Origin of the sequence: Bartonella sp. HY761, assembly GCF_026743145.1 — a bacterium.
In the GTDB taxonomy this organism is placed as follows: domain Bacteria; phylum Pseudomonadota; class Alphaproteobacteria; order Rhizobiales; family Rhizobiaceae; genus HY038.
This window is the reverse complement of the sequence record NZ_CP104887.1, coordinates 1,384,115-1,614,800: the sequence shown is the minus strand read 5'-3', so window position 1 is coordinate 1,614,800 and position 230,686 is coordinate 1,384,115. Positions and strand designations below refer to the sequence as shown.

At 40.3% G+C, this 230,686-nt stretch carries 204 protein-coding genes, 6 tRNA genes and 4 pseudogenes (2 of these 214 cut by a window edge); 117 read left to right on the top strand and 97 right to left on the bottom strand.

Annotated elements, in window-relative coordinates:
- The 5 genes from bamA to N6A79_RS06910 all read left to right on the top strand — a co-directional run.
- A protein-coding gene (bamA, locus tag N6A79_RS06930) for an outer membrane protein assembly factor BamA (RefSeq protein WP_268547488.1) crosses the window boundary here: on the top strand, window positions 1-2,090 show its 3' portion. The gene continues 322 nt to the left of window position 1, outside the view; the window shows 2,090 of its 2,412 coding nt (coding positions 323-2,412); its start codon lies off the left edge, out of view; the stop codon is at window positions 2,088-2,090.
- Window positions 2,091-2,130: 40 nt separating this feature from the next.
- Window positions 2,131-3,177 (top strand): UDP-3-O-(3-hydroxymyristoyl)glucosamine N-acyltransferase, encoded by a 1,047-nt coding sequence (gene lpxD / locus N6A79_RS06925; RefSeq protein WP_268547487.1) that lies wholly within the window; start codon window positions 2,131-2,133, stop codon window positions 3,175-3,177.
- Window positions 3,177-3,647 carry a 3-hydroxyacyl-ACP dehydratase FabZ gene (gene fabZ / locus N6A79_RS06920; RefSeq protein WP_182419467.1) on the top strand — a complete coding sequence of 157 codons (471 nt, stop codon included), beginning with the start codon at window positions 3,177-3,179 and terminating at the stop codon, window positions 3,645-3,647. Before lpxD ends, fabZ begins: the two co-directional genes overlap by 1 nt.
- A gap of 303 nt (window positions 3,648-3,950) precedes the next feature.
- On the top strand, window positions 3,951-4,769 hold the full coding sequence (gene lpxA, locus N6A79_RS06915) for an acyl-ACP--UDP-N-acetylglucosamine O-acyltransferase (RefSeq protein ID WP_268547486.1): 819 nt from the start codon (window positions 3,951-3,953) through the stop codon (window positions 4,767-4,769).
- Window positions 4,770-4,976: 207 nt separating this feature from the next.
- Window positions 4,977-5,624: an IS1595-like element ISBta1 family transposase gene (locus tag N6A79_RS06910; RefSeq protein ID WP_268547485.1), complete on the top strand. Its 648-nt coding sequence runs from the start codon at window positions 4,977-4,979 to the stop codon at window positions 5,622-5,624.
- Between the two features lie 908 nt (window positions 5,625-6,532).
- Here N6A79_RS06910 and rsmA read toward each other — a convergent pair.
- The 6 genes from rsmA to lptF form a co-directional block, all read right to left on the bottom strand.
- Entirely contained in the window at window positions 6,533-7,360 is an 828-nt protein-coding gene (gene rsmA, locus N6A79_RS06905; protein ID WP_262080481.1) for a 16S rRNA (adenine(1518)-N(6)/adenine(1519)-N(6))-dimethyltransferase RsmA, read from the bottom strand.
- A gap of 168 nt (window positions 7,361-7,528) precedes the next feature.
- Complete coding sequence (pdxA, locus tag N6A79_RS06900; protein WP_268547484.1) at window positions 7,529-8,533, bottom strand: 4-hydroxythreonine-4-phosphate dehydrogenase PdxA; 1,005 nt, start codon at window positions 8,531-8,533, stop codon at window positions 7,529-7,531.
- Window positions 8,533-9,486: a peptidylprolyl isomerase gene (locus N6A79_RS06895; RefSeq protein ID WP_182419463.1), complete on the bottom strand. Its 954-nt coding sequence runs from the start codon at window positions 9,484-9,486 to the stop codon at window positions 8,533-8,535. The genes pdxA and N6A79_RS06895 overlap by 1 nt, the downstream gene beginning before the upstream one ends.
- A gap of 116 nt (window positions 9,487-9,602) precedes the next feature.
- Window positions 9,603-11,978 (bottom strand): LPS-assembly protein LptD, encoded by a 2,376-nt coding sequence (locus N6A79_RS06890; protein ID WP_268547483.1) that lies wholly within the window; start codon window positions 11,976-11,978, stop codon window positions 9,603-9,605.
- Window positions 11,978-13,072: an LPS export ABC transporter permease LptG gene (gene lptG / locus N6A79_RS06885; protein WP_268547482.1), complete on the bottom strand. Its 1,095-nt coding sequence runs from the start codon at window positions 13,070-13,072 to the stop codon at window positions 11,978-11,980. The genes N6A79_RS06890 and lptG overlap by 1 nt, the downstream gene beginning before the upstream one ends.
- Window positions 13,069-14,253 (bottom strand): LPS export ABC transporter permease LptF, encoded by a 1,185-nt coding sequence (gene lptF, locus N6A79_RS06880; protein ID WP_182419460.1) that lies wholly within the window; start codon window positions 14,251-14,253, stop codon window positions 13,069-13,071. The genes lptG and lptF overlap by 4 nt, the downstream gene beginning before the upstream one ends.
- A 207-nt stretch (window positions 14,254-14,460) precedes the next feature.
- Between lptF and N6A79_RS06875 the strand changes: the two genes are divergently transcribed.
- From N6A79_RS06875 to N6A79_RS06865, 3 genes are read left to right on the top strand one after another with little or no spacing between them, the layout of a single operon-like run.
- Window positions 14,461-15,942, top strand: coding sequence for a leucyl aminopeptidase (locus tag N6A79_RS06875; RefSeq protein WP_262080474.1), 1,482 nt, complete (start codon window positions 14,461-14,463; stop codon window positions 15,940-15,942).
- A gap of 3 nt (window positions 15,943-15,945) precedes the next feature.
- Window positions 15,946-16,395, top strand: a complete 450-nt coding sequence (locus tag N6A79_RS06870) for a DNA polymerase III subunit chi (protein ID WP_268547481.1) — start codon at window positions 15,946-15,948, stop codon at window positions 16,393-16,395.
- A 1-nt stretch (window position 16,396) separates the two neighbouring features.
- Window positions 16,397-16,564 (top strand): hypothetical protein, encoded by a 168-nt coding sequence (locus tag N6A79_RS06865; RefSeq protein WP_268547480.1) that lies wholly within the window; start codon window positions 16,397-16,399, stop codon window positions 16,562-16,564.
- Between the two features lie 99 nt (window positions 16,565-16,663).
- Here N6A79_RS06865 and N6A79_RS06860 read toward each other — a convergent pair whose 3' ends face one another.
- The 5 genes from N6A79_RS06860 to N6A79_RS06840 form a co-directional block, all read right to left on the bottom strand.
- The gene (locus N6A79_RS06860) at window positions 16,664-16,831 is read right to left on the bottom strand and encodes a hypothetical protein (RefSeq protein ID WP_268547479.1); all 168 of its coding nucleotides are present in this window, start codon (window positions 16,829-16,831) and stop codon (window positions 16,664-16,666) included.
- Between the two features lie 114 nt (window positions 16,832-16,945).
- On the bottom strand, window positions 16,946-18,250 hold the full coding sequence (locus tag N6A79_RS06855) for an MFS transporter (RefSeq protein WP_262080466.1): 1,305 nt from the start codon (window positions 18,248-18,250) through the stop codon (window positions 16,946-16,948).
- 263 nt (window positions 18,251-18,513) lie between these two features.
- Complete coding sequence (uriH, locus tag N6A79_RS06850) at window positions 18,514-19,470, bottom strand: uridine-preferring nucleoside hydrolase UriH (protein WP_268547478.1); 957 nt, start codon at window positions 19,468-19,470, stop codon at window positions 18,514-18,516.
- Window positions 19,471-19,982: 512 nt separating this feature from the next.
- A tRNA-Arg gene (locus N6A79_RS06845) sits at window positions 19,983-20,059 on the bottom strand.
- Between the two features lie 128 nt (window positions 20,060-20,187).
- Window positions 20,188-20,727, bottom strand: coding sequence for a flavin reductase (locus N6A79_RS06840; protein ID WP_268547477.1), 540 nt, complete (start codon window positions 20,725-20,727; stop codon window positions 20,188-20,190).
- A gap of 218 nt (window positions 20,728-20,945) precedes the next feature.
- Between N6A79_RS06840 and cobU the strand changes: the two genes are divergently transcribed.
- The 8 genes from cobU (at window position 20,946) to N6A79_RS06800 (ending at window position 30,149) form a co-directional block, all read left to right on the top strand.
- Complete coding sequence (gene cobU, locus N6A79_RS06835) at window positions 20,946-21,461, top strand: bifunctional adenosylcobinamide kinase/adenosylcobinamide-phosphate guanylyltransferase (RefSeq protein ID WP_268547476.1); 516 nt, start codon at window positions 20,946-20,948, stop codon at window positions 21,459-21,461.
- A gap of 2 nt (window positions 21,462-21,463) precedes the next feature.
- The gene (gene cobW, locus N6A79_RS06830) at window positions 21,464-22,528 is read left to right on the top strand and encodes a cobalamin biosynthesis protein CobW (RefSeq protein WP_442784260.1); all 1,065 of its coding nucleotides are present in this window, start codon (window positions 21,464-21,466) and stop codon (window positions 22,526-22,528) included.
- Between the two features lie 2 nt (window positions 22,529-22,530).
- Entirely contained in the window at window positions 22,531-26,274 is a 3,744-nt protein-coding gene (gene cobN, locus N6A79_RS06825) for a cobaltochelatase subunit CobN (RefSeq protein ID WP_268547475.1), read from the top strand.
- 1 nt (window position 26,275) lies between these two features.
- Window positions 26,276-26,899 (top strand): cob(I)yrinic acid a,c-diamide adenosyltransferase, encoded by a 624-nt coding sequence (gene cobO, locus N6A79_RS06820; protein WP_268547474.1) that lies wholly within the window; start codon window positions 26,276-26,278, stop codon window positions 26,897-26,899.
- 2 nt (window positions 26,900-26,901) lie between these two features.
- The gene (locus tag N6A79_RS06815; protein ID WP_182419450.1) at window positions 26,902-27,330 is read left to right on the top strand and encodes an EamA family transporter; all 429 of its coding nucleotides are present in this window, start codon (window positions 26,902-26,904) and stop codon (window positions 27,328-27,330) included.
- A 256-nt stretch (window positions 27,331-27,586) separates the two neighbouring features.
- Window positions 27,587-28,615 carry a cysteine synthase A gene (locus N6A79_RS06810; protein WP_268547473.1) on the top strand — a complete coding sequence of 343 codons (1,029 nt, stop codon included), beginning with the start codon at window positions 27,587-27,589 and terminating at the stop codon, window positions 28,613-28,615.
- A gap of 130 nt (window positions 28,616-28,745) precedes the next feature.
- The gene (gene sseA, locus N6A79_RS06805; RefSeq protein ID WP_268547472.1) at window positions 28,746-29,606 is read left to right on the top strand and encodes a 3-mercaptopyruvate sulfurtransferase; all 861 of its coding nucleotides are present in this window, start codon (window positions 28,746-28,748) and stop codon (window positions 29,604-29,606) included.
- Window positions 29,607-29,609: 3 nt separating this feature from the next.
- The gene (locus tag N6A79_RS06800; protein WP_268547471.1) at window positions 29,610-30,149 is read left to right on the top strand and encodes a GNAT family N-acetyltransferase; all 540 of its coding nucleotides are present in this window, start codon (window positions 29,610-29,612) and stop codon (window positions 30,147-30,149) included.
- Between the two features lie 156 nt (window positions 30,150-30,305).
- Here N6A79_RS06800 and N6A79_RS06795 read toward each other — a convergent pair whose 3' ends face one another.
- The 4 genes and pseudogenes from N6A79_RS06795 to clpS form a co-directional block, all read right to left on the bottom strand.
- Window positions 30,306-31,703, bottom strand: a complete 1,398-nt coding sequence (locus N6A79_RS06795; protein WP_268547470.1) for an FAD-binding oxidoreductase — start codon at window positions 31,701-31,703, stop codon at window positions 30,306-30,308.
- A gap of 378 nt (window positions 31,704-32,081) precedes the next feature.
- Window positions 32,082-34,305: pseudogene (clpA, locus tag N6A79_RS06790) on the bottom strand (ATP-dependent Clp protease ATP-binding subunit ClpA); the annotation flags it as partial.
- Between the two features lie 10 nt (window positions 34,306-34,315).
- The gene (locus tag N6A79_RS06785; RefSeq protein ID WP_262080451.1) at window positions 34,316-34,546 is read right to left on the bottom strand and encodes an ATP-dependent Clp protease adaptor ClpS; all 231 of its coding nucleotides are present in this window, start codon (window positions 34,544-34,546) and stop codon (window positions 34,316-34,318) included.
- A 273-nt stretch (window positions 34,547-34,819) separates the two neighbouring features.
- Window positions 34,820-35,167, bottom strand: coding sequence for an ATP-dependent Clp protease adapter ClpS (clpS, locus tag N6A79_RS06780; RefSeq protein WP_410007241.1), 348 nt, complete (start codon window positions 35,165-35,167; stop codon window positions 34,820-34,822).
- 368 nt (window positions 35,168-35,535) lie between these two features.
- On the opposite strand from clpS, the gene N6A79_RS06775 reads away from it, so the two are divergent.
- On the top strand, window positions 35,536-37,077 hold the full coding sequence (locus N6A79_RS06775) for a D-alanyl-D-alanine carboxypeptidase family protein (RefSeq protein WP_410007240.1): 1,542 nt from the start codon (window positions 35,536-35,538) through the stop codon (window positions 37,075-37,077).
- Window positions 37,078-37,440: 363 nt separating this feature from the next.
- Here the strand turns inward: N6A79_RS06775 and N6A79_RS06770 are convergent.
- Window positions 37,441-37,517: transfer RNA gene (locus N6A79_RS06770), tRNA-Pro, on the bottom strand.
- 148 nt (window positions 37,518-37,665) lie between these two features.
- Window positions 37,666-38,073: a c-type cytochrome gene (locus N6A79_RS06765; protein WP_268547469.1), complete on the bottom strand. Its 408-nt coding sequence runs from the start codon at window positions 38,071-38,073 to the stop codon at window positions 37,666-37,668.
- A 284-nt stretch (window positions 38,074-38,357) separates the two neighbouring features.
- Here N6A79_RS06765 and sufA point away from each other — a divergent pair, with 284 nt between their 5' ends.
- From sufA to N6A79_RS06740, 5 genes are all read left to right on the top strand, one after another.
- Window positions 38,358-38,741: a Fe-S cluster assembly scaffold SufA gene (sufA, locus tag N6A79_RS06760; RefSeq protein ID WP_268547468.1), complete on the top strand. Its 384-nt coding sequence runs from the start codon at window positions 38,358-38,360 to the stop codon at window positions 38,739-38,741.
- A gap of 94 nt (window positions 38,742-38,835) precedes the next feature.
- A complete protein-coding gene (locus N6A79_RS06755; RefSeq protein ID WP_268547467.1) occupies window positions 38,836-40,272 on the top strand; it encodes a YcjX family protein in 1,437 nt (478 codons plus the stop codon).
- The gene (locus N6A79_RS06750; RefSeq protein WP_268547466.1) at window positions 40,269-41,243 is read left to right on the top strand and encodes a YcjF family protein; all 975 of its coding nucleotides are present in this window, start codon (window positions 40,269-40,271) and stop codon (window positions 41,241-41,243) included. Before N6A79_RS06755 ends, N6A79_RS06750 begins: the two co-directional genes overlap by 4 nt.
- A 238-nt stretch (window positions 41,244-41,481) precedes the next feature.
- On the top strand, window positions 41,482-42,021 hold the full coding sequence (locus tag N6A79_RS06745; protein WP_268547465.1) for a hypothetical protein: 540 nt from the start codon (window positions 41,482-41,484) through the stop codon (window positions 42,019-42,021).
- 954 nt (window positions 42,022-42,975) lie between these two features.
- Complete coding sequence (locus N6A79_RS06740) at window positions 42,976-45,822, top strand: EAL domain-containing protein (protein ID WP_442784277.1); 2,847 nt, start codon at window positions 42,976-42,978, stop codon at window positions 45,820-45,822.
- Between the two features lie 389 nt (window positions 45,823-46,211).
- Here the strand turns inward: N6A79_RS06740 and N6A79_RS06735 are convergent, their stop codons facing one another.
- The 3 genes from N6A79_RS06735 to N6A79_RS06725 all read right to left on the bottom strand — a co-directional run bounded on the left by N6A79_RS06735 (window position 46,212) and on the right by N6A79_RS06725 (window position 49,550).
- Window positions 46,212-47,213, bottom strand: a complete 1,002-nt coding sequence (locus N6A79_RS06735; protein WP_268547463.1) for a 4-hydroxyproline epimerase — start codon at window positions 47,211-47,213, stop codon at window positions 46,212-46,214.
- A 3-nt stretch (window positions 47,214-47,216) separates the two neighbouring features.
- The gene (locus tag N6A79_RS06730) at window positions 47,217-48,479 is read right to left on the bottom strand and encodes an NAD(P)/FAD-dependent oxidoreductase (RefSeq protein ID WP_326848761.1); all 1,263 of its coding nucleotides are present in this window, start codon (window positions 48,477-48,479) and stop codon (window positions 47,217-47,219) included.
- Window positions 48,480-48,587: 108 nt separating this feature from the next.
- Window positions 48,588-49,550, bottom strand: coding sequence for a dihydrodipicolinate synthase family protein (locus N6A79_RS06725; protein ID WP_268547462.1), 963 nt, complete (start codon window positions 49,548-49,550; stop codon window positions 48,588-48,590).
- A gap of 156 nt (window positions 49,551-49,706) precedes the next feature.
- Here N6A79_RS06725 and N6A79_RS06720 point away from each other — a divergent pair, with 156 nt between their 5' ends.
- Window positions 49,707-50,354: a GntR family transcriptional regulator gene (locus N6A79_RS06720; protein WP_182419436.1), complete on the top strand. Its 648-nt coding sequence runs from the start codon at window positions 49,707-49,709 to the stop codon at window positions 50,352-50,354.
- Window positions 50,355-50,416: 62 nt separating this feature from the next.
- On the opposite strand, the gene N6A79_RS06715 is transcribed toward N6A79_RS06720, so the two are convergent.
- From N6A79_RS06715 to cobS, 8 genes are all read right to left on the bottom strand, one after another.
- A complete protein-coding gene (locus N6A79_RS06715) occupies window positions 50,417-51,436 on the bottom strand; it encodes an Ldh family oxidoreductase (protein WP_268547461.1) in 1,020 nt (339 codons plus the stop codon).
- Between the two features lie 142 nt (window positions 51,437-51,578).
- A complete protein-coding gene (locus N6A79_RS06710; protein ID WP_268547460.1) occupies window positions 51,579-52,604 on the bottom strand; it encodes a trans-3-hydroxy-L-proline dehydratase in 1,026 nt (341 codons plus the stop codon).
- Window positions 52,605-52,725: 121 nt separating this feature from the next.
- Window positions 52,726-53,448, bottom strand: a complete 723-nt coding sequence (locus N6A79_RS06705) for an amino acid ABC transporter ATP-binding protein (RefSeq protein ID WP_182419433.1) — start codon at window positions 53,446-53,448, stop codon at window positions 52,726-52,728.
- Window positions 53,445-54,092: an amino acid ABC transporter permease gene (locus N6A79_RS06700; RefSeq protein WP_268547459.1), complete on the bottom strand. Its 648-nt coding sequence runs from the start codon at window positions 54,090-54,092 to the stop codon at window positions 53,445-53,447. The genes N6A79_RS06705 and N6A79_RS06700 overlap by 4 nt, the downstream gene beginning before the upstream one ends.
- 12 nt (window positions 54,093-54,104) lie before the next feature.
- Entirely contained in the window at window positions 54,105-54,770 is a 666-nt protein-coding gene (locus N6A79_RS06695; protein WP_182419431.1) for an amino acid ABC transporter permease, read from the bottom strand.
- A gap of 14 nt (window positions 54,771-54,784) precedes the next feature.
- Window positions 54,785-56,542 (bottom strand): cis-3-hydroxy-L-proline dehydratase, encoded by a 1,758-nt coding sequence (gene lhpI / locus N6A79_RS06690; protein WP_268547458.1) that lies wholly within the window; start codon window positions 56,540-56,542, stop codon window positions 54,785-54,787.
- A gap of 289 nt (window positions 56,543-56,831) precedes the next feature.
- Window positions 56,832-57,644, bottom strand: coding sequence for an ABC transporter substrate-binding protein (locus N6A79_RS06685; RefSeq protein ID WP_182419430.1), 813 nt, complete (start codon window positions 57,642-57,644; stop codon window positions 56,832-56,834).
- 522 nt (window positions 57,645-58,166) lie between these two features.
- Window positions 58,167-58,940 (bottom strand): adenosylcobinamide-GDP ribazoletransferase, encoded by a 774-nt coding sequence (cobS, locus tag N6A79_RS06680; RefSeq protein ID WP_268547557.1) that lies wholly within the window; start codon window positions 58,938-58,940, stop codon window positions 58,167-58,169.
- 100 nt (window positions 58,941-59,040) lie between these two features.
- Here cobS and cobT point away from each other — a divergent pair, with 100 nt between their 5' ends.
- Window positions 59,041-60,078, top strand: coding sequence for a nicotinate-nucleotide--dimethylbenzimidazole phosphoribosyltransferase (cobT, locus tag N6A79_RS06675; RefSeq protein WP_442784259.1), 1,038 nt, complete (start codon window positions 59,041-59,043; stop codon window positions 60,076-60,078).
- 578 nt (window positions 60,079-60,656) lie between these two features.
- The gene (locus N6A79_RS06670; RefSeq protein ID WP_268547457.1) at window positions 60,657-60,932 is read left to right on the top strand and encodes a hypothetical protein; all 276 of its coding nucleotides are present in this window, start codon (window positions 60,657-60,659) and stop codon (window positions 60,930-60,932) included.
- A gap of 13 nt (window positions 60,933-60,945) precedes the next feature.
- Here the strand turns inward: N6A79_RS06670 and N6A79_RS06665 are convergent, their stop codons facing one another.
- The 6 genes from N6A79_RS06665 to N6A79_RS06640 all read right to left on the bottom strand — a co-directional run bounded on the left by N6A79_RS06665 (window position 60,946) and on the right by N6A79_RS06640 (window position 65,032).
- Window positions 60,946-61,617: a uracil-DNA glycosylase family protein gene (locus tag N6A79_RS06665; RefSeq protein ID WP_182419427.1), complete on the bottom strand. Its 672-nt coding sequence runs from the start codon at window positions 61,615-61,617 to the stop codon at window positions 60,946-60,948.
- A 15-nt stretch (window positions 61,618-61,632) separates the two neighbouring features.
- Window positions 61,633-62,199, bottom strand: coding sequence for a thermonuclease family protein (locus tag N6A79_RS06660; RefSeq protein ID WP_268547456.1), 567 nt, complete (start codon window positions 62,197-62,199; stop codon window positions 61,633-61,635).
- A 39-nt stretch (window positions 62,200-62,238) separates the two neighbouring features.
- On the bottom strand, window positions 62,239-62,862 hold the full coding sequence (locus N6A79_RS06655) for a glutathione S-transferase family protein (protein ID WP_268547455.1): 624 nt from the start codon (window positions 62,860-62,862) through the stop codon (window positions 62,239-62,241).
- Window position 62,863: 1 nt separating this feature from the next.
- Window positions 62,864-63,388 (bottom strand): molybdopterin-guanine dinucleotide biosynthesis protein B, encoded by a 525-nt coding sequence (gene mobB, locus N6A79_RS06650; RefSeq protein WP_268547454.1) that lies wholly within the window; start codon window positions 63,386-63,388, stop codon window positions 62,864-62,866.
- Between the two features lie 15 nt (window positions 63,389-63,403).
- Window positions 63,404-64,045 carry a molybdenum cofactor guanylyltransferase gene (gene mobA, locus N6A79_RS06645; RefSeq protein ID WP_268547453.1) on the bottom strand — a complete coding sequence of 214 codons (642 nt, stop codon included), beginning with the start codon at window positions 64,043-64,045 and terminating at the stop codon, window positions 63,404-63,406.
- Window positions 64,046-64,165: 120 nt separating this feature from the next.
- Complete coding sequence (locus N6A79_RS06640; RefSeq protein ID WP_268547452.1) at window positions 64,166-65,032, bottom strand: ATP-binding protein; 867 nt, start codon at window positions 65,030-65,032, stop codon at window positions 64,166-64,168.
- Window positions 65,033-65,205: 173 nt separating this feature from the next.
- Between N6A79_RS06640 and yajC the strand changes: the two genes are divergently transcribed.
- From yajC to N6A79_RS06615, 5 genes are all read left to right on the top strand, one after another.
- Complete coding sequence (yajC, locus tag N6A79_RS06635) at window positions 65,206-65,661, top strand: preprotein translocase subunit YajC (protein WP_268547451.1); 456 nt, start codon at window positions 65,206-65,208, stop codon at window positions 65,659-65,661.
- A 222-nt stretch (window positions 65,662-65,883) separates the two neighbouring features.
- Window positions 65,884-68,151 carry a protein translocase subunit SecD gene (gene secD, locus N6A79_RS06630; RefSeq protein WP_268547450.1) on the top strand — a complete coding sequence of 756 codons (2,268 nt, stop codon included), beginning with the start codon at window positions 65,884-65,886 and terminating at the stop codon, window positions 68,149-68,151.
- A 46-nt stretch (window positions 68,152-68,197) separates the two neighbouring features.
- Complete coding sequence (locus tag N6A79_RS06625; protein WP_268547449.1) at window positions 68,198-68,584, top strand: Mth938-like domain-containing protein; 387 nt, start codon at window positions 68,198-68,200, stop codon at window positions 68,582-68,584.
- On the top strand, window positions 68,584-69,432 hold the full coding sequence (locus tag N6A79_RS06620; protein ID WP_268547448.1) for a phytoene/squalene synthase family protein: 849 nt from the start codon (window positions 68,584-68,586) through the stop codon (window positions 69,430-69,432). The genes N6A79_RS06625 and N6A79_RS06620 overlap by 1 nt, the downstream gene beginning before the upstream one ends.
- A gap of 335 nt (window positions 69,433-69,767) precedes the next feature.
- Window positions 69,768-69,843, top strand: a tRNA-Lys gene (locus N6A79_RS06615).
- Between the two features lie 32 nt (window positions 69,844-69,875).
- Here N6A79_RS06615 and cobM read toward each other — a convergent pair.
- The 8 genes from cobM to N6A79_RS06575 all read right to left on the bottom strand — a co-directional run bounded on the left by cobM (window position 69,876) and on the right by N6A79_RS06575 (window position 79,578).
- Window positions 69,876-70,607 carry a precorrin-4 C(11)-methyltransferase gene (gene cobM, locus N6A79_RS06610; RefSeq protein ID WP_268547447.1) on the bottom strand — a complete coding sequence of 244 codons (732 nt, stop codon included), beginning with the start codon at window positions 70,605-70,607 and terminating at the stop codon, window positions 69,876-69,878.
- A gap of 190 nt (window positions 70,608-70,797) precedes the next feature.
- Complete coding sequence (locus tag N6A79_RS06605) at window positions 70,798-71,730, bottom strand: lipid A biosynthesis lauroyl acyltransferase (RefSeq protein WP_268547446.1); 933 nt, start codon at window positions 71,728-71,730, stop codon at window positions 70,798-70,800.
- A 6-nt stretch (window positions 71,731-71,736) separates the two neighbouring features.
- Complete coding sequence (locus N6A79_RS06600; RefSeq protein ID WP_268547445.1) at window positions 71,737-72,765, bottom strand: zinc-binding dehydrogenase; 1,029 nt, start codon at window positions 72,763-72,765, stop codon at window positions 71,737-71,739.
- Between the two features lie 202 nt (window positions 72,766-72,967).
- A complete protein-coding gene (locus N6A79_RS06595; RefSeq protein ID WP_268547444.1) occupies window positions 72,968-74,245 on the bottom strand; it encodes a beta-ketoacyl-ACP synthase in 1,278 nt (425 codons plus the stop codon).
- Window positions 74,246-74,259: 14 nt separating this feature from the next.
- Window positions 74,260-75,438: a beta-ketoacyl-ACP synthase gene (locus N6A79_RS06590; RefSeq protein WP_268547555.1), complete on the bottom strand. Its 1,179-nt coding sequence runs from the start codon at window positions 75,436-75,438 to the stop codon at window positions 74,260-74,262.
- A 176-nt stretch (window positions 75,439-75,614) separates the two neighbouring features.
- Window positions 75,615-75,899, bottom strand: a complete 285-nt coding sequence (locus N6A79_RS06585; protein WP_182419414.1) for an acyl carrier protein — start codon at window positions 75,897-75,899, stop codon at window positions 75,615-75,617.
- Window positions 75,900-76,296: 397 nt separating this feature from the next.
- Window positions 76,297-78,669, bottom strand: a complete 2,373-nt coding sequence (locus tag N6A79_RS06580; protein ID WP_268547443.1) for an NADP-dependent malic enzyme — start codon at window positions 78,667-78,669, stop codon at window positions 76,297-76,299.
- A gap of 129 nt (window positions 78,670-78,798) precedes the next feature.
- On the bottom strand, window positions 78,799-79,578 hold the full coding sequence (locus N6A79_RS06575) for an SDR family oxidoreductase (RefSeq protein WP_268547442.1): 780 nt from the start codon (window positions 79,576-79,578) through the stop codon (window positions 78,799-78,801).
- Window positions 79,579-80,375: 797 nt separating this feature from the next.
- On the opposite strand from N6A79_RS06575, the gene N6A79_RS06570 reads away from it, so the two are divergent.
- From N6A79_RS06570 to N6A79_RS06510, 13 genes are all read left to right on the top strand, one after another.
- Entirely contained in the window at window positions 80,376-81,545 is a 1,170-nt protein-coding gene (locus tag N6A79_RS06570; protein WP_262080413.1) for an MlaE family ABC transporter permease, read from the top strand.
- Window positions 81,546-81,572: 27 nt separating this feature from the next.
- Window positions 81,573-82,418 carry an ABC transporter ATP-binding protein gene (locus tag N6A79_RS06565; protein ID WP_268547554.1) on the top strand — a complete coding sequence of 282 codons (846 nt, stop codon included), beginning with the start codon at window positions 81,573-81,575 and terminating at the stop codon, window positions 82,416-82,418.
- Between the two features lies 1 nt (window position 82,419).
- Complete coding sequence (locus tag N6A79_RS06560; protein WP_182419409.1) at window positions 82,420-83,385, top strand: MlaD family protein; 966 nt, start codon at window positions 82,420-82,422, stop codon at window positions 83,383-83,385.
- Entirely contained in the window at window positions 83,382-83,690 is a 309-nt protein-coding gene (locus N6A79_RS06555) for a hypothetical protein (protein WP_268547441.1), read from the top strand. The genes N6A79_RS06560 and N6A79_RS06555 overlap by 4 nt, the downstream gene beginning before the upstream one ends.
- Before the next feature lie 378 nt (window positions 83,691-84,068).
- Window positions 84,069-84,668, top strand: a complete 600-nt coding sequence (locus tag N6A79_RS06550; RefSeq protein ID WP_268547440.1) for an ABC-type transport auxiliary lipoprotein family protein — start codon at window positions 84,069-84,071, stop codon at window positions 84,666-84,668.
- A gap of 121 nt (window positions 84,669-84,789) precedes the next feature.
- Window positions 84,790-85,857, top strand: coding sequence for a tryptophan--tRNA ligase (gene trpS / locus N6A79_RS06545; RefSeq protein WP_268547439.1), 1,068 nt, complete (start codon window positions 84,790-84,792; stop codon window positions 85,855-85,857).
- A 249-nt stretch (window positions 85,858-86,106) separates the two neighbouring features.
- A complete protein-coding gene (locus N6A79_RS06540) occupies window positions 86,107-86,646 on the top strand; it encodes a gluconokinase (RefSeq protein WP_268547438.1) in 540 nt (179 codons plus the stop codon).
- Entirely contained in the window at window positions 86,640-88,028 is a 1,389-nt protein-coding gene (locus N6A79_RS06535) for a GntP family permease (RefSeq protein WP_268547437.1), read from the top strand. The genes N6A79_RS06540 and N6A79_RS06535 overlap by 7 nt, the downstream gene beginning before the upstream one ends.
- Window positions 88,029-88,363: 335 nt before the next feature.
- Window positions 88,364-88,906: a gamma carbonic anhydrase family protein gene (locus N6A79_RS06530; protein WP_268547436.1), complete on the top strand. Its 543-nt coding sequence runs from the start codon at window positions 88,364-88,366 to the stop codon at window positions 88,904-88,906.
- 138 nt (window positions 88,907-89,044) lie between these two features.
- On the top strand, window positions 89,045-90,025 hold the full coding sequence (locus N6A79_RS06525; protein ID WP_182419403.1) for a bile acid:sodium symporter family protein: 981 nt from the start codon (window positions 89,045-89,047) through the stop codon (window positions 90,023-90,025).
- A complete protein-coding gene (locus N6A79_RS06520; RefSeq protein WP_262080401.1) occupies window positions 90,018-90,833 on the top strand; it encodes a methyltransferase in 816 nt (271 codons plus the stop codon). Before N6A79_RS06525 ends, N6A79_RS06520 begins: the two co-directional genes overlap by 8 nt.
- A gap of 177 nt (window positions 90,834-91,010) precedes the next feature.
- Complete coding sequence (locus tag N6A79_RS06515) at window positions 91,011-91,424, top strand: cytochrome c oxidase assembly factor Coa1 family protein (protein WP_268547435.1); 414 nt, start codon at window positions 91,011-91,013, stop codon at window positions 91,422-91,424.
- Between the two features lie 144 nt (window positions 91,425-91,568).
- Entirely contained in the window at window positions 91,569-92,432 is an 864-nt protein-coding gene (locus N6A79_RS06510) for a 23S rRNA (adenine(2030)-N(6))-methyltransferase RlmJ (RefSeq protein ID WP_268547434.1), read from the top strand.
- A 178-nt stretch (window positions 92,433-92,610) separates the two neighbouring features.
- On the opposite strand, the gene lpxB is transcribed toward N6A79_RS06510, so the two are convergent.
- From lpxB to N6A79_RS06475, 7 genes are all read right to left on the bottom strand, one after another.
- Window positions 92,611-93,765: a lipid-A-disaccharide synthase gene (lpxB, locus tag N6A79_RS06505; protein ID WP_262080397.1), complete on the bottom strand. Its 1,155-nt coding sequence runs from the start codon at window positions 93,763-93,765 to the stop codon at window positions 92,611-92,613.
- Window positions 93,766-93,897: 132 nt separating this feature from the next.
- Window positions 93,898-94,140 carry a hypothetical protein gene (locus N6A79_RS06500; RefSeq protein ID WP_268547433.1) on the bottom strand — a complete coding sequence of 81 codons (243 nt, stop codon included), beginning with the start codon at window positions 94,138-94,140 and terminating at the stop codon, window positions 93,898-93,900.
- Between the two features lie 72 nt (window positions 94,141-94,212).
- Window positions 94,213-95,046, bottom strand: a complete 834-nt coding sequence (locus N6A79_RS06495; RefSeq protein ID WP_268547432.1) for a phosphatidate cytidylyltransferase — start codon at window positions 95,044-95,046, stop codon at window positions 94,213-94,215.
- A 168-nt stretch (window positions 95,047-95,214) separates the two neighbouring features.
- Window positions 95,215-95,934, bottom strand: a complete 720-nt coding sequence (locus tag N6A79_RS06490; protein WP_268547431.1) for an isoprenyl transferase — start codon at window positions 95,932-95,934, stop codon at window positions 95,215-95,217.
- 325 nt (window positions 95,935-96,259) lie between these two features.
- A complete protein-coding gene (gene frr, locus N6A79_RS06485) occupies window positions 96,260-96,820 on the bottom strand; it encodes a ribosome recycling factor (protein ID WP_182419395.1) in 561 nt (186 codons plus the stop codon).
- A gap of 32 nt (window positions 96,821-96,852) precedes the next feature.
- Window positions 96,853-97,578: a UMP kinase gene (gene pyrH / locus N6A79_RS06480; protein ID WP_182419394.1), complete on the bottom strand. Its 726-nt coding sequence runs from the start codon at window positions 97,576-97,578 to the stop codon at window positions 96,853-96,855.
- Window positions 97,579-97,880: 302 nt separating this feature from the next.
- Window positions 97,881-98,264: a hypothetical protein gene (locus N6A79_RS06475; protein ID WP_182419393.1), complete on the bottom strand. Its 384-nt coding sequence runs from the start codon at window positions 98,262-98,264 to the stop codon at window positions 97,881-97,883.
- A gap of 750 nt (window positions 98,265-99,014) precedes the next feature.
- On the opposite strand from N6A79_RS06475, the gene N6A79_RS15845 reads away from it, so the two are divergent.
- From N6A79_RS15845 to hflX, 6 genes are all read left to right on the top strand, one after another.
- The gene (locus N6A79_RS15845; RefSeq protein ID WP_182419392.1) at window positions 99,015-100,622 is read left to right on the top strand and encodes a c-type cytochrome; all 1,608 of its coding nucleotides are present in this window, start codon (window positions 99,015-99,017) and stop codon (window positions 100,620-100,622) included.
- Window positions 100,622-101,287, top strand: a complete 666-nt coding sequence (locus N6A79_RS06465) for a TorD/DmsD family molecular chaperone (RefSeq protein WP_182419391.1) — start codon at window positions 100,622-100,624, stop codon at window positions 101,285-101,287. The genes N6A79_RS15845 and N6A79_RS06465 overlap by 1 nt, the downstream gene beginning before the upstream one ends.
- Before the next feature lie 9 nt (window positions 101,288-101,296).
- Window positions 101,297-103,801: a trimethylamine-N-oxide reductase TorA gene (gene torA, locus N6A79_RS06460; RefSeq protein WP_268547430.1), complete on the top strand. Its 2,505-nt coding sequence runs from the start codon at window positions 101,297-101,299 to the stop codon at window positions 103,799-103,801.
- A gap of 525 nt (window positions 103,802-104,326) precedes the next feature.
- On the top strand, window positions 104,327-105,088 hold the full coding sequence (tpiA, locus tag N6A79_RS06455) for a triose-phosphate isomerase (RefSeq protein ID WP_268547429.1): 762 nt from the start codon (window positions 104,327-104,329) through the stop codon (window positions 105,086-105,088).
- Window positions 105,089-105,292: 204 nt separating this feature from the next.
- On the top strand, window positions 105,293-105,673 hold the full coding sequence (secG, locus tag N6A79_RS06450; RefSeq protein ID WP_182419388.1) for a preprotein translocase subunit SecG: 381 nt from the start codon (window positions 105,293-105,295) through the stop codon (window positions 105,671-105,673).
- A gap of 307 nt (window positions 105,674-105,980) precedes the next feature.
- Window positions 105,981-107,276 carry a GTPase HflX gene (gene hflX, locus N6A79_RS06445; protein WP_268547553.1) on the top strand — a complete coding sequence of 432 codons (1,296 nt, stop codon included), beginning with the start codon at window positions 105,981-105,983 and terminating at the stop codon, window positions 107,274-107,276.
- Between the two features lie 81 nt (window positions 107,277-107,357).
- On the opposite strand, the gene N6A79_RS06440 is transcribed toward hflX, so the two are convergent.
- The 6 genes from N6A79_RS06440 to N6A79_RS06415 form a co-directional block, all read right to left on the bottom strand.
- Window positions 107,358-107,789 carry a DUF1489 family protein gene (locus tag N6A79_RS06440; RefSeq protein ID WP_268547428.1) on the bottom strand — a complete coding sequence of 144 codons (432 nt, stop codon included), beginning with the start codon at window positions 107,787-107,789 and terminating at the stop codon, window positions 107,358-107,360.
- Between the two features lie 102 nt (window positions 107,790-107,891).
- Window positions 107,892-108,488: a leucyl/phenylalanyl-tRNA--protein transferase gene (aat, locus tag N6A79_RS06435; RefSeq protein ID WP_268547427.1), complete on the bottom strand. Its 597-nt coding sequence runs from the start codon at window positions 108,486-108,488 to the stop codon at window positions 107,892-107,894.
- A gap of 138 nt (window positions 108,489-108,626) precedes the next feature.
- Window positions 108,627-109,979 carry an acetyl-CoA carboxylase biotin carboxylase subunit gene (accC, locus tag N6A79_RS06430; protein WP_268547426.1) on the bottom strand — a complete coding sequence of 451 codons (1,353 nt, stop codon included), beginning with the start codon at window positions 109,977-109,979 and terminating at the stop codon, window positions 108,627-108,629.
- 14 nt (window positions 109,980-109,993) lie between these two features.
- A complete protein-coding gene (gene accB / locus N6A79_RS06425) occupies window positions 109,994-110,461 on the bottom strand; it encodes an acetyl-CoA carboxylase biotin carboxyl carrier protein (protein ID WP_268547425.1) in 468 nt (155 codons plus the stop codon).
- 411 nt (window positions 110,462-110,872) lie between these two features.
- Window positions 110,873-111,754: a DsbA family protein gene (locus tag N6A79_RS06420; protein WP_268547424.1), complete on the bottom strand. Its 882-nt coding sequence runs from the start codon at window positions 111,752-111,754 to the stop codon at window positions 110,873-110,875.
- Window positions 111,755-111,917: 163 nt separating this feature from the next.
- Window positions 111,918-113,384: a M48 family metalloprotease gene (locus tag N6A79_RS06415; RefSeq protein WP_262080381.1), complete on the bottom strand. Its 1,467-nt coding sequence runs from the start codon at window positions 113,382-113,384 to the stop codon at window positions 111,918-111,920.
- A 275-nt stretch (window positions 113,385-113,659) separates the two neighbouring features.
- Between N6A79_RS06415 and N6A79_RS06410 the strand changes: the two genes are divergently transcribed.
- A complete protein-coding gene (locus tag N6A79_RS06410) occupies window positions 113,660-114,814 on the top strand; it encodes a pyridoxal phosphate-dependent aminotransferase (protein ID WP_268547423.1) in 1,155 nt (384 codons plus the stop codon).
- Between the two features lie 205 nt (window positions 114,815-115,019).
- Here the strand turns inward: N6A79_RS06410 and N6A79_RS06405 are convergent, their stop codons facing one another.
- A complete protein-coding gene (locus N6A79_RS06405) occupies window positions 115,020-117,254 on the bottom strand; it encodes a flagellar biosynthetic protein FliO (RefSeq protein WP_268547422.1) in 2,235 nt (744 codons plus the stop codon).
- Window positions 117,255-117,508: 254 nt separating this feature from the next.
- Between N6A79_RS06405 and N6A79_RS06400 the strand changes: the two genes are divergently transcribed.
- Together N6A79_RS06400 and N6A79_RS06395 are read left to right on the top strand one after the other, a co-directional pair.
- Window positions 117,509-120,076: a response regulator gene (locus N6A79_RS06400; RefSeq protein WP_268547421.1), complete on the top strand. Its 2,568-nt coding sequence runs from the start codon at window positions 117,509-117,511 to the stop codon at window positions 120,074-120,076.
- A gap of 563 nt (window positions 120,077-120,639) precedes the next feature.
- Window positions 120,640-121,746: an ABC transporter substrate-binding protein gene (locus N6A79_RS06395; protein ID WP_268547552.1), complete on the top strand. Its 1,107-nt coding sequence runs from the start codon at window positions 120,640-120,642 to the stop codon at window positions 121,744-121,746.
- Between the two features lie 90 nt (window positions 121,747-121,836).
- Here N6A79_RS06395 and N6A79_RS06390 read toward each other — a convergent pair whose 3' ends face one another.
- Window positions 121,837-122,094 carry a hypothetical protein gene (locus N6A79_RS06390; RefSeq protein WP_182419379.1) on the bottom strand — a complete coding sequence of 86 codons (258 nt, stop codon included), beginning with the start codon at window positions 122,092-122,094 and terminating at the stop codon, window positions 121,837-121,839.
- Window positions 122,095-122,444: 350 nt separating this feature from the next.
- Between N6A79_RS06390 and murJ the strand changes: the two genes are divergently transcribed.
- Both murJ and N6A79_RS06380 read left to right on the top strand, forming a co-directional pair.
- Window positions 122,445-124,013 carry a murein biosynthesis integral membrane protein MurJ gene (murJ, locus tag N6A79_RS06385; RefSeq protein ID WP_268547420.1) on the top strand — a complete coding sequence of 523 codons (1,569 nt, stop codon included), beginning with the start codon at window positions 122,445-122,447 and terminating at the stop codon, window positions 124,011-124,013.
- A gap of 264 nt (window positions 124,014-124,277) precedes the next feature.
- A tRNA-Ile gene (locus N6A79_RS06380) sits at window positions 124,278-124,354 on the top strand.
- 633 nt (window positions 124,355-124,987) lie between these two features.
- Here the strand turns inward: N6A79_RS06380 and N6A79_RS06375 are convergent.
- Entirely contained in the window at window positions 124,988-125,635 is a 648-nt protein-coding gene (locus N6A79_RS06375) for an IS1595 family transposase (protein WP_268547419.1), read from the bottom strand.
- Between the two features lie 252 nt (window positions 125,636-125,887).
- Window positions 125,888-126,382: a GlcG/HbpS family heme-binding protein gene (locus N6A79_RS06370; protein ID WP_182419377.1), complete on the bottom strand. Its 495-nt coding sequence runs from the start codon at window positions 126,380-126,382 to the stop codon at window positions 125,888-125,890.
- A 657-nt stretch (window positions 126,383-127,039) separates the two neighbouring features.
- On the opposite strand from N6A79_RS06370, the gene N6A79_RS06365 reads away from it, so the two are divergent.
- On the top strand, window positions 127,040-127,534 hold the full coding sequence (locus N6A79_RS06365) for an Lrp/AsnC family transcriptional regulator (protein ID WP_262080373.1): 495 nt from the start codon (window positions 127,040-127,042) through the stop codon (window positions 127,532-127,534).
- A 337-nt stretch (window positions 127,535-127,871) separates the two neighbouring features.
- Here N6A79_RS06365 and N6A79_RS06360 read toward each other — a convergent pair whose 3' ends face one another.
- Complete coding sequence (locus N6A79_RS06360) at window positions 127,872-128,045, bottom strand: hypothetical protein (protein ID WP_268547418.1); 174 nt, start codon at window positions 128,043-128,045, stop codon at window positions 127,872-127,874.
- A 48-nt stretch (window positions 128,046-128,093) separates the two neighbouring features.
- Complete coding sequence (locus N6A79_RS06355) at window positions 128,094-128,267, bottom strand: hypothetical protein (RefSeq protein WP_268547417.1); 174 nt, start codon at window positions 128,265-128,267, stop codon at window positions 128,094-128,096.
- 110 nt (window positions 128,268-128,377) lie between these two features.
- On the opposite strand from N6A79_RS06355, the gene N6A79_RS06350 reads away from it, so the two are divergent.
- Window positions 128,378-129,643 carry a hypothetical protein gene (locus N6A79_RS06350; protein ID WP_268547416.1) on the top strand — a complete coding sequence of 422 codons (1,266 nt, stop codon included), beginning with the start codon at window positions 128,378-128,380 and terminating at the stop codon, window positions 129,641-129,643.
- 90 nt (window positions 129,644-129,733) lie between these two features.
- Here N6A79_RS06350 and N6A79_RS15890 read toward each other — a convergent pair.
- Window positions 129,734-129,808, bottom strand: a pseudogene (locus N6A79_RS15890) (hypothetical protein); the annotation flags it as partial.
- Between the two features lie 289 nt (window positions 129,809-130,097).
- Between N6A79_RS15890 and N6A79_RS06345 the strand changes: the two are divergent.
- Window positions 130,098-130,328: a hypothetical protein gene (locus N6A79_RS06345; RefSeq protein ID WP_268547415.1), complete on the top strand. Its 231-nt coding sequence runs from the start codon at window positions 130,098-130,100 to the stop codon at window positions 130,326-130,328.
- Window positions 130,316-130,483 (top strand): hypothetical protein, encoded by a 168-nt coding sequence (locus N6A79_RS06340; protein ID WP_268547414.1) that lies wholly within the window; start codon window positions 130,316-130,318, stop codon window positions 130,481-130,483. The genes N6A79_RS06345 and N6A79_RS06340 overlap by 13 nt, the downstream gene beginning before the upstream one ends.
- Before the next feature lie 197 nt (window positions 130,484-130,680).
- Here the strand turns inward: N6A79_RS06340 and N6A79_RS06335 are convergent.
- Window positions 130,681-130,756, bottom strand: a tRNA-Thr gene (locus N6A79_RS06335).
- Window positions 130,757-131,131: 375 nt separating this feature from the next.
- Window positions 131,132-134,947 (bottom strand): vitamin B12-dependent ribonucleotide reductase, encoded by a 3,816-nt coding sequence (locus N6A79_RS06330; protein ID WP_268547413.1) that lies wholly within the window; start codon window positions 134,945-134,947, stop codon window positions 131,132-131,134.
- 729 nt (window positions 134,948-135,676) lie between these two features.
- On the opposite strand from N6A79_RS06330, the gene N6A79_RS06325 reads away from it, so the two are divergent.
- A complete protein-coding gene (locus N6A79_RS06325; protein ID WP_268547412.1) occupies window positions 135,677-136,996 on the top strand; it encodes a replication-associated recombination protein A in 1,320 nt (439 codons plus the stop codon).
- A gap of 187 nt (window positions 136,997-137,183) precedes the next feature.
- A complete protein-coding gene (locus N6A79_RS06320; protein ID WP_182419368.1) occupies window positions 137,184-137,855 on the top strand; it encodes an OmpA family protein in 672 nt (223 codons plus the stop codon).
- A 199-nt stretch (window positions 137,856-138,054) separates the two neighbouring features.
- Here N6A79_RS06320 and N6A79_RS06315 read toward each other — a convergent pair whose 3' ends face one another.
- From N6A79_RS06315 to bcp, 4 genes are all read right to left on the bottom strand, one after another.
- Window positions 138,055-138,729 carry a DsbA family oxidoreductase gene (locus tag N6A79_RS06315; protein ID WP_268547411.1) on the bottom strand — a complete coding sequence of 225 codons (675 nt, stop codon included), beginning with the start codon at window positions 138,727-138,729 and terminating at the stop codon, window positions 138,055-138,057.
- 67 nt (window positions 138,730-138,796) lie between these two features.
- A complete protein-coding gene (locus N6A79_RS06310) occupies window positions 138,797-140,545 on the bottom strand; it encodes an extracellular solute-binding protein (protein ID WP_268547551.1) in 1,749 nt (582 codons plus the stop codon).
- 183 nt (window positions 140,546-140,728) lie between these two features.
- Window positions 140,729-140,947: a hypothetical protein gene (locus N6A79_RS06305; protein WP_182419366.1), complete on the bottom strand. Its 219-nt coding sequence runs from the start codon at window positions 140,945-140,947 to the stop codon at window positions 140,729-140,731.
- Window positions 140,948-141,103: 156 nt separating this feature from the next.
- Window positions 141,104-141,577 (bottom strand): thioredoxin-dependent thiol peroxidase, encoded by a 474-nt coding sequence (bcp, locus tag N6A79_RS06300; protein WP_268547410.1) that lies wholly within the window; start codon window positions 141,575-141,577, stop codon window positions 141,104-141,106.
- 498 nt (window positions 141,578-142,075) lie between these two features.
- On the opposite strand from bcp, the gene trmFO reads away from it, so the two are divergent.
- Both trmFO and N6A79_RS06290 read left to right on the top strand, forming a co-directional pair.
- On the top strand, window positions 142,076-143,476 hold the full coding sequence (gene trmFO / locus N6A79_RS06295; RefSeq protein WP_268547409.1) for a methylenetetrahydrofolate--tRNA-(uracil(54)-C(5))-methyltransferase (FADH(2)-oxidizing) TrmFO: 1,401 nt from the start codon (window positions 142,076-142,078) through the stop codon (window positions 143,474-143,476).
- Window position 143,477: 1 nt separating this feature from the next.
- Window positions 143,478-144,155: an HAD family hydrolase gene (locus N6A79_RS06290; RefSeq protein ID WP_268547408.1), complete on the top strand. Its 678-nt coding sequence runs from the start codon at window positions 143,478-143,480 to the stop codon at window positions 144,153-144,155.
- A 26-nt stretch (window positions 144,156-144,181) separates the two neighbouring features.
- On the opposite strand, the gene dusA is transcribed toward N6A79_RS06290, so the two are convergent.
- Complete coding sequence (dusA, locus tag N6A79_RS06285; RefSeq protein WP_268547550.1) at window positions 144,182-145,231, bottom strand: tRNA dihydrouridine(20/20a) synthase DusA; 1,050 nt, start codon at window positions 145,229-145,231, stop codon at window positions 144,182-144,184.
- Window positions 145,232-145,521: 290 nt separating this feature from the next.
- On the opposite strand from dusA, the gene queC reads away from it, so the two are divergent.
- From queC to N6A79_RS06270, 3 genes are all read left to right on the top strand, one after another.
- Window positions 145,522-146,211: a 7-cyano-7-deazaguanine synthase QueC gene (gene queC / locus N6A79_RS06280; RefSeq protein WP_268547407.1), complete on the top strand. Its 690-nt coding sequence runs from the start codon at window positions 145,522-145,524 to the stop codon at window positions 146,209-146,211.
- Window positions 146,212-146,288: 77 nt separating this feature from the next.
- Entirely contained in the window at window positions 146,289-146,756 is a 468-nt protein-coding gene (queF, locus tag N6A79_RS06275; protein ID WP_268547406.1) for a preQ(1) synthase, read from the top strand.
- A 270-nt stretch (window positions 146,757-147,026) separates the two neighbouring features.
- Window positions 147,027-147,111, top strand: a tRNA-Leu gene (locus tag N6A79_RS06270).
- Window positions 147,112-147,598: 487 nt separating this feature from the next.
- Here N6A79_RS06270 and N6A79_RS06265 read toward each other — a convergent pair.
- From N6A79_RS06265 to N6A79_RS06235, 7 genes are all read right to left on the bottom strand, one after another.
- A complete protein-coding gene (locus tag N6A79_RS06265) occupies window positions 147,599-147,901 on the bottom strand; it encodes a hypothetical protein (RefSeq protein ID WP_268547405.1) in 303 nt (100 codons plus the stop codon).
- 251 nt (window positions 147,902-148,152) lie between these two features.
- On the bottom strand, window positions 148,153-148,995 hold the full coding sequence (locus N6A79_RS06260; protein WP_268547404.1) for an LpxI family protein: 843 nt from the start codon (window positions 148,993-148,995) through the stop codon (window positions 148,153-148,155).
- A gap of 29 nt (window positions 148,996-149,024) precedes the next feature.
- Window positions 149,025-150,458: an amino acid permease gene (locus N6A79_RS06255; RefSeq protein ID WP_442784258.1), complete on the bottom strand. Its 1,434-nt coding sequence runs from the start codon at window positions 150,456-150,458 to the stop codon at window positions 149,025-149,027.
- A 50-nt stretch (window positions 150,459-150,508) separates the two neighbouring features.
- Window positions 150,509-151,333: a tRNA 2-thiocytidine(32) synthetase TtcA gene (gene ttcA, locus N6A79_RS06250; protein WP_246708209.1), complete on the bottom strand. Its 825-nt coding sequence runs from the start codon at window positions 151,331-151,333 to the stop codon at window positions 150,509-150,511.
- 266 nt (window positions 151,334-151,599) lie between these two features.
- Window positions 151,600-152,217 carry a 30S ribosomal protein S4 gene (rpsD, locus tag N6A79_RS06245; protein WP_182419356.1) on the bottom strand — a complete coding sequence of 206 codons (618 nt, stop codon included), beginning with the start codon at window positions 152,215-152,217 and terminating at the stop codon, window positions 151,600-151,602.
- A gap of 259 nt (window positions 152,218-152,476) precedes the next feature.
- Window positions 152,477-152,908, bottom strand: a complete 432-nt coding sequence (locus N6A79_RS06240; protein ID WP_268547402.1) for a DUF6163 family protein — start codon at window positions 152,906-152,908, stop codon at window positions 152,477-152,479.
- The gene (locus tag N6A79_RS06235) at window positions 152,905-153,954 is read right to left on the bottom strand and encodes an enoyl-CoA hydratase/isomerase family protein (protein WP_268547401.1); all 1,050 of its coding nucleotides are present in this window, start codon (window positions 153,952-153,954) and stop codon (window positions 152,905-152,907) included. The genes N6A79_RS06240 and N6A79_RS06235 overlap by 4 nt, the downstream gene beginning before the upstream one ends.
- A gap of 218 nt (window positions 153,955-154,172) precedes the next feature.
- On the opposite strand from N6A79_RS06235, the gene hemB reads away from it, so the two are divergent.
- The 3 genes from hemB to trhO all read left to right on the top strand — a co-directional run bounded on the left by hemB (window position 154,173) and on the right by trhO (window position 157,717).
- Window positions 154,173-155,186, top strand: coding sequence for a porphobilinogen synthase (gene hemB, locus N6A79_RS06230; protein WP_262080344.1), 1,014 nt, complete (start codon window positions 154,173-154,175; stop codon window positions 155,184-155,186).
- 253 nt (window positions 155,187-155,439) lie between these two features.
- Window positions 155,440-156,582 carry a COX15/CtaA family protein gene (locus N6A79_RS06225; protein WP_268547400.1) on the top strand — a complete coding sequence of 381 codons (1,143 nt, stop codon included), beginning with the start codon at window positions 155,440-155,442 and terminating at the stop codon, window positions 156,580-156,582.
- A gap of 217 nt (window positions 156,583-156,799) precedes the next feature.
- The gene (gene trhO / locus N6A79_RS06220) at window positions 156,800-157,717 is read left to right on the top strand and encodes an oxygen-dependent tRNA uridine(34) hydroxylase TrhO (protein WP_182419351.1); all 918 of its coding nucleotides are present in this window, start codon (window positions 156,800-156,802) and stop codon (window positions 157,715-157,717) included.
- Between the two features lie 258 nt (window positions 157,718-157,975).
- On the opposite strand, the gene N6A79_RS06215 is transcribed toward trhO, so the two are convergent.
- The 6 genes from N6A79_RS06215 to N6A79_RS06190 form a co-directional block, all read right to left on the bottom strand.
- The gene (locus tag N6A79_RS06215) at window positions 157,976-159,415 is read right to left on the bottom strand and encodes an APC family permease (protein ID WP_182419350.1); all 1,440 of its coding nucleotides are present in this window, start codon (window positions 159,413-159,415) and stop codon (window positions 157,976-157,978) included.
- Between the two features lie 641 nt (window positions 159,416-160,056).
- Window positions 160,057-163,002, bottom strand: a complete 2,946-nt coding sequence (locus tag N6A79_RS06210; protein ID WP_268547399.1) for a bifunctional [glutamine synthetase] adenylyltransferase/[glutamine synthetase]-adenylyl-L-tyrosine phosphorylase — start codon at window positions 163,000-163,002, stop codon at window positions 160,057-160,059.
- 507 nt (window positions 163,003-163,509) lie between these two features.
- A complete protein-coding gene (locus N6A79_RS06205) occupies window positions 163,510-164,907 on the bottom strand; it encodes a sensor histidine kinase (RefSeq protein WP_268547549.1) in 1,398 nt (465 codons plus the stop codon).
- Window positions 164,908-164,915: 8 nt separating this feature from the next.
- On the bottom strand, window positions 164,916-165,590 hold the full coding sequence (locus N6A79_RS06200; protein ID WP_182419348.1) for a response regulator transcription factor: 675 nt from the start codon (window positions 165,588-165,590) through the stop codon (window positions 164,916-164,918).
- A 184-nt stretch (window positions 165,591-165,774) separates the two neighbouring features.
- On the bottom strand, window positions 165,775-167,340 hold the full coding sequence (locus tag N6A79_RS06195; RefSeq protein WP_268547398.1) for a Do family serine endopeptidase: 1,566 nt from the start codon (window positions 167,338-167,340) through the stop codon (window positions 165,775-165,777).
- Window positions 167,341-167,499: 159 nt separating this feature from the next.
- Window positions 167,500-167,946 (bottom strand): hypothetical protein, encoded by a 447-nt coding sequence (locus N6A79_RS06190; RefSeq protein WP_268547397.1) that lies wholly within the window; start codon window positions 167,944-167,946, stop codon window positions 167,500-167,502.
- Window positions 167,947-168,148: 202 nt separating this feature from the next.
- Between N6A79_RS06190 and N6A79_RS15885 the strand changes: the two are divergent.
- Window positions 168,149-168,274, top strand: a pseudogene (locus tag N6A79_RS15885) (IS6 family transposase); the annotation flags it as partial.
- A gap of 7 nt (window positions 168,275-168,281) precedes the next feature.
- On the opposite strand, the gene cbiB reads toward N6A79_RS15885, so the two are convergent.
- The 5 genes from cbiB to N6A79_RS06165 all read right to left on the bottom strand — a co-directional run bounded on the left by cbiB (window position 168,282) and on the right by N6A79_RS06165 (window position 180,490).
- The gene (gene cbiB, locus N6A79_RS06185) at window positions 168,282-169,271 is read right to left on the bottom strand and encodes an adenosylcobinamide-phosphate synthase CbiB (protein WP_268547396.1); all 990 of its coding nucleotides are present in this window, start codon (window positions 169,269-169,271) and stop codon (window positions 168,282-168,284) included.
- Between the two features lie 82 nt (window positions 169,272-169,353).
- Complete coding sequence (locus tag N6A79_RS06180) at window positions 169,354-170,583, bottom strand: MFS transporter (protein ID WP_268547395.1); 1,230 nt, start codon at window positions 170,581-170,583, stop codon at window positions 169,354-169,356.
- Between the two features lie 255 nt (window positions 170,584-170,838).
- Window positions 170,839-172,134, bottom strand: a complete 1,296-nt coding sequence (locus N6A79_RS06175; RefSeq protein ID WP_268547394.1) for a cobyrinate a,c-diamide synthase — start codon at window positions 172,132-172,134, stop codon at window positions 170,839-170,841.
- 124 nt (window positions 172,135-172,258) lie between these two features.
- Window positions 172,259-173,047, bottom strand: a complete 789-nt coding sequence (gene cobA / locus N6A79_RS06170) for a uroporphyrinogen-III C-methyltransferase (protein WP_268547393.1) — start codon at window positions 173,045-173,047, stop codon at window positions 172,259-172,261.
- Between the two features lie 339 nt (window positions 173,048-173,386).
- The gene (locus tag N6A79_RS06165) at window positions 173,387-180,490 is read right to left on the bottom strand and encodes a hypothetical protein (RefSeq protein WP_268547392.1); all 7,104 of its coding nucleotides are present in this window, start codon (window positions 180,488-180,490) and stop codon (window positions 173,387-173,389) included.
- Window positions 180,491-180,694: 204 nt separating this feature from the next.
- Here N6A79_RS06165 and N6A79_RS06160 point away from each other — a divergent pair, with 204 nt between their 5' ends.
- Window positions 180,695-181,006, top strand: a complete 312-nt coding sequence (locus N6A79_RS06160; RefSeq protein WP_268547391.1) for a 2Fe-2S iron-sulfur cluster-binding protein — start codon at window positions 180,695-180,697, stop codon at window positions 181,004-181,006.
- Window positions 181,007-181,114: 108 nt separating this feature from the next.
- Here N6A79_RS06160 and N6A79_RS06155 read toward each other — a convergent pair whose 3' ends face one another.
- The 5 genes from N6A79_RS06155 to N6A79_RS06135 form a co-directional block, all read right to left on the bottom strand.
- A complete protein-coding gene (locus N6A79_RS06155) occupies window positions 181,115-181,393 on the bottom strand; it encodes an HU family DNA-binding protein (RefSeq protein ID WP_182419340.1) in 279 nt (92 codons plus the stop codon).
- 216 nt (window positions 181,394-181,609) lie between these two features.
- On the bottom strand, window positions 181,610-184,033 hold the full coding sequence (gene lon, locus N6A79_RS06150) for an endopeptidase La (protein ID WP_262080328.1): 2,424 nt from the start codon (window positions 184,031-184,033) through the stop codon (window positions 181,610-181,612).
- A 350-nt stretch (window positions 184,034-184,383) separates the two neighbouring features.
- Window positions 184,384-184,533, bottom strand: coding sequence for a hypothetical protein (locus N6A79_RS06145; RefSeq protein WP_268547390.1), 150 nt, complete (start codon window positions 184,531-184,533; stop codon window positions 184,384-184,386).
- Between the two features lie 38 nt (window positions 184,534-184,571).
- Window positions 184,572-184,718, bottom strand: coding sequence for a hypothetical protein (locus tag N6A79_RS06140; protein WP_268547389.1), 147 nt, complete (start codon window positions 184,716-184,718; stop codon window positions 184,572-184,574).
- Between the two features lie 62 nt (window positions 184,719-184,780).
- Complete coding sequence (locus N6A79_RS06135; protein ID WP_268547388.1) at window positions 184,781-185,098, bottom strand: hypothetical protein; 318 nt, start codon at window positions 185,096-185,098, stop codon at window positions 184,781-184,783.
- 525 nt (window positions 185,099-185,623) lie between these two features.
- On the opposite strand from N6A79_RS06135, the gene N6A79_RS06130 reads away from it, so the two are divergent.
- The 9 genes and pseudogenes from N6A79_RS06130 to moaA all read left to right on the top strand — a co-directional run bounded on the left by N6A79_RS06130 (window position 185,624) and on the right by moaA (window position 198,400).
- Window positions 185,624-185,887, top strand: a complete 264-nt coding sequence (locus tag N6A79_RS06130; protein ID WP_268547387.1) for a hypothetical protein — start codon at window positions 185,624-185,626, stop codon at window positions 185,885-185,887.
- A gap of 29 nt (window positions 185,888-185,916) precedes the next feature.
- Window positions 185,917-186,105, top strand: a complete 189-nt coding sequence (locus N6A79_RS06125; RefSeq protein WP_268547386.1) for a hypothetical protein — start codon at window positions 185,917-185,919, stop codon at window positions 186,103-186,105.
- 368 nt (window positions 186,106-186,473) lie between these two features.
- Window positions 186,474-189,217 (top strand): annotated as a pseudogene (locus N6A79_RS15840) (nitrate/nitrite transporter).
- The gene (locus tag N6A79_RS06110) at window positions 189,214-192,963 is read left to right on the top strand and encodes a nitrate reductase subunit alpha (protein ID WP_268547384.1); all 3,750 of its coding nucleotides are present in this window, start codon (window positions 189,214-189,216) and stop codon (window positions 192,961-192,963) included. Before N6A79_RS15840 ends, N6A79_RS06110 begins: the two are co-directional and overlap by 4 nt.
- Entirely contained in the window at window positions 192,960-194,495 is a 1,536-nt protein-coding gene (gene narH / locus N6A79_RS06105; RefSeq protein ID WP_182419333.1) for a nitrate reductase subunit beta, read from the top strand. Before N6A79_RS06110 ends, narH begins: the two co-directional genes overlap by 4 nt.
- Complete coding sequence (gene narJ, locus N6A79_RS06100) at window positions 194,495-195,196, top strand: nitrate reductase molybdenum cofactor assembly chaperone (RefSeq protein ID WP_182419332.1); 702 nt, start codon at window positions 194,495-194,497, stop codon at window positions 195,194-195,196. The genes narH and narJ overlap by 1 nt, the downstream gene beginning before the upstream one ends.
- Window positions 195,197-195,207: 11 nt before the next feature.
- The gene (narI, locus tag N6A79_RS06095) at window positions 195,208-195,927 is read left to right on the top strand and encodes a respiratory nitrate reductase subunit gamma (protein ID WP_268547383.1); all 720 of its coding nucleotides are present in this window, start codon (window positions 195,208-195,210) and stop codon (window positions 195,925-195,927) included.
- Window positions 195,928-196,410: 483 nt separating this feature from the next.
- Window positions 196,411-197,304: a peptidylprolyl isomerase gene (locus tag N6A79_RS06090; protein WP_246708155.1), complete on the top strand. Its 894-nt coding sequence runs from the start codon at window positions 196,411-196,413 to the stop codon at window positions 197,302-197,304.
- Between the two features lie 64 nt (window positions 197,305-197,368).
- Window positions 197,369-198,400 (top strand): GTP 3',8-cyclase MoaA, encoded by a 1,032-nt coding sequence (gene moaA / locus N6A79_RS06085; protein WP_268547382.1) that lies wholly within the window; start codon window positions 197,369-197,371, stop codon window positions 198,398-198,400.
- A 73-nt stretch (window positions 198,401-198,473) separates the two neighbouring features.
- Here the strand turns inward: moaA and murI are convergent, their stop codons facing one another.
- Together murI and N6A79_RS06075 are read right to left on the bottom strand one after the other, a co-directional pair.
- Window positions 198,474-199,268: a glutamate racemase gene (murI, locus tag N6A79_RS06080; protein ID WP_182419329.1), complete on the bottom strand. Its 795-nt coding sequence runs from the start codon at window positions 199,266-199,268 to the stop codon at window positions 198,474-198,476.
- A 6-nt stretch (window positions 199,269-199,274) separates the two neighbouring features.
- The gene (locus tag N6A79_RS06075; protein ID WP_268547381.1) at window positions 199,275-200,120 is read right to left on the bottom strand and encodes an RNA methyltransferase; all 846 of its coding nucleotides are present in this window, start codon (window positions 200,118-200,120) and stop codon (window positions 199,275-199,277) included.
- 724 nt (window positions 200,121-200,844) lie between these two features.
- On the opposite strand from N6A79_RS06075, the gene sfsA reads away from it, so the two are divergent.
- From sfsA to radC, 3 genes are all read left to right on the top strand, one after another.
- A complete protein-coding gene (sfsA, locus tag N6A79_RS06070) occupies window positions 200,845-201,573 on the top strand; it encodes a DNA/RNA nuclease SfsA (RefSeq protein ID WP_268547380.1) in 729 nt (242 codons plus the stop codon).
- Window positions 201,573-202,400, top strand: a complete 828-nt coding sequence (map, locus tag N6A79_RS06065) for a type I methionyl aminopeptidase (protein ID WP_182419326.1) — start codon at window positions 201,573-201,575, stop codon at window positions 202,398-202,400. Before sfsA ends, map begins: the two co-directional genes overlap by 1 nt.
- Window positions 202,401-202,559: 159 nt before the next feature.
- Entirely contained in the window at window positions 202,560-203,378 is an 819-nt protein-coding gene (gene radC, locus N6A79_RS06060) for a RadC family protein (protein ID WP_268547379.1), read from the top strand.
- Window positions 203,379-203,439: 61 nt separating this feature from the next.
- On the opposite strand, the gene N6A79_RS06055 is transcribed toward radC, so the two are convergent.
- The 3 genes from N6A79_RS06055 to N6A79_RS06045 form a co-directional block, all read right to left on the bottom strand.
- Entirely contained in the window at window positions 203,440-203,646 is a 207-nt protein-coding gene (locus N6A79_RS06055; RefSeq protein WP_182419324.1) for a DUF3126 family protein, read from the bottom strand.
- Between the two features lie 1,725 nt (window positions 203,647-205,371).
- A complete protein-coding gene (locus N6A79_RS06050; protein ID WP_268547378.1) occupies window positions 205,372-205,764 on the bottom strand; it encodes a hypothetical protein in 393 nt (130 codons plus the stop codon).
- A 22-nt stretch (window positions 205,765-205,786) separates the two neighbouring features.
- Complete coding sequence (locus N6A79_RS06045; protein ID WP_268547377.1) at window positions 205,787-206,383, bottom strand: helix-turn-helix domain-containing protein; 597 nt, start codon at window positions 206,381-206,383, stop codon at window positions 205,787-205,789.
- 74 nt (window positions 206,384-206,457) lie between these two features.
- Here N6A79_RS06045 and N6A79_RS06040 point away from each other — a divergent pair, with 74 nt between their 5' ends.
- The 35 genes from N6A79_RS06040 to N6A79_RS05870 form a co-directional block, all read left to right on the top strand.
- Complete coding sequence (locus tag N6A79_RS06040) at window positions 206,458-206,757, top strand: helix-turn-helix domain-containing protein (RefSeq protein WP_268547376.1); 300 nt, start codon at window positions 206,458-206,460, stop codon at window positions 206,755-206,757.
- A 58-nt stretch (window positions 206,758-206,815) separates the two neighbouring features.
- Complete coding sequence (locus N6A79_RS06035) at window positions 206,816-207,274, top strand: hypothetical protein (protein WP_268547375.1); 459 nt, start codon at window positions 206,816-206,818, stop codon at window positions 207,272-207,274.
- Window positions 207,271-209,481 (top strand): DDE-type integrase/transposase/recombinase, encoded by a 2,211-nt coding sequence (locus N6A79_RS06030; protein WP_268547374.1) that lies wholly within the window; start codon window positions 207,271-207,273, stop codon window positions 209,479-209,481. The genes N6A79_RS06035 and N6A79_RS06030 overlap by 4 nt, the downstream gene beginning before the upstream one ends.
- A gap of 33 nt (window positions 209,482-209,514) precedes the next feature.
- Window positions 209,515-210,285, top strand: coding sequence for an AAA family ATPase (locus N6A79_RS06025; RefSeq protein ID WP_268547373.1), 771 nt, complete (start codon window positions 209,515-209,517; stop codon window positions 210,283-210,285).
- Window positions 210,285-210,851: a MarR family transcriptional regulator gene (locus N6A79_RS06020; RefSeq protein ID WP_268547372.1), complete on the top strand. Its 567-nt coding sequence runs from the start codon at window positions 210,285-210,287 to the stop codon at window positions 210,849-210,851. The genes N6A79_RS06025 and N6A79_RS06020 overlap by 1 nt, the downstream gene beginning before the upstream one ends.
- Window positions 210,848-211,225 (top strand): hypothetical protein, encoded by a 378-nt coding sequence (locus N6A79_RS06015; RefSeq protein WP_268547371.1) that lies wholly within the window; start codon window positions 210,848-210,850, stop codon window positions 211,223-211,225. The genes N6A79_RS06020 and N6A79_RS06015 overlap by 4 nt, the downstream gene beginning before the upstream one ends.
- Window positions 211,222-211,461, top strand: a complete 240-nt coding sequence (locus tag N6A79_RS06010; RefSeq protein WP_268547370.1) for a hypothetical protein — start codon at window positions 211,222-211,224, stop codon at window positions 211,459-211,461. Before N6A79_RS06015 ends, N6A79_RS06010 begins: the two co-directional genes overlap by 4 nt.
- Before the next feature lie 38 nt (window positions 211,462-211,499).
- Window positions 211,500-212,027, top strand: a complete 528-nt coding sequence (locus tag N6A79_RS06005) for a host-nuclease inhibitor Gam family protein (RefSeq protein WP_268547369.1) — start codon at window positions 211,500-211,502, stop codon at window positions 212,025-212,027.
- Complete coding sequence (locus N6A79_RS06000) at window positions 212,024-212,302, top strand: hypothetical protein (protein ID WP_268547368.1); 279 nt, start codon at window positions 212,024-212,026, stop codon at window positions 212,300-212,302. The genes N6A79_RS06005 and N6A79_RS06000 overlap by 4 nt, the downstream gene beginning before the upstream one ends.
- Window positions 212,299-212,916, top strand: a complete 618-nt coding sequence (locus N6A79_RS05995; RefSeq protein WP_268547367.1) for a regulatory protein GemA — start codon at window positions 212,299-212,301, stop codon at window positions 212,914-212,916. Before N6A79_RS06000 ends, N6A79_RS05995 begins: the two co-directional genes overlap by 4 nt.
- A complete protein-coding gene (locus N6A79_RS05990) occupies window positions 212,916-213,218 on the top strand; it encodes a hypothetical protein (RefSeq protein ID WP_268547366.1) in 303 nt (100 codons plus the stop codon). The genes N6A79_RS05995 and N6A79_RS05990 overlap by 1 nt, the downstream gene beginning before the upstream one ends.
- Window positions 213,215-213,664, top strand: a complete 450-nt coding sequence (locus N6A79_RS05985) for a hypothetical protein (RefSeq protein ID WP_268547365.1) — start codon at window positions 213,215-213,217, stop codon at window positions 213,662-213,664. Before N6A79_RS05990 ends, N6A79_RS05985 begins: the two co-directional genes overlap by 4 nt.
- A 102-nt stretch (window positions 213,665-213,766) precedes the next feature.
- Entirely contained in the window at window positions 213,767-214,504 is a 738-nt protein-coding gene (locus tag N6A79_RS05980; RefSeq protein WP_268547364.1) for a glycoside hydrolase family 19 protein, read from the top strand.
- The gene (locus tag N6A79_RS05975) at window positions 214,485-214,943 is read left to right on the top strand and encodes a hypothetical protein (RefSeq protein ID WP_268547363.1); all 459 of its coding nucleotides are present in this window, start codon (window positions 214,485-214,487) and stop codon (window positions 214,941-214,943) included. The genes N6A79_RS05980 and N6A79_RS05975 overlap by 20 nt, the downstream gene beginning before the upstream one ends.
- A gap of 7 nt (window positions 214,944-214,950) precedes the next feature.
- Window positions 214,951-215,436 (top strand): hypothetical protein, encoded by a 486-nt coding sequence (locus N6A79_RS05970; RefSeq protein WP_268547362.1) that lies wholly within the window; start codon window positions 214,951-214,953, stop codon window positions 215,434-215,436.
- A gap of 2 nt (window positions 215,437-215,438) precedes the next feature.
- Window positions 215,439-215,774 (top strand): DUF2730 family protein, encoded by a 336-nt coding sequence (locus N6A79_RS05965; protein WP_268547361.1) that lies wholly within the window; start codon window positions 215,439-215,441, stop codon window positions 215,772-215,774.
- Entirely contained in the window at window positions 215,771-216,082 is a 312-nt protein-coding gene (locus N6A79_RS05960; protein ID WP_268547360.1) for a VpaChn25_0724 family phage protein, read from the top strand. The genes N6A79_RS05965 and N6A79_RS05960 overlap by 4 nt, the downstream gene beginning before the upstream one ends.
- An 11-nt stretch (window positions 216,083-216,093) precedes the next feature.
- Complete coding sequence (locus N6A79_RS05955; protein WP_268547359.1) at window positions 216,094-216,603, top strand: DUF1804 family protein; 510 nt, start codon at window positions 216,094-216,096, stop codon at window positions 216,601-216,603.
- Window positions 216,603-218,267: a phage terminase large subunit gene (gene terL / locus N6A79_RS05950; protein WP_268547358.1), complete on the top strand. Its 1,665-nt coding sequence runs from the start codon at window positions 216,603-216,605 to the stop codon at window positions 218,265-218,267. The genes N6A79_RS05955 and terL overlap by 1 nt, the downstream gene beginning before the upstream one ends.
- The gene (locus N6A79_RS05945; protein ID WP_268547357.1) at window positions 218,264-219,904 is read left to right on the top strand and encodes a DUF935 domain-containing protein; all 1,641 of its coding nucleotides are present in this window, start codon (window positions 218,264-218,266) and stop codon (window positions 219,902-219,904) included. The genes terL and N6A79_RS05945 overlap by 4 nt, the downstream gene beginning before the upstream one ends.
- Window positions 219,901-221,058, top strand: coding sequence for a phage head morphogenesis protein (locus tag N6A79_RS05940; protein WP_268547356.1), 1,158 nt, complete (start codon window positions 219,901-219,903; stop codon window positions 221,056-221,058). Before N6A79_RS05945 ends, N6A79_RS05940 begins: the two co-directional genes overlap by 4 nt.
- Window positions 221,055-221,567 carry a phage virion morphogenesis protein gene (locus N6A79_RS05935; RefSeq protein ID WP_268547355.1) on the top strand — a complete coding sequence of 171 codons (513 nt, stop codon included), beginning with the start codon at window positions 221,055-221,057 and terminating at the stop codon, window positions 221,565-221,567. The genes N6A79_RS05940 and N6A79_RS05935 overlap by 4 nt, the downstream gene beginning before the upstream one ends.
- Window positions 221,564-222,430: a trypsin-like peptidase domain-containing protein gene (locus tag N6A79_RS05930; protein WP_268547354.1), complete on the top strand. Its 867-nt coding sequence runs from the start codon at window positions 221,564-221,566 to the stop codon at window positions 222,428-222,430. The genes N6A79_RS05935 and N6A79_RS05930 overlap by 4 nt, the downstream gene beginning before the upstream one ends.
- Window positions 222,431-222,674: 244 nt before the next feature.
- Window positions 222,675-223,826, top strand: a complete 1,152-nt coding sequence (locus N6A79_RS05925; RefSeq protein WP_268547353.1) for a hypothetical protein — start codon at window positions 222,675-222,677, stop codon at window positions 223,824-223,826.
- Window positions 223,827-223,889: 63 nt separating this feature from the next.
- Window positions 223,890-224,237, top strand: coding sequence for a DUF2190 family protein (locus N6A79_RS05920; protein WP_268547352.1), 348 nt, complete (start codon window positions 223,890-223,892; stop codon window positions 224,235-224,237).
- A gap of 56 nt (window positions 224,238-224,293) precedes the next feature.
- Complete coding sequence (locus N6A79_RS05915; RefSeq protein WP_268547351.1) at window positions 224,294-225,235, top strand: major capsid protein; 942 nt, start codon at window positions 224,294-224,296, stop codon at window positions 225,233-225,235.
- A 55-nt stretch (window positions 225,236-225,290) separates the two neighbouring features.
- A complete protein-coding gene (locus tag N6A79_RS05910; protein ID WP_268547350.1) occupies window positions 225,291-225,638 on the top strand; it encodes a hypothetical protein in 348 nt (115 codons plus the stop codon).
- A gap of 17 nt (window positions 225,639-225,655) precedes the next feature.
- A complete protein-coding gene (locus tag N6A79_RS05905) occupies window positions 225,656-226,111 on the top strand; it encodes a DUF1320 domain-containing protein (RefSeq protein ID WP_268547349.1) in 456 nt (151 codons plus the stop codon).
- Window positions 226,108-226,632 (top strand): Gp37 family protein, encoded by a 525-nt coding sequence (locus tag N6A79_RS05900; protein WP_268547348.1) that lies wholly within the window; start codon window positions 226,108-226,110, stop codon window positions 226,630-226,632. The genes N6A79_RS05905 and N6A79_RS05900 overlap by 4 nt, the downstream gene beginning before the upstream one ends.
- A 16-nt stretch (window positions 226,633-226,648) precedes the next feature.
- A complete protein-coding gene (locus tag N6A79_RS05895) occupies window positions 226,649-226,858 on the top strand; it encodes a hypothetical protein (protein ID WP_268547347.1) in 210 nt (69 codons plus the stop codon).
- Complete coding sequence (locus tag N6A79_RS05890) at window positions 226,858-228,135, top strand: phage tail sheath subtilisin-like domain-containing protein (RefSeq protein WP_268547346.1); 1,278 nt, start codon at window positions 226,858-226,860, stop codon at window positions 228,133-228,135. The genes N6A79_RS05895 and N6A79_RS05890 overlap by 1 nt, the downstream gene beginning before the upstream one ends.
- Window positions 228,136-228,149: 14 nt before the next feature.
- On the top strand, window positions 228,150-228,665 hold the full coding sequence (locus N6A79_RS05885) for a phage major tail tube protein (RefSeq protein WP_268547345.1): 516 nt from the start codon (window positions 228,150-228,152) through the stop codon (window positions 228,663-228,665).
- Between the two features lie 126 nt (window positions 228,666-228,791).
- Window positions 228,792-229,106: a hypothetical protein gene (locus tag N6A79_RS05880; RefSeq protein ID WP_268547344.1), complete on the top strand. Its 315-nt coding sequence runs from the start codon at window positions 228,792-228,794 to the stop codon at window positions 229,104-229,106.
- Window positions 229,107-229,132: 26 nt separating this feature from the next.
- The gene (locus tag N6A79_RS05875) at window positions 229,133-229,258 is read left to right on the top strand and encodes a hypothetical protein (protein ID WP_268547343.1); all 126 of its coding nucleotides are present in this window, start codon (window positions 229,133-229,135) and stop codon (window positions 229,256-229,258) included.
- A 135-nt stretch (window positions 229,259-229,393) separates the two neighbouring features.
- Window positions 229,394-230,686 carry the 5' portion of a hypothetical protein gene (locus tag N6A79_RS05870; protein WP_268547342.1) on the top strand. The gene runs 1,545 nt beyond the window's last position, so only the first 1,293 of its 2,838 coding nucleotides appear in the window; it begins with the start codon at window positions 229,394-229,396; the stop codon falls past the right edge of the window.

Sequence of the window (230,686 nt, the reverse complement as noted above, 5' to 3'; positions counted from 1 at the left end):
TGGTTAATCAAGTACTTTTCCACGGTAATAAGCGTATTAAAGATGCGGATCTTGAGCGTGTTTTATCGTTGAAGCCTCGTTCGCCATTTGATCGTGCGAAGCTTTTGTCTGATGAAGATACAATTAAGCAGGCTTATGCTTCAGTTGGTCGTGAAAATGTCACTGTTAGCACTAATGTTGTTAATTTGGGTCAAGGTCGCGTTAATGTCGTTTTTGACATTAATGAAGGTGAGCGCACCAAGATTAATGATATTGTTTTCGAAGGTAATCACGCTTTCGGTAATCGTCGCTTGCGCGATGTTATTACTACAAAACGTAGTAATATGTTGTCATGGTTGACGCGTGGTGATGTTTATACTCAAGATCGCTTAGAGGCGGATGAAGAGGCGCTTCGTCGTTTCTACTTCAATCGTGGTTATGCAGATTTCCGTATTATTTCATCGAATGCTACTCTTGATCCAGCAACCAATAAATATACAATTAACTTTGTAATTGATGAGGGGCAGCGGTACCGTTTAGGTGATGTTCAGGTTGAAAGTACCGTTCCTGGTGTTGATACCGAAAGTATGTCGCGTGCGCTTAAAACCCGTAATGGCGATGTTTATAGCGCTAAGCGGATTGAAGATACCGTTCTTGCTTTGAGTGATCGTATTGCTGATTCTGGTTATGCTTTTGCTAAAGTTGAGCCTTTAGGTAACCGTGATTTTAATAATCATACAATTTCACTGGTTTATAGCGTCGATCAGGGTCCTCGCGCTTATGTTCAGCGAATCGAGATTCGTGGTAATAATAAAACCCGTGATTATGTTATTCGTCGCGAGTTTGATTTAAGTGAAGGTGATGCTTTTAATCAAACTATGGTTCAGCGCGCAAAGCGTCGTTTGGAAGGTTTAGGTTTCTTCCAGACTGTGAATGTTTCAACCGCTCCTGGCTCTGAGCCAGATCAAGTTGTTTTGGTTGTAGATGTTGTTGAACGTTCAACCGGTGAGTTCTCGATCGGTGGTGGTTATACGACCGGTGGTGATAGTCCTGGTGCTTCTGTTGAAGCATCGATTACCGAGCGTAACTTCCTTGGTCGTGGTCAATATGTACGTTTAGGTGCCGGTGTTGGTCAAAACGATGCTCAAAACTATTCATTCTCAATCACCGAGCCGTATTTCCTAGGTTATCGTATGTCAGCCGGTGTCGATGTTTTCCGTCGTTCTTATCGTATGAATGATGATTACGATGTTCGCCAAACAGGTGGTACCGTTCGTTTTGGTATTCCAATTACGGATGAGGTGACTGCAAGTATCGGTTATAACTATGTCGAGGAAGAATATAATTTAGATCGTTCATGGTTTACAGAGCGTTATGGCGATCAAGCCAATCAAATGCTTTATAATGTTTATTCAGGAGCTATTATCGAAGCATCTGATCATAGTCCATGGCGCCGTTCGTCGATCAGTTATGGTTTGACCTATAATGCGATTGATGATCTTAAAAATCCCCATGATGGCTTGTTCTTGCAGGTTTCTCAAGAATATGCTGGTATCGGTGGCGATGCTGATTATTTGAAAACCTCAGGTAAGGCAATGCTTTACAAGACACTTTCAGAGCAATATGATGTTGTTGGTCTTGTAAGTGGTGGCGCCGGCTACATTCATGAAAATGGTGAAAATGGTACCCGTATTTTTGATATGTTCAAAAGTAACACGGATATGATTCGCGGTTTCAAGTTTAATGGTATTGGTCCAGTTCAATATTCTGCAAATGGTGATAAGTATTTCTTAGGTGGTACCACCTATATGAATGCTACCGCTGAATTGCAGTTCCCAATGCCAATTGTTCCAGATAGTTTGGGTATGCGTGGTGCTATCTTTGCTGATGCTGCTACTCTTTATGGTAATAATTATACTCCATCAGCTGCTACAGCGTCGTTTGAAGGTGATGTTCTTAATACAAGTAGCTCTTGGCGCTCATCTGCCGGTGTTAGCTTAATGTGGAATTCACCTTTCGGTCCACTACGTTTTGACTATGCTTGGCCAATTTCTAAAGAAAAAGCTGATCGTGTCCAGAACTTTAACTTTGGTGTTTCTACCAAGTTCTAATTCTCTTTCTCCTTGTTAAGCAAGGAGAGAAAGTGTTTTGATGTTGGATACGAAGTTTTTTGTCCCATCTCAAGAGATGTCTGCCCAAAAGGCGGCATCTCTTACTGGTGCTCGTTTATTGCAATCTGAATTGGCTGACGTCGTTATAAATAGGCTTGCGCCGCTAGATAATGCCACCGAAGGTTGTCTTACTTTTATCGATAATAAAAAATATAGCGATTCGTTGAAGACGCTTGTAGCTTCAGCAATCTTTTGTCCAGAACAATTAGTTTCTATTATTCCTGCAGGCATTGCTATTCTTGTTTCATCAAATCCTCACAGTGATTTTTCGCTTGTAGGCCGTATTCTGTTTCCTCCCTCTGTAGAGCCATATCCGGCAACAGGATGTTGGGGGATATCTCCCAATGCCTTTATTGATAGCACTGCGCAATTAGAAGATAATGTAACGGTTGAAGCTGGAGCAGTTATTGGAAAAAACGTTGTAATTGGCGCCAATAGCGTAATTTCTGCAACATCAGTAATCGGCGAAAATTGTAAAATTGGCCGTAATTGTTATATTGCGCCCAACGTATCAGTACAATATTCTTTGCTAGGCAATCACGTTTACCTTTATTCGGGATGTCGTATTGGTCAAGATGGATTTGGCTATGTCGGTGGTCCGCGTGGAATTGAAAAAGTTCCGCAACTTGGTAGGGTCATTTTACAAGATCATGTTGAAGTAGGAGCTAATTCAACGATTGATCGTGGCGCATTGCGTGATACAATCATTGGCGAGGGTACTAAAATTGATAATTTGGTTCAAATAGCACACAATGTTCATATTGGTCGCTACTGTCTTATTGCCGCCCATTGTGGTATTGCAGGCAGCGTAACAATCGGTGATTTTACGCAGTTAGGTGGACGTGTTGGACTTGCAGATCATACCATTATAGGATCCAATGTACAGATTGCTGCTGCAAGTGGTGTTATGAATGATATCCCCGATGGCGAAAAATGGGGCGGTATTCCGGCTCGGCCATTCAAGCAATGGTTTAGAGAAGTTGCTGCCTTGCGCAGTATCGGCCGTCAACCCAAGGAGAAAAAATAATGAATGCGATCGATGCCGGCACGGTTTTGACGTCAATGGATATTATGAAAATTCTAGCTACTTTGCCGCATAGATATCCGTTTCTACTTATTGATCGAATTATTAATATTCAATCGGATGTTTCTGCGACCGGTGTGAAAAATGTAACCATTAATGAACCGCATTTTATGGGGCATTTTCCAGAAAATCCTATTATGCCAGGTGTGTTAATTATTGAAGCTATGGCGCAAACTGCTGGTGCGATTTGTCTTCATGAGCGTGGTGTCGATCGACCTGGTGTAGTCTATTTTATGACTATTGATAATGCTAAATTTCGCAAACCTGTAGTCCCAGGTGATCAACTTCTTTTACATGTAAAGAAGGTAAAGGGGCGCGGTAATATTGTTAAATTCGCCTGCATTGCTGAGGTTGATGGTGATAAGGTTGCCGAGGCTGAAGTGACGGCAATGATAGATGCAAAAAGTAAGTAGTTAACTGATTTTTCGTCTTCGTTTTTTGCAGGTTCGCTGATCGTTTATTGTTTAAATAGTGGGTTCTGTCTAACATATGGCTGCAACCTTTATTTCAATTTTATGATGTTTTGCGAAAACCTAAAGCTTTAAAGAGCAGGTTTTCATTTAACAAGATTTTGCAAGTTTTTGTTCGTGTGACAAATAATTTTCTAATATGTATGATAAAACTTTCTATCCAAATTAGTAACTTTTTTAAAAGTTTGATGGAAATTGGACGTTTATAATATTTTTTAAAATGAAAACTAAGTGAAGGTGACTATTATGGCTGCTGCTCAAATTCATCCAACTGCATTAGTTGAAGCCGGTGCCAAGCTTGGCGATAATGTTATTATTGGTCCATTTTGCCATATTAGTGCCGACGCTGAAATTGGCGATAATTGTGAGCTGATGAGCCATGTCGTCATTATGGGAGCAACAAGCTTAGGCGAGGGTGCAAAAGTATATCCACATGCTATTTTGGGAGCGGATCCACAAAACAACAAGCATAAAGGTGGACGCACTACCCTTGTGATCGGTAAAAATTGTATTATCCGCGAAGGTGTTACCATGCATCGCGGTTCTGATAATGCGTTGGGGACGACTATTATTGGTGATGATTGTCAATTTCTTGCTTATGCGCATGTAGCACATGATTGTATATTAGGTAATCATGTAACATTTTCTAATAATGTCATGATTGGCGGCCATGTCGTTATAGGTGATCATGTTATTATTGGCGGCGGCGGAGCTGTCCACCAGTTTGCTCGGGTCGGTCATCATGCATTTGTTGGTGGTTTGGCTGCATTAGTGGGTGATCTTATTCCTTTTGGTAGTGCTATTGGAGTTCATGCCCATCTTGGTGGCTTGAATATTATAGGAATGAAACGATCTGGTCTTCAACGCGTTGAGATTCATGCAATGCGTCATGCGGTTAATATGCTGTTTGATCGTACTAAGCCAATTAAGGAACGTGCCCAGGATGTGCGTGCACAATATCCTGATTCATTAGCGGTTATTGATATGTTGAATTTTATTGAAGACCGTGGCAAACGTTCTTTTTGTACTCCACAATTAGGTCTTGAAATGAATGATGGAGATTGATTGCTTATTCTAGCAATTTCAAAGCCTGTGTTTGAGTTGTGTCTCTGATAATTATTGGATTTATATGATAAATCAATATTTGATTTAATTAATCAAATGATTGAGAAGCTGCAGTCTTTTCCCAATTCTTTATCAGCGTTATGCATCAATTAAGACGCTTTATTTTTGGGGCTGTCCTAGATAACGTAAATTATCTAAGGTTAGCCCATGAGAAAAAGTCGTTTAAGTTGGTATAAGCAATGCAAGCTTGTAGAATTATTTATAGCTGGCTCAACAGCGAGAACAGCAGCTGCCTTAGTTGGTGTTAACAAAACAACAGCTGCTTATTATTTTCATCGCCTTCGTTGTCTGATTTATCTTCATAGTGATCATTTGGAAATGTTTGAAGGTGAAGTTGAGGCTGACGAATCTTATTTTGGAGGAAGGCGCAAGGGGAAGCGTGGACGAGGAGCTTTGGGAAAAGTACCAGTATTTGGGCTTTTAAAGCGTGATGGTAAGGTTTATACGGTTCTAGTTCCCAATACTCGAGCCGTCACCTTAGTTCCTATTATTAAGGAACATGTCAAACCTGATAGCATAGTTTATACCGATACTTATCGCAGTTATGATGTTCTTGACGTTAGTGAGTTTATTCATTATCGTATTAATCATAGCAAATTATTTGCAGATAAGCACAATCATATCAATGGAATTGAGAATTTTTGGAACCAAGCCAAGCGCCATTTACGTAAATTTAATGGCATTCCTCGAGAGCATTTTTATCTATTTTTGAAAGAATGTGAATGGCGTTTTAACAACAGCGACCCAAAATTTCAATTTTTCCTTTTAAAACAATTAGTAAGAGATAGTTTATAACAATTATCTAGGACAGCCCCTTAATTTTTCAATAACTATCTTTTAAGTAATATCCCAATGCCGCTACTTTCGGCTATTTTTACAGATTGGTTACAATAATTGCTATGCTTGGCTGTTTAGCTTGCTCGTAGATTAAACTCAAAAAAACGACAAGCGCTTGATCAATAAGGTCAAGTAAGCCTACATCCCGCAATCAATAAAAATGATATTCAATCAATGTAAATGGCGCAAAGTCTTTGGATCAATGATCAATCCTACAAACTGTATTGGCTGTTTATTAAAGGGTTCCCGATATCACGATCTTCTTGCTTGTGGGGAACCAACATTGCAAGAACAAAGTCAAAACCCGCTTAATTATTTGCCCATTCACCATCAGTGCAATTGTTTAAATTAACGCAATTTCTTGTGTTATACTGTTTATCGGGAGTATCAGTCCAATTGATTATCCTTCCTTTCGTTTTTCCAAACAAAGTGAATTAATAAAGGATTGTGATACTCAATTAAATTTTCAGTGAGGTTCTAGGTTCTGACTCCAAGAAATATTTGTGACTGTTTCGTGTATTTTTTAAGCAATACTTTGACTTTATGCAAAAAGGCTTAGTATTATTTTTTTGTTAAACAATTAGGTGTCGCGCATCTGTATCTTATGTCTATCAATTTCAAACACCACATCTTGTATGTAATTAGAACCCCAAATAGTATTTTACCGATAAATGACCACTTATTATGATTGATTCAATTCATAATTTCGGGATGTTTATCTTAGCATAAACATATGTAAAGCAAGCAGATATTCGATCGCTTAATAAATGATTAGATTATTTTTTGTTATCATAAAATACAAAAATGAAATATTTTTAAATAGCTCAACCTACAACTATTTATTAATGTAGCTTGTGTTGAGAAGGCTATATTAAATTTGCTAGTTTGACAAAGTCCTCAATGTCTAAGGTTTCCGCCCGCCGAGTAGGGTCGATGTTAGCCTTATTAAGCAGTTGCTCACCACCGAGACTTTTAAGACTTTGGCGTAACATTTTGCGTCTTTGACCAAAGGCCGCAAGTGTCACCTGTTCTAGCTTTGCAACGTTGACGGTTAATGGCTCATCTCTAGGTATAAGGTGAACGATAGACGATGTTACCTTGGGAGGAGGAGTAAAAGCCTGAGGTGGTACGTCAAAAGCTATGCGAGCTTGTGTGCGCCAGCCAGCTAAAACGCCAAGTCGTCCATAGTGATCATCATTTGCTTTGGCTACAACACGTTGAGCTACTTCTTTTTGAAACATCAAGGTAAGAGAGTGATAGAAAGGTGGCCATGGTTCGGTTAATAACCAATTGATCAATAATTGGGTACCAACATTATAGGGTAGATTCGCAATGATGCGTGGTTTTTCCTCAATATTTGAATATAGTTCAGTATATTTTATTTCTAACGCATCACCATGAATAATATTTAAACGATTTGGGTATGCGCGTGAAATCTCGTCTAATGCCGCAAGACAGCGCTCGTCACGTTCAATTGCAGTTACAATTGCGCCTTGCGCTAATAACGCACGTGTTAATCCACCGGGACCGGGACCAATTTCTAAAACCGGCTTATCTTGCAAATCGCCAGCTTGCTTGGCAATTTTTGTGGTTAGGTTAAGATCAAATAAAAAGTTTTGGCCAAGTGATTTTTTGGCGGATAGACCGAATGTCTCGATAACGTCACGCAATGGGGGGAGATTATCAATGGCCATGTTATACCTTAAATTTCTAAATATCTTTCGCATCGGTAGCTGATTGTAATGGTAAATGCAAGATATCATACAATTGACCGATAATTATTTAAAAATCCTAAAAACTAGAGAAGTCAGCATTGCTAAAGGCTTTAGCATTTAAAATAATGGTAGCAAGCTTGGTTAAAGTTACTCAGTATGGCTTTGTGATAATTTATCTGCGAGCTTAATCGCTGCAATCAAACTATCAGGTAGCGCAATACCCTTATTAGCGATATCAAAGGCGGTACCATGGTCTGGAGATGTTCGAATGAAAGGCAATCCCAAAGTCACATTAACAGTATCATCAAAGCCAATTGTCTTTACTGGAATTAGCGCTTGATCATGGTACATACAAAGGGCAACATCATAATTTGCGCGTGCTCGTGCATGAAACATAGTGTCTGATGGCAGGGGATTGGTGATAATAAGACCTTGTTGGCGTAAAATATCAATAGCAGGTTGAATAATATCCCTATCTTCCACGCCCATGGCGCCTGACTCACCTGCATGAGGGTTTAGCCCAGCTATGGCGATACGTGGCGCACTAATGCCAAATTTATGGATAAGATCATCATTACAAGTTGTTGCTATTTCGATAATGAGCTCTTTAGTCAGTACTTGTGGTACTTGCTTCAAAGGAATATGTACCGTCACTGGAACCGTTCGCAGCTCGGGCCCTGCTAGCATCATAACAGGCTTAACTGGTTGTCCTATATAGCGTTGCGCTAGGTCTGCTAAAAATTCAGTATGACCAGGAAACCCAAACCCAGATTCATATAAGTTAATTTTTGCAATAGGGCAGGTGACAATAGCTCTTGCTTTTTTATCAAAAACTAACTCAACAGCTTGTTCAATTGCCTCAATAATGCCAGCGGCATTTTTCGTTAAGGGTACGCCAACCTGATCAATTTGATGATTTATCAAAGGTAGAACAGGTAAAGAATAATCAAAATTTTCTGCAGGATTATTTGGCGTGCTGATATGGATATCAACATCAAGATCAAATAACTTAGCGCGTTTCGCTATAATATTTGCGTCACCAATAATAAAAAAAGGCGGTAAGTTTGAAGGCTTGCGGTTAAGCCAAGCCTTCAAAGCAATTTCCAAGCCTATTCCAGAAGGATCCCCAGATGATAGAGCAATAGGCAGCATTAAGGTGTTTGAATCCGTGCTGATTTTCTAAGTTCAGCAATATATTTCTTTTCAAGCTGAGATGCTTTAGCTTCGCTATTATTACCTTCTTGAATAGAAAAAACAAGCTGAGCTACGCGGTCATCATTGACTTTGCGAATGGAACAAATAGTCAAAAATTCAACACCGCGAGCGGTTTCTTGCACGGCTGTGGCTTTGCCAACACTTGTTGCTTTAATTGTCTTTTCCCACTCAGGCGGTAATTGTTGCTCAAGCACACGCCCAAGGTTACGGATAGTAATATCAATTTTGCCTTTTACTAATTCACGGGTAGAATCACATCCATTAACGCGTGAACGTAAAGCATTGGCCTCTTGGCGGCGCTGACCTAATATTGCACCACGACGGTTTGCAGGTATAACAAATATCACTTGCTGTATAAGATATTCATTAGCGGTTGGTTTAACACCACCATTTTTTAACATACGTTGTACAGCTTCCCCTTCGGAAACCATACCTTCAGCACGGAAACGCGCGCTGACCAAGCGACCCCATCCCATTTGCACCATGATATAAGCTTTAAAATGGGCTGGTGTCAAACCTGCTTGCGTTAACATTTGTCCCATTTGCTGAGGGGACATATTATTGCGCGCGGCAAAATTGTCATATGCAGCATTAACTTCTTGTAGACTGACTTCAATGTTGCGGCGTTTCATTTCTACACGCTTTAACATTTCGTCAGTTAACTCTTCGCGAGCTAACTGGGTAAGATTACCGCCGCGGTTTTGAACCTTTAGAAACGCTTTACGCTGTTCAATGTCAAGATTTGTGATTGCATTGCCATTTACTACCAAGGCAACGGTTGTTGATGCTGCTTGAGCTGCATGCAAGCCTGCAAAATCACTACCAACAAAACTAACACTTAAGGCCGCAGACATTAAATATGCAAAAAGGCGGCTTTTTATTCTTACCATATTTCAAGCTCTCATCTTATTCGATGTCATAACGACATATGTTTTAACACAATTATAATAAAATAAAAGGCAAAACAATGACAGGTCCATAACGAACCATATTAACAAGTGTAAAATTAACGGGCGGTCCCTGATCCAAAATCACCAATTGTACGAAATGATAGCATAAAATTCCAATTATGCGAAGATGCGGTTTCTCCTGGATTGCGAGTTTGCGAATAACCAAAAAGAATACCAAAGCATTCATCTTGATAATTTATTGCGGTACCCGCGCGCACAACCGTCTCTGAAACAATATCATAGCTAGTATTGGCTGATATATTCCAATTGTTAATTATTTTAACGCTTCCATTAACTGAAACTTCTTGACGGTCATCAGAATAGCCATAATTAGCTTGGCGCTCAATATAGGCGTATTGCGTTCCTAGCGATAGACTGGACCATTGCTTGCGAAGATCTATTTCACCGCGCCGCACTTGCAAGGTTCTTTCATCAAAGCGCCCACGCGTTGCCAAGGATAGGCCTGCACCATCAGATAAGCCAAGCATTGCTACATAATCAGAGCGTGCGGTTTCAAGGCCAGAATTGGAGCCAACGCTAACCAAGTCACTGCTATCAAATGAATTTATGCCGCCGAGTTGGAATGACTGTCCTGCTAGGCCATAAAGCGACCAGTTATTATCAAAGTTGCCAGAATAACGTACACCCAAATTGGCTCTAGTGCCGCCTTCTACGCGATCATATCCCGAAAACTTGTCGCGCTCAAATAATGTAGTTGCATCAAATACGAAACTTTGTGCATCCTCATTGGTTAAGCGCCCAGCATATTGTTCATTATTGCGAGCATAAATTTGTGCGGTTGGCTCAATGATATGGGTTGAACTGCCCGCACTTATTAAAATTGGATAGCGCACTTCCAAGCCAGCTGTAGCCATGCCACGCAAGGCATTATCTTTAATATCAAATTTGCTATAGTCTAAGCTAGATGATAGCGCTTTGCTATAATTATCGTCCGGCGATATTACAAAACCATCGCCGCGCAAAGCAAATAACGGTGTTATCACCAAACCTTGCTCAGATATAAAATCACGCTTCCATTCAAGTTCGCCAGTTAAGCGTGTTGATGTTCCATTGATGCCGGCTAAGCGCGCTCTGTCAAGCGCGTTTCCATTCCAGTCAGCAAATGCATAATCGGCATTTTCTCTATATAGTGATTGGAAGTTTGACGTAACCTTTAACTCACCGCCGAAAACAGCTTCATCAGGAATGAACGAATAATCAATCCTTGGTAAAACCCAAGGTTGTTTGGTATTACGTTCACTGCTATTTGATTTTAATAGATCTTCTTGAACATCGAAGTGATAAAAGCGCATGTCAAAATAATTGCGCTTATTCAAACCAGTCAAGTATATTTGTGACCGGTTAACCTCCGAATTATAATCAGAAATACCGTAGGTTCTGCTAAAATTACGATCTGATTGTGCAAGAATGTCCCAACCAAAATTCCAGCGCGGATTAATATTAAAATCGCCCTTAGTAGTCAAAGAGTAGCGATTAGTTTGGCGCTTATCAATTGACCAGCTATCAAAGTCGTCACGATTTAATTGGTTGATGTAATTTAAGCGAATGTCATAGCTACCGTTTTCTAAACGATGCCGCCATTCACCCGAGACCAATGCGCCTTGCTTGGAATAGCCAGTTGTTGACAAAGTAAAATCATAGTTGGGTGCTAAATTCCAGAAATAGCCGCTTGAAACACCAAACCCTAAATTATCTTTATAAATAAAGCTAGGTGAAAGAAAACCGCTCTTTCTTTTGACTGAAGGATCGGCCATTTCAAAAACAGGAAACCAAGCAATCGGTACACCATATACTTCAAAGCGACTATCTTCAAAGCGCATGGTTTTAGTTGTGCCGTTCCAGATAATTTTGCGCGCTTTAACCTGCCAAAGCACTTCACTATCAGGCTTTTGGTAACAAGGCTCACAAGCTGTATAGGCGCCGTTATTAAAGACGGTCATTTGTCCGCCACTGCGCTCAGCGCTTTCAGCTGCAAAACGTGTATTATCGGCGGTTTCAGCACGAAGGCTATTCACAAATCCTTCACCAAGATCGTCGGTTAAATCAACTTCTTGGGCATAAACTTTTACACCTTTTGCATCGACAATCTCTACATTGCCACGCCCCATCACACGCTTAGTTTGTTGGTTGTAGGTAACCTCTCGTGCAACAATACGGTTACCATTATATTCAATTTGAACATTGCCTCGAGCAGTTACTGTATGCTGATCTCGATCCATTACCATTTCATCAGCTGATAATAACATTGGAGCGTTATTATTAGCAGAATTACTAGTGGTTAAAGAGCCAATATTTTGGGTATAGGCAGAGGAAGGTAGTCCTACAGTTCCTAAAACACAAGCAAGTGCTGTACCACAAGCCAAGGCCTGTAGGTAACCAATGTAATTACTGTGTTTATTTAATTTATTCACTAGCCATCCTCCTTATGGAGCAAGAAAGAAACTCCAAAGAACATTGCAATTAAAACTGGTACCCATGCAGCGACTATGGGGGGGACATAACCTGCATCACCAAAAGCTTTAACCATTACCGATACAACATAAAGCACGAAACCTGCAAGGATGCCAGCTAAAATCATAATACCAGACTGGCCAAATCGTACAAATTTCAATGAAACAGTTGCTGCGATTAATGTCATTGCCACAAGAAGGGCAGGTAATGCAATGAGAGATTGCAGTTGCATGTTAAAATTATTTGCAGAATACCCAAAAGAACGTGCGACCTCAATTTTATGAGGAAGTTCATAAAACGGAATGGTTGTTGGATCTGCTAGGCGCTCCTCTAAATATTCGGGGCGTAGCTGGGTCGGTATTTCCAATGTTTTAAAAGACTTGGGTGGCGCGCCTGCACTGGTTTGAGTTACATTGTCCAAAATCCATTTGCCAGTTTCTAAGGTTGCGGTGCTAGCATTTAGCCAGTCTTTTATTGTTTTGTCATCATTATAGCGAACAAATACAGCATTTTGTAAAACGCGACCTTTTTCGAGAATCAATGCAGCACCAATAGTTATCCTGCTATTCCCAGTGCTTTGTGTTAGCCAAGGAACACGATTGTCTTTTGCGCTAATTGCAATATTGGTTGGATTAGTCCATTGAGCAATAAGGCTTTCTGCTTTTGCTTGGCTCCAAGCTGCAAGTGGGTTAACGATGACCACTGCTGCAAGGCCAAATAGTAACGCCCCTACACAAGCAGGCAATAAAAATTGCCAAGCAGAAAGCCCTATAGAGCGTGCCACCACAAGCTCGAATCGGCGATTAAGAGACATTAATGTTGCCATTGCTGAAAATAAAGCAACAAAGGGAAAGAGTTGTTGCATGATAAAAGGAATGCGCAAGGCAGATAAAGCAAAAGCGCCTAAAGCTGAATAGCCGGGGAGAGACGCAAGTCGCCCCGCATTTTCAGAAAAATCTATTAACATGGCAAGGGTGAAAATACCGATGACAAAGTAAAAAGTAATACGGATATAACGAATGAAAAAATAGCGTCCAAGTGTCCAGCCAATCATTTTTGGACTCCTTCATTCGCTGCTTTCTTAGTTTTTTTAAATCGAACTTTCGAAAACACTTTTGCTAAACTATCTTGCCAAATTTGCGGTATAGATAATTGACGATTTGTCAGTAATAGAAATGACAGGAACATAATTGATAAAATGGGAACCGCATAGAGAAAAGGAATATAAGCAAGATCATTGTCGGCCTTGTCACCAAAAAAATAACCAAGCCAAAAAATAAAAAACGTACAACCCAAGGCAACTAAAATTGCAGATGTGCCACCTTGCCGGTGTGAGCGCGCGTCGCCAACGGTTGTCAACGCAATCAAGGCGAATACTATTGGATAAAGCCATGAAGAAAACCTGCGGTGCAATTCGGCTGTATATTGTTGTGGACGGCGTTGAAAATTGGGGTCATCGGGGTTGGGGTGGCGTAATTCCGATAAGAATTGGTCTTTAGGATAGGTAAAAGAGCCGCGTTCTTCTGGCGCAAATTCACTTAAATCAAATGTATAGGATTCAAATTTAATGATTTTTATATCACCAGTTTTGTATTCGCGGCGTTGGATTTCACCATTTTTTAATACTAAAAAATCTCCATTTTTATTATTGGCAACATAACCGCTAACCGCGTAATAATTAATTTCAATGTTTGGATCAGTGCGATTGACAATAAAAAGCTCACCAATTTTTCCATCCGCTGTACGTTCGCCAATTTCGAGATAGATATTTTGCTTTAACTGGCGAAAGGCTCCTGTTTGTAAGAACATATTAATTAGATCTGAATTGGCTGAAGCCAACATTTGTCGCATATTGAGGCGGGCATGTGGTGCAACATAATTTGTAATAGCGAAGGAGCTGATAGATGCTAAAATTGCCAATAATATTACTGGGCGCCAGATAACATAACGCGGACTACCCGCAGCAGATATAACGACAAGCTCGGAGTCTTGGTTCATCATATAAAAAATGATAACAATCGCGATAACAAGCGCAAAAGGAATAACGAGCGGAATAACTGAAGGTATAATAAGCGTGGACAAATTAAAAAATGTCCAAAAAGTTTGTCCGCTGGTGGTTAGAAAATTAATGCGATCAAGTAGCTGGACAATCCAAACGATCCCGATTGAACCAAGCAAAACGGCAAAAAATAAAGTTAGAATCCTGCGCAGGATATAGGTCTCGATTAAATGCATAAAAAGAGTTGAAACTCCTGCTCTCTTGGGCGAATAGGCCTTTTAAAAAATATCAATTTGTAAAATGAAACTTAATTTATCATATTACCGATAAGAATCGCATATAAAGCTTAATTATTTTACTTTTGCCATAGGTTTTTACATTTTTTCAAGAAGCTATCATAAATTGTGTAATTAAACAGTAAATCCAAAACAAAGGGATGCTCAATGTCAAAGATTATTTCGCCTAAGATTTCCAGCGTTGCCAAGCCTAAAAAAGGCACTTTTATAATATTTAATGGGGCTAATGTAAGGCCAAGTGATAAGGTTTTAAAAATTGCCAATGAAGATTTCGTCAACCAATTAATTAAAGTTCATGGTTTTAAAGGTGAAGTTTCCACCGCTGTCGAATCTATTCAAAATAATGAACAAGGTTATGATCGTCTTATTCTCATTGGTGCTGGTGAGGTTGATAAATATAATTTTGATGACTGGATGAAACTTGGCGGTTCAACTGCGGCACAATTTGGTGGTAGTCAAAATATTACCGTTGCCCTTTCTTTTGCGGATATTACACCGTCAAAGCGTGATATTGCTGATTTTATAAGCGGTATAATGCTGCGGCTCTATGATTTTGATAAATATAAAACTAAAGCAAAGAAAGATAATAAGGCACCAGTAAAGCTTACTATTCAAGCTGATGATGAAAAGCTTTTAAGTGCCGCCTTTGAAAAGTCTCAACAAATGGTTGAGGCAATTATTCTTGCTCGTGATCTTATTAATGAGCCTGCGAATATTTTGGGCCCCGTTGAATTTTCTGAAGAAATACAAAAACTTGAAAAACTTGGACTCAAAATTGAAATTCTAGGTGAAAAAGAGTTACGCAAGCTTGGTGCTAATGCCATTTTAGGTGTGGCGCGTGGCTCTGCGCGTCCACCGCGCCTTGCAATCATGCGTTGGAATGGCAGCGCATCTAAAGATAATCCTATTGCCTTTGTTGGTAAAGGTGTTGTTTTCGATACTGGTGGCATTTCGCTTAAAGGCGGGGCAGGTATGGAAGATATGAAAGGTGATATGGGGGGAGCCGCCGCAGTTGTTGGTGCAATGCGCCTTTTGGCAGCCCGTAAAGCCAAGGTAAATGCGGTTGGTGTTGTGGGCTTGGTTGAAAATATGCCGGATGGTGATGCACAACGCCCTGGTGATATTGTTACATCAATGTCAGGGCAGACGATTGAGATTATCAATACCGATGCTGAAGGTCGCTTAGTTCTTGCTGATGCCTTATGGTACACAAAAGAAAAGTTTAAACCAAAGTTGATGATTGATTTGGCAACACTGACTGGGGCTATTATGGTGGCTCTTGGGCATGAGCATGCTGGTCTTTTTGCTAATGATGATGCATTGGCCGATCATCTACTTGATGCCGGCCGTTTAACCGGTGAGAAATTGTGGCGCATGCCATTGGGCAAAGAATATGACAAGATTGTTGATTCGAAATTTGCTGATATGCGCAACAGTACTGGTCGGTTGGCTGGTTCGGTAACGGCGGCGCAATTTTTAAAACGCTTTGTTGGTGATACTCCTTGGGCCCACCTTGATATTGCTGGTGCAGCTATTGATTCAATTAAAAATGAGTACAACCAATCATGGGCATCGGGCTTTGGCGTACGCCTATTAGATCGGTTTGTTGCCGAATATTATGAGGACTAAGTTTTGAGTGAAGTTCTGTTCTATCACTTAACACAATCAACATTAGACAGGACCCTGCCGGGTCTTGTCGAGCGCTCATTAGAGCGAAAGTGGCGCGTTTCAATCCAATTTGATAGTGAAAAACGCCGTGATGAAATTGATAAGCATTTATGGGCATTTTCACCAATATCATTTATTCCACATGGACTTGATAGTGATATTTGGCCTCATGAGCAGCCAGTTATCTTAACTTGCACAGACGAAAATCCTAATCAATCAACAGTGCGTTTTTGCATTGAGGGAGCGCAGTGCAAAAATCTTGATAATTACGAGCGTATTGTCATCATATTCGATGGACATGATGGCGAACAACTTAATCGTGTACGTGCGCAATGGAAAGAGTTTAAAACATCGGGGCATACGGTCACCTATTGGCAACAAAACGAAAACCAAAAATGGGAGAAAAAAGCTTAAAATGCGAGTAACACCAATATTATTAATAGCCATTGGTCTTTGGGGTCTGGCAAAGCCAGAAACATTGCTTGATCCAAGTCATTTAGAATATGGACGTTGGATTTTTGTTGTTATTATTGCGCTTGGGGGCTATGCACTATGGCGGACTGTAAAGTCTATGAAGCGTTGATAGGTGTTAGTAGATGTTACTTGCACGACGTATTCTTATTTTGTCTTGGGCTTTAGCAGCTTCATTACTAACGCTTTTTCTCATTGGTTTTAGTCATATTTATTCATCACTTTTTGGTGAGGCCCATGTTTTAATGGCGTTTGATGTAAGTTTCATATTATTTACAGTTATATATACGCTTGTTTTTTGGCGTATTTTAAAGCGACCATTGCCAATTTGGGTTACATTTTTAGCCTTTTTACCGCCTTTTGCAATATTTTGGCTCATTTTGGCGCCTTAAACAACGCCTTAATAGATTTTTAAAATGCACTTAATAGAAAAGCCCCTTCATCTTGAATGAAAGGGCTTTTTATTTTTTGGGCATCTATTCGCAAATTGCGACTACTGACTGATTTCTTTATCTTTAAAGGCGATGAATGCAATTAAAGAAATTATAGCGCTTAGGCAAAGATAATAGCCAAGATAAGCGAGATTGTTAAACTTATCAACGAGTAACGTCGCGATAAATGGAGCAAAAGACCCACCTAAAATTCCAGCCAAATTGAAAGTCATCGACGCGCCACTATAGCGAATATTAGTTGGGAAAGGTGAAGCTAATACCGCACCAATTGGACCATAGGTTAGGCCCATAAGTGATAGGCCAATAATTGATACTGCAAATAGTCCCCAAATACCTTGGCTGAGGAAATAAGGAACAGTAAAGGAGAATAATGCGATGAAGATGGTTACATAAATCATTAAGCGGCGGCGACCAACTATATCAGAAATCCGACCAGCAAAAGGAATGAAAAGTGCAAAAAATACAGCACCAGCGATTTCAACCTCCAAAGCTTGGGTAAAGCTTAGCCCTGCATTTTTTTGTGAGTAAGTAAGGAGATAGGCGGTAAACAGGTAAAACAACACAAATGTAGTCATACCAGCAAAAGTTCCTAATAACAATGTACGCAAATGCTTGGTGAAAACATCTACCATTGGTACTTTTACGCGTTCTTCACGTTCAATTGCAGCTTTAAATTGCGGGGTTTCACTGATTGAAAGACGAACCCAAAGACCAACGACAATAAGGATAATACTGGCGATAAATGGAATGCGCCAACCCCAATTGTAAATTTGCTCCATATCCAAAACGGTTATCATCGCCCAGAATAAGCCTGCGGATAAAATAAGACCGATAGGCGCGCCTAGTTGTGGAAACATTGCATACCAACCGCGTTTTTCAGGTGGAGCATTTTCGGTTGCAAGCAGCACAGCGCCGCCCCATTCACCGCCAAGACCAATACCTTGACCAAAGCGACAAAGTGTTAGTAGCAAAGGCGCAAACCAACCGATGTCTTTATAGGTGGGCAAGCAGCCAATGATGACAGTTGAGATGCCCATGGTGAGCAAAGCAGCAACCAATGTGGCTTTTCTACCAATCTTATCGCCATAATGGCCAAATATAATGGCTCCAAGCGGTCTTGCAAAAAAGGCCGCAGAAAAAATGGCAAATGAGCTGAGTACGGCAAGCGTGTTGGCATCTGGATTTAGCGCATCGCCTTTTGCAAAGAAAATATCAGGAAAGAATAAGGCTGCAGCAATGGCAAAGACATAAAAATCAAAAAATTCTATAGTCGTGCCAATAAGGCTTGCAAGCAAAACCTTGCCGATGGAGTTTTTAGTAGTGCTATTGGAGGAAGCGGTTGACATTTTATTACGAGTCCGCATTGTTTAAAGTATGATAATTACAAAAATGAAGGTAAATTCATAATTTAATTTCCAATTTATGTCTATAGGCATAAATTGGAAATATGCGAAATCATGGCAAAATAATGTTGCTTGATAATAGTATGATATGGAATTTGGTTAAAATACAGCATCAGCATCACGATGCATGAAGAATGGCATAATTTATCAACAATACGTGATTTAATATAGGGAAAAAGGGCATCATAGATGCCCTTGAATGTAATTTAAATATTAACCTCACCAATGCGCTCTAGCGCATCAATGATGAGATCCCAAAAACCTTCGCGATCAAGCTCGGTTGCTACTTGCGTATGGCAGCTTTCATCAACTGGGAAACGGAAATCTGCAACCGTCATACCAAGAGTGAGAGTTCCTGTGAGTTCAATATCAACCGGAACACGCTTAGTTTTGATAAGGTTTGGATTGATGACATAGGCAACCGCACAAGGATCATGTACTGGTGGAGCCGTAAAACCCTGCGCTTCTTTATACATTTTGCCAAAGAATTCTAACAGCTCTACAACAAATTGAGCAGGTTTCGTGCCAATCGCAGCAATTTTTTCAACAATATCGGGCGTTGCAAGTGCTTGGTGGGTAAGGTCAAGCCCTACCATGGTGAGCGGCCATTTTTCGTTAAAGACGATGTGGGCAGCTTCTGGGTCAATTTTAATATTGAATTCGGCAACCGCACTCCAATTACCGACGTGATAGCCACCACCCATTAGCACCACTTCTTTTACCCGCTCGGCAATGCGTGGTTCTTTTCTAACCGCCATAGCAATATTGGTAAGGCCGGCAGTTGGTACGATTGTAATTGTTTTAGGCGGATGTGACATGATGGTGTCAATAATGAGATCAACACCGTGACGCGGATCAAGCTTTAGTGTTGGCTCTGGTAGCACGGGGCCATCAAGACCAGAATCACCATGAATATCAGGGGCAACTTCAATGGCGCGAATTAATGGGCGCACACAACCTGCTGCAAAAGGTACATTGGTAATATTAGCAATACGTGCGACTGCAAGCGCGTTGCGTGTCACTTTTTCGAGCGTCTGGTTACCAACAACAGTGGTTACAGCTACAAGTTCAATATTAGGATTACCATGGGCTAACAACATGGCAATGGCATCGTCGTGACCAGGGTCACAGTCTAAAATGATCTTTTGTTTCGTTTCGCTCATAGTTTTACCTTTATATCTTTTAGTCTTTTCATTTTATTTCGTAAAAATTCGATGTATAAATATGCTCTAGTTTTTCACTCATCAATGATGGTTTTTGGATGAAAATTTTCTACAACCAATTAATCAGAATAACTGCAAGATGTTAAATTTGCAAATTCTAATAAATAATTTGTGATAATATCATAAAAATAACAAAAATTTTTAGATTTAGTTTCATATAAAAAAGTGTTGTTATGCGACTAAAGAAAATAATGGCTTTTTGAAGCTGTAAGTCAAAGGCACTGATCGCTTAAATATATGCGCTTGACCAATATTAAGCCTGTCTAAATTTAATATATCATTGAGCAATTGGTTTTGGGGAAGGCTGTATTAACGCATCAACAAGCTGCAATTTAATCATTGCAACGTAAGTAGAACAAATTGCGCCAACTATTGCGGGTCTCAAATACACTGTTTGTTCTAAAGTTTCAGATTGTTCAAATTGTATATTTATATGATTTAATTGATTTTAATGGCGTCTCCGATAGGATTCGAACCTACGACCTGCGGTTTAGAAGACCGCTGCTCTATCCAGCTGAGCTACGGAGACATATGGGGCCATCAAAACATTAATAGTCAACAATTTAGCCTTATATGAAAGCTTATTCAGCAAATCAAGCTTTTAAATTAAATAAATCAACCCTATCCACTGTTCTGCCCCAAAATAAAAATTGGCTCTTATGGTAGTTTAGCTAATGGTAAATGGTGGTAGGCACGGTTTAGATAGATCAGAGCATCATCTGCGGATTCGCGTTTAATATCGACGACCGCGCCATAAAGCACATAATGAGTGTCATGCTCATGCCAGCCAACAAGACGGCAATCAAATGAAGCAAGGGCGCCAACAAGGGCGGGCGAATCTGTTTTCATACTGTGCCACTCAGCTTTGGCAAAACGCTCATCCTGGCTAAGGCCACCGCGCCCTGCAAATATGTCGGCAAGTTCATGTAAATTGCCTGCAAGAGTATTGACGCAAAACCGACCATTATCGATAAAAAGACGATTATTGGCATGGGTTTTCATGAGGCAAATGAGTAAGGTGGGTGGGGAATCTGATAGGGAGCAACAGGCGGAAATTGTTGTGCCGCGCTTACCAGCAAGTCCATCGGTTGTAACAATATGAACTGCACCAGCAAAATGGCTCATTGCATCGCGATAGGATTGTGATGCAATTGGCTCCATTTTTTCTAATTCAATTGTGTTAATAGGGTTAGCCATAAAATACGTCCATATTAATTTCACTTTTAATCAAGAGTTTTATATGAAAGCCTTGAAAAAATAATGATATAGTTTTACCGCAGTCATGCTTAATTGCCGATAAGGTCTAGTTTAATTTATAAAGCTTGTGAAGAGCCTGAATACAACCATAGTGAAAAAGATTGTTCTCTTTAGAATTTCTTTAAAATAAAGCAGCCCAGCATAATAGGGAAGGTAATATGGCACGCATTGATTTGGTTCTAGGAGGAACACGTTCTGGAAAATCGGTATTTGCAGAAAATTTAGTTCTACAAACAGACTTAACTGCAATTTATCTTGCTACAGCACAAGCCTTCGATGATGAGATGAAAACCCGTATTCAGTTGCACCAAGAACGAAGAAAAAATTATTGGCAAACATTAGAATGTCCGTTAGAGTTGGGTGCAGCGCTTAAAAGCTTGAATAGTCCGGACAATATTATTCTAGTTGATTGCTTGACTTTATGGCTCAGCAATTTAATGCTTAACGACTATGATATTGCAGCCTATCAAAATACTTTGCTCAATCAACTGCAAAACAATGAATCCCATCTTGTTTTTGTTGCGAATGAAGTAGGCTTGGGTATAGTGCCGGACAACAAACTAGGCCGGCAGTTTCGCGACTTTGCCGGTGAGCTCAATCAAAAAATTGCTAGCTATGCTGATAATGTTTATTTTATTGCAGCAGGACTTCCAATCCAATTAAAGGGTAATTAGTTATGACATTGCTTACAACCAAAATTCCGACCACCGTCATCACAGGTTTTTTGGGATCTGGTAAAACAACTATGATCCGTCATTTACTTGAAAATGCAAATGGTAAACGGATAGCTTTGATTATTAATGAATTTGGTGATTTTGGCGTTGATGGTAATTTGCTTAAAAGTTGTGGAATTGAAAATTGCAAGGAAGAAGATGTTATCGAGCTAAATAATGGTTGTATTTGTTGTACCGTTGCTGATGATTTTATACCTGCAATGACCAAGATTTTGGCACGTAGCGAGCGGCCTGATCAAATTATTATTGAAACATCAGGACTTGCCTTGCCGCAGCCCTTGGTTGCAGCTTTTAATTGGCCTGAAATTAAAACATCCGTAACCGTTGATGGCGTTATTACCGTTGTTGATAGTGCGGCGGTTGCTGAGGGACGCTTTGCCGATGATCATGACAAGATTGCCGCTCAACGTTTAAGTGATGAATCGCTAGACCATGAAAGTCCATTGGAAGAATTGTTTGAAGACCAAATCAAGGCTGCAGACCTTATTGTCTTAAATAAAACCGACTTAATTGATGAGCAACAATTAGCTGAAGTTAAACAAACGATTGCAGCAAATGGCGAGCGGGTTGCTAATATGGTTGCTGCTAATTTTGGTAAACTTGGTGCAGATATAGTGCTTGGTTTAAATGTCGGCACAGAAAGCGACATTGAAAACCGTAAATCCCATCATGAGATGCATCATGAAGACGGGGAAGCCCATAGTCATGATGAATTTGAGAGCTTTGTGGTTGAACTTGGTGAAATCACCGATCCAATCCTTTTTGTTGATACATTAAAGAATATTATTCGTGACAATGATATTTTACGCCTTAAAGGTTTTATGGCGGTTAAAGGCAAAGCCATGCGCCTTGTTGTTCAAGCTGTTGGCAGTCGTATTGAACATTACTATGATCGTCCGCTTGATGAAAGTGAAAAGGGTTTAAGTCGCTTAGTGGTGATTGGATTGCATGATATGGATGTTACAAAAATTACAAAGTCCATTCAGCAAGTAGCTGATAAGACCTAATAATGCATCTTTTACTGGCGCAAAAAGGTGCAATCAGCGACGCTGATGAGGCAATTGATCTTGGACAATCGGTAGGTGAAGTAATTTTTCTATCATCTGCCGATACGGAGCTATGTAGCATAGCCGCAGCAAAATCCGCGCTTTTAGATAAGGCTTATTCATTACGGTTAGCCAATTTATTGGCTCTTTCTCACCCGATGTCGGTGGATCATTATATTGAGCGAACTGCAAAATTCGCTCGCCTTATTGTTGTACGTGTTATTGGCGGCGTAAGTTATTGGCGCTATGGTTTGGAAACGCTTTACGCTGCCGCTTGCGAATATGATATTAAATTGGTGGTTTTACCAGGTGACGATAAACCAGATCCAACTTTGATGCGTTTTTGTAGCATTTCCCGCGAGGATTGCGATGCTTTGTGGCAGTATTTGATTGAAGGTGGCAGCTTTAATGCCCAGCATTTTCTCAATTATTGTGGTTTTATACTAGGGAAAAATGAACGTCCAATTGGTGCAAAACCTTTAATGAAAGCGGGACTTTGGTGGCCCAATCTTGCAAATCCTAGTTTGACAGAAATTCAAAATAAATGGCAAGAAAATGGGGTAGTCGCCAATAGCCCTATTGTACCAATTACTTTTTATCGTGCTCTTGTTCAAAGTGGGCAGACTGAGCCAATTGCAGCGATAGTGGAAGCTTTACAGCAGCGCGGTCTTGCACCGTTACCACTTTTTATAAGTAGCTTAAAAGACAGTTTAAGTGTTGCTATTCTTGATGAACTGCTAAGCCAGTGCCCACCAGCGCTTATTTTAAACACAACGGGTTTTGCTGTTTCGTCATTAAGCGGTGAGACAACCGGTACAGTGCTTGATAAATATCATAATATGGTGTTGCAGGTGGTTTTATCAAGTAGCGATAAAGCTACATGGCAATCATCAAGTCGTGGTTTGCCAGCACGAGACATTGCCATGAATGTGTCTTTGCCGGAAGTAGACGGCCGTGTTTTAACTCGTGCTATATCCTTTAAAGCGGCAGAATTTTTTGATGAAGAAGTGGAAGCCAATATTATTCGCCATCAAATACAGCAAGATCGTGTTGATTTTGTTGCTGATTTAGCAAGAAATTGGATTAAACTTGGCAAAAAAGCGCCAATTGAACGAAATGTCGCTTTAGTTATGGCTAATTATCCGGGTGGTGATGGCCGTTTGGGACATGGGGTTGGTCTTGATACACCTGCAGCCACCCATTTGGTATTGAATGCTTTACAAAATAATGGCTATAATGTTGAAAATATCCCTGAAACACCACTAGCTCTTATGGAAAAGCTGATCGAAGGGCCCACCAATGAGGGGGTAAAAGGTCGTATTATTAATGTGTCCCTTGCTCTTCACCGTTATCGGCAATTATTTGCACAATTACCGCAGATCACCCAAGATGAAATGAAAGTGCGCTGGGGTGACCCACAGGAGGATGCATTTATTGTTGATGATGCTTTTGCGCTTCCAATTCTGTTCTTTGGTAAAATAGTCGTTGCATTACAGCCTGAGCGTGCTTTTGGTATGGATGCCAAACAAGTTTACCATGCCCCTGACATTGTTCCATCTCACCACTATATGGCGTTTTATTTTTGGCTGCGTCATGTCTATGGGGCAGATGCCATTGTGCATATAGGTAAGCATGGCAATTTGGAATGGTTACCAGGTAAAGCATTGGCGCTGTCGCAAAATTGCTATCCGGAACTAGCGCTTGGTGCAATCCCGCATATTTATCCCTTTATCGTCAATGATCCAGGTGAGGGGACGCAAGCCAAACGGCGTTCAAGTGCAGTGATAATCGATCACATGACACCGCCATTAACCCGCGCTGAAAGTTATGGGCCGCTTAAAGATTTAGAAGTCTTGGTGGATGAATATTATGAGGCATCAGGGGTCGATCCGCGCCGATTGTTGAAGCTGAAAGATCAAATTTTACAACTGGTTGACATAACAGGTATTGGCAATGATGCAGGGATTAAAGGGCACGATGATGAGGATCTTGCCTTGCAAAAACTTGATGCCTTTTTATGTGATTTGAAAGAATTACAAATTAGAGATGGTTTGCATGTTTTTGGCAGGGCGCCAACCGGCAAGCAATTGACTGATCTGTTAGTGGCTTTGGTTCGTGTTCCACGGGGTCAAAATGAAGATGGTAGTTTACATCGTGCTATAGCCAATGATCTTGATTTGGGTTTTGATCCGTTAAATTGTGATTTGGCAGCGCCTTGGCAAGGTAAGCGGCCTCAAATCCTTGCTGATTTAATCAATGATCCTTGGCGTAGCTTCGGTGATAGCGTTGAGCGTATCGAATTATTAGCGGCAAGTCTTGTTGAAAAAACTATTATTTGTCCAGCCTTGCTGCCACAAACCCAAATAATTTTGCAAAAAATTGATAGGTTTTTACGCCCTTTAGTAAAAAGCTGCGGCAATGCCGAAATGAATGGCCTGCTCACTGCGCTTGATGGTAAATTTGTTGCTCCAGGACCATCTGGTGCGCCAACGCGCGGGCGACTTGATGTCTTACCAACAGGGCGCAATTTTTACTCGGTTGATAACCGCGCTGCGCCAACCCCTGCTGCATGGGATTTGGGTTTTCGCTCTGCCGAATTGTTGATAAAACGCTATGTTCAAGATCACGGTGATTGGCCAAAAGCGCTGGGGCTTACCGTTTGGGGCACGTCTAATATGCGCACGGGCGGCGATGATATTGCACAGGCTTTAGCTTTACTTGGCGTTAAGCCCTTATGGGATATGGCATCACGGCGGGTGACGGGATATGAAATTATACCTTTAGAAAAATTATGCCGTCCGCGTGTTGATGTCACGCTGCGTATATCAGGGTTTTTCCGTGATGCGTTTCCCGATCAATTGGTTTTGCTTGACCAAGCCATTAGAGCTGTTGGTGCGCTTGATGAAGAGGAGGGCTATAACCCGATTGCTGCCAATATGAAGGGGGATATGAAGCGTTTCATGGATGATTATGGATTGCCCCATCAACAAGCGAGCCAAAAGGCCGGTTATCGTATTTTTGGGGCAAAACCGGGGCATTATGGAACTGGCTTACAAGAGCTTCTTGATTCTGGTGAGTGGGATGCGCGGGATGATCTTGGAAAAGCATGGCTCGCCAATTCTGATCATGCCTATGGCATAGGCGAGGGGAAAACAGCAGGCGAAGAATTAAACTCCAGAATGCGCTCCTTGCAATTAATTGTACAAAATCAGGATAATAGAGAGCATGATTTGCTAGATTCTGGTGAATATTATGCTTTTGAAGGTGGTATGGCTGCGGCCGCAGCAACGCAATCAGGGCAATGGCCGCAAATCTATCATAATGATTTATCAAGACCGGAACGACCACTCATCAAAACCTTAGAAGAAGAAATTGCTCGCACATTGCGTGGCCGTGCCATCAATCCCAAATGGATTGCAAGTGCGATGCGGCACGGCTTTAAGGGCGGCGTAGAAATGGCAGCAAGCGTTGACTATCTTTTTGCGTTTGCAGCAACTACAAATGCCGTGCGTAGCGATCATTTTGAAGCAATTTATGATGCTTATATTAATGATGATATGGTTCGATCATTTTTGACTGAGCAAAATCCGGCAGCATTGCGTGAGATAGCACAAAAGCTAAATGAGGCTTTAGATCGTGGGCTTTGGGTTGGGCGCTCCAATTCAGCAGCATTTCAATTGGAAGAATTACAAAATAAGGGTGAATGAAATGGATAAAACCACTATGACGACCGAGGAAATCAATGCCCGTCACGCGGAAAAAATGAAGAAAAAAAAAGCTGCCCGCGATCGAATGAATGAGGGGAAAACCGGCGAAAAAGGACTTTTGATTGTTAATACCGGTAAAGGTAAAGGCAAATCAACCGCAGGTTTTGGTATGGTTTTTCGCGCCCTTGGCCATAATATGAAAATTGGTGTTGTGCAATTTGTTAAAGGTTCACGCGCCACCGGCGAGCGTTTGGCCTTGGATAAATTTGGTGATCAAGTAACTGTGTTTGCCGCAGGCGAGGGCTTTACTTGGGAAACACAAGACCGTGAAAAAGACATTGCCATGGCACGGGAAGCTTGGGAAGTTGCTAAATTAATGATTTTGGACGAAAGTTACGATATGGTGCTTTGTGACGAGTTGAATATCGTTCTGCGCTATGATTATTTGCCTTTAGAAGAAGTGCTTGAAACCGTGCGTGAACGCCCATTTATGAAGCATGTCATTATTACTGGCCGCAATGCCAAGCAAGAGCTTATCGATGAAGCTGACCTTGTTACTGAAATGGAGCTCATCAAGCATCCGTTTCGCTCAGGTATTAAAGGACAAAAGGGGGTTGAGTTTTAAAAATGGCAGCTTCTTGGCAGTTTTGGGCAGTTTTATCAGCAGTTTTTGCAGCTTTAACCGCAATTTTTGCAAAAGTAGGTATTCATGGCATTAATTCTGATTTTGCTACTTTTATACGCACGCTGGTTATTGTGGCGGCACTTTGCCTGTTTTTAACCCTTACCGATCAATGGCATAAGCCAAGTGAAGTATCAGCTAAATCATGGCTATTTCTTGTTCTATCAGGGCTGGCAACAGGTGCTTCATGGCTTGCTTATTTTAGGGCCTTGCAAATTGGCGATGCTTCAAGGGTTGCACCGGTTGATAAATTATCGGTTATTTTAGTCGCGATTTTTGGTGTGGCGTTTCTTGGTGAAAAACTATCTGGTATCAATTGGCTCGGTGTTGTTTTCATTGCTGGTGGCGTCATATTATTATCTTTAAAGTTATGAGTATTTTATATTCATAACTTGCGTTTTTCGTAATTTACAAAGGGTATTTATGTACCCTTTGTAAATAGAATTTTTTTTTGATTGAAAGCGATATTTGGTGAAATTTATCAATTAAATATTGTCTTTAAGGTATGTTTTTCTTTGATTACATGAGGTTTTCTTTTTATTGTTGGTGAGGTTTATCAAAAAGATATAAATTGTTGTTGCAAATTTATGTCGCCAAAATGCTCAAACCTCAACATTAAAAGGAAAAAACGTGGCTGATACATCTGTACTCGATCTTATTGGGAATACGCCGCTTATCCGTTTAAACCGTGCAAGTGAGTTAACAGGTTGTGAAATTTTGGGTAAAGCAGAATTTTTAAACCCCGGTCAATCGGTTAAAGATCGGGCAGCTTTATCGATTATTCGTGATGCAGAACGCAAGGGCGAGCTTAAAAAGGGCGGCATTATTGTTGAAGGAACAGCAGGCAATACCGGCATTGGTCTTGCGCTTGTTGGGGCAGTACTTGGTTATAAAACAATTATCGTTATTCCAAATACCCAATCACAAGAAAAAAAGGATGCACTGCGCTTGCAGGGCGCCGAGCTAATTGAAGTGCCAGCGGTGCCTTATCGTGATGACAATAACTATGTTAAATTATCGGGCCGCCTTGCCGAAAGTTTAAAAAAGACCACTGAAAATGGTGTTTTATGGGCTAACCAATTTGATAATATTGCTAATCGTGAAGCCCATATTAAAACAACGGCTCAAGAGATTTGGCGCGATACACAAGGCAATATTGATGGGTTTATTTGCTCTGTCGGCTCTGGCGGAACTTTGGCAGGTACGGCTATTGGCTTAAAAGAGCATAATAAAGCGATTAAAATTGGTCTTGCCGATCCTTATGGCGCAGCCCTTTATTCTTTTTACACCAATGGTCAATTGCAATCTCAAGGTAGCTCAATAACTGAAGGCATCGGGCAAGGGCGTATAACCGCCAATCTTGATGGTTTGTTGCCTGATTTTTCTTATCAGGTCAGTGACAGTGATGCGCTTATTGAGTTGTTTCATCTTGCTCAACATGAAGGCTTATGCCTTGGCGGGTCATCAGGTATTAATATCGCCGGTGTTATTACTTTAGCGCGCGAATTAGGTAAGGGCAAAACCATTGTTACCATGCTTTGTGATTATGGTAACCGCTACCTATCAAAACTCTATAACCCACAATTCTTGCGCGAAAAATCATTGCCAATCCCGCAATGGCCAGATAAAGCGCAAAAATATAATGTTCCTTTCGTATAATCTCAAAAATCATATTAAGGTTTTTTCTCAGTCCTTCTCATTGGGGGATGAATTGTCTATTCTCTCTTAAATTGTTCTCGATTTTTAACAAGAAAGGCGTAATATAGGAATAATTAGGGAAGGAAACGCAATGTCTCACAACAATCCTTTTATTGTGTCTGCAGACTGGTTGGAAAGCCAATTGGGTGCAAGTGATATTCATATTATTGACGCATCTTGGTATTTACCCAAAGCCAATAGAAATGGTCGCTTAGAATATAGTAAATCGCATATACCTGAAGCAGTGTTTTTTGATCATGATCTTTTAAGTGATCCCAATTCCTCCTTGCCTCATACATTGCCTGATGCTGAGTATTTTGCAAAAGCGCTTGGTGCACTTGGTATAAGTGAAAAAAATACTATAGTCGTTTACGATGGTGATGGTTTCTTTTCAGCGCCGCGTGCATGGTGGTTATTGCGCTTGATGGGCGCAGAGAAAGTCTATGTGCTTGATGGCGGTTTTAAAACTTGGCAACAGGAAGGGCGTCCTGTAACTAGTAATGACACAATTATCACCCCCAAAATATTTAATGCTAATGCTGATCTTACCAAAGTTGTTTTAATCGATGAAATGCGCGGTATTGTGAGTGATGGCAATGTTGCTATTGCTGATGCGCGCGGAAAGAAACGCTTTTCTGGCGAGGAAGAGGAACCAAGAGCAGGGGTACGTTCCGGGCATATGCCAAATGCTCAAAATGTTCCCTATTCCTTGCTTTCTGACGAGGGGAAATTCAAGTCGAACGAAGAAATCTTTGGAATTTTTAAAAGTGCAGGAATAGATCCATTAGGACCTGTGGTGACGACATGTGGTTCGGGTGTAACTGCTGCCGTTTTAACCTTGGCACTACAAGGGTTAGGAAATGAAAATGTACGACTTTACGATGGTTCGTGGAGCGAATGGGGTTCATTAGCTGATAGTTCTGTTGTTACAAATGAAGATTTGGAAATGTAAAAAATGGTTTTTAAAAAATCTCCCCAATATCTTGCTGCTCGTGTTACACATCTTGAAATGCAAACACGCGCTAATAATAGCGTTCCATTACCCATCGGTATGACGCTCGCGATCATGAAAGCGGAACAATGCCCAGCTCATTTTTATCGTTATTTATATCGCGAAATAGGTAAGGAGCATCACTGGTCCGTACGACGCAAGTTAAAAGATCAAGAATTAATTGATATTATCCAATCACCAGACACCGTAATTTATATTTTATATATTAATGGTTGTCCTGCAGGTTTTGCGGAGCTTAACCTGCGTAACATGCCTATTGCTGAAGTGTTATATTTTGGTTTGATTAAAGAGTTTCAAGGACGTGGGTTATCACGATTTTTCTTAAATGAAGTCCTATCTTCAGCTTGGGATTTAGACCCGCAAAAAGTAATTATCCAAACCAACACGCTTGATAGTCCGCGTGCTTTACAGCTATATCAAAAGCTAGGCTTTGAACCTGTTTCAACCAGCGATGTGATGATCGAAGCATGGAAAGATGATTGATTGTATTTTGTTTAATTAACAAGATATTAGAGTATCGATTTAAATAAAGATATTAAGTAAAAATGCCGGTAAGGTTTTGATGTCTCGGCATTTTTATTTGATTAGACTAAAAATTAAACATTAATGCAAGGCAATATGAAAATATGAAAAATGCCTTTAATAATTTTTAAAGCCATATTTTCCCGGATTTAAAATATTTTGCGGATCAAGTGCTTGCTTGATCAATTGCATATAATCGACGCCATAGCCAAATTCTTTACGCAAATAAGGTGCTTTGCGTTGGCCAATGCCGTGTTCCCCCGTACAGGTCCCATCAAAAGCAATAGCTCTTTCACTTAAGCGCGCAGAAAACTCCATAGCTTTAGAAACTTCGTCTGGCTTGTCTTTGTGATATCCAAGTAAAACATGAAAATTACCATCGCCTACATGCCCAACAATAGGTCCCATTAATCCTGATTCTTGCAAGTCTTTTTGAGTTTCTTCCACGCAATCAGCTAGTTTTGATATGGGTACACAGACATCGGTTGAAAAAATTTCACACCCTTTCATTAAAGATTCGCTTGCCCAAAACGCATTGTGGCGCGCTGTCCATAATTTTGTCCGCTCTTGAGGATCTCGCGAATGGATGAAATCTAAGCCGCTATGGGATTTGGCAATTTCGTCAAAAAGCGCGATTTGTGTGTCTACACCAGCGCTGTCACCATGAAATTCGAGGCAGAGAGTTGGACGCGGTTCAAGGTCTAAACCTGAATAAGCGTTACAAGCAGCAACTTGAATTTGATCCATTAATTCCACACGCGCTATCGGTACAGCGCATTGAATCATTTCAATTACCGCATCACACGCATGTTTAACGCTATCAAATGTGCAAATACCACTGGCAATAACTTCAGGAATAGGGTGTAGTTTTAAGGTGATGGCAGTAAATAACCCTAATGTACCCTCAGATCCAACAAGAAGATGAGTTAAATCATAGCCTGCTGCACTTTTTTTTGCTTTGCTAGCGGTGCGAATAAGCTTGCCATCAGCCATAACCACCTCTGCACTTAGAACTGCATCTTTCATGGTGCCATAGCGTACAGCATTGGTACCAGATGCGCGGGTCGATGCCATGCCGCCAATAGAGGCGTTTGCACCCGGATCAACAGGAAAAAATAAACCACTGTCGCGCAACCAGCTGTTTAATACTTCGCGCGTAATACCTGGTTCAACGCTTATAGTCATGTCTTCTGGGTTAAATTCGATTACCTTATCCATGCGTGAACAATCAACGCTAATGCCACCAAATGGTGCGTTTAATTGACCTTCGAGCGATGTACCGGCATTAAATGCGATGATAGGAAGATTATATTGATTGGCAATTACCACTACATCTTGCATATCTTGAGTATTTTCAACATAAACCACCGCATCGGGTAGCTGGTGAGGAAGTGTAGTAATTGTATGAGTGTGGGTTGAGCAGACAGATTCATTGCGACTAAAATTAGCATGAAATCTATGGGCGAGGGCATCAAGCCCCTTTTCCAATTGAGAGCCGGATATTTTCTCGCGCATTATATTTATCCTAATTTTTTTGATAGCTAATAGAATTAGATCAAATAGTTGAAAAGAAAATTGATGATGAAAATGAAAGTCAAAGCATTTTTAGCAAAGCAGATATAACTTTGCTAAAAACATTTTTGTGATATTTTTTTCTCAAAATCTCAAACCCAAAAGGCAATAACATATATTTGGCTTATTTATAGAAACTTAAAAAAATATATATTTCAATGGGTTAATTTAAAATTGATACGAATTATAGGCTGCTTTCACTTTCGTCGGATGCGTCGCCAAGGCAAGCATCTTCATTCTTTTTGTCATTTGTCTTAGGGGCACGAATTGGTGTATCAGCAGGCAGGATATCAAGGGCAATGCCGCTATTATTCTTGTTCAATGCAACTCGCACGGTTCCACCTTTACGCAATTTTCCAAAAAGAATTTCATCGGCAAGCGGTTTTTTAATGTGCTCTTGTATAATTCTTGCCAAAGGACGAGCGCCCATTCGTGCATCATAACCTTTTTCAGCCAACCATTTAATCGCGCCATCGGTGAGGTCAAAGGTAATGCCACGATCTGCAAGTTGAGCTTCAAGTTGTATAACAAATTTTTGTACAACCTGATGAATGACAGGCATTGCTAGTGGTCCAAATGGAATAATAGCATCAAGGCGATTTCTAAATTCAGGCGTAAATTGCCGGTTTATTGCTTCAATATCATCACCAGTGCGTCGCGTATCACCAAAACCAATTGCAGCCTTTTCTAAATCCGATGCGCCAGCATTGGTCGTCATGATCAAAATAATATTGCGAAAATCAATCTGCTTACCATTATGATCTGTAAGCTTGCCATTATCCATAACCTGCAATAGCACATTATAGACATCGGGATGGGCTTTTTCAATTTCATCAAGCAGTAAAACCGCATGGCGATGCTGATCAACTGCATCGGTTATCAAGCCGCCTTGATCATAGCCAACATAACCTGGAGGGGCACCGATCAAACGTGATACGGAGTGCTGTTCCATGTATTCTGACATGTCAAAACGTAACAATTCAACCCCTAATGATGAGGCAAGCTGCTTAGCCGCTTCGGTTTTACCAACACCAGTTGGCCCTGAAAAAAGATAGCTACCAATTGGCTTATTGGGTTCGCGAAGGCCAGCCCGAGCAAGCTTAATTGAGCTAGTAAGTGCTTCAATTGCTTTATCTTGTCCATAAATAACGCGCTTTAACTCATTGAGAAGGTTTGATAAAACCTGTCTATCATCACGTGATACCGTTTTGGGTGGTATATGTGCCATACTCGCAATTGTTGCTTCAATTTCCTTGATTGTAATAGTCTTTTTACGCTTCTTTTCAGGTAAAAGAACTTGCGCAGCACCTGTTTCATCGATGACGTCGATTGCTTTATCTGGCAATTGCCGATCAGAAATATAGCGAGCCGAAAGGTCAACCGCAGCTTTTAATGCCTCATCAGTGAACTTAACATTGTGATAATCTTCAAAATAGGGTTTTAAACCCTTCATAATATCTAATGCTTCACTGGCTGTTGGTTCTTTCACATCAATTTTCTGGAAGCGTCTAACGAGTGCTCGATCTTTTTCAAAAATCTGCCTATATTCTTTATAGGTGGTTGACCCCATACAGCGTATTGCACCGGACGCCAAAGCTGGTTTTAAAAGGTTCGCCGCATCCATTGTGCCACCAGATGTTGCGCCAGCGCCAATAATTGTATGAATTTCATCGATAAAGAGCACGGCACCAGGATGGTTGCCAAGTTCTACCACAACTTGCTTTAAACGATCTTCAAAGTCTCCGCGATAACGTGTGCCTGCTAATAATACACCTATATCTAAAGAAAAAATTGTAGCGTCTGCTAAAATTTCTGGTACTTGCTTGTCAACGATGCGTCTTGCTAATCCTTCAGCAATCGCAGTTTTGCCAACGCCAGGCTCTCCAACATAAAGTGGATTGTTTTTTGAACGCCTACATAAAATCTGGATAGTGCGGTTAACCTCACTATCACGACCGATAAGTGGGTCAATCTTACCTTCTTTTGCAAGTTCATTCAAATTGACACAATAAGATGACAGTGCATCAGGCGTCCTTTTTGTTTCAGTGTCGTCATCATCGCCAACTTCAAAATCTTCATAAAAGATCATGTTGTCAGGAATACTGCCAGCCTTCGCAATGCCATGGGAAAGATAATTCACGGCATCATATCGGGTCATTTCCTGTTCTTGTAGAAAAAATGCTGCATGGCTTTCACGCTCAGCAAAAATAGCAACTAAAACATTGCCACCCGTTACATCGTCTTTGCTTGCTGATTGGGCATGAATAACTGCGCGTTGAATTACCCGTTGGAAAGCTGTTGTTGGTTTAGTATCATGGTCATCGGCCATAACTTGTTTATCAAGCTCAGATTGAATGTAATCTTTTATTCTGGCAGCTAATATATCAAGGTCAACACCACATGCACGCATAACATTTGCCGCATCCTCTTCTTCTATTAATGCAAGGAGAAGGTGTTCCAATGTCGTATATTCATGGCGACTTTCATTCGCAAATGTTAAGGCGCGGTGTAAAGCCATTTCAAGGCCAGGGGTAAAAGATGGCATACAACCTCACTTATTTTCCATTATGCCGTAAAGAAAGGTATTGCGCCAAATATTCAAGCTGAAGCATTTGGACAAGCTGTTCTTTAGCAATTTCATATGTGTAAACACCACATTCTGCAGCACCAAGATGATGTACAGAATAGGTAATTGCTTGCGTCTCTTCAAGTGTTTTATCTAAAATCTTTATAATAATATTGGCTGTAAAATTTAACGATGTAGATTTATAGCGCTTATAGCGCATTTGTGTTGCTTCATTTTTTTGGTAGTTTTATATTTCAATTTTGGTTAACTCTATAAAGCCGAATTTTGCCGTAATTCCGGTTTTTCCTTATGCTAATTATGGGAATGGAAAATAACTCAAAATCTAGCAAGGTAGTTTTAGTCATTTAACCAATCATGTTAGCAGTAGGGCTATTGTCAGAAATAAAAACCTATATAAATCATCTGTTTTGTGTTTTTTTGTTGACCATATGATCTTGGCTGCGTCCAATATATGTAAGGTCATTTCAAAAACTTATTTTTTTTCCATGATGCATTGAAGTGGGTGCTGTTCAGATCGGGCACGGTCTATAACCTGACTTACTTTTTCTTCCGCGATTTCATAGGTGTATATGCCGCATTCACCGGCACCAAGATGATGGACGGAAAAGGTAATAGCTGTTGCCTCGTCTATCGTTTTATGAAAAATTTCAATCAAGATATCAATCACAAAATTCATGGGTGTATAGTCATCATTAAGAAGAATAACACGGTAAAGGTTTGGCTTTTTTATTTTTGGGCGCGTACGAACCTCAATAGCAATTTCAGAATCACTTTCATTGCCATTGTTTGCACTGTCCTTCTGCATATGAAGCTTCCCCATTTTTGCGTCCTTGGGTGAGAACATTCTTAAAACCTTTCATGTCTTATATTGCCGTGATTTTATTCCCTTATAGGATGATTGCAACTATGGAAATAATAACCCTATCATTGTCTCAATGTTTAAATTCTAATTTGCAATATGGTTAATTTTGTTTAATGTTATGTTTTTAAAAGATTATTTAAGTAGTGTTTATGGTTTGTTTTCTTTTTGCCTTTTTCTTTTCTCTTTTTGTTCTCGTTATAAAAATGATTTTTCTTTAAAAAAGCTTTTATATTTGAATGTGCGTAAACGGATTAGTAACGCTGTTTGCACTAATCTAACACCAAATCATCGTTAAGCGAATTTTTAGCGCTGAAGTGTAATGCTTAATGCAGGGTGTAGATGTGCGTAAAACTATTGAAAAATTAACATCATTTTTTTGCAAGTCAACAATGGCAGTTGTTGCATTGTCATTAAGTGCAAATATTGCCGCTGCTGCTCCTAAAGGGGTTTATGCTGATAAATATGCTGCAATTGTTATTGATGCAAATTCGGGTAAAACTCTTTTTCAGGAAAATGCTAATGCGAAGCGTTATCCTGCATCGCTAACGAAAATGATGACGCTTTATATGCTGTTTGAAGCCATGCAGTCAGGGCGCATTTCACCAAATACACCTATTCCTGTTTCTGCTTATGCCGCCGCACGTCCCCCAACAAAAATTGGCTTTAAGCCTGGTCAGACGATTCCTGCAGAAATTGCAGCTAGAACTTTGATTACGCGCTCGGCAAATGATGTTGCAACAGCAATTGCCGAATATCTTGGTGGTTCAGAAGCTCGTTTTGGGCAAATGATGACTGCAAAAGCACGTCGTCTTGGTATGATGAATAGTAATTTTGTTAATGCATCTGGCTTGCCTGATCCACGTAATTACACGACTGCACGTGACATGGCTTTGCTTTCACTCGCATTGCGTGAGCATTTTCCACGCCAGTATGGTTGGTTTTCTTCTACAAGTGTTAACTTTCGTGGTAAGACAATCAACGGGCATAACCGTCTTGTTGGTGCAATGAAGGGTGTTGATGGCATTAAAACAGGTTATACGCGTATGTCTGGTTTTAATCTTGCCACTTCAATGCGTATTGGAAATAAATCAATTGTTGGCGTAGTTATGGGTGGTCGTTCGGGTGCGTTGCGCGATCAGCATATGCGTGAACTATTGCTTACTTATATTGATGGTGGGACAGGAAAACGTAGTGTAGCTCCGCTTTTAGCTAGCCGCAGTTTTGAATTGCCACAAGGCCATGAAGCACCAATACCTGTTGCGCGCAATAATAATGTTAAGCCACAGGCTCAACCTGTTGAAAATGTAGAGGTTGCGAGCGTAACCGATCGTGAGCATGATGCTGCGTTGTTAACAGCCCTCGCTTCACGTAGTGCAAAACTACCACCGGCAATTGCTGCGGCTAATGATGTTGTAATTGAAAGCTCACCAATTAAAAATCCACCAAAGCCGGTTTTTAAAGCAAGTTTTGTTAAGTCAAATGTCAATGATAAACAGGTAGTTGTGGAAGATGTTGTTGCTAATACGATTAATAGTGAGATTATAGCTGTTCCGCAAGATGATGTTATTCCCGTGCCTAATGATTTGGACACCGTTGTTACTTCATCGATTAGTAACTCTAAAAAGGGTTGGGTTATTCAAGTTGGATCAAAATCCACCACTGCTGAGGCAAATGAGGCTTTGGCAAAGGCGGCAGCTGCAGGTCAACAGGCTTTAGCTGGCACAGATCCGTTCCTTGCTGTTTTTGATCAAGGTAATGAGCGTTATTATCGTGCACGCTTTGCGGGTTTTCAATCTAAAACTGCTGCGTGGCAAGCATGTAATAGCTTGAAAGATGCAGGGATTGCTTGTTATGCTTTGGAAGACTAAGTAAACTTAGATAATTAGATTTTTTCTCTTAATGTAAGACCCATCATTTATTATGATGGGTCTTTTTTAATTTATAGTGATTTTCAAAAAGAAAATGCGCATAAGCACATATAAATTATAGATAATTTTTTGGCTCTCTATGCTTTACTGAAATTTCTACATAAATTTCAAAGCGATCCTTAGCATATCAAATATTGCTAAGAATGTTTTTATAATTAGTTTGATTTTTGTTTATGGAAAACGCCTATATTAAAATGTAACAACTAAAAACTAACATAAACAGGCAAAACAATAAGAGTATAGCTTCTCATTATCGCAGTTCTATATTAATTCCATAGCTAGATTTAATTTTGGTTGGAAAATTGGTCGGAGCGGCGGGATTCGAACCCACGACCCCTTGACCCCCAGTCAAGTGCGCTACCGGGCTGCGCTACGCTCCGAGCCGACCGAAGCAATAGATTATGAAGCTGATAAAGGCAAGCGAAAAATTTCAAATTAATAACAAGAAAAATGAATAATCTTGTTTTTAAAGACGGTTCGCATATCATTATATGTAAATATTGAGCAGTCATAGGGGGGGAGACCAACTTATTGTGGTCTGTTAGATGACTCTTTTAAAATATAAGCGATAAGGTCATCAAGGTTTTCACCTGGCGCAAACCTTATATTAGCCATTCTGTTGCCTTTTATCATCGCTTGAGGCCCAAGCAAAAATTCGCGTAACGTGTCTTTATTCCAAGCAAGGCCATCTTCTCCAGCTTTTTTCATTGCTGGCGAATAACGAAAATTAGGAAGCGATCCCGCAGTGCGGTTTATAATATTTTGTAATGATGGACCCACACGATTTTTATCATTATCGATCAAATGGCAAACAGCACATCGTTTATATATTTTTGAGCCGCGCTCAATATCGCCTAATGGCTCTTGCGCAGTGGCAAGAAGAGGGAGTATAAATAATGCAACTGGCAAAAAATATTTTATTAAATGTGTTTTCATGGTTTTTGATTGAATGCTTTATGTTTAGGTCTATTTTAAATGTCTTCTAGATAAAACGTAACGCGGTAAGTGTCCATGGCGGCAAATCGCCACTGCCTGACAATGGGATGGCAATTTTGTTGGTAAAAAGGCATGCGATTGAAATTGTCAGAAGCTCCATATTGTTTTATATTGCCTGCCTCGTATTCTGATTAAAATCTTGTCGTTTAATTAAAATATTGATGGTGTTCTTGCGTTTGTCAATCAGCCACACTAAGTATAACACGAATTGAAAGGTTGAATAAATGAGCCGTTTTGCCGTTATATCTCTAACAGACAGTGCTGTTGAGCGTATCAAAGAAATTATGGGGAATAATCCTGATGCCCAAGGTATCCATGTTGGTGTAAAAAAGGGTGGCTGCGCAGGAATGGAATATACCATAAATTTGATGAAGGAGCATGAGGGAAATTTTGATATTGTTGAAAAAGACGGAGCCCGAGTTTTTGTTGGGCGTGATGCTGTTCTTTTCCTTCTTGGTACGCAAGTGGATTTTGAGCAAACCACCCTTAGGACAGGATTTGTTTTTAATAATCCTAATCAAACTTCGGCTTGTGGCTGTGGTGAATCTGTTGAATTAACTCCTGTTTCCATGGAAATATTAGAAAAACGTCGAGAACAAGCAATTTAGCGTCGTTTGTGTTTTTTTTAAATAACTATCGCTAATCTCACTATATCTAAGCAATCTCATTTAATTATATTACCATCATTGAAGGGCAATCGCTTTGGCATCATTCACATCTTTTGGCGATGAAGCTAGGATGACCCTTAACACTGTTTCTGACCGTTTTTCAGGAATTATCCATCCAACTATAAGACTGGGTGTCACTGGACTTTCTACCGCTGGAAAGACAGTTTTTATTACGTCATTAATTCAGAACTTACTAAGAAGTGGGCGCTTGCCACTTTTTAAAGCTATAGCACAAAAGCGTATCATATCCGTTGATATAGAGCATCAACCAGACGATACATTGCCTCGTTTTGAGTTTGAAAAGCATATAGATAGTTTAGCATTAAAGCGCCAGTGGCCCCATTCTACTCGCTCATTATCACAATTGCGATTAACAATAAAGTATCAATCAAATTCTACATTTAGTAAATATTTCTCACGTGGAAAGTTAACTATTGATATCATTGATTATCCTGGTGAATGGCTGCTTGATCTTCCTTTGCTGGCAAAGGATTATCGGACATTTTCAAAAGAGTCTTTTGAGCGCGCGAATAATAAATTACATAAGGAATTTGCAAGTGATTGGCTTGGTGCAGCCCACCACGTCAATAGCTTTGCAAAGGCTAGCGATGATATCATCGACCAATTAAGTTCGGTTTTTAAGACTTATTTAAGGTTGGCAAAGGAAGATAAAAGTGCAATTTCCATGTTGCCACCAGGTCGTTTTTTAATGCCTGGCGATCTTGATGGTTCGCCTGCGCTTACCTTTGCACCTTTGCCTAATTTAAGCGACAAACCATTTGAGCCTCACTCTTTGGCATCTGTGATGGAGCGGCGTTATGAATCTTATAAAAAGCACGTGATTAGGCCATTTTTTTTAAATCATATCGCCCGTTTAGATAGGCAAATCATTCTTGTGGATGCGATGCAAGCGATTAATTCTGGTGCCCATGCTGCGCAAGACCTGCAAAATTCTTTGACAGAAATTCTATCATGTTTTCGTTCAGGTGCTAATAATTGGGCAAGTCAACTTATTAGCCACAAAATAGATCGAATTGTGGTTGCAGCAACAAAGGCAGATCAACTTCATCATGAAAGCCATGAGAGGATGGAAAAAATTATTAAGCTCTTAACACTCAATGCGCTTGAAAATGCAAAATTGCGTGGTGTTAAAACTGATAGCATAGCCATGGCTTCAGTGCGCACTACCCGTGAAGCCTTGGCAAAAATTGGCGATGAAGAACTACCTATAATTATTGGGACACCATTAGAAGGTGAAATAATTGATGGCGTTTGCTTTGATGGTGAAACAGAGACTGCAATTTTTCCCGGTGATTTGCCAAAAGATCCTCAAGATATTGTCGATCATGATAAAAAGATGAATATTCGCTTTATCCGGTTTCGCCCACCAATTGTTAAAACAACAGATCCATTGCCGCATATTCGTTTGGATCGCAGTTTGGAATTTTTGCTTGGAGATTACCTTGCATGACACAGCGTAGGCCAAGGGCCATTTCTGATCTTGAAGCTATCAATATAACTGCAGATCCCTTTGATGAGGCTGAATTAGCCGATCTTGACGTGCTAGCGCAGGAAGAGCAGGGCAATAAGCAATATTTCACGTGGAGTAAGATTTTTTTATCCGCTCTTGGCATATTATTATCCTTAGCAATTGGCCTATGGATTGATGATCTTGTCCGTACATTATTTTCCCGCTATGTAGCTCTTGGATGGTTTGCGCTTGTAATTGCAGTTACTGGGCTCTTGGCTTTCATTATTTTTATTTTCAATGAATTGCGCGCAATTATACGTTTACGTTCGGTATCTGAAATAAGGCGACAGGCTCGCGATGCGGTTATGCGCGATGACATGAAAGAAGCGAAAAAGGCAATCCATGCACTTAATAATTTAGTTGAAGGGCAGGCGTTAACTCGGCATGGACGCAAAATAATTGCTGCTTTTGAAGATGATATCATTGATGGACGCGCGCTTATTCATTTGTCAGAGGCTGAAATATTGCGTCCTTTAGATAAAGAAGCACGTAGTTTAATTTTGGCATCTGCTAAGCGTGTATCAGTTGTAACAGCAGTAAGTCCGCGCGCCTTTGTTGATATTATGTATGTTTTTTATGAAGCCACCAAGCTTATTCGCGCTATAGCGTCGCTTTATGGTTGTAAGCCAAGTCGGTTTGGTTTTATTGCCATATTGCGTAAAGTCTTATCTCATTTAGCTGTAACTGGTACTATTGCATTAGGTGATAGTTTTATACAGCAATTCATTGGGCAGGGACTTGCAGCGAGGTTGTCGGCAAAACTAGGTGAAGGTGTCGTAAATGGGTTGATGACAACTCGTATAGGAATTGCAGCAATGGATGCACTTCGTCCTTTTCCTTTCGATGGTGAAAAACGTCCCAGTATTGGTGATTTTGCCGGTGATCTTATTCGTTTTTCAAACAAAGATTAATAATGTAATTTGATCTAAGGCTAAGTTCTTTTATGATTAAAGCGGAATATTTATTATTTAGCCTAGCAATTGAAATATCTTATTAACCATTTTTTGCGATTTTTAACCATAAGAATCTCAACTATTATTCTTTAGTTTAAATCTTGATGCTTGATATTTAATGCATTTAATTTTTACTTTAATTGAATGCTCCGTGGTTTTAAGCCAATGTGAAGCTGATAAAAGGAAAGCTGTTTAAATGAAAAAAATTTTATTGCCGCTTTTTGCAGCTGTCATATGTTCCTCTTCAGCTTACAGTGCTGCACAAGACGCCGAGGAAGTATTCTTTAAAAAAATTGAAGGGCAATGGACCGGGCCAGGTGAAGTTGTTGCTGGGAAATATAAAGGTACGCGCTTTACCTGTACATTTTCAGGTGTGCAGGAACAGACAAAGGTTGGCATGGTCTTGGATGGTTCTTGCCGCGTAGGCATTTTTAGCCAAAGCGTCAAAGCTCGTGTTGCACGCATTGAAAAAGGTTATCAAGGTGCATTTAATAATGGTGCCAAGGCTGACGGCATGGATATCATTTCGGGGCGTATTAGCAATAAACATATGGTTTTTGGTCTAGTGCGAGAAAATATTAATGGTACGATGACCGCGCATCTAGCTGATAATGATACAATGAATATTACCCTATCGGTTAAGGTTTCTGAAGATATGATACCAGTGGTTGGCGTAAAACTAAAACGCAATGGTAAAAACGCCGTTCAAAATACAGCCCAAAACGATTTTCAATAATTTATAAATCTTATATTTAAATTGAGATATAATTATCGAGCGGATCTTTAAATATACATTCAGAAATTATGCTGTTTAAAGAAGGGCTGCGCTATGTTGCAGTTAAGCATTTATTGCTTGTTAACTTGCATAATGCCATTACGATTTCGTAAGTTAAAATAGTTTTAAGTCACAATTGGACATAATAGTGTACCCAAAGCATCTCAAGCAACATGCATTTTACTAGTTAAGCCGCCTTTGGAATAACCAAGATCATGGGCATCAACGCTCTCCTTTTCCGCGCTCGTGCTGATTGAGCATAAGCATGAACAAATCTTGCATCAAGCATCAGTCATATGGTGGCCGGCTCTATAGCAATTTTCTCTAACCGCTCAGGTGGGAAACTCTTTTCAATACGCAATTATTCGCGTCCATTTATTGTTCCTTAAGGGCCAAAACAAGCTAGAAGGTCGCACTAACGCCGACCTGAGCGCTTGCCAGATCAACGCGTTGATAAAGCTGCGGTTATTTGTATTACCACCACGCTGTCCAGTTCGTCCATAACCAATGATGGGTACTATGCGCTCCGATTGTTCATCTGTATGGTCAGTAATCATTTTACTCCCCATAAAACCACAATGAAATGAAACTATAATAAAAATAGGGGCGTTCCTAAAATATTTATTATTTTGATGTATTGCTTATGGTCGCATGACAAATTAAAGAAGTGCCATCGTCATGATTTATAATTTTCTGGATTGCATGCCATTAAATAGCTTGAAAGCCCTGCAAAGGGTCTTTATTGATTTATTAAAATCGGGCAAGGTGATTTGCCTAAATTTTCTAATATAAAGGGATAATTGGTCTAATGCCGAGCCAAAGCCGAAAGCCTTTATCTAAACATGCATTTATATGCACACAGCTTGATAATGCAAAAAGTGTCGGAGGCCCCAATTGGCTATAATTCGCTTTTCTATGCGCTTCATCCTTTTATTTTTTATGCTAATTGGCCTATCAATAGCCGCTAATGCTGCTGATCCAATTAAAATATCACCTGATAGTGCCGCCCTTGACCTTTCTGGGCTAGTTGAAATAAACCTTGATCAAGGTTCGAGCTTTAGTATTTCAACCCCTCCTGATCCAGAAGGAATCATCCATCGGATTGAAGTGCAAGCTAATAGTGAAAACTCGCAAGGCAATTGGGCTGTTTTAACTCTTGCCAATCCAAGCGACCAACAGCTTGATAGGTTAATTGTAGCACCCCATTATCGGCTAGCAGGTTCTGGCTTACTTGATCCTGATTTAGGTTCTATTAGGATACGATCGATAACTCCAAGTGAGGGGTTTACTTTAGAACGTCAGGCTAGTCCAGACTCGGATGTTTTCCGCTTTACAATCAATCCCGGTGCTGTTGTAACGCTTGTAGCAGAGCTTGGATCACGTGATTTGCCGCAATTATATTTGTGGGAACCTGATGCCTACAAGGATACAGTTAATTCTTATACGCTGTATCGTGGAATATTACTTGGTATTTCTGGTCTTCTAGCTTTGCTGCTTACCATTTTATTTGTGGTTAAAGGTACCTCGCTTTTTCCTGCAACCGCAGCTTTTGCATGGGCGGTACTTGGTTATATTTGTGTAGATTTTAGTTTTTTAAATAAATTTTTAAATGTTGTTCCTAATTCTGAACCACTATGGCGGGCAGGAACAGAGGTGGCCTTAGCAGGCACAATATTAGTTTTTCTCTTTACCTACCTTCATTTACATCGTTGGCATTATCATTTTAGTTTCGGTATTGTATTGTGGCTTGGAGCCCTTTGCGGTCTTGCTGGCATGGTGGTATTTGATCCGGTTCAAGCTGCTGGTTTTGCCCGCGTTTCTCTTGGTGCAACCGCATTAATTGGTGTTTTGCTTATTTGTTACCTCACCATTCGCGGCTATGATCGTGCTATTATGTTGGTGCCAAGTTGGATTTTATTCATACTTTGGTTGTTTGCTGCCTATGCTGCAGTTACTGGAAAGCTTGAAAACGATATCGTGCAGCCTGCTTTAGCTGGTGGGCTCGTCCTTATCGTATTATTGCTTAGCTTTACTGTTATGCAACATGCATTTTCTGGCGGTGCTGGTAATCAGGGTATTTTTTCTGACCTTGAAAGACAAGCACTTGCCGTTATGGGAACGGATCAAATCGTGTGGGATTGGGATGTGGTAAGGGACCGCGTTGTTACCACTCCAGATTTATCAATTTATATTGGGTCTGCAGCAAAAAGTCTTATTGGACCAATGCGCAATTGGCTACCAGCTATGCATTCCGATGATCGGGATCGTTTCCGGATGACCCTTGATGCAATTCTTGATACGCGTGCAGGACGGTTAGATCAAACTTTCAGATTAAGGGCAGGGGATAGTCAATATCGTTGGTTTTCATTGCGGGCACGTCCTGTCATTGGGCCAGACGGCGAAATTATTCGTTGTGTCGGCATGTTAATGGATATTACTGAGCATAAGAAGGCTGAAGAGCGTTTATTGCACAATGCGATCTATGACAGCTTAACCGGTCTTCCTAATCGACAATTATTTCTTGATCGCTTGCAAAGTTTTTGCGACTTAGCTCAAAATGATGAAGATTTAAAGCCAACATTGTTAATTATTGATTTTGATAATTTCCGTTCAATCAATCAACGTTACGGATTGTCGGTTGGCGATACATTTTTGCTTGCAATGGCGCGGCGTCTTGCTCGGCATCTTAAACCATTAGATACATTGAGCCGTATATCTTCAGATAGGTTTGCATTTTTACTCGCTTCACAAAGCGATCTTTCAAAGGTTGCAAATTTTACGATCAATCTAAAAAAAGCTTTAAATATGCCTATCAGCTTTGCAAAGCGTGAAGTGCAGTTAACAGCTTCTATTGGGCTTTTACCCTGGCTTGGTGGTAATGCACCGGCTGAAGAGCGTTTGAATGACGCTATCCTAGCAATGTTTGCAGCGAAATATAATGGTGGTAATAAAATCGAGCCATTTAGGCCGGTTTTCCGTAGCCAAAATATCGAAAAGCGCTCCATTGATGATGAATTGCGTGAAGCCTTGAACCATAATCAACTTTATGTCGTTTATCATCCAGTGTTAAAAATTGCCGATGGCACCTTGGTCGGCTTTGAAGCAATGTTGCAATGGGATCATCCAAGCCGGGGTACATTATTTACCCAAGACTTTATTTCGGCCGCGGAAAACGCGGGAATTACGTTGGAATTGGCAAATTTTGTGCTTCATCGCGCAGCACAAGGCATAATGCTGCTAAACCAAAAATTTCCTGGCAACCGGTATTTCGTTTCGGTCAACCTGCCTAGTGCTGATTTGCTGCGCAATGAGCTCGTAGCTAGCATTCAATCCATGATGGTTCGTAATCCATTGCGAGAAGGACAATTATTGATTGAAATGCCAGAAGCTGTTCTTATGCAAAATCCTGAGCTTTCAGTATCTTTATTCGAGCGTCTTAAAGGTTTAGGTGTCGGCTTGGTTCTTGATAATTTTGGTACAGGATATTCTTCACTTTCTTACTTTGTGCGTTTCCCATTTGACATCATAAAGCTAGATCGTTCTTTACTGAATAATGAACGGCCAAAGCAAAATATTTTGTTGCGCTCACTCATAGGTATGGCTCATGATCTTGGTTTTCAGGTTATTGCTGAAGGTGTTGAAAATGAAGGTCTTGCCATTATGCTAAAGGAAGCAAATTGCGAATATTTGCAATCCAATACGTTTAGCATGCCGATTGCAATTGATGATGTAATTGAATTAATTACTAACCATAAAAAATAAATATTGGGCATCGTATGACCAATATTTATTAAATATAAAATGGAATTGGAAGGATAGTTGAGAGGACTTTAACACAATTAGTTTAAAATATATTTGTTCGCTCAAATTTTGTGTAAAGATTTTAATGGCGATCAAGCAAAAGCTACTATAAATGACAATGAGCGTTGTCATGGAAAGTACTGAAAAATTTTTAGCTTTTGTGAATAATGAGGTTTGAAATCGATAGCCAATGAGATAGCTTGCAATTGCTTTTATAAGTTAACAGGGCAGAGATGAAAGCTTGATAAATTGAAGCCTTGCGGCAATACATTGCCTATTTGAAGAGCCTTAGACTTTTTAAAAAACCTTCGTAAATATGCGAAGGTTTTTTTACGGCTTATAAATTATAATTATTTAACGATGAAGCCATGCTTATAGGGGTCGCGATCATCGATAAAAATTGTATTAAAACCAGTCATTCTTGCCCAACCCGCGACAGATGGAATGATGGCTGCGCGATCTGCAACTTGTGTTATTTTTTCAACGCGCCCATCAAACATTGAACCAATGATAGATTCATGGATAAAACTGTCGCCTTCTTTCAATATCCCTTTGGCTGTAAGCTGTGCCATCCGCGCTGATGTGCCAGTACCACAAGGCGAACGATCAATTGCTTTATCACCATAAAATACTGCATTACGAGCATGGGCACTAGGTTGCGTTGGCTTTCCTGTCCACATAATATGGCTAAGATGGTTTATTTCAGGCTTTTCAGGGTGTTGAAAATTATAAAGCTCGTTAAGGCGTTCGCGCAAAATAGGACTCCAAGCGATAAGCTCCAAAACGTTATAATCAGCCATATCGGAATAATTTTCTTGTGGTTCGACAATCGCATAAAAATTGCCACCATAGGCAACATCTACTTTTAAATGACCAAGTACTGGGCATTCTACATCAAGCTGTTCTGCATAAAGAAAAGCTGGAACATTGGTTAATCGAACTTCTTCTACATATTCGCCATTTTGTCGAAAAGCAATATCAACCTTACCTGCCGGGGTATCAAGGCTAATTCTACCCGGTGTCTTGGGCGTTATTAAACCATATTCAATCGCCATAGTAACGGTACCAATTGTACCATGTCCGCACATTGGCAAACAACCAGATGTTTCAATATAAAGAACACCAATATCACAATCATCACGTGTTGGCGGATAAAGAATAGAGCCAGACATCATGTCATGACCACGAGGTTCAAACATTAGCCCAGTACGGATCCAATCATATTCAGCTAAAAAATGTAGGCGTTTTTCCATCATGGTGCTGCCTCTTAATTGAGGCCCACCACCAGCCACCAAACGCACAGGATTACCACATGTATGTCCATCAATACAAAAAAACGAATGACGTGCCATTTTTTAAAACCTCCGAGGATCAAAAGGCGCAATTGATATTTCGCTGCTATTTTTTTCAATAATATCATTAATAAGGCGTGCCGTGGCAGCAGATTGTGTAAGCCCCAAATGTCCGTGTCCAAAAGCATATAGAATATAAGGACTTGCCTTAGCGGTGCCAATCACCGGTAAGCCATCGGGAATAGATGGTCTGTGCCCCATCCATTGTTTGCCACCATCAATTTTAAGATCAGGAAAAAAGGTCTTAGCTTTCGTCAACATGGCGTCACATCGTTTAAAGTTGGCAGGCAATTTTAACCCGCCCATTTCAACTGCACCTCCAACGCGAATGCCGGTAGCAAGCGGTACAATAACAAAACCATGACCGCCAAATGTTACCTGTTGGCGTAAATCGAGTGCCTTAGTAGGTAATGTGGTGTTATAACCGCGCTCGGTATCTAGAGGGATAGCGTCACCCAATTTTTGTGCAAAATGCTTAGACCAGGCACCTGAGGCAATAATAGTAAAGTTAGGGGTTAATTTTTCACCTTTATCAGTGATAATTTTCGCACCATTTTCTAAAGGTGTTATTTCTAAAATAGTCGCCTTTATAAATTTTGCGCCAAGATTTTGCGCATATTGCCAAAGAGCTTTACCAAATAATTTAGGATCCGTAACATTGCGCCATGCTTCAACAAAACTACCTGCAACAAAACGCGGTGAAAGACCTGGCTGCAATTGCGCCATTTCATCAGCTTTCATATGGCGCACTTCAATGCCATATTTTTCACGTTGTTTCCAGCTTGGCAGCGCTGATTGCAATTCGTTTTCACTTTCATAAACTTCTAAATTGCCCATTGTGCCAAGGTAGTTTTCAAGCGAAGCCCGTTTTATAAGCGCAAGCATTTCCTTTTCGGCAAGTCCCATCATTGCAACTTGTGCTTCAATGGTATGAACTTGTTTTGATTTACTGCTAGCACGCCAAAATTGGTAAAGCCAAGGAATGAGGCTTGGTAAATAGCTTGGCCGAATAGTAAAAGGTCCAAGCGGATCTAACAGCCACTTGGGTAATTTACGCATAATACCTTTTGATGCAATTGGTAACACATCTGTAAATGCAAATGCACCAGCATTACCAGAGCTTGTCTCCTCGGTAATGCCAGTGCGATCAATAAGGGTCACTTTATGCCCTTTTTCGCTAAGTAAAGCGGCACTCGCAATACCGATAATGCCTCCTCCAATGATGACAATATCTTTGGGTGTGTTATCCATCATGCCTCCTCCCACAGATTTGATCGTGAATAACCAAGCATCAGCATGTAAATATGATAAATATATTCCTATGCTTTAAAATGAAGCCCTATTTTTTTAGTAGGGCTTTTATCAAAATTGTATTTACGGCTTATATTTTGTTACGGCGCCAGCTAATTTTGACCACTCAGCATACCAAGTATTGAATAGGTTGAATTGTGTTTCAACAAATCCACGTTGACTTGCTGTTAATTCATCACTTTCATTAAAGTGTAGGCTGTATTCTTTATCACCCTTTAAAACCATCATATATTTGAAATAAAGAACAAGATCCGGGCCTGCATCAAACGATGAAAGGATCGCTAAAGCATGTTCCAATTCATAGGCGCGGTTCCGCGCATCTACATCGCCCTTGGCCGCGGCCATAGAAAGATTGCAAAGATGGATGATTTCTTTAGGCAGCACATTGCCAATGCCTGTGATTGCACCCGTTGCACCACAATTAACAAAGCCATGAACAACAGTGGTATCTACGCCGATCATAAAGGTTACTTCATCATCTTGGCTAGTAATGTTTTCAGCCGCGTAAAGCATGTCATCAGCGCCACCAAACTCTTTAAAACCAACGAGATTTTTATGATCTTGCCGTAAAGCAAAAAACAAATCGGCACGAGTTGCAAAACCATAATAAGGGCTATTATAAATGACAGCTGGTAGATCAGGAGCCGCAGACAAAATGGCCTTAAAATGGTGTTTTTGCGCGCTGACAACGCTACCACGCGATAGAACACGCGGAATAACCATAAGACCTTTTGCGCCAACCTTTTGGGCGTGGGCTGCGTGAGCTACTGCAGTTGCAGTGTTTACCGCGCCAGTGCCAACAATAACTGGGATACCAGCATTTGCGAGACGCTCCACACCTTCCATACGTTGCGCATCAGTCAAAAGTGGCCAATCTCCCATTGAACCACAATAGACAACCGCCGACATGCCACTTTCTATAAGTTGATGCCCCTTTTTTACCAGAGCATCAAAGTCGGGGCTACGATCACTTTTACAAGGGGTCATCAAAGCAGGAATTACACCAGAAAATATTGAAGCGCTCATATTCGTCTCCTCATTGCGAATAGCATATATTTAATATTTTTGACCTGCTATTGGAAATAAACATAAAAAAGATTGAAAAACCAAACTACAGGCATTGATATATCAGATAGATATCAGTAAGATATTTTTATGTCAAGTCGATTTTTAGGCGGAAAAATGGAAGAAATTAAAATTACTGGGATGTCCGATAGTCAGGCTGATTTGGCCTATAAAAGCCTTGAACGGATGATCGTTACATTGGTGCTTGAGCCCGGCATGGTGGTTAATGAGCGTTCCCTTATTGAAGCAACAGGTATGGGGCGCACACCAGTGCGTGAAGCCATTCAAAGATTAGCATGGGAAGGCTTTTTTGAAATTCGCCCGCGCTCAGGCATTGCGGTAACTGCGTTAGAGCCGCAAGATTTTGCGCGTGTAATTGACGCCCGAGAAGGACTTGAAGTGTTACTGGCGCGCGATGCTGCACGCTATGCTGGAGCACCTGATTTTGAGCGGATGAAATTGGCTTCTAAGCAGTTAAAAGAATCAGTTGAAATCAACGACGCTTTTTTGTTTCTAGATGCCGATAAGATCTTTGATGAAAATCTTGGCAGATCTGCCGGCAATGTTTTTGCAGCACGTGTTGTAGCGCCATTACAAACCCATTCAAGGCGGTTTTGGTATCGATTGCATCGCGGTCAAGATGCTATTCGTAGATCAGCAGCAGCGCATATTGAGTTAATTGACAGCATTATGTCAGGGGATTCTGATGTAGCTGGCAATAAAGCGCGTGAATTAATGCATCACTTGCGTGAGATGATGGCTTAAACATCTTAGGTAAAGATTTTGTCGTAAATATCATGTTAGGCGATATTTACGACAATGCTCGTTTAATCAACTAAATAGGAAAGTAATTCGTCATAGCGGTTTTTGGGAATAGTAATTCCTTCACGCAATGCTTTTTGGCGTTGCTGATAGCGTTTGTCACCGGGTAGTCTTACATCGCTACCACTATCACGTATAAGATCGAGCAAACCTTTAACCCGCGTTGCAAAATCAAAATTATTACCGCGCTTTGGATCAATAACAATGAAGAGTTGTCCTGTTTTTGGGGTTTCGGCCCCCTCATAGCCTTTAAAATCAACTTCGGTTGAAAATGCGCCGCCAGTAAGAGCGCCCGCTAGTATTTCTACCATGAGAATAATTGCCGCCCCTTTGTGCCCACCAAAGGGCAGCAAAGCTCCCCCATCAAGTATAGCCTTTGGGTCATTGGTTGCATCGCCATTACGATCAATTCCAGAATTATCAGCAAGCAAATGACCTTTGCTTGCTGCAATGCGTGTATCACCATTGGAAAGTGCACTTGTTGCAAAGTCAAATACTAAAGGGTTGTCATCAGCAACTGGTGAAGCAAAAGCAAAAGGATTAGTGCCATAAATTGTCTTACGCCCACCAGGGTGAACAACTACAGGCAGTCCAGCAACAAAACTCAATGCAACAAGACCTTCTCGCGCAAAGGGCTCAACATCAGGCCAAAGAGCACTTAAATGATGAGATAAGGCAATTGATAACACGCAAACACCAGTCTCTTTGACTTTTTGCAAAAGCAAGGGCTTAGCTGCAGCTAAAGACAGTTGAGCAAATCCATTATCAGCATTTACCCGAATAAAGGAAGCGCCGCAATCGTCGATAATCGGTTTTGCATCGCCGTTTACCCAACCGCATTTTAATGAAGATAAATAACCGGCAACCCTAAATAACCCGTGGCTATGGGTTCCATCCGCTTCACAGGTTACACAATTATTAGCAATGAGTTGAGCAGTATCTTTATGCACACCGGCTTTTATTAAAATTTTACAAACTAATGCACTTAGCTCGTTAAAAGACAATGTTACAACTTGGTTGGACATAATTGTTCCTAAATATATAGTTTAAATTATTGGTGCAATCGATAGATAAAATCCGCATATGGCTAAACGTATCATGCATGGCTCATAAGCAATTTAAAAACATGCTTGCTCTATCACGAGTAAAGTCGTTTGTTAAGATTATTTATCCATTTGGCCAAGTATCGGATATGCGATAGCCATTGGGAAATGGATCAGATGGATCCAACATCAGCTGAGAAACTCCAGTAATCCATGCCCGCCCTGAAATAACCGGAATAATTGCTTTTTTATCGGCAATATCGACCTTTTCAGCTAACTGGCAATGGAATTCAGTATTAATGATAGATGTGCCAATGAATTTTTCACCTATAGCCATTTCACCTTTTGCATATAAAAGTGCCATACGAGCTGAGCAAAATGTTCCAGTTGGCGAACGGTCTATTTTACCAGGGCGAATGACAACCGCACTTTTACCAGTAAGGATACCATTGATACGTTGGACAGGCTCAGTGATGGCGCAAAAGGAAATATGGTTCCAATCTTTTAATGGGTGCTTGAAGCCTATTTGTTCATTGGCAGCTTGTGTTATTTTAACACCAATTTTAGCTAATTGATCGGCCGATTCTGGTCGTATTTCCAAGCCGATATCACTTGCTTGTACGACAACAAAACTATCGCCGCCAAAGGCGGTATCAACTTTGATGGTACCTATTCCTTCTACTTCGATTTGCGCATCCAGCTTATCTACAAATGAGGGAACATTGGTCACATGTATCCGCTCAGCTTTACCATTTTTGCATTCCGCTTCAATCTCAATTAAGCCCATAGGGGGCTCCAAATATAGCTTGGTAACCGGCTCCTGCATGGGGATAATGCCACTATCCAAGAGAACAGTTGCAACACAAATAGAGTTGGAACCTGACATTGGCGGCGTATCTTCCGGCTCCATAATAATCCACCCCATTTGCGCTTTAGGATCAGTTGGAGGAACAAGTAAATTAACATGACGAAATACGCCGCCGCGCGGTTCATTCAGAACGAAACTGCGCAAATTTTGATCTTGAGCTATGAAGCGAGATTTCTCCCAAACTGTATCTCCAGGAGGAGGGAGGACACCTCCAACAATAACATCCCCCACTTCACCTTCAGCATGACATGTCACGACGTGAATAATCTTATTGCTACGCATAATTGCAATATCCTTTTATAATAGATAATTAGCAAAATGAAATTAACTTAGAAAGCTAATAGTCAATTGGTTTAAATGCACGTAAGTATACGGCGCTTTCACTATATATTGGGAGAACTACTCATCGAACTGATTGCAAAAATTCAATAGTTTCCTGCCGCTGAGGATTTTTTAAAACTTCATCCGGTGTTCCAATTTCATGAATTTTTCCTTGATGGAAAAAAGCAACGCGATCAGATACTTCACGCGCGAAGCTAATCTCATGGGTTACCAATATCATGGTCATGCCTTCTTTTGCCAAGGTGCGCATCGTATCTAATACTTCGCCGACTAATTGTGGATCAAGCGCTGAAGTGGCTTCATCAAACAACATATAATCTGGCGACATAGCAAGGGCTCGCGCAATTGCCATCCGTTGTTGCTGTCCACCAGATAATTGCGAGGGATATACATCAAGCTTCGAGCCTAGTCCAACATGCTCCAGTTGCTTTACGGCCATGTCACGCGCGTCTTTCTTGTTCATTTTTAAGACTTTTCGGGGCGCGAGCATAACATTTTCAATAACGCTCAGGTGGGGAAAAGCATTCCATTGTTGAAATACAATACCAATCTTTTGCCGAAGCTTATCAATATTTGTGCTTTTATCAAAAACACTTGTACCATCAATTTTTATAAATCCGCTATTAATACGCTCTAGTCCATTAATGCACATAAGCATTGTTGATTTACCAGAGCCAGATCCACCGATGACCGACATCACTTCGCCATTATTAACGTTAAGTGAAACCCCTTTTAAAACTTCTAAGTTACCGAAGGATTTTGAAACTTCATGAATTTCAATCATGCTGCACCCCATTTCTTTTCAAAGTGGGCGCCAATACGGGAAACAACCCAACTAATGATATAATAGAAAACACCTGCAATAAAAAATATCAGCAATGGTTCATTTAAGCGAACATTAACCTGTTGCGCAGTCCGTAATAATTCTACAATTCCAATCCAGAAGACAAGAGCTGTGTCTTTCATGACTGACAGTGTAAGGTTGAGCCAACCAGGAAACGAAATTCGCGTTGCGAGAGGTAAAACAATATAGATAATGTCTTGCCACCAACTAAGCCCTAAGGAGCGGCTCGCTCTACGTAAATTTGAAGGCACAGCCAAAACGCCACTACGCACAATTTCAGTACAATAAGATGCGGCGTAGAGTCCAAGTACGATACAAGCAATTGTAAATGCGCTCCAATTTAGCCCTATAACACTTTTGAACGAGTTAAAGACCACAAATTGAATAAGCAATGGTACACTACGAGTAATGTCCAAAAACCACGATAAAGGCGCAGATAAGGTGGGGGCACCAGCACGTAAGAACCCACAGAATACGCCAATTATGGTTCCAATAAGCATTGCAAGAGCAGTAAGTTCGATAGTCACCAAAGCGCCATTGGCCATATAGAGAATATCATTCCATGATAATTTACCAAAAAACATCAATTAACTCCCTTAATAGCGCAATATTTTATGAGCGCAGAGGCGTGCTGCGAGCAGCAGGATCTTGCTCAAAATATAATAGATAATGGCTGCTGCAAAAAAGATTTCAAAAGTGCGATAGGTTTGATCTGCAATACCTTTGGTTATCGCCATCAGATCTGAATCAAGACCAACAATTACGCCAAGAGATGTCATTAATAGCGTCCATATCATCTGGTTGGTGAGTGGGTAATAAATTACGCGCAACAATTGCGGAACAACAACCAATGTAAAGGCTTGATAAGCGCTCATGCCTAATGAGCGTGCCGCGCGGGTTTGGGTTTCTGGCACAGCTTGCATGCCGCCACGGAAATTTTCGGCCAAATAGCCCGCACTGTTAAAAGTAATACCAACGAGCAATGTAAGCCATGACCCCAAAAAAATACCATAAGCGCCAAGGCCGAAATAGATAAAATAAACTTGTAAAAGCGCTGGAGTATTACGCGCAATAGATATCCAACATGACGCGAAACTTGTAAGAAAAATATTATTGGAACGGCGGAACACCAGTAGTATCAAGGCGAGAATAATAGCTAAAATTACGCTAATTGCTGCAGTGTAAAGGCTAACCCATGCACCTTCTAACAATTTATCGAGATTTTGCCAAACAACCCTCCATTGAAATGTATAATTGAACATATTCACCTCTGAAGTTAATTATTACCCAACCAGTTGGGTAGTTTTTTTGAAATTTTTCCATAAATTGCCGCTTCTACACAATCTGCAAGACTGCCAAAACGCATTTTGCAACCAGTAAGACCTTCACCATAGTGAGCGTATTTTCCTGAATTTGTCATAATAGTTTGAACATTTTTACCAATCACAGGCTTTGTGATCATGCACCAACAGGTATCATTGACAAAATTTATGTTGAATGATCGAAGTACGCTATAAGATTCACTTTTTTTAAGGTTGGCAAAAACATCGCGGCCCATAGTCACCATAAAATCAACTAAAGGGTTCTTTCGTCTGCCCGCGACCAAACTTGCTAAGCATTGTGCTTCTTCAAATGAAAAATGTGGATTACCGAGTGCAATAAGATCAATCTCATCTGGACTGAAGCCATTTAATGATTGCCAATTTTTAACCAAATCAAATTTATTAAGATTTATGGTTTTGTTTATCATCTTTTTCCATTGAGGATTGTCTTTTGCTTCTGGCGTAATTCCCTCAATATGGAACATTGGTGCTCCTGAAGTGGTTGCAAATGCGGCACTTAAAGCTTTCAGATTATCACGTGTTGGTTGATATTGTTCCAAGCCGCATATGAGGGGGATTTGATGGCCTACGACATCACCAATAGTATAACCAAGGAGAGGGTAAAAAGCATCATCAATATTGTCTGTCTTTTCCACATTTATAAGTAAAGTTGGAATACGACCAATATCTAAATGGCAGCCAGCCTTAGGGGCTCTACCGGCTATCGCGATACATGCATCTAAGAAATCTGGATATTTTTGTGTGTGAGCACCTAGGACGCTATTGGCAAAAACCACGGCATTGGATTCTGCCCAACCTATATTATCTCCCAATTGAGGAGCCGTTGGAAGTAGATAAGGCGCACATGTATAGGTAGGTTTTGCACCCATATCGGTATAGGCGCTTGCAAGTGCGCTTGAGTTTTTGGCCTCTTTTTCATTGACACCTTGCATTTGCCAACGCTTCATATCAAGTGAGATGGAATTCATTGATGTTGGAACGGCGACTTTACCACCTGCATCGCGTAACATTTTAGCAAAACGATATCCGCCCTCACCAGTATAAATGCAACCATCAATATGTACTTGAGTTACATCAATTAATTCTTGTGCATTTTGCAACTCGGCCATTTTGCAAATAACCATCATTGCCATTGATTTTGCTTTTCCAAAATCGCCAGCAAGCATTTTTTGGTCTTGATTGCTTAAGCCTATTTGCATTTTAGAATTTTCTATTTGGGGAGCAATTAATGAGCGGTCAATTTCATGATGAGCGGCAAGAACAAAGTCATTCATGATTGCACTATGAGAAAAATTCTCTAACTGCTTAAAATCCTCAACTCCTATCACCGCAACGGGCATTGAAATATCAAAAAACATTTTAGCAATCATCACGCCTAGGATAAGAATTTCATCTCTCTGGGCTAAAATAAGACCACTTGGGGCTGTTCCTTTTAATAGAAGTTCAAGCATCACAGCACTACCTGTACAAGAACCACGCCCACCAGGTATTGCAAGAATTTTGCCTGTTAATACATGACCACTTAAAGGATGATGTCTATCAATCACTTCGCCAGTTTCAGGCGATACACCGCCCCAGAAACTTAGTGCCTCATTTGCAAAAATCAAATCACCAACGACATCGCCGCCCATATGATAATCTGTATTAAATTCTATTTTCCCATTATCTGGTTGCCTATTTTTAGGTCCCAAAATTCACTCCAATAAAAATTATCTTGCTTATCAGCTATATTTAATTAAGCAGCAAAAGCATTTATCACATAATTAGAACAAGATTAGGTAGAATATAATTTGCACTATCCCTCTAATTATTATTTGAAATCAGAGGGATAAGATTAGCTTGGAATTAAGGTAGCATTGAATGAGAGACGTATTAAATAAAGCTATCTTTTTTAGACATAATAATTATATATGACCAATTAAATGATTAGTCATATATACTGGCTTTATTGTTATTTAGTCATTTTTCATCAATGATATGTTAGCGATAGGTCTTTTCAACGATTAAAGATGGGGCATCGCCATTAAACCATTTTGTGTAAAGTTCTTGATAGCGGCCTGTACGAACTTGTTGATGGACAAAAAGATTTAGATAATTAATAAGACCATATTCTTGGCGTTTTGTTGCTATGCCATAATAATCAGGAACATAAGGCGCTACCCCCTTAATGACTAGGTTTGGGTAATTTCCTGTTTTAATAGCCTGCTGCGCCGTGCTTTCGGTTAATACACTTGCTTCAATGTGACCTTGAGCTACAGCAAGGATAGTATCGTTTTGCGACTGATAGGCACTGTAAGCGCCACCGCCCCATTTTTCGATATCGGCTTTCATCATACCTTCTTCAAAGGTGCTTGCAGTATTTCCAAGCTTACGGCCTTTAAGATCCTCATAAGTATTAATTCCAGTTTCCTCGCGCGTCAAAATAACCATGCGGTTGACCATATAAGGAACTGAAAAACCAACAACTTTCGCCCGTTCAAGAGTATCAGATGTTGAGGCAATAACTACATCAGCGCGGTCTGACATCAATGCAGGAACGCGATCTGGAAACGGTGTTTCAACGATTTCAACTTTTACACCGAGGGCTTTAGCCAAATCTCCGCAATAATCAACATCAAAGCCAATTGGTGTATTTTTATCATCACGTGACCCCATCGGAGGAAAGTCAAGCGTAACAGCACAGCGCAAGGTGCCTGAACTAATAATATCATCTAGCTTATCAGCTGAAGCCATTAATGCGGATGATACTAATAGCGATGCAGCTAAACCAGCAGTATATAGTTTGTGTTTCATTCGTTTACTCCCATTTCATTTGTAGTTTTTAAACAAACAACATCCAGAAAAACTGGTGCCATTTTGCTTTGAGACTGGAAAACGACTATCAACTATTTTAAAAAAACACCTTGTTTTATCGTCACCGCTCAGCTCCCCAGCTTGTAAGCATAGATAAAAAACACAAAGCCTTTTAAAAAAATAACCTATTGTATTAATGAATCAAATAGCCGTCTAAATTTTGGTGTTCTTCCATGTACAATTAACAATTTAAATGATTTTTTCTTTCTGATATATCTATAATATAGTAGTGATATCGTAAATCAAGAAAAAAATTAAAATTCTTTCGCTATTTTTCAAAACATTAAGGACTTAACTTTTACCTCCGGCATAAATAGACGTCGCAAAATATTTTAAGTTGCTTTTTAAATCTCATGTTTCTCTTGGATAAAATGGGATAAAAAATTCCTTTTGCGAAATTAAAAATTATCACAATTAATATGAATGGTATGAGCAAAATATGTTCAATATTTTTATTTCTTTTTATATATAACTTATTGAAACACCGATTAAAAAGACCAATACGGATATTTGTTGCAATGCACCAAGGCAATCGCCAGTAATTCCATCAATTTTATTCTGGCAAAGGCGCATAAATAAAAATGCAGCAAACATTGTCAGTAAGACCGCTATAATAAAGTGTATAAGACCAAAAAAAGGAACGATTAACAAAAATAGTAAAAATGCACTAATCAATAATCCATTACGTATCATTATTTGAGTTGGTGCACCGGCCGCAACAGCCACACCATTTGAACGGGCAAAAGGAGAATGATACCAAAGCCATATCATGGCAGCGCGGCTGATTGTTTCTGCACCAATCAACGCAATTATTGCACAGCTTACGCTAAATTGCGTTGAAAGATTATTTAATAAGGCTATCTTTAATAAAATAGACAAAATAAGCGACAAAGCGCCCAAAACCCCAATACGTGAATCTTTCATGATTTCAAGGCGCTGATCGCGGTTCTTGGGCGCAAAAAAACCATCAAAAGTATCGCTTAAGCCATCTTCATGAAGGGCCCCAGTTAAAAATATAATGGCAATAATGCTGATAATTGCTGCAACTAGATTTCCTAAGTTTAAAAATATCGCAATTAAAAAAAATGCAGCACCAAACAGGCCAATGAGAAAACCTGCAATTGGAAAGCTTGCAGCGTCATCACTTGGCAAATAAGAGCGATCATACCATCTTTTATTAATTGGCAAACGGGTCAGGAAGCCTAAACTTCGACATATTGATGCAATAATCGCCAACAAGATAGTAAGATCCTTTGAAAAATCAATTTGAACAGCGTATAAACCAACGCAAAGAGATTCACATTTATAACAATTAAAAGTCTAGCAGGATATTCTCGTGAGCAATATGGCAAGCCCCTTTGACGATTTTCGTGCGCTTTTGCACAATCTTCCAGAACAAAATCAAGAATCTATGGCGCAAGCGCGTCTGCGTCAGCAACAATTAACTAAGCCCGTAGGTTCGCTTGGCCGCTTGGAAGATATTGCCATTTGGCTTGCAGGTTGGCGTGGTCAAGACAAACCAGTGATTACCCGTCCATTGGTTGCTGTTTTTGCAGGCAATCACGGTGTAGTGGAAGAAAATGTAACACCATTTCCACAAAGTGTTACACGCCAAATGGTTGATAACTTCGCCGCTGGCGGTGCCGCTATTAATCAGATTTGCATCACTAATGATTTAGGTCTTAAGATTTATGATCTTGCCCTTGATTATCCAACTATGAATATTACCAAAGACGCTGCTATGGATGTACGCGGATGCGCTGCGACCATGGCCTTTGGTATGGAATCAATTGCTGGTGGCACTGATCTTTTGTGCATTGGCGAAATGGGTATTGGCAATACAACCGTTGCGGCTGCACTTTCTTGTGGTTTGTTTGGCGGAGATGTTGAGGAATGGGTAGGGCCGGGCACTGGCTCCACTGGAGATTATTTTACCCGTAAGGTTGAAGCTGTTCGTAAGGCAGTTGCGCGTAATGAAGGCCATCTGGAAGATCCATTCGAGGTATTGCGCCGATTAGGTGGGCGTGAATTTGCGGCAATTGTTGGTGCGATCCTTGCCGCGCGAATGGAAAAAATTCCTGTTATCCTAGATGGTTATGTCGTAACTGCGGCAGCGGCGATTCTTTATCGTTGCTTACCGGCTGCGCTTGATCATTGTTTGGTTGGTCAATTATCAAGCGAACCTGGGCATAAAAAACTATTAGAAATTATGGGTAAAAAACCGATTCTTGACCTTGGTATGCATTTGGGTGAGGGGACAGGTGCAGCTTTAGCGGCAGGTGTTGTTAAAGCAGCAACCCTTTGCCATAGCCAAATGGCAACATTTGATCAAGCTGGCATTGATAAGAAGGCTGCTCCACAATTTGACGCTTAAAAAATGATCGGCTTAGCAGGGTAATTGACAAAAGCACCTTGGTGATTATTCATCAAAGGTGCTTTTATTTTGGTTTTGTCACTTGGTAAATCAGCCCGCTTTAATGTGTCGCAGCTGAAGTCTAAAATTGGCTTCCACAAAAAAAATCGTGGTAAAGCAGGCATTTTAACGCTCTAAGCCCATCTTAATTTAGATTTTTAAAGTTTTACTGAGCTCGTGTCGTGGGCAAAATTTATATTCTTATGGGCTTAGTCTATTTTTTTATTGAAATCTTACGCACAACTGCAAATTTCTTTTTATCTACTATTGTAAGACGATGAAGACAAAAATCAATGGAAACCATTCCACAATTGCAAGAGACATCATCAAAAACCGATGACAATATTAATCCCTCGCAATGAAGACATTTATAATAAATGTCACGACCAATTGGTGCTTCTGGGCTATCTTTTACACCAATCTTTATAAATTGTAGATAATATTTTTGGCGCATATTGAATAAAATCCAACTTTTACTGAAAAATCATCTTAAATAAGTAAAATAAGCATTAAATCCAATTTTAATATAGAGGTTTGAAATGTGGAAGAATATAATTATATTATTATTGATTATATATATAGGTAGCGAAAATATTTTATCTAATGCATATTTTATACTAACTGATAAAGGTTATCATATACCTGAGCAATCATCAATTTTTAAATTTAAGCCAATTATCATGAATAATGGAAGCGGCGATTATTGGCTGTTGGGTGAAGATGATAATAACATCTATATAGTTACAGATTATGGAGAGAAATCCATTGCAAAGATGGATATTTATCACCAAATATCATCAGTTCTAAAACAATAATATAGCGATAATTTTATAACAGATTGCCATTTTTATTCTTAATGATTTTTCGTAAGATTGGTAGCAATTCATCACTAAACCAAGGATTTTTTTTAATCCAAGATGTATTGCGCCATGATGGATGTGGCAGTGGAAAAACGTGATAGCCCATTGGTTGCTTTATTCTTAAAATATCACGCCAGTTACTAACAGTTTCGGTAAGGTTTTTACCTAATCCCTGTTTAATATGCCATTTTTGGGCATATTGGCCGATGGCTAAAACCACTTTAATTTGTGGCATAAGGCTAAATAATTGCGCGTGCCATTGCTGTTGACATTCTTTACGCGGTGGAAGATCCGAACCTTTATTATCGTAGCCAGGGAAGCAAAATCCCATTGGTATAATGGCAAAATTATCTTTATTGTAAAAATATTGCGGTGACACATCAAGCCATTGCCGTAGGCGATTTCCAGATGCATCATTAAATGGAATGCCAGTTTCAAAAACTTTTAAACCAGGGGCTTGTCCTGCAACGGCAATCTGCGCTTTATCTGAACTTATGCAGATTGGTCGTGGCTCAATGGTTAGGGCAGGGAGATATTTAGGGCAATCAAGACAAATTCGGCAGCTTTTAATTTTTTTATCAAGCGCGGCCAATTGTTGTTTAATATTACCATCCGTGTTTATCCTAAGGCTATCCTGCATTGCCAATCTCGATATTTAATTTTTGCGTGGGTTTTCTTTGCGCCATTGGTTGGGGCGTTGCACTTGCCATACCCACATGCCAAGTTTGTTGTTTTTGGCAAAACGCTCTTCTTTGGGGTAACTTGAATAGCTGACTGCCCAACCATCTTCTACCATTTGGCGACTAATATCGATATTTTCAACCATGCACTGTCCTAAAATGCGTTTATATTTGTCTCGCTCTATCCATTTACAAGAAACTTTACGTCCATTAATCATTTTTATTAAATGTTGTTTTGATAATTCACCGCAGGCATATTTTTCTTGTCCTTTTGTGCAATATTGGGCAAGCTCAGGTGCATCTATTCCAAGCAATCTTATTCTTTCACCATTTATACGAATAGAATCACCATCACTAATATGCGCAAAACCTGAAATTACATTGGCATTAGCTGTTTCAGTTATGGAAGTGTCTTGTTCATTGTGAAAGTTTTTTAGCAGAGCCAAGCATATGATAATCAAAAAAATAATGATAAAGTCAGACGGCTTACGCCCACGCATCAAGGAGCGTAGATTGAATGATTTTTTTCTTGAATGTAACACTTTACTTTTCGCGCCTAAATGAAGCAATATTGCGATAAACTAGTTAATTGGAATCATAATTATTTTTGCATAAGATGGGCGCTTTTTTAACCGCTCGTACCATTCAGAAATTTTAGGAAATTGCTTAAGCCGTTTGATGTCGATTTCATAATAATAATAAATAAATGTACCAACAACAATGTCGGCAATACCAAAATTCTTACCCGATAGCCATAAGTTTAAACTAAGTTCATTTTCAATTATAGAAAGCTTTTTTTCAAAGCCATCTATAGCATTGGATAAAATGCCGGCGTCACGTTTTTCTGGTGCCAAACGCACGGAATTAAATAAAATGGCTTTAAATAATGGAAAGAGTTCTTCACTTGCCCAATCCATCCATTTTTCAACGGCACTACGCTGCTTAGGGTCTTCAATCCAAAAACTGTCGCGACCATATTGGGCAGCAATATAACGCACAATGGTGTTCGATTCCCATAAGGTGAAACCATTATCTTCAAGTACTGGAATCATAGCGTTGGGATTAAGTTTTAAAAATTGTGGGGTATCAAGGCCGCCAAATTTGCCGCCGACTTCGATATTTTCGTAATTTAACCCAAGTTCCTCGGCAATCCAAAGCACTTTTTTTACATTAATAGAATTATTACGACCCCAAATTTTTAGCATATTAATTCCCCTTTGTTTTTCTGCTTAAGGCCATATGATTTTCGATGAAATCTGAAATAGCACTTATATCATTAATATCGAAAACTGGTAGAGTTTCCTCACTTTGGTTCATATCGCTTGCCACCGCAACAATATGGGGGTCATTTAAACTAAGATTTTCACCGCGTTTTCCTCCTTCACGGCGAATTTCGAGCTTGTCATGGTTTTCTCGCTTATAGCCTTCAACCAATATAAGATCACAAGGAGAAAAATGCGATAAAATTGTCTCCATATCAGCCTCATCTTCATGCTTGTTTTCATGGATGAAAGCCCAGCGATTAGCTGAAACAACTGCAATTTCACCTGCTCCCGCATGGCGGTGGCGCCAAGAATCGGTGCCTTCAACATCAATATCAAAATCATGATGTGCATGTTTTATTGTCGCAATTTTATAACCGCGAGAGGTAAGTTCGCTAACAATACGTTCAGTCATTGTGGTTTTACCGTTGTTTTTCCAACCGGTTATCCCAAATATTTTATGTTTCATGTTAATTTACCTCACTTACAACCATAATGCCTTTGCAACCTCAAGGTCGTCTTTGGTGTTGACATTAAAAAACGGATTGAAGCCATTTTCATTGCCGTTACCAAACTCACAGTTTTTCGCGCGTACCTTTTGTGCAAATGAATAGATACTTCTTTTGCCCGCCTGTAAATGGCTTTTTAAGTCATCGATTAAATTGACAGGCCAAAGTCCAAAAGTCGGTTGGTGTTCTCCGTTAAAAGTCGACAAAATTGCTCTATCTAAATCGCCTTTATATAATGATTGCAACTGCATTAAATAATCATCTGGGAAAAAGGGTGTATCAACAGCAACAGTTATAATGGCGCGATAATCATGAATTTGGGCATAGGTCATTGTTGAATAGATACCAGATAGGGGCCCCATATTATTAAAATCGTTCTGGTCAGCAAGATAAGTTCTATCATTTTTTGCAAGCAGCAATGGATTATTAGCGCTGACCACCACTTCACCACCGATCAAACCAGTTTTTCTAATCGCTAAAAATTGCGACAACAAGCGATTAAATGTATGATCGAGTAATGTGGTATCACCAATAGTTATAAGGGCCTTGTCGCTACCCATCCGTTGTGAGCGACCACCAGAAAGTATGACCCCCAAAAGCTTTAAATTTTTACACATGATTTTTAATTTGCCAATTCATACAAAGTAAATAAAACTACTTTGAAATGGTAGAATATATAATTATGACAATAAGTAACGGCATAAAATAAAAGCAGAATATTAAATGCCGTTAATTCATTATTGGATGTTTTTTCCAAGTCTTCCGGCTATATCTTGGATGAATTGCCATGCAACTCGTCCTGATCGATTACCACGGGTTGTAGCCCAAGTTAGCGCTTCTTTACGTAGTTCATTGCTATCAATTGGTAATTTATAGTGCTCCGCATAACCAAAAATCATCGCTAAATAGTCATCTTGGCTGCATTTATGAAATCCAAGCCATAAACCAAAACGATCAGAAAGTGACACTTTCTCTTCAATTGCTTCCGATGGATTAATTGCGCTTGAGCGCTCGTTATCAATCATATCACGGGGCATTAAATGTCGTCGATTGGAGGTGGCGTAAAATAACACATTGGCTGGACGACCTTCAATCCCGCCGTCTAGTGCTGCTTTCAAAGATTTATATGATGTATCGTCATGGTCAAAGGACAAGTCATCACAAAAAAGAATGAAACGATAAGTTGTATCTTTTAAAAGATTCATCAATTGTGGCAAAGAATCAATATCCTCACGATGAATTTCTACAAGTTTTAAGCGCTCTTCACTCTTATTTTCTAGATTAACCGCAGCATGGGCAGATTTAATCAATGATGATTTCCCCATGCCGCGTGCACCCCAAAGCAAAACGTTGTTTGCAGCAAAACCTTGGGCAAAACGGCGGGTATTTTCAACTAAAGTATCACGCGATTGATCAACGCCTTTTATAAGATCAATATCTACCCGATTTACCTTTTTTACCGGACTAAGCGTAAGATTTGCCGCATCCCAAACAAAGCAATCTGCGTTTTCCGCTTCTACTGGTTTGGTAAGTGGTGGTGCGATTTGCCTAAGCACGCTAATCAATTCATCAAGCTTATTTAGCAATTCTGGATTATTAGGCATTGAAATTATCACCTTTATGTCAATATTTTAAAATTATTATTATGTTCTGGGTGTGAAAAATGCAATTCATTGTTTTTGCTAGTTGCTATAAGCTTCGCAACACATTATTTCGTGATAGTAACTGATAGTGGTATATATCGCTATTTTTATCAAATTGCTTAAGGAGTTTTCCTATGTCGTTTATTACACCAGCTTATGCGCAAGCTGCAGGTGGAGGTGGTTCAACATTTTCAATGCTTTTACCACTAGTTCTCATTTTCGTAATTATGTATTTTCTTATTATTCGCCCTCAGCGCGCGCAAATGAAAAAGCATCAAGAAATGATCAATGCTGTTCGTCGTGGCGACAATGTTATCACCGGTGGTGGCTTTATTGGTAAGGTTACCAAAGTTTTTGATGCAGAAGGTGAAGTTGAAGTTGAACTTGCTGATAATGTGCGTGTACGCGTTTTGCGTAGTACCTTGTCAAGTGTTCGCACCAAAGGCGAAGTTGCAGTTGAAAAAACAGCTAGCAAAGCCAATAATAAAGATCGTGGTCATAAAAACGATAAAAATGCTGATGAATCAGTGGATAAAAATGACAGCGATGAAACATCCGCAGAAAAAGATCAGGCATCAGAAAATAAATAATTTAAAATATAGCTAGAGCATTTGAAATTGATAATGTAAGCATTATTATGTCCTAGAGCCCATTCACGAATAATTGTGTCGTTGATGTGCTCTAGTTTGCTTTTATTGTCTTATCTTTTAACATAAAAGTTAATTTTTATTTTGTTGAAATTGCTCTAGCTTTTTTAGTTTGAAAATAAAATAAGTTAATGCTGTAAAATCTTTAAATGGGAATTGAGTAATATGCTATTTTTTTCTGTATGGAAGCGGGTTCTCATTTGGGCAGTAATTTTATTTGGTGTTATTGTTGCATTACCAAATATCTTGCCACACAGCATTTTAAATAAGCTTCCTGAGGCGTATGCTAGCCTTCATTTACCGTTAGGTATAGATTTACGCGGTGGTTCACGGATCGTTATGCAGTTGCCAAAGGATGATGAGCAATTGCGTGCTGATACCATAGATGTGATTACAAGGCGTTTAGATCAATCAAATCAAGATTTTATGGACTATAGCGTTAACGCACAAGGCAGTCATGCAATTCGCGTTGAAGTGCCGGGCTTTTTTAATGTACAAGAATTAAAAGATATCGTTAGTGTACCGGCTAATACTGCTGTTTATCAAGAGGTGGACGGAATTAACGCACAAGATGTTATTACTGGTAAAGTTGCAACGCCTCAAAACAGTGAAATTTTTTATGATTTTTCAGATCCGCCGGTTGGCTATCTTATTGACACTAATGCCGTTATCCGCAGCGAAAACCTGATTGGCGCTTTTGTAAACCCGATAGCCGATAGCAATAATGTACTGGTTAACATAGCTCTTGATGAGGTTGGAGCACAAGCCCTTAATAATTTTACACAAACATCACCTAACAAGCGATTATTCTTTATTATGGATGGTGATATCATCTGGATTGAGAAAAATGTTAAAAAAACTGTTTCTGGTTACCTCGATATAGGCCCTGTTGAGGCTGAGCGAGCTAGTAGTTTTGCAACTCTTATTTCAAGTGGTCCACTTCCAACTGCAGTGACCTTAATTGAAGAGCGCACAATTGGTGCAGATCTTGGCAAGGATTATGCCGCTTCAGGCTTTAAGGCAGCCATTGGCGCTTTATTAGTTGTTGCAATTTTTATGGTTATTTCTTACGGATTTTTAGGTGTTGTTGCAGATATTGCTCTAACCGCAAATCTTGCACTTGTAATAACAATTTTGAGTTTTATTGGCGTTCCACTTTCGCTTGCTGGCTTTGCTGGTCTTGTTTTAACGATTGGTGTTTCGGTTGATGCGATTATTTTGATATATGAGCGCATACGAGAAGACCGCCGTAATGGTTATTCAGTTACACAAGCATTAGAGGCTGGTTTTGCACGAGCAAAGGGCACAATCATTGATGCCAATATTACTACTTTAATTGCTGCCTTAGTTCTTTTCTTGCTAGGTATTGGTCCAATTCACGGTTTTGCATTGACCGTAACCGTTGGCATTATTGTATCGCTTTTTACAACACTTACCTTTACCCGACTAATGATTTCTACTTGGGTTCGCTATTCTAAGCCTGGTGAAGTTCCCGCACGTATTTTCCGCATTGTTCCGGTAAATACCCGCATAGCATTTATGCGTATTGGAAAATGGACACTTGGTATTGCATGCGCACTAATTATTGCAACAGGTGCCTTGACCCTAGTAAGCGGCGTTAATTACGGCATTGATTTTGCTGGCGGTTCGTTGGCTGTTTTAGAGGCTAAAGGCGATCACTCTGACCCTATTGATGTTGCTGAACGGGTAGGAAACCTTAATATTGGTGATGTAGTTGTTACGCAATCTAAAAACGCTAAAATTTTATATCTAACGGTTCCAAGTCAAGAAATGGGCGAGGATGCAGATCAGTCTGTTGCAGTAAAACTCAGAAACGAGTTTTCACAAGATTATCAATTACAACGTATGGACGTGGTTGGGCCGCAAATATCTGAAAACCTATCCTCTGCTAGTTTAGTAGCTGTTATAGTTTCCCTCATTGCTATTTTTGGTTATGTCTGGTTGCGCTTTGATTGGAAGTTTGCGATTGGAGCAGTTGTCACCACTATTCATGACGTAATCATCTTGTTGTTTTTATTCATTGTGTTCCAGTGGCAATTCAATATTTGGAGTATTGCTGCAGTGCTTGCAATTATTGGTTATTCTCTTAATGACACCATTGTTGTTTATGATAGGATAAGAGAACTCTTGCGCAAGGATGGTTATATCCAAATAACATCATTGGTTGATCTTGCCATTAATCGCACGTTGTCGCGTACCTTATTAACATCCCTTGCTACATTAATTGCCCATATTCCACTTTACTATTTTGGTGGCACAGATATGCGTGACTTTGCTTCGGTATTATTGCTTGGGATTATTATTGGAACTTATTCCTCCATCTTTATTGCTGGTCCTTTAGCTGTTTTATTAGGCATAGGGCGCAATAAGGAAATGGAATATGAAGAAGATTTCGTTTCAGAATCAGCATAATCGATATTCTGAAATATTGCATGCTAAATAAATAATAGGAATTTTTATGGTTCAAGGAATTGAAATCCGAGACGCACATTTTCCAGGTAGCGCCCCTATCGATGCCTACGGAAATGGTGGTTTTCGCTTTGCAGATATGTCCCATAAAGGCTCAATTATTTGCGTGCCAAGCGGTATATATGGTATAGATCTCACCCAATCAACGCCAACAATTTTTGATGTTGATCGAGTTTTGCAAGAAGCAGATGCAATTGAGATATTACTGATTGGTACGGGCGTAAAGCTTTTGCGATTGCCAAAAGAGGTGCGTTCAGCACTCCAACAACGCAATATATCTGCCGATACCATGAGTACAGGTGCTGCCGTACGTACATATAATGTATTATTGGCTGAAAACCGCGCAGTTGCAGCAATTCTCTATGCGGTTGAATAATGGATAATACTCAATATTGTATGCAGCTTTTAAAGCAGGGTGATTTTGATCGTTATATCTCCTTGCTTTTTGCACCAGCGAAAAAGCGGGCAGGGCTTGCAGCGTTATTTGCATTTAATCATGAAATTGCACGTATTCGAAATGTGGTGAAAGAACCATTAGCAGGTGAAGTTAGATTGCGGTGGTGGGCGGATAATATTGAAAAAGGTAGCAAGGAGCCAACCCAAAATCCGGTTCTTGATGCTTTGCTTGAGACGATTAGCATTTATGGCCTGCCCGAAAAGGCTTTAATCAATGCATGTGAAGCACGAATTTTTGATCTATATAATGATTCATTCATTACTATCGATGACTTTGAGGGCTATTGTGGCGAAACACAATCCATCCTGTTTAAGCTTGGTTGCCAAATATTGGACGAGTTTGAAGCGCAAAATAGCGACAATGCATGCGGACATGGCGGTGTAAGTGCTGTATTAATGCAAATTTTGCGCTTTTTACCTTTGATCACTGCGGAACATCAATTTTACATTCCTACTGAGATTTTAAATGCTGTTGGTGTTAGCAGAGAAGATATTACTCCAGATAGCAATAATATTGAACAAAAGTCGCGAGTGATTGCAGCTTTAACGGCTTTTGCCTTTGAGCATTATACTGTTTTTAAAACTGCGCAACAAAAATTAGCACCAAGCTTAAGGCCAGTTTTTCTACCCTTAACACTTATGCCACGATATGTTAGACGGACACAGAAGGCTGACTTTATAGCGTTTACAGAGCCATTTGAATTGTCACACTTGCAACGTCAATGGTCCATTTTAAAAACAGCGATCACGGGTAAATTTTCAAACTAGTGCTTTTTTACCAATAGATGATTTATCTTTGACTTCAATTAATGTGATTATGACAAGAATTTTAAGTGTGCCCTTTAAACCAATTTATGTGAAATAGCGCTGCGGTAAAAAATATTAAAATTTGCTGTTTAAGAATCTGACACTAAGATTTGTCACAAGACAGTAATTTTAATATCCAAATGATTATTTTTGATAATTTTGTATAAAAACTTATTTTAAAACATATAGTTATAATTAAATTAAGTTTATCTGTGTTTTTTCTATTTTTGCTGTTGACGTTTTGTCTTCTTAAACGTATGTTCCGCTCACTTTCCGCAACAAATCATGTTGTAAGAGAGCGCGTAGCTCAGCCGGTAGAGCAACTGACTTTTAATCAGTAGGTCCAGGGTTCGAATCCCTGCGCGCTCACCAATTTAGATTTCTTCATTAAAAATTTAGTTGTTTTATTTTTCGGAATAAAGATAAGAATTTAAAAAATTTTGCTGTGCTAATGCTGGTCCAACGAAAATAAGTGCTGTGCGTGAAATATTATGCTCATCAAGACTTATTTTAAGCTCTGAGAGCGTTGTAGGTATTATTTTTTCATTGTCCCAGCTAACATTTGCTGCAATAACAACAGGACATGTGTCCCCATAAAGCGGTGATAATTGTTGGATGATTGTATCTGGGTTTGTAGCAGATAAATGTATTACGATTGTTGCGCCAGATGCCCCTAAATGCGTTAAAGTTTCTTTTTCAGGCATAGCGGATGAGTTTTTTGAAGTGCGGGTAAGAATAATTGACTGGTTAATTCCTGGCAGGGTTAATTCTTGTTTCATAGCCGCAGCTGCAGCTACAAATGAGGGAACGCCAGGAGTTATATCGTAAGGAATACCAATATCCTCAAGACAACGTATCTGCTCGGCAATTGCACCATAGAGTGATGGGTCACCCGAATGTAAGCGTGCTATATTTTGTCCCTTATTATGAGCATCCTTGACGAGCTCAATAATTTGATCAAGTGTCATATCATGGCTACTAATGCGTTTGATATGGGGGGGCAAATCTATCAGCAAATCTTTAGGAATAAGAGAGCCGGCATAAAGACAAATAGGACAGGATTGTAATAGTCTAAGGCCGCGTACAGTGATGAGATCTGCAGCACCTGGGCCCGCACCAATGAAATGCACTGTCATGATAAACCTTTTTCTTGCCCATTTTAAAAATTACAAAAGAAATGATATGTAACGGTCACTTTGAAAATATATTGCTTTAACAAGCTTAACCAAAATCATTAGAGCAATTATTTAGAATTTTGCTCTAATGAATTGTTTTTATTGTTCAATTTAATAAGGTTGCACATCTTCCAAATGTCTGAAATGCCGACTATTTTTCCCATCTTTTATGAAACCACATCCATTGCCCAGGATATTCTCTAACCCAATTTTCAACAATATCATTTATCAATTGAACGCTAGCATTGGTGTCAATTGCACCTTCAGCGTTTTTGGGTAGTTCAACCTTATCGAAAAGTTGTAACTTATATCGACCTTCAGGTAAGCGGATACAACGGGCAGGATAAACGTCGCAATCATATTGACGGGCTAATTTGGCCAGTAATGGATTTGTTTTAACTGGCAAATTGAAAAATGTTGTGTTCAATCCGCGACGAAACTTTTGATCTACCAACATTCCCACATTACCGCTTTCTTGCAAGCGACCGGCAAGAACCCAAGCTGATCCAGCTTTGGAAGGAACCAAATGCCCCATCTTAGTGCGGCGGGCTTTTAAAACCCTTTTTGCGATGTAAGGGTTATTAGGTGGCCTAAATAGCGCCATCACATCAAGATCGTAGGTTGCTGCACAAATCGGTAAAAGCTCAAAATTTCCGGTATGAGCTGTAAAGAAAATATGTGGCTTATTCTCATCTCTGATGCGCTTGAATATTTCCTCTCCTTCAACCTCTACAAAACCAGGCTTATCTGATGTTGGGTCGAAATCGAAAATTTCATCAAGAAAAACATATTCAGCAAAAAGACGCCCCATATTGCGCCACATTTCACGCGCAATCGATTTTATTTCCTTATCGTCTTTTTCAGGAAAAGCAGCACGAAGGTTTTTGAGTGCTACCTGATGACGAGGGGTCATTGGTCCAATTAAACTGGCAAAATTAGCAAAAAACGCAATACTTGGCTTTGCTGGTAAAAACTTAATCGATACCAACATGCCAGCCGCAATATGCGCCCATAACCAATTCCACCAATCTTTAAATTTCATTTTAAGACGGTAAATAAATAACTTGATACGAAGTTTTAACATTTTAGATCAATCTATCTTTAGAATAATTTTTCCAAAGACATCTCGACCTTCCATGCGGCTAAGTGCTGTATCGATCTCTTCAAAACCAACGATGGTGTCAATTACTGGATGAACCAAGCCTTGTGCCATTTTTTGCATAGCATCTGCCATATTTTCCATGCGGCAACCAAATGAACCTAAAATCTTCAATTGTTGTTGGAAAAGCTGCATTAAATTCATTTGAGTTGAAACGCCTGAAGTGGAACCGCAAGTCACAAGACGGGCACCACGTTTCATGCATAACATTGAACCTGCCCAAGTGGTTGCGCCGACATGTTCAAAAACAACATCAACACCTTTTTTGCGGGTTAGCTTGCGTACTACACCTTCAAAGCGATCTTCGCGGTAATTAATAACATGATCGGCACCTAATGCGCGTGCCTTTTCAATCTTATCATCTGAGCCAACCGTGGTGATGATTGTACACCCCATTTTTTTGGCAAGTTGAATAGCGGCAGAACCAATACCAGATCCGCCAGCATGGATCAAAATAGTTTCACCTGGTTGTAGCTTGGCATTGTCAAAAAGCATGTGCTCAACTGTACCAAAAGTTACTGGTGCGACAGCCGCGCCAATTGCATCAACACCGGGAGGAGCAGGCACTAGAAGACGTGCCGGTAGATTTACTTTTTCGCAAGCAAAGCCATCAAGGTGAAAGCCATGCACGCCGCTTACATGCTCACATAGATTGTCGCGACCTTCGCGGCATGCCTTGCAAAGCCCGCAGGTTCTGGCGCCATAAATTGAAACCAATTGCCCTGGATAAACAGAACTGACGCCTTCACCGATGGCAATAACTTCACCAGATGCCTCCGCACCGATGACGAGCGGCATTTTACGTTTGGCAAAGGCCATGCCGCGCCAACCCCAAACATCGATATGATTGAGTGCAACAGCTTTAATGCGTACAGTAACTTCGCCAATAGCTGGCGCATCTGGTTCTGCTATATCGGTAATTTCAAGGCGGCGATCATCTAGCAATTGCAGCGCGCGCATATGTGTAGTCCTCTCAAATAAATTTGCTGCCCTTAAGCATGCAGCATAAAAATAAGCAAGCTTTTAAAAGCTTCTTAAAGCTTATACTCGTGATATCGCATACCATATAAAAGTTTTAAAATAAACCAAATGGATTGAAATTTGCAATATTGATTAGAAAGGCGGCTTCGACAATTGCGTCCAAGTCACCTTAATCTAATTGTTAGTTGTTGTAGGATTTAATTACCAAACTGCTATTTTGACCGCCAAAGCCAAAAGAGTTTGATAATACTGTATCAACTTCTGCTGTGCGGGCAATATTAGGTACAACATCAAGCGGTATTGTTGGGTCAGCTTCTTGATAATTAATTGTTGGTGGCAAAATACCTGAACGAATTGTTAACAGTGAAAATACGGCTTCAATAGCGCCTGCTGCGGTTAACGTATGGCCAATCATCGATTTATTCGAAGATACGGGGATATTTTGAATGTTATCGCCGAATACCGTCGACATGGCAAGGTATTCCATTTTTTCATTCTCAGGCGTTGAAGTGCCATGGGCGTTAATATAACCAACATCCTTAACGTTAAGACCAGCATCGGCCAAAGCTTTGTGGATCGAGCCTATGGCAGGAGACGCATCAGGTTTAGAGCGAGTACGATGGAAATCATCGGCGGTTTCACCACAGCCTGCCAAAATTCCTAATATATTGGCACCGCGTTTAACCGCACTTTCCAATGATTCTAAAACCAAAGCACCAGAACCTTCAGCAATAACAAAGCCATCGCGCCCTTTTGCGAAAGGTTTCGAGGCTTTTTCTGGATGTTCATTTTGCGTGGATAAGGCTGATAAAAGTGAAAAACGGATAAGTGCTTCGGCTGTTACCGATCCATCGGTTCCAATTGTCAAAACACGGTCTGTTTCGCCGCGCCTGATCGCTTCAACTCCCGTTTGAATTGCGGTGGCACCTGATGCGCAAGCTGTCGATAAAGTTACCGGTAAACCACGCGTTCCAAATTCGTCAGCAATTCGCTCAGCAATAAAGCCAAATTGGGTGGAATTATAGAATTCATCATGAGGTTTTTGAGCGCAAGCTTGTAAAGCCAATTGATAGGATGCTTCACCTTGGTCACGCATCTCATCATCTAGGGTAAAACGACTTTTCCAAGCAAGTTCTACCGGTGGGGCTGCTAAAACAAGTGGGCCATCAAAATTTTTGCCGGCAAAACCAGCTTCTTCAAGGGCTTCTCGTCCGGCGAGCAATGCCAATTTTTCCGATAAAGTAGAAGCGCCAAGCTGACTTTCTGGTAAAAAATCAACAGTGCCGGCAATACGCGTTGCAAGGTTCTCAGTTGGAAAACGGCTAATCGCATGAATGCCGCTTATGCCATTCGTCAATTTACGCCAATTTTCTTCCTTGCCAATCCCAAGCGAGGAAACAACCCCCATACCAGTAATGGCAACAATTGGACGACCTAGATGATCAAGATATTGAGACATGGTACAAATATTCCTTAAGCGCGCGTAATATGCGCAATACCTTCAGCGCGTGAAACACCTGCTGTGATGGCAAATGCATCTTTTACTTCACCTTCATAGGCTTTTTCATTGGTGCTAAGTGGTGGGAACGCGCTTTGTTTTTGTACAGCTATTGCTGCAAGGGCTGTTGCAAATAAAAACTGTGCTTCACGCATATGGCCAAAAAGACTGGCAAAACCACGATAGGAAAGCCTTTTTTTTTCTAATGCTGCACGCTCTTGATTGGTTATCTCAATAACGCCCGATGCACCACTAATTGTAAAATTATTCTCTTTTGCGCCAACCTTATCTAACATTTTTGTGAGGCTTGCTTCTAATGGCTGTTTTTTACGGTTGGTTTGATCCGTAATAATTGTTTTCAATTCACCATAAATGGAGGCGCCGCGCGCCTTAGCATGTTCACCTTCTTCAAGTACAAGAAAAACGCCACTCGTGCCAGTTATAGCGCCGCCGCCATGGGCAGAATCGCGCTCCCAAACCGATGACCATTTGTCTTTTTGCAAATAGCCGCCCAAAGCATAGCCAAGCAACATATCATAATGTTCGCTATTATAGGATGCGCCAACCAATGTGTGGGTGCTTTGGCCGCCTCTAATGCGAGCAGCGGCAGTTTCAAGCGCTGCTATACCTGAACCTTCTTCACCCATAAACGTGCGCGATGAACCAGTTACTTTATGGACAATAGAAATATTACCTGCAAGTAGGTTGGATAGTTGAGCAAGAAAAAGGGTAGGTCGCAATTCGGTTGATAGCATCTTATTAAGCAGCACTTCGCGGTCAATACCTGCTTCTCTGCCTTTAGATAAAATTAACTGATCAACATTAATGTCGCGCTCACCGCCGCCTGCTGCTACGATCATATCCATGGTTGAAGTTAAAGCTTCATTACCTTTCATGCCCGCATCTTCTAGGGCAAGACCTGCGGCATAGGTACCAAGACGTTGCCATGTTTCCATTTGACGTTGATCGCTGCGCTTTGGAATTTGACTATTCCAATCAACTTCTCCTAAAGCATGAACCATATAGGGCGCAAAGCGTGCTTCATCTAAATTGGGCTGTGGTTTACCGTTTATTTGTTGCCAATGATGATCCACACCCTCACCAAGCGAAGAGATTAAGCCAATACCGGTGATGAAAACGGATTTTTCTTGCATCATATCCAATGCCCATAAATATACTGCCAAAGGACAAATATTTAAAATTGTCCGCAGAAATGTTAAATTTTTTCTAGATAAGTGTTTAGCACTTAATTACTTACATATCTCCCAATGCCAACTGAAGTGTTTAATATTCATGGCATCAGGAGGTAGAATTATAATTTTAAAAATTATTAGCTGGCAGCTTTTGCTGCAACAAGTTCATCAATCTTGGCGCAAAGATTTTTAAGGACAAAATATTCCTCAGTTTCAGCTTTGCCGTCATTAACTTCTTGTGTCCATTGCTCAAGTGGAATTTTAATGCCAAATTCCTTATCAATAGCAAAAACGATATCAAGGAAATCAAGGCTGTCGATCCCTAGGTCATCAATCGTGTGGCTCTCAGGTGTAATTGTATCACGATCAATTTCACTGGTTTCAGCAATAATATCGGCGACTTTGTCAAATGTTGAGGACAATGTGCAATTCCTTGTTTTAGCAATATATAACATGTTTTTAACATATTAAAAAACACATCACATATAAATTTGTTAACGCTCAATTAGTCTCGTTGAAGCTCATTGGCTTTTGCGAGAGTGTACAATACTCTCTAATTTAAATCCATAGACCTCTTCTTAAAGACCATTTATTCATCCTGCTCTTCGTTATATACGAAATTAGGCTATAATCCAAATTATGATTTATAGCTATCTAATCGCTTTGCAAGTGAAGTAAAAGGGTTAAAAATATATTTTTCACCCTTTTAACTGTTTCAAAGATAATATTTTATCATTTTTTTTGCAAAAAAACTTTAAACTACATATGTTTTAATAATGTTTTGCAAAAAGACAAAATTTTAATAGTCAAAATAATTCATTAGGTTGGGATAATGCGGCGATGGCGACGGAAATAATCTCCCGTGTCAACCTCTTTATCCTTTGCGGTTAAAAGTGCATTTCTTCGATTTGCTTCAACTACAGCTAGGGCAGTCATATTAACAACGCCGCGCGATGTAACCGAAGGTGTTAAAATATGGGCTGGTCTTGAAGGTCCCATTAGAATAGGGCCAACATGCAATGCATCAAGGGTTTGCTTGACAACATTCATGGTAATATTGGCTGAATCAAGATTAGGAAATACCAGAAGATTTGCTTCACCCTTTAAGCGTGAACCTGGTAAAACACGATCACGTAAGGCTTGGGATAGAGCTGAATCACCATGCATTTCACCATCTGCTTCAATCTCTGGAAAACGTTGCGCAAATAGATTAGCGGTTTCGCGCATTTTTTCCGCGCTTTTGCTGCTTTTTGAACCAAAATTAGAGTGAGAAACAAAAGCAATTTTGGGTTCAATACCAAAGCCCTGTAGCTCTTGCGCGGCAAGCCAAGCAATCTCGACCAATTCTTCTGCTGTTGGATCTTGATTAACATAGGTGTCTGTAAAAAATATCGGCGTGCGCTGTGAGATAAGCAAACTTAATGCCGAGAAGCCAGATACGCCCGGTTCAAGGCCGATTATTTGTTCAACCAATTGCAAATTGCGCTCAAAGCGGCCACCAAGACCACAAATCATAGCATCAGCTTCGTCGCGCATAACAGCCAAAGCCGCAATTGCTGTTGTTGATGTACGAACAATTGTGCGGGCAACTTCTGGTGTGACGCCGCGTCTGCCTGTATAGCTTAAAAAGAGATCCACATAATCACGGTAGCGCGGATCGTCATCAGGATTTATCAGCTCAAAATCTTCATTTGGCCTAATTTTTAAACCAAAGCGTCTTAACCTTACATCAATAACATTAGGCCTGCCAATAAGTATCGGAATGGCTGTCTTTTCTTCTAATACGACTTGAGCAGCCCGCAATACACGCTCATCTTCACCATCTGCGTAAATTACCCGTTTTACCTTGGAGCTTTTTGCCGTGGCAAAAACTGGCTTCATAATAAGGCCGGAACGGAAAACGAAGCGATTTAACTCTTCAAGGTAGTGCTCCATATCGGTAATTGGACGTAAAGCAACACCTGTCTCCATTGCAGCTTTGGCAACGGCTGGAGCAATACGCAAAATAAGGCGATTATCAAAAGGCGAGGGAATTAGGTAATCTGGACCAAATTTGGGTACTTCGCCACTATAGGCTTTTGCAGCTGTATCGGAGGTTTCCTCTTGCGCAAGTGCTGCAATGGCAAACACTGCCGCGCGTTTCATTTCTTCATTGATAGCGGTTGCACCAACATCTAATGCGCCACGGAAAATATGCGGAAAGCACAGAACATTATTAACCTGATTAGGATAGTCAGAACGTCCAGTACAAATCATCGCATCAGGACGAACTTTGCGCGCCTCTTCTGGCATGATTTCTGGTGTTGGGTTGGCAAGAGCCATAACGAGAGGCTTTTCAGCCATTGATTTTAACAATTCTGGCTTCAATACTCCGCCAGCTGAAAGACCAAGAAAAATATCAGCATCTTTAATGACGTCACTTAGAGTGCGTGAATCAGTTTGCTGCGCGTAAACTTCTTTCCATCTATCCATGAGACTGTTGCGCCCCTCATAGACAACGCCTTCAATATCGCTGACCCAGATGTTTTCGCGCCGAGCGCCCAGTGAAACAAGAAGATTGAGGCAGGCAAGTGCAGCCGCACCAGCGCCAGAAGTCACTATTTTTGCATGTTCAATACGCTTATTGGCAAGAGAAAGCGCATTGATGACAGCAGCCGCAACAATAATAGCTGTACCATGCTGATCATCATGAAAAACAGGTATTTTCATGATTTTACGTAATTGGTCTTCAACCTCGAAACATTCAGGTGCTTTAATATCTTCAAGGTTGATACCGCCAAAAGTAGGTTCTAAAGACGAAATGGTCTTTACCATTGATTCAATTGTTGGAGCTTCGATCTCAATATCAAAAACATCAATATTGGCAAATTTCTTAAAAAGGACAGCCTTACCTTCCATTACCGGTTTAGATGCTAATGGACCAATATTGCCAAGGCCCAAAACTGCGGTACCATTCGAAATAACCGCAACAAGATTAGCTCTTGACGTATATTGAGCAGCAAGATTAGGGTCATCATGAATAGCAAGACAAGGAGCGGCAACACCCGGCGAGTAGGCTAATGCCAAATCGCGTTGGTTTCCCAAGGGTTTGGTTGCATGAATTTCTAATTTTCCCGGCTTTGGATATTGATGAAAAAACAATGCTGCTTCTTCAAGCTCCGAAAGTTTCTTTTTACCGCTTTTGGTTGTCATTATCTTGCCTTTGTTGCTAATTAACGCTTTTTTGGGCTGTATATATGTTACGCATTTACGTTTAATTTATTGCAATAAATATTAACAATATAGTTATCTGAGTTAGCTTTTTACGCATTAAAAAAATAATTAAAAAGCACTTGCATAAGAGCCGCCGTCAATAACCAAGTTTTGGCCTGTGATATAACCCGATTTTGATGAGCATAAGAAAGCACAAGCATCACCAAATTCTTCCGGATTACCAAAGCGCTTTGCAGGAATATGCGCCATGCGGTGCTTGTAAATATCATCTAATGGAAGTCCACTTGTCCTTTGCTCATTTTCGAGTGAGCCTTTTAGTCGGTCAGTGGCAAACGCCCCAGGCAAAAGATTGTTAATGGTAACATTACTGGATACTACGACTTGCACAACCCCTGCTAAAAAAGCAGTTAAGCCAGCACGAGCACCAGATGATAGATCAAGCCCAGGAATAGGGCGATAAACAGACGTAGACGTGATGTTAACAATTCTACCAAATTTACGGCTAACCATACCATCAATGACGGCTTGAATAAGCTCTATTGGAGTAATCATATTCTGTTCCAGCCCAGCCAGAATTGTTTGTTTATCAAGTTGCCTAAAGTTCTTAAAAGCAGGTCCGCCATTATTGTTTACGAGGATATCTGGATCAGGGCAGGTAGATAATAGCGCTTTTTGCCCTTCCTTGGTTGAGACATCAGCATTGACGATTGAAACTTTAACGCCGGTTGCCATCTGAATTTCATCAGCAGCTTTTTGCAAGATTTCTTTATCTCTACCATTGATAGTGATTTCGCAACCAGCGCGCGCCAACGAAAATGCACAAGCTTTGCCAAGTCCTTTGCTCGAGGCACAGATAATTGCTTTTTTATTTTTCAAACCAAGATCCATTTTGGTCTCCTCATGCAAAGGTTTATTGTTCAATCGGCGATTAAGGGTAATCTAAGCCTATCAATTTATTTAGATTGGCTCCCGTAATGCGGTTAGTTTATACTGATACAAAAACTTAATTCAATCGATCCAACGCAAAAAAATGCGGTTGTTTTTTTATCTATCTTCACAAATGAAAATTATTCAAATCGTTTTAAGCATTTTTTAAGTCCTAGAGCAATTTCAAAATAATGTGAGCAAAATTTTGAATTCGATAAATGCCCAAGTTAATTACAAGTGAATGTAAATTACCGTTGCTGATCTCATTAGGATAGGTGGCTTATTGGTCCGATAGGATGGTTGAAATGTTTGTAATAAAGCCGATTAAGTAAACAAATAACTTTAAATATAATTCACAACTATTTGATTTATAATGCATCATAAGATATTTAATTGAATTTTGATCTATAATGCTGTTAGGCATAAATAACTCATAAATATTGATATATCTCGATATTAAGGTGATGAAACTTTCATCCTATAGCTTCATAAAAAGAAAAATTAATCATAGAAAAATGAAATAATCGGAATGAAATATCCCTTTAATCTTGAATTTTTAAATATTTAAATTAATTAATATTTTGATTTTAAATGATAAATTTGAAGGCCGTTAATTTTTTAGGGTTTACCTAGTTGTAAAACAATTAAATATTGGTTAGCTAGGGAGTAAATTATTAATATTTAATTAACTATAATAGTAAAAAATATATTATTAGAATCTATTGCTGCGTGCCGCGGCCAAAAGTGATTTGGAAATAATGGCAGAAAAACAAAAAAATAATCCCGATAGTTGGGCTAAGCCTAGTGTGGCAAGTGAAAATAAAAATGGTGCTACAACAATAGCATTAAGTGGTCATTGGACTACGCATACTATCTACTTAGTAGATAATGACATGCGTATGCTTGAAAAACTGGGTAATCAAAGGGTTGTTCTTTCGCTTAGCAATATTGATGGGCTTGATACAGGTGGGGCGTGGTTAATCGAGCGTCTCGCCTACCGCCTCCATAATAATCAATGCGAAGTTTCTATTGAAGGCTCAAAGCCCGGGTGGGAATCCTTGCTGAAATCTGTTGGCGCAGCCGTTCCATCGCAAGATGAAATTAAAAAGCCGAAAAAAGACAATGCACTTATTTTGACGGTGGGTGGTTTGGGTCGCGTAATGATGAGCGGCTTTAATGATTTTGTTATGGCAATGAATATCTTAGGTTCCACTTTGATTGGGCCTCAAGGTAAGCGAGCCGATGGGCGGAGCAGTATAAACTTTACCGCCATTGTTGCGCAAGTTCAGAAAATGGGTGTTGGCGCAATTCCGATTATATCGCTTATGTCATTTATAGTTGGAGCAATTATTGCTCAGCAAGGTGCTTTCCAATTGCGGAATTTTGGCGCCGAACCCTATGCTGTCGATCTTGTTGGCATACTTGTGTTTCGCGAATTAGCCGTATTAATGACAGCAATCATGATAGCGGGTCGTTCTGGTAGTGCTATTACTGCGGAGCTTGGCTCTATGAAAATGCAAGAGGAGATAGATGCGCTAAAGGTTATGGGGTTCAATCCTGTTAGTGTTCTAGTTTTCCCCCGCTTGGTTGCGTTGGTTTTTGCTCTACCATTATTAACAATTATAGCTGATTTAGCTGCTTTATTGGGTGCAGCATGTGTCTTGTTGGCCTATTCGGGTATACCTTTTGGCGCCTTTATGGATCGTCTTTCAGAATCAGTAACCGTAAGTACTTTATTTGTTGGTCTTATCAAAGCCCCATTTATGGCAATGGTTATCGGCATTATTGCTTCGGTTGAAGGCATGAAGGTTGAAGGTAGCTCTGAATCTCTTGGTGCCCGAGTGACATCATCAGTTGTTAAAGCTATTTTTGTGGTGATTGTGTTGGATGGTTTCTTTGCAATTTTTTATGCAGCGATCAATTTTTAAAAGAATTAGATTATGAATGATAAAGAAATGAATATATCTAATCAAAAAGAACTAGTTGCAAATCCAGCATCGAATGATGCAATTATTTCCGTGCGCGATGTCACAGTGCGCTTTGGAACTAAAACTGTTCTTGATGGCTTAGACCTTGATATTCAACGTGGTGAAATTTTAGGTTTTATTGGTCCTTCTGGTGCTGGTAAATCCGTATTAATGCGCACTATTCTTGGGCTTAATTCAAAAGAATCAGGGCAAATCAATATTTTAGGAAAAAATATTGATGCGATAAGCGATAGAGAAAAAACGCAAATTGATATGCGCATGGGTGTATTATTCCAACACGGGGCATTGTTTTCGGCCCTTACTGTATTGGAAAATATTCGTATTCCCATGCAGCAATATTTACGCATGCCGCCAAAACTTATGAATGAATTGGCGCGCATGAAAATTGAGCTTGTGGGCTTGGAGGCCGATGCTGCCGATAAATATCCATCGGAATTATCAGGTGGTATGATTAAACGTGCCGCTCTTGCACGTTCATTGGCTCTTGACCCACATATTGTATTTCTTGATGAGCCGACCTCGGGTCTTGATCCGATTGGTGCGGCTGATTTTGATGAACTTATTGCTGATTTACGTGATACAATGGGGCTTACTGTTTATATGGTAACCCATGATCTTGACAGTCTTTACTCCATTTGTGATCGCGTGGCGGTTTTAGGTGGTAAAAAGGTTGCAGCAGAAGGAACAATTGAAGATATGCTTGAAAGTGATGTACCTTGGATTAAATCATATTTCCATGGCAAACGTTCACGTAGCATAAGTACCGATTCATCCCGGCGCCGTAAAGGGGCAAAGACAGAGGCAAATAGTTAAAATGGAAACCAAAGCAAGTTATGTATTGGTTGGTAGCTTCACGCTTGGCACACTAGCAGCAGCGTTTGCAATCATTCTATATTTTGGACATTTTCTTGATAATCGCAACTTGGCACCGCTTGATATACGTATCCCCGGGTCGGTTACTGGTCTAAGCGCAAGCAGTCAAGTATTGTTTAATGGTATTAAAGTTGGCACAGTGCGTCAGCTGGTTTTTGATGACACTAATCCAAATGTGGTAATAGCAAAGACTGAAGTTAACAGGACTATACGAATTACTCGCTCAACCCAAGCAACACTTGGCTTTCAAGGCCTAACAGGTCTTGCATTTATCGAGCTAAAAGGTGGTAGCCTAAATGAAAGTAATTTAGTTGAGGAAGCACAAAAGGAAGGTGCCGTTGCGCGAATCGATGCTGATCCTTCAACTCTTAATAATCTACTTGCAACAGCTCAAGATATTTTTGCGCGTGCTAATGAAGCTTTGACCCAACTTGAAGGTTTTATCAAAGATGCACGTGGCCCTCTCACACAAACTGCAAAGAATGCAGAACTGTTTAGTAATACATTGGTCGATAACCGTGATGACATTGATAAAATCATGACCGATACACGTGAAATGATGGCACGTCTTAGTAATGCCTCGCAAAAAACAGATGCAATTATGGCAAAGCTAGATAATATGCTGTCACCAGACAATAAAAATTCGGTTGTTGTTCAGGCACAAGAAACGCTAGCTTCTATTAAACAGACGTCTGATACGTTAAATGCTCACATCAAACCGATTGCTAATAATGTTGAGCGTTTTTCAGGGCAGGGGCTTCGAAATATCGAAGCACTGGTTAATGATAGCCGTATTTCAGTTCAACGTATTGAACGTGCATTGACCGACCTTGAGAAAAATCCGCAGCAAATCTTATTCGGTAGTGGTAGTAGCGTACCACAATATGATGGGCGCAACCGCCGATGAGTTTTAGATCGCGCATATTTAATTTTATAAAAATAAATTTAGCTTATGCGCGATTAGTTGCCTTAGTATCAATTTTAACGCTACCCGCATGCACCTTTGAAACAAATAAAGATACATCAAATATTATCGCCCAAGTCGTTTCATGTGGCGATGGGCTAATAAAAGCTTTTCAATTGTTAACTGAAGGCGAACCGCAATTTCATGCTTTTGATATTCGTTTTCCTGCGACGCACATAGGAATAAATGGCGGTGCAGCTGTTTATCTTAATCATAAACGTATCGCGACGTTAAAGAAGTTTTTATAAAAAATGAAAAGACAGTCACCGTTGTTCGAGCCGCTATAAATTCAAAATATCATATTTCTCGTTCAACAATAGCGCATTTAAGCTTTCAGGGACTAATTGGTATGTGTCAGATTGAATTAAGCAATAATGATAAGAGTGATGAAGATTTTTTGAAGGCTGATTCAAAGCAAGGATTAATAGCCAGAATAGTTGTAGATAAGAATTTTGAGAATCCTTGTAAGTGACTTAGGTTTTAATTTTTTAAATTTTGATTAAGTTGTGTTAAAAATAATATTTGAAAATTATTAAAACTTATCAATCAGATTTTGATAAAACTTACCTGACGCAATAGGAAAGGACACTTCGGTGAACTGGATGTATAAATTAAAAGGAAATATTATGAAGAAGCCTATTGGTTTAGGTATTTTGCTTGCAACTATTGGTTTAGCAGGATGTTCAACTGTTACTGTTAAACAAACCTTTGATCTTTCGACTGCAAATTTGGCAGTTGTTAATCAATCCAGTGCTGTAAAGCGTAAGCCGGTTCAGATTCTCATTGCCAATCCATCTGCATTAAAAGCCCTTGATGGTCAAGATATCATGGTGCAAAGCAATGGTGCGTCAATTTCTTATTTGAAAGATTCACAATGGGCAGACAGGTTGCCAAATCTTGTGCAAGCTCGTCTTGTTCAAGCTTTTGAAGATACCAGAAGGCTTGCTGGGGTAGGTCGTCCTGGGGATGGTCTTGCTATTAATTATCAAATTATCAGCGATATTCGCGTATTCGGTATTAATTCTGCCCAAAGTCCGGAAAAGGCCGATGTCGAGATCGCTGTTAAGATACTTGATGATCGCACTGGTAATGTCCGTGCGACCCAAATATTTAAAGCTCAAAGCCCTGTACATGGCACTGGCAATGATGCTTATGCACAAGCTTTAGAGACTGCTTTTTCTGAAGCAACTTCGCAAATCGTTAATTGGACGCTAACCAAGATTTAATGCATATAGTTGAGCATTTTGGAATGAAAATGCTCAATTTTCATAGTGCTATTGATTTCTTTTGAAAAATTGATAATTGATAGATCAAATTTTTGATTGATGTTCGATAAGGATATTTGAAATGGCTGGCTTTGATCCACTCGTGTTTTCTGGTGTGCAACCAACAGGAAACTTGCAACTAGGTAATTATCTTGGGGCAATCAAGCGTTGGGTAGAATTACAACAAAGCTATAATTGTGTGTATTGCGTTGTTGATATGCATGCCTTGACCATTAATCCAGATCCAACTGAACTTATTAAAAATACCCGTGAAGTTGCAGCGGCTTTTATTGCTTCGGGAATTGATCCTAAAAAGCATATTATTTTCAATCAAAGTCGTGTTTACCAACATGCCGAACTTGCTTGGGTTTTTAATTGTGTTGCGCGTATGGGTTGGATGAGCCGTATGACACAGTTTAAAGATAAGGCAGGTAAGGATCGTGAAAACGCATCGCTTGGCCTATTTGCTTATCCAAGTCTGATGGCTGCAGATATTCTTGTTTACCGCGCAACTCATGTACCTGTTGGTGAAGACCAAAAACAGCATTTAGAACTTACCCGTGATATTGCGCAAAAATTTAACAATGATTATTCGGCACGTATTGGCGAGCTCAATGTAGGTGTTGATATGCAAGTTGGTGATAAAAGCGTTAATGGGTTTTTTCCAATGGCAGAACCGCTTATTGGTGAAACGTCCATGCGTATTATGTCATTACGCGATGGCACTAAAAAAATGTCAAAATCGGATCCATCTGATATGTCACGTATTAACCTCATTGATACAGCTGATGACATTGCAAAAAAAATCCGTAAGGCAAAAACTGATACGGAACCTTTGCCAGAGTTGGTTGATGGTTTAAAAGACCGTCCAGAGGCTAATAATCTTGTCGGTATTTATGCAGCGCTTGCTGGCATAGAAAAGCAAGATGTTTTAGCGCAGTTTTCTGGCAAGCAGTTTTCAGAATTTAAACCGCAACTTGCTGATTTGGCTGTTAGCCAATTGGAACCAATTGCCACCAATTTACGTCGCCTTAATAATGAACCTGCCTATATTGATGCGGTTTTGAAAAAGGGTGGGGAACGCGCCAGTGAAATTGCTGAAAAGACAATGAAATCTGTACGCGACATTGTTGGCTTCTTACAGAACTAATGGTTTCATTATTAAATAAAAAATCTCAATAATATAATGTTTATTGAGGTTTTTTGCTCGTGCAAAAATTATTGCAGACTGTTGATTAACAATTTGGCTCACATTTTTCTATAACCTTTTTAAACTAGCTGTTTGTTATGTGGGAAGTATAATTTCAACTGAAATACCTCTGGTATATTGATTAAAAAGATGCTTTTCATAAATGTTCGTGTTGAAAATGAAAACGTTAACATTTTTGGGGAGGTAGCAATGCAATCAAATAATAAGCCCATCGGTATTGTCGTTATGGGACCATCGGGTGTTGGAAAAACAACAACCGCACAATTATTGGTCAATAAAACCCATTGGCAATTTGCAGAAGCTGATGAATTCCATCCGAAAACCAATAAAGATAAAATGGCGGCTGGGATACCGCTTAATGATGAAGATCGGAAACCATGGCTTGAGCTGCTGTGCAATTTTATTGATAAAAATGCGCAGAATGGTAAAAATACCATTATTACCTGTTCTGCTTTAAAGCGTATTTATCGTGATATATTGCGGCAAACACAACATGCCAATATATTTTTCGCAGAGCTTTATGGCCCTGAAACTTTGGTTGCAGAACGAATTTCGCACCGTCAACATGACTATATGCCTGCATCCTTGCTCGATTCACAATATGCAATATTAGAATCTTTGCAAGATGATGAGTCGGGCGAACGTTTTTCTATATCTGGCAGCCCTGAAGAAATTACGGATGAAATCTTGAAAGCTATAGATCATGATGGGGGCGATGATCAATGTTAAAAGATTTTGTGCAAACCCTTGGTGCACCAGAATTGTTGCTCATTACAGCGATTGCCATTTTGGTTCTTTTGGTTCTCATCATAAAATTAAAAATTCATGCTTTCCTTGCCTTAATTATTGTTAGTATCGCAACTGCGTTTGCTACGCAAATTCCCTCAAATCGAATTGTTGAGGTATTAACGTCAAGCTTTGGCGCAACTGTAGGCGGCGTAGCTCTATTGGTTGGTCTTGGTGCAATGTTGGGGCGCATGGTTGAAGGTTCTGGCGGTGCGCATGCATTGGCTGAATCACTCATTAGCCGCTTTGGCGAACAAAGGGCTCCGCTTGCCCTTGGAGTTGCATCGCTTTTATTCGGGTTTCCTATATTTTTTGACGCAGGCCTCATTGTCATGCTGCCTATTGTCTTTAGCGTTGCAAAGCGCCTGGGCGGTGGAATCTTGCGCTATGCAATTCCTGCCGCAGGTGCATTTTCGGTAATGCATGTCTTTGTGCCACCTCATCCTGGACCAGTAGCTGCAGCTTCATTTCTTCATGCCGATATTGGCATTTTAACTATTATAGGTATTATTATCGCTATTCCGACATGGTATGTGACATCTTATTTATTTGGGCTTTTTGTTGGCAAACGCTATGTTTTTCCGGTGCCTGATTTATTGTCGGGTGGCAAAGAAATAGAATATAAAAATCCACCAAGCGCTGCAACTATTGTTGTTGTTTTGCTCATTCCCCTCGTGATTATATTCATGAATACGGGGTTAACTACCTTAAAATCAGCTGGGGTTATTGAAGGCACGGGTTATTGGTTTGGCGTTTTAACCACTATTGGGTCAACACCTGTCGCACTGCTTATTGCTGTTTTATTTGCATCTTACAAGCTTGGATATTTACGCGGTTTAAGCGGTGTTGATATTGAAAAAATGCTTGGTTCTGCCCTTGGGCCTGTTTGCGGTGTCATTCTCATTACTGGGGCAGGCGGCATGTTTGGTGGTGTTTTGCGAGCAAGTGGTATTGGCGACGCCCTTGCAGGCTCTTTATCATCTATTGGGTTACCTGTTTTTGTTGCCGGCTTTGTTGTGGCAGCAATTTTGCGTATTGCTCAAGGGTCGGCAACGGTTGCACTTACGACAGCTGCTAGTTTAATTGAAACAGCGGTGCTTAACTCTGGCTATAATAGTTTTCAAATCATTGCGACGGTAATTGCTGTTGCAGCAGGTTCGGTTGTTTGTAGCCATGTTAATGATTCGGGTTTTTGGCTGGTTAGTCGTTTTCTTGAAATCGATGAAAAGACAACATTTAAAACTTGGACGGTTATGGAAACAACTATTGGCATTATGGCATTTTTGCTTGCTGGTATGTTATTTTTAGTTGCTAGCATTTTTTAATTTTTAATCATAATAAATTTTGTAATAAGCTTCTTTTAGCGCAGATATGCCTCAACAAAACTAAGGGCTTAAAAATATTTGCGCTATAAGATTCTTTTGAAAAACCAATTTTGCTAAAATTATCACATAAAGTTTAACGGCTTAAATAATTCACCCTTTTGACTTTTATAATGATTTGAAAAGACTTATCATGAAACCAATATGAAGCTTATGTAACGCGCCGATATGTCAATTCGATATAGTATTAAGAGTGGCAGTGTGCATTAAAAGTTTAGCTTTAATTTGAACTTTTCAATTGTTCAAGTTTGGTAATTATCGAATAAAAGGGGATGGAAATGACCAATTATGTTCTTGACGGACACAAACCTAATATTATTGAAAAAAAAACTAGTTTCATTGCAAAAAGTGCAGATTTGATAGGCAATATCATTATTCACGATTCTGCAAGTGTTTGGTTTGGTGCCGTTTTGCGTGGTGATAATGAACCTATTATTTTAGGCGATGGATCAAATGTGCAAGATGGTGTTATTATCCATACCGACAAAGGAATTCCGGTTACTATCGGGCGTAATTGCACTATTGGTCACCGCGCGATCATTCATGGCTGTATAATTGGTGATAATACTCTAATTGGTATGGGTGCAATCATCATGAATAATGTAAAAATCGGAGAAAATTCGATTGTTGGAGCAGGTGCATTGGTCACCGAAGGTCAAGTGTTTCCAGCAAATTCGCTTATACTTGGTGCTCCGGCTAAGTTGAAACGCGCCCTAACTGAAGATGAAATTGCAAAAAATACAGCTTCAGCCCAATTATATCAGCAAAATTCAAAACGTTTTATTCGTGGTTTGGAAGAGCAACAAGAAACTGGTTTATAAATTTAAAACACAACTATTTTGCCCTTATATGTTTTAATCACTTAACGTTATTAGTTCTTGAAAAAAAATATGAAATAAAAGCGGTTGAATTTCATTACACATTTTTTGTACTTACTCTTTTCCGCAATGAGGTGATTTGTGGCGCGGTTTTTGCCTGATAAATTTTTGACCATATTAATTGCAACAATTATTTTTGCCAGTTTTATGCCTGTAAGTGGGCAAGGGCAAGAATGGTTTTCACTGGCCACAAAGTGTGCTGTTGCTCTGTTATTTTTTTTGCATGGTGCTCGTTTGTCGAGTGAGGCAGTTGTTGCTGGCATAACCCATTGGCGCCTGCATTTAATGGTATTTTTATCGACATTTGTACTTTTTCCTATTCTTGGTCTTATGGCAGGTTGGCTTATCCCTTCATTAAAGCAATCTATTTTTTATGCAGGCATTCTATATTTATGTGTGCTGCCTTCAACTGTACAATCGTCTATTGCTTTTACTTCTATTGCTGGCGGCAATGTACCTGCTGCTATTGTTTCGGCTTCAGCTTCAAATATCTTGGGCATGTTTGTTACTCCTTTTTTGGTTGGGCTTTTACTTCAAGCGCATTCTGGAACAGGTATTTCATTTGACGCCTTTTTAAGCATTATCTTACAGCTTTTATTGCCTTTTGTTGCAGGTCAAATATGCCGGCGCTTTATAGGGAGTTTTTTAAATAGTCATAAAACTTTAACGTCTATCGTTGATCGAGGTTCGATTGTTATGGTTGTTTATTTAGCTTTTTCCGAGGCTGTTACCCAAAAATTGTGGTCAAATACGTCGTGGCACGATCTTATGGTAATGGTTGGATTTGATATTATTTTATTGTTTTTAGTATTGATGATTACATGGTGGGGAGCTAAATTATTCAAATTCGATGAACCCGACTGTATAACAATCATGTTTTGCGGATCAAAAAAGAGCTTGGCAAGTGGTGCCCCTATGGCAAATGCTATATTCTCAAGCTATAGCCACATAAATATCGGTGCTGTTGTGTTGCCTTTGATGCTATTTCATCAAATTCAGCTTATGGCTTGTACTATAATCGCGCGGCATTTGTCGCAACGGAAAGAATTAATAGATGATTGACGAAGACGCCCTTGAAGAAGCTTATAATCGTGGTTTAAGTTTAGAAAAATCGGGTGATTTTGATGGTGCAGCCATTGCATATCGCCACGCTTTAGAGCTTGATCCTGATGATCATGCTGGTGCATCTGTGCGCCTTGCTGCCATGGGCAAGGGTGAAGTGCCACAAAATGCTCCAAAAGCCTATGTTGCAACATTATTTGATCAGCATGCCGATGTGTTTGATATGATTCTGGTCGATCAATTACAATATGATGTGCCATTGCAATTACGTGAGCGTTTGATTGAAGTGTTGGATGGCGATTTCATGTTTGAGCATATGCTTGATCTTGGTTGCGGAACGGGCTTATCTGCAGATGCCCTTGATGATATGGCTAAAGAAAAGACAGGTATTGATATTTCTGAAAATATGGTTGCTATTGCCTATGAAAAAGGTGACTATGATAAATTATTTGTGGGCGATGCAGTAGGTTTTTTAAGTCAAGCAGGCGAACAAAAATGGGACTTAATTGTAGCAACCGATGTTCTACCTTATATGGGGCAACTTGATGATTTTTTCAAAAATGTTGCAGAGCATTTAGAAGATGATGGCATTTTTGGCTTTTCAAGTGAGACATCTGATAATGCAACTTTTTCTGGCCGGCCTTTTATGGTTGGGCCTTTTCAACGTTTTGCTCATAGCGAAGATTATATCAAAAAAACTTTGAATAGTAATGGTCTAGCCGTTATTGACTGTCAAAATATTGTAGTGCGTCTTGAACAACAAAATCCCGTTGCGGGCCAACTTATTCTAGCGCAAAAAAGCAGTTAATTTAATTCAATCCGACTATATGCATTGAGTATTATGTCAATATTCAATGCATATAGGATAATGGAATAGATCCAATGATAAAACGCTAGTTTATTATCAAATAGTATCTTACAATATTTATCATATTAGTTTATTGCCCATTTATTAGTACTTTAATTGACAATAGGAACTCTTGTAATGTCTCATGTTGAGCAGCTTGGTTGGTGGGCAAAAAATAAGGGGTGGTTTTTGCCACTATCAATTATTCTTGGCTGTATAGGTGGTTTTGTTTTAGTAATTTGCGTTGTTATCTATTTTGTTGTAGGTGCAGTGAAAAAATCTGAGCCTTATATGCTAGGCGTACAAACCGCACAAAAAAATAGCGAGATTATTGCTTTAATAGGAGAGCCTATTGAGCCGGGTTTTTTTGTAGGTGGTAATATGCCTACTCCAAATGAACAGGGAATGATTGATATGTCCATTCCACTTTCAGGACCGAAGGGTAGTGGAGTTGTTTTGATTGTAGGAGCCAAGCAAGGAACTGAATGGAATTATAGTAGAATGTTATTTCGCAGCAATGAAACTACAACCGTCGTTGATTTACGGTATTGATAATTAACGAAATAAGCTTGTATCATTGCTTTGATTTTTATAATGCCATAACAAGTTAATTTAAAATCAATTATCCAGATGCTAAAAATTCCATATTTTTCTATATATTGGTTTATTATAAATCCACAAATTTAATGAGTAAAAATGAATTATCGCCATATTTATCATGCTGGAAATTTTGCTGATGTTTTCAAGCATATTATCGTTACTCGCATTATTGAATATTTAAAAAAGAAAGATCAAGCTTTTCGTGTCCTTGATACCCATGCTGGTATTGGTCTTTATAAGCTTAGTGATGATCGCGCACAAAAAACAGGCGAATGGCGCGATGGTATAGGTAGGATTATTAATAAGGATATAGATCCTGATATCAAATCCTTATTGAAACCATGGCTAGATATTATTGCAGAATTAAATAATCAGCAAAGTACCCTTCAAAAATATCCTGGCTCACCTATACTTATACGTAAGCTTTTGCGGCAAAAAGACCGCTTGACTGCGATAGAGTTGCATCCCGATGATTATAGAATTTTAAAATCACATTTTGATGGTGATTTTCAAACGAAGATCATAAATCTTAATGGTTGGCTAGCACTTGGATCGCAATTGCCACCAAAAGAAAAACGTGGTTTAGTATTAGTGGATCCTCCGTTTGAATTAGAAGGTGAATTTGAACGATTAGTGGATGGGTTAGTAAGGGCTAATAAGCGTTTTTCACATGGTATCTATGCTTTTTGGTATCCAGTTAAAAATTTCAATAGTGTAAATAAATTTTGTAACCAGCTATATGAAACAGGCATTCCCAAAATATTGCGTTTAGAATTGCATATTCGCAAGCAATCATCCATTGCTAGTTTGGATGGTACCGGAATGATTATAGTCAATCCTCCATATACATTAGAAAACGAAATAAAATTGCTTGGTCCGTTTTTAGTTGATTCATTAGGATGTGGTCCGGGTGCTCACTTGGTTTGTCGTTGGATTAGACAAGAAGATAGCCCAAAATAGATTTAAGTCTGATGTATTTTAGCTTTGCCTAAGCCATCAACGATCCGTGTTGTTGTGGAAAATGTAGAATGCTGGCTTTATATAAAACTTTAGCTAATGATAATTAAACGCTGTTGTAGAGCAATGGCGTTTAATTTAAAAAAATTGTAATATTGGTATTAGGAAAGCCACACCAAACTTACAATTTTAAAAAATTCATTATCACATTAGCTGCAATTTCTCCTGAAGGCTGCTCTGTTTTCATAATATTATAAATTTTTTTAAAGCCAAGTAATTGAGCGTTTTGTGCAGGGCCATCATGCATGTGTCTTTCGACCTGCCTTGCTAGCATTCCTACCTTTATGTATTCATTGAAATATTCAGGAACAATAGGTTCATCAGCGATAATATTAGGTAATGCGGCTGACCATATTGTAATTTTCGGTAGTACAACCATTTTAGAAAACCAATCGGCGCGGTAAGCTAAAACGGTGGGGATATTACATAAAGCAAGCTCTAATGAAACAGTACCTGATGCAGCAAGGGCAACATCACTTTGTTTAAATGCTTGCCATTTTTCAACATCTCCAACAACAATATCGGGTTTGACAGCCCATTCAGATACTAATTGTCTCACTTCTTTTTCAATTTTCGGCAGAGTTGGCAATATAAAACGAATATTATCCGCCCGTTGCGATAGTTCATTTACTGCTCTACCAAAGTCTGGCATTAGTGCACGAACCTCTGAACGACGTGATCCAGGTAGAATAATAACGTGTTTTTTTCCATCCGTTACCCTAGTTTGACGGAACTGTCGCACATCGTTGATAGAAGCGGATGAGAGTAACCGGTGACCAACATAGGTTGAAGGTGGGCCATCAAGCATTTCCATTACTTTTGGTTCAAAAGGCAAAATAACTAGGACGTGATCAATATAACTGCGCATTTCCTTAGCGCGCTGCGGACGCCATGCCCAAACAGATGGGGCTATATATTTGATAATTGGAATTGAAGGATTTAAAGCGCGTACGCGTTTAGCAACACGATGAGTAAAATCTGGACTATCAATAATGATTAAACAGTCAGGATTTTGGTCTGCTAAAAACTGAGCTAACTTCTTAATGTGCGAATACAGTTTCGGCAATTGCTTTAAAACTGCAGTAATTCCCATAAGTGCAATATCTTCAGGGTCAAATAAGCTTTTTAAACCAAATTTTTCAAGGTGTTGCCCACCCACACCGATGAGTTCAATTTGTCCACTTATCTTTTTTTTCAAAACCTCGATTAGATCCGCGCCAAGTAAATCACCAGATTCTTCACCTGCAACAATGGCAATCTTTATTTTTTTTGTCATCAAGCGAAAATTACCTTAAAAAACTAGAATAAAATATATGGAACAATCCTCCAAATAAGGAGGATGATTATAATTTTTATCCTTGGATATATATGATGTAAAACTTAGCACTTTTAAAGTTATATTGAAAATTTATCGACCAGAACCATTACCAAAAGGACGAATACCGGTTGTTGTATTTTTAACAGCGTTATCTTGGCTATTGGGTTCATTAGTAAAGGTGCGCCATTGACGCTGACCATTATCGCCAAGATACCAATAGCCGGTGGTTTCATTTGCTTCATTATTGGCTAATAAGGCTGATGATGAGTTACTACTGCAACCGCTTAGCATTATAAAAGCACTGCCAATAGCTAAAAGAACGGGTAATTTCATAAAACTTCCTCTCTTCGGATGGACAAATTATTCATAATATTTATGACGCAACGATATCATAATTTACAAACTTTACAGTAAATTGAAAAGATTCGCCGGCGCTCTTGAATCTGCAAAAAGTGCGGCGATAATATATAATAATACGGCAGCAGCAACTAAACCATCAACTCTATCCATAAAACCACCATGGCCAGGGAGTAGGTTGCTTGAATCTTTAACACCAAAATACCGCTTAACCCAAGATTCACCTATGTCACCAGCTTGTGAAGCAATTGAAAGGATAAGCGCCAATAAAGGTACCCAGAAATCTGTTGGCGCGATATTGATTACTAGTGAATTTTTAATCAATAGCAGCACAACTAATACACCACCTGCAACACCTATAGCTGCGCCACCAACTGCACCAGACCACGTTTTATTGGGGGAAAACCTTGGGGCAAGTTTTGGCCCTCCAAGTGCACGTCCGTTGAAATAGGCCGCAATATCTGTGCCCCATACAATTGCAAATAGGAAAATAATTGCACCAAACCCCATTTGCTCATCGCCGCGCAATAATGTGAGTGCAAGAGCGGGGACTAGACCATATAAGAAGCCACCCGCAACCCAGCCTGCGTTTTGCCATGACGCAAAAGCTAAAATTATTGCAAATAATATTGTTGCTGAAAAGATATATGAAATATCAAATTTAAACAGAACGAGGATAAAAATTATGCTATAAAATAACCAGCCCAACATCGTTGTTAAATTGTTTTGCTTCACCTTGCTAATTGTCTGCCATTCATACAGCACTGCAAAGCCAATTACAAAAGCAAAAACAGAGAACCAAACGCCCCCCAAAAAGGTAACTACAAGCGTTATAAGTGCGAAGATTATAGCCGTAATTATTCGGGTCTGTAAATTAGACATTAAACATCACCGCATAACACAAATTGAGTTTGCATATTACTTATGCCCCTTCTTTATCCTCGGCATATAATCCTAATGTTTTTCTCCTCATAGAAGAAATTAGAACATTATCATTGGATAGATTATCGATTGAGTTCTTCAACTTATATCTTCTTTATCCAATTTCAATCAAGGGATCAAATCATTTTGTAAAACGGCACCAAATCTACGATCGCGTTTTTGATAGTTTTCTATCGCTGCATCAAAATCTGCGCTGGAAAAATCTGGCCAAAAACACGGCACAAAACTTAATTCCGTATAAGCTGCTTGCCAAAGCAAAAAGTTGGATAAGCGCATCTCGCCGCTTGTGCGAATAATAAGATCTGGATCAGGCATAAAAAAAGTATCAAGACGCGATGTAATGAGTTCTTCAGTTATTTCTTCAATCTGTACTATATTTTTCTTCACTTGCTCTGCTAGCTTTTTTACAGCGCGTGTAATCTCATTGCGACTACCATAATTAAATGCAACAACGAAATTCAAACCATTATTTGCGGCTGTCGTTTTTTCTGCCTCTTCTAATAGAGACAATATATCGGCGGTCAGCCCGTCACGATCTCCTATAATCCGAACGCGTACGTTATTAGCCTTTAGCTTATTGATATCGCTACGGATAAAATATTTTAAAAGAGAAAGAAGATGACTCACTTCATCTTTGGGGCGTGACCAATTTTCAGATGAAAATGCAAAAAATGTTAACCATTTTATACCAATCTTGTCACCGTGATCGACAATTTTACGAAGAGTCTCTGCGCCAGCCTTATGGCCTGCTACGCGCGGAAGCTTCCTTTCCTTGGCCCACCGACCGTTTCCATCCATTATAATAGCTATATGTTTGGGACTTGGCACGGTATAACCTTTTTGTAAATATACAGATGTAAGAATTTGAATATTTTAGATTTTATAAGAAATAAAATAGTAAGGGCAGGTGAATAATACTCCAATCAGACTGTTTTTAATACATTTAGGTGTAAGCCGAAATAAAAACAGTGACCGATATTGAGCATACTAAAATTATAATATGAAAATTCAATAGTCGAACAATTATTAAAACCATATTATCATTAAAATTAAAGCCGTGGTGCAAGCCTATCCTTTAACTTGACCACCGCTTAAATTTTAAAACTTATAATATCCACCCATTAAAATAGTATAATAAGTTAAAGTTAATAACTTAAACTTGCATAATTTCAGCTTCCTTAGTCGCTAAAATCTTATCAATCTCTGAGATGGTATCATCGGTCATTTTTTGGACGCGTTCCGATAAAGAGCGAGTGTCATCTTGACCAATAGTGCCATCTTTTTCTGCTTTTTTTAATGCATCCATACCATCGCGGCGCACATGACGGCTGGCTACTTTAGCTTGTTCGGCATACTGATGGGCAATCTTTACCAATTCACGACGACGCTCTTCGTTGAGCTCAGGTAAGGGAATGCGAAGGTTTGTCCCATCAGTAATTGGATTAAGACCAAGACCAGAGTCGCGGATTGCACGCTCTACTGCACCAACCATGGTTTTGTCCCAAACAGATACTGACAGCATACGTGGTTCAGGCACAGAAATATTTGCCACCTGATTAATTGGAACAGCTGAACCGTAAGCAACAACAGTAATAGGTTCCAAGAGGCTGGAAGATGCACGACCAGTTCGCAAGCCTCCTAGCTCGTGTTTAAAAGAAGATACGGCGCCTTCCATACGGCGCTTAAGGTCGTCAATATTTATAGCGTCACTCATTTTACTCTCCTTAAATTTCCAGGCTAGATGTTTTAAACTTCATCCGAAACTAACGTATATTGACCTTCTCCACGGAGTACATCAGCAAGACCGCCCCGATTGTGAATTGAGTAAACAATAATCGGAATATTATTTTCGCGGGCTAAAGCAACCGCTGTCGTATCCATAACAGATAGACCGCGCTGCAAAACTTCATCATGGGTTAAATGATCAAAACGAGTTGCATTTGGATCTAGCTTGGGATCTGCGGTATAAATACCATTAACTTGCGTACCCTTTAAAAGCACATCGGCACCAATTTCTGCTGCGCGAAGTGCGGCAGCGGTGTCGGTTGTGAAGAATGGATTACCAGTACCACCAGCAAAAATCACAACCTTACCTAAGTTAAGGTAAGCCATAGCCTTACGCTGTGAAAAGCTTTCAGAAATCTGAGGCATAGCAATAGCCGAAAGCACAACAGCATCAACACCAATTTTTGTCAGAGATGTTCGCAAGGCTAAAGAATTGATTGCTGTTGCAAGCATCCCCATGTGGTCGCCAGTTACGCGATCACCACCACGTGACGCAACAGCGACACCGCGGAAGATATTTCCACCGCCGATAACAATAGCAACTTCCACTCCTAGATCGCGAGCATCTTTTATGTCTGCTGCGATTCTATCCGCTACAGATACATCAATACCGAAACTCTGCCCCCCCATTAATGCCTCGCCCGATGCCTTTAGCAAAATCCGTTTATATTGGGGGCTATGTGTCATATCAAAATTCTCCAGCATATAATTTTTGCTGTCGATACACCAACAATGTTGATTTGTCACCAATCAACATGCAAAATAGACCATTTTGATGTATTAGACCTTGGTTTTTCCACCTTAACTCGGTTGTATCACATTATATATCACTAGCAATCAACTTCTATGATTACCACAAATATGCTTCTGGATTATTTCTATTTTTCTATCGAAACAGTAGATCAAAACCTTATACAAATAAGGTTTTGATATCTGTCTGTCTTTTAGTCTCTAGCTATAATAAGAGAGCGCCATATTAAATAAAGGGCTTATAAAATGCGCCCTTCAGCTGCTGCCTTTTCAGCTTCTATTTGGTCGGCGCTTTTAGGGCTTGTATCAACTACGGAACGAACGGAGCCGTTGCTGTTAATCACACATCGTGCATCGCGCAAATCTACCTTCAAAGTTAAAACTGTCGATCCATCTTGTGCCTTTGCAGAATCAAGCGCTTTAATCACTTTGGTGGGTAAATAGTATTTATTCGCTGCGGCATTGATGCAGGCTTGTGCGGCTGGCGTAGTTAATGAAGCTTTTGGTGTAAAAGGCTTTATGATTTTGCCAGATCCGTCATTAGTGTTGGTTACGCAGCCACCCAAAATACCAAATGAAAAAATTGCAGCCCCAAAGGTCAATAGGCGCGTTACATTATACATTTTAAAAACCCTGTTTCGAAATAGCCTTTTGAAAGGCTCATCATAAATAATGGTGCAATTTAAATAATCTTATCATGCAAATCAATGTGATTGTCAGATTTTCCTATTATCAGTCGCAACAAAATATCTTTATCCCGCTAAATTGCAATTAAAATTTGAATGCCAAAGGTATTTTTTTCGGTAAGACTTTAAATGCCTTTAGCCCTCAAGCTAAATTTGCTTGCGATTGGAAATTTAAGCATCTTGCATCATGAGCTAGCTTAATTGTCGAATTATTATTCACCGTAACATTTATTTTTTCTAATATATTTGCATGAAAATTGATTCAAGTCATTTTGTTGATTGATTTTTATTTGTATAGAATTGATCAAAGGTAACTCAAAAGTTTCGCTCGATTGCATGTAAATGTGGTTTGGTTGGTATTTCTTGGAATATCTCGAACAATAAAATCAAGTTTTATTTTTTGTTTGAAGTTTTCAATTTGTTAATTTTATTTAAATTTAAGTATAAAAATTTTTTATATTTACCGTTATATAGTTTAGATATACAGCACTTTTAGTATTTTTAATTATTTTTAGTTTTTTATTTAAAAAATTTAATTTTTTTTAGATTTTTACTTGTCTATAAATTAAAATAGTTCTACAACTTACAGCATAGTAAATTTACTTTTGTCTATTTCTATTTATGCAGAGTTGAGAAGAGGGAGGTTCTTAACCCGGCTTCAATGTCGTAAAGAAGGACGCCCAAAACATGAAAAAGCTTACCCGCTGGCTTTTAGCCCTTATTATATTAGGGGTTATCGGCTTTTTTGTCCTAACATCACCAATAACATGGTCACTTACCCATCCTACTCGCGATGTTGCGGATGAATCATCGCCAGATTTAGAAAATGGGCGTGTTGTTTTTGTTGCAAGCGATTGCGCTACATGCCACGCTACACCAAATCAAGAAAATCATTTAAAATTGGGCGGTGGACGTGCACTAGACACCGAATTCGGTCGCTTTTATATGCCGAATATTTCGCCCGATAAAAAAGATGGTATCGGCAATTGGACACTTGCCCAATTTACCAAAGCTGTTCGTGAAGGTGTTGGCCCAAATGGTATAATGCCAGATGGACAAAATTTATATCCAGCATTTCCTTACACTTCATATCAACGGCTCACCGCTAATGATGTGCGTGATATGTTTGCTTACATACAGTCTTTAGAACCAGTGGCCGGACAAGCTCCTGGTCACGAGTTAAAATTTCCATTCACTATGCGCCGTGGTGTCGGTGTATGGCGGCTTGCATTTCTTGACGGTCAGCCTTTAGCACCTGAAAAAAATACAGCTTCAGATAAGGCTGATGCAATATTAATTGAACGCGGTCGTTATCTTGTTGAAGGTGCAGGGCATTGCGCCGAATGCCATTCGACTCGTAATTTTATGGGTGTAATTAAAAGTGACTTACGCTATGGTGGTGGACCAACTCCGGATGGCAAGGGACATTTTCCCAATATAAGCCAAGATGAGACAGGTATTAAATTCTGGCCTGAGAATTCCATTGTCAGCTACTTGAAAACTGGAAAAAGCCCCATCAATAAGATTGCTGGTGGAGATATGGCCGAAGTTATCGAAAATACAAAACAACTTCCAGATGCTGATTTGCGGGCTATGGCAGCCTATTTAAAAACCATTCCAGGTGTTGATCTTCCAGCTCCAGGGCAACCAGAGCCTAACCGCACACCGCAAATTGTTATGCTAAAGCAAACTTCAAAGGTAAATGCAGTTCTGCCAACCTCGTCAGACAATGAAGTTGCCCAGGCTGATATTTTATATACGGTCAATACCAAGCCATTTTATTTAGACGAAAATGGTAGTGGTGATGAAGATGGAAAGCTACTTGCAACAGCTAAGCTTACAGTGGTGGACCGTAAAGGTGATAAGATTAAAGTTCGCCTTGATGGTTGGCAAATGGATGGTGCGCCGTCAGTAGTTTATGCGCTAAAGGGCCAACGCATTATGTATGCCGTCTTAGGTGATAAAGCCATAGCAGCTTATAGTCGCGGTGCAGCTGATATTGACGCAGAAACTAACCAGACTTGGTATCCCGTAAACTTGGAATTATGGACAACCAATCAGGGGCTAAATACATCACTTTCTAATATGTGGGCTTATTCATCTGATATGTTTAATTCTAGTTGTGGTGTATGTCATGCGCTACCACAAGCGGATCATCTTTTGGCAAACCAATGGATTGGTAATTTGAACGCGATGAAGCGTTACACATCACTGACACCCGATCAATATCGTTTGTTACTTGGCTATTTGCAAAATCATTCTAAAGATGTCAACGAAAGTGGGAGCACCCATTAATGACTGCTTTGCTAACCGAAAATGGTTGTCATAATAGCGAAGAGGCAAAAGCACAAGAATGTTTGGTGGGGGCTGCAATCTTGGATTGGTTTTCTAATCTGTTAATTGCCCCTCCAGATATAAAGCTTTTGGCTGAATATCAAACCAATGCTCTTTCAGAATTTCTGGAGGAGCTAGGTCTCAGTCTTAATGCAACTAAACTAACTGGCTCTTTAACCAAATGTTTGCAATCTAATTCGCCTGAAGCTTTACAGGGCTTACTTTCAAGGCAATATGTTGCACTATTTGATGGTTTTGCTGGTCCCAATACCGTTCCTCCTTATGAAAGCTATTATAAGGATGCCCAAGGCCGTCTATTTCAACAGCCTTATGTTGAAATGCTAAATATATTGGGTGCCTTGGACGTGTCCGTTGCGTCTAACTGTAAAGAGCCAGCGGATCATTTAGCTTTGGAACTTGCTGCATTAGCTGAAGCACTACGGCAACAAAATAGTCCTTTTATCGTAAATCTGGTCGATCGCCTTATGAGTTGGGTTCCAGCGATGGGCGATGCTGTAGGAGAAAAGGCTAATGCAAGCTTTTATGCTGAACTATTGGCATTGCTGGTAGTCTATTTATCTTCATTAAACAGCCATTTACAGGCTGAAAATATAGTAATACATTAGGAGAATGCCATGTCATTCGACAATAAAAATGTTACAAAAACTTCATTGAACCGTCGTTCATTTTTAAAAAGTGCGGCAGTGCTTGCAATGTTAAGCACAACAAGTGGTGCATTGTTTACGCGTGGGGCTTTAGCACAAGCTGCAAACAAACTCACAATGTCTGCAAGCCATTGGGGTGTCTTTCGCGGTCAAGTTGAAAATGGTCGGTTGATAGAAGTAATCCCTTGGGAAAAGGATCCCCATCCAACCCCGATGTTACAAGGTATGATGGATTCGATTTATTCGCCCTCACGGATTAAATACCCCATGGTACGTCGTGCTTGGCTAGAGCAGGGGCCCGGCGCTGATCCAGCAGGACGAGGGACAGGTGATTTTGTTCGCGTTAGTTGGGATAAAGCTTTAGATTTGGTTGCGGCGGAGTTAAAACGCGTTCGTGAAAAATATGGCCCTACCAGTATTTTTGGCGGTTCATATGGCTGGAAAAGCGTTGGGAAGTTCCATAACTGCCGTACATTATTGCGTCGTATGCTTAAATTAACAGGTGGTTTTGTTAATTCTCTTGGTGATTACTCTACGGGAGCCGCGCAAGTGATTATGCCACATGTCGTTGGTTCGCTAGAGGTATATGAACAATGCACATCTTGGGATGTTGTAAAAGAAAATACTAAAACCATTGTGTTTTGGGGCTGTAATCCAGTCAACACTAATCAGATTGGTTGGCTTGTACCAGATCATGGTGGTTTTGTTGGTTTGGAAGAGGTTAAGAAAGCTGGTATTAGGGTTATTTGTATTGATCCTATCAAAACAGAAACTTGCCAGTTTTTAGAAGGTGAGTGGCTCGCACCGCGTCCGCAAACCGATGTTGCTATGATGCTTGGTATCGCCCACACCCTTTACGCTGAAAAGCTGCATGATGAAGCCTTTTTAAAAAAATATACCGTTGGTTTTGAACAATTTTTGGAATATTTAATTGGTAAAACTGATGGCACTGCGAAAACCGCAGAATGGGCTGAAGAAATTTGCGGTATTGATGCTGCAACTATCAAAGATTTAGCACGCGACTTTGCCAAGAATCGTACGATGATTGCTGCGGGTTGGTCAATTCAACGTCAACACCATGGCGAGCAAGCTCACTGGATGTTAGTCACCTTGTGTTCCATGTTAGGTCAAATTGGTCTGCCTGGCGGAGGTTTCGGCTTTAGTTATCACTATTGTAGTGCCGGTACTCCAACTGCAACCGGTCCAATCCTTAGCGGTATTACTGATGGTCCTGCGGCACCTTTAACTGAATTGCCCCCAGGATGCGCCCCCGGGGCAACCAATTCGGCTTGCCAACCAAAGTCGAATGCTATTCCTGTTTGTCGTGTTGTCGAATCCCTGCTTAATCCAGGTAAAACAATTAAATATAACGGTTCTGATATTGTTTTACCCGAATTGCATATGATTTATTGGGCGGGTGGCAATCCATTTTCTCACCAACAAGATCGCAATGAAATGGTTGAGGCTTGGAAGAAACTTGATACTTTTGTTGTTCAAGATTTTCAATGGACCGCATCAGCTCGTCACGCAGATATTGTTTTGCCCGTGACAACATCCTATGAGCGCAATGATATAGAGCAGATGGGCGATTATGGCCTTAGCCATATTGTTCCGATGAAAAAACTTGTAGAACCCATGTATGAGGCTCGCGCAGATTTTGATGTCCTTGCAGATATTTGCGAGCGATTAGGTAAGCGTCAGGAATTTACTGAGGGCTTAACAGAAATGGAGTGGATTCGTAACTTTTATGAAGCAGCTCGCATTGAATCTCGTGCCAAAGGTATGGAAATGCCGATTTTTGATGTGTTTTGGGAAAGTGATGAAGCTCTTGGTTTCCCAATTAAAGACGCTCAAAAACAATTTGTTCGTTATGGAGCATTCCGTGAAGACCCATTGTTAAATGCCTTGGGTACACCGTCTGGTAAAATTGAAATTTTTTCTCTTAATATTGAAAAAATGCAATATGATGATTGTCCTCCCCATCCAACATGGATGGAGCCAATTGAGCGTTTGGATGGGCCTACAACCAAATATCCGCTTCATATTGCTTCTAATCATCCGATTTATCGTCTCCACTCGCAATTATGTGGCACCAAACTGCGTGATGAATATGCGGTTGGTGGACGTGAGCCTTGTTGGATTAATCCCAAGGATGCAGCTGAGCGTGGTTTGAAAGATGGCGATATTGCTCGCGCTTTCAATGATCGCGGCCAAATTCTTGTTGGCATTAAAATTACCGATGTTATTCGCCCTGGTGTCATCCGGATCAATGAGGGAGGGTGGTATGATCCAGCAAATCCACGTGAGGCAAAAACCCTTTGTCGTTACGGTGATGTTAATAATTTGACGACTGGTATTGCTACATCAAAATTGGCTCAAGCTAATTGCGGGCAAACGGCAGTTGTTGAAATTGAGAAATTTCATGGTGAAATTCCGGCAGTCGATGTCTTTGTTGAGCCTAGAAAAGCAAGCTAAACGATAAAAATAGTTAAAAAAATAGGGGCATTGATTTTTATTTGAAAATCAATGCCCTTATTTAATAAGTATAAAATTCAATACTGCAAATATTTTAAGCTACACAAGACTTGATTGCGAAAAATTGGTTTATTTAATTTTTCTTATGGAAGAAGGGGCACGTTAACGTGCATGATTAAATAAATCAAAGTTCGATTATGCTTTAAATAATATTTGATAATACAAGTTTAATTATCTTTGATTATTTACGTGATGAAAATTAATTCATGTAGCTCTTAATTTCCATACTGTGATGATTGAAATAAACAATAATCAAAAAAGCTTTGAGAAAAATAATAGCTTACCCTTGTATCAAAAACATAATTGGGCTTTATTGAACTTTAAATGATTCATAGACAGTAAAATATTAGCTGATATTATATGTCTACTTTTTATGATTGTAGCGGTTTAGGGTTAAACTCATATCCACACTGACGTAGCATAGTCCATTTGCGCTATTTGGCAAAAGGTCCAAGGGAGAAAAAAATGACTACTACCATTCGTCCGCTAATTGCAGGCAATTGGAAAATGCATGGCACAAGCGAATCGCTCTCTGAGTTGCGAGCTATCGCTGTTGGTTTAAGTTCTGATCTGGGTAGTGGCTTTGATGCATTGATTTGTGTTCCAGCAACACTTATTTCTAGAGCCCATGACATTTTGTCGGGTGAGGTATTATCTTTAGGTGGGCAAGACTGTCATACGCTAGATACTGGTGCATATACGGGGGATGTCTCCGCGCCGATGATTAAGGATGCAGGTGCGTCTTTTGTAATTGTTGGCCATTCGGAGCGGCGCCAATATCACCATGAAAGTGATGAAATTGTCCGCAAAAAAACGGAAGCTGCTCACCGTGCTAATTTGGTGGCGGTGGTTTGCGTAGGTGAAAAGTTAGAAGAGCGCGAAAATGGTACTGCACTTTCAGTAGTTGAAGGCCAATTAGCTGGTTCACTACCTGATAAAATTAGCGATAACGATACGATTGTCGCCTATGAGCCAGTTTGGGCAATTGGTACTGGTAAAATACCAACTATTGCTGACGTTGAAGAAATGCATGGCTTTATCCGCAATGTTTTAGTAAAGCGCTATGGCGAAAATGCCAATCAAATACGCATCCTTTATGGCGGCTCAGTGAAGCCTGACAATGCGGCGACTTTGCTAGCTGTTGATAATGTTAATGGCGCGCTTGTCGGCGGCGCTAGTTTAAAAGCTGGTGATTTTCTTGCAATTTGCAATGCTGGACGAAAGTGATAGGCTGTTATTAGCTATCTTTTAACAACGTTAATCCAAGAAACTTATCAAGTTTTTTGATATTTTTCTTGGATTATTGTTGTTTTGCGTGTACACACTGCAAGATATGTATTTGGGATACTGATAGTATTCCTATTCTCGTTATAATAATTAAAGCCGCCTCCCAAATTATAGTGAGGCAAACTTGCATGAAAGACAGGACCAATGCAGACAGTTGTCATCGTTATCCACCTTCTGATTGTTATTGCCCTTGTTGGGGTTATATTGATCCAACGTTCTGAGGGCGGTGGTCTTGGTATAGGTGGTGGTTCTGGTTTTATGACCGCACGTGGCACAAAAAATGCCTTAACCCGCTTTACTGCAATTCTTGCTGGGTGTTTCTTTTTAACGTCCATCATCTTAACAGTATTACAGTCGGTATCCAATCATACTCCCACATCAATTCTTGACAATGTTCCTCCAGCTAGCAGTGCTCCCACTCCAGTCGCTCCAACAAATAATGGCGTGCCTACAGGTATTGATGCACCAGCTACAGTTGCACCACTCAATACACCGTCATCTTCGTCAGAAGTACCAACCAATTAGTTTTAAAAATTATGATGAATGTAAAAGCCCTTGTTTTCTAGCAGGGGCTTTTTTATTTGCTGATTGCTATTTAGCTTAAAATATGGCTCAATATGGCTTGAGCAGCTGTGAGGTCACTTGTAAAAGTGCAAGTTAAATTTATATATAAAGAGTTACTATCATTTATAATCATCAAGATTGAATTGGGAATGTTTTTTAATAAAAGCTTTGTCCAATTTAAAACACAAACATCGCTAGGCGAAAAAGATTATCCTTGGAAAAAGAAACAGTTATTGAACATAAATTAGTAGATCATCAACCCATAGCTATGCGCAGTCTTGTTGTTGTGCCGGTGGTAAAAGAAGATCGACTAACGGAAAATATGCCCAGTCGCAGTATATCTGCACGGGTTGAAGAAGCTTTGGGGCTTGCGCGAGCCATTGATCTTGATGTAGTGGTGCAGCAGACTGTTACGCTAAGTCAGGTTAAACCTGCAACGCTGCTTGGCAGTGGTAAGGTGGTTGAGTTTGGCGAAATTATAGCAGACAATGAAATAGGCTTGGCAATTGTTGATTATAGTTTGACGCCTGTTCAGCAACGCAACCTTGAAAAAGCTTGGAATTGTAAAGTTATCGATCGTACTGGTCTTATTCTTGAAATTTTTGGTGAACGCGCGCGCACTCGTGAAGGAACGCTACAGGTTGAACTTGCCCACTTAAATTATCAAAAGGGGCGTCTTGTTCGCAGTTGGACTCACTTGGAGCGACAGCGCGGCGGTGGCGGCTTTTTGGGTGGGCCAGGTGAAACCCAGATCGAAGCTGATAGACGTTTATTACAGGATAAAATTACACGTTTAAAGCGTGATCTTGAAAAAGTGGTCAAGACACGCGAATTGCATCGTGCCAAACGTAAAAAGACACCTCATCCAGTCGTTGCACTGGTTGGTTACACCAATGCGGGTAAATCAACATTGTTTAATCGCATTACTGGTGCTGATGTTTTGGCTAAGGATATGCTATTTGCAACGCTTGATCCAACATTGCGGCGCATAAAGTTTCCGCATGGTGATACGGTTATTTTATCCGATACGGTGGGCTTTATTTCTAATTTGCCAACCCATTTGGTGGCGGCATTTAGGGCAACTCTGGAAGAGGTGATTGAAGCTGATATTATTCTTCATGTCCGCGATATGTCTGATCCAGATAATGCTATCCACCGCCAAGATGTCTTGGATATTCTTAAAGGTCTTGGTGTTGAGGTTGATGACCCTAAACGCATGATTGAAGTTTGGAATAAGGTTGATAGGCTTGAGGTTGCGGCTCAAGAACAGTTGCAGCAAACAGCCCAAACGGCAATTTTACCTAGCATTCCACTATCAGCAATTGATGGTACTGGTATTGATGAGCTGACCACGCTTATTGAACAGCGCATATCCGGCAAAATAGAGCACATTAGTTTGCATTTAAATTCAAATGAATTGGTGCTGTTGGATTGGCTTTATCGCAATGGGCGCAACCAACAACGTAAAGATCTTGAAGATGGTAGCGTTGAAATTAGCGTCGATTTGTCAAATTCCGCGCATGAGGCATTCAAAATAAGACGAGAAAGACTTAACGTCAGTTAAGCCCTAGCACATAGAGCATTGTCAAATGAGTTGGTGACATGCTCTATTCTAGCTCTAAAGATAAATGGTTTTATAATAAAGCTAAAGCAAGCCAAGCTCGGCAAGTTCATGGCGCAGTTCTATAGGTAGTTCCGCTAGGCTATTGGCTGTTAAATCTTGCGGTGCATCTTTATCATCAAGATAACGCCAACCTTGGAAGGCGCGTCTTGGTTGCCATTGTGTCTCAATGATTTTAGGCTCTAAAACCAAGTCACATCTTTTAATTCCGTCAACATCAACAAATTCATGGATATCAATAAGTCTTTGCCGGCATTGAACATTATTTTTAATAACCCAATAAAGTGAGCCGCCGTCAAGAAGCTCGTCTTTGCGCTTGGGGATCATCCGTGTGGTATGGGTTTGTTTTGCTTCTTTTCCCAAAGAACGCTTTTCATCCATTCTAAAGTCAATCCAAGCCTGTAAATCCTCAATTGAAGAAGCGCCAACACATAATTTTACAAGATTAATTCCCATGGGAGCACTATATACCCTAATTCTATTGCTTGGTTAAGCCGTGGCAATTATATAGGCGTAAGTCCTATTTAATTCAACCCGCCTAATTTTTAAAAAAGTCAATTAAAACTTACTCTTAAGCTCAATAGCGGTGAAAAGAAGTTTTTCATAATCCTCTTGCGGAATTTCGATAGCCCCCATACTCACCAAATGATCGGTTAAAAACTGAGTGTCCAATAATTGAAAGCCATGGGTTTGCAGTAAGTTAACTAAAGCAACTAAACATGCTTTGGAAGCATTGTCCGTGCGTGAAAACATACTTTCACCAAAAAATGCGCCGCCAAGCGAAATTCCATATAGTCCACCTACCAACTTTTCATCACGCCAAGCTTCAACCGTATGGCAAAAACCATTTAAAAAAAGTGTATGGCATGCATCGCGTATAGATTGATTTATCCATGTATTTTCGCGGCCTTTCGTGGCCTCGGCACAACCATTTATCACGCCAAAGAAATCTGTATCAAATCGAATTTCAAAAGGATTTTTACGCAAAAATTTCGCAAGGCTGCGTGAAATATGTAAGGAGTTAAGAGGGATAATACCACGCATTTTAGGTTTTACCCAAAAAATATCGGGATCATCTGCGTCATCAGACATTGGAAAAATGCCTTGAGCATAGGCGTTAAGCAAGTCTTCGGGATCAATCTTATAATAATCCATGATTATACCACTTAACCTATAAATACGGCATTTAAGTATAGCGTATTTACGAATAGAACCTGATAAAAACAAAATTAGAGCAATTGATAGTTACGACTATGCAAATTGCTCTAATTATTTTGCTTGATATAAAACTAATTATTTAGCTGGATTTTTATTTGCTAAATATTTTTCTAGCCAATGAATATCATAGTCACCTTTGGCAATATCGTCATTCTTAATGAGGTCCATAAACAAAGGTAGTGTGGTCTTTACACCATCGACGACAAATTCATCCAACGCACGGCGCAAACGCATCATACATTCTTTACGATTGCGACCATGAACGATAAGTTTACCGATTAAGCTATCATAATAAGGTGGAATGCGATAACCCGTATAGGCTCCCGAATCAACACGAATGCCCAAGCCACCAGGAGTATGAAAATGGGTGATTAAACCTGGTGATGGCGTAAAGTTATGCGGATCCTCAGCATTAATACGGCATTCAATCGCATGACCAGAAAAACGAACCTCATCTTGGGTAACTGATAAACCATTGCCTGATGCAACGCGAATTTGTTCATGCACAAGGTCTATACCGGTGATAGCTTCAGTAACCGGATGCTCAACTTGTAGGCGTGTATTCATTTCAATGAAATAGAATTCACCATTTTCATAGAGAAACTCGATGGTGCCAGCACCGCGATAGCCAAGACCAGCACAGGCTTTGGCAACGATATTACCAATTTTTTGGCGAGCTTCATCATCTAAAGCGGGTGAGGTTGCTTCTTCCCAAACCTTTTGATGGCGTCGTTGTAACGAACAATCACGTTCACCAAGGTGAATTGCATTTCCTGCGCCATCGCCCATAACCTGAACTTCAATATGGCGCGGCTTTTCAAGATATTTTTCAATGTAAACCGCGTCATCACCAAAAGCTGCACCTGCCTCGGTGCGTGCTGTTGAAAGAGCAATTGATAGCTCATCAGCGTTGCGTGCAACCTTCATGCCGCGCCCACCACCGCCAGCAGATGCCTTGATGATAACCGGGAAGCCAATTTCGTGGGCAATGCGCATGGCTTCTGCATCTTCTGTTACAGCACCATCAGAGCCAGGAACTACTGGAATACCAAGGCGTTTTGCGGTCTTTTTAGCTTCAATCTTATCACCCATAATACGAATATGGGCCGAAGTAGGGCCAATAAAAGTAATTGCATGAGCTTCAAGAATTTCAGCAAATTTGGCGTTTTCAGATAAAAAGCCATAGCCTGGATGAATAGCATCCGCACCGGTTATTTCACATGCTGCAACGATTTGATGCATGTTAAGATAGCTGTCGCGTGAAGGAGCAGGCCCAATACAGACACTTTCATCCGCGAGACGGACATGCATAGCATCAGCGTCGGCAGTTGAATGGACTGCTACGGTTTTTATATCAAGCTCTTTACAGGCCCTTAGAACGCGAAGTGCAATTTCGCCACGATTTGCTATAAGGATTTTCGTGATCATTACTATACGCCTGTTTATTCAACAACAACTAAAGGCTCACCAAATTCAACTGGTTGTGCATCTTCAACCAAAATTGCTTTTACTGTTCCAGCGCGTGGTGATGAAATAGGATTCATGGTTTTCATTGCTTCAACAATGAGCAAAGTTTGTCCTTCGCTAACTTGTTGACCAACTTCAACAAATGTGCGCGCGCCTGGGGCAGGGGAAAGATAAGCCGTGCCAACCATTGGAGAGGGAACCGCGTTTTTGCTTACCGTTTCGACAGTTGGTGCGGCTGCAACTTGTGGCGCTACCATATTAGGAACGCCTGCTGGGGCTGCATAAACCGGTTGTGCTGCAATGCCACCGCCAATAGTTCTTGAAACACGAATGCGTAAATCATCCTGCTCAAGTTCAATATCTGAAAGATTGGTATCATTCAAAATTTCAGCCAAATCACGAATTAGATCTGTGTTAAAGCCGGTCTTTTTATCTGTTGTCATTTTTATCTAAGCTCCTTGCGATAGGGACTGTATAATTTAGTTCCCTACCATGCCTTTTGGCAGCAATGTATAATTCGCCTTATAGAGGGAATTGATGACAAGAAAAAGCAAAAATTCTACTTTTTCTTATCGTTTTATCCATATTCTCTGTTTTCGCGTAAAATATGCGTTCTATAAACACTGTAATAGCTATTTTATGGATTTTTCGTCAATAGGCAAAGTCGAATAATTCCTTTTGCTCTATTTTTATATTAGTTTGGACTGTATCACTAATTTATAGAAAACATGGATCAACAAGGCATGAGATATTCATATATATTATAGATTATTATATAGGTAATTCATTGCTTATTGTTAAATATAAGCCATGAATTTTAGTTCGCAAAATTCATGGCTTACCTCAATACTCACTTATCCCTTGTTTGCTTCAGCTCTAATTCCTGAAACTACCGATTCTAAGGTATCCTTATCAGTGGCGCCCGTAATCATCTGCGTGCCAATGACAAAGCAAGGCGTAAAATTAATGCCTAGTTGTGCTGCAATCTCACCATTTTTAATAAGTGTTTCTGCAGGCATTGCACCGCTAGCTATTGACTTAATTTCGGTAACATCGGCACCTAAAGATTTAGCAACTTCGAGCGCACTCTCTTCTGTTGCCTTAGCATCGAGTGTCATCATTTTTAGATGAAATTCTTGATATTTATCAGGATATTTTTGCCGCATCACTTGCGCAACAAGGTGTGCTTGGACAGAATCATTACCCAAAATTGGTAGATCCTTCATTACAAAGCGGATATTTTTATCTTGCTTTAAAAGCTTTTCAACTTCCTCAAATGAGCGCTTGCAGTAGCCACAATTATAATCATAAAATTCAACAATGGTCACATCACCATTAGGATTACCTAAAACAATGTCATCTGCTGACTTAAAAATTTGTTCGAAATTGCTATTAATGATTTGCGCTGTCACTTCAGGCGCGCGCTCTTTTGCGTTACCTGATTGTTGCTCAATTAAGGCTTGCTGAACTTCCAACATTATTTCTGGATTTTCAATGAGATATTTTTTTACAACACTACGGATATGATCATCATCTAAGTTACTAGCAGATAATTTATCGCGTAAATGGCTTAAAAATAACGGATCAGAAAGAATTTCTTTCTTCACTGTAGCAAGATCCGATTTTTGTAAAGCATTTTGTGCCATAGCAGGAGATAAGCTGGAAAATGCAAGGGAGGCAATAAGACCAAGACTTAAAATTCCCTTTAGTTTCAATTGCTTTAGTGCCTTATTCATAATTTATTCAATCCCCTGTAATACGGATTTGTATTTAATTAAGCGGTATTTATTGCAATGAATTTTAGTCTTAAAAGCTAACAATCTGCAATGTTTGTTATTGTAACATCTATTTTGAACTATAATTAAATAGAGCAAAACCTATTGCTGTTACAAGTAAAAACTATTTGTCTTTATCTTTGCGATTTTCTGTTGTGGTTAAAATATCTTGGGCACGTAACCATTCTGCTGAGTTCGGTTTAAGACTACGCTGTGCACGAACTGCGAAGATTCTTGCTTGCTTATACTCGCTACCATAATAATACATGTCGGCTGTTGCAAGATCAGCCAGTCCAGTTTGCCCTTGCCTGCCATAGGCCTGCGCTAAAACACCGTATCCAGAGGCAAAAGATGGCTCATTCCGCAATCCAGATTTGATCTCGCTTATTGCAAGAGTGAGATTGCTCGGTTTATTGGTAGCAAGTAGTGCACGTCCATAATTGATACGCAACAGGCTAGAACGACTTTTATCAAGGGAACTTGCACGCTTATAGGCTTCAGCCGCTCCTTGTGCATCATTGGCACGCAATAGTGCATCCCCTAATAATTCTTGAAAATAGGCATTTTGTGGCTGTTCTTTCAATAATGCTTTTGCTTTTGTCACGCCGTCTTGTGGACGCGCATTGGCAACTGCGATAATTGTATCGCCGTAGCGAGCCGGTAATGAGCGAGGATTAGCAGCAAACATACGTCGTAATTCTGACGTACGTCCCATATTGCCAGCTATTTTTGCCCTCGCCATGTCATGGCGAAGCTGTAACTCTGCTGGATCTTTCTTTTCAAAATATGGGCTTTGCTTAGCTAGTGTTTGGATAGCTGCGATGCGCTCTGGTGGCAATGGGTGACTACTACGATAAGGATCGATCCGTGATCCAGATAGATTAAGTGATCGGCCTAATCGGTCAAAAGTAGTAAGCATGCCTTTCGCAGATTGCTGTGTCTTATTAAGATAATTAATTGCAGAGCGATCTGCAGCACTTTCTTCACCCCGTTGATAGGCCATAAGAGTGCGCATTGCTACATCACTACTGCCCATAGCAATTGCACCACCAGCAGCGCCGGCATCACTATTTCCAGTTGAACTTCCAGCAACGCCGGCACCAATACCAACGAGCATACCAATTACGGCCATAGTCTGCGCGCGTTTCATTTGTTCACGTAGTCGATGCTGGTGACCACCGGCGAGATGGCCGATCTCATGCGCTATAACCCCGATGATTTCATTCGGTGTTTCTGACTGCATGAGGGCACCGACATTAACAAATATGCGTACGCCATCAACAAATGCATTAAAACTCATATCGTTAACCAGAATTACTTCAACATCTGGACGAAGACCCGCCGCCTTTAATAATGGGCGGGCATAATCACGCACCAATGCTTCAATTTCAGCATCTCGAACCAATGAGATACTACGCCCTTGCGCTGATGCATTGGTAGAAAAATTGCTTAAAACCAATGCTATGGCTATAAAGGTTTTTAGTAATTTTTTAGAATCGAAATATTGAAAATAATTGCTGTTTCCTGCTAGATATAAGATCGCACGCAACTTGTGCCAAAGCTTATATTGACTGTTCTTTGCTGTATTCATAAATTGGAAAACCTCATAAAAACAGCTCGATATAAAATTCACTCTTTATCAAAGCTGATAGTTTTTACACTTTTAATTTACTTTATTAATAAAAGTCATATTAATCAGGCGATTATAGGGCAATATTATTAAGTGAAGCAATAAAGAATTGCTTTAGCGATGCATGCTTGATAATTGCAATCCTAGATCATAAAGTCGATCAATCATTATTATATAAATAGTGCTAATCTATTAAATTATAATTATGTTAAGCATTTAAAAGCTGGAGAATAAAATTGCGGTTTCTTTCAGAACGCGGAGATGTTGAACCATTTTACGCAATGGATATCTTAGCGGCTGCCAATAAACTCAAAGGGCAGGGCAATGATGTTATTTCGTTAGCAGTTGGCCAACCTTCCGCGCCGGCACCTAAAGCAGTATTGGAAGCTGCCAATGCTGCATTGATAGATGGTCATATTGGCTATACTGATTCATTAGGGCTTAGATCCTTACGGCAGGCGATAGCTGATTATTATAATTCCCATCACGGAGTTAATATAAGTTTTGAACGTATTGCAATTACGACTGGGTCGTCAGCAGCATTTAATTTAGCATTTTTAAGCTATTTTGATGTTGGGGATAATGTTGCAATTACACGACCAGGATATCCAGCTTATCGTAACATTATGAAGGCGCTGGGAATCAATGTTATCGAAATTGAAGTCGATAAGAATAATGGTGGCGTATTAACCGCTGATGCTTTGCTGGAGGCCCATAAAAAGACCCCTTTAAAAGCAGTATTATTTGCATCACCCGCCAATCCTACGGGTGCCTCTCTAAATGCAGACCAGTTAAAACAAATTGTGACCGCAGCTGCAGACCATAATATCCATATTATCTCAGATGAAATCTACCACCGCTTAAACTATTCAGGTCCAGACATTACAGCTCTATCATTTAGTGATAATGTGACCATTATTAATTCATTTTCCAAATATTATTGCATGACGGGTTGGCGTATAGGCTGGATGGTTTTGCCCCAATATGCGGTACGTTCGATTGAAAGAATTGCACAAAGCCTATATATTTCTGCACCAGAACTATCTCAAAAAGCTGCTATTGCAGCATTTGGTGTAACAAAAGAGCTTGAAGATGTTAAAGCTCAATATCAAATAAGTCGCAATCTGCTTGGAAACCGTTTACCGCATTTAGGTTTAAATCTTCTGGCTCCATTAGATGGTGCATTTTACGCCTATTGTGATTGTTCACAATATACCAATAACAGTATGATTTTTGCTAAAAAAATATTAGCTGAAACATTAGTTGCTGTTACCCCAGGGCAGGATTTCGATCCAATTATGGGGCATAAGGCTTTACGTTTTTCTTATGCTGGAGATCCTAAGCGCGTAGCTATTGCATTAGACCGTATTGAGGCATTTTTGCACCGATAACATATCAGAAGTTTAAAGCCCTGGTGGCTTTTACTTATAATAAAGCCAAATCCAATTTATAAAATAAAAATGGATTTGGCTTTATATTAAAAGGCTAAAATGACATTCCTATAAATAAGTGACATAAACCAAATTTACCCAGTAAACTAAAAAAAATGAATTAAAACAGGCTTAAGACTTTATATCATATTCTTCAATTTCAATATTATTTCTGTTCTGGTTGATCTAGCTCGTTCTTCAACCTACGATCAAATTCATCTTCATCAGTCATTTGTGAAGCAGTTTTTGAAGCTGTAGTGTCAATAATCTGCTCATTGCGACTGGGCTTGTCTAGAATATGCTGCGGTTCAAGGAGCTGTAATGAAAATTTTTGCAAATTTACATTTTTATTTTTAACATTATCCTTGCTTGCTTGCAGTTTATCATTCGATATCTGACCATTGTCAGTCGCAATATTATTTTGGGAGCGAGGCAGAGGTTTTCTACTTTCAGTGTCAGTATCAGTATTTACTGAAGTTGGCTTTTTGCTTTCAGTCGCCTTTGCCATTGTTGAAGATTGAGATAATTTGGTTGCATTATCTAATGCGGCGTCCAAACCTGAAACTTTCTTTAGCTGGCTATCCACAGACGTAACAGCAGCATTGCGGGGTTTTGCCATAAGTGGCGGGCGTAACATTCCTTGCGGAACACTGCGTTGCGCTATAGGACGTTCTTGTGAGGATCTTGCTTTGTCTGTTGGCAAAAAGCCTTGCATCGGTGAGTTTTCAGCTTGTCCTCTATTTACAGGATTTGTGCTACCGATATTGCTAGCTGCGTTACCAGAAGTATTTTTAGGCTGGGTGGCATTTTTGCTCGTATTTTTATCAAAATTCTTTTCGTCTTGCTCTAAAGGTTTAACTGATGGCGTATCTACTGCGGAAACGTGTGCCCCTGTCACGCCTTTATGTTCTTGAATTTTTTCTTCAGATACTTGCTCATTTTTGTTTGTAGAAACCGTTGTTTCCACGTTGTTTAATGAAGCGGGTGTCGCAAACCTTTGTTGAATGTTGCGACTATCATCATTATTGGAGGATAATTTACTTTTATCGCTAGCTGTAGTGCCTTTATTAATTGGCGCGTTGCTAATAGTTGCATTAAAGTTGACATTACTACCGCGAAATACCCCTGCAGCTTTCATTACTTTGTAAGGATTGATTGGCTTTGGAGTACCAAAGGGATTGTCTTGGTTCTTTTGATGAGAAGTTTCACCGCGTAAAAATTGTTTCGATGGCTGCTCTTTGACCTCATGACCTGTTGGTCGCTTTAAACCGCTGCGCAATGATGTATATCCAGAAGCTACTGGATCTGACTGAGTAGAATCACTTACCTTCTTAAAGCTAGTCTGTTCACTATTATTTGCATCTTTGATGGCTTTGTCAGTTGAAGCGGACTTAAATGATGCAATGCTTGTGTTAACTTCATTAGTTGCGACGACTGTATTGCTTAGCTTATTTTTGATGGGAGCACTATCGTCATTTTTTTCTTGAGGTGCAAATGACTGTTCTGCGTCTGCTTCGAATTTTCGTTCTTGCAGTTCATCACTTTGGATTTTTTCGTCATAAGCTGTTTTATCTGCAGCTTCAAAATTTACTTCATCACCTTGGCTATCATGTGAATGAATTGATGGCGTTTCCTCATCGAAGACAGTTTCCTCTGCCTCCCAATTATCATTTTCTTCATTGAGTTTAGGTGATGCTATTTCTTCTATAGAGGTTGGATCATTTCTTGATGAACTTAGCGCATCAACCTTGCTATCTTGATTAGTCGCAACATCGATGGCTGTGTTCGAATCAGATTGTGATGCTTTTGCAACTTCTAGTTTGGGCGAGGTATAGCTACTCACACCGCTTATGCCGTCATTAGGAGTATTGGATTGCAGTTTTTCAATATTGCTCTCTATATTTGAATTAATATTATCAAATCCAGAAAGTTTTTGTTTTTCCTGTTTCTGGCCAGAAGATTGCCCAGGTGCACCAGCAGTTACTGACATATTGGCACTAGATGTTGAGGCAGGGAAAATATCTGACATCACCTGATTTGGCTCATCTCCAAGGTTGTCAAAACTTAAAATTTCGGAGGAATTGTCGGATGGCAATGAAAATTTTGATATATTTGTTTCAATAACAAGATCTATTGGCCCACCAATAAGAATCAAATGCTCCACATTATCTCTTTTTATAAGAACAAGTCGGCGTTTACTATCAATAGGCGCAGCATCACGAACAGATAAACGAGCTTCACGATTTTTGCCACCCACAACATAGGTACCTCTTGTGAAGCGCTTTATAATCATAATTATTAACCATAAAACTATAATAGCAGCAACAAATAACGCTATATAGCTGACAATATTGGCAGCCTCAGCGCCTATCTGTGTAGTCAGCCAAGCATTCATGTCCATTCTCCGTTCCTAAAGTCGCGGGTCCCCTGATGATTAAATATCAACACCCGTTAAAGAAAATAAATTTATTAATGGTTTTGACATATTAAAGGAAACGTTAACAGATGGAAATGGAAAAAAATGCTTTTATTCTGGAAGCATCCACAGCCATTTTCTTTTTAAAATAGTTATATTAGCAATCTGGATTTGCACCATTGGCTGCATTATGATTGAACATAACTTCAATATGTGTGTGCTTTAAGTAAAAGGGTTATATGATGTCACGGGACGAAAATGCTAACGGGTCATCGGAAGATCATGGTAGAAACGGCTGGGTGATATTTGGTAGGATCACGTCGGTGCTTCTTATTCTTGTTGGTTGTGGCAGTGCTTATTATGCGTATGAAATGAAGTTAGACCCGCAAATTTTACTTGCGGTTTTATGTGCATTTTCAGCAATAGGTTTGTTTTTTTTACTTTGTACCACCCTAGGAGTGTGCCGGTTTACTACCGCAGATCCGCGTAAAAGTTCAGTTGTAAAGATGTTAGATCATATGCCTGATGCGGTTGTAATTACCGATAATGTGGGAACGATTCGCTATATGAACTCAGCTTATCGCCAATTGGCAGGACCACAATCTTATACACCTGAAGTCTTGTTTAGTAAAAATGAAAAGGCCACACAGATAATCTATAAGCTCAACCTTGCCGCGCAATCAGATAAGAGCGCCTATGAAGAGTTGCGTATTTCTGGCGGCTTGGGAAAAAAAGACGAACAAACGAAAAGCTTTGTTTACGGTGTAAATGTAAGCCCTATGGAGGTTGAAGGCGAACGCTTTATTATTTGGAATATTGCTGATTTTACAAATTTGCGCGATCGTCAGGAAAGCCTATTTGAGGACTTGCAAGAGGCGATTTATCATCTTGATAATTCTCCTGCTGGTTTTATATCTTTTGACGATAACGGCCAAATAAAATATATGAATACCACTCTTGCTAAGTGGTTAGCTGTTGATATAGCACAATTCCCGCTGCAAGACTTAAATCTCATTAATTTTATCGGTAACGAGGTTTTTGCCAATATCAAAGAAGCTTTAGCTAATTCAAATGCTGAAAATTTAACTTTTGATTTAGAATTATCCAATTCGTCTGGTGGCCACATTGCGGTTACTATGTACATGGCGACTATAGCCGATACAATTAAAAGCGAGAATAAAAGGGCATTTTTAATCTTACGCAGCAAGTTGATGAGTGATAATACTCTTCCAACGCCTACCTCAGTAGAAATCGAAAACCGCAACTATCTGGTCGAACAACCATTAGATGTTTTTGCTGTAAATCCTATTGCCATGGCAATCATTGATTCTCATGGAGCAATCGTTAATTATAATCAGCAATTTTTGAAATCGATACCACAGTTGGGGGAAAATAGCGCAGGGTTAAATCTAGTGTCGATTATTCACCCTCGCGAGCAAGTACGCTTGAAACAGATTTTAAGTCATACAATTTCAGGTGCTCAAAATATTGCTTATTTAGATACGTCATTAGTAAATCGTGAAGATGGGTATATTCGATTATATTTTAGTCAATTACCAATTACCACCTATGGTACTGAGCCTTTATTTATTGTGTCGGTTGTTGAAATTGCTGAACAACGTGCATTGGAACAGCAGGTGGAACATGGGCAAAAAATGCAAGCGGTAGGTCAGTTAGCTGGCGGTATTGCACATGATTTTAACAATGTGCTTACTGCAATTACTATGTCTTGCGATCTATTATTGCTTAGTCATCGTAGCTCTGACCCATCTCATCCCGATATTATGAACATTAAGAATAATGCGGATCGTGCTGCTGCATTAGTGCAAAAGCTTTTGGCTTTCTCACGCCGTCAAACTCTTCGCCCCGAAGTTCTCGATTTAACCGATGTTTTATCTGATTTTAGATTGCTAGGAGATCGCCTCATTGGTAGTACCATTAAGTTGGTAGTTGAGCATGGTCGTGATATATGGCCAATCAAGGGCGATCTTGCCGAATTGGAACGGGTTTTTATGAACCTTACTACCAATGCGCGTGATGCCATGCCAGAGGGCGGAATTTTAACTATTAAAACATCTAATTTACCTGCATCGCAATTATTTCCCTATGATCACCCAATACCGGTTGAGCAAGATTATGTTCTTGTCGAGATAAGCGATACTGGAACCGGCATTCCTAGTGAAATTCTTGAAAAAATCTTTGATCCATTTTTTACAACAAAAGAACTTGGCAAAGGTACAGGATTAGGTTTATCGATGGTTTATGGTATTATTAGCCAGACGGGCGGTTATGTTTTCTGCGCCTCTGAAATTGGTCTTGGTACTAAATTTAGCATTTTATTACCGCGTTATATTCCGGCGATTGGTACAGAAGAAGAACCTAAAAAGCTTGAATCCAAAGCAATCGAATATAAATCCGTCGACCTTTCAGGTTCTGCTACAGTCTTATTAGTCGAAGATGAAGATGCAGTTCGAAAAGGTGGGGTTAAAGCACTTCAGTCACGCGGATATACAGTATATGAGGCCGCAACTGGTGTCGAGGCGCTCGAAGTTATTGAAGAATGTAATGGAAAAATCGATATTGTCGTTTCTGATGTGGTAATGCCAGAAATGGATGGACCAAGTCTGTTACGTGTTTTGCAAAAAAAATATCCTTATATCAAATTTATTTTTGTATCGGGTTATGCAGAAGACGCTTTTGCCAAAAATCTTCCAGATGATGCGAATTTTACATTCTTGCCAAAACCATTTTCATTAAAACAACTAGCAACAGCAGTTAAGGAAGTATTACAGGAAGATCTAAACTAGTTTTAGGTGGCTGGAAGTTGGAAAATTTGTTTTTTCGTTTTTATTATGCTGTAGCATTGGGTAATAATTAATTACATCAAACATAGGCATAACTAAAATCAAGACTTATTCATTTAAAGAAATAAGCCCAAATATACAACAAAATATACAATTTTTAATATAAAGCGGAGAAAAGCTCAAATGGGTGGTATACCCATTTGAGCTTTTCTCCGCAGTAAACTACGGCAGTTTTTGTGTCCTATCAGGATATGTTAAATTTTCGCGATGACTTTGTCGAAGAGCCTAAAAATACTAACGTTTTTTGCGGCGCTGCACACATTTAATCTTTGGGTTTTAAAAAAATTGCTCATATCATTTCATTCAAATTAATAGGTCCTGCCTTAGGTATTGGATAAAAACAATTATATTCAGTTTTGGGGATCCTATATTATATTAAATCTAAGGGTTTTAATCACATGAAAACTGACTTATAATTTTATTTTCCTATGCTTTGCGCTTATTTAATAATAACATATTACTTGAGCACATACTTATTTTTTAATCTGGGAGTATCATATATGCGTATATCTATGAAATCCGTTCTTTCAGCTGTACTTCTTTCCAGCTGTTTTTTTGCACCCAAAGCCTTTGCTGATATTACCATTGGCTTTATTGGTCCTGTAACAGGTCCAGTGGCAGCTTATGGCGTACAGGCTAGCAACGGTACTCGTATCGCAATTGATGAAATTAATAAAAAAGGCGGCGTTAACGGTGAAAAGCTTGTTTTAAAGATTTTTGACGATGCAGCAGAGCCGAAACAAGGCATTTCGGTAGCCAACCAAATTGCCAGTGAAGGTATTCTTTATGTTGTTGGACCAGTAACATCCAACTCTGCAATGCCTGTATCAACTATTTTAGAAAATAATGATATTTTGATGGTTACTCCGTCATCAACAACACCTGAACTATCTGCACGAAATATGTGGAATGTTTTTAGAACGATTGGGCGAGATGACCAGCAAGCAGATTTTGCTGCTGAATATGCACTTGCGCACTGGAAGGGAAAAAATATTGCAATCATCCATGATAAGGCTACTTATGGTAAAGGTCTTGCGGATTCGTTTAAAAAGACTTTGAACGCTGGTGGTATAACCGAAAGCTATTATGGATCAATCACACCTGGCGAGCGTGATTATAATGTCATTGTTAGCCGCCTAAAGGCTGATAATGTCGATTATGTTTATTTTGGTGGTTATCATCCTGAAGCAGGTCTTCTTTTACGCCAAATGCGTGAGCAGGGGGTAAAGGCAATCATGATCGGTGGCGATGGTCTTAATACTTCAGGATTAGGAGCTATTGCGGGTGATGCTGTTGAAGGAACGATCTTCACAAATCCGGCAGATTCTTCGAAAAATCCATTAGCAAAAGATGCGTTAGAAGCGCTCAGCGCCAATAAAATTCCTACAGAAGCCTTTACTATGAACGGTTATGCCGCAGTGCAAGTCATTGCATTTGGCATTGAAAAGGCAGGAAGTGCGGATGATGCGCAAGCAGTTGCAGATGTGCTTCATTCTGGAGAACCAATCCCGACAGCTATTGGCGAGATCACCTATGGTGAGCGTGGTGACATGACATCAAAAACATTTTCTCTATATAAATGGGAAAACGGTAAAATTGTACCGGTAGAATAAATTTATAGCGCCCCTATATTTTTAGGGGCGCTATATTTTTAAAATAGATCTTTTCGCGAACTGATATGTTATTTGTCAATAAGCAACTTCTTATTCTTCCTCATCTTCATCAGGTTCGCTTTCATACATATTTTCATTTATAATATCGGTGTCTTCATTATCAAGTGGGTTATCCAGATCATCTAGATACTTACGACGATTACCATCATATCGCGGCGATCCGCCTTCTGCTACCTCATCAAAAATATCAACGGTATCAATTGGACCATCAAGATTATCATCTTGTTCTTCTAGTTTTTCGACGTCAATTATTTTAATTTTTTGTTCATTGGATTTATGCTCAACCATTTTATTTCCCTAACTACATATTGTTGAAAATTTTCTAATTTTAATAAGTAAAGTTTATTCGTCGACAAAATCACATAATTATGTATATGCTATTCTTTAACATTCGTTATTCCCATAAAATTTAATCCAATTTCATCAATAAACAAGTGAAATAAGATAAGAATTATGTGATGATGGTACCGCGGCTTGCCAATCCCTATCCGATCAGTTTTTACCATCAAAAAAAGTATATAGATTTTTTTAATTCGGTATTGTTAGACTTGTTTGCTTCGTAGTTTAAGGTTAAGCCTAAGGCAAAAAGCCGCTTATTTATAATGCTATTTGCGGCGCAGTCATTGAAAAGCAGTAAAATGAGTCTTTTAAAGAAGTTTGCAACCGTTGCGTCTGGCACATTAATGAGCCGTATTTTTGGGTTTATACGTGAAATGCTCATGGCCGCAGCCGTTGGAACTGGCCCTGTTGCCGATGCGTTTAACGCCGCATTTCGTTTTCCTAACACGTTTCGTCGTCTTTTCGCAGAAGGTGCATTTAATTCCGCTTTTGTCCCTTTGTTTTCGAAACAAATCGAGGAAGAGGGCATGGAAAGTGCTCGTAAGTTTTCTGAAGAGGTCTTTGGTGTTTTATTTTCCATCCTAATTGTTTTAACAATAGCAATGGAACTTTCAATGCCGCTGCTTGTTTCCTATGTTATTGCACCTGGCTTTACAAGCGACCCACAAAAATACGATGCAACCGTACGCCTTGCCACCATCATGTTTCCTTACCTTGCATGTATGTCATTGGCGGCAATGATGGGCGGTATGCTCAATTCACTTCATCGTTATTTTGCTGCAGCTATTGCACCGGTTTTCCTCAATATTATTCTGATTGGCGTTTTGGCATATGCATGGTTTGCAAAGCTCGATGTTTGGCATGTTGGTGTCTATATTTCTTGGGGGGTATTGGTTTCAGGTTTGGTGCAATTATTTATTGTATGGGTAGCCGTCTATAACGCTGGAATGAAGATCACATTGCGCATCCCTAAATTCACACCGAATGTACGTCGCTTACTCGTATTAGCGCTACCTGCGGCTATTACTGGCGGCATCACCCAAATTAATTTGCTTATCAATACCAATATCGCATCAAGCCAATCTGGAGCGGTATCATCACTTGTTTATGCTGATCGTCTTTATCAATTACCTCTTGGCGTTGTTGGCATTGCTGTTGCAACGGTTCTTTTGCCAGAGCTATCAAGGGCATTGCGCGCTAAAAATATGGTTGAAGCAAGCAATTTACAAAATAGATCTGTTGAATTTACTTTGTTTTTAACTCTGCCAGCCGCAGCAGCTTTCCTTGTAATGTCAGAGCCCATTGTACGCCTATTATTTCAACGAGGACAATTTGATGCAACTGCTACCCTAACTGTTGCTTCAATCATTGCCATTTACGGGCTTGGTCTGCCAGCATTTGTATTGATAAAAGCTTTTATTCCAGGATTTTTTGCCCGTGAAGATACTAAAACACCAATGATTTTTGCTGGTATTTCAGTTGCAGTCAATATTGCTATCGCAATTACACTATTCCCCTATCTTTCAGCAAAGGGAATAGCTATTGCTGAGATTGTAGCTGGATGGGTTAATGCTATACTTTTGCTCGCAACACTTATTAAAAGAGGGCATTGGAGCAGGGATAGTCAACTATTAAAACGAGTGCCCCGTTTAATTATTGCATCACTTATTATGGCTGTAATTTTATATTTTTCTATTCAATATTTGCAATATCCATTATCGGTTGAAGCATCATTAATTACCCGCACCATGACAGTTATTGGGTTAGTCCTTGGTGCGATGGTTATATATTTCACTACTGTTTTTACGATTGGTGGTGCCAGTCTATCTATCCTAAAACGCAGTTTGAAACGGAAAAAAACAGAATAACTCCTTGAAATATAAATTACTCTTAAATGTAATTGCTAAAAGATATTAAGTACTAAAACTAAAGCACTATGAGACTTATTATGACTAGCAACTGCATCCCCAAATTAGATAATTGCTATGGTCGAATTTACCCTCTCATATATTTGCGTTTCCAACTCAATCATAATTAACAATCATGTAAAATGTGACTTAAAATAAAAATTGGAAAAACTAAAAAAAGTACTTGTATATAGTGAAACATTCCTTTAGGAACTGTCCTGCGTGGGGCCTGTAGCTCAATTGGTTAGAGTCGGCGGCTCATAACCGCTTGGTTGGGGGTTCGAGTCCCTCCGGGCCCACCATTTTTTTAAAAAATACCCTTGAAATTGTGAATTCGGGATGATTTTAAGGTCATCTAGCAATTGTTTAGGTGTTTCTATATTAAAGCGCCATTCACGGTCTTTCAAAAATAAATTGAAATACTCTTTTGCAACTTGCCTAAGCTTTCTTATAGGCTGTTTGGCTCAGTTCAAACATCCTCAATTTCATTAATATATTTTTTTTATTAGCAAGTATGTGCGAGTAATTAATACGGTAATATTTAAATTTTGAAACATATCAAATCGTCGCCAATAATCCTACAATCAATGGTGTCAGGTGCTATTTTCTGGGAAATTATAGGCATAAGGGTATGGGTTTTAGCGTCCAAAATGATTTGTGTAAATTTGACTATCTTGCTTAACAATACCAAAAACTATAACTTTACCTGGCTAGCCCTTTGAGGGTACATAGCTTTGCGATAACCCAAAAGTAGCTCCCTTCTAATTTTATTTCACTTAGCAATTGTGCAGCACGTTCTTGTTGCTCTACGGCAATGGTGCAGTGCAATTTATGAAAAACCGTACAAGTTATATTACGATGCATAAGGTCCAAATCAGCACCTGTTCTAACTGTTGATCCAGTAACAAAATATTTGGGGCTGTCCTAGATAATTGTTATAAACTATCTCTTACTAATTGTTTTAAAAGGAAAAATTGAAATTTTGGGCCGCTGTTGTTAAAACGCCATTCACATTCTTTCAAAAATAGATAAAAATGCTCTCGAGGAATGCCATTAAATTTACGTAAATGGCGCTTGGCTTGGTTCCAAAAATTCTCAATTCCATTGATATGATTGTGCTTAACTGCAAATAATTTGCTATGATTAATACGATAATGAGTAAACTCACTAACGTCAAGAACATCATAACTGCGATAAGTATCGGTATAAACTATGCCATCAGGTTTGACATGTTCCTTAATAATAGGAACTAAGGTGACGGCTCGAGTATTGGGAACTAGAACCGTATAAACCTTGCCATCACGCTTTAAAAGCCCAAATACTGGTACTTTTCCCAAAGCTCCTCGTCCACGCTTCCCCTTGCGCCTTCCTCCAAAATAAGATTCGTCAGCCTCAACTTCACCTTCAAACATTTCCAAATGATCACTATGAAGATAAATCAGGCAACGAAGGCGATGAAAATAATAAGCAGCTGTTGTTTTGTTAACACCAACTAAGGCAGCTGCTGTTCTCGCTGTTGAGCCAGCTATAAATAATTCTATAAGCTTGCATTGCTTATACCAACTTAAACGACTTTTTCTCATGGGCTAACCTTAGATAATTTACGTTATCTAGGACAGCCCCAAATATTTTATAAGCATTGACTGCTTATTTCGTTTGATTACAATGTTTATATGCTTAGACAGCCCTTAACTTACTAAAGTTAGGTGGCTGCTCCTATTTATAAAAATAGCCGTTTTAATTTGATTGTGAAAAACCAAAAGCACAACAAAAAATATTGTACTTTTGGATTAAGATGTATATTTTAAATAAAATAATTTAGCGCGTATTACCAACTATTGAGTATTGGTTTGGGTTAAGGATTTTGTGTAAGTATTGGCAATTTTTTCAGCAATTTGAATTTCTACATTGCGTATTGCGCCGCTTACACCAACCGCGCCGACTACTATATCATTATTAAGTACGGGTACGCCACCGCCAACAGGCACCAAATTGGGTAAGGTTGCAATAGCAGGCTCAGCGCTATTGACGCGATCCATATTTACCGATGTTTTTATACGGTAAAGAGCCGCAGATTTTGCTTTTGCAATTGCGGCGTCAATGCAGCTAAGCGGTGCCTTATCCATGCGTTGAAAAGCAATTAACATTCCAGATGTATCAACCACAGCAATACAAATATTTGCTTTTGCTTCAGCTGCTGCACTTGTTCCAGTATTAATCATATTTTTGGCGTCATTGATATCGAGGTTTGAAATCGAGTATTCTGCAATTGCAGGTAAAGGCAGGGCAATTAAACAAGATAATATTGCTAATTTTAGCAAGGCTTTCATTAGTGTCTCCAGAATGCAATAAATTTTAATTTAATTGTGAGTGTAAAGGGGCATTAAATTGCTTTGTCACCATTTCATTATATTTGAAAAGTAAAAGATTCTTCAAATATCGCATTGGTTAGCTTTTAGCTTGCGATTTAGTGCTATTTCTAGGCTAAGTTTTGACAAAAATGCGATCATTTCAGTCATATTTCATAACCAGTTGAAATGAAACGATATCAAGTAATATTTAGAGTGGATATCATTTAATTTTCGCAGTAACGGCTTATATTTTTCGCAATGAATTTCATATGAATATTAAATATTCTAAAAATCAATTGTAATAACTATACACGAAGGCTCGGTTAGTGTTTTTGGGGTGAGATTTTTTTAAAAACGTAATTTTTGAATTTTTTTTATATAATTTATTTAAATATTGGAAAAATAATCTAATTAGAACGGAATTAGAGTGTAGGATTAGATTTAAAGTTTGAATTAATTCTGATAAAATATAATTGGAATTATGTACTTGCTGAAAATATATTTATTCCATCCTAAAATTGTTATTCGGCTCAATTTTAAGTATCAGGCCTGGTTAGATATTTTTCTAACAGAATAAAAATATAAAGCGAAATCAAATCAGTATATTTGTTTTCCAATAAGAATTGTGAGGAACTAATGGACCGGTTGGACCGTAAAATATTACGTCTTTTACAGGAAAATGCAACTCTTGCAGTAGCAGATGTTGCAAAAAAAGTGGGTCTTTCGACAACCCCTTGTTGGCGTAGAATACAAAAGCTTGAGGAAGATGGGGTTATTCAACGGAGGGTAGCGATACTCGATCCGGAACAGGTCAATACCAAAGTAACGGTATTTGTTTCTATTCGCACCGGCTCTCATTCTCATGAGTGGCTGAAGCGTTTCTCAGAAGTGGTTCGTGAGTTTCCAGAAGTTGTTGAATTTTACCGGATGAGCGGCGATATTGATTATCTGCTTCGCGTTGTTGTTCCTGATATTGGTGCTTATGACAACTTTTATAAAAAGCTAATCAGCAAAATCGAAATTCGTGATGTTTCTTCCTCTTTTGCTATGGAGCAAATCAAGTACACAACGCAATTACCGCTAGATTATATGGTTTTAGAAAAGGAAACAGGAAAGAGAGATTTTGATTAGGTGTAATAATTATCTATATCTCTATGTAAAATTATGGCGTGCGGTTTTAAATTCATAATCCGCCTGCCGACTTTGTCGAAAATTGTAAAATAAGTGCATTGTTACAAAGTTTGGGTGGCATAACGAGTCTGCTTTTTTGCAAGAAAACTAACTTAGATTAATACTCAATTAGATATTGGAGGTGGCAAGGGAAATCCTATGCATTATTGATTCCAATTTTTGCTAAGTAACTTAATGTGCAAGGGCCTTGTCATGTTGGAAAGCCTTGCGGACAAATTACATGGTGTCACTAGCTATCTTAAAAGCATAAAGGTCGGCATTCATGTCGGTAACTATCTTAGCAACATGGGACAAGGCCGCATAAGTTGCCAAGGTTGCCACTTGCTGCGTAAATAGTGTCAATGCGCAAACCTTCCGCAAGGCGTAAAGCAAGCACCGTCTCAATGCCTTCACCCACCACCCTACGCTTGCACTCAAAACGCGGCTTGAAATAGCCATCACGCTTAAACACAAAACCACTTAGCGGAATGAGTTTGCCTTTTTTGGAGCCGCGGCAATTTCAAACATCTTTACGAATATTGTAAGAAAAGCGATCCTTGCCACTAAATTGCGGGCAGGGATCAGCATATTCACCATTGCGGGAATTGGTTGGCAAACCAAAATCCGCCACACAATCGGCAATTTTTATGTCATTTGCTTCATCAATAAAAGGATTGATTATTGAACCACTCATGCTAACAATCTCCCTTGTGCAAAACGCGAGGGAAAAGCATGAGCGAGAACGAAATAACTAATGCCACGAAGCAAAATAGATAGGCTATATTTAGTGGGTTTGCTACCTTCATGACCATACTTATAGGAAGTGGTATTTTTGGCCTTAGCGTATTGCTGCCGTTTTACCATTGGACAACGAGTATTGGTCCATGGGGCTTTTTTGTGCTCGTTATGCTTGGGGTAATTTATATTTTTATAGGTTACCGTATTGCCAAATTGATCTATACAAAGGTTCAAAATTGGGATGGAAAGACTAAAGACGGACTTGGTAATTTAAAAGCCATTTGGTTTGGCCTATTTATTGTTTTGTGCTATTTGATAGTACTCTATTCTGTGCTTCATTGCTATAATGAGCTTTCGGAATTAGCTTCGCACCATTTTGGTTTTACGCTGAGTGAAATCAGTTATGATAACGCTGTTAAAGTCTGTATTGCCATTTTGGCTCTGTTTACACTTATGATTGCGGTGTGGCGCGGCGCGCTTCATTCTCTCCAAGAAAAAGCTCAAAGCAAACAAGCAAAAATTGCAGCAGATCAAATTATTTTGGGTAATCGTCAATTCGAGTTGGCGAATAGACAATTTGATTTGGCGACAGAAAACCTCATAGAAACTCAAAATAACAATATTGCAAAATTGCTTATTGATGGTACTAAATTGCTGGGAGACGGCACTACCGAAGCTGAAAAAATGGCAGGCATAGCATGTTTGTCTCATATTATTGAAACTAAAAGCAAATTTGCAGAGCGCGCGGCACAAGTTCTTATTTGGCATTTTAAAGCAAAAAACAATGAAAAGTCAGGACCTATAAAAACTTATGAAGAAGATTATTATTACTTTGCCATGATACTGGATGTAATTAATCGTTTCGGTGAAATAAATAATAAAAAAATTAATGTTGGTTACTGTTCCATTTGCTCTGTATTAAAGGAGGTGGAAAATTTGCTTTGGCACAATATAGATAATATTATTTACAACGGATTTATATTTAATGAAGTACATTTTACTATCGATGCGCCTAAGCATACAGTTATTAACTGCACATTTAATTATTGTAAGTTTGATATTGGTAACTGGCGTAATACTGGTGTTTACCAGAACTCCAGCACGTTTAATCACTGTATTTTCGGAACTAGTCCACAAGTTGATCAATTCACGCATACAAATGGATTTACGCGTTTTCCGCCAGGGCAAAAGTTTAATGGCCCATGCTTTTATGATGATAGATTTATCACAGAGGGGTCGCTGATTAGCCAATTTATAGGTTGTCACATTGAGCCTTTGAGCGGTCGAAAATCTGATAATACCGACATTATAATTACTATGCAGATTCCCTAATATTTTCTCACAACTTTTCCCCTTTTTTACACGGTCATAAACGCCGTTGCCATTGTTCATAAATTCAAGCAAAAAGATGATATTGCAGGCGGCGTGGGGTAGGTGGGGTAGGGCAAATTTAGCGTCTAAATCTTCACCATTCCAAAAGGCAAATTGATGTCGCAGCGCGGCAGCGTAAAGCCGCCCTTATACAAACTCACCATCTGCTTGGCTGCGCCAATTATTGTCGCCATATTTTGGCGTACCAAAGGCTAAAATCTTTGCTATTTTTTACAAGGCTCTACTGGCAATAGGTCAAGGCTTGGTTTGTCGCTATCATGCTTTGCTTCGCTATTGGCTTTAACAACTATCATCTTAATAATCCCTATAGCTAAGGGCAAAAGGTGGGGCATATGCTAATCGCCCATGATTAAATAATGAGCGTGTCTCTGTTTTAGCTGCAATGCCTACGCATATGCGGTTATCAATTTTTTTGATGATTTGTTGCGGGTTGGACCCGAAAGAAGCGATCTTTCTACCCAAATCTACAATAAATGAAGGACTGATTTCTACTAGCCGCGCTAAGACAGGCGAAGCTGTATGGATTACATTACCTGCACAGATTGCCCGCGAGATTTCTAAAACGGTAAAAACCGAAACAACTATGCTTTATGTAAATAGTAAAGGTAAGCCATGGACTGTTTAAGGTTTCCTGCCTCTCGGCGACCAATCAAGCTAATGCTTGAGCCAAAAGGGCTGATTGGAGCAGGGCTAACACTAAAAGGATTACGCCACACAGTTGCGACCATATTAGCAGAATTAGGTTACGATGATCGCACCATTGCAGACATGTTAGGGTAGAGAACAACCGGCGTGACCCAACACTGTTCAAGGTCAGTGAAACGCTTCAAAAAAACAACGCCAGTAATTGTAAATTTAGAGCAAGAAGTGAATAGATGCAAAGCAAAAAAATGTTTAACCTCACTTAAAAAGTATCTAACCTTGCTATTTCCAGTTTTTAACTTTTAAGGATTGTTTAGCATTATCAATAAGATAAATGGTGCCCCCAGAGAGACTCGAACTCCCGACCCCCTGATTACAAATCAGGTGCTCTACCAACTGAGCTATAAGGGCAACGCGTTTGCGTTGACATGCATTTAGCATATTGATCTAAACTTGCAAGCCTAAAAACACTTAAATATGCATTTTTTTTAAAATAATTCACGATTGTGGATAAGTTGATCCAAAAATACCAATGTTTGACCGAGTATTGATGGTAATGAGTTAAATGGCGACTTAATTTTTTAAGAATCTCTTTAATTAATGAAACTACACAATACCGGTTCGTGTTAGGTGAAGATTATTTAAAAATAGCTGTGCTGCATTATTTTATTAAGCGGCGATAAGATTAAATTAAAAACGCTGTGAGCCACCATTAGACTCACAGCGTTTTTTTAAATCAAACTGAAAATGAGGATCCCCACTTAAACAAATAAGCAGGGATTATTTTTAGCTGCAGCCGCTAGTTGAACCGCATGTATCGCACTTTAAACACGTGCCATTACGCACCATGGTGAAGTTTTGACATTCGCTACACATGTCGCCTGTATATCCTTGCATCATTGCTTGGATACGCCGGCTAGCGGTTTTCTTTTTAGTTTCCGCCTGCTGTGCTTCTGTATCTTTTATTGATAAAGCATTGCTAATCTCATCATCATTAAACAAAGAATCAATTTCAAATTCGTCAATCGCTTCCTCACTGATTTCGGGTGCAAAATCATGTTTGAAAGCTGTAGCGCCATCACTTGATAATGCAGTTGGTTGTGAAGAGGAAACAACGTTAATTGTATTAGCTGGCTTTAATGTCGTGACGTTTGAATTTGCTGAAATTGGTGCAACATTACTGGAAGCTTTAGGCTCATTGGAAAGAGGGCTTAAGCTTTTTGGTTTGTAGCCACGTGTCCAACCGGTTGAAATCAGATTTGTTTTGCCTTCTTTTACGCCTTTACCAAGAGCAGTATTAGAAAAATCTGAAATATCAACATGGGCTAAATCATTGCGACCTAAATAGGAAACAGCAAGTTCACGGAACACATAATCGAGAATTGATGTTGCATTTTTAATTGCGTCATTACCCTGAACGATACCGGCTGGCTCAAACTTGGTAAAGGTGAAGGCATCAACATATTCTTCTAATGGAACACCATATTGAAGTCCAAGTGACACAGCTATCGCAAAATTATTCATCATTGCACGGAAAGCAGCGCCTTCCTTATGCATATCAATAAAGATTTCACCAAGACGGCCATCGCCAAATTCACCAGTGCGTAAATACACTTTGTGACCACCAACGATAGCCTTTTGTGTGTAGCCTTGACGGCGATTAGGTAATTTATCGCGGTCATGAACAACTTTCTCAACCACTTTTTCAATGACGCGCTCAACAACTCTTTCAACTACTTTTTCGCTAACATCGGCAACGCGTGCTGCCATTGGCTTTTCATAAAGAGTTTCAACGCTATCATCTTCGTCATCTTCATCGTTAATAAGCGATGAATTCAGTGGTTGCGACAGTTTAGACCCATCACGATATAGCGCATTGGCTTTAAGACCAAGTTTCCAAGAAAGCATATAGGCCTTGGCACAATCTTCAATCTTTGCACTATTTGGCATATTGATGGTTTTTGAAATAGCGCCCGAAATAAAGGGCTGGGCCGCAGCCATCATACGAATATGGCTTTCGACTGACAAATAACGTTTGCCAATCTTACCGCAAGCATTAGCACAATCAAAAACTGCGTAATGCTCCTCTTTAAGGAATGGTGCACCTTCTAATGTCATTGCACCGCAGACATGGATATTGGCTTTTTCGATGTCTTTCCTTGAAAAACCAAGCGCTTGTAACATCTCAAAAGAGAAGTCATCAAGTTGTGCGTCACTAAGGCCTAAAATGTTTTTACAAAAATCTTCGCCAAGCGTCCATTTATTAAAGACAAATTTTATGTCAAATGCACTTTTAAGAGCTGCATTTAAAAGATCAATCTTGTCATCTGTAAAGCCTTTGGCCTTTAAGGAAGATGGATTAATCGCTGGCGCTTGATTGATATTCCCATGGCCAACTGCATATGCTTCCATTTCAGCAATTTGCGATTCGCTATAGCCAAGGGTGCGCAAAGCTTCTGGCACGGCGCGGTTAATAATTTTAAAATAACCGCCGCCTGCTAACTTCTTAAATTTCACCAAAGCAAAATCTGGTTCAATACCAGTTGTGTCGCAATCCATCACCAAACCAATAGTTCCGGTTGGTGCAATTACGGTTACTTGAGCATTGCGGTAGCCATGTACTTCACCCAATTGCAAGGCTCTATCCCAAGCAAGGCGAGCACGTTCAATTAACCGGTAATCGGGGCAATCAACATCTTTTAATGCAACAGGATTAACCGCGAGTTTTTCATAGCCTTGCGTTTGCCCATAGGCTGCGCGGCGATGGTTGCGTATAACCCGTAACATATGACTAGCGTTTGCAGGATAACCCGTAAATGCACCCAATTCAGATGCCATTTCAGCAGAAGTTGCATAGGCCACACCGGTCATAATAGCGGTTAATGCACCGCCTAATGCACGTCCCTTATCAGAATCATAAGGAATACCAGATGTCATTAAGAGGCCACCAATATTAGCATAGCCAAGACCTAATGTGCGATATTCATAGGAAAGCCTTGCAATTTCGCGCGATGGGAACTGCGCCATCATTACCGAGATTTCAAGCACGATGGTCCAAAGGCGCACAGTATGTTCATAAGCTGCTATATCAATATTGCCATCTTGTTTGCGGTAAGGCAAAAGATTGATTGAGGCAAGATTACAAGCAGTATCATCGAGGAACATATATTCCGAGCAAGGATTTGATGCACGGATAGGACCTGCCGCTGGCGATGTATGCCAGTCATTCATTGTTGTATTGAAGTGCAAGCCAGGATCAGCTGATGCCCATGCCGCATATGAAATACGATCCCATAAATCGCGAGCTCTCAATGTCTTATAAATACCGCCATCGGTACGACGGATAAGATTCCAGTCGGCATCTTGCTCAACGGCTCGTAAAAACTCGTCTTTAACCGATACAGAGTTATTTGAGTTTTGGCCGGCGACAGTTAAATAGGCTTCTGAATCCCAATCGGTGTCATAGGTAGAAAATTGAATTTCTTTAAACCCTTGGCGTGCAAATTGGATAACGCGTTGAATATAATTTTCAGGCACCATATCTTTTTTAGCAGCACGAATTTCACGCTTTAGGGCAGGGTTCTTTTGTGCATCAAAACAATCATCATTATCGGCTTCGCAATTAACGCATGCTTTCATGATAGCGGTTAAATGCTTCTTGACAATTTTAGAGCCAGTGACGAGAGCGGCAACTTTTTGTTCTTCGTTAACTTTCCAATCAATATAGGCTTCAATATCAGGATGATCCGCATCAACCACCACCATTTTAGCCGCGCGGCGCGTTGTACCTCCGGATTTAATTGCTCCAGCCGCACGATCGCCAATTTTCAAAAAACTCATCAAACCAGATGATTTACCACCGCCAGATAGGCTTTCACCTTCACCGCGCAATTGCGAGAAGTTTGAACCTGTACCTGAACCATATTTGAATAAGCGCGCTTCACGTACCCAAAGATCCATAATGCCGCCTTCATTAACAAGGTCATCGGCAACAGATTGAATGAAGCAAGCATGAGGCTGTGGGTGTTCGTAAGATGAAGTTGATTTGGTTAAACGGCCAGTCTGCCAATCAACATAATAATGCCCTTGACCAGGACCATCAATGCCATAAGCCCAATGAAGACCTGTATTAAACCATTGTGGGCTATTAGGCGCCACGCGTTGCGTCGCTAACATATAAGCAAGTTCATCGCGAAAAGCACGCGCATCTTCCTCGCTAGAAAAATACTTACCCTTCCAACCCCAATAGGTCCAAGTTCCTGCCAAGCGGTCAAATACTTGTCTTGCATCACTTTCGCTACCATAGCGCTCACTATGCGGAGTACTGGCAAGCGCGATATCGTCTGCGACCGAGCGCCAAAGCCAAGATGGAACGTCATTTTCCTCAACTTTTTTCAAAAACTTTGGAACGCCAGCCTTACGGAAATATTTTTGCGCCAAAATATCGGCAGCTACCTGACTATATTGTGCCGGTACATCAATATTTTCCATGCGAAAAACAATCGATCCATCTGGATTTTTAATTTCGCTCGTTGCATGGCGAAACTCAATCTCAGCATAAGGTGATTGACCTGCTTTGGTGAAATAACGGGCAATTTTCATTAGTCTGACCTTATCTATATATTGTGGCGCATATAGCGTTTATGGGAATATATCATCCCATAAAGATTAACCTATCCTGTTATCTTTTTTTGAAAGTGTACCTTCCAAAAGAGACATCAAAGCGCAAAAAAAATAACCTGCAAATAAATGAGGGGATTAAATTACTCAATTGCAGGCGATTCATTCTTAACGATTTGCTTTATAAAAATCTATATCTACCATCTAAAATGCAAAATCAACACTAAATATAGTAGGTACGAGTATTTTTTTTAATAATGTATTTACCATAAAAAGTGCCATTAAAAAAACGGCCAACGAAATTTTAAAATTCCGATAAACCGTTACATAGGGCACAAAACGCAAAAACAATGATGAAGCGAAAGATTACTGCTTCATTTTGGCATAAAGGGTTAAAAAAAATAGATCGTCAAGGACTTGTTTTAATATAAGCTAAAAAACTACATCTTGTGGTTTTCAAACATAGATTTTTTAAAAAAACTGTTTATTACTTGTGAATATTGGGGATAGTTTCATTAGGTCATTTTGGACAAGCGCTTAATGCAAAAAGCTTAGATATCTTCCGCAAAAAAATGGCAACGCAAAGTGCTTCACAATGCATATAATATTTTAAAGATAAAAGATTCGTGTCTTAATCTAACATTGAATTATTTCTACAAAAACACTAGATCTACGGTATTGAACATGTGTTATGGATAGGCTCTCACTATTATGGATGATTTATTTCAATCGCCAAAACAAGATAAACTTGTTGACCAAAATCGTCCTCTTGCCGAGAGAATGCGCCCTACAAAACTTAATGAAGTGACCGGTCAAGAACATTTAACCGGTGAGCAGGGCATATTAACTCGCATGATTGCATCGCACTCCCTTGGCTCGATGATTTTTTGGGGGCCGCCAGGAACTGGAAAAACGACAATAGCAAGGCTTTTAGCTAATGAAACAGACCTAGCTTTTGAGCAGATTTCAGCAATTTTTTCAGGCGTGGCTGATTTAAAGAAAGTTTTTGAAAAGGCGCGGCTAAATCACAGTAATGGCCGCCAAACTTTACTTTTTGTTGATGAAATCCATCGTTTTAACCGAGCCCAACAGGATAGTTTTTTACCGGTTATGGAAGATGGAACGGTGATTCTTGTTGGCGCCACCACGGAAAACCCGTCTTTTGAGTTAAATGCGGCTTTATTATCACGTGCTCGCGTGTTAAGCTTTAAATCTCATAGTGAAGAGAGCCTAGCTGTTCTTTTATCTCGTGCTGAAGCTATTGAAAATAAAGCATTACCGCTTGATGAAGCTGCGCGCAGCGTGTTGATAAGACTGGCTGACGGCGATGGTCGTGCGGTTTTAACCCTTGCTGAAGAAATTTGGCGTGCAGCGCGTAAAGATGAAATTTTTAGTGCAGATTCCCTCCAAGATGTGGTACAGCGTCGTGCGCCCGTTTACGATAAGGGGCAGGATGGACATTATAATTTAATCTCGGCGCTTCATAAGTCGGTGCGTGGCTCTGATCCGGATGCCGCACTTTATTACCTATGTCGTATGTTTGATGCAGGTGAAGATCCACTTTATATTGGCCGGCGTTTAGTGCGCATGGCAGTTGAAGACATCGGTCTTGCTGATCCTCAAGCGCTTATTGTGACCAACGCCGCCAAAGATGCTTATGATTATTTAGGTTCGCCGGAGGGAGAGCTTGCTTTAGCGCAGGCTTGCATTTATTTGGCAACAGCACCCAAATCTAATGCTGCATATCTCGCATATAAAACCGCTATGCGCGCCGCCAAAGAAAATGGGTCATTATTGCCGCCACGTCATATTTTAAACGCGCCAACAAAATTAATGAAAGAAGAAGGTTATGGTGGTGGTTATCGCTATGACCATGATGAACCAGATGCATTTTCAGGCCAAGATTATTTTCCTAAAAAAATGAAACGTCAACAATTCTATCAACCGGTTGAACGCGGTTTTGAGCGTGAATTGCAAAAACGGCTCGATTGGTGGGCAAAGCTGCGGCGCGAAAGAGAGCAAACCAATTAATGTAGCCTCTAAATATAAAGCTTACCAAAGTAGGTTTAAAACGCTTAAATCTAATGGGTATCAAGTGAATTTAGTGGATTGCTCATAAAAATGCCCTAAGTTATATATTAAAGCTTAAATATTCTTTGTGCCCAATTATTTCGTTCTTGGGTTTTTGTAATTATCGCACTTGATGGAGAAACCATTAATGATCAAGAAAATTGCCATTTTATTAACTGCAGGTAGCTTTTTGGGCGGTTGTATGACAACTGATCCATATACAGGTCAGCAGCAAATATCAAAAACGGCTGGTGGTGCAGCTCTCGGGGCAGGGCTTGGTGCCTTAGGAGGTTTATTCGTTGGTGGTTCAAGCCGTGCCCAACGTAATGCCGTATTGATTGGCGCCGGTGTTGGCGCATTGGCAGGCGGTGCAATTGGCAATTATATGGATCGCCAAGAATCAGAACTAAGAGCCCAATTGCAAGGTACTGGCGTTTCTGTCACTCGTAATGGCGACCAGATTATTTTAAATATGCCTGGTAATGTAACTTTTAATACCGACCAAGATGCTGTCAAACCGCAATTCTATAATACGTTAAATTCGGTCGCTCTTGTATTAAAGAAATTTGATCAATCAATAGTAGACGTATTCGGTTTTACCGATTCGACAGGTAATGCCAATTATAATCAAGGTCTATCAGAACGCCGAGCTGGTGCGGTTGCACAATATCTTGGCAGTCAAGGCGTTGATCCACGCCGCTTCTCCGTAGTTGGTTATGGACAATCAAATCCAATTGCATCAAATGCAACAGAAATGGGTAGGGCACAAAATAGACGCGTTGAAATCCAGATCGCTCCACTGCGCCAAGGTGGCTATTAAAATTTGATTTTATAAAAGAGCAAGCATTTTTGACTTTTTTATTTAAAACAAAACTGTTTAATTAAAACAGTAATATAAATCATAATTGAATGATTTAGAAATAAGTGAAATATTGATAAATTAAAAGCGCCAATCTACTTTTTAGTTAAATTGGCGCTTTTATATTTTTAGCTATATCATTGATTTAAGTGTTTTTAAACTATCGATCTTCGCTACCCTGCGGTTCAAAGCCAGCGCATATCTGCCCAATTGCATCAGCAAATTGCTGAGTTGATTGCGCGCCCATAATCGCATATTTTTTATTGATGATAAAACACGGAACACCTTGAACACCAATTTTTTGGGCAAGAGCAATATCATCTGTCATGGTATTGATATCAACATTTGTTTCAAGAAGTTTTTCAACAACGTCACCACGCATACCTACTTCACGTGCAATATCGGTTAAAATATTCGTTTCGCCGATATCTTGACCTTGCTCAAAGAACCTTGAAAAAAGCTCATAAGCCACTTTAGTTTGGGTATCACTTTCAGCCTGTCCCGCCCAATAAGTAACCCTATGAGCATCTAATGTATTTGGCATGATTTCAATAGCTTCAAAATCAAACTCAATCTCAAACTCTTTACCAAGTTCAATAAGTTGGCGATGAATTTCATCAACCTTATCTGCTCCACCCAATCGTTGTTTTAAATAACTTTCGTAAGGGCGACCAAGTTTTGGAAGCGTTGGGTCAAGCTGATAGGGCTTCCATTCAATTTTAGCATCATCAATTTCTAAGATTTTAAGTGCTTTATCAAGTCGCTTACCGCCAATATAGCACCAAGGACAGACGAAATCGGCGATAATATCGATAGTTAATTTAGTCACAAACAACCTCTTAATGAATAGGCTTTTATAGTGCTTGTTATATAAGCACTAAATATAAAAACTAAAACCATTTTTATTTTTTTAACTTTGCTTTTTCGCTTTCATCTATCCACCAAGCTGGGATACGATAACCATAAAGCGAAGTATAATTTGGATGCTTTACATAATTTCGGCGCGCTACTAATTGGTGGGGAAGGTGGTATAGGGGCAAATAATAATAGCCTGAAATAAGCACGCGGTCGAGCGCGCGAACACTGCTGGTAAATTCTTCTTTGCTGCGTGCCTCTAGCATTGTTTTTATCAAGATATCAACTGCAGGATTAGCAACGCCTGCATAATTAAAACTGCCCTCCATATCACGAGATGATGAAGCCCAGCGGCGTATTTGCTCATTACCAGGGGACAATGATGCACTTAATCGACCAATAATCATGTCATAATCAAAAGTGCCTAATCGTGTTTGATATTGACTATCATCTATTGAGCGTACTTTAGCTGTAATACCAATACGGGCGAGTGAGCGTTGATAGGCGAGGGCAATTTTTTCCTCTTCGATCGAGCGCGTCATGATTTCAAAAGTAAAAGGCTGACCAGATGGCGTGTAAATCTGATTGCCTTTACGTGTAAAACCTAAATTTTTTAGCTCTTGCCAAGCTTGTTGCGCCCCAAAACGGTTAATTCCAGATGCGTCCGTTTTTGCCGGATGCCATGTTCCATCTAAAATGTCTTGGCTAACCAAGTCAGGGTAGGGCGCTAGCAATTGCCTTTCAAAATCATTTGCCGGCCTACCTATTGATGAAAGCTCCGAACCATCCCAAAATCCCTCGGTGCGCTGATAGAGATTATCAAAAAGATTACGATTTAACCATTCAAAATCCAATAGGCTAGAAAGAGCGTAACGCACTTTTTTATCAGCAAAAAGTGATCGTCGTGTGTTGAACACAAAACCAATCATTGGAGCAGGCGTGCCTGTTTTAAATTCCTCTTTTACAACCTTTCCCTCTTGAACTGCAGGAAAATCATAGCTTAACCGCCAACGATTAGGTTGTTCTTCAATAAACAGATCAAGAATGCCTTTTTTGAAAGCTTCAAATCGAGCGTTATCGTTTCGATAATAATCAATGCGAATTTCATCAAAATTATTAAGCCCTTTGTTAACAGCTAGATCTTTGCCCCAATAATTTTCATCACGCTTATAAATAACGCGCTGCCCTTGATCAAATTGAAAAATTTTATATGGTCCTGACCCCAATAAAGGCGTGAGTCCATTTTTTGCAAAATTTTCACGGTTAATTGCGTGTTCAGGCAAAACTGGCAGAACACTGGCGATTAATAAAGGTAGCTCTCGATCACCGTCATTATTAAATATAAACCGTACTGCTTGCTCATTTATTTTTTCAATTTTCTTTATGCGTTTGGCGTAACTAATAAATGGTGGTCGGCCATGTTCAAGCAATAAATCTACGGTAAAAATGATATCCTCAACCCTTATAGGTGCACCATCTTGAAATTTCGCTAAAGGATTTAAATGAAAAACTGCTTCGGTTCGCGCGTCATTTATTTCAACCCTATCGGCGATTAACCCATAAAGGGTGAATGGCTCATCACGCGAGCGCACCATTAAACTTTCAAATACTAAGGATCCTAATTGTTCATCACCGAAAAGACCGCGAACTGTTGTACGCATACTAGGCAATATAAAAGGATTGAACCCATCAAATGTACCAATAACACCAAAAGACAATCTACCACCCTTTTGGGCATTGGGATCAGCATAAGGAAAATGATCAAAATTTTCGGCTAATTGCGGACCACCATGCATGGCAACCCCCGTAGCGATATTGCCATCTTGGGCGTTTACCGTGTTAACAACGCATAAATTGGCAAAAAATAAACCCAAAAAACTGGTTAATAATCGGCCTGATTTGCTGCTAAAAACCACTTTTAAACTCTTATACATGACGATTATCCAAATTAAAAAAATGCGTAAAATATCAATAATGAATTAATGAAGCAGAACATGGCTGCCAGTAATAATTGGATCAATATCAACAAAATAGTCATCTTGATTGATGACAGATTCTTTGGCAGCGATATAGTTGGTTTTTGCGGGTAGGGGTTGGCTATAGGGTTTAATATCACCCTCTAATATGCTGCTTTTAAAAGAAAAACTGTTGCTTGGCAAAATGATAGCGGTGGTTATTAAAATAAAAGCAAATTTCATAATTTTACGTTCCTTATGCATTGCTAGCAAAGCATAGCAAGCCATAAAAAAACGTTAATTTATTGGCGAATTACCAATAAAAAGCCAACCTATCATAAAGACCTAATCCAATATAATTAAACTGGATTAGGTTGCCATTTACAAGAAAAGTGTTTGTTACGCAACTAACGCTTGTGCTGCTTTCAATACAGCTTCAGCATGGCCTGTCACTTTAACCTTACGCCAGATTTCAGCGATTGTGCCATTAGCATCTAAAAGAAGTGTTGTACGCTCTACGCCCATATATTTGCGTCCATACATGGATTTTTCGACCCAAACACCATAGGCAGTCAAAACAGTCTTTTCTTCATCAGCTAATAGTTCAACAGCAAGCTGATGCTTTTCTTTAAATTTGTCATGCTTTTTAACGCTATCGGGTGAAATCCCAAGTACGCGCACGCCAATATCACGAAATTGATTAATAAGAGCGGTAAAGTCCAAAGCTTCTGTCGTACAGCCGCTGGTATCATCTTTAGGGTAAAAATAAAGCACAACTGGCTTGCCTTGCAGTTCCTTTAAAGACACCATATCACCATTATCGTCTGGCAAGGTAAATTCAGGTGCTTTATCACCAATATTTAAGTCTGACATTATAACATCCTTGATTAAATGGGTTTTTATCTATCTATAGCATATTACCGATCTTTCAAACCAAAACATGGTCTTTTCGATAAAGACATCATAAAAAGTTCCATAATATATCTTATGTGATATTTATTATTGCTTTTAATATACGAAGCTTTGAGCCATGAAATAGCTTGTATACTAAATGCCTTTAGCTCTAGCCTATTGCTATTTTAAAGACTTTGTGATTACCCCGCCTAAGACTAGGTACTTGCCAGAAGTGACGGAAGCGTTTAAAGAATCTTTCTATCATCGGTTTGTCTAAAGCTGCCGAAACTAATTACAAAAACCATGTTAAATAGTGGAAGAGCGTTGACCTGTGATTATTGATATCGCTTATAGCAATGTATTTCCGTCATCGCTCTGATTTGATATTTAGATCAGAATATTGGCTTAAACTCTTTAAGCTTTTTAATAAGTTTAAAGAGTTCACTTTTTTAGAATTTGAACGTTAGAAAGATAAAAATGTCAGATTTAGATAATCAGGCCTTGCATATTATAGGTGGTGGTCTTGCAGGCTCTGAAGCTGCATGGACCGCAGCAGAGGCGGGTGTAAAGGTTGTTTTACATGAAATGCGCCCTACCCGCGAAACCGATGCTCATAAAAGTGACCATCTTGCTGAATTGGTCTGTTCAAATTCTTTCCGCTCTGATGATAGTCAAACCAATGCTGTTGGCGTATTACACGCTGAAATGCGCCTTGCAGGTTCTTTAATTATGAGCGCAGCTGATGCTCATCAAGTTCCTGCTGGTAGTGCATTGGCGGTTGATCGCGATGGTTTTGCCGCAGAAGTTACCAAACGATTGTCTAATCATCCCAATATCGAAATTCGCCGTGAAGAAGTTGTAGGTTTACCACCCAAAGAATGGGGTAGCACGATTATAGCGACGGGTCCACTCACCTCGCCTGCTCTTGCTGATGCAATTTTAGCATCAACCGATGAAGCTGCTTTATCATTTTTTGATGCTATTGCGCCGATCATTCATAAAGACAGTATCAATATGGATATTTGTTGGTATCAATCGCGATATGATAAGGTTGGCCCTGGTGGTAATGGTAAAGATTATATTAATTGCCCCTTAGATAAGGACCAATATGAGGCTTTTATTGACGCTTTGATTGATGGGGAAAAGACAGAATTTCGTGATTTTGAAAATACCCCCTATTTTGATGGTTGCCTACCAATTGAAGTAATGGCAGAGCGCGGCCGCGAAACATTGCGTCATGGCCCAATGAAACCAATGGGGCTTACAAATTCTCATCAGCCAGATATAAAAGCCTATGGCGTTGTCCAATTGCGCCAAGATAATGCTTTGGGTACGCTTTACAATATGGTTGGTTTTCAAACCAAACTAAAATATGGTGCGCAGACGCAAATTTTCCGGATGATCCCAGGTCTTGAAAATGCAGAATTTGCTCGCCTTGGTGGTTTGCATCGCAATACTTACCTTAACTCACCGCAATTATTGGATCCCTATTTGCGCCTAAAAAGCAATTTAAACTTACGCTTTGCTGGCCAGATTACTGGTTGCGAAGGCTATGTAGAATCCGCAGCAATTGGTTATATTGCGGGGCGTTTTGCTGCGGCTGAAAAGCTTCAAAAATCGATTACTCCGCCGCCATTAACCACTGCCTTTGGTGCATTGTTAAATCATATTACAGGCGGGCATATTTCGATAGAGGAAGAGGGTGGAAAGCGCTCATTCCAACCCATGAATGTAAATTTTGGTCTTTTCCCACCAATTGATGTGCCAAAACCAGAGGGTAAAAGACTGCGCGGCAAAGAAAAGACCATCGCCAAAAAAATGGCATTGAGTGCTCGCGCTTTAGAAGATTGGAAAATTTGGTTAGAGGAAAGCAAATAAAATGGCTAAACCTATTATTATATTCGATCTTGATGGAACCCTTGCCCAAACAGCTATTGATTTGCTGGATAGCTTAAATTTTTGTTTACAAGAAAAGGGCTACAAAACTGCGGATTTAGATGATTTGCACCAATTTTTGGGGCAAGGTGGCCGCGTGATGATTGAGCGCGCCCTAAGCGAACAAAATATCGCTTTTGATGATGCCATGCTTGATGAAATGGTGGCAATATTTTTAAAACATTATAAGGCTCATATTCCGGGGAAAACAACTTATTTCCCCGGTGCTAAGGAGGCTGTTAAACGCTTTGAAGACGCTGGCTTTTTAACTGCAATTTGTACGAATAAATTCATAGATGCTGCAAGACGCATCATCAATGCAATCGACCCGCAAAACCATTATAGTGCAATATGCGGTGGTGATAGTTTTGCATGGCGTAAACCCGATGGTCGTCACATTTTATCAACCATAGAAGCCGCTGCCGGTGATCCAAAACATGCAGTTATGATTGGCGATAGTGCTGCAGATATAAATGCTGCTAAATCAGCCGGAATTCCCGTTATTGCAGTTGATTTTGGCTATACGAATGTTCCTGTTTCGCAGCTTACGCCCAATCACATTATTAGCCACTTCGATGAACTCACTCCAGAATTGGTGAATAGTATTTTAGCTAATCAGTAAAATGATATTTTACTGGTTCAAAAATATTAATTTGAACCGGTATCCTCGCTCTTACTGTCTATGCTTTCTTGCATGCCGCTTACATCTACTGCGGCAAAGGCTTTTCTAATGACGCTCGATGTTGCATCATAATTGGTTGCATCGGTTGACAATATTTGCCGCCAACGCCTTGCGCCTGGAAAACCATGGAATAATCCCACCATATGCTTGCTTACATGCGATAAACGCCCCCCTGCCCGAATATGGGCATCGGTATAAATACACATTGATTCTATTATACTTTCAAAGTCAATTTCGCGATAAGCTTCATCATAGACTACATAGTCAACATGACTTAATTGCGCTGGATTTTGATAGGCGGCGCGCCCAACCATAACACCATCAACATAGTGCAAATGGTTTGTAGCTTCTTCAATGCTAGAAATACCACCATTTATACCAATAAATATATTGGGATATTTGTTTTTCAAACGATAAACGCGCCCATAATCAAGCGGCGGCACATCACGGTTTTCCTTGGGGGAAAGTCCTTTTAGCCAGGCTTTGCGAGCATGAACCCAAAACGCGTCACAACCAGCAGCAATAGAAAGATGTGCAACATCATTAAGCGCGGTTTCAGTATCTTGTTCATCAACACCAATGCGGCATTTAACGGTAACTGGAACGGAAACGACATGTTTCATTGCGGCAACGGCAGTGGCAACAATATCAGGTGACTGCATAAGGCATGCCCCAAAAGTACCCGATTGCACACGGTCAGATGGGCAGCCTACATTGAGATTTATTTCATCATAACCAAAATCTTCACCAATTTTTGCCGCCAAGGCCAATTTTTGCGGATCGCTACCGCCGAGCTGTAACGCAATGGGATGCTCAATACCACTAAAGCCAAGCAATCTTTCTTTAGGTCCATGAATAGCTGCATCCGCTACCACCATTTCGCTATATAACAACGCATTGGCACTTAATTGACGATGGAAAAAACGACAATGACGATCTGTCCAATCAAGCATAGGCGCAACTGCAAAAGTTTTTACAAATGGTCGCTCATAAAGTGTCATAATAATCAACTGCATCTGGGACATTAAAAAGGTTAGCTTTATAGCTTACCATTTTAAATGTAAAAATAGGGAAAATAGATATTCATCTCATATATTCGACAAAGATGGATATCTTATGAAGATTTTTAATGTTTTATAAAAACTACCACAGCATTTGCTAGTGTTATTAAAATAGCTTCACAGTTTCGGCAAATTCATATATAGGGCATGTGATATATGATTGATAGCTTTGATTTATGCAAGAGTTATTGATAATAAGAATTGAATTCCGGTCGCAGCCTACCCGGTAAAAACAAGGACAAATTATGAAAACCTATCTCATCTGCTCTGGCGGTCTTGATTCTGTGTCTTTAGCTTATATTTTAGCTGAACGCGGAGACCTTCATGGTATGCTTTCGTTCAACTATGCGCAAAGACATAAAAAAGAGCTGTTTTTTGCAAAATTATGTGCAGATAAGCTCGGTGTACCCTTTGATTTAATCGATATTTCATCAATTGGCCAAGCGATGTCCAACACTGCACTTACCGGTGATATTAGCGTTCCCGATGGTCATTATGCTGAAGAAAGCATGAAAATAACTGTCGTACCTAACCGTAATGCTATTTTCTTAAGCATTGCTTTTGGCTTAGCAAGTGCCAAAGGTGCTAATCAAGTGGCATTGGCTGTGCATGGCGGCGATCATTTTATCTATCCTGATTGCCGGCCAGATTTTATCAATAGTTTTGCTGTGATGGAAAAATATTCGCTTGAGGGCAGTGTCGGCCTTTATGCTCCTTTTGTACAAAAGACCAAGTCAGATATTGTTTCACTTGGTAGTAAGGTAAACACGCCTTTTATTGAAACGTGGTCTTGCTATAAGGGGTTGGAACTGCATTGCGGGCGTTGTGGTACCTGCGTAGAGCGGCGCGAAGCGTTTTTTTGTGCGGGCGTTGAAGACCCTACCCTATATTTTGATGATAATTTTTGGAAAACGCAAATTGAATTGAGACATTAAAACGGGCTAAAGCCGCTTATATTCCAATTTATATGCCCCAAATTTCATAGAAAAAGCCATTTTGCTTGGAGAATTTCATGACTGGTACAACTAATATTTATCAAGGCTTAACCCAACTAGGTGGTGACAATAGTCTACCAACTTCACCAGAGGTGGCAATTTTAGAAAAAGTTGCAAACCCTCAAGTTGATATTTCCTATAATGTTCGCTTTACGATTCCAGAATTCACCTCACTTTGCCCGATAACCGGCCAACCCGATTTTGCCCATATTGTAATTGATTATGTCCCAGATCAATGGTTGGTTGAAAGCAAATCGTTAAAATTATTTTTGGGATCCTTCCGCAATCACGGTGCTTTTCATGAAGATTGCACTATTCATATTGCAAGACGTTTGGTTGACCTTTTGTCGCCAAGATGGTTACGTATTGGCGGCTACTGGTATCCACGAGGCGGAATCCCAATTGATGTATTTTGGCAAACCGGCAACTCCCCTGATGGCGTTTGGATTCCCGATCAAGCTGTGCCACCTTATCGCGGACGCTAATTTTTATAAAAAAACAGCTAAATGAAATAGGTTTATATGCATAGTCTTAGCTTGGTAAGTTAAACTATGCTGTAAGCTTTGAATATAATAAGCCCCTGCCCAATGATCGTTTTTTAACTGATATGGAAAATGCTATAATTATGGGCTGTGATTTAATCGCAATCATTAAATAAGTTGAGACAATATTACTTTTTTTTAAAAAAGGGACTTGTAAGCTTGTTTCATATTTGTTACACGCCGCTAGCTGATTTATTTTAGCTTCTATCACGTGCGGTCGTGGCGGAATTGGTAGACGCGCAGCGTTGAGGTCGCTGTGGGGCAACCCGTGGAAGTTCGAGTCTTCTCGACCGCACCATTAGAAATCTATTTACAGATTTTTTCTTTAGCTTTGTTGTAGCTTAAGCACATATATAAATTGTTAAATTAAATATTCCCCTCCTCTTTTGTCTTAACTGGATTGATGGTTGTAAGTTGAATTAGCGACATTCATATATCTATTATATATTTTTCCATATTATTTTCAGAGATATTGGTTTCGCGGTGTACAAGTAATATTTAATAAATTTTACTTTTTTAACATCAAACACTAAGATCTTTGACAGACACCGTTTGAAACCGACTATTCAAATACATTAAAATAATGCAATTAAAATGTAGGCATTAAGTATTTAACGTCTTTTTGACTTATTGGTGAATGGTAAAATCAACATCTTTGAGTGGCGGATAAATTGCTATTATAGCATCTATATTAATAAGATTTTCAAGATCAACAAAATACTAATGCTCATTAGTCTTAAAGGCAAATGGAACACTAGCATCGTCAATAATTTCATTGTCGACCATTACTGCATGGGGTTATACGCAAATAGTGCAAATAACTCACCATTGGGAGCTTGGCGATCCACAATATTTTCTGGATTAAAGTCAAGCTCGATTGTTTTTAATTGCACAAAGCCAACTTTCATCATTGAGCGAAAAACAGGTGCAAGTTTTGTTTCAGAAACATTATGTAAATCTGCAAAAAACTTTAAAAATCCGGGTGCTAAAGATTCCAAAGGTTTACCAAGATTCTTATTCTTAAAAATATTTGAGGATACTATAAATGCATCACGCATATCTGTCTTTGAACGATCATCCCAATCCACTAAGAAAGCCTAGGCATTAAATAATAAAACAACAAATAGAATATAGACAAAGTTTTTTATAATTCCCGCGCTACAAACCGCTGCGATATTAGTGACAAAACAATAAAACGATGAATAGTGATAAAATAATACATTTTATACAATTAAGCTTCATTGCAATAACGAATGTAACCTACAGTAATATTTTAAATCCATTGAGCAAATTTGTATTATTCCCAAATCATTTAAATATAAAAACTTAAAAAATATTATTAAAAAGTTGAAAGGAAAATCTGTCGTTGATCTGCAGTTTTGATTGTTTGTTCTAAATCAAGAATAAAACTAGATCCTGATTGAATTGCGACACCAGCAAGACCCGATTGAAAGGCTTGTTCAACAGTATCTGGCCCAATTGTCGGTAAATCAGCACGCTTTTCTTGGTTTGGTTTGGCACATTTCACTAAAACGCCACCCTGTTGTGGAATACGTCGCTCTTGTCGCATTAAGGCAATGCGCTTAATCATATTATCCGTGCCCTCTGCACCCTCTAATGCAACAACCCTACCACCAACAGCAACCGCACCCTGCCCCACATCAAGATCACCAAGCATATGTGCAGCCGCAAGCGCAAGCTTAAAATTTTTCTCTTCCGCTTTAGAAGGTTCCGCTTTAGATAAAAGACATGGCGCAGGCGCAAGCAGATCTGGTACGACTTCATGAGCACCCACCACTTTAAAACCATAAGATTCTAGCACCTTGATAAAGGCACGCAACAGCGCATCATCCCCTTGCGCTAAAGCAAAAAACACGCGTGTTAATGCGCGCAATGTAGGGCCATCTAAACGCAAATCCGAAAGATGAGGCCTACTTTGCACACCACCTGCCAAAACAACATTTTGAACATTAGCGCTTTTCATTGCGCGAATAAGTTTTGCAAATTCGACTATAGAAATTTCACAATGGTCAAATTCATAAATTGCTAGCTCTGCCTCATCACGTAACGGAATGATAAAAGGATTTTGTCCCTTAGTTTTTAAGGCATTGGCAACGGCAAGCGGTAGTTTTCCACCGCCCGCAATAATAGCAGTTCGCCCTTCAAGTAAAGGCTTTATCATATTTAAATCCTCCACACTGAGGTATTGGGTTAAATAGCTTTCTTTAATTTAAAACCGAGATAGAGAATTAAAAACCATATAGGCATTACAACCACAGACAAACTCATATCAGGAACTGCAAGTGTAAAGAATGCTGGTGCGCTGACATCTACAATGTGTAAACTCTTTAATAGATAGGTCATTAAGCCATTTTCACTAAAACCTGTTAAAATCATCAATGAAACAAGCAGCAATAAAAAGAGTAAGCAGATGTAGTTAGCCAAGGGAAATAAAGGAGAGGGAAACTTAGTTTTACTATTTTCAACGTTTTTTGCCCGTCTAAACCTCAAGTGAACAAGAATAATTGTCGCCCATGTCATCGCAGCCGCTGTTGTAGCAACGGCCATAACCCGCATAAATGCTTCATTTGGGACAAGATAATTGATAATAACCGCAACAGCTGTGCAAAGCGATGAAAACATAATTGCAGTAAATGGGACGCGGTTATAGCTCAAATTCTTGAAAAAACGTGGCGCATTGCCTTGTTCTGCCAATGAATATAGCATTCGGCTATTAGAATATATTCCGCTATTATAAACTGAAATTGCAGCCGTTAACACCACAAAATTTAAAATATGTCCGGCTGCAGGAATACCGATATTGGTAAAAATAGAGACAAAGGGGCTATTCGCTTTATTAAGCAAATTCCACGGATTTAAGATCATAATGACGGTAATCGCACCAACATAAAAAATCAATATACGCCACATGACCTGATTAATGGCTTTTGGTATGGTCTTTTCTGGGCTTTCCGCTTCACCCGCAGCAACACCAATGAGTTCAGTTCCTCCAAAAGAAAACATAATCACAACAAACGCCATAATCATACCGGACACACCAAGCGGAAAAAAACCACCTTGGTTCCATAGATTTGAAACGGCTACATTGGCGCCCCCCAATCCTGTTATGATTAGGATAACGCCAAAAACAATCATACCGATAACTGCAATGACTTTAATTATGGCAAACCAAAACTCAAACTCACCATAGAACCTTACATTTATAAGGTTTACGGCAGTAATAGCCAACAAAACAACAAGAGAACTAATCCAGTGATCAATTGCAAACCAATGATCAAGATAGATGCCGATAACTGTTAGTTCAGCCATACTGACCAGGATATAAAGAAACCAATAATTCCAGCCGGCAAAAAAGCCAGCAAAACCATTCCAATATTTATAGGCGAAAAAACTGAACGAACCTGCAACCGGCTCTTCAGTTGACATTTCACCAAGCATCCGCATGATAAGATAAATAACAAGCCCACCAATAAGGTAAGAAAGAATAGTCGCCGGCCCTGCAAGACTGATCGCTTCAGCCGAGCCATAAAAAAGCCCCGTACCAATAGCGCCGCCTAAGGCAATCATTTGGATGTGGCGGTTTTTCAATCCGCGGCGTAAATGCCTATTATCACCTTCCATCACATCCCTTTCAAAAATCGCTTGTCACAAATGCGATCTTTTTACAAATTATTTTATAACTGCTCTTCATTAGACTTAGCGACTAGCCCTAAAAAATCATAAATTTTAGTATCTAGCAAATGCGATGGACGCACATTACCAAGCGCGCGGATCATGGTGTCCTTACGGCCTGGCATCCGCTTTTCAATATCCGACAACATTGCCTTCATAGCATTGCGCTGCAACCCATCTTGAGAGCCGCAAAGATTGCAAGGAATAATCGGAAATTGCATAATATCAGAAAATTTTGCCAAATCATCTTCTGCCGCATAAATAAGCGGACGCAGTACAAATAGATCGCCTTCATCATTGAGCAATTTACCCGGCATTGATGCCAAACGCCCACCATGAAAGAAATTCATAAAAAAAGTTTCCAAAGCATCATCACGGTGATGGCCAAGCACAAGCGAGGAACAACCTTTTTCACGGGCAAGACGATAAAGAATACCTCGGCGCAAGCGTGAACATAGTGAGCAATAGGTCTGACTCTGATCCAACTTATCCGTCACCACCGAATAGGTATCCTGATATTCAATATGATATTCAACGCCGATGCTTTTTAGATAATCTGGCAAAATATGCTTCGGAAAATTTGGTTGCCCTTGATCTAAATTACAAGCAATAAGATCAACAGGTAAAAGTCCGCGCCATTTTAAGTCCAATAAAAGCGCTAACAGACCATAGGAATCTTTGCCACCAGACAAAGCAATAAGCCAACGTTCACCTTTGAGCGATGCACCATGTACCATGGCAAAATCTTCAATGGCTTGCCGCATATGGCGCAACAAACGCTTACGCAATTTATTAAACTCAACTGCGGAACTAACATTTCGAAACATTGGATGACAGCCATCATCGGCCAAGGTTTCACCTTTAGCAACGCAAGATTCGATAAAATTTTTTACAGATGAACTCATTATTGCCTCGGCATAGTCTGTAACTGTAATATTAGATAATTCCCTAACGACGAACCAACTAAATCATTTTATTGATCAAAATAGACAAAGATTATTTGAAGGGCATAATTTTATAAAATATCTCAAATGTTTAATATAATAAAGGGGGCCATAAGCCCCCTTTAAAATTCGATAAACGACAAAATCTATTAGCGTGAGTAGAACTCGACTACTAGATTTGGTTCCATCACAACAGCGTAAGGAACATCAGCAAGATTTGGCACACGAAGATAAGTGGCGCGCATCTTATTGTGATCTGCTTCGATGTAGTCAGGAACATCACGTTCTGCTAACTGTGTTGCTTCGATCACGATAGCCAATTGCTTTGACTTTTCGCGAACTTCGATCACATCGCCTGCTTTACAACGGTAAGACTGAATGTTGGTACGAACACCATTAACATTAACATGACCGTGGTTTACAAACTGACGTGCAGCAAAAATGGTTGGTACAAATTTTGCACGATATACAACTGCATCTAGACGGCTTTCAAGCAAACCAATCAAGTTTTCACCTGTATCACCGCGACGACGTGCAGCTTCTTCATAAGTTTTATGAAATTGCTTTTCAGAAACATCACCATAGAAACCTTTAAGTTTCTGCTTTGCACGAAGCTGAACACCATAATCGGAAAGCTTGCCTTTACGGCGCTGACCGTGTTGGCCTGGACCATATTCACGGCGATTAACTGGAGACTTAGGACGACCCCAAATATTTTCGCCCATACGGCGATCAATTTTATACTTTGCAGATTCGCGCTTACTCATCGCATTTCCTTTTAATAATATTTATTGCTTTTCAGCTAGATTTAAGGAAACGCGCCCTCCTCTGCCTTTTTAATTACCTTAAATAAAACAATAAGATAAAAATCTAAAAGACTGACAGGATAAAACCGCAATTTTGCGTCTTTATCCACGGGACACGTTATTATTATGATTTATAAAAAACCACGATTTTGGGCTTTTATGGCATAGTTCATATTATGTCAAGCATGAAACAATCAATACGTGATTGCAACTAACATATTTAATATTCAACCACGATTGCTTGGGGTTTACGACTTTCTTTTATTTTAAAAAAAGTAAGGGTTGCATAGGCAATTACAAAGAGGGTGTGAATGAAAGGTACGACCAAATGTAATTCAAAATAAGACGCATAAAAAGTATAACAAACAGCTTCAACAAAGCCACCCAATAGCCATAGGATTACCCCCCATTTTGATCCCATCCATAAACCACAAGCGGCAATTGGATATAAAATGGCAAGGCTACAGCATAGAATTCGCCAATTCCAAGGCATAAGATCATAGCGCCATAAAGGTTCATTATAAACCCCAATCAACCTTACCCAATAAGCAGCACCAAGCATAAGGCAAAACATGGCTAATACGCCTAAGAATATAGCAAAACCACGTTCGTTCCAGCTTGCTTTTAATTTACCTATATATTGATTAATCAAAACGATAACTCTTTATCCAAAGGTGAAAAATAAGCTTCAACCTGTTCATTCGTTACATCTGCCAGCTTTGAGGGTTGCCATTTTGAGCTACCATCTTTGTCTACCAACACAGCACGTACACCTTCATAAAAATCATGACCATCTAACATATGCTTGGCAATTCGATTGTCAATAATCAAACAATCGCCTAATGATAAAGGCTTACAAGCTGAAAACTGGCGATAAATAACCTTCAAAGATGTGGGTGAGCGTTTCTGCAAAGTTGCAAGGCAGTTTTTTGCAAATTCGTTACCAGACTCTGCTTTTTGTTGCAATTTTTCAAATATTTCATCAATATTTTCCGCACAAAAACACTCATTAATCATATTGCGCGTTTCAATAGGTGTATCAAAATCAAGCTCTACCGCATTAGCTTCTAAAAATGGCCTAGGATTTCCGCTATTAATCAATTCTTGCTTAAAAGCCGCAAGATCACTTTCGTGAAGAGCATGGGTTGCAAGACCAAATTGCAGGCAATCACCTTGCTTTATTTTTTCACCAGTTAGCGCAAGATAGAGACCAAATTGATTGGGCAAACCTGGCAACACCGCACTTGTTCCAACATCTGGAAAAAAGCCGATTGCACTTTCAGGCATGGCAAAAACGGTTTTTTCAGTAATTATGCGATGAGAACCATGAATTGAAAGGCCAACGCCGCCGCCCATCACAATACCATTTAAGAAAGAAATAAAAGGCTTTTGAAAATTACCAATTCGATAGTTCATTTTATATTCTGATTCGAAATAGCTATAAAGTGGCTGCCCTGACTGACCGGCTTTATAGGCTGCGACCACATCACCACCCGCACAAAAGGCGCGTCCCTCGCCCTCAACAATCACACAAGCAACATCATCATCCTTTTCCCAAGCGATAAGCGCATTATTAAGAGCATTGATCATGGAAAAGTTTAAGGCATTAAGTGCCTTTTCGCGCGTAAGCCTAATAAGGCCAACGTGCCCTTCTTTGGCAAAACTTACATCATCACCACCACCAAAATCCATTTGCATTATCTATGCTCTCCGCTTGGTTCTATAAATTTAGTTTTCACATTAAATCACTAAAAGTAAAGTTTAAAGCTTTTTATTAATTTGCTCATTTCATAAATTAGCCAAATCCTACTCATCGTTGTATAAATGTGATCAATTAATACAATGAAATTTATGTTTTTTATGTTAAAAGCAAAAAACGTGATTCATCGCTCCCCCAATATTAACATGGAAAACAAATGACTAGGACAATTGATCAAATCACCAACGGCCGTAGACTTAGACGCATGCGTAAAGCTGACTGGTCGCGTCGACTGGTGCAAGAAAATGTGCTGGGCACCAATGATCTTGTTTGGACAATTTTTCTTTGTGATGGACATGGAATCCGTGAAGAAATTCCTTCTATGCCAGGAGTACACCGCTTTTCAATTGATGTTGCGGTTGAAGAATGTCTTGAAGCGGCAGCCTTAGGAATTCCTGCCATTGCCCCGTTTTCGCGAGAGGATTTTTCAATAAAAAGTGAAGATGGCGCTTATGTGGCTTCGCCATTAAACCTTACCAATCGTTTCACCAGTGAATTAAAAAGCCATAATGCCAATATTGGCATCATTACCGATGCAGCATTAGATCCATACACTACCCATGGTCATGACGGTATATTGCGTGATGGCATTATCATAAATGATGAAACAGTTGATATGGTAGTTAAAGGCGCTTTATCGCAAGCGCGTGCCGGCGCCGATATTATTGCTCCATCGGATATGATGGATGGGCGCATTGGTGCTATACGTGATGCACTAGATGCAGAGGGTTTTCAAGATGTTGCAATTATCTCTTATGCCTGCAAATTTGCTTCGGCTTTTTATGGTCCCTATCGCGATGCTATTGGTACAGCAGGCCTATTAAAGGGCGATAAGAAAACTTATTATATAGACCATGCCAATAGCGATGAAGCGGTTAGAGAGGCAGCGCAAGACCTTGATGAAGGGGCAGATATGCTTATGGTCAAACCTGGTCTTCCCTATCTTGATATTATTTATCGGTTAAAGGAAAATTTTTCCGTACCCTTATTCGCCTACCAAGTTTCAGGTGAATATGCGATGATGATGGCAGCAATTAATAATGGCTGGGTTGATGGCGAGCGAATTATTGCTGAGACGCTTTTATCTTTAAAAAGAGCTGGTTGTGATGGTATCCTCACCTATTTTGCTAAAGATATAGCGCAAAAAATTCTTCACAATAAGATAAGTTGAGTAAATTTAACTCTCTTTGAAGAATTCTAAGCTGTGACGGCATGTCACATTAGTCGATACTTGTAATTTTTGTGATCCTGCGTCAAAAAGAACATGATTAAAATGGTAATCTAAACCTTTAGCAGCGACTTACTAAAGTGATTTTTTCCAATTCATATGTTGTTTACGCACAATGTATGAACCATGTTTCAAACGATGCCGCCACACGAAAATCATTTACTTCATATGGCTCATCGCATAAGGAGCTACTATAATGGACGCTGGTGTACCTGCGTTGGAGCTGAGCCCAGAACAAACAAAAAACCGTAAATTTGTGCGCTGGTGGCTTTATATTGTTCTCGTTCTTCTTTTGGCTCTAGTTTTGGTTGGCGGTGCAACCCGTATGACCGGATCGGGCCTTTCCATAACTGAATGGAAGCCAATTCATGGAATGATTCCGCCGCTAAGCCAGACAGAATGGCATGAAGAATTTGTAAAATATCAGCAAATTGCTCAATATCAGCATGTTAATAAAGGCATGACACTAGAGGAATTTAAAGGAATTTTCTGGTGGGAATGGGGCCATAGAGCTTTAGCGCGCTTTATTGGTTTTGCTGTCGCAATCCCTCTTTTGGCTTTTTGGTTAACAAAAAGGCTGGAGAAGAAAATTCAATGGCGCCTATTAGGGCTACTATTCTTAGGGGGAATGCAAGGAGCAATTGGCTGGTGGATGGTTGCCTCAGGTCTTGGTAAAAGCCAATTAACCAGTGTTAGCCAATATCGCTTGGCAATCCACCTTGTTTTTGCCTGCATTATTATTATTGCAGTGTTTGCCTTAGCGCGAAGTCTTGCAGTATATAAAGAAAAACCGGCATCACGCTCAACCCAAATATTTGCTGGATGGATGGTGTTTTTAGTCCTTTTCCAAATCTATCTTGGGGCACTTGTCGCAGGCCTTCATGCAGGTCTTGCTTATAATACTTGGCCGCTTATGGATGGGCGCCTTATTCCAGATGGTTTATTATCACAAAATCCATTATGGAAGAATCTTTTTGAAAATGCATTGACCGTGCAATTTGTTCATCGCATGTTCGCCTATATTTTATTGGTTGCAGCTATTTTCCATGCCTTTAAGGTCGAAAAATTGCTTCCAGGTAGCGCACATGCGCGCAGGGCAATGATTTTACTTCTTCTTATTATTGCGCAAGCAGTTTTTGGCATCATCACTCTTTTAACACATGTACCAATTGAATGGGGCCTTATCCATCAAGGATTTGCCTTGCTAGTTATGTGTTTTGCGGTTGCTCATTGGATAGGAACCAAAGGCATGATGAAGCCAAGCCCATTATCCGGCCCGACAAATATTATTAAATCATTTGCTAGCCTTTTTAAAAAGCAAGCAATGGCAAGTAAATGAATAAGTCGAATTTTTAATAAAATTGTGATAAATAGCTTTTTAAATATCACAAGAATCACATGTGAAGCATATTTCAAAAATCAAAAAATTTAGATTTTTAACAAAATATGCAAAACAGTTAGATAGGATAATTAGGCAAGATTTATGTCTAAATTGTATATGATTTGCTTAAATATTCTTCAAACCAAATTTTAATCGAACGGTAAATACTATTGCTATGACCCAGAATTATCTTGTTGCCGCCCTCTATTGTTTTGCTCGCTTTGATCGGTATGAAGAGCTACAGGCACCCCTTAAAGCACTTTGTAAGGAAAATGGCGTTAAAGGTACATTGTTGCTCGCTCATGAAGGCATTAATGGTACCATTGCAGGTCCTGAAGAAGGCATTAAAAATGTTGTAGATTTTATTACAGCACAACCTGAGCTTGCTGAGCCTGAGCTTAAATATTCTAACGCATCAAAAATGCCTTTTTTACGCATGAAAGTGCGCCTTAAAAAGGAAATTGTCACTATGGGTGTTGAAGGAGTTGATCCACTTAAAAAAGTGGGTACCTATATTGCTCCGCAAGACTGGAATGCCTTAATCGAAGATGAGGACACCATTCTTATCGATACGCGCAATGATTATGAATTGGAAGTTGGTACTTTCAAAGGCGCTATTGATCCTAATATTAAGACATTCCGTGAATTTCCGCAATGGATTGCTGATCATGATGAAGAGTTGCGTAAAAAGAAAAAAATCGCAATGTTCTGCACAGGTGGTATTCGATGCGAAAAATCAACTGCCTATGTCCGTGGTTTAGGCTTTGATGAAGTATATCACCTTAAAGGTGGTATCTTGAAATATTTAGAAGAAATTCCTCAAGAGCAAAGCCTTTGGGATGGTGAATGTTTTGTATTTGATGAGCGTGTCTCTGTTGGACATGGTCTGCAAGAGGGTGATCTCGTGCTTTGTCGCGCTTGCCGCCGTCCACTATCACCAGAAGATCTCACTAAGCCCCATTATGAAGCTGGCATTTCATGTGAATCTTGCTATGGCGAACGTAGTGAAGAAGACAGAGCCCGTTTTCGTGAACGGGACAAGCAAATTAAACTTGCCAAGAAACGTGGCGGCTTTCCGCATGTACGCCCATAAAAATTAATAAATATTATTTATTATAAAAGGCGAATATTAGTAATAATATTCGCCTTTTTCATTGTCTAAATATAATAATAGACTGAATAAATATTAAAAATAAAGTTTAAACTATAGCATATATCCCACAATAACTTTTTGAAACCATTATATAGGTAGAATAAAGCCAGCATTTATATAAATGCTGGCTTTAATGATTTGGTGCAATAAATATATTTACCGCTAATTTTGTATTAAATTACAGTAAATATATTACGATTATGCTTCATCGTTGTTTTTGCTTCTTAATCTGCTATTCCAATAGCCAAAGCTTGCATAAAAAACAATCCCTATAGCCGTCCAAATGAGGCAATAATATTTTGTAGTGTTGGGCAAATTCCAGAAAAGATATGAGCAACCCAAAACAATAATTGGACCACTTACCCAAACTAAAGGTACTTTAAATTTCCGTGGTAATTCTGGTGCCTTGATGCGTAACATTAAAAGGCTAATACCAGTTGCAGTAAATGCGATCAAAGTACCTGCATTAGCAAGAGCTGCAATTTCATCAAGTCTGAAAATGCCTGCACATATAGAAACAACAATCGCCGTAAAAATTGAAGTTACTACGGGTGTTTGTGTTTTCTTGCTAAGCTTTGACAAAACCTGAGGAAGTAAGCCATCGCGTCCCATCACAAAGAAAATACGGGTTTGGCCATAAAAGAAAGCTAGAATAACAGTTGGCAAGGCAATTATTGCGATAGCCCCAATAATTCCGGCAACTTTACCTTGACCAAGGCTTCTTAAAATAAAGGCCAACGGCTCAGGACTGGCTGCAAAAACAGTAAAATGACTTGCACCAATAGCAGCTAAGGCAACAAGAATATAAACAGTAAGACAGATAATAAGTGAGCCTATGATGCCAATAGATAAGTCACGGGCGGGATTTTTAGTTTCCTCAGCTGCATTTGCAATAGCATCAAAGCCATAAAACGCAAAAAACACAATTGACGCAGCTGCCATTACGCCATGTTCGACTAAAATACCATTTTGCTCGATAAGATTTTTTTGAAATCCGTAAGGCATGAATGGAGTTAAATTATCAGAATTAAAATAAGGCAATGCAATAGCGACGAACAATACAAGAGCTAAAATTTTAATAACGACAAGAATGGCGTTGACAAAAGCGCTTTCACGAGTTCCCATAATAAGTATTGCAGTTACACCAAAAATAATCAAAATTGCTGGGAGGTTTATTAGACCACGTTGGCCATCGATCACCGTGTGATACCCAACAGATAACCAAATTGGTAAATTAATGCCAATGCCGTGTAAAAAACCTACTGCATAACCAGACCAACTAACTGCTACAGTACTAACAACAAGTGAATATTCTAGGATAAGTGCCCATCCAACAATCCAAGCGAGAAATTCACCTAAAGCTACATAGGAAAAAGTATACGCACCCCCACTATGAGGTATCGCGGTTGTAAGCTCCGCATAGGCAAAAGCGGCACAGGCAGAAACTAAACCAGCAATTAAGAAAGATATCAAAACGGCTGGACCCGCTCTATCTGCGCCAACGCCGATAAGGGTATAAATACCAGTTCCTACTGTCGCACCAACACCTAAAGCAACAAGATGCGGCCATCCTAATGTACGTGCCATTGTTTTAGTAATATTGTTAGTAAATGTCTTTTTTCGAAAAATTGAACTCATTGGGTACCTATATTTAGTATTTTATTCTCGTGTGCCACTAAATACTGTATTTTCCAAAAAAATAAAGACATAAAACAACTTTTAATGAATTGTTACTAATGGTTCTAATTTATGTCGCTTTTAAAGTGCCCCTTTAAAAGGCACGAAATAGATATATTAATTAATTTAAAATAAAAAATTCAATTAGTTATGATTTGCCTTGGGAGAATAAAAAACAAATATTCATTTTTTAAAAAAAATATGGATAAACTGTTGTTACGGACAGGTTATACAGACATTTTTAACGTTTCAATATATTTGAGTAACCCTTTCATAAGTTGAGACATTACCATATGGGCCTTATTTCAAATACTATTTTTATTCTGCGTTAACGTAAAAAATATACAAATTTTACCATTTTAAAATCTTGAGGCCTGCCTGTATTAAGGTAGGCTTAGATAATACAAAAATTAAAGAACCAATTGCTTACAACGCTAGAAAATTTTAAAAGTCAAAATTAATATTCAGGTACTTTGATGTAATATTTTTCATTAAAGCTATGAGAAAATATTTGCGTTTTTGCACACGATCCTCAGAACAACTATGATTAATAATGCCTAAAAATAGTTGCCTGAGCTATAAACACGCCTAATTTACAGTTTTCAACAAGGCCCCAACAACTTATGAAAAAGAGTACGTATCGTAGTGGATGTTTCATTAATGAGATTTTCAATATGCGCAAAATCCGGCTCATTAACCGCTCTTTGTAATACATCCGCAAAGCCGGGTGGCATCGTTTTAGGGTCAAAATCTTCATTTAAACATATACGCAATGTCTGGCTAAGATTTGTATAAAACTTAAACGCATTATGCAGTAGATCTTTGTCTGACGGCGAGCAAAACTCATCACTCATCATAGCAAGTACATCGCCAGTTGTTTTCCCACTTTCATAAGGCGCATAGCCAGCCAAAACCGCATATTGAGCGATAAATTCAAGATCGATAATGCCGCCTGCCATCGTTTTAATATCCCAATTATTAATCGGCGGCTTTTCTTTTTCGATCAGTAAGCGCATTTTAACAACTTCAGCAGCGATATCATCTTTTCCATTCGCCGATTTTAAAACGCCCGCGATTTCAGCATCGAGTTTTGCCAAAAAATTATCATCACCGGACACACCACGTGCACGGGTTAAAGCCATATGCTCCCAGACCCAAGCCTCATTACGTTGATATTTATCAAAAGCCGTAAAAGACACGGCCAGTGGGCCTTTATTACCAGATGGTCGTAAGCGCATATCAACTTCGTAAAGCACCCCTTCTCCAGTTGGCGCTGATAAAGCTGCAATTAGCCTTTGAGTTAATCGCATATAATATTGTGTCACAAAAAGTGGCTTTGTCCCTTGCGACATATCAACATCTTCATCATGATCATAAAGTAATATTATATCAACATCAGAGCCCGCAGTCAGTTCATGGCTTCCAAGCTTGCCCATACCTAAAAGACCAATAACTCCACCAAGCACATCACCATGTTTTTGGGAGAACTCTTTTCTTACGGCTTCAAGTGCTTTGGTTAGCATAAGATCAGCAAGATCTGTAAAAGCTCGCCCTGCTCGCTCTCCATCGATAGCGCCAGTCAACAAACGGATACCAATTAAAAATTTTTGCTCATCGGCAAAAATTCTTAAACGATCAAGAACTTCTTCATAGGACATAGCTTGTGCCAAGAAAAAATCAAGCCGCTCTTTAAGATAGGGTTTAGTCGGCAACTGCGCAAAGGTTGTCGGATCCAACATACCATCAAAAACATGAGGTTTGCGCGTAATAATATCAGCAAGACGGGGCGCAGCACTCATAATTAATACGATCATACCTAAAAGCGCAGGATTAGAATTTAATAGACTAAAAAGTTGGATGCCTGCCGGCAAACCTTGCAAAAAAGCATCAAAGCGGAGCAATGCGTCATCAGCACGTTTAGTGGCACCAAAAGCTTGCAAAAGCGATGGCGTCAATTCCGTTAACCGCTCACGAGCCTCTGCTGATTGGGTGGCACGATAACGCCCGAAATGCCAAGTACGAATGGTGCGGCAAATATCACTAGGTCTCTCAAAACCAAGTCGCGATAAGGTTGCAAGCGTTTCAGGATCATCATCCTCGCCGGTAAATACAAGGTTACCCATATCGGCGCCAAGTTCTTGCTCATGCTCAAATAAGGCTGCATAATGAGCTTCGACTGCTTTCAATGTATTTAAAAAATCATTGGAAAAGCTTTGCGCATCTTCATAGCCTAATAATCGCACTACTCTTAGAAAACCCTCTTCATCTTCAGGTAAGATATGGGTTTGCTCATCGCCAACCATTTGAATGGCATGCTCAACCCTGCGTAAAAAACCATATTTTTTAGTAAGAGAGTTGCGAGCTTCCTCATTTATCCAACCAAGTTCGCACAATGCCCCAAGCATTTCTACCGTACGTCGACCACGCAATTCAGGAAAACGACCGCCAGCTATTAACTGTTGGGTCTGAACAAAAAATTCAATTTCGCGAATGCCGCCACGACCTAGCTTGACATTATGACCTTTAACAGCAATTTCACCATGTCCCTTGTGAGCATGAATTTGACGCTTAATCGAATGAACATCTGCTATAGCTGCATAGTCTAGATATTTGCGCCAAATATAGGGTGATAATTCTTTTAAAACCTTATCACCTGCTTCTATGTCACCTGCAACTGGTCGCGCTTTTATCATTGCAGCCCGCTCCCAATTCTGACCGCGTGCCTCGTAATAATGAAGTGCCGCAACCACCGGCATTGCTAGCGGTGTAGATCCTGGATCGGGCCGCAAACGTAAATCTACGCGAAATACGTAACCATCGCCGGTACGTTCTTGCATGATCCGAATAAGCCGGCGCATCATTTTTGAAAAAATATCCACGGATTCAAAAGGATCATTAATAGCTGGTGAGGCAACATCAATAAAAACAATCAAATCAATATCAGATGAATAGTTAAGTTCACCCGCACCCAATTTGCCCATGCCAAGCACGATAAGGCCGCAGTCTTTTTCAGGATAATCCAGGTCTGGTAAAGTAAGCTTTTTAGCATTGTGAGCTTCACGTAGCAAAAACCTTAAACTGGCCCCTAGCGATATTTCAGCAAGTTTAGATAGCCAGTCGCAAGTTTCTGCGCAGGTAAAGACCCCGCCAATATCTGCCAAGGCAATCAAACAATGTGCTTCTGCTTTCCCACGACGCAATTGCGTCATCAGTAGCGCTTCATTTACATCATTAAGCTGGTCAATACTAGCAATATGGTCTAAAACCTTGTCAAGACGACTTCTAATATCAGTTAGCAATAACGGCGATAAAAATTGCGGATTAGCTAATATTATTTCGCGCAAAAAAGGCGATAGTGTCATCACAGCGCCAATAAATTGGGTAGCCTGTATTGATGAGTTAAAAAATTGGATTAATCCAGTCAGCTCTTGCTGCTGAGCATTTTTGGCCAATTCTCCTAGCCAAAAATTAGACTTTTCGTCAAGCGGCGTTATCGATTTCAAATCTGTTAAAAAAAATGGCTTTAACGATAAAATATCCTGACCCATGTCTCATCCAAACCGTTTTTAATTATAGTTCCATCTATGGTAAAACACAGCAAAACCCATAATAATTAATTATTTTACCGTTCATGTTATAAAAACAATAAAACACAAATTTAAAACTATATAAATAGCCATTTTAAAATATTTAGAACAAAAGTTAAAACGAAAATTCGTAAAATTTACGCTTTTAACTTTTATTCATTGCTATGCTAGGGTCAGGACCTATTAATTTAAATGAAATGGCACAATAAACAGCAAAAATTTACATTTTTGATATAAAGGGGAGGAAAGCGAAAGGTGGGTGCTATACTTAAGTGAGCTTTACGACGCAGTAGATTACAGCTGTTTTTGTGTCCTTTCAGGATATGATAAATTTTCGCGATAACTTTGTCGAAGCCCCTTGAAAATATTTATATTTCCAGCGGTTCTTCTCCTTGTTCTCACAAAAATTTCCTCATACCATTTTCATCAAATTAATAGGTCTTGACCCTAGATTTTTACCGATCAGAGTTAATCTTTAAGACGTGGAAAAATTAATACAGCTTTAAGACCTGGTTTTGCATCTTCAAATATCAGGCTTCCACCATGCAATTTCATAACTGCCTTTGCAAGGCTTAAGCCTATGCCTGAACCTGGATGCGTGCGGCTTTTTTCCAAACGATAAAAGCGTTCCGTTACCTTATCACGCTCACCCTCCGGTATACCGGGGCCATTATCAGCAACGATCACTCGGGTTTGATCATCATCTACCATTTCCATTGATATAGTAATTTGCGGCGCATCATTATCAATAATTGCATATTTAATTGCATTATCAGTGAGGTTGAAAATAGTTTGGGCAACTAACTCTCGGCTTGCATTAATATCAACATCAAGTAATGCTCCAATTGTTAATGCAACACCGGCCTCTTCTGCCACCGGCTCACAAAGTTCGGCTACATCTTCAACAATGTTGCGTAAATTAGCCCGACTATGCTCGACAATGGTATTGCCTGCTTCAATCCGCGAAATCATCAATATAGCGTTAAAAGTACGAATAAGCTGATCAGATTCATCTAATACTTGATTTAATGCATCCTTATAACTTTCAGCGTCATTATCGTGATTTAATGCCTGCTCGGCTTTATTGCGCAGTCTCGTCAACGGCGTTTTCAAATCATGGGCAATATTATCAGACACATGACGCAGACCCGCATTTAACTCCTCAATCTTTTCTAGCATAATGTTGAGGTTACCCGTTAAACGGTCGAACTCATCACCCGAACCTGAAACAGGTAGCCGGCCAGTTAAATCACCATCCATCAAACTCCGCGATGCAAGCGTAATTGTATCAATGCGCTGTAAAGCCCGCCGCCCAATAAAAAACCATATCAAGAATGTACCTAGTGCAACGGCACTAAACGCAAAAAGTAAAGCTTTGCGGACAACCTCAGCAAATTTTTTGGGATCCCCCAAATCACGACCGATCATTACTTTCATGCCATTTGGCAAATCAATTAGCATGACAAGGGCTTGATGATCATTTATTTTATTACCATCACCTAGGCGGCCATAATAAATCGGTTCATTCAAACTATCAGCATTTGTCAAAAGTCCCGGTTCGATATTGCTAACATTACCGGCTAGAATTCGCCCGATTGGATCAGTTACAAGGTATAAAAACGCCCCAGGCTGTCGAGAACGCCGATCGATTGTACGAACCAATAGTGATATACCACCATGCTCATAGGCTGATTCAATTGAAGAGATTTCTTCTACTAAAGCAAGCTTAGTTTCGTTTTGAACCATAGTAAAGGCAAGCTTAGTCATATAAAGCACAGTACCAAAAGCAACAAGCCCAAAAAGCAAGATGAAAAGTGCGGATAATCGCACAGCGGTAGTACGAAAAATATTTCTAATATTTAGCAACACTTAAATTACGCAGCCTTTAACATATAGCCAGCACCACGGATGGTATGCAAAAGCGGACTATCAAAATCTTTTTCAATTTTTGATCTTAAACGCGAAATATGAACATCGATAACATTCGTTTGAGGATCAAAATGATAATCCCAAACATTTTCAAGCAACATAGTGCGAGTTACTACTTGTCCAGCATGGCGCATCAAATATTCAAGCAAACGAAACTCGCGCGGCTGCAAGGCAATTTCATGCCCTGCTCGTCTTGCTGAGTGCGACAAGCGATCTAATTCCAAATCACCGACACGATAGACCGTCTCAGCATCCTTAGGGTTTTTACGTCTTTGTAAAACTTCTATACGTGCCAATAGTTCTGAAAATGCATATGGTTTGGTGAGATAATCATCGCCACCAGCTCGCAAACCAGTCACCCGATCATCAACCTGACCAAGTGCCGATAAAATTAGCACAGGTGTTTCTACCCCTTGTGCGCGAAGACCAGCAACAACTGATAACCCATCACGACGTGGTAACATGCGATCTACAATTAAAACATCATAACTGCCATGTTCTGCTAATGTGTAACCAGTTTCACCATCGCCAGCGACATCAACCAGATGCCCCATTTCGTTCAAGGCCTTTTCCAGATAGCGCGATGCCTCACGATCATCTTCAATAACCAGAATTTTCATAAAAGCCTCACATTCATTTAAATGTTAAGAAAATTAATCTTTGATAGATGCCCATAATATAGATTAATAATCTTAAAAACAAATCAGAAATAACTTAGTGCGGGATCCCTCCCGCACTAACAATCAATGTTTTAAAACATCGCCACTGCATTAAATTAAGCATGGCAAATTTTTTGTGGATTTTTTATTTTCCTTTTACAGTAATTGCAACAAAACGCGAACCGCGCTCATTTTCAACCCTTAAAGCCACGTTTAAACGACCCGCCCTTATAGCATCATCAATAATTTTTGAAATTTCTTGAGCTGATGAAACGTTAAAACTATTTACTTGGCGGATGATGTCACCAGGACGTATGCCCTTGTCGGCTGCATCGCTTTCGCTATCAATGTCGGTAACTACAACACCTTTGCCGTCTTCGGCTGGCGTTACAGTTAAACCATATTCACTCAAACTATCGGAATCTTCAACACCAGGCTTTGCGTCATCGCCGCTAGATTGACCTGCCGTTGCTCCACCATTTTCTGAGCTTGGCATCGCTGCTATATTGACCTTAATGTTTTCTTGTTTACCATTGCGCCAAACACCAAGAGTCACGGCTTCATCTGGTGCAATTCCGCCAATCTTACGGGCAAGATCTCTTGCATCATTGACTGCTTCTTCATTAACAGAAATGATAACATCACCTGCTTTAATACCAGCCTTAGCAGCAGGTCCATCCATTGGGTCAACAATCAACGCACCTTTGGTTTCTTTTAACCCTAAAGAATCTGCAATTTCCTTGGTAACTGGTTGAATTTTCACACCGAGCCAACCGCGTTGTACTTTACCGTGTTCAATAAGCTGATTAACAACCTGCTTAGCAGTTGTGGCAGGGATTGCAAAAGCAATACCAACATTCCCGCCCGATGGTGAGAATATCGCAGTATTAATACCTACCACCTGACCGTTAAGATTAAAAGTTGGGCCGCCGGAATTACCCTTATTAACCGCGGCATCAATCTGAATGAAATCATCATAAACACTTGCACCAATATCACGACCACGAGCTGAAACAATACCAGCAGTCACAGTGCCGCCAAGACCAAAGGGGTTACCAACAGCAACAACCCAATCACCTACACGTGTTTGACTATCATCAGCAAAGCCTACATAAGAAAACTTGCGATCACTATTAACTTTAATTACAGCGAGATCTGTGCGCGGATCCGTACCAATAAGTTTAGCATCAAGTTCTGTTCCATCGTCAAGCACCACAACATAGGCTGAGCCATCAGATACAACGTGGTTGTTAGTTACAACATATCCATCTTCAGAAATGAAAAACCCTGAGCCTTGTGATACCGGCCGCATACGCCCTCTAGGATCTGGTCTGCCTGGTTTTCCAGGTTTAGCATGGGGGCCACGTGGACCATCTAGATCACGTGGATCTTCTTGAAAATCACGAAAAAATCGCTTTAATGGATGATCGTCGGGAAGTTGATCAAAACCAGGCCCCCCAAAAAATGGCCCACCGGCCTCTTGTGGACGAACATTGCTTTTAACTTGAACAGATACAACTGCAGGCTTTACCTTATCAACAACATCTGCAAAGCCAATTTGCTTTGGACCTTCAACATAAACAGGGTCGGCAAGGGCCATATTCGAAAAAACTAACGGGCCACTTAATACAGCAGAACCTGCCATTATAGTTGATAGGCTAACTGCTGCTAAAAACCGACGAGCAGAACTAAAGCGGCTTAACTTTGTCATTTATTCAACTCCTTTGATCCGAAGGATCTAAAATGATTTTTTTATAAGTTAATGCAGAATGAATGATTATTCAAATAACTTAACTTGTCTTGAACCCTTTATAAATTTTCAAACCTTACCAACCAATGTCCATTAAATGAATTATTGTTAAGGTTGATATTATGACGTCATATATTCATTATAAAAATGTTCATTTTGAAAAATATCAAGTTGATTAATTGCCAAATCATTATAAATAAATTTATCACAACTTAATGTTGTTTCCCCCGTCACTTTAGCCATTTTATTATAAATATTTTCTAAAATTTTTATAAATATTTTAAAGTCTTTAAAAGCAGTCCAACTTCCATTTAACATTCGATCTAAGTCTTTATATTTTACACAGTTAATATAGTAATATATAGTATTTTTTATATTATTAGAATTTATATAATCTGGACCAATTTCTTCTAATAGGTGTATTTCAATTTTAAGCTGAACGTAATTAATTAATTCAACTTCTTTTTCTTCATCTTGAAGTTCAAAAATTACATTCCATGTCGGATCATCATCCACATATATAATGCCAGAAATAATTCTGGAAAAAACAAAATCATATATAACCAATGGATATTCCTTATCTTAATTTTCGGCCTTGTCGCAAATATTATACGTAATCTGCGTTAAAGTAAAAAATATAAAAACTTGAGACTATGCTTTTATGTTTTTAGAGAGACATAGTGGCTCAAAAGATTAAAGAATAAATTATTTCCGCATATAAGGAGTGATTGGGCAAGGAATGATTTTAAAGCCAATTCTAATAGTTGGGCACTTTGATGCAATAATCATTATTCAAGCTATCAATTGGTATCTGCATCATTGTTTAAGCTATAGGGATATTGAAGAGCTATTATTGGAGCGCGGCATCAAGGTCGATCATAGCACAATCAATCGTTGAATATTTATAAGAAAACATCAAAAACAATTATTAAGCCATAGAAGAGAATTGAAAAAAATAAAACCAACGCCATGTTGATTTTAAAAAAAACAAGCGCGCTCTTAATATCTTCCATACTAGCAATACGACCATCGATATTTTGTAATGGTTCATTGACTTCAACATCGTCATAAATTCTTGGACCCGAAAGCTGAATATTTAAAAATGCGGCATAAACACTTTCTGGCCAACCACCATTAGGTGAACGATGCTGAGGGGCATCATGCATCATATTAATGAAACATTTTTTAAATGCCTTAGGGCCTTTTTTTATAAAAGCGGCAATAAGCGCAATTAAGGCTGTAATGCGAGCGGGAATAAAATTTACGATATCATCCAATTTTGCAGAAGCATATCCAAAATAAAAATATCGTTTATTTTTATGGCCAATCATAGAATCTGCTGTATTGACCATTTTATAAAATAAAAGACCAGGAAGTCCGAATAAAATATAAAAAAATATTGGTGCAATAACGCCATCAGAACTATTTTCAGCAAGACTTTCAATTGCCGCGCGAGAAATAGCAGGTTCATCAAGATTTTTAGGATTTCGACCAACAATCATTGATACAGCGTAACGCGCGCCTTCAAGTCCACGATCTATATATTCGCGATAAACATTTAAAACATGGTCATAAAGACTTTTTTGAGCAAGAAAACAAGCAAGGATTAATATTTCTAATCCAAGTCCCCAATATCCAAGTTTCATACAAATATATTGTAATAGAGCCCCGATAAAAATGACGATAAAACACAACGCAAATATAATTATAAAGCCATTAAATTTACGCAATTTATCAGAATATTTTTCATCATTACCTAATCTTTCACCAATAGCAATTAATTTTCCAAAGCCGATTACAGGATGAGGAATATATTTCCAAAGCCATTTAGGATCACCTATTAAACCATCAATCAATAGGGCAAAGATCAAAACAAATATATAATGTTGCAATAATTGTAATCCATTTCAATCGATTAGCAAGACAACTTATTTTTATAAAATTTCTCGCCCCTTCATAAAACGAACCTTAAAATTAATCAATTTTAGATTTATCTTCGTTTATAATCTGTTTCTTTTCTATATGCCAAGCAAGAAGAAAAACAAGAAAACCCAAAAACACCAAAAATGCACCTAGCCAAGCGGTTGCTTCTAAGCCATAACCATAGACGATAACCAATCCTCCTAAAAAAGCCCCCAAAGCATTGGCGACATTAAAAGAGGATTGCATAAGCGCGGTTGCCAAAGTTGGCGCATTTGCAGAGACTTCGATTATTTTTGTCTGAACAGATGGTTGGCTAATAAAAGATGTACCGATTAAAAATGTGGCAATAACTGCAAGAGATTCATTCTCAACCATGAAACCAAAGATTATGAATACAAAAATTCCCCATAATGTGGTAACAAAAATTGATGGCATAAGCCCCATGCGATAAGCAATTTTTGGCCCAATAAGATTACCAGCCACCATACCAACGCCAAAAAGAGGTAAAACAAAGGGTACCCAAAATTTATCGATGTGTGACACATCGGTTAAAATTGGTTTTATATAAGTAAACACAGCGAATAAACCGCCTGAACCAATGGCAATAATGGCTAAAAACAACCATAACTGACCATTTTTCAGCGCGGATAGCTCGCGTAAAGGGCTTGCACCTGCAGCTGCATTCAAATTTGGTACAAAGCGCCATATCAAAAAAGCAGCAAACAATGCCAAAAAACCGACAAGGAAAAATGCAATGCGCCAGCCAAATAATTGTCCTATTAAAGTACCGCCGGGCGCTCCAATCACGGTTGCTACCGTCAAACCAAGCATCACACTGCCCACGGCTTGCGCTCGCTTGCGTGCTTCAACCATCGAGGCTGCGGCAATAGCTGCTACACCAAAATAAATACCATGAGGCAAACCGCTTAAAAAACGCAAAATGCTAAATTGATCATAAGTTGAGACACAAGCCGATAAAATATTTCCTATAGCATAAAAAATCATAAAGGCTATTAAAAGCATTTTTCGGGGCATTTTTGCCGTCAAAACCGCTAATAATGGTGCACCGACAACAACTCCAGAGGCATAGAACGAAACGAAATGCCCCGCTGTTGCCATATCAACATTGGTTGCTTTAGCCACTTCTGGCAATAAGCCCATAATAACGAATTCTGCAGTGCCTATGGAAAAGCCGCCCATAGCAAAAGCCAATTGGCTCAATTTACGGGTTTTATCATCGAAAGATTGATCTGCGGACAAATGGTGGATTTTAAAGGCCATTTTGGCGCCTTTTTTCTAGAAAATAAACATAGAACTAAATGGGATAAAATTAACTTGTTATAATTAAACGCAGCTTTGAGCAAATCAATAAAATGACAACGCATTTAATATAACATATCACGCAACGCAATTATGACAATTTTTGTAAAATGCGAAAATATTTAACTCCCAATATTAATAACGCTAAATCGACAGCCAAATACTAAATTTAATAATTCAGAAAAATTATAATCATTAAAGTGCATTTTGATAAACTTATTCCCGATCAATAATATGCATAAACGAACCACTCACATTTTTGTGACGTATACCAACCTCGCCCAAATTTTCACCAAGTGCATCTTCAATCGCAAAAAGAGGTACTGTATCTTTAGCACTGGTCGTCGTTGCGTAATGGAATTCATGGCCACGCAAATGATGATGCCAAGGAAATTTTGACAATGGTAATATTTTTCGATAACCAAGATGAAGTTTTGGATTTTTTATGCTTGTGGTTAAAGGTAATAGGCCAAGCATTTTATGCATAATGCCATTTTTATCCTCTATATAATCTCCCAAAACCATATATCCACCGCATTCTCCATAAATAATCTTATTATCGCTTTGTACTTGCTGCAGGGCACTTTTAAATTTTGCTGCATGGGCGAGCTTTTCGGCAAAAAGTTCGGGGTAACCACCAGGCAAATAAATTGCATCAGCATCTTTACTTGGTGTCTCATCCTCAAGAGGTGAAAAAAAACTAAGTGAAGCACCTTGTCGCTGCCATCCCGCAAGAATATGAGCATAAGTAAAGCGAAATGCGTTATCTCGAGCAATAGCGATATGTTGGCCAAGCGGTTCGAGCCGTGGCACTCCAGCACTATAATCTGGATCGGTAGTAGCCTTAGCAAGTGAAAGTAAATCATCAAAGTTTAATGATGTTTCAATAAAGTCTGCAGCTTCTTCAATAAATTTATCAATTTCTTGCATCTCATGGGCTTGAACAAGACCTAAATGCCTATCTGGAATATGCAATTTTTCACTGCGCCCAATGGCACCTAGGATGTTCACGCCAAGAGGCGCCAACGCATTACGCAGCAATTTTTCATGACGAGCGCTACCAACTTTATTGAGAATAATCCCGGCAATATAAACATCATCAGAAAAATTGTTAAAGCCGAAAACGAGTGGCGCAATAGAATGCGACATTTTAGAACAATCAACAACCAAAATAATTGGCAATAAAAGCCTGCGAGCAAAATCCGCAGCAGAGCCAGTACCATCAAGGGCGCCATCAAACAGCCCCATCATTGCTTCGGCGATAAGTAAACGCCCTCCTTCAATTGCCCTAGCTGACAAAGCACTTACCAAATCATCACGCATCGCCCAACAATCAAGATTATTTCCAGTGCTATGACATGCAACCTCATGAAAGGCTGTATCAATATAATCAGGTCCCACCTTTATCGGTGAAATGGCTAAACCATCTCGAGACAATTTCCGCAAAATAGCCATTGTCAATACGGTCTTACCTGCGCCCGAATGGGGCGATGCCAACATGAAGCCCTTCATATCATAATCCCCTAAACACAAACATATTGATTTAATTACTAGTTTAACCTAGTCCGATCCATAAGTAGGCTAGTTTGGTTGTATATTTTGTTAATAGATAAAGGTTACGTATTTTGAACAATATTTATGGCAACCAATTTAAGACAGATGCAAAATCAACTACGGGACCTAATACAATAATTGCTGGAGCTGATATTTTTTCCTGCAACATTTTATCAACACTCTCACCCAAAGCTGTAATAATAACCCTTTGCCTTTTAGTCGTTGCATTGGAAATAAATGCCAATTGCTCAGTGTGCTTGCGCCCAGCATTAAGAAGTTTTTCTACAATTTCAGCTAAATGCTTCAATGCCATATAAAAAACTATAACCTGCGAACCCCTTGCTATTGCGCCCCAATCAAGATTAGCAGGCGCTTTTCCATCTGCATCATGCCCTGTAATAAAAGTTACGGATTGGTTTGTTGTACGGCTAGTGATTGGGATACCCGCATAAGCTGGACCGGCGATGCCCGCGGTTATGCCAGGAACAACACGGAAAACAATTCCGGCACGATGCAAGGCAAGTGCTTCTTCTCCCCCTCGACCAAAAACAAACGGGTCTCCCCCCTTTAATCGCAAAACACGTTTGCCATTACGGGCAAGATTGATAAGATCCTTTGTGATCTGTTCTTGACTTAATGAAGGTTGGCCACCACGTTTACCAGCAAATTGTAAAATCACATCAGATTTTGCAAAATCCAAACAGGAAAGATCAACCAATGCATCATAAAGAATTATATCAGCTTGCGCTATCGCATTGAGGGCATGAAGTGTCAGCAATCCAAGATCACCAGGACCTGCTCCAACCAACCAAACCTCGCCGGGCAAAAATTTTGGTAGATTCAGCTTTTGCGCTATTGCCCCATCAAACATTATTTTACATAAACCTATTTCAAATCAAAGCTATTAAAAACTTCACAAATACACAAAAAAGGAATGAAATCCAATTCCCATTAATATTGGTCTTTTGCAATTAAATAAAAGGGAATTTGTACAAAACCAGTGTGCCATCTAAAACATTTTCAATGTATTCTCAACAGTTGAAAACACAGACCACACCAATATTCCAATTTTAATTGAATGAGCTACACATATTAATCAATTAATTTTTAGAAAAATTACTAAAGCTGCTTAACAATGCTTGACCATATTTAGTTCCCTAATTCGATCAACAAAAAACAGCAATAAAAAAAGGGGGCAGCGCCCCCTTTTTTATTGAATGCGGCCACTTGCATGAGCAAGCATAGTATATACTTTACCAGTATCTGAGGTCAAATATTCACGCACAGTATCGTTATTACCGCCATTTTTTGTCACATCGCCAAGCAAGCGTTCAAAATCTGTAATATATTGGCTTACAGCGCGACGGAACTCACCCTCAAGTGCATATTTGTGCTTAATTTTCTCGAATATCTTCAAACCATTCGCATTATATAGACGATTTGGTGTGATATTTCGTTGTCCGCGGCGATAATACTGCCAAAGCTCAGCAATTGCATTGCGATCAATACCTTGAACAATATCAGCAGACATCGAGGTTAAGGTATCACCAGCATTTTCAGTGATAGGCTTTGCGGTATTAACAGGAGCATGCGTTGCCCCCTTATCCACATCATCACGCGAAGCCCTAGCTAACAAATCTGACACCCAACCACGAGATTGATTTGAACGCTGCGCCGATGCAGCGCGTGGATCTTGATGGCCAGAACTCGCATCCAAACCACGATTGGCGGTTTGTTGTGTTGTCTGTGTTTGCGGTGCAAACGCTTGTGGCTGTACTTGTACATTTTGTGCAGGCGCTGCTGCCTTGAATGCAGGCTGTGGCTGATAATTTGTACTACCAACATTACGCGCCGTAGAACGTACTGGTTCATTTACCACCGTTGGATTTGATCCAGATAAATAACTTGCTGGCAATGGAGCGCTGTTTTGTAATGGAGCAGCATTTTGCACTTGCGAAACCGCAGAATTATTACCTACAGCGCCAGTATTCTGCGGAGCACGAGTATTGGTTGGCGCTGGCGTAAATTGAGTTGTCGCAATTGAAGGCATTATTGAAGGTAATGGATCAACATGCACATCATTCGCACCTGCCCCCACAAGATCAGCTTGTAGCACAGCCGCCTTTTGCTCTTGCGGAGCAAAACTGCGAACAGGTTGAACTACACTTTGCTTTCTAGGTTCTGAAACAAAAAGATTGGGCTGATTAACGGCACCAGCTGCAGGTGTCGACACATCGAAAACACGCCCAGATTCTTCAACAATACCTGACAATTCTTTCAAAGCTTCAATTTGTTCAACTACCGCTTTACGCATAGCTTCAGTATATTCTTTTGTCTGAGTTGGTAGTGTCCGCACACCGCGACTTAAATCAGCACGAGTACGCGCCAACTCTTCACGAATTTCTTCGGCAGACTTACGAATTTCAGATGTTGCACCTTCAAAACGGTTAGATGCATCGTTCACCATTTCACTCAAAGATGATTGTAATTGCACAGTTGAAGACCGAGCCCGCTCTTCCGTGCGCTTCATAATTGCAGCAATGATTTGTTCGCAGTTTTGCATTGTTTCAGATACTTCTTCCGATTTCTGCACCAAACCATTTGCTAACGATGCCAATGCAACTTGCCGTTCATCAAGGCGGTCATTGAACATATCATGAGAACGATCAAGAAGACCGGTAGCTTCCGTTAAAATCTTGGCATGATCATCAAATTGCTGCGAAAATTTAGTAACGCTGTCAAGTGTTAATCTTGAAAGACCATTAAAGCGCTCAAGATCACTATTAAGATTACTACTTGTTACCGCAAAACTATCTGAAAGCTGACCAATATTTTGTTTAAATTCATTGGTCACGTCATTTAGGCGTGTATCAACTTCATAAACACCATTACGAAGCGCATTGACAGTTTGCTGGATAGTACCATTTGACGTATCAAGCCGATCTAAAAGCTGAGCAATGCTTTCAGAAATATCATTTTTTATCGCTTTAACTGCAGAAACTGTTTCATCCGAACTATTAGAAAAATTATTAATAAATGTATTATTTTCAGACCGCAACCGCTCTTCAGCTGCGCGTGTAACTTCCTTAAGCTGATCGCTAAATTGGTTAGTCAACATGCCAAGTGAGTCACTTGTTTTAGTTGCAGCAGCTTGCAATTGCTCAGTTAGGCCGTGCAAATCTTGCGTTTTATTTACAAGCTGAGATGCTGTTTTTTGAGTAATTTCAGAAATACGTCCTTCAATAGAGCTCAAACCTGTTGTAACACGTTCTTCAATAAGATTAATATTCTCTTTCAAGAATACCGAACGATCCGCGAGCTTTTGCTCTACTGATTGGGCAGCTTGAACAACAGAGCCACCAAGCCGCTCACCAGCATTTGCTAGCAGATTTTCAGCTTTATTAGCTTCATCTGCTAATGACAACGCAACTTCATTCATGCGATTATTAATGCGCTCAAGACCACCGGATAACTGATCATCAATTTTGAATGTTTCTTGTTGCAACCTTGATGAGGCAGATGAAACATGGCTGCTTATAGCGCTAAAACTATTTTGCAACTGTTCATCAATTTTTTGGGCTTCGCCTGTAAGGTTTCCAACAGCATCGACCATTTTCTCATGGATACGATCAATACTGGTTGATAATTGATTATCAACTTTACGTGCTTCTTCATTAAGGTTTGCAGCAGCGCTTGCCATTCTATGGCTGATCAAATCTAGCCCCACTGCAATTTGACCATCAATCTTACGCGCTTCATCGTTAAGGTTGGAAGATGCATCAGCCATACGATTGGCAATAAGATTTAAACCTGAATGAATATTACCTTCGATAATACGAGATTCAGCGGTCAAATTTGCAGCAGCATCAGCCATACGGCTGCTGATTAAATCAAGACCGGCATGAATTTGCCCCTCAATTTCCTGCATATTGCTCTTGAGCATCTGATCTCGAACATTAAATTGTTCATCAACATTTTGTGCTGCCTGAACAACCGAACCTGACAAGCGTTGACCAGCAGACATAATAATGTTGTGGGCCTTTTCTGCTTCATTACTAAGGTTTGCAGCAGTGTTAGATACGCGATTTTCAATCACGCTAAACCCATTGCTAAGTTGTAGCTCAATATCTGCAACATTCTCCTTGAGATATACAGCACGCTCTTGCAATTTGCGCTCAACCTCAAAAACCGACTCAAGCACAGATTCATTTAACTTATCACCCGCACGTGCAATCTGGTTTTCAGCGCGCTCAGCCTCGGATGCCAATGTACCGGAGACTTCTGAAATACGTTCTCTTAAAGTTTCTGACAAAGACAAGGCATTTTGTTCAAGAACTGCACGAACATTCGTAACACCGATCTCCAACGCATTTTGCATTGTTGCAGAACGCTCATCAATTACGGCTGTTTGTGTCTCGAAAGCTTTATCTAGTAATGCACTATTATGCTCGACAACTTCTCTCAAACTTAACGCACGTTGATCAAGTTTTTTACCTTGCAGTTCTAAACGCTCATCAACAGTTTCAAGAATACCGCCAATATTATTCTTCAATTCAATCGCTTGTTGAGAAATAATATTGCCGTGATTGTAAAGAGTTTCCTCAATAACTCCATGGCTATGCTCAATAACACCCTTCAAATTACTTTGACCATTAAGCATAAGATTATTTAATATATCTTCACCGTTGGACAAAGTATCTTTAAGAGCATGCTGACTATTATGCATGATATTGTTAAAATTAGCCTGGCTTTGACTTAAAGCATCTTCAAGGACAGCTTGATTACCAGACAAGGTTTCTTTTAATGCATGGTGACCATTATGCATGATATTATTAAATGTTGCCTGACTACCACTTAAAGTATCTTCAAACATCGCCTGATGACCAGACAAGGTTTCTTTTAATGCATGCTGGCCAGCACCAAGAACCTGCTTGATATCTTCTTGCCCAGAAGAAATAGCATCACCAATAGCAGTTTCGCTTTTCGTAAGCGTTTCTTGAACACCAATAATCCGTTCATCAATTGCCTGCGCCAAGTGAACGTGATTTTCAGCAAATACATCCTTAAGTCTCGAAGTTTGGTCTTCAAGGCGCTCAAGCTGCGCCATAAATGTCGATTTCAATACATCATCATTAGTCAAAACAGCAGATTGAACGAGATCTACATGCTGTCCCAAGGCTTCGGTAAATGAAATATTACCTTGAGCAATCATATCGCGAATATGAGCAATACGCGCTTCAATTACCCCAGCTTGCTCACCAAGAACTGCATTTAACGCTTCACTATTCATTTTAAGTGAATCATTTAAGGCTGTTGAACGCGCTTCAAGGTTTTGCGATTGCACTTCTATTGCTTCGCGTGCAGTCTCGAAGCCTCGAGAAATAGTTTCTTCAAACTTAGCGCTACGAATTAAAAATTCTTCAGACTGAGAGGTCGTCTTTTCATCAACAGACTGGATATTCGTTAAAAGCTTTTCTTCTATCTCGCCAACGTGACGAGAAAGCAAACCTAATTGGGTCGAAACAGTCGCAACAATTTGTGCGGCTTCCTTTTCCAAAGTATTTGAAAGGCGCTCACGCCCTTCCGTAAACTGATGGATAAAGCCACCTGCCCGCTCGTCAACCAATTTAGCAATAGTTGTTCCGACAATTTCCATTTCATGGGAAAGCCGCACTTTGGTTTCTTCAACCACTGATAAAATACCGTCTCGCCCACCAGTTAAGGTCTGGGCAATATCGCGAGTACGCTGTTGGAATGCATCATTAATGCGACCAACATGAGTATCCAGTGCCACATTTAGTTTATCAGTACTTTCCTCCAAAGCTTCAGTGCGAGCAATGAACGAGCGAATTAATGAAGTACTACGATCATTTAGAGATTCGTCAACCTGGTCTAGACGCTTTTCAAATGCTTGAATAGCCAAATTGGTCGCAGTATCAAAACTTGTTGAAAGTTCGCTAGCTTGCTTTTCTAAATCCAAGATTTGATCGGTAAACTGACGCAAAGATCCCTTAGTTTTTTGGTTAATGGTATTGTCTACATGACTAAATTTATCATTAAATTCATTTACTAAGCGATCAGTCGAGGCTTTAATACGTGCATCGATATCTTCTGATCGTTCTTCAATTTCGCTAAGGCTACTTGAAATAGCATCTGTTACGCTAGTACCGTTTTTAGCAAGACGGCCCGAAAGAAGAGCAAATTGCTCCTCCACCTTAGTGATCTGTTGGGCAAATTGATCAACAGAAGATACCGCAAGGTTATCGAGCGTTAATGGAAGATCCTGCGCGCGACTTTCTAGCCTTGCAATCTGTTGCGAGAATGTAGCAAGTGACTTCTCACCGCGTGTTTCAATCGCTTCATCAAGACTATCAAATTTATTTTGGAAGTCGCTAAGAACTTTATCAGCAGTTGAGCGCAATCTTGTATCAATATCATCGGAGCGCTTTTCAATATCAGAAACACTATCATTAACAGCTTCGATAATCTTTTCACCGCTATTGGCTAAGCGCCCTGTAAGACTATTAAAGCGGACTTCGACATCTTCCGTTCTATCATGGACGATTTTAACAAAATCATCCATTTTAGAACCAAGCCGCTCTGCCACAGCATTACTAGCTTGCTCTGTATGCTGGTCAATTTGGGCAAAACGCGTGTCAAGCTCCTCAAAGAACCGACCACGTGACGCGTCAAAGCTTTGAACAGTTTCAACAAATTTGTTTGATAATTGCTGAGCGACGCCCTCATTTGCTGTATTAAATTCATCGACCAATTCGCCCCAACGCATATTAAGTGTGTCGGATAAAGTCGACGTAAAAGATTCAGCCGAAGCATTTATATGGTCTGCAATCGAGTTAAATTCACGCGTAAGCTGATCTTTAGCCCCTGTAATGGTTGTTTTTACATGCTCAGCATGTGTGGAAACAGCTTCTCTTTCATTTGCAAGCTCAATGATAAGCGACCTAATGCGATTTTCATTTTCACTATAAGCTTGTTCAAGATTATTGACTTCGCTTTGCAATAGCGCTTCAAGTTCGCTCGCGCGAGAAATAGTACGATCAATACCATCACCCATCGCTTCAACTTCTTGACGAATAGAAGAACCAAGGCTTTGAACGCGCTCTTTTGATTCCACATCGGGTTCAAGCAAACGGCGCGCAGCAATATTAATTTCTTCAACTGCATCTTGAAGTTCTCGCGCGCGCCTAGCCAGCTGTGCAAAACCGGTAAACATCAATATTGGGACAATCGTTCCTGCTGTGACAAGCAAGCCTGAAGCACTCGTTAAAAAACCTCCCAAAGAACTATCCGCAGCAAGCTTATAAGCTGTCGCGACCCCACCCACAAACCACAAGGCTCCTAAGGCAGTAGTACTCCAAAATACAGGTCCGAGCTTGGATTTCCTTTTACCCTTAAAAGCTGGGAAACTAGCATCTCGCATAGAGGTGCTAGCCAAAGAAATTTCTCGACGCTCTTTATTCTGTGTCGTATGTTGCGAGCCAGAATCGATATCAGGCCGTGAAAAAACAGAGGACCGCTCGGAATTAGCAACAGTTTCCTTAGCTTTCGCTTCTTTTTTTGGCTCCCTAATCTCTTTAATCTCCGTACCACCATTTTCATTGCTGGCAACATTTAGACCTATACGACCTAAATCGCGGGTATTTGAATGGTCAGAAACGGTCGAGCTTGGTGTTTTAGAGCTAACTGCATCCTGAACATCAGAATGAATTGAAGCAGCAACTAAAGACGAATGATCACTATTGCCATTTTTAGACAAACTCCCTACACGTGGAACAGGACGCACATTGGTGACTTCCGGAACTATTTCATCATTCGTCAAACTAATGCCATTTGATAATTCATCAGCGACTGCATCCATGAATGATACAGAAATATCATTATCCATTGGCTTTTCGTTTACCTGACCAGGAACTACCTCTTCAGCAAAACTTTCAGATTTATTGGTATGAGCAACAAGCTCTTCAGCAGCCAATGCCATTTGCTGCTCAAGACTTTCAAGATCGAAAAGCTCTGAATCAACTTCATCAAGAATACTTTCTTCAAAAGCGCTTTCCAAGCCAAGCTCTTGCAACAATTCCTCATCATGACTATTTTGATCTGGAGTTTTTGCACCATCAATATGATCGGATGAACTGCTATGAGACAATTTTTCTTGAGATGTATTTTGTTCTACTGCGTTTTCTTCTATTGAAGGTGAGCGCAAAGCATCATCATCAAAATTAAAGTCAAGAGCATCCTCTAAAGCGGCTTCAACATCGATATCAAACTTATCTGCTTTGGTTCTACGTGCCATAATCCGTCTCATCACCATTATTAATCTGCAAGAATCATTTCTGCAAGACTAGTCGCTTTATGCCTGTTAAGAAATGTGAAAGGAAGAAGTTCTGAACAAAACGCGATACAAAACAGAACAAATCAATTACATAATTACGTAACACCTTAAGTGAGAATTAACGTAAAAGCAAATAATTTCAGTTATTAATAGGATAATTTTATTATGGTAAAAATATTGTTTATAACTTTGCCAGAAATGAACGAAATAGCAATAAATGGCGAAATTGGCACATCATTAATGGAATTGGCAGTCCTCAACAGTATAAAAGGAATCATTGGTGAATGTGGTGGCGCCTGTGCTTGCGCCACATGCCATGTCTATATTGATGAAAAATGGCAAGACGAATTGCCTGAGCCAAGCATAATGGAAATTGATATGTTGGATTTTGCCGATGAGACTAATGAGAATTCTCGTTTAGCATGTCAAATTTTTTTAACCGAAAATTTGGACGGCCTTAGAGTTTTTATTCCATAATATATAAACGCTATACTCATCTTAATTCTAGACAGAAAACAATAAAAGAGCGAATAACAAAAAGGGCGGATATCTCCGCCCTAAATTCTTTCTAAAACAAAATAAAAATTATTTCGTATTAACTGCTTCTTTAAGAGATTTGCCAGCTGAAAATTTTGGCACGTTACGAGCAGGAATGTCGATTTCTACATTGGTTGTTGGGATACGACCCTTAGTAGCGGCACGATGAGATACTTCGAAGGCACCAAAACCAGGCAAACGTACATCACCGCCAGCTTGCAATGCTTCGGTAACAGAAGCAATAAATGCATCCACAGCTGCACCAGCTTGCACTTTTGTAAGACCAGCTTTTTCTGCAACGGAGCTGACGAGTTCGTTCTTATTCATTCGGTATTTCCTTTCCTGATTTACCGGAGACAAAACAATACAATTTTAGCTATAAAGCAAGTTTATTCAAATCTATAGCAATTTGAAGAAAAAAATGCTGCAACCACCAGTTTTCTGGCGTTTTTCATTATTTACTTGCAAAAAAGCAACAAAATTTCATTCAAAACAAAAAAAAGAGCGGTAAAAACCGCTCTTTTCCTCTTTTTTTAACGTGAATCAGTGCGCTATTGCATGAGCACTCTTGTCTTCGTCTGTATCTGAAGCCGTTGAAACTGGACTCAATGGCTCTGTCCATTCAATAGCCTCTGGCTGACGGACTAAAGCATGCTTAAGCACTTCACTTGCATGAGATACTGGTATTATTTCCATATTATTCTTAACATTGTCTGGAATATCCACCAAATCCTTGGCATTTTCTTCCGGGATAAGAACTGTCTTAATACCACCACGCAATGCAGCAAGCAGCTTTTCTTTCAAACCGCCAATCGGCAATACGCGGCCACGCAATGTAATTTCACCCGTCATGGCGACATCCTTACGCACAGGAATGCCAGTCATAATAGATACAATTGCTGTCATCATGCCAACGCCAGCTGAAGGACCATCTTTTGGTGTTGCACCTTCTGGAACATGGACGTGAATATCACGTTTATCAAAGAAAGGTGGCTCGATACCAAAATCAACAGCTCGCGAGCGTACATAAGATGCAGCAGCTGAAATCGACTCCTTCATAACATCACGTAGGTTACCAGTTACAGTCATACGACCTTTACCTGGCATCATGACACCTTCAATAGTCAGCAACTCACCACCAACCTCAGTCCAAGCTAAACCAGTAACAATACCAATTTGGTCTTCGCCATCAATTTGGCCAAAGCGATAACGCTTAACACCTAGATATTCGTCAATATTATCAGCAGTGATTGTAACGGATTTTTTACCTGTCTTAATAATCTCGGTTACTGCTTTGCGAGCAAGCTTCATGAGCTCACGTTCAAGGCTTCTTACACCTGCTTCACGAGTATAATATTGAATAATCGAGCGGATAGCACTTTCATCAACAAAAAACTCATCTTTTGAAATTGCATGATCACTAATGGCTTTAGGCAATAAATGACGCTTTGCAATCTCAACTTTTTCATCTTCTGTATAACCAGCAATGCGGATAATTTCCATACGATCAAGCAATGGACCTGGAATATTAAGTGTATTAGCTGTTGTCACAAACATAACGTCAGATAAATCATATTCAACTTCCAGATAATGATCCATAAAGGTTGAGTTCTGTTCTGGATCCAACACTTCCAATAAAGCAGATGATGGATCACCACGGAAATCTTGTCCCATTTTATCAATCTCATCCAAAAGGAAAAGCGGATTAGAACGCTTAGCCTTTTTCATTGATTGAATAATTTTACCGGGCATTGAACCAATATACGTACGACGATGACCGCGAATTTCTGATTCATCACGTACACCACCTAACGACATACGAACATATTCACGACCCGTTGCCTTAGCAATAGAACGTGCAAGCGACGTCTTACCAACGCCAGGAGGGCCTACCAAGCAAAGAATTGGACCTTTAATTTTAGAAATCCTACTTTGCACTGCGAGATACTCAACAATACGTTCTTTTACCTTATCAAGGCCGAAATGCTCCTCATCAAGAACCTTTTCCGCAAAATTGAGATCCTTTTTAATCTTGGACTTTTTGCCCCAAGGAATTGTTAGCAACCAATCAAGATAATTACGCACCACAGTTGCTTCAGCAGACATTGGCGACATGGAGCGAAGTTTTTTAACCTCAGCTGCGGTCTTTTCCTGAGCCTCTTTGCTTAACTTGGTATTTTTTGCAAGCTCTTCAATTTCAGATACTTCATCACGGCCATCTTCGCCTTCGCCAAGCTCTTTCTGGATCGCCTTCATCTGTTCATTGAGATAATATTCTCGCTGAGTTTTTTCCATTTGGCGTTTAACACGCGATCTAATACGTTTCTCAACCTGCAGAACTGAAATTTCACCTTCCATAAAAGAAAGCGCTTTTTCAAGTCTTTGGGCAACAGAAAGGAGCGATAGCATTTCCTGCTTTTCAGAAAGCTTAATAGCAAGATGCGACGCAATGGTGTCTGCTAATTTTGAGGGCTCGTCAATTTGGCTAACTGCCGTTACAACCTCTGGTGAAATCTTTTTATTCAATTTCACATAATTTTCAAAATCAGCAACAACCGAACGTGCTAAGGCCTCAATCTCAACCTTGTCTTCCTCACCTTCGTGAAGAACCAATGCCTCAGCCTGAATGTAACCATCATCTTCTGAGAACACCGACAATTGAGCACGCGCCACACCTTCGACAAGTACCTTAACAGTACCATCAGGTAGTTTAAGCAATTGCAAAATATTAGCTAAAGTGCCAATTTCATAAATGTCTTCAGTTTTTGGATCATCGTCGGCGGCATTTTTTTGCGTTGCAAGCAAAATTTGCTTATCTTCACGCATAGCCACTTCAATAGCTTTAATTGACTTTTCACGCCCAACAAAGAGCGGCACAATCATATGCGGGAAGACAACAATATCTCTTAGCGGCAGAACGGCGTAAAGCCCGTTCTCGGCTTTTTTAGTCTTCTCGTTATTTTGCATTTCATGTCCTTTCTGGGACCAATGGCCCCCACCGCCATAATGCATGCCCCAATTTTTGCAAACATGCATCACGCTTCTGAACAGATAATTGGTTGCCAAAAGCATCAAATTCAAGCCCTTGGCGCAGTTTAATTATTAGATCGTATAATTAATGAATATTTTTCTCTAATTAATTATGCTATAAGTGCTTCTCCTCAACATCACTTCAGCTTTTCCAATTATCAGCAGTCAAATCAAAAAAGCTATAGTAATGGATATGAGACAATAAGCAATATTAAAAAGCCCTAAATGGGCTAATTTAGGGCTTTTTTCAAGTCAAATAAAAATTATTTTGACTATCTGAACAACCCTTACTCTATATCATCGGAATTAAAAGCCTCGAAAACCATTTGATCGACTAGCTTTTCAATCGCCAACCATTGCTCGATTTTTTGTATAACGCCGGTAATAATAGACACCTGCATACGTTGGCGCATAAAACGTACAAAAACATTAGTCAAGGCCTTCTTATTATATAAAATAAACTAAACATCACGGGTCAGCATAAAAAATTCAATTCAATCGCGCTGCGCTGAATGCTGCTTGCACGCATACCATGAGCAACGCCTTCGGCCGATACGCGAAAGCGTCTTAATAAATGAAAGTCCCCTGCTAGCATTGCAGCATTATTTCCATAATGACGCAATTTATCATTCGTAGCGGTTGCTAAATCTGTATTAAAATGAGGAGGATTACCATGCAGATTGACTAATACCGGTGTTCGACCTTGAAGTTTATCAAGAACATCCTCCTAGCTTTGAATAAAACCATTGCTATCACTAACTTTTTGTCCGACAATACCCTTGCAAGGCAACCGATAATCTTAGCTTCCAATGATAAAGCTGACAAGTGGTCATGATAAACAATAACTGCGCCATCTTTGGTTAAGCAGCCATCCAACATTATAGGGAAATTTTGATCAGCAGCAAGGTAAAAAGCCGTTAAAACATTTTCCGCAATTCCTTTGGATTTGTTATGCAGACCATGATGAGCAATCGGTCGTTGTTTTAACCAGTCAAGCGTCATATCACTTTCCCCTTTTATCAGGAAAAGGGATATATATGGAAGTTATGTAAAAGATCAATGAAAATAGCTTTATGTCTATAAACACTTTCAAGCTATCAAAATGAATATCACAATGCCTAAGACTTTGGCCATATACATAAAAAATGTATCATTCAATTGATGAATTGAAAGAATGGACACAAAAAGGTAATGTCAATATTGAAATAAAACGTTTCTCCATGTTTCATGAAGATATTGGCAGATATATGCTATTCCTTTACGTTCCTTCTAGTCTGCATTATATACTAAGGGCTGACTTATTAGATTATTCTACACGCTCAAGTATTACAGAATTGCTTTATACAATTTCAGTCTACGATTATCATTCCCAAAATTTGAGTATTTTTCATTTAACATCATTTGGAAAAATATTACCCCGTGTGTGTTATTATTGGGTTGGGAAAAGAAGCCGAATTATGCGCGCGTCTTGCATTAAAATAGATTTAACATGATTTTTAATAGCGGCACAGGCGCAGGATATCTTGGTTGGTTTATGTTGTTCCTAGCGAAGGATTGATTAAAACCAAAGACTATAATTTCAGAACAAATTTTCGCAAGATTGAGGTTAAATCGCTAGGGTCAGTTTGGGGTGAAGCACTGCAAAACTGGCGTAGCGAAGATATGATTTTTATCGATCAATTAATGGCTGAAATGACTGATTACCATTTATCCAATACAAAACTAATAAAAGTTGAGGAGGGGTACTTCACGTTGATTTTGCATCGAAGTATTTTTGGCTTTATCCAATAAAATTATTAGCTTTATTAGGACTGCGCGAAATGCACGGAATTCCTAATCCGCATTTGAGCCATCCACCTTTTTTAGCAACGCCACTTGCCAATCTTAATCCTCCAACACAATGGCCAAAAGATGAGTTAATGGATGCAGCCAAAAAACGTTTTCGCCGGAATTATCCTGCTACACCATCGATAAGCAACACCAATCAGTTGCGTTATGGGCAAAATTAACATTTACACAATTAATGTCGTTCCCGCCTAAAACCCTCAGCGTTTTTGTCTAAACATTAAAGTCTAAACAACTTTATTAATTGTGCACGATTACAAGCTTTAACCTATAATAAGAGTCGCTTGTAAGCAATTTTATCATAACTTAGGTTGATAAAAATCAATCGTAAAGATAATAAAAATCAATCATATATGCAACATTATTCATATACTAAACTTATAAAATCAATCTGATAGCTTTCAAGGAGCTTTCCTTCTTTAGATTGATTCAAATCAACGACTGTATTTATTCTAAGTTCATATTGCCAGCATCGACGCAACCAATTTTTCGGTGTTGCGTTTCAACCAGACTAAATTTGCTGGACAAAAAAATGGAAAACAAAAAAATCAAAGCCCCCGCTGGGCAAAATTCCGCGTTATGGTTGAGCACTTTTGCTTTTACCATTTGTTTCGCCATCTGGACTATATTCGCAATTATCGGCGTTCAGATCCAAGACCAGTTAGGTTTATCCCAAAGCCAATTTGGACTCTTAGTTGGTACACCAATTTTAACCGGTTCGCTCGTTCGTATTCCGCTCGGCATCTGGTCCGAACAATATGGTGGACGTCTTGTTACTCTTATAACAATGCTTCTAGCTGCTATTGCTACATATCTTCTGACCTTTGCCACAACCTATAATCAAATGCTTCTTGCAGCTCTTGGTATTGGTCTTGCTGGTGGTGCCTTCTCCTCTGGCGTTGCTTATGTCGCTCGTTGGTTTAAAGGTAGCCCGCGCCTTGGTCTCGCACTTGGTATTTTCGGCGCTGGCAATGTTGGTGCAGCAGTTACAAAGCTTTTTGCGCCAACTGTTTCTAATATTGGCGGTGGCTGGCATGCAGTGGCAATTGTTTGGGCCATAGCCCTTGCAGTGACGGGTATTGTATTCTTTGTCTTCACCAAAGACGATCCTACACTTGTTGCACAACGTAAAAGTGGTCAAAAGCCTAATAGCAGCTGGCTAGAGCTATCCCCGCTCGCCAAATTGCAAGTATGGCGCTTTTCACTGTATTATTTCTTTGTTTTTGGTGGCTTTATCGCCCTTGCTGCATGGCTTCCTAAATATCTTATGAATGTTTATGCATTTGATTTAAGAACAGCAGGTATCGTTGCTGCATTTTTCTCAATCCCTGCCAGCTTGTTCCGTATTTATGGTGGTTATCTTTCTGATACTCTTGGCGCTCGTAAAGTTATGTATTGGACACTTACTGTTTCGGTTATCACATCCTTTTTCCTTTGCTACCCACCAACACAATATACTATTGAAAGCATAAACGGTCCAATCTCGTTCCATATGGCAACAGGTTACATTACCTTTACCATTATTGTGTTTATCCTTGGCTTCGCCATGGCACTTGGAAAGGCCGCAGTTTATAAGCATATTCCGGTTTATTTCCCTGAAAATGTCGGTGCTGTTGGTGGTCTTGTTGGTATGATTGGTGGTCTTGGCGGCTTTATCCTTCCTATCATATTTGGAAAGATTCTTGAAATTACCGGTGTCTATACCACTTGTTTTATGGTGCTTTTCGCAATTGCCGCCGTTTCCCTCCTTTGGATGCACTTTTCAATTCGCCGCATGGAACAACAACGCCTTGCCGAAATGGGTGAGACCCTTGCCGAATTTCCGGAGCTACGCTAATGTCTAATCCTAATAATAAATACGTTCTAACTACTTGGAACCCTGAAGATGCGTCATTCTGGCAACGGACTGGTAAAGCAATAGCTAATAAAAATCTTTGGATCTCAATTCCTGCACTTCTTTTAGCTTTTGCTATTTGGCAAGTTTGGTCCGTAACAGTATCAGAACTGCCTAAAGCTGGTTTTAATTATACAGCAACGCAATTGTTCTGGCTTGCGGCTCTTCCCGGTCTTTCAGGTGGTACTCTTCGCATTTTCTATTCGTTTATGGTACCCATTTTCGGTGGCCGTCGTTGGACAGCTCTTACCACTGCATCGCTTTTAATTCCTGCAATTGGTATTGGTTTTGCCGTGCAAAACCCAGAAACCCCTTATTGGGTTATGGTTGCACTTTCATTGCTTTGTGGCTTTGGTGGCGGTAACTTCTCATCATCAATGGCTAATATTTCCTTTTTCTACCCAAAGAGCGAAAAAGGTAAAGCAATGGGCTTAAATGCTGGCATTGGTAACCTTGGTGTATCAGTTGTTCAATTGGTTGTTCCCCTTGTTATCGCCACTAGCGTTTTTGGCTGGCTCGGCGGCAACCCACAGACAATCACCCAAGCTAATGGTGCAACATCATCAATCTGGTTACAAAACGGTGCCTTTGTCTTTGTGCCTTTCATCATTATTTGTACGATTGCTAGCTGGTTTGGTATGAATGATATTGCTGATGCTAAAGCTTCATTCGCTGATCAAGCAATTATTTTTAAGCGCAAAGACAACTGGTTAATGTGCGTTCTTTACATGGGTACATTTGGTTCGTTTATCGGTTTTGCTGCTGCATTTCCTCTTTTGATGAAAGTTACTTTCCCTGAAGTAAATGTTCTTAATTATGTTTTCTTAGGGCCATTAATTTCAGCTCTTGCACGTGCTGGTTCTGGTGGCTTGAGTGATCGCGTTGGCGGTGGCCGTGTGACATTGATTTCTTTTATCATTATGATGGCTGCTCTTCTTGCTGCACTCTATTTTGTAGCAAATCCTGAAAATCCAATTGCTTTTGGTGGCTTCTTTACCTCATTCATGGTGCTGTTCTTTGCAACAGGTGTTGGTAATGCTTCAACTTTCCAAATGATCCCAGCAATTATGAGCCGCGTTATTGATAACACTATGCCAAATGCAACAACTGAACAAAAACGCCATCAAACAGAGCGTGAATCTGCTGCAATCACAGGCTTTACTGCCGCAATCGCTGCTTATGCTTTCTTCATCATTCCAATCAGCTTTAATGCTTCAAAGCTTTATTATGGTGGTCCACAAGCAGCTCTATTCGGCTTCCTAATTTTCTACCTCATCTGCCTTTTTATTACTTGGTTTTGCTACACCCGTAAGGGCGCAATTCTACACATTGAAGGTCAACGCGCAAAGCGTATCCAATCGACAGGAGACCAAAACAAATGAGTAATTTACTCGATCGTCTCAACTTTCTTGCCCATAAGCGCGAAAAATTCTCCCAAGGCCACGGTATTACTACCGATGAAGACCGCAGCTGGGAAGATAGCTATCGCAAGCGTTGGCAGTATGACAAAATCGTTCGCTCAACCCATGGTGTAAATTGCACGGGTTCATGTTCATGGAAAATCTATGTAAAAGGCGGTATCGTTACTTGGGAAACCCAACAAACCGATTACCCACGTACTCGGCCTGATCTTCCAAACCATGAACCACGCGGTTGTCCGCGCGGCGCAAGCTATAGCTGGTATATGTATTCAGCAAACCGCGTTAAATACCCACTTATTCGAGCACGCCTTTTAAAACTTTGGCGTACTGAACGCGTTCTTAAAACCCCTATTGGTGCATGGGCTGCCATTCAGGAAAATCCTGAAAAGCGTCGTGAATATCAAAAAGTACGTGGTCTTGGTGGATTTGTCCGTGCAACTTGGGCAGAAATGAACGAGATTATTGCAGCTGCAAATGCTTACACTGTGCGCAAATACGGTCCAGATCGCGTTATTGGTTTCTCGCCAATTCCTGCAATGTCAATGATCTCATATGCTGCTGGTGCACGTTATTTGTCATTGCTTGGCGGTACTTGCATGTCTTTCTATGACTGGTATTGTGATTTGCCACCAGCATCACCAATGACATGGGGCGAACAAACCGACGTTCCTGAATCTGCTGACTGGTATAATGCTGGTTTCTTGATGCTTTGGGGTTCGAATGTTCCACAAACGCGTACACCGGACGCACATTTTTATAGTGAAGCTCGCTATAAGGGTGCAAAGTCAGTTGTCGTTTGTCCAGACTATTCTGAAGCAGCCAAATTTGCTGATATGTGGCTTCATCCAAAACAAGGTACTGATGCCGCCCTTTCAATGGCATTTGGTCATGTTATTTTGCGTGAATTCCATCTTGACCGCCAAGCTGAATATTTTGATGATTATTGCCGTCGTTATACCGACATGCCAATGCTTGTTCGCCTTACTGGCAAAAACGGTCATTATATTCCTGATCGCCTATTGCGCGCTTCAGATTTTGATAAAAATCTCGGTGAAGACAATAACCCAGAATGGAAAACAATTGCGGTTGATAGTTTAACTGGCGAATATGTTGCACCTACTGGCTCTGCCGGTTTCCGTTGGGGTGAAGATGGCAAATGGAACCTTGAACAAAAAGATAGCAAGGGTCGCGACATCACTTTGGAAATGAGCTTTATGCTTGAAGGTGACCATGATGCCGTTGCCGATGTTGATTTCCCTTATTTTGGCAATAAGGAACATGATTATTTTGAAGGAACAGACCACGATAGCATACTTACACGCAAGGTCCCTGCCCGCAAATTGAAACTTCCTGAAGGGGAAGTCATGGTTGCGACAGTCTTTGACTTGTTTGTTGCTAATTATGGTCTTGAACGCGGTTTCAAAGATCCTAACTGCGCCACAAGCTATGATGAAAACATTCCTTATACCCCAGCTTGGGCCGAAAAAATTACTGGTGTACCACGTGCAAATATTATTTCTGTTGCTCGTGAATTTGCGCGTAATGCTGAAAAGACCAATGGTCGCTCAATGGTTATTCTTGGCGCTGGCTTGAATCACTGGTACCATATGGACATGAACTACCGCGGCATTATTAATATGCTGATTATGTGTGGTTGTATCGGTCAATCTGGTGGTGGCTGGAGCCACTATGTTGGACAAGAAAAGCTCCGTCCGCAAACCGGTTGGACACCTCTTGCATTTGGTCTTGACTGGGCACGCCCACCACGTCACATGAATTCAACTTCATTCTTCTATGCCCACACCGATCAATGGCGTTATGAAACAGTTAAGGTAAGCGATTTGCTTTCACCTACTGCGCCTGAAGGCCCATGGGAAGGCTCATTAATTGATTATAATATCAGAGCTGAGCGTATGGGTTGGTTGCCATCTGCACCGCAGCTTGAAACCAATCCACTTGATCTTGCAAAACAAGCTCAAGAAGCTGGCATGGAGCCTAAGGATTTTGTGGCGCAAAGCCTAAAATCAGGCAAATTGAAAATGTCATGTGAAGATCCAGATGCAGAAGTAAATTGGCCACGCAATATGTTTGTTTGGCGCTCAAATCTGCTTGGTTCATCAGGTAAGGGACATGAATATTTCCTCAAGCATTTGCTAGGCACTTCAAATGGTGTACTTGGCAAAGATTTGGGTGAAGAAGGTCGTGCTGGCTCGGTCGAGGCTGTTTGGCATGATGAAGCTCCAGAAGGTAAACTCGATCTTTTGGTAACGCTCGATTTCCGTATGTCCACAACTTGTGTATATTCTGACATTGTCTTGCCTACCGCAACATGGTATGAAAAGAACGACCTTAACACCTCGGATATGCATCCTTTCATCCATCCTTTATCAAGTGCTGCCGATCCTGCATGGGAAGCACGTAGCGACTGGGAAATCTTTAAAGGCATTGCAAAGCGCTTTTCTGAAATTGCTCCTGAAGTCCTTGGTGTTGAAAAAGACGTTGTTCTTGTACCAACTCTGCATGATACTCCAAATGAACTTGCACAGCCATTTGATGTTAAAGATTGGAAAAAAGGCGAAATCGAACCAATTCCTGGTAAGACAATGCCAACAGTGGCTGTTGTAGAACGCGACTATCCAAATCTTTATAAGCGCTTTACAGCTCTTGGACCATTACTTAAAAACATTGGTAATGGCGGTAAGGGTATTGCTTGGAATACTGATCATGAAGTTGACTTCCTCGCAAAACTTAACGGTGTTGTTGAAGAAGAAGGCGTAACTAAAGGTATGCCTAAGATTGAAAGTGATATTGATGCAACGGAAGTTGTATTGTCGCTTGCGCCGGAAACAAATGGTGAAGTTGCAGTTAAAGCATGGTCCGCTTTAAGTAAAATCACTGGTCGCGACCATACCCATCTTGCTATCCCAAAAGAAGATGAAAAAATTCGCTATCGTGATATTGTTGCTCAACCGCGTAAGATCATTTCTTCACCCACATGGTCAGGATTGGAATCTGAAGAAGTCTGCTATAATGCATGCTATACCAATGTTCATGAGCTTATTCCTTGGCGTACAATTAGTGGTCGTCAGCAGCTTTATCAGGATCATTTATGGATGCGGGCATTTGGTGAAGCCTTCTGCGTTTACCGTCCTCCTATTGATACCAAGACTGTAACACCTGCATTGCAAGCTAAAGCTGATGGGCAGCCACACCTTGTCTTGAACTTCATCACACCTCACCAAAAATGGGGTATCCATTCAACCTATTCTGATAACTTGCTTATGCTTACGCTTAACCGCGGTGGCCCCGTTGTCTGGATTTCAGAACCAGATGCCAAACGTGCAGGCATTATCGATAATGACTGGGTTGAAGTTTATAACAGCAATGGTGCCTTGGTTGCCCGTGCAGTTGTTTCCCAACGCATGAAAGACGGAACAATGTTCATGTACCATGCGCAAGAAAAAATTGTTAACGTCCCTGGCTCACCATTAACCGGCCAACGTGGCGGTATCCATAACTCGGTTACCCGCGTTATTACTAAACCAACCCATATGATTGGTGGCTATGCTCAACTTTCTTATGGCTTTAACTATTACGGCACAGTTGGTGCCAACCGTGATGAATTCGTTGTCGTTCGCAAATTGGCAAAAGTTGATTGGTTAGATGATGAATTACCCGAACATGCAGCAAAGGAGGCGGCACAATGAAGGTCCGCGCACAAATAGGTATGGTCCTCAATTTGGACAAATGTATCGGCTGTCACACCTGTTCGGTGACATGTAAAAACGTTTGGACAAATCGTGAAGGCGTAGAATATGCTTGGTTCAACAATGTTGAATCAAAGCCAGGCATTGGTTTTCCTAAGGATTGGGAAAACCAAAAACGTTGGAATGGCGGCTGGGTTAGAAAGTCTAACGGTAAGTTAGAACCTAAAATCGGTTCAAAATGGCGGGTATTGGCAAAGATTTTTGCCAATCCTGACCTACCTGAAATCGATGATTATTATGAACCATTTGATTTTGACTATGAGCATTTGCAAACCGCTAAGGAAAGCAAAGCAATGCCAGTTGCTCGTCCGCGCTCGAAAATTAGCGGACAACGCATGGAAAAAATTGAATGGGGTCCAAACTGGGAAGAAATTCTTGGTGGCGAATTTGAAAAGCGCTCAAAGGATTATAACTTTAACGGCGTTCAAAAAGACATTTATGGACAATTTGAAAATACATTCATGATGTATTTGCCACGCCTTTGCGAACATTGCCTCAATCCTGCTTGCGTTGCATCATGCCCATCAGGCGCTATTTATAAGCGCGACAATGATGGTATCGTTTTAATCGATCAAGATAAGTGCCGTGGTTGGCGCATGTGTGTTTCTGGCTGCCCTTATAAGAAGATTTATTATAACTGGTCTTCTGGTAAATCAGAAAAATGCATTTTCTGCTATCCACGTATTGAAAGTGGTCAGCCAACAGTTTGCTCTGAAACCTGCGTTGGACGTATTCGTTATCTTGGTGTTATTCTTTATGATGCCGACAAGATTTCTGATGCAGCTAGCACTATGAGCGAAGAAGATCTTTACGAAGAACAATTGAAGATGTTCTTGGATCCTAATGATCCAGCTGTAATTGATCAGGCTCGCAAGGATGGTATTTCTGAAGAATGGTTGGACGCTGCAAAGAATTCACCCGTTTATAAGATGGCAATGGAATGGAAAGTGGCTTTCCCACTTCATCCAGAATATCGCACCTTGCCAATGGTTTGGTATATTCCACCACTTTCACCACTGCAGTCAGCAGCTGAAGCTGGTAAAATTGAAATGGATGATTTTATTCCAAATGTTCGCTCATTGCGTATTCCGGTTAAATATCTAGCCAATCTTTTGACCGCAGGTAAGGAAGAGCCAGTTATTTCCGCTCTTGAACGTATGCTAGCCATGCGTGCTTATATGCGTGCAAAAACAGTTGATGGGGTGATTGATCCATCAATTCCTGAAAAAGTTGGCATGGACCGCGAAATGATTGAACACATGTATCATGTCATGGCGATTGCTAATTATGAAGACCGCTTTGTGGTGCCAACAGCCCATCGCGAAGTCAGTGAAGATGCCTATGAAATGCGCGGATCTTGCGGCTTTTCATTTGGTAATGGTTGTTCAGGTAGTAGTTCTACTGCTGAGCTTTTTGGTAGCAAAAAACCTCGCCACCATACAGCAAGCGGAATGTTGAAGGAGAGCGCATGATGCATACGGATCTTAAAATTCTATCCATTCTATTAGCTTACCCTGAAGAAGCACTAAAGCATGATGCAAGCCTTCTTGCCGCAACGTTAGAAGAGACAAGTGAGCTTGATGCGCAAACATTAGCTAAGGTCAAACACTTGATTGCAACCCTTGGTGAACGTGATATTTTTGAAAGCCAAGAAGAATATGTCACTTTGTTTGACCGTACACGCTCACTCTCATTACATCTTTTTGAACATGTTCACGGCGAAAGCCGTGATCGTGGACAAGCGATGGTTGATTTGAAAATCATGTATGAAGAAGCTGGTCTTGAAATTAATGCCAGTGAATTGCCTGACTATCTGCCCATGTTCCTTGAATATCTTTCAACAAGAACCGCAGATGAAGCTCGTCAATCCATTAGCGACATCCTGCACATTGTAACAGCAATCGGCGAACGTTTACAAAAACGCAATTCTCCTTATGCTGCAGCATTTACCGCATTGGAAGCCCTATCAAATGGTGGTGCGGATAAGGCATTGCTAGATGAACTTCGCAATATGGAAGAAGATGATCCAAACGACCTTGAAGCGCTTGACCGCATCTGGGAAGAAGAAGCTGTAACATTTGGTGCAAATCAAGGTGAAAATGCCTGTGGACCAGATCGTTTACGTACAAGGCTGCGGGCGGCAAATCGCGACGCGACCCATAGCCAACATTAAGGAGAAACCCCATGTATTCGTATATTAATACACTTTTATTTGGGATCTATCCCTATATTGCCCTCACTGTTTTGGTCCTAGGCTGTATTGCCCGTTATGATCTTGATCCCTATACTTGGCGTTCAGGATCAAGCCAATTATTAAGACGCAAACAGCTTATCTGGGGTTCTGTTTTATTCCATGTCGGTGTATTGTTGATTTTTGGCGGCCATCTTGTTGGTCTGCTTACACCTCTTGCGCTTTTTGATGCATTGGGAATTAGCCATACATTTAAGCAATTACTAGCTATTTGTCTTGGCGGTGTTGCTGGTACTATGGGTATTATTGGTGCAACATTGCTTGTTCACCGCCGCTTGTTTGATGCCCGTGTTCGCGCCAATTCAAGTTTTTCTGATACGATGATTATCATTTTACTTTGGATTCAATTGATGCTTGGTCTTCTAACCATTCCATTATCACTTGGACATCTTGATGGTCATGAAATGGTGAAATTCATGAATTGGGCTCAAGGAATCTTTACATTCAACATTGCTGCATCAAGCTATATTATTGATACAGCGGCTGTATTCAAACTGCATATTTTCCTTGGACTTACTATTCTTCTGGTTTTCCCATTCACTCGTCTTGTTCATATGTTGAGCGTTCCTGTCCGTTATATTTGGCGTCCAGGGTATCAAATTGTGCGTAAGGCTGAAAAAAATGCACCTATGGTGCGTGAACCCGCAGAATAACAGTTAGGGGATCCTTTACCTCCCATACACCCGTTAAGGGGTCCCCGACCAAATCTTCCGAAATTTGCATATTGGTTTTATAAGGTTAACAGCTTTGGCACCCTCAATCCCCCCCGCATTTTGAGGGTGCCTACCCGATAACGAATTTACCTTTTTAGCTTAATTTTCTAAGCTAAAATATTTGATACCCTTGAATTTCCCCCGCAGTTTAAGGGTATCAAACTAATGTCAAATAAAACCTATGATTGAGATTTTATATTATGTTCCAAATTGGGAACAACTTGATCAATCAAGCGTTTAAAACAAATAAATCGATAAATTTCGGTTATAGACTCAACTCTCACCGCTAATTTTAGCGACAAGGCAGAATTTAAGTTATAACTATTATAAAAAGCATAGCTTTCGTCATTTATGTGCAGACTCAAACCTGAAACTGCGTTGTTTCAATTGATGAAAGACCATGAAAACGCTATGGAGTAAATTATGGTAACCCTTTTCAATAGTAAAACCGAAGATAATACACCAAAACCCTATAGCAAAAAACAGGATGTTGATACTCGCATTCCGCCAAAGGCGAAACCGGTTTTCAACCAGATTAGTGTCAATGGAATTACCATAGAAGAAGCAGATATTTTGGCAGAAGCGCAAAATCATCCCGCAGAAAATCCAGGCGAAGCGCTTACAGCAGCAGCACGCGCCCTAGTTATCCGCGAATTACTATTACAAGAAGCTAAACGCCTTGATCTTTATAGTGATGAACTATCAAGCGATCAACGTAGTGACACACCACAAGACATTGCAATTAGTAAATTAATGGATCAAGAAATATCTGTTCCCAATGCAACTCTTGAAGATTGCCAACGCTTTTATAACAATAATACCGACCGTTTCCTATCCGATATGATTGTGGAGGCTCGCCATATTCTTATTAGTGCAGATCCAAAAGTACAGGCTGACCGAGATGGCGCAAAAACAATCGCCACAGAAATTATCCGTAACCTCGAATTAAGTCCATCACGTTTTAATGAGCTTGCAAAGGAATATTCTGACTGTCCTTCATCGATGCATGGTGGCAACCTTGGACAATTAACCACCGGTAGTACGGTACCCGAATTTGAACAAGCATTGAAAATTGCCGAAGGTGCAGGACTCCTCAAAAGCCCAGTTGAAACCCGTTACGGTTTTCATGTCGTTGACATTATTCGTAAAATTCCAGGAACCCCTCTTCCCTTTGAAGCTGTAAAAGATCGCGTCAGTGCATGGCTAGAAGCATCAAGTTGGTCGCGAGCTGTTTCGCAATATATATTAATTTTAGCAGGAAACGCCAAAATTGAAGGCATTGAAGTTTTGCCGTCAGATGGACCATTAGTGCAATAAAATGATATTTACTATCACTTTAGAAGTGTGTTATTTATAATCACACTTATCGAAAGCGAAAGACATGCTTGACACGGTCAAAAACAATAAATCAGCTTTAAAGCCCTCACAATTACAAGATGGCTTTGGACGAAATGTAAGCTATTTACGTCTTTCTGTAACAGATCGTTGTGATTTACGCTGTGTCTATTGCATGTCTGAAGATATGGTTTTTTTGCCTAAAAAAGAACTATTAACTGTTGAAGAACTTTATCGTGTTTCTTCAACCATGATAAATCTTGGTATTAAAAAGATTCGTCTAACCGGTGGTGAACCATTGGTTCGTCGCGGCATCATGCAGTTGTTCGCCATGTTGTCGCCCCATATTGGCAAAGATCTTGAAGAACTCACATTAACTACCAACGGTACCTTGCTTGACCGCCATGCAGGCGAACTTGCCTCATTTGGGGTAAAAAGGGTCAATATTTCATTGGATACGTTGAATCCTGCACGCTATGAGGATATAACCAGGTTAGGCGATATTGCTAAAGTTTTCCGTGGCATTGATGCAGCACTGGAAGCAGGGCTGAAAGTTAAAATAAATACAGTTGCCATGAATGGGCATTTTTTAAGTGAGGTAGATGAACTTATTCGCTTTGCCCATGCACGCAACATGGACCTAACATTAATTGAGGAAATGCCTCTTGGTTATACAGGCCATGATCGAGTCGAGACTCACCTTTCACTTACTAAACTACGCGAAAGTCTCTCGCAACGTTGGACGCTTAACTCATCGGCTAAAAGCTCTGGTGGCCCAGCGCGTTATGTCACAGTTGAAGAAACCGGCGGTCAGCTTGGCTTTATAACACCACTTTCTTGCGATTTTTGTGCGAACTGCAATCGCGTCCGCATAGGCTCAACCGGTCGTTTATATCCATGTATGGGGCAAACTGGCATGGTTGAGTTGCGTGAAGTTCTACGTTCAAGTGAAGCAAATGAGCATTTGATTGAAAAAATCTATTCCGCAATTGCAGGAAAGCCAAAAGGCCATAATTTTTTGATAGAAAAAGACAAGGTATTTGGTATTGCACGCCATATGTCAGAACTTGGCGGCTAAGCGGCCAAGTTCTGACCTAAATAATATGGTTAGCCTTGCCAATCGACTTTAGTGATCCTCCTGCCAGTCACCCCTACCAATCACATTGCAGTCCAAAGCCATGTAATAAACGACGCGTTGCAAAATCTGACGTTTGCGATGTAAAAAAAGCTAAATCTGCAGAAGGATCCATTTGTTCCGATAAAGGCGTTAACAGAGAAGCAGCACGCCGAGAAATTGCTTCGGCAGGGTCAAGCCAATCAACTGGCCAATGAGCAACTTTTCGAAAAACATTAATTAAAAATGGATAGTGAGTACAAGCAAGCACAACAATGTCGGTGCGGCCATTGCTCTTTTCAATAAAGCAACCTGCAATTTCTCTGCGTACCAATTCATAATCAATATCCATGCCACGCAAATAGCCTTCGGCTATCATTGCAAGGCTCTCACTCCCTACCAAGCGCACTTGGCATTGCTGTGCAAAAGACGCAATAAGGTCGCGAGTATAGGCACGTTTTACGGTTCCAGGTGTCGCTAAAACAGAAATAATCCCGCTCAATGTTTGCTCGGCTGCAGGCTTAATTGCCGGAACAGTTCCTACAAATGGCACACTGCTAAAATGTCGTCGCAAATCGGCCAAAACAAGCGTTGAAGCTGTATTGCAAGCGACAATGCAAAGCTCGGGATCATAACGGCGTATCAGCCATTCAAAAAGAATAAGAATACGTTCTCGCAGCGCATCTTCATCCCAAGTACCATAAGGGAAACCCGCATCATCAGCCACATAGATGAAGTGGCGATCGGGCATTACAATACGTGCTTCACGCAGTACCGATAGGCCACCGATACCGCTATCAAAAAACAGCACAGGACGAATACGCTCGCTCATAAATTCCTACTCGCAATCACTGATTGGCTTTTTATCTACCCTACCCTTGCGCGGTGCTTCACCTTCGGGTGCACCTGCCCCGCGTGGCCTTTGCGGCGAAAACCTATCCAGTGACGAGATAACACCACGTAAAAGCTTAAGCTCTGAATCGCCAAAATCTGCCCTCGTTAAAACCGCTCGAATTTTATCAACCATTACTTGCTTGCGCTCTACCGGCCTAAAATAGCCCCTAACATCCAAAGCGTCTTCCAACTGACCGAAAAATCCATAAAGGCTATGTTTTTCAGCAGGTACATACTCTGGGCCACGAAAAGCTGTGTCCGTGCTCTTATCTAACGAGGTCTTCATCCACTCATAAGACATAAGTAAAACAGCTTGCGCAATATTTAAAGAGGCAAATGCAGGATTGACCGGAAAAGTTACAATTTCATCAGCAAGGCTAACTTCTTCATTAGAAAGTCCAAAACGTTCACGCCCAAATAAAATGCCTGTTTTTTGACCATTTGTTTCTAATGCTCGTAACTTTTGGGTTGCTTCGACAGGACTACGTACTGGTTTAAAGCCATCGCGTTCACGGGCTGTCGTTGCATAGATAAAAGTCAAATCACCAACAGCATCACGCAAATCATCAAAAACAACCGCATTTTCGATAATATGATCAGCTTTACTTGCTGCAGAAAAAGCTTTTTCACTAGGAAATTCTTCGCGTGGATTAACAAGACGCAACTCCGCCAAACCAAAATTAGCCATTGCACGTGCTACCATGCCAATATTTTCTGGCAATTGCGGATTAACAAGAATGATTGCAGGCCCCTCTTTAATCATTGCGCGATTTTTATCTGTACCAGCCATAATAATATATTTTCTCTAATTTACCTAAATTAAACATTGTTGAAAGATCAATATCACCAACAAAAAGAGATTAAAAAACCTTTGATCGTTTTTTGATATTATCATGATAAAGTCAATAGTGAACCTAAACTTAGTATGGCTAATTAAGGCAAGTTCTACTTAACCATGCAATATAAAATGTCGTTTTGCACTTATGCATTCCTAACTCAATGAATCATGCGCTTTTCAATATCGATTAAAGTGTTTTCGTACAACATCAATAGATATTAACCTTTTAGCAACCTTAATCTAAGTTATTTATTTTCTTCCTCAAAAAATCACAAAAACGGTCAGAGATAATCATTTTTTTGCCTAACTGAAGCCTTGTTTGCAGTCCAGTTTTGGTTTCATGAAAACAGAAATAATTAACTTAACTGATATAGACAGATTGATGAGGTTCAAAATGAAAAGTGAAACAAGAACGACCGTCGCGCTTTTTGCAACAGGACTTATTGCTATAATTATGGTTTTTGGCGCAAATCTTACAATCTCAGATGTTATTCATTACTTTGTTCAATAATAGCAGATTTTAACTTATTATCATTGACTATTATTATTTATGATAAAGCTGCAAGTGGAACTAATTAATTGACGAAAATATATATAGATATTTCAATCTAAAGAGATTTTAATTCTCCCATGGATAGCGATTTGCTTTTTCATTAGCCATATCCTATCATATGCTATGCTTTTTACCTCTCCTCTTACACCCGCGCGTCTCATTAAACGCTATAAACGGTTTTTAGCCGATGTCATTCTTGAAAATGGCGATGAAATAACGGTGTCGGTTCCAAATACAGGTTCCATGCGCGGACTACTTCATGAAAATGGCAAGGTTTGGCTCTCACATTCTAGTTACCCCACCCGTAAATACCAATATCGACTGGAAATAGTTGAATCTGATAATATTTTAGTTGGCATTAACACATCTATTCCCAACAAAATTGCGGAAGAAGCTATCCGAAATGGTCTTGTAGTCGACTTGGCAAATTATAGTACTGTTTTGCGCGAACAGCGCTATGGCAGCAATTCTCGGATTGATCTATTGTTAAAAGATATTAATAGAGTTGATACTTATGTCGAAGTTAAAAACGTTCATTTTATGAGAGAACAACGCCTGGCGGAATTTCCCGACACGGTAACCGCGCGCGGTGCTAAGCATTTGCGTGAATTAGTTAAGATGGTAGAACAAGGTAAACGAGCGGTCATGCTCTTTGTTATTCAACGCGAAGATTGTGACAAAATGTCAATTTGCGCAGATTTAGATCTTATTTATGGTGAAGAATTTCAACTTGCACGTAAAAAAGGGGTTGAGGCTTTTGCTATTGGGTGCAAAATAGATATTGAAAAAATTGAGGCTTATCGGGCCCTACCAATCATAGAATCGCCAAACATAGAATCGATGGATAATTAATGGTTTCCTATATAGATTATAAAAAAGTACCAATTGAATATACAGGGCAGATCCGAATTTTTGATGAGGAAGGTTTTGCGGGTATGCGCAAAGCTTGCAATTTAGCAGCTCGCTGCCTTGATGCATTGATCGATTTCATTAAACCAGGCATTACAACCCAATCGGTTGACGATTTCGTTTTTGCTTTTGGTGCCAAAGAAGGTGCTTTGCCAGCAGATCTTAACTATCGCGGTTTTACACATTCTTGCTGCACATCACTAAACCACGTGGTGTGTCATGGTATACCAGGTGCGCGCATATTAAAAGAGGGTGATATTGTTAATGTTGATGTCACTTTTATTGTTGATGGCTGGCATGGCGATTCAAGCCGCATGTATCCGGTGGGCAAGATTAAGCGCGCGGCCGAACGCTTAATGGAAGTAACCCACGAATCTCTCATGCTTGCTATTGCGGCGGTAAAACCAGGCGCACGAACAGGTGCGATAGGGCATGCAATTCAAACCTATGCTGAAAGCCAACGATGCTCAGTTGTGCGAAATTTTTGCGGTCATGGCGTTGGGCAATTATTCCACGATACACCCAATATAGTTCACTATGGCATCCCAAGTGATGGTCCAGAACTGCGTGAAGGCATGATTTTTACAATTGAGCCAATGATTAACCTCGGCAAGCCCGATGTAAAAATTTTGAACGATGGCTGGACGGCAGTTACTAATGATAAATCATTGACCGCGCAATATGAGCATACGGTGGGGGTAACGGCAAATGGTTGCGAAATATTTACACTTTCGCCTGCTAATATGTTTTATATTCCTCCTAAAAGCTGATTGAAACTTGTACCACTTATCTTTCAATACTCCTTCCTGTTTGATCACGCAAAAAAGCAGGAAAGGACTATTGAAATCTAGCGTTTTTATCTTGCATTAAAATACAAGCCATCCGTAATTGATCATAAAAACTTTATACAGACATGTAAGGGGGAAGCCATGTCGGGTAAGGAACATAAAGACACTTTTCAAGAAGCTGATTTTTTTAACCTTGTAGGTCAAATAGTACCACAGGTAAAATTGAATTCCCCAAAAGGTGTTAAATCACCGGATGCAAAAAACATTAAGACAAAACCACCCAAAGAAAAAATGCATTATGAAGGGCACCGACAAAGACTACGCCAACGCTTTATCGAAACAGATGGTCAAGGGCTTGCTGATTACGAATTATTAGAGCTCCTGTTATTTCGCTCATTACCTCGTGCGGACACAAAACCACTTGCAAAAGCTCTCTTACATCACTTTGGAACGCTAGCAGATGTGCTCGGTGCGGATATTAAGCGCCTAATCGAAGTAAAAGGGTGTGGTGAATCAATTGCTTTAGACCTCAAAATCATTGGTACAACAATCACAAAAGCCAATAGGGCAAGTATTAATAAACGCAATATTTTTTCATCTTGGGATAAGGTTATAGATTATTGCACATCTGTCATGGCGCATGAAACTATTGAGCAATTTCGTATATTATTTCTTGATAAAAAAAATGGTTTAATCGCTGACGAAGTCCATCAAAGCGGAACGATTGATCATATCCCTGTCTATCCAAGAGAAGTAATGAAGCGGGCTTTAGAACTTGCTGCTGCTGCTATAATCCTTGTGCACAACCACCCATCGGGAGACCCTACTCCGTCGCGAGAGGATATCTCCATGACTATAAAACTGATGGAAGTCGCCAAAGGCTTAAATATTAATATAATAGATCACTTAATTATTGGCAGAAATGGCTATGTCAGCCTAAAATCCCTTGGTCTCATATAAATAAAAAGCCAACTTTCCAATTAAAAAAGTTGGCTCTTATTTCATATTCAACTGGATATGCTTACAAATCAATATCCAAAATTGCCATAGAAAAATTATAGGATAACTCACCTTCATCATCATCGACATATACAACGCCAATGAATTCATCATCAATATAAACTTCGCATGAATCATCTTTACGCGGCCGAGGCTTAACACTAATCGCCGCATTACCGAATGTTCGCTTAAAGTAAGCATCTAACTTTTTAATTTCTTCGGGTTTCACCAGATTCTCCTGCTAAAATTCTAACTAAATTTAAAAATATTTATAGCAAACAAACAAATATATTAGCTACTACTTATTTTTAATTCAATTGCATCTCTATTTAATATAGGTCGGCTTGTTGGTGCTTAAAGGTGCAACTAAAAGTAATTACCTTTTTATAAAAGACATCTGTTTTCCCAATTGCAATCATTGTAAAAAAAATAAAGCCAACGCTAATATACTATTGCAAGCGTAATATGATTAACAGCACCATTTTTCAACCTATTAAAACACATATATGACAAATTTCTGCTTAAATAAGGCCAAAGCAGATCAACAATTATTTCGTCAATCACTTTTTTTGTTTTGTTGCAAATATTATTCATAATCGGTTTAACATAAAAATATGAAACCTTGAGACATATGGTTTGCCTATTGAAGGGAGCGATGAAGGCTCAAAAGATTAAAAAATATATTATGTCAGCATTTAAAAAGTAATTGGGCAAAAAATAATTTTAAAGCCAATTTCAAATACTGGCATTTTGATGCAACAATCATTATTCAGGTGGCAGCCAAGCATATGCGTTAATGTTTAAACTATAGGGATATTGAAGAACTGTTATTGGACTACGGTATCAAGATTAATCTCAGTTAAATCAACTTTTGGATATTTAAATATGCACTAAAACATGAAAAACGCTCACCTAAACTCAAAAAGCCTCATTGTGGGTCTGTTCGCATTGATGAGACTTATATTAAGGTTAAAGACCAAGGGTTAGATTTATGAAATATTTTTATCTCCCAATCAATAAACATGGTGTTTTCATTGATTTGTTGACCAAAACATAGAGGGATAGAAATGCTGCCATACGCTTTTTTTCTCAAGGCTTTCAAAGATGATAGGTTCTTTGCACATTAATACCCTTGGCAAAGATTAGAACAGATAAAGCAAAGACTTTTTCTAGTTTCTTACAGTTATTGACTGAAAATGATTTGCTTGTTGGAAAGCATATCCATTATGTAACCTTAGATACTGTCATATGGCATTGAAAGCGTTCATTCTCGGCTTAAAAGACCAATATCGCTAAATGGTGGCTTTCAATCATCTAAGACTGCAAGCAAATAATAATTGGCTATGATCCAACTTCAATCTTAAAAGGGATTTGGGTCAAAGGGCGCATAGACTACACCAGAGCAAAACCAATTGCACCACGATATATTTGGAATAAGATGGTTAACTATAGCTAAAGACTCGGCACTCAAGGCGTAAATTGCGTCGAACGCAAACTTAGCGACGACGCCGTTGCAAATATTAGCCCACATTTATTCTGGCTCTCTGTGTAGGGGACTGTATCATTTGAGACAGATTTACACGATATTTGTGTCGGGTGGATTTGGAACATTTTTTTATTAATTAATTGAAAATAAAAATAAAATTTGCGATTGATTGAAAAATTTTCATAAATTATGTGCAATTGGAAAATAGATCATTTTTTATCGAACGATGATCAAAGCTGTATCATTTTCGTTTAAATCTTGATCACTCTCTAGCCTTAGAGATATCGGGGTTAGCGGCTTGGTCGTTCATAATAATTACCACGATATTTGAGACAGATTATAATTTATGGTGGGAAATATGCTTTAAAAGCCAAAAAGAAACTTCCTACCATAAAAAAATCAATAAAAACAAAAAGTTGATAGACTTAAGGTTTTAGCTATAAAAGAGCTTGGTGGGAAGTGTGACGTTTAGCGATCCCCCCAAATAATTTGGTCAACTTCAAATTTTGGCTTTGATCCTTTGGGTTTTGCTGAACCTATAATTGATGCATCGCAATCAGAATTTTGAAAGCCTTTAATACCGGCACATTTAATAGCGGCGTCCTTCAGTTCTGTTCTATCCATTTTGCCTAGCTCGAGATAAATATTCCCTGCACTCGATCCATCAACGCTAATGTTACATAACGCACTTTGAGTACTCACATGGCTGATTCTGCAACCGGAAAGCTTTAACGTCTGACCAAGATAAGCATCATCATTTAACGCATAATCTAGAGACGAAACGGTGCGCAATTCTTCGGCCTGGGCAGCTATAGGCATTGCCAATAGACAGATAGATGCAGCTATGATTGATTTTTTCATGGAGTTGCTCCGTTATTAATAATCAGTTTAAGGCCGCCGCCTTGCCGGGGTTGATATCGCCATTAAGAATGCGCTTTTTAAGTTTGACCATTTCAAGGGCGATTGTGGCGGTTAGCTCATCATCATCATTAAAGTCTGTACCGGTATTGAGCATGTCGTTATAAATATCAGCAGCAACACCCGTAATGTGGACCTTAGTTGGACGCTGCCCTAGCCCTTTATAGACATCTTCAACCTTACCAGCAATTTTTATTAATATCACAGTATCCACGGTGCGCAAGCTACTTGGTGCGGATGCCGCATTATTGAACATCTCGCCTTCACCGGTAATAAGCCATTGGGCATTAATATTTAAAGTCTCGACATATTGACGGATAACCTCAGCATTTGGAACGCTATCTCCTCTTTCATAACCAGCCAACGACTCACGACCTATGCCTAGCTTACTAGCAAAACTTATTCTGTCAGGGTCACCAAAATAAAACCTAACATCTCTAAGTCTTTGCCCTAACTTAGTTTTTATCTTCTCTGGACGAGCCAAATTAAAACAATCATAAAACCAAGATATTTGTTTACAAAACAAAGATAATGGTTTAATGTCCCTAATTATACGGTACATATGCACCGTTCGATTGTACCTTTAACACCAAACAAAAGCAGATACGCCAATATCTGCTTTTATCGAGGCATCCTATGAAGAAAGTCCATCACTATGACTGGCAAGACATTAAAGCCGCCCTTCATCGTAAAGGCATGACTTTTACTGCACTTGCCGAACTTTATGACCTTAACCCAGCTGCATGCAGGAAGGTTAAAAATTCAGTTAATCAAAAAGCGCAAGCTGCCATCGCTGATTTTTTAAAAATACCGGCTGAGGAGCTTTGGCCTGACAGATATCCCATTCAGAAACCTACCATCCTCTCTAGCAGATATAAGGCAATGTTGGAAAGTAAAAAATCTAACGTTGTTGCTGACATGGAGAAGGCAGCATGAACAGAGTCATGTCAAAAATTTTCGTAGTAGCTGACATTAAACTTGTGAGGCAAAGCTAATGGTTAAGCGCCGCGACACGATGACCTATGATCTATTCCGCGACTATCAACCGGAAGACGTCGCGGCAAAGATTGCGCCTGAATTTACCAAGGGTGGCACGCTCAATGTGAAGATTGCAAGGGTGGTGGCTCATGCCTGCGAACAGTCTGGCAAAAGCCGTGAGGCGATAGCAAGTGAGATGTCGGCATTTTTAGACCAAAAGGTGACGCTTAACATGCTTGATGCCTATGCAAGCCCTGCACGCGAAACCCACAAAATAACAGTTGAGCGGTTTATCGCGCTTTTGGAAGTGACGCAGTGTTACGGCTTACTTGCTTTTTTGTGCCAGTTTGCTGGCTATGTGGCGGTGCCGGAGCGTTATGGCGATATTATTGAGATTTGGCGTGAAGACCGCGAGATTGAAGAGCGCCAAAGACGGCGCGATGCTTTAATGGGAAAAGTGAGATCATTAAAATGAAGCTTTTTCAAGAATATTTATCAGCACAAGAGATTGCCGATGCTGCGAAGAGCTTGGGTTTGAAAGTTGTACCGCATACAAAGCGCGGTGTGCAGTTGGTTATCATTAAAAACAATTGGGATGCTTCACCACTTTGCCGCAAGCGTGAGGGTAGCCAAGGCGGTGGCGGCAATGAATATCATTACAGCTTGCTACCGCTTGCCTTGCAAACCGCTTTACAATTAAAACACACGAAAGATAACAAGTTAGTTGCTGCAGAAAACGCAAAGGCGCAGGATGTCGCGGTTATTGAGCGTATGAACCCAACTGCGCTTAGTGCAAGACAGCGTGACATTATGCATGCGCGCGCTGGCGTTTTACACCACATTAATTTGCGCATGATTGAAAATAGTCAAACGCAGCGCAGCGCCATTTTATCATTTTTAAGTGACATGACAAACGATAGGCTACCCGCAAACTTACACGCATTAGCAATGAAAGCTAATGATAAGGGGCGCGGCCTATCACGCGGTACCATATCGCGCTGGTTTGTGATGCGCGACAATGGTGGTTTGCCCGCTCTTGCGCCTAAGAAAACGCGCGAAAAGGACAATGCCCCTTTATGGCTTAAAGATTTTTTAAGCTATTATCGCCAACCGCAAAAGCCAAGCATTGCGCAAGCCTTTCAATGTTGGTGCAAAGATAACGGTAATGCAATATTGCCAAGCTTGCGGCAAGTGCGCCATGCGGTTAGTAAACTTACCGAGATTGAAAAACAGCGTGGGCGGATGGGCCCTAATGAATTAAAAACCCTTAAAGCCTTTAAAGCGCGAGATGTATCGGATTTATTGCCCGCAAGCGTTTATGTCGCGGACGGTAAGACCTTTGATGCAGAGATTGCCCACCCACTTAATGGCCAGCCATTTAGACCAGAGCTAACAACGATTATTGATGCACATAGCCGCAAGATTGTGGGCTGGTCGGCAGCGTTAGATGAAAACGCCCATGCGGTTATTGATGCTTTGTTAATGGCAGCAAGAACCTGCGGCATACCAGCAATATTTTATAGTGATAATGGACCTGGCTATAAAAACCAAAAGATGGAAGATGGCTTAACCGGTTTTCTAGCGCGGCTTAGCATTACACCATCGCATGCGACGCCTTATAACAGCCAAGCCAAAGGCGTGATTGAAAATTTCAATAAACGTTGGACAAGTTTGGCACGTGAAATGCCAACCTATATTGGCCGCGATATGGATAAGCAGGCAGGGCAACTTGTTCACAAAACCACACGCAAAGAATTAAGACTTAGCGGTGTGTCAAGCTTATTGCCAAAATGGCAGCAGTTTTTGGATTGCTGCCAGAATTTGATCGATGACTATAATAATACACCGCAACGCAGTTTAGAAAAAAACATTGATCCGCAAAATGGCAAGCGCCGCCATATGACACCAAATGAAGTTTGGGCGCGCGCAATAGCCAATGGCTTTGAACCTTATCTTGTTGATGATATTGAGGCGCGCGATTTATTGCAGCCATGGGTTATCCGCAAAACACGGCGCGGCTTGGTGGATTGGCTAGGCAATAGCTATTTTGCGATGGAACTTGAGCCTTATCATGGACAAGAGGTGATTGTTGCCTATGACATTCATGACGCTGGCCAAGTCGTTGTGCGTGACATTACTTTACTTGATGATGAGCGCAAGCCCGGCAAGTTAATTGCTATTGCACGATTTGAGGGTCACAAAACACGCTATGTGCCATTAAGCTTTGAGCAAGCAGCAATGGAAAAACGCCATAAGGGGCGCAAAGACCGTGCGATGCGCAAAGTCAATGAGATTGATAATGAGTTGCGAGCAATAAGCATTGATAGCTTTGTGGAACCAATGCCGATTATCGATAGAGCCACAGCCACTTTACCACGCCCAATTTTGGTTGCTGATAATGATGTTCAGAAAACAGCGCCAACTAGCTGCGATCAATCAAAGAGCAAACAGGCAAAAAGCAAACCCGCTATTCAAAAATGTGAAGCCAATAATAAGCGTCCAAACTTCAGGGATGATGCAGAGTATTGCGTATGGCTTTTGAATAACCCTGAAAGAGTGACGCTACAAGATCAGATCAATATTCGGGAAGATCTTTTGGCAACCAAGCACAATATGACTTTTCTCGCACGTCAAGGAATTAATCTTGATGCCCTCGCAAAGCTTTCAAGATCAGCTGCATGACGCGCGAGATGTCGAAACAATGGAAGATATAGCATGAAAAATGAATTTGTTGAAACAGAAAATATTAGACGTTTTGATGCTGGCCTCTCTGCCCTTGAGCGGCGGGGCGCGCAAGAGGCTTGTTTAATGGTGGTTGATGGCCGCCCAGGGCTTGGTAAAACAACCGGCTTGCATCGCTGGGCATGCCAAAATGATGCGGTTTATTTGCGTGCCAAAAAGGAATGGAACCCCGGTTGGTTTTTAAATGAATTATTGACTGAACTAAAAGTAAGCCCAGCCCATGCTTTTCAAAAACGGTTTAATCAAGCCATGGAAGCGATGTTAAAGCGCCAAAGCGTAATGGTGGCACAGCGGCAAACCTTTTCGGTGGTGATTGATGAGGCTGACCATATTTCAAAGAACAGCCGGATTATGGAAACCATCCGTGATTTTGCTGATTTGGGTGACATTGTTTTTATTTTGGTGGGTATGGGGCGCTTGCGCGACAACTTGACAAGCTTACCACAAATAGCAAGCCGCGTTGCCCAATATGTGCATTTTGAGCCTGCAAGCTTAGATGATGTGCGGCTTTTCATGAACTCTATCTGCGACATACCAGTGAGTGATGATTTGGTGGGCTTTGTAACCCAAGTAACACGCGGCTTTAACCGCGAGATCAAGGAAGCGATTGCTAATATTGAACGGGCGGGAAAACGCGGCGAATTTAGCGCAGAAAACCCAATGTGCTTGCGCGATATGGCGGGCAAGTTGCTGGTTAATGACCGGCAAAGTGGCAAGGCCATTTTTGTGCCGGAGGTGGTGTGATGCCAGGTGCAGGAACATATCAAATTGCCATTTTGGGCGCTATTGGAAATGGCTTAAAATCAATGGACGAGCTTGCTGAGCATTTGCCAATTAGCCGCAAGGAAATAAGCAAAGCGGCTAGTCGTTTAGTGACAAAAAGCTTGATTGAGCGCACTGCAATTGGACAATTTCAACTAAGCCCAACGGGAAGCGATTTACTAGCGACTGGCGGCAAAATTACCAGCGGACCTAATGGCCCAATGGCTTGTTTGAAGGCACGAAATGATACCTTTCGGCAAAGGGCATGGAGTGCCATGCGTTTGCAAAAGCGCTTTACCATTCCATCGATTGTCACCGTTGCCAAGAAAGCTAAGGATAGCGATCCTGAAAGCAATTTACAACGTTATATCAGCAACCTCATTAAAGCTAATTATGTCGTGCTTTTGCCAAAGCGTGAAGCAGGCACCAAAGAAACATCTAACGGTTTTAAGGTCTTTAGGCTGATAAAAGACACGGGCTATTTAGCACCTATTTGGTCAAAAGGTGAAATGAAAGACCGCAATATGATGATGGAGGATGCCCAATGAATTATCCTCAGCTTGATGCATATGCTTTGCAACTTTTAGAAAATGCGATTTTACGCTTTGGCTCGATTAAGGCAACAGCTGAACATATTGGCTATACGCGCTCTAGCGTATCGCTTGCAAGGTCGCAAAAATATCCAGGTGATACCTATAAAATGCGCAGGGCCATTTTGCAAAATTTAAGCGGCATTGTTGCCTGCCCTTATTTGCAAAAAGACTTAAGTGCCAAAGCTTGTGCGGACTTTTGCGCACGCTCAGTGCCAACATCAAGCCGCGCAGAGGTTAAGCATTGGCAAGCCTGCCAAGCATGCCAGTTTAACCCCAAAAATATGAGACTAAAAAGCGAAAGGCCAACAGACGAAAGGATATTAGCATGACAATGAAAAATACTGATGGCCGCATACCTGAAGGCCTTATGAAATTACATGATGAATTTTTGAAATTAGCAGGGCGCGGTCACGTTGTTTTGTCAGCGAGTGATTGTCGGCGTATTGCTTTGCAGCTTGTTTATGAAATGGCTGCAAGCCGTGATTATCGCGTGGTGCCCTTTCCCTTTGCGAAGCCATTTGATGTGCCGGCAAACAACAATAATCACGGCCCAAAAGCCGCTTAATATTTCTCAAAAATTACAAAGATAAAAGGAGTTTTAAAATGGCAAGAAAGACAAAAAAAGCCGCAATGGTTTGTGTGCCACAAAACCGCGATGAAGTTGTAAAACATATTGGCCGCATTGGTTTTTTACAGGGGCAAATAACCATTGCCCGCGCCAACCATGATGAGCGTGTACGTGCAATTGGTGAACAATTGGAAGAAGCAACCACGCCATTTGCTGAGGAGCTTAAAAGCTTGGAAGCGGGTGTGCAAGCCTTTTGCGAAGCTAACCGCAATGACTTGACGAGCGGTGGCAAAGTTAAATTTCATGACTTTGGTACGGGACGGGTTAATTGGCGGCTGCGCCCGCAAAGTGTGTCACTGCGTAACACTGTTGCGGTGATTGAAGCGTGCAAGGCGTTAGAGCTTGCCAAATTCATACGCACGAAAGAAGAAATCAATAAGGAGGCGATGCTAGCAGACCCTGAAAAGGCCAGCAAAATTGCTGGCGTAACTATCAAATCAGAAGGCGAAGATTTTGTGATTGAGCCCGTTGAATTGCAAACCAGCCAAAAGGGAGCTGCATGATGATAAACCACTATTTTGCTTATTGCTATAATGATGGCGCAATTAATTTTACACGCTGCGCCGAGGCACTGCCAAAAGGCGCAACCATATTCGCTGAAGGTGATGGCGAAATATTTAGAGACTACATATTAAAAAAATGCCGCCTTGGTTTTGACAAACGCAGCTATTTTTGCCCTGGTCTTATCGACAAGGATTTAGCTGAATTTATTCGTTGGCATAAATGGGCGCTTCCTGAACAGGCAAAATTTTTAAAGAATTTTGAAGGTGGAGCATGAGCGCGATTAATGCTGCCCAAATAAAAGCAATCCATGCTGAAGCGCGCCACATTGGCATGGATGAGGATATGCGTCGTGCGTTTATGTTGCGTGAGGTTGGCAAAACAAGCTGCAAGTTGATGAGTGAACTTGAGGCACAAAAGGTGATTTTAGGCTTAAAAAAACTGGCGGGCAATGCAGGCGTTAAAGCACGGCGATCTAAAAGTGCAACGGTGAGCGGTAAATATGCGAGTATTTTGCGGGCAATGTGGCTTAATGCTTACCATTTGGGCGTTGTGCGCAACCGTGATGACAAGGCTTTAATTGCTTTTGCCAAGCGTCAGAGTGGCGCAGATCACACGCAATTTCTAACGGATGGTAAGGATGCTGCAAAAATTATTGATGCGTTAAAAGCCATGATGATGAGAGAGGCCAATGTGGATTGGACGATTAATGCGCAAGACATTAGGGGCAAACCAAAACGGCGCACGGAATTATTGCAACGGCGTGTTTTAATTGCACAGCGCCGCATGCTTGGCATTATTGAAGCCAAAAAAATAGAAGCGGACCAGCTAAATGCTGAAATTGCCCGCCTTGGTGCATTGGTCAGAAAAAAGAAAAAGGCGGCTGTGTAATGAAGCATTTAACTGTTAATGCAGAGCTTAAAAATTTTGTGCTTAAAAACCACGCTGAGATCAATAGCTACCATAAAAGCTTATGTGAAGAAGGCTTTACATTTTTATCGCGTAAGACGCGTTTTTGGAGCCGTAAAGATGGTGGCGTATCTGTCAAGTTGGTTTACGGAAAGCAAAGTGAAAATTACAGCGAAGAGCAAAACGTACTCTTAAGGCTAAATGCAGAACAAACAACTTTAAATATTTCCTTGCAAAGGTGTAACGGCAAATTTGTATTTAGTTACAAAGGGACATTAAAATGATTGAAGGCCTTACCATAGAGCTTGATGTTTTAGCCCCTGCTGTTGAGGAAGTGGCGAGCATTTGCGATATGAAAACGGCTTTATCCTTGGTGACACATTTTGGCGGCTGCCGCATTTGGGTACCACAAAAATGGCGCGAGGGGCATGAGTTAAACATTATTGGCGAAACCGAAGCCAAATTATTAATTGAGCGCATGGGCGGTGGTGAGCTTAATATACCTCGCCGCCCATTTGACGCCCAAGGTTTGCATCTCATGATTGAGCGTTTGGCTGGCAGAGGTAAAACACAGCGTGAGATTGCTTTATTGCTTGGCATTGCCATGAAGACGGTTCGTGATCATATCAGAAAAAAGAGATTGCCGAAGATAACAAAAAGCGGTAAATCTCAAATCGCTCTGGATCTTGGTCAGCTAGACCTTGAAGAATATTTAAAGCACAAAGCATAATCTTTAAAATATATATCTTTAAAATATACGGGCGCGATGCCCGTGCCTTTCCCCTATAAAATTTCGCATTATCGGACATAAGTTTTTTAAAAAGGCTGTCCGATGTTATATAAAGCTGAAATTCTTGCAATTTGCCCACAAGCTGATCTTAAAATTGTTGATGCGATTGTATCAGAGGGCCATAAGGGCGCATGGGAGCGCTTTGGTGTAACAACGCCCATAGCGCAAGCAAAATTTATGGGGCAGATAATCCATGAAAGTGCAAACCTCACGCGTGTGGAGGAAAACCTGCGTTATTCAGCTAAGCGGCTTTGCCAAGTTTGGCCAAAGCGTTTTCCCAACCTTGCAGCTGCACAGCCCTATGCCAATAATCCGCAAAGCCTTGCTAATAAGGTTTACGGTAACCGGCTTGGCAATATTGCGGCAGGCGACGGTTATAAATTCCGTGGGCGCGGCCTAAAGCAAACAACAGGTCTTTACAATTATGTCCGAGTTGGAATGCGTCTTGGGCTTAATCTTATTGCTAACCCTGATTTGTTATTGCAGCCTGACTATGCCTTTTTATCCGCCCTTTCCTTTTGGCAGGATAATATTGGCACCAAGGGTGAGAGCGCATCAGTTAAAGAAATTACCAAAATTGTTAATGGCGGTTATAACGGACTAAATGAGCGGCAGTTAGTAACCGAACGCGCCCTTGATATTCTTGACACGCGCCGCATAAAACAGCGTGAACTTGAAATTGGCAATAAGGGTAATGATGTGCGGCTTTTACAAGCTGAACTGGTGGAACTTGGCTACAAAATCGCTATTGATGGTAGCTTTGGCAAAAAAAACAGCTGATGCATTAAAACAATTTCAGGATAAAAGTTTTTTAAAAGAAAGCGGTATTTATGATGAAAATACGCGCCTTTCTTTAAAACTCAATTTGATGGAAGACCGCTTAAAAGCAGCGCCGGTTGTTGAAGCTGAAGCAGATCATCAATTAAAACCAAACATTCAAGTAGACCAAGAGCCATTACCAGATTTGCCGTTGGATAGCGTTTTAACATTAACGGCGCAAATAGCACTTGGCATGTATGGCGATGTTATGGGCATTGAACGCATTGAGGTTTTTGATGACGCTGATGGCAAGCTTTTAAAAATAAAGCGTTTGGCAATGTGTTTATGGGCTGAAGTTAAACAAATGGGCGATTTTGAGGGAGGCAATCAAGCACTTTTAAATATTGAAAGTGCGGTTTATTGGGCAACGCAGCAAGCTGCCAGTAAACACAACCAATAGGTGTTTTATGCGATTTTTTTCCTATCTTTTTCTTGTCTTGAGTTTGATGTTTTTAACCGCTTGTGCAAGCAGGCCTGCTTTGACGGAGAGTAGTGTTTTATCTTTTGCGCCGCTTACTAATTATCTTATTGACTGTGTGGTGGTTGCAATTGTTGCGGTTTTAGGTTGGGCTTTTACGCGGCTTACCAATTATTTACGGGTGCTTTTTGGCTTACGCATTGATGAAAGCCAACGAGCGGTGATTATGGGTGCAGTGGAGCGCGGAGTTAATTTTGCTGCCGATATTGTTCGCGAGCGCATCAAAGTAAACCAAGGTCTTAAACTTGATGTGCGCAGCGAGTTAATCAAACGCGGCGGTGAATATGTGCAGCAACGGGTGCCAGATGCTGTTGCTTATTTCAAGCTTAAACCGGTTGATATTGCCGATATGATAGCGGCAAAACTTGAGCAACAAGGTTTGTTTGAAAAATTCAAAAACATTGATGGGCGTTAGCTATGAATAGCGCAGATATTCAAGTGATTGTTTCCATATGCGCTATGCTGATAACCATCGGCACGGCGGTATGGAATTTAATCACTGCTGGCAGCCGCAAAAATGAAAAGCAAATACAGCAATTGATTGAGTTAAACGCCGAGCAAACCAAGCGAATTGACACTTTGGAAAGCACGGTCAAAACCTTGCCTGATGTGACTGCACTCCATAACATCCAATTGTCGCTAGCAGAATTGCGCGGCGACATGCGAGTTATCAGTACCAGTATGGAGCCATTAAAGGGGCTTGCCACGCACATTAATGAGTTGCTGATTGAGAATGCGAAAGGAAAGCCATGAGCCTTGATTTTTCAAAGCTAGCCAAGAAGGTGGATGAAGACGCGCGGTTAATTATTTTACGCGCATTGCTCATGGCACCGGGCGGCGAGTTAAACGAAACAATCATCGATGACACATTGCAAGAGTTTGGCCATAACCGTCCCCGCGCTTGGGTGCGCCAACAAATAAGCTATCTTAATGAAGTTGGCGGCGTCATCATGGATGATAGCAAACCGATTAGGATTGTAAGCATTACCCGTGCCGGAATTGACCACACGGATCGTAAAGCATTTCTTGAGGGCGTAAAAAAGCCGCGTCCAGAAATTTAAAGGTTTAAAGCATGGCCCATGATGATGCCACCAAGCGTGAAGCCTGTAGCCTTTTTGTGCATAAACGCATTGCGCTAACCAATATTGCGGTTTTAACCAATGTGTCATTACCCACCATTAATCGCTGGAAGCGCGAGGCAAAGCTTGCAGGGGACGATTGGGATAGAGCGCGATCAAGCGCATTGGTGACGGGTGAAGGCTATGCGGTATTAATTGCGGCAGCGTTGGAAGAATTTGCCCTGCAATTTCAAAGCACGATGGAAGAGCTTAAGAGTGACACCACTCTAAGTGCCGGTGAGCGGGTTAAATTAATGGGAACTTTATCGGATGCCTTTAATAAAACCGTTGCTGCAGCAAGCCGCACCGCGCCTAAATTATCAGAGCTTGGCGTTGCCTATGATGTTTTAAAACGCTTTTCAGAATTTGTGGCACTTAATTACACCGATAAAGCTGATAGCATTCTTGAAATGCTTGGGCCATTTGGTGACCATATTGCGCAGGTTTATGATGGAGGGCAATAATGAATGCTCATTTACTACCAAGCAGCACGCGCAAACTAAGCGTTAAAAACTTTAAGGAAGAGCTTGCCAAGCTTGCGGATGAAATGCGCGATCAAATTGAGGCAAGTGTTGATGGCTTTGCCCCTGATAGTGCTGCACGGCTTGAGCGTATTAAAAAAGCCAGTGATCCCATTAATGGCTTTCGCTTTTTTGCTGAGACCTATTTCCCCCATTATTTAACCAAAGCACCAAGCCTATTACACGAATATTTATTCAAACGACTGCCGCAAATAGTGCTGGAAGAAAAAGGCGCACGCGAGACTTTAATTGCGCCGCGTGGTGCGGCAAAGTCAACATTGGTATCGCTAATTTTTCCAATTTGGGCAGCCTTGCGCGGCTATAGCCATTATGCAATACTCATTATGGATGCTTATGCGCAAGCAGCCCTTGCGTTAGAAGCGATTAAGGCCGAGCTTTTATCTAACCCACGTTTAGCGATGGATTTTCCAAAATTTGCAGGTAAAGGCAGGCTTTGGCGCGGGGGTGAGATTGTTTTAAAAAATGGGGCACGCATGGAAGGCGTTGGCGCAGGCATGAAACTGCGCGGCCGCCGCCATGGACCGCACCGCCCAGATCTCATCATGCTTGATGATATTGAAAATGATGAAAATGTCCGCTCGCCCGAACAGCGCGATAAGCTTGAAAGCTGGATATTAAAAGCAGTTTTAAAGCTTGGGCCTGCTGATGACTCAATGAATTTATTTTATGTTGGCACCGTGTTGCACCATGATGCGGTGTTGGTGCGGTTTTCTAATAAGCCTGGCTTTAAAACAAAACGCTTTAAAGCGCTTATGCAAATGCCCGATCATATGCCATTTTGGGAGCAATGGGAAGAATTACTGCGCAATGAAAGTGAAGACGCAGCGCACGAGTTTTATTCAAAAAACAAAAAAGCCATGAGCGAGGGGGCAGAGTTAAACTGGCCTGCCATGCAAAGCCTTGAAGGCTTGATGTTGCAACGGGCTGAAAGCCCTTCGGCCTTTGCGAGTGAACAACAAGGCGAGCCAGTCGCTGAAGGCGCGCCTTTTCAGAATTTGCAATTTTGGGTGCAGCCAAAAACCGATTGGCTTTATTTTGGCGCGGTTGATCCAAGCCTTGGCAAGGCAGGCAAAAGCCGCGATCCTTCAGCTATTTTGGTTGGGGCGATTGACCGCAATAGTGACTATCCCGTTTTAAATGTGGTTGAAGCGCTTATTCGCAAGCGCTTACCTGATTTAATTATTGAAGATGTTATTGCCTTACAGCGCGAATATATGTGCCAATTATGGTTTGTTGAAAGCGTGCAATTTCAAGAGTTTTTGCGCACCGAATTAATGGCGCGCGCATTGCGGCAAGGCTTGGCACTGCCTGCCATAGCCGTCAATAATATAACGGATAAGCGTTTGCGCATTGAGCGCTTACAACCAGCAATTGCGAGCGGCGCTATCCGCTTTCATTCTTCCCAAACCACATTAATCCAACAATTGACGCAATGGCCCTTTGCCGACCATGATGACGGCCCTGATGCTTTGGAAATGTTATGGACCCATAGCATCCAATATGGAGCCAATGCAGCGACAAATTTTGGCAATATTCGCATGGCCGCGTCTCATTTTAGCAATCGCTTTAGAGGCTATAATTTATGAGTAATGTTAATAAAACAGTAAATCCAGAAATAAACCCCGATTTATTTCGGATGTTGGCAAATTTTAAAAATGATATAAATGTTGCCAATTATAGCAAGGTATTGCGTCCAACTGATGAAACCTTAATGCTTAAAGGTGGCGCAAAGGGCATAAGGCTTTATGACGAAGTGCGCCAAGACGGCCATGCCTATGCCGTGCTTGAAAAACGCAAGATGAAAGTAACCGCACGCGAATGGGAAGTGCGCGCTGCTGAAGATAATGACGAGCGTGCGCAAGCAGCCGCCGAGCTTGTTGAAAAAGCTTTAAAGCGCATATCTTTTGATAGCACCTGCAATGCCTTGCTGGACGCAGTGCTTTATGGCTATGCGGTGGCAGAAATACAATGGGAGCTGGTGGGGAATCATATTTTACCCAAAAAGATTGCGCGCCACAGCCAAGCCCGCTTTGCTTTTGATGGTTATGGCAATCCGCGTTTGATAACACCTCTAAACCCAAGTGAAGGTGAAGCCTTACCGGCGCGAAAATTTATTGTACACCGCCATGATGAAGATGGATCAGACCCTTATGGCCGTGGTCTTGGTAAGGTGCTTTTTTGGCATATTTTATTTAAGCGCGAGGGCGTTGGCTTTTGGGCGTATTTTTTGGAAAAATTTGCAAGCCCAACGCCAATTGGCAAATATCCACTTGGCACACCGCCCGTTGAACAAAACAAACTATTGGATAATCTTGTTGCCATGGTGCAATCGGGCGCCTTGGTTTTGCCCCTTGGTTCTGAAGTGAGCTTTTTAGGAAGCGCGCGCGATGGCAAAGCAACCTATGGCGAATGGTGCAGCTTTTGGGATGAGCAAACCAGTATTGCGGTACTAGGTGAAAACCTATCGACCAGCCTTAGCGGTGATGGATCACGCGCGGCAACTGAAACCCATTTGGAAGTATCAGACGGCATTGCCGATGCCGATGCGGATTTATTATCAGCAACGCTTAACCAAACATTGGTACAATGGATTGTTGATTTTAATATGCCAGATGCGCCCGTGCCAACCATTTGGCGACCGCGCACCAAAAATGAAAGCGCGTTAGAAGATTTAAAAACCAAACGCGCTGCGCGCATTGCCCAAGAACTTGAAAACACGAAAACAAGCGTTGCCATGGGCTTTAAACCTGATGAGGGTTTGGAGGCGCATTTATCTGAAATATTTGATAAGGAAATGGTGGTGCTTTCACCACAAGATAAGATAATTTATCAAGATTTAATTGCGGCCGGACAAAGCACGCCCTTTCAAAGCACCCCATTTCAGACCTCACCTTATGGTGGCAGCTTTTCAAGCATTGAGCATAAAGATCAATCTCACGATCAATCACATGATCATGGCATAAACGCAATTGTTGATCAGATTGAAGATATGGCACAACCAGTGATTGATGGTTGGCTTAACCTTATCAGTGACATGCTAAAGGATGCCGCCCAAAATGGTGATAGCCTTGATGATGTGGCAGATAAGTTATTAATTCTTTATCCAGAGCTTGAAACAACGCCTTTAATTGACTTGCTTGGCTATGGGCAAGCAGTGGCTGAATTAACTGGCCGTGCTGATTTAGAGGATGATGTGGCAAATCTTGAAAAGGCAATTCAATGAGCAAATCAGTGATGGGTGGTTTTTTACAGCCCTTTAAAGATGCAATTGATTATTTAAGCCAAAAAACTAACCTTGCCACCGCCACATCGCGCGAGATTGAAGGGCGCGCCCATGACCGCTCATTTGTGATTGCTGGGGCGATGAAAGACGCGCTTTTAACCGATATGCATAATGCAGTGATTGACGCATTAAAAAACGGCAAGCGCTTGGAAGACTTTAGACAAGACTTTGAAAGCATCGTCAAAAAGCATGGCTGGCGCGGCTGGAAGGGCGAAAATAGCGAAGCGGGACGCGCATGGCGCGCACGCACAATTTATGAAACCAATTTGCGCACAGCACAAGCGGCAGGCCGCTATAAGCAAATGACCGACCCTGATATGGTAAAAGTGCGCCCTTATTGGCAATATAAGCATGGTTTTGTGCGCCGCCCCAAACGCCCACGCGCAAACCACCTTGCGCTTGATGGTTTAATCTTGCTCCATGATGACCCAGCTTGGAATAAGATTTACCCACCCAATGACTGGGGCTGCACTTGCGGCGTAGTGCCATTATCCAAACGGCAATTGGAACGCATGGGCAAAAGCGTCAATGATTCACCGCAATTAAATTACCGCAAAGTAAAAGACCCGCGCACGGGCAAAATGGTGGATGTGCCAGAGGGGATTGGCGTTGGCTGGGACCATGCACCAGGACAAGATTGGGCGCAAGGATTAAGCCCTAATGAGCGCGGCGCAACAAGCAATTTTAGCGCAGCTGATAAGCCCCAAGATAGGATCGACAGCGCGGAAGTGATCAAAGCCATTATGTCAATGTTTGGCGCTGATAAAAATGAAAGCATATTGGTTAAAGATGCAACCGGCTTTGCCCTTGCGCTATCACGGCAAATGTTTAAACCACAAATAGCCAAGGAGCGCGCCACCATATTGAAAAGCGCTTTTGCCGCCTTAGCTGCACCGCAAGACATACGCCTTGGTTTTGCAAAACGGGCGCAAAATATTCAAATCCTATGCAGGTTTTATATTGGCAAAATTGACGACCAAGGAAACACCCCCGTGCTTGAATGGGCAAGCGATGGCTGGGCAGCCTATCAACTTGAGCCAAAGGATTTAAATAGGCTGCCCAAACAATCCCTCTATAAAAGCAGCATAAAATGAGCGCCGGGCTTAAAATAGTAGTTAATGAGGATGAGCAAGCAAGAATTGACGCGCTTATGGAGCGGCTTTGTACACAAGCCCATAATATTGAAGGCGCATTAAAAAATATTGGTGAAGCTTTACTGCAAACAACCTATGACCGCTTTGACAGCCAAACCGACCCACGGGGCAAAAAGTGGCACCCCCTATCAAACCTTACCAAACGGCTGCGCGGCTCAGCAAGCCCAATATTAACACGGACGGGGCGACTTAAAACATCAATCAATTATGAAGTAAGTGGCAATATTTTACGCATTGGCCCCAATACAATAGATGCGGCGGTGCATCAATTTGGGGCAACAATTGTGCCAAAAGATAAAAAAGCCTTGCGCATTCCGATAAAACAGGGTGGTATGTTTTTTAAGAAAGCCGTTATTCCTGCAAGGCCTTATATTGGTTTTGGTGAAAAGGATCAGCAAGCTGCTGAAGACGCGCTTTTAGATTGGCTCGATGTGGAGGATATAGAATGACGCAACCGAATGTAACAGATTTTCTTATTGAAACAACAGTGCGTTTAAATGTTTTAGAAACTGATGGTTCACGCTCATGTGGCACTGGTTTCTTTTATCATAAACTCTTAAAAAACAACTATGTTTCAATTTTTTTAGTTACCAATAAGCATGTTTTAGAAAATGCCCAAAATGTCAATATATCAATGTTTACTAGTAAAAAAGATGGTAATGGATATGACGTAGCAGATTATGATAATTTACAGGAGATTAATATTTCAGGTGAACAACTTGCAATATTTAGCGATAAACACATATCGGATGATGTTGACATCCAAATAATTTTTATGAATGTAATATTATCTCCGTATGCCAACAATGGTATTAATAATTTATATTTTAAAGCATTGGACAGCAATTTAATACCTAATTTAAAACAATTAGAAAAACTTTTTAGCTTTGAAAGTATAGTTTTTGTAGGCTATCCCAATGGTCAATGGGATGAAGTCAACCACTTACCAATAATAAGAACTGGCACATCGGCAAGTGTATTATCAAAGGATTTTAATGGAAAACCCCATTTTTTAATAGATGCATCAGTATTTCCAGGATCAAGTGGTAGCCCTGTTTTTATTGCCAATGCAAATTCATATGTTTCCAGGGATGGTTTAGTTGTAGGATCAAGATTGCTATTTTTAGGAGTGATTGCGAAAGTCTACCAACGGGTCGATGCAGGAGATATTATTGTCGTCCCAGCTCCAACCAGTGTAGTTCATAAGGCAATAATTAATCAAATGATAGATTTAGGGATTGTGATGAAAGCACACACAGTTGAAGAAACAATAGATATGTTTCTAGAAAAAAATGCTGATAAATTTGAATAGTGACAGATGCGTTTTGTTGCAGTAGATGATAAATGGTCATGCTTTACAATAAAACGCTTCTATGCGCGTTAGATGGGCGTTAGATTTGATGTTATTAATCATTGCCGCCCATCACTTGACAAAGCCAAGTTAAAAGCTGCATAAAGCAGCCAATATTATCCCTCCAAAAAATAATTTAAGCGATATATATACCACGGGCGCGATGCCCGTGCCGATGCGTTGTTGTGCCTGCTATCAATGAGCCATGAGCACGAAACCCGACCTTACCCAAATAGAAATTTTCAGACCCGGCACCTTCCATTCTATGGAGGGGGAAGATGTGGTCATAACGAATAGCGACTTGCAAAATATTGCTAGCCGTTATGATGCAAGCTTTGATGCGCCCATTGTTATTGGCCACCCTGAAAATGATATGCCTGCCTATGGCTGGGTAAAAGGCTTAACCTTTGATGAAAGCAAAAAGCGGCTTGTTGCCGATGTTGACATTACGGATGAGGATTTTAAGCGCGCGGTAAAAGCACAAAAATTTAAAAAAATATCGGCGTCCTTTTTTGCGCCTGATGCCCCTGCCAACCCTAAACCCGGTCACCTTTATTTGCGTCATGTTGGGTTTTTAGGTGCAGCCGCACCAGCAGTACATGGGCTCAAATCCGTGCAATTTGCTGGTGCGAAAAATCGCATAATCACACTTAATTTTTCGGAGAATAAGATGAGCCTATTGGACCGCCTAAAGGATTTTATTGCCAATAAGATTGGGCCTGAGCAAAGCAATGACATTTTCAATGATGATGATTTTGAAAAATTAATCGCTGAAGATGAGGCGGACAAGGCGCAAGAAGCATTAGCCGATGTTACCGCCGCACCTGCTGTTGAAGAGCCAAAGGCTGAGGCGATAGCAGATAATCCAAACGCTGAGGATGAAGATGAGAAGAAAAATGAAGCCTCATTTTCAAGCTTAAGGCAGCGCGAGGCGGCCCTGGCAAAGCGTGAAAACGCGGTTAAAGCACAGGCTCTAACATTGGTGCATCAAGGCAATTTAAGCTTTGCGGAAGGCTTGGTTAAGGCTGGTAAGATTTTACCAAAGCAGCGCGAGGATATTGCGCGCGTGCTTGATAGTGTAGCGCAAAGCCCAAGCAATATTAGTTTTAGCGATGGCAGAAAAAAGAATGCAGCCACCGCGCTTAAGGATATTTTGCGTGAGTTGCCGCGCACTGTGTCTTTTGGCGAAACTGTGCCACCAGAAGAAAAAAAGGAAGCGGCAAGCTTTAATGCGCCCGATAATTTTGAAACCGACCCTGAGCGTTTAGAGCTTTATGAAAAAGCCAAAGCCTATCAGCTTTCCCACCCCGATGTTGATTTTGCTAGCGCCGTGCAGGCGGTTGAAGGCACGCTTTAATTAAGGGCTGAACTTGCCCAATTGGTCTTAAATTGTAAAACCAACAATCAAGGATAAAAGATTATGACGACCCCTTATTTTCGCGGCTCAATTGAAACAATGACAATTACCATTATTGCTAGCGCTCCAATACAAGCTGGCCAATTGGTTGGCTTTGACAATAAACCAGCAACTGCTGGCAAAAAGGTTTTTGGTGTTGCCGCCAATGATGGTGAAGCAACGGGCGACTCGGTGCGCATTGTCACCATTGGCCTTGTCGATATGGAGGCAGGAGCTGCCATTGAGGTGGGTGATGAGCTTAGCTCCAATGCTGAAGGCTTACCAATACCAACAGCAGCAGGTGCAAGCGTCTTTGGTATTGCCACTCGCAAGGCCGGTATTGGTGAGCGCGTTAGCATTTTAATCCGCTAAACGCAAAAGCTGCTCAATCCATTAACATTTAAGCTTATTTAAAAAGGTAAACACTTATGGCACAGATGAACACTCGCCGCGCACAAGTTATTGATCCTATCCTAACCACGCAAGCGCGCGGTTATACCAATGCTGAACTTATTAGCCACCATCTTTTACCGGTTGCCGATATTCCAAACCGCTCGATGAAGGTGATTAAATTTGGCAAGGAAGCCTTTCGCCGTTATGTTGATACGCGCCGCGCACCAGGGGCTGAAACCAAGCGTATTACTTTTGGCTATGCTGCGGACACAGTTGCCCTCGCCCAAGAAAGCTTGGAAGCTTTAGTGCCTATTGAAACCCAGCAAGATGCGCAAAGCGTACCTGGCATTGATTTGGCGGCTGTTTCCATTGAATTGGTGCAGGATATTATTGGCCTTGGCCGCGAGGTTGATATTGCTAATATGGTTCGCGATGACAGCCTTTATGATAATAATCATAAGCTAACCTTAACCGGCAATGATAAGTGGAGCGCGCAAAGCTCTAACCCATCTGACGATATTGATGAAGCTAAGGATAATGTGCGCCGCTCTATCGGTCGTTATCCCAATACGCTTGTGATTGGCCCATCAGTATTTAAAGCCTTAAAACGCCATGAGCGGATTAAAGACCAGTTTAAATATACCAATTCAGACTCGCTCACCACTGAAATGCTCGCTGCTTATTTTGACATTGATAAAGTGGTGGTTGGTAAAGCCGTTGGCCTGCCTGAAACCGCAGGTGATGATGAAATGGCGCAAGATGTTTGGGGCAATGATGCCATCCTTGCATATGTGCCCAATGGCTCAAATTTCATGGTGCCAGCCTTTGGTTATACCTATCGCTTAACTGGTTATCCAATTGTTGAAGCACCTTATTTTGAAAATTCACGCAAAAGCTGGATTTATCCAGTGACGGAAGAATTTAAAGCCTATGTCACTGGGCAAGAAGCCGGCTTTTTGTTTAAAGCCGCCGCGTAAAAGCTAGCCCCATCAATAGCCGTTTTAAACTTATCACGAAGTTAAGGAGCCACCCATGGCGAGGAATGCAAAAACCGTTAAAGAAGCCGATGATAAAGCCTTGGATGAAGCGGCTTTGAACGCGCTTACTAATGAACAAGAACTTGAACCAGAGTTAGAAAGTGACGTTGAAAGCGGTGAAGCCGATATTATATCGCCAAACGACATAAATCCTAATGATGCGGTGAGCGATGAAAGCCAGCCAACTGATGAGACGGCAGGCATTAAACTGCAAAGCTATAAGGTTTTATCGCCGTTAAAATGCGGCGGTGAACGACTAGCAGTTGGCACGATTGTGGAATTTGATTTGGATGCGGCGCAAATCACCAACCTTGTGGCAAGTGGCACCATTAAGCCGGTCTAGTTAAAGGAGCAATAGCAATGCCCCCCAAATACCTATCAGCTGACGAATTTGTAATGCGTTTAGGTAACCGTGAGGCTGATGGGCTTTTGGGGACTGGGCCGCATAATGAACGGGTGCTTGATTTAAACCGCGCCACAACTGAGTTATTGGCGGCAGATGATATGATTGATGGCTATGTAAGGGCGCGTTACCCAAGGCCATTTGTTAAAATACCAAACCTTTTAAAAAATGTTGCTCATGACTTGGCGCGTTATTCCTTGCGCTCAACGGGTGATCAATCATCATCAATGTCTGATCTTGTTAAGGATCGTTATGACAAGGCGGTTGGCGTTTTAAAAGACATTGCTTTGGGCCGCATTACCCTTGATGGCGATGGGGATGGCAACCAGCCTGAAAACGGCACTTATGCCGAAACAGTCAATTCATACATGCCAGAAAGCCGCATGAAAAAAGCATTGGAGGGCTACCATTGATAAAAATTGATAAAAAGCCGGATATGCTAACCCGCATTGAAGACAAAATGATTTTAACCCTTAAAGAGCAAACGGGCGACATATTCAATTTGATTGAGCCTTTTGACGAGAGTGCCGAAAATTATGAGTTTTTAAGCGGCCATGATGCGGCGGTGTTTACAATATTTGGTGGCTCAACCTATAGCCCTAATGATGATGCACCAACAAGCGCTTATGCGCCGCGCCGCACAATACGCTGGCAAATTTATATTTTGGTGCGCTCACTGCGCAATGCGCGTGAGGGCAGCATTTCATCCAATAAAGCAATTGAGGCGGTAAGACTTGCGCTGCAAGGGCAAAGCCTTGTTGGAGCAACGCCCCTTTTACCCATTTCAGAAAAGCTTGATGCTCGCATTGATAATGGCTGGCGTTGGCTGATTGAGTTTAACCATCACATACCAGCAATGGCCGATTTGCGCTTTGGTATTGCCCAACAGCCCGCCTTTAACGAACCAGCATTTGGCCCTGCTAATGACGCTTAAGCGATAGGAGATTTAAATGAAGCAGTTTTTATATCAAGGGCCATTTCAGGCACGCAGCATCAAGGATGGTAGCAAAATAATTTTTGATGGCAATTTGGTGCCAGGCAAAATCTATGATTTGCCGGAAAATCACCCTGAAATTGAAGCGCTGATTGTCGGCGGTTTGTTGATTGCGCAAGAGCCTGCCCAACAAACTGAACCTAAAACCAAAAGGGAAGCTAAATAATGTCCACAAACTTTCATCACGGCCCAGAGGTTATTGAGCGGCGCGAAGGCGCGGGCATTATCCGCGATGTAAAAAGCGCCGTCACCATGATTGTCGGCACTGCCCCCATTCATGAAATTTATGACACGGCAGAAAAGCGTAAAGACGCAATCAATAAGCGCATTGTCATCCGCTCAGCTAAAGATGCAGCTGCCTTAATTGGCCCGCAAATTGCCGGTGGCTGGTCAATGCCTGAAGCGATCAACGCCATTTTCAATAAAGTGCAGGATGGCCAAGGCGGCGGCACAATCATTGCGGTTAATGTTTTTGATCCTGATAAGCATAAGGATGAAAACGGCAATCCTGACCCAACAAAAGTAACAGCGGCTGATATTGTTGGCTCCATTGATGCTGCAGGGCGCGCAAGCGGATTTCAACTTGCACAAGGCACATTTGGCGAGCTTGGCTATTTCCCTAAAATATTGATTGCGCCGCGCTTTTCCACCCATGTTGGTGTGCGAACAGGCATGAATGTTATTTCAAATAAAATTCATGCCATGGATATTTCTGATTTGCCAGCTGGTTTAACTATTCAGCAAGCCATTGCCTCGCGCGGTGTTGGTGGAGAATATAACACTGCAAGCGACCGTTCTATTCTAACCTATCCGCAGGTTAAAGCCTATGATCCGGTGGCAGATGATGTGGTAAACCAACCCTATAGCCAACATTATGCCGGTGTTATTGTTGCCACTGATTTGGCACAGGGCTACCATTATTCACCATCCAATAAAACCATGACCGATGTGGTTGGCATGGAGCGCGATATTTATTATCACCCTGGTGATTTATCCAGCGAAACCAATGCGCTTAATGAGGTTGGCATTGTCACCATCATGAATATGTATGGCAATGGCTACCGCGCTTATGGCAACCGTTCTGCCGCTTTTCCATCAGATATAACACAGCGCAATTTCATTCAAACGCGCCGCATCATCGACATGATCCACGAGTCTGCCACCTATTATATGCAACAGCGCATTGATAGCTTGGCAAGCCGCGCAGGGATTGAACAGGTGGAAGAAGATGTCAATGCATTCTTGCGCAAAAAAGAAGGTGAAGACGTTCTTTATGGTGGACGCTTTGCTTTTGACCGCGAAAAAACCACATCGCGTGATGTTGCCAATGGTCACTTTTATTACAAGCTAGATCTTGCGCCAGTGGCTCCCATGGAGTGGCTAACGGTTGAAAGCTATCTTGATATGTCACTCATTAAAAATGCCCTTGGGCTTACATCGTAAAGGGGATTAATTCCATGAAACCTATTCAACTTGGGCATATCACCAATTCTGATGTTTACCTTGAAGACAATCGGCTCACTGGCCGCGTTAAGGAATTTAAGGTGGGTGAAATATCATATAAAATGGTAAGCCATGAAACGCTTGGTCAAATTGCGGTTGCTGAATTACCAAGCCGCGCCATGGATCCGCTTAAGGCAACTCTAGAATTGCAATATCCAGAGCTGGAACTTGATGCGCGGTTAAAAAACCCCGTCAAAGCGTGCCGCTTTATGGTGCATTCCTATCTTGATTTGTTTGGCGGTGAAGGCTTGGACGAGGAAGCAAGTGGGCGGCTAATTACCACTGTTACCACATTGCCAGCCAAAAAAGGCGAAACCAGTTTTAAACTAGGTGAAGCAACAGCCAATACTTATGAATTGTCAGTGATTGCCATGGTGCAAAAATTTAGCCGTGAAAGCACGCCGCTTTTTGAGTTTGATCTTTTCAATGGCGTGCATCGCATCCAAGGAAAAAACGTCTGGCCGCAATAATAATCATTATTCGATAGGTTGTCTCCTCCCCATTCTATCGGGTAAGGCCGGACGGCATTGCCCATAAATCCCCAGTCGTCCGGCCGTTTTTTTATAAATTATAATTTTAAAATAGGAATATATGACATGAGTGAAGCGACAGCAAAACCAAACAATATCAAGGTAAAGCCTGAATTTCCAACACGCGACATCACATTAGAGCGCAGTAAAATTACGGTCACCATTCCTGAAGATTGGCACATAAGCGACGCCCAAGCCGCGCAACGTGCGTCTAAAGGCGACGGCAGCCGCATGCAGCTTTTGCTTATGCAACGTGTTTGCCTATTTAATGGTGAGCGTTGGACCTTGACGGATATTGAAGAAAAAATAAAAGGCAAGGACTTCATGCAATTGCTCGGTGAGTTTTACAGCGATGACGAAGAGAACGAGGGAAACGATTAATCCCCAATGCGCAAGATATTGACTGGATGGTAACGCGCGGTTGGGATTTTGAAACTTTAATGGATATGCGCAGCCAAGATTTTTATTATTGGCTTAAAACCGCAGTTGAGGCAGCAAAAGAAGAGCAAGCCGCAATGAAAAGTGGATCTTAACAAATAAGGGAAAGGATCTAAAAAAATGAAATTTTCCCTTGTTTTTGAGGCAACCAAAAGCCCTTTAAAGCGAACAGCTTTAAAACAGGGACTTTTGGAAAATAAATTATTAATGGCCGATTGGGGAGATGACTTATGAAGTTTTCCCTTGTTTTTGAGGCCATTGATAAGGCGAGCAAGACTTTTGACGCCATTGCCAAGGCTCAAAAAGGCATCAATAGCGAAACGGCAAAAGGTGCTGAAAAAAGCGCCAAGGCGTTAGAAAAAACAGCCAAAGCACAAGGCAAAAATGCCGAGGCGGCTAACAAGGCTGCCAAGGCCACGCAAGCTGCAACAAAGTCTGAAAAGGCACAAGCTGCTGCATCAGCCCAGACCGAACGCTTAATCGGGCAACGTACCAAAGGTTGGCGAGCTGAAGCAGATGCACTTACAAAACTCAATAAAGTAACCGAACGCTGGATACGCTTACAGGCCAATAAAGTTGGGCGGGCTGGCGTGCAAATTGGTACGGGGCTTGGCAATATTAGCAAAGGGGCAATGGGCGCTGCTAAATATGGTGCAGTGCTTGGCGGTGCCGCACTTGCTGGTGGTGGTATGGCTTTGGGCGCAGCCATTAAGGGTAGCAAGCAAGCACGTGAATATCAGCAACTTACCAATCAAATGCGCGGTGTGACCGCATCAGCTGAAGAAGCTGCAAAGGCCATGCAATGGGTTGAAAAGGCACAAATGCCACCCCATGGCATTAAAGACCTTGCCGCTTCTTTTATTTTAATGAAAAATTCGGGAATTGATCCCACTAAAGGCGCATTACAAAATATGGCCGATATGGCGGTTGCAACCAATAAACCATTGGAGCAAGCAACCAAAGCCTATACCGATGCAATGCGCGGTGAGCTTGGCGGTTTAAAAGAATTCGGCATTACAGCACAAAAAAACGGTAAATACATCGAATATATGTTTGCTGGCAAAGACGGCCGCATGAAGATGTATAAGGCTAAGGATGGCAATAAAGCAGCCAATGCCGCTGCCTTGCAAAAAATTATGGAGGCGCGTTTTGGTGGACAAAGTGCAGCCTTTGGCAAAACATGGGATGGCATGCTTTGGAAAATTTCCAATACATGGGATAGAGTCACTCTTAAAATCATGAATGCCGGTGTCTTTGATTTTTTGACACAAAAGCTTGATTTGATAGTAAGCCTGATTGATAAATGGGCAGCTGATGGCACATTGGATGAATGGTGCCAAAAAATATCCGATAATATGATAAATATGATGACGATTGCTTGGGCGGTTATTGAACGCCTATGGGCAGCAGGCAATAAAATTTTTGGCGTATTAGACAATATTGCTGGCTATGTTGGCGGCTGGGAAAATTTGGCAATGGTATTGATTACCTTGCCATTAGCTCCAGCCTTAATGCGCATGTCG

Excerpts from the sequence above, each read along its gene's own strand:
- N6A79_RS05935 (WP_268547355.1), top strand. The coding sequence starts at position 221,055 with ATGAGCGCCGGGCTTAAAATAGTAGTTAATGAGGATGAGCAAGCAAGA.
- mobA (WP_268547453.1), bottom strand. The coding sequence starts at position 64,045 with ATGTGTAAAAATTTAAAGCTTTTGGGGGTCATACTTTCTGGTGGTCGC.
- N6A79_RS15845 (WP_182419392.1), top strand. The coding sequence starts at position 99,015 with ATGAAAAAGCTTACCCGCTGGCTTTTAGCCCTTATTATATTAGGGGTT.
- N6A79_RS06520 (WP_262080401.1), top strand. The coding sequence starts at position 90,018 with ATGATTGACGAAGACGCCCTTGAAGAAGCTTATAATCGTGGTTTAAGT.
- N6A79_RS06590 (WP_268547555.1), bottom strand. The coding sequence starts at position 75,438 with ATGCAAGAAAAATCCGTTTTCATCACCGGTATTGGCTTAATCTCTTCG.
- N6A79_RS06475 (WP_182419393.1), bottom strand. The coding sequence starts at position 98,264 with ATGTATAATGTAACGCGCCTATTGACCTTTGGGGCTGCAATTTTTTCA.
- N6A79_RS06020 (WP_268547372.1), top strand. The coding sequence starts at position 210,285 with ATGCCAGGTGCAGGAACATATCAAATTGCCATTTTGGGCGCTATTGGA.
- N6A79_RS06510 (WP_268547434.1), top strand. The coding sequence starts at position 91,569 with ATGAATTATCGCCATATTTATCATGCTGGAAATTTTGCTGATGTTTTC.
- N6A79_RS06875 (WP_262080474.1), top strand. The coding sequence starts at position 14,461 with ATGTCAAAGATTATTTCGCCTAAGATTTCCAGCGTTGCCAAGCCTAAA.
- N6A79_RS06155 (WP_182419340.1), bottom strand. The coding sequence starts at position 181,393 with ATGAATAAGAACGAACTCGTCAGCTCCGTTGCAGAAAAAGCTGGTCTT.
- N6A79_RS06815 (WP_182419450.1), top strand. The coding sequence starts at position 26,902 with ATGGCAGCTTCTTGGCAGTTTTGGGCAGTTTTATCAGCAGTTTTTGCA.
- narH (WP_182419333.1), top strand. The coding sequence starts at position 192,960 with ATGAAGGTCCGCGCACAAATAGGTATGGTCCTCAATTTGGACAAATGT.
- secG (WP_182419388.1), top strand. The coding sequence starts at position 105,293 with ATGCAGACAGTTGTCATCGTTATCCACCTTCTGATTGTTATTGCCCTT.
- N6A79_RS05965 (WP_268547361.1), top strand. The coding sequence starts at position 215,439 with ATGAATAGCGCAGATATTCAAGTGATTGTTTCCATATGCGCTATGCTG.
- N6A79_RS06570 (WP_262080413.1), top strand. The coding sequence starts at position 80,376 with ATGGCAGAAAAACAAAAAAATAATCCCGATAGTTGGGCTAAGCCTAGT.
- N6A79_RS06110 (WP_268547384.1), top strand. The coding sequence starts at position 189,214 with ATGAGTAATTTACTCGATCGTCTCAACTTTCTTGCCCATAAGCGCGAA.
- N6A79_RS06565 (WP_268547554.1), top strand. The coding sequence starts at position 81,573 with ATGAATATATCTAATCAAAAAGAACTAGTTGCAAATCCAGCATCGAAT.
- mobB (WP_268547454.1), bottom strand. The coding sequence starts at position 63,388 with ATGAAACATAAAATATTTGGGATAACCGGTTGGAAAAACAACGGTAAA.
- N6A79_RS06215 (WP_182419350.1), bottom strand. The coding sequence starts at position 159,415 with ATGAGTTCAATTTTTCGAAAAAAGACATTTACTAACAATATTACTAAA.
- N6A79_RS06305 (WP_182419366.1), bottom strand. The coding sequence starts at position 140,947 with ATGAAATTTGCTTTTATTTTAATAACCACCGCTATCATTTTGCCAAGC.
- N6A79_RS06005 (WP_268547369.1), top strand. The coding sequence starts at position 211,500 with ATGGCAAGAAAGACAAAAAAAGCCGCAATGGTTTGTGTGCCACAAAAC.
- clpS (WP_410007241.1), bottom strand. The coding sequence starts at position 35,167 with ATGGGGAAGCTTCATATGCAGAAGGACAGTGCAAACAATGGCAATGAA.
- N6A79_RS06725 (WP_268547462.1), bottom strand. The coding sequence starts at position 49,550 with ATGAGCGCTTCAATATTTTCTGGTGTAATTCCTGCTTTGATGACCCCT.
- N6A79_RS05930 (WP_268547354.1), top strand. The coding sequence starts at position 221,564 with ATGACGCAACCGAATGTAACAGATTTTCTTATTGAAACAACAGTGCGT.
- N6A79_RS05875 (WP_268547343.1), top strand. The coding sequence starts at position 229,133 with ATGGTAACGCGCGGTTGGGATTTTGAAACTTTAATGGATATGCGCAGC.
- N6A79_RS06160 (WP_268547391.1), top strand. The coding sequence starts at position 180,695 with ATGGTAAAAATATTGTTTATAACTTTGCCAGAAATGAACGAAATAGCA.
- secD (WP_268547450.1), top strand. The coding sequence starts at position 65,884 with ATGCTATTTTTTTCTGTATGGAAGCGGGTTCTCATTTGGGCAGTAATT.
- N6A79_RS06800 (WP_268547471.1), top strand. The coding sequence starts at position 29,610 with ATGGTTTTTAAAAAATCTCCCCAATATCTTGCTGCTCGTGTTACACAT.
- N6A79_RS06135 (WP_268547388.1), bottom strand. The coding sequence starts at position 185,098 with ATGACGCTTGACTGGTTAAAACAACGACCGATTGCTCATCATGGTCTG.
- murI (WP_182419329.1), bottom strand. The coding sequence starts at position 199,268 with ATGAGCGAGCGTATTCGTCCTGTGCTGTTTTTTGATAGCGGTATCGGT.
- murJ (WP_268547420.1), top strand. The coding sequence starts at position 122,445 with ATGAGTCTTTTAAAGAAGTTTGCAACCGTTGCGTCTGGCACATTAATG.
- lptF (WP_182419460.1), bottom strand. The coding sequence starts at position 14,253 with ATGCATTTAATCGAGACCTATATCCTGCGCAGGATTCTAACTTTATTT.
- N6A79_RS06535 (WP_268547437.1), top strand. The coding sequence starts at position 86,640 with ATGTTAAAAGATTTTGTGCAAACCCTTGGTGCACCAGAATTGTTGCTC.
- N6A79_RS05890 (WP_268547346.1), top strand. The coding sequence starts at position 226,858 with ATGTCCACAAACTTTCATCACGGCCCAGAGGTTATTGAGCGGCGCGAA.
- N6A79_RS06025 (WP_268547373.1), top strand. The coding sequence starts at position 209,515 with ATGAAAAATGAATTTGTTGAAACAGAAAATATTAGACGTTTTGATGCT.
- N6A79_RS06500 (WP_268547433.1), bottom strand. The coding sequence starts at position 94,140 with ATGAAATTACCCGTTCTTTTAGCTATTGGCAGTGCTTTTATAATGCTA.
- N6A79_RS06740 (WP_442784277.1), top strand. The coding sequence starts at position 42,976 with ATGCGCTTCATCCTTTTATTTTTTATGCTAATTGGCCTATCAATAGCC.
- N6A79_RS05985 (WP_268547365.1), top strand. The coding sequence starts at position 213,215 with ATGATTGAAGGCCTTACCATAGAGCTTGATGTTTTAGCCCCTGCTGTT.
- N6A79_RS06090 (WP_246708155.1), top strand. The coding sequence starts at position 196,411 with ATGGTAACCCTTTTCAATAGTAAAACCGAAGATAATACACCAAAACCC.
- accC (WP_268547426.1), bottom strand. The coding sequence starts at position 109,979 with ATGATCACGAAAATCCTTATAGCAAATCGTGGCGAAATTGCACTTCGC.
- N6A79_RS05910 (WP_268547350.1), top strand. The coding sequence starts at position 225,291 with ATGGCGAGGAATGCAAAAACCGTTAAAGAAGCCGATGATAAAGCCTTG.
- N6A79_RS06415 (WP_262080381.1), bottom strand. The coding sequence starts at position 113,384 with ATGAATACAGCAAAGAACAGTCAATATAAGCTTTGGCACAAGTTGCGT.
- N6A79_RS05915 (WP_268547351.1), top strand. The coding sequence starts at position 224,294 with ATGGCACAGATGAACACTCGCCGCGCACAAGTTATTGATCCTATCCTA.
- N6A79_RS06050 (WP_268547378.1), bottom strand. The coding sequence starts at position 205,764 with ATGAAAAAATCAATCATAGCTGCATCTATCTGTCTATTGGCAATGCCT.
- pyrH (WP_182419394.1), bottom strand. The coding sequence starts at position 97,578 with ATGACACATAGCCCCCAATATAAACGGATTTTGCTAAAGGCATCGGGC.
- rpsD (WP_182419356.1), bottom strand. The coding sequence starts at position 152,217 with ATGAGTAAGCGCGAATCTGCAAAGTATAAAATTGATCGCCGTATGGGC.
- radC (WP_268547379.1), top strand. The coding sequence starts at position 202,560 with ATGTCGGGTAAGGAACATAAAGACACTTTTCAAGAAGCTGATTTTTTT.
- N6A79_RS06625 (WP_268547449.1), top strand. The coding sequence starts at position 68,198 with ATGGTTCAAGGAATTGAAATCCGAGACGCACATTTTCCAGGTAGCGCC.
- N6A79_RS06200 (WP_182419348.1), bottom strand. The coding sequence starts at position 165,590 with ATGAAAATTCTGGTTATTGAAGATGATCGTGAGGCATCGCGCTATCTG.
- N6A79_RS05955 (WP_268547359.1), top strand. The coding sequence starts at position 216,094 with ATGGCCCATGATGATGCCACCAAGCGTGAAGCCTGTAGCCTTTTTGTG.
- N6A79_RS06000 (WP_268547368.1), top strand. The coding sequence starts at position 212,024 with ATGATGATAAACCACTATTTTGCTTATTGCTATAATGATGGCGCAATT.
- N6A79_RS06515 (WP_268547435.1), top strand. The coding sequence starts at position 91,011 with ATGTCTCATGTTGAGCAGCTTGGTTGGTGGGCAAAAAATAAGGGGTGG.
- N6A79_RS06165 (WP_268547392.1), bottom strand. The coding sequence starts at position 180,490 with ATGGCACGTAGAACCAAAGCAGATAAGTTTGATATCGATGTTGAAGCC.
- N6A79_RS06340 (WP_268547414.1), top strand. The coding sequence starts at position 130,316 with ATGGACTGTTTAAGGTTTCCTGCCTCTCGGCGACCAATCAAGCTAATG.
- frr (WP_182419395.1), bottom strand. The coding sequence starts at position 96,820 with ATGAGTGACGCTATAAATATTGACGACCTTAAGCGCCGTATGGAAGGC.
- N6A79_RS06685 (WP_182419430.1), bottom strand. The coding sequence starts at position 57,644 with ATGAAACACAAACTATATACTGCTGGTTTAGCTGCATCGCTATTAGTA.
- N6A79_RS06785 (WP_262080451.1), bottom strand. The coding sequence starts at position 34,546 with ATGCGCTATAAGCGCTATAAATCTACATCGTTAAATTTTACAGCCAAT.
- sufA (WP_268547468.1), top strand. The coding sequence starts at position 38,358 with ATGAGCCGTTTTGCCGTTATATCTCTAACAGACAGTGCTGTTGAGCGT.
- N6A79_RS06775 (WP_410007240.1), top strand. The coding sequence starts at position 35,536 with ATGCAGGGTGTAGATGTGCGTAAAACTATTGAAAAATTAACATCATTT.
- N6A79_RS06620 (WP_268547448.1), top strand. The coding sequence starts at position 68,584 with ATGGATAATACTCAATATTGTATGCAGCTTTTAAAGCAGGGTGATTTT.
- N6A79_RS06310 (WP_268547551.1), bottom strand. The coding sequence starts at position 140,545 with ATGCATGGTGGTCCGCAATTAGCCGAAAATTTTGATCATTTTCCTTAT.
- N6A79_RS06320 (WP_182419368.1), top strand. The coding sequence starts at position 137,184 with ATGATCAAGAAAATTGCCATTTTATTAACTGCAGGTAGCTTTTTGGGC.
- terL (WP_268547358.1), top strand. The coding sequence starts at position 216,603 with ATGAATGCTCATTTACTACCAAGCAGCACGCGCAAACTAAGCGTTAAA.
- N6A79_RS06420 (WP_268547424.1), bottom strand. The coding sequence starts at position 111,754 with ATGAATAAGGCACTAAAGCAATTGAAACTAAAGGGAATTTTAAGTCTT.
- N6A79_RS06700 (WP_268547459.1), bottom strand. The coding sequence starts at position 54,092 with ATGTTTTTTGGTAAATTATCATGGAATGATATTCTCTATATGGCCAAT.
- cobA (WP_268547393.1), bottom strand. The coding sequence starts at position 173,047 with ATGTTTGATGGGGCAATAGCGCAAAAGCTGAATCTACCAAAATTTTTG.
- N6A79_RS06290 (WP_268547408.1), top strand. The coding sequence starts at position 143,478 with ATGGCTAAACCTATTATTATATTCGATCTTGATGGAACCCTTGCCCAA.
- N6A79_RS06860 (WP_268547479.1), bottom strand. The coding sequence starts at position 16,831 with ATGAGCCAAAATATTGCAAAAGGCGGTAAAAAGGCTAAAAATGTAACC.
- narJ (WP_182419332.1), top strand. The coding sequence starts at position 194,495 with ATGCATACGGATCTTAAAATTCTATCCATTCTATTAGCTTACCCTGAA.
- sfsA (WP_268547380.1), top strand. The coding sequence starts at position 200,845 with ATGCTTTTTACCTCTCCTCTTACACCCGCGCGTCTCATTAAACGCTAT.
- hemB (WP_262080344.1), top strand. The coding sequence starts at position 154,173 with ATGACTAGGACAATTGATCAAATCACCAACGGCCGTAGACTTAGACGC.
- N6A79_RS06350 (WP_268547416.1), top strand. The coding sequence starts at position 128,378 with ATGACCATACTTATAGGAAGTGGTATTTTTGGCCTTAGCGTATTGCTG.
- N6A79_RS05970 (WP_268547362.1), top strand. The coding sequence starts at position 214,951 with ATGCGATTTTTTTCCTATCTTTTTCTTGTCTTGAGTTTGATGTTTTTA.
- narI (WP_268547383.1), top strand. The coding sequence starts at position 195,208 with ATGTATTCGTATATTAATACACTTTTATTTGGGATCTATCCCTATATT.
- N6A79_RS06030 (WP_268547374.1), top strand. The coding sequence starts at position 207,271 with ATGAAGCTTTTTCAAGAATATTTATCAGCACAAGAGATTGCCGATGCT.
- uriH (WP_268547478.1), bottom strand. The coding sequence starts at position 19,470 with ATGAGCGAAACGAAACAAAAGATCATTTTAGACTGTGACCCTGGTCAC.
- N6A79_RS06605 (WP_268547446.1), bottom strand. The coding sequence starts at position 71,730 with ATGTTAAAACTTCGTATCAAGTTATTTATTTACCGTCTTAAAATGAAA.
- N6A79_RS06225 (WP_268547400.1), top strand. The coding sequence starts at position 155,440 with ATGGACGCTGGTGTACCTGCGTTGGAGCTGAGCCCAGAACAAACAAAA.
- N6A79_RS05995 (WP_268547367.1), top strand. The coding sequence starts at position 212,299 with ATGAGCGCGATTAATGCTGCCCAAATAAAAGCAATCCATGCTGAAGCG.
- cobW (WP_442784260.1), top strand. The coding sequence starts at position 21,464 with ATGACATTGCTTACAACCAAAATTCCGACCACCGTCATCACAGGTTTT.
- N6A79_RS06175 (WP_268547394.1), bottom strand. The coding sequence starts at position 172,134 with ATGAAGGGCTTCATGTTGGCATCGCCCCATTCGGGCGCAGGTAAGACC.
- N6A79_RS05885 (WP_268547345.1), top strand. The coding sequence starts at position 228,150 with ATGAAACCTATTCAACTTGGGCATATCACCAATTCTGATGTTTACCTT.
- N6A79_RS05895 (WP_268547347.1), top strand. The coding sequence starts at position 226,649 with ATGAAGCAGTTTTTATATCAAGGGCCATTTCAGGCACGCAGCATCAAG.
- N6A79_RS06125 (WP_268547386.1), top strand. The coding sequence starts at position 185,917 with ATGCACGGAATTCCTAATCCGCATTTGAGCCATCCACCTTTTTTAGCA.
- fabZ (WP_182419467.1), top strand. The coding sequence starts at position 3,177 with ATGAATGCGATCGATGCCGGCACGGTTTTGACGTCAATGGATATTATG.
- N6A79_RS06640 (WP_268547452.1), bottom strand. The coding sequence starts at position 65,032 with ATGCCTAATAATCCAGAATTGCTAAATAAGCTTGATGAATTGATTAGC.
- N6A79_RS06495 (WP_268547432.1), bottom strand. The coding sequence starts at position 95,046 with ATGTCTAATTTACAGACCCGAATAATTACGGCTATAATCTTCGCACTT.
- bcp (WP_268547410.1), bottom strand. The coding sequence starts at position 141,577 with ATGTCAGACTTAAATATTGGTGATAAAGCACCTGAATTTACCTTGCCA.
- N6A79_RS06655 (WP_268547455.1), bottom strand. The coding sequence starts at position 62,862 with ATGCTAAAAATTTGGGGTCGTAATAATTCTATTAATGTAAAAAAAGTG.
- moaA (WP_268547382.1), top strand. The coding sequence starts at position 197,369 with ATGCTTGACACGGTCAAAAACAATAAATCAGCTTTAAAGCCCTCACAA.
- N6A79_RS06400 (WP_268547421.1), top strand. The coding sequence starts at position 117,509 with ATGATGTCACGGGACGAAAATGCTAACGGGTCATCGGAAGATCATGGT.
- N6A79_RS06390 (WP_182419379.1), bottom strand. The coding sequence starts at position 122,094 with ATGGTTGAGCATAAATCCAATGAACAAAAAATTAAAATAATTGACGTC.
- N6A79_RS06705 (WP_182419433.1), bottom strand. The coding sequence starts at position 53,448 with ATGATTGAAATTCATGAAGTTTCAAAATCCTTCGGTAACTTAGAAGTT.
- N6A79_RS06530 (WP_268547436.1), top strand. The coding sequence starts at position 88,364 with ATGACCAATTATGTTCTTGACGGACACAAACCTAATATTATTGAAAAA.
- N6A79_RS06715 (WP_268547461.1), bottom strand. The coding sequence starts at position 51,436 with ATGTCCAACCAAGTTGTAACATTGTCTTTTAACGAGCTAAGTGCATTA.
- N6A79_RS06075 (WP_268547381.1), bottom strand. The coding sequence starts at position 200,120 with ATGGCTGGTACAGATAAAAATCGCGCAATGATTAAAGAGGGGCCTGCA.
- trpS (WP_268547439.1), top strand. The coding sequence starts at position 84,790 with ATGGCTGGCTTTGATCCACTCGTGTTTTCTGGTGTGCAACCAACAGGA.
- ttcA (WP_246708209.1), bottom strand. The coding sequence starts at position 151,333 with ATGTTTCGAAATGTTAGTTCCGCAGTTGAGTTTAATAAATTGCGTAAG.
- N6A79_RS06040 (WP_268547376.1), top strand. The coding sequence starts at position 206,458 with ATGAAGAAAGTCCATCACTATGACTGGCAAGACATTAAAGCCGCCCTT.
- N6A79_RS06210 (WP_268547399.1), bottom strand. The coding sequence starts at position 163,002 with ATGGGTCAGGATATTTTATCGTTAAAGCCATTTTTTTTAACAGATTTG.
- yajC (WP_268547451.1), top strand. The coding sequence starts at position 65,206 with ATGTCGTTTATTACACCAGCTTATGCGCAAGCTGCAGGTGGAGGTGGT.
- queF (WP_268547406.1), top strand. The coding sequence starts at position 146,289 with ATGACTGGTACAACTAATATTTATCAAGGCTTAACCCAACTAGGTGGT.
- N6A79_RS06550 (WP_268547440.1), top strand. The coding sequence starts at position 84,069 with ATGAAGAAGCCTATTGGTTTAGGTATTTTGCTTGCAACTATTGGTTTA.
- hflX (WP_268547553.1), top strand. The coding sequence starts at position 105,981 with ATGCGCAGTCTTGTTGTTGTGCCGGTGGTAAAAGAAGATCGACTAACG.
- N6A79_RS06575 (WP_268547442.1), bottom strand. The coding sequence starts at position 79,578 with ATGGATCTTGGTTTGAAAAATAAAAAAGCAATTATCTGTGCCTCGAGC.
- cobN (WP_268547475.1), top strand. The coding sequence starts at position 22,531 with ATGCATCTTTTACTGGCGCAAAAAGGTGCAATCAGCGACGCTGATGAG.
- N6A79_RS06865 (WP_268547480.1), top strand. The coding sequence starts at position 16,397 with ATGCGAGTAACACCAATATTATTAATAGCCATTGGTCTTTGGGGTCTG.
- N6A79_RS06015 (WP_268547371.1), top strand. The coding sequence starts at position 210,848 with ATGAATTATCCTCAGCTTGATGCATATGCTTTGCAACTTTTAGAAAAT.
- N6A79_RS06580 (WP_268547443.1), bottom strand. The coding sequence starts at position 78,669 with ATGACAACCAAAAGCGGTAAAAAGAAACTTTCGGAGCTTGAAGAAGCA.
- N6A79_RS06895 (WP_182419463.1), bottom strand. The coding sequence starts at position 9,486 with ATGGTAAGAATAAAAAGCCGCCTTTTTGCATATTTAATGTCTGCGGCC.
- N6A79_RS06840 (WP_268547477.1), bottom strand. The coding sequence starts at position 20,727 with ATGGCTAACCCTATTAACACAATTGAATTAGAAAAAATGGAGCCAATT.
- N6A79_RS06045 (WP_268547377.1), bottom strand. The coding sequence starts at position 206,383 with ATGTACCGTATAATTAGGGACATTAAACCATTATCTTTGTTTTGTAAA.
- N6A79_RS05945 (WP_268547357.1), top strand. The coding sequence starts at position 218,264 with ATGAGTAATGTTAATAAAACAGTAAATCCAGAAATAAACCCCGATTTA.
- N6A79_RS06555 (WP_268547441.1), top strand. The coding sequence starts at position 83,382 with ATGAGTTTTAGATCGCGCATATTTAATTTTATAAAAATAAATTTAGCT.
- N6A79_RS06365 (WP_262080373.1), top strand. The coding sequence starts at position 127,040 with ATGGACCGGTTGGACCGTAAAATATTACGTCTTTTACAGGAAAATGCA.
- N6A79_RS05905 (WP_268547349.1), top strand. The coding sequence starts at position 225,656 with ATGCCCCCCAAATACCTATCAGCTGACGAATTTGTAATGCGTTTAGGT.
- N6A79_RS06325 (WP_268547412.1), top strand. The coding sequence starts at position 135,677 with ATGGATGATTTATTTCAATCGCCAAAACAAGATAAACTTGTTGACCAA.
- N6A79_RS06750 (WP_268547466.1), top strand. The coding sequence starts at position 40,269 with ATGACACAGCGTAGGCCAAGGGCCATTTCTGATCTTGAAGCTATCAAT.
- N6A79_RS06735 (WP_268547463.1), bottom strand. The coding sequence starts at position 47,213 with ATGGCACGTCATTCGTTTTTTTGTATTGATGGACATACATGTGGTAAT.
- N6A79_RS06560 (WP_182419409.1), top strand. The coding sequence starts at position 82,420 with ATGGAAACCAAAGCAAGTTATGTATTGGTTGGTAGCTTCACGCTTGGC.
- N6A79_RS05880 (WP_268547344.1), top strand. The coding sequence starts at position 228,792 with ATGAGTGAAGCGACAGCAAAACCAAACAATATCAAGGTAAAGCCTGAA.
- N6A79_RS05980 (WP_268547364.1), top strand. The coding sequence starts at position 213,767 with ATGTTATATAAAGCTGAAATTCTTGCAATTTGCCCACAAGCTGATCTT.
- lon (WP_262080328.1), bottom strand. The coding sequence starts at position 184,033 with ATGCAAAATAACGAGAAGACTAAAAAAGCCGAGAACGGGCTTTACGCC.
- N6A79_RS06745 (WP_268547465.1), top strand. The coding sequence starts at position 41,482 with ATGAAAAAAATTTTATTGCCGCTTTTTGCAGCTGTCATATGTTCCTCT.
- N6A79_RS06765 (WP_268547469.1), bottom strand. The coding sequence starts at position 38,073 with ATGAAAACACATTTAATAAAATATTTTTTGCCAGTTGCATTATTTATA.
- dusA (WP_268547550.1), bottom strand. The coding sequence starts at position 145,231 with ATGCAGTTGATTATTATGACACTTTATGAGCGACCATTTGTAAAAACT.
- N6A79_RS05925 (WP_268547353.1), top strand. The coding sequence starts at position 222,675 with ATGAGCACGAAACCCGACCTTACCCAAATAGAAATTTTCAGACCCGGC.
- cobM (WP_268547447.1), bottom strand. The coding sequence starts at position 70,607 with ATGACAGTGCATTTCATTGGTGCGGGCCCAGGTGCTGCAGATCTCATC.
- N6A79_RS06795 (WP_268547470.1), bottom strand. The coding sequence starts at position 31,703 with ATGCGCGAGAAAATATCCGGCTCTCAATTGGAAAAGGGGCTTGATGCC.
- N6A79_RS06440 (WP_268547428.1), bottom strand. The coding sequence starts at position 107,789 with ATGGGAATTAATCTTGTAAAATTATGTGTTGGCGCTTCTTCAATTGAG.
- N6A79_RS06540 (WP_268547438.1), top strand. The coding sequence starts at position 86,107 with ATGCAATCAAATAATAAGCCCATCGGTATTGTCGTTATGGGACCATCG.
- N6A79_RS06665 (WP_182419427.1), bottom strand. The coding sequence starts at position 61,617 with ATGCAGGATAGCCTTAGGATAAACACGGATGGTAATATTAAACAACAA.
- queC (WP_268547407.1), top strand. The coding sequence starts at position 145,522 with ATGAAAACCTATCTCATCTGCTCTGGCGGTCTTGATTCTGTGTCTTTA.
- N6A79_RS06260 (WP_268547404.1), bottom strand. The coding sequence starts at position 148,995 with ATGATAAAGCCTTTACTTGAAGGGCGAACTGCTATTATTGCGGGCGGT.
- lpxA (WP_268547486.1), top strand. The coding sequence starts at position 3,951 with ATGGCTGCTGCTCAAATTCATCCAACTGCATTAGTTGAAGCCGGTGCC.
- N6A79_RS06600 (WP_268547445.1), bottom strand. The coding sequence starts at position 72,765 with ATGCGCGCGCTGCAATTGCTAGATGATCGCCGCCTTGAAATTACCGAT.
- N6A79_RS06465 (WP_182419391.1), top strand. The coding sequence starts at position 100,622 with ATGACTGCTTTGCTAACCGAAAATGGTTGTCATAATAGCGAAGAGGCA.
- N6A79_RS06910 (WP_268547485.1), top strand. The coding sequence starts at position 4,977 with ATGAGAAAAAGTCGTTTAAGTTGGTATAAGCAATGCAAGCTTGTAGAA.
- sseA (WP_268547472.1), top strand. The coding sequence starts at position 28,746 with ATGTCTCACAACAATCCTTTTATTGTGTCTGCAGACTGGTTGGAAAGC.
- trhO (WP_182419351.1), top strand. The coding sequence starts at position 156,800 with ATGACCCAGAATTATCTTGTTGCCGCCCTCTATTGTTTTGCTCGCTTT.
- rsmA (WP_262080481.1), bottom strand. The coding sequence starts at position 7,360 with ATGGCCATTGATAATCTCCCCCCATTGCGTGACGTTATCGAGACATTC.
- N6A79_RS06375 (WP_268547419.1), bottom strand. The coding sequence starts at position 125,635 with ATGAGAAAAAGTCGTTTAAGTTGGTATAAGCAATGCAAGCTTATAGAA.
- N6A79_RS05940 (WP_268547356.1), top strand. The coding sequence starts at position 219,901 with ATGAGCAAATCAGTGATGGGTGGTTTTTTACAGCCCTTTAAAGATGCA.
- N6A79_RS06355 (WP_268547417.1), bottom strand. The coding sequence starts at position 128,267 with ATGAGTGGTTCAATAATCAATCCTTTTATTGATGAAGCAAATGACATA.
- lpxD (WP_268547487.1), top strand. The coding sequence starts at position 2,131 with ATGTTGGATACGAAGTTTTTTGTCCCATCTCAAGAGATGTCTGCCCAA.
- tpiA (WP_268547429.1), top strand. The coding sequence starts at position 104,327 with ATGACTACTACCATTCGTCCGCTAATTGCAGGCAATTGGAAAATGCAT.
- N6A79_RS06370 (WP_182419377.1), bottom strand. The coding sequence starts at position 126,382 with ATGAAAGCCTTGCTAAAATTAGCAATATTATCTTGTTTAATTGCCCTG.
- aat (WP_268547427.1), bottom strand. The coding sequence starts at position 108,488 with ATGGATTATTATAAGATTGATCCCGAAGACTTGCTTAACGCCTATGCT.
- N6A79_RS06710 (WP_268547460.1), bottom strand. The coding sequence starts at position 52,604 with ATGCGTAGCAATAAGATTATTCACGTCGTGACATGTCATGCTGAAGGT.
- lpxB (WP_262080397.1), bottom strand. The coding sequence starts at position 93,765 with ATGACAAAAAAAATAAAGATTGCCATTGTTGCAGGTGAAGAATCTGGT.
- N6A79_RS06195 (WP_268547398.1), bottom strand. The coding sequence starts at position 167,340 with ATGACAAAGTTAAGCCGCTTTAGTTCTGCTCGTCGGTTTTTAGCAGCA.
- map (WP_182419326.1), top strand. The coding sequence starts at position 201,573 with ATGGTTTCCTATATAGATTATAAAAAAGTACCAATTGAATATACAGGG.
- cobO (WP_268547474.1), top strand. The coding sequence starts at position 26,276 with ATGGATAAAACCACTATGACGACCGAGGAAATCAATGCCCGTCACGCG.
- N6A79_RS06670 (WP_268547457.1), top strand. The coding sequence starts at position 60,657 with ATGTGGAAGAATATAATTATATTATTATTGATTATATATATAGGTAGC.
- torA (WP_268547430.1), top strand. The coding sequence starts at position 101,297 with ATGTCATTCGACAATAAAAATGTTACAAAAACTTCATTGAACCGTCGT.
- cobU (WP_268547476.1), top strand. The coding sequence starts at position 20,946 with ATGGCACGCATTGATTTGGTTCTAGGAGGAACACGTTCTGGAAAATCG.
- pdxA (WP_268547484.1), bottom strand. The coding sequence starts at position 8,533 with ATGCTGCCTATTGCTCTATCATCTGGGGATCCTTCTGGAATAGGCTTG.
- N6A79_RS06010 (WP_268547370.1), top strand. The coding sequence starts at position 211,222 with ATGACAATGAAAAATACTGATGGCCGCATACCTGAAGGCCTTATGAAA.
- N6A79_RS06035 (WP_268547375.1), top strand. The coding sequence starts at position 206,816 with ATGGTTAAGCGCCGCGACACGATGACCTATGATCTATTCCGCGACTAT.
- accB (WP_268547425.1), bottom strand. The coding sequence starts at position 110,461 with ATGACAACAGATAAAAAGACCGGCTTTAACACAGATCTAATTCGTGAT.
- N6A79_RS06235 (WP_268547401.1), bottom strand. The coding sequence starts at position 153,954 with ATGCAAATGGATTTTGGTGGTGGTGATGATGTAAGTTTTGCCAAAGAA.
- N6A79_RS05960 (WP_268547360.1), top strand. The coding sequence starts at position 215,771 with ATGAGCCTTGATTTTTCAAAGCTAGCCAAGAAGGTGGATGAAGACGCG.
- N6A79_RS06855 (WP_262080466.1), bottom strand. The coding sequence starts at position 18,250 with ATGTCAACCGCTTCCTCCAATAGCACTACTAAAAACTCCATCGGCAAG.
- N6A79_RS06405 (WP_268547422.1), bottom strand. The coding sequence starts at position 117,254 with ATGGACATGAATGCTTGGCTGACTACACAGATAGGCGCTGAGGCTGCC.
- lptG (WP_268547482.1), bottom strand. The coding sequence starts at position 13,072 with ATGATTGGCTGGACACTTGGACGCTATTTTTTCATTCGTTATATCCGT.
- N6A79_RS05920 (WP_268547352.1), top strand. The coding sequence starts at position 223,890 with ATGACGACCCCTTATTTTCGCGGCTCAATTGAAACAATGACAATTACC.
- N6A79_RS06595 (WP_268547444.1), bottom strand. The coding sequence starts at position 74,245 with ATGTCTCAATATCTTGATCATCTAGGTCGTCCAATTGTTGCCATTACT.
- N6A79_RS06720 (WP_182419436.1), top strand. The coding sequence starts at position 49,707 with ATGGAAGAAATTAAAATTACTGGGATGTCCGATAGTCAGGCTGATTTG.
- trmFO (WP_268547409.1), top strand. The coding sequence starts at position 142,076 with ATGTCAGATTTAGATAATCAGGCCTTGCATATTATAGGTGGTGGTCTT.
- N6A79_RS06695 (WP_182419431.1), bottom strand. The coding sequence starts at position 54,770 with ATGTTCAATTATACATTTCAATGGAGGGTTGTTTGGCAAAATCTCGAT.
- N6A79_RS06345 (WP_268547415.1), top strand. The coding sequence starts at position 130,098 with ATGCGGTTATCAATTTTTTTGATGATTTGTTGCGGGTTGGACCCGAAA.
- N6A79_RS06330 (WP_268547413.1), bottom strand. The coding sequence starts at position 134,947 with ATGAAAATTGCCCGTTATTTCACCAAAGCAGGTCAATCACCTTATGCT.
- N6A79_RS05990 (WP_268547366.1), top strand. The coding sequence starts at position 212,916 with ATGAAGCATTTAACTGTTAATGCAGAGCTTAAAAATTTTGTGCTTAAA.
- N6A79_RS06180 (WP_268547395.1), bottom strand. The coding sequence starts at position 170,583 with ATGGCCTTTAAAATCCACCATTTGTCCGCAGATCAATCTTTCGATGAT.